Here is a 230,686-nt window from a genome sequence, read left to right as displayed (position 1 = left end):
TTTTCGACACGCTCCGTCAGGAAATCTACCAGATGCAGTACGCCCACCTTGGCAGTATATTTTTTCTGTAACGCTTCAATTTTCCGGGCTATGCGCAATTGTTGGTATTCATTTTCTTTGAGCAAACGCTCCAGTAGCTGCAGCCGCTTTTCTTCTTGCCGGGCTACTTGCGGCAGGCTCTTGCCGGTGTTCTTAGCTCCGGTAACATACTGCAACATCTCGCCCAACAACTGCTTGGCGGCCAAAGGCAAATCGCGTTTCCCCAGTTCATACATTGCCCATTGGCTGCGGCTTACTTTGAGCAACATCGCCATGTCCTGCTGCGTTACTCCCAAAATTGATCGGATGGTGGATTCTCTTTTCATCGTATAATCTTTTTGTGATAATAGCATCCACAGCAAAAATTTTGCCACACTTTTTGTGATAATTTCAGTAACGCCGACGATTTTGTCACAAGATTTGGTTGATAGTCCGCCGCATTATGAATCAGGACTGAGAATTTAAAAGCAAGTAAAATGTTTTAAAAGCAACACTTTCATTCCATTTGAAAAACTGACTTTATATTTGTTACTTTTGGACTATAAAAGTAATCTAAAATGCAAATTCAAGGACAAATCGTCGATATCGAAAACAAACGAATTTATTCGGGAGAAATTACCGTGGCTGATGGAAAGATTGTTTCCATAGTGGAGAAAAACCATGACGTGAAGAATTATATCCTTCCGGGGTTTATTGACGCTCACATTCATATTGAAAGTTCGATGTTAGTTCCTTCTGAATTTGCCAAGATTGCGGTCTTACACGGCACCGTAGCTACGATTTCGGACCCGCATGAAATTGCGAATGTTCTGGGAAAAGACGGTGTGCATTACATGATTGACAACGGTAAAAAAGTACCGTTGAAATTTCATTTTGGTGCTCCTTCCTGTGTGCCGGCTACGTTTTTTGAAACGGCAGGTGCGGTGATTGATTCGGAACAAATCAAAGAATTAATGGCCTTGCCCGATATTTATTATTTGTCTGAAATGATGAATTATCCGGGCGTACTGTTTGACGATGAAGAAGTGTTGAAGAAAATTGCCTGGGCCAAACATTTTGGCAAACCTGTGGACGGACATGCTCCGGGCTTGCGCGGAGAACCTATAAAAAAATACATTGCTGCCGGAATTTCTACCGATCATGAGTGCTTCACTTATGAGGAAGCCGCTGAGAAATTATCCCTTGGGATGAAAGTCATCATTCGCGAAGGCAGTGCCGCCAAAAACTTTGAAGCATTGATTGATTTATTGCCTGACCATTACGAAAACATGATGTTTTGTTCGGATGACAAGCATCCGGATGATTTGATTTTGGGTCACATCAACCAACTTTGTGCCCGAGCGGTTGCCAAAGGTATTGACGTTTTCAAGGTATTGCAATCGGCTTGTGTCAATCCGGTGCAGCATTATAAAATGGAGGTAGGTTTGCTCAAAGAAAATGATGCTGCCGACTTTATCGTGGTGGAGGATTTGGTAAACTTTAAGGTAAAACAAACCTACATTAACGGCGAATTGGTTGCTGAAGAAGGTCAATCGTTTGTGAAACACGTGGCTTTTGAAACACCTAACAATTTCAACACTTCTGCCAAAACAATTAGTGATTTTGAGGTTCCGAGCTCGGCCAAAACCATACGTGTAATCGAAGCTTTGGAAGGCCAATTGATTACCAATGAAATTCACCACAGTGCTTTATTGCAAAACGGCAAACTGGTTTCCAATGTGGCCGATGATATTTTAAAAATGGCTGTCGTGAACCGCTATGCTGATACTCCTCCGGCGGTAGCTTTTATCAAGAATTTTGGCTTGAAAAAAGGCGCTATTGCCAGTTCGGTAGCGCACGATTGTCATAATATTGTTGTCGTAGGGACTTCGGATGAAGAAATTTGCAACGCGGTGAATCTGTTAATCCAAAACACCGGTGGTATTTGTGCCGTAGATGGTGAGGTTAAAAAATCGTTAGCGCTTCCGGTAGCGGGTATCATGAGTGATAAAGACGGTTGGGAAGCCGGGCGTTTGTATCAGGAAATTGATGGAATGGCCAAATCATTGGGCAGCACGTTGAAAGCGCCGTTTATGACACTTTCGTTTATGGCCTTATTGGTGATTCCCGATTTGAAATTATCAGACAAAGGATTGTTCAGCGGAAAGAGTTTTGCTTTTACCGATTTGGTAGTCGAATAACTATTCTCGGTCTTTCTTTTCTTTGGTTGAAATCTTACCGCCCACCACTACCACTATTTCTCCTTTGGGTGGCTTGGCTTCAAAATGCTTTAATACTTCTTCGGCTGTGCCACGGATGGTTTCTTCGTGCAGTTTGGATAATTCACGCGAAACCGAAACCGGTCTGTCGGCTCCGAAGTATTGCACATATTCGGCTAACGTCTTTACTAATTTATGCGGAGACACATAAAAAATCATGGTTCTTGTTTCTTCGGCTAATGCCAAATAACGGGTTTGTCTGCCTTTCTTTTCGGGCAAAAAACCTTCAAACACAAAGCGGTCATTGGGCAGACCACTATTCACCAAAGCCGGCACAAAAGCGGTAGCTCCGGGCAAGCAATCGACTTCGATATTATTTTCGACACAAGCTCGGGTCAATAGAAATCCGGGGTCTGAAATGGCAGGCGTTCCCGCATCGCTGATGAGTGCAATGGTTTCTCCGGCTTGCAATCGCTTGATGAGATTTTCCACCGTCTTGTGCTCGTTGTGCATGTGGTGGCTGTGCATGTGCGTAGCAATATCAAAATGCTTGAGTAGTTTTCCACTGGTACGGGTATCTTCAGCCAAAATCAAATCGGCTTCCTTGAGCACGGTAATCGCCCGGAAGGTCATATCCTCCAAATTGCCGATAGGTGTGGGAACAATGTACAGTTTGCCCATTACTGGAATTTATTCTCGATGAGTTCCATGAAACGCTCGGCATAATCTTCGTTGCCTTGCCAGTTGTTGTAATCGGGTTTGACCATGTCGTCAATAAAGTTTTTGGCTTCTTCAAAAGAATCAAAGGTGTTCAATTGAGACAAGACACGGTTAAAGTCTTCGTTGCTGTCGTCAAAAAGATGTTTCACAAAACCAATACGGTCGTTCAACCCGATAGCGATGGACTTGCTCGAAGTTTCAGTAACGACAGGTGATTTTGGTTGATTTATTTCTTCTGTAATTGTGGTGTCAAACAAAGAAACCTCATTTGGTTTTACAAAAACAGGATCTACATAACTCTCGCCCAGAAACTCTTCAATGACTACCTTTTTGGTTTCCGGGGTAAATTCCACTACCGTCTCCGCCGGTTCTATTTCTTCTTCAGCATCTTCTTCAGCATCTTCCTCCTCGCCCTCTTCTTCTAATTCAAAGATGGGCTGAAAAGCCAGAGCCGGTGCTTCTTCTTCTTTTGTTTCCGGTTCGTTTTCCGCCGGAATTTCTGCCTCCACAGCAGGAGTTTCCAAAACTACTTCGGGTTCCGTTTCAGTTGCTTCTGAAACAATGCTTTCTTCCGCAATTTCTTCTGCTGCGGCTTCCTCTTGGGTTTCCTCTTGAGTTTCCACTATTGCCACAGGCTCCGTAACTTCTTCTTTGGGCTGCTCTAATTTTTCTTCTAAAACCGCTAAAGCCACATCTTCTTTTACCGACTCGAAATTATCCTGATAAAACTTTAAAACCGATAGTGTTTCGTATAATTTTTGGGTTTCTTTATACAATTGATCCACTTCCGATTTGTTTTTCAATTTCAGGATTCGGTGGGCAATGCTGATTAATTCGGCTTCTAATCTTTTTTTCATACGTTTCAAAATTACAGTAACTCGTCGTTTCTTTTTTACTATTTTTCCTCCTGTGGTTTTTATTTTGTCAAGGGAAGAAGGAACCTTGGTTAAAATTTTCTACATTTGAATCGACGTAAAAATAGAAAATTTTTAAGTCGTTTTGTTTGCGTTACAAAGTAACAAAACTATTCAAATTATAAAGGTTGAAAATTACAAAATGTTTCTCGAAAATACAGTAAATCATAAAGAACAATTTGGTTGGATTGAAGTCATCTGCGGTTCGATGTTTTCGGGCAAAACCGAAGAGCTGATTCGCCGTTTGAAAAGGGCACAGTTTGCCAAACAAAAAGTGGAAATTTTCAAACCTGCCATCGACACGCGTTATGACGAGGAAATGGTGGTTTCCCATAATAAAAACGAAATTCGTTCCACACCCGTTCCGGCAGCAGCCAATATCCGGATTTTAGCTCAAGGTTGTGATGTAGTGGGTATTGACGAGGCACAGTTTTTTGATGATGAAATCATAGCGGTTTGTAATGATTTGGCCAATTCAGGCATTCGTGTCATCGTAGCCGGACTGGATATGGATTTTAAAGGCAACCCTTTCGGACCCATGCCTGCGTTGATGGCTACTGCTGAATATGTCACCAAAGTGCACGCCGTTTGTACACGCACCGGAAATTTAGCACATTACAGTTTCAGAAAAACCGACAGCGACAAATTGGTTTTATTAGGAGAAACCGAAGAATACGAACCGCTCAGTCGTGCCGCTTACTACAAAGCCCTACGTGAAAACATGGAAGTAAAAGACCCTGAACATTTATCTCAAGACGACCCGAGCGCAGCGAACTGACGCAGTAATAATACCCCATCCCTTGACACTAACCATACGAAATATTGTTCCCATCATCAAAGCCCACTGGGTTGGCCAAAATGATGTGGCAGTCATTGATTATATCTCCATTGACAGCCGTTCATTACAAAATGCGGAAAACACTTTGTTTTTTGCTATCAGCGGACCAAATCATGACGGTCATGTATACATAGAAGAGCTCATCGGTAAAGGGGTTCAGCATTTTGTAGTGAATCACATTCCTTCAACTGTGGCCGGAAAAGCTAATTTTTTGGTTGTTGAAAATACGCTGGATGCATTACAGAAATTTGCCGCTTACTACCGCAGTTTGTTTGAATTCCCAATTATCGGCATTACCGGCAGCAACGGAAAAACCATCATTAAAGAATGGTTGAATTTCTTATTGAGCCCTGATTTTAACATCATCCGAAGTCCAAAAAGCTACAACTCGCAAGTAGGAGTGCCACTATCCATTTTAGGCATTAACGAAAAGCACAATCTGGGCATTTTTGAAGCCGGGATTTCGATGACGCATGAAATGGAAAAACTGCAGAAAATTATTCGTCCTACGATTGGAATTTTATCCAATATCGGTTCAGCTCACGACGAAGGATTTCCCAGTGTAGCGGAGAAAATCAAAGAAAAACTAAAACTTTTCACTTCAGTCAATGTACTGATTCTGAATAAAAACAAAACCATATGTGCTTTTGTGAACCCAAAAATCAAAACCTTCAGTTGGTGTTCAGACGACAAAAGTGCCGATGTTTTTATCACCAAAAAGAACATAGGAGAACTGACCGAATTACAGGTTACCTATCGCGAAGATACTTTCCCGATTACGATTCCGTTTCAGGATCAGGCTTCGGTAGAAAATGCCATTCACTGTATGATGGTGATGCTATATTTTGGATACAAACACGAAGTGATTCAAACCCGAATGGCACAACTGTATCCGGTAGAGATGCGTTTAAAAGTAAAGAACGGCATTTACAACTGCACCCTGATTGACGACAGTTACAGTTCTGATTTCCAATCGCTTAAAATTGCTTTGGATTTTTTGGAACACCAAAAACAACACAAAAAGAAAACACTAATTCTTTCCGATATTTTTCAGAGCGGACTCAACAACGAAGAGTTGTATTCTCAGGTTTCCCAACTGATTATTTCCAACAAAATAAATCGTGTTATTGGCATTGGAGAAACCATTTCGCAATACAAGAACAAATTCATCAACAGCATCACATTTAAAGATGTAGCCGAGTTTACCCATGCGTTCGACAACCTCAATTTCGAAAACGAAACCATTCTCATCAAAGGCGCACGCGATTTTCACTTTGAAGAAATTGTTTCGATGCTGGAAGAGAAAACACATGAAACGGTATTGGAAATTAACCTCAACGCCATCAGTCACAATTTGAATTTCTTCAAATCGAAGCTGGCTCCCAAAACCAAATTGATGGTTATGGTCAAAGCTTTTGGTTATGGCAACGGCGGTTTTGAAATTGCCAAATTATTGGAACACCACAAAGTAAATTACCTGGGCGTGGCATTTGCTGACGAAGGAATATCGTTAAAAAATGCGGGGATTACAGTTCCTATTATGGTGCTAAATCCGGAAACAACCAGTTTTTCAGCTATCATCCAACATCAGTTGGAGCCCGAAATTTATTCGATTAAAGGCTTGAAGGCTTTCCTGAAAATTGCCGAACAAAAGAAGCTGAAACACTTTCCGATTCATATCAAAATCGATACGGGCATGCACCGTCTGGGTTTTGAAGAAGAGCAACTGGAGGATTTGATTCACATCCTGAAAGGCAATGAAACGGTACAAATCAAAAGCATATTGTCACACATGGCTACCAGTGACGATATGAAGCACGATGCCTTTTCGAAATCGCAGATTGCCTTATATGAAAAACTTTCTTCCCGACTCATTTCGGAACTCAACATCAAGCCGATACGACATATACTGAATACTTCCGGTATTTCCAATTATCCCGAAGCTCAATATGACATGGTTCGATTGGGCATTGGGCTGTATGGCGTGTCCAACGATGAAGAAGAACAGAAGCAACTGGAAAATGTAGGCACCCTGAAATCGGTGATTTCTCAAATCCGAACCATTGACAGTGGCGAAAGCGTGGGCTATGGCCGTAGATTTGTTGCCAATCAGCAAACCAAAATTGCCACAATTCCCATAGGATATGCCGACGGCATTCGCAGAAGTTGGGGCAACGGCTTGGGCTATGTGGTTATCAACGGGAAAGAGGCTAAAATTGTTGGCAGCGTTTGTATGGATATGCTGATGGCCGATGTAACCCATATCGACTGTAAAGAGGGAAATACCGTGATCATTTTTGGTGAAAACCCTACGGTAAGCTTTATGGCCAAAGAGTTAAACACCATTCCGTATGAAATCATGACCGGAATTTCACAACGGGTAAAACGGGTTTTCTTCCGAGAATAGTTGATCATTTTTTTGCTTTAATGTTAAAATTTTACTTAATTTAGTGACTGATTAACCAATTAAACAAAATAATTATGGGAATGATTTCAGAATTTAAAGACTTTATTGCCAAGGGCAATGCCATGGATTTAGCTGTTGGGGTTATTATTGGGGCGGCATTTGGCGCTATTGTAAACTCATTAGTATCCGATGTGATTACACCGGCTTTATTAAACCCTGCTTTAAAAGCGGCACAGGTTGAAAATTTAGCAGAGTTGAAAACCGATGGAGGAATCCTTTACGGGAAGTTCTTGGCCGCTGTCATTAGCTTTTTGGTCATTGCTTTTGTGATCTTCATTATGGTAAAAGCCATTAACAGCATGAAGAAAAAAGAAGAAGCAGCACCTGCAGCACCTGCCGGGCCAACACAAGAAGAATTGCTAATTCAAATCAGAGATTTACTGAAAAAATAATTCCGCTACATTATATATTCTAACCAACTCGAGGCGCAGCCAAACTAAATGGAGCGCCGGCGACATTAAACCGTCCTGTACCGGGGCGGTTTTTCTTTTGTTACACCATAACGATCCTATATAAACCCCTCATAAACAGCCTCAAAACTTTGATTGCAGTACCCCCTAAAAAAACAACCTCACTTTCTGAATTCCGTAATTTTTATACTTAAAACTAAAGTAAAAGTAATTTTCTATATACTTTTGCACTTTGAAAAACTTAACCTTTTAAACAAATAAGAATATGAAAGTTGCTGTTGTAGGCGCAACCGGTATGGTTGGCGAAGTTATGCTTCAAGTATTGGCGGAAAGAAATTTTCCCGTAACCGAATTAATCCCTGTAGCTTCTGAGAAATCGGTAGGTAAGGAAATTGAATTCAAGGGTAAGAAGTATAAGGTAGTCGGCTTACAAACAGCAGTAGACATGAAAGCGGATATTGCTTTGTTTTCGGCCGGTGGTCAAACCTCGTTAGACTGGGCTCCGAAATTCGCGGCAGCCGGGACAACCGTCATTGATAATTCATCTGCCTGGAGAATGGATCCAAGCAAAAAATTGGTGGTTCCCGAAATCAACGCAAATACGTTAACCAAAGAAGATAAAATTATTGCCAATCCCAACTGTTCGACTATTCAGATGGTGATGGTTTTAGCTCCGTTGCACAAAAAATACAACATTAAAAGAGTGGTGGTTTCTACCTACCAATCCATTACAGGAACCGGAGTAAAAGCGGTTCAACAATTGGAAAATGAATACGCCGGTGTTCAGGGAGAAATGGCATACAAATACCAAATTCACCGCAATGCCATTCCGCAATGCGACGTTTTTGAAGACAACGGTTATACCAAAGAGGAAATGAAATTGGTGCGCGAAACCAAAAAAATTATAGGTGATGACAGCATCAATGTAACAGCCACTGCTGTCCGTGTGCCCATTGTTGGAGGACATAGTGAAGCGGTGAATGTGGAGTTTTCAAATGATTTTGATGTGAATGAAGTGCGTAATATTTTGCATTACACCAACGGTGTGACCGTACAGGACAACACCGATACTTTTACTTACCCTATGCCCTTGTACGCTCAAGGGAAAGATGATGTGTTTGTGGGTAGAATTCGACGTGACGAAAGCCAACCCAACACTTTAAATATGTGGATTGTAGCCGATAATTTAAGAAAAGGGGCTGCGACCAATACCGTCCAAATAGCGGAATATTTAGTAGCTCATCAGTTGGTATAATACACTGAAAAAACAAGGAATACCGTTTGGTTAGGCAAATCATAAATTTTGTTAAAACCAAACGGTTTTTTATTGCTGCTCACTTACCTTTGTACCGATGAAAAGAAAGTACTCCATACTAAGTCTGTTATTTACCTTCATGGTACTGGGAGCTATCCTATTACAGTCTTTTCACTCGTTTCATCATTTGGAAAAATTTATTTCTGAGAAGCACTGTCACCACAAATACGCTTTAAACAAAACAGAAATCAACCACAGTCATCACGATTTTGACCATTGTTTTGTTTGTGAGTTTGCCTTGAGCAATTATACCCCAACTCATTTCTTCTCTTTTGAATTCAAAAAAGAAACGCCTCACAGCATTTATACTTTTTGTTATTCCAAACAAATTACCCAATCCTTCCGAGGAAGTCTTTTTGCCCTGAGGGCTCCCCCATCAATTATTGCTTAATCGTTTGGCCAATGTTTTTTGGCTCCAAAATCATTAACAATAATTAAATCCAACACATGAAATTATTTTATATAACCCTTCTGCTGGAGGTTAGTTTATTTGCACAAGCTCAAAACAAAATCACAGGAATTACTTCAGACAAGGACCAAAAACCGCTGCCTAATGTGACCATATCAATACCCGAAATCCACAGAGAAACCATTTCAGATTCGGAAGGAAAATACGTTTTAAACCATTTGCCCGATGGCCATTTTACAGTCGTATTTTCATCAGTGGGTTATACTACTAAGAATGTTTCCGTTGCGCTTCTTACCAAAGAAACCACGCTTAACATAACTTTGGATGACAACATGATTCACATGGATGAAGTCATTGTTTCCACAGCTTTCAACAAAGTACAATCCCAAAATGTGATGAAAGTAGAACATGCCGGATTAAAATCGTTACAGCAAAGAGGAGCCGCAACCCTTATTGACGGCTTAGCTACCATCCCCGGAGTGGCTCAGGTTTCGACCGGAACGGCTATTGGGAAGCCTGTCATTCGGGGATTGAGCGGGAACCGTGTTTTAGTGTATTCACAGGGTGTTCGTTTAGAAAACCAACAATTTGGTGAAGAACACGGTTTGGGACTCAACGATGCCGGGGTGGAAAGCGTGGAAGTGATAAAAGGCCCGGCCTCTCTTTTATATGGTTCAGATGCTTTGGGCGGTGTTTTGTATTTTAATCCTGAAAAGTTTGCCAATGCCAAACAACTTAAAGTGGATTTTGGCCAACGGTTGTTTTCCAATACCTTAGGAAGCAATACTACACTGGGACTGAAAACCTCAACCGAAAACTGGAAATTTTTAGTCCGGGGCAGCTACAACACTCATGCCGATTATCAAATTCCGAATGGTGACCGTGTCACCAATACCCGTTATAACGAAAGTGATTTAAAAACCGGGATTGGCTATAGTAATTCCAATTTTTCCAGTGTGCTGCGTTATAATTTCAACAAGCTGGATTTGGGCATACCCGAAAATGGCATAGCGGAACAATCCACCAGTCACAGCACAGACTTCCCCAGACAGGCAGTGAACAATCACATCCTGAGCCTGCATAACAATTTCTATTTCAAAAACTCCAAACTCGATGCCGATTTGGGTTATATTTTTAATGATCGCAGTGAATTTGAAAACAGCAATACCGCTTCGTTACACATGAAGCTCCGCACCTTTAACTATGATTTGAAATACTATTTACCTAAAACAGGCAAAGTAGAGAGCATCATCGGCATTCAAGGCATGCAGCAAACCAATACCAATTCGGGGGAAGAATATCTGATTCCCGATGCTCAGACCCGTGACTTTGGTATTTTCGGAACCGCCAATTATGAGTTTGGCACAAATGTATTGCAGGCCGGCCTGCGTTTTGACAACAGAAAAGTTAGTACGGAAGCACATGGTATTGTAGGCAACGAAGGCTATTTTGAAGCGATTGATAAAAGCTTTGACAGCTTTAATGCCTCTTTGGGTTACAAAACCAATTTGGGAAAAGACATCACCTTGCGTGCCAACATCGCTTCAGGATTTCGGGCCCCCAACTTGGCGGAACTGACTTCTAATGGTGTGCATGAAGGCAGCAACCGGTACGAAATTGGAAATGCCGATTTGAAGAACGAGCAAAACCTGCAAACCGATTTGAATCTCGAATACAAAAGTTCCCATTTTGAAGTCTTTGCCAACGGATTCTTCAACCACATCAACCATTATATTTTCATTTCACCTAATGGCAATGTCATTGAAGGCAACAATGTATACGATTATGTCCAGGCCAATGCCAAATTATACGGTGGGGAAGCCGGAATACACTTCCATCCGCACCCGCTGGATTGGCTGCACTTCACTAGTAGTTTTGAAACCGTTACAGGTAAAAAGGACAACGGCGACAACTTGCCGTTGATTCCCGCCACTAAATGGAACAACACTTTACGCGGTGAATTCAATATCAAAAATTGGTGGAAAGAAGGATTTGCCACACTGAACATTGAAAGCACTTTTGCTCAAAACAACCACAGCGCATTTGAAACCAAAACCAATGATTATACTTTGATTAATCTGGGACTGGGAGGAAAAATTACCGTGAATAAATCCGTATTTCAACTGAATTTAAATGCCAACAATCTTTTGGACAAAACTTATATTTCCCATCTATCCCGATTAAAATCGGATGGTATTCCTAATATCGGGCGTACCATAATCCTTGGCATCAGTTTTATGATATAAAAAAGCGTCCCGATTGGGACGCTTTTGTTTTAAAATCGGTTGTCGCCGTCTATCATTCTTCCCAGACCTCCGAGCAAACTGCCTTCTTCTCTGCCACTACCGCCTGCTTTAGGAGCCGAAGCAATAATGCGATCGGCTAAACGGCTAAACGGAAGCGATTGAATGTAGACCGTTCCCGGACCACGGAGTGTCGCGTAAAACAAACCTTCTCCTCCGAAAATAGAATTCTTGATTCCGCCGATAAACTCAATATCGTAATCCACATCTTTGGTAAACCCAACAATACAACCCGTATCTACTTTCAATACTTCACCTGCCGCTAATTCTTTTTTGGCTAAAGTACCCCCGGAATGCACAAAGGCCATGCCGTCTCCTTCTATCTTTTGCATGATAAAACCTTCACCACCAAAAAGTCCTCTGCCCAGTTTTCTCGAAAATTCAATTCCTATCGCCACCCCTTTGGCCGCACACAGGAAGGAATCTTTTTGACAAATGAATTTTCCTCCGTATTGAGTCAAATCAATAGCTACAATCTTGCCCGGATAGGGAGCTGCAAAAGACACTTTGCTTTTTCCGTAATTCTGGTTGATATAAGCGGTCATAAAAAGGCTTTCACCGGTCAAAACACGCTTTCCTGCTGAAAGCAACTTGTCAAACAAGCCGGATTGTTGCTGCGAACCATCTCCAAAAATGGCTTCCATTTTAATGCCGTTGTCCATCATCATAAAGCTGCCGGCTTCGGCAACAACAATTTCCTGAGGATCGAGTTCAATTTCAACGTATTGCATTTCTTCCCCATAAATATGGTAATCTATTTCATGTGCTTGCATAGTCTTATGTTTTAGTTGTACCCATTAGTAAAATTATTTCAAAAAAGTTACACTCCTAAACAGTATTCAAAAAAAATCAACAAATACAATTAATCTGTTAATAATTTGATTTATACTATGCAATATCTTTACTTTTTTAATGTTATTTTTACGTTATTACTAATTTAAACTATCCGCTTATGAATTCCATGTTTACTAAAATCGTTCGCATAGCGCTGGGTTTGGCGCTTATTGTTTTTGGGGCCAATAAATTTTTACATTTCATTCCGATGGAAGCACCTACCGGTGCTGCGGGAGACTTTATGAATTCATTGGGAGCCACAGGCTATATTTTCCCGGTTGTGGGTGTTTTTGAAGTAGTTATCGGCGGATTGTTATTAATGAAAAAATGGGTGGCTTTTGCGCTGATTCTACTGGCCCCTATATCCATCAACATCCTGTTGTTCCATATGTTTTTAGACATCCCCGGCATTTCCATTGCACTGGTGGTTATTGTTTTCAACACCATATTGATATACAAACATTGGCAACAATACAAACCTCTGTTTTATTAAACTGAATATTCAACGCTTCTTCGGAAGCGTTTTTTTATTTAAAAAACATACGAACTTATCACTGATCCATAATAATAGCCCGTGGCCGAGTTGTTTCTGATTTCGTCGGTAGTGTACACAAAGGAACCGGAAAGATTGAGATGGTGGTATTTGAATTTTATGCCGGCTTCGCCTCTGAAACGTATGGGTTTGAGATCAAAAGTGACCACGCTTTTATGGTCAAACAGGCTTCCCTGAATGGTGGCATCATATACCTGAAGATTGATTTTAGGGAGTACAAAAAAATAACATTCTTTTGGAGCGGTGCCCAGCCCGTTATAGAAATTGGAATTGCTCATGGCCGTCAAGGGCTTGGATAAACTCAGTCGGGTCAGGATACCGAAATTGGTTCCGGTGAATACCGTTCCCAAATCTGATTTAGTGTACAACTGAAAATCAAGATAGTCTGAAGTCACTTTAGCAAAAATAGGTTTCGAATACGTCAGGCCATATTGAAGCGCTAATGTATTTTGAATCTGATATTCCCAACCGTAAATTTTTCCAAAGCCAAAAGAAGCATGCATCCAATCCTGAAACTGTTCTGCTTTTGAATCGGGGCCTACCACACCCAGTTGAAAAGTCATTGCTTTTACACTGTTGGATCGGTTCATTTTGGTTACCGAATATTCGGCAAACAAATAACCGGCATAGGGTCGGTTATGGTTTTCGGGATTCGTTGCCTTTACCCATCTTGGATTGAAAATTTGTTGCCCTATTCTGAATCCGTGAATTCTCTTTTGCTCGGTAGTGGTTTTGTCGGAAACATAATTTCCGAACAGAAAGGTACCGTTGGTATAGTAAAAGTCATTATAGGTGGATACAAAAGAGTCGTTTTCCAATTGCAATCCCAATTCAATCGGTTTCTTATTTTGTGCCACAACACTTGACGCAACCAACAGCCACAAAATTTTAAAGCGCATTAGTATTCAATTTTACCGATATGACGCATCACCCGCAGAATTTTGTCTTTTCGTTTGTTGATGTAGGCAGAAGAATTGGAAGCCTTAAACTTTCTTGGGTTTGGAAGAATGGCAGCAATGCCGGCGGCTTCTCTTGGCGTCAAATCTTTTGCAGTAGTACTGTACCAGTGGCGGGCCGCTTCCTGGGCACCATAAACCCCATTCCCCATTTCAATACTGTTGAGATAGACTTCCATGATGCGTTCTTTACCCCAAATCAGTTCTATGAGCACCGTGAAGTAAGCCTCCAATCCTTTGCGGACATAACTTCTGCCCTGCCACAGGAAAACATTCTTGGCGGTTTGCTGCGAAATGGTGCTGCCTCCTTTGAGTTTTTTACCTTTCTGATTGCTCTTATACGCTTTTTGCATGGCTTTAAAATCAAAGCCGCTGTGGGTTAAAAAATTGCCGTCTTCACTGGCAATAACCGCCTTCTGCAAGTTGGACGAAATATCCGAAAGCGGAACCCACTTGTGACTGTAGATGGCATCTCCGCCATCGAGTTTAAACTCAATAATGCGGGTTACCATTAATGGCGTGAACGGAATCGGCACCCATTTGAAAAGAATAACACTGGCAACTGAAAGTCCGAAAAACCACAACAGGGCTTTCCACATCCAACGAACTATTTTTTTTATCATACTAAATCTGCTAATTCCTGACCTATCAAACTGCCGATGGCAACTCCCATACCGCCCAGTCGCACTCCGCAATACACCCTTTCGGACAATTGGGCTACTATAGGGTTTTTACTGGATCCTAATCCCATAATTCCGCTCCATCGGTGGGCAATTTTATAATCGGTGTTGGGCAAAATTACTTCTTTTAACAATTGCTCCAACCGGTTTTGAATAATTTCCGATTGACCTAAGTCGGTAGTGGTCTCTCCCTCAAAGTCGAGATTGCGCCCTCCACCCAGCAGAATACGGTCGTCTATATTCCGGAAATAATAATACCCTTTATCGAGATGAAAGGTTCCTTTGATATCTAGATTGGGAATAGGTTCTGTAATCAATACCTGTGCCCGTGCCGGTTTCACCTGATTATTGGTCACCCCACCGGCAAAACCATTGGTGGCAAACAGTAGTTTTTGGGCGGAAAAACTAAAATCCTCTCCCAGGGACGATCCCGAATCGGGTGTGGCTAAAGCTATGACAACACCATTGGCTGTTTCCTGATACGACGTCACCGTTACCTGATTGAGAATTAAAATACCGCTGGAAATTGCTTTTCTCAATAGCGTTTCCATCATGTTGCCGGTATCCAATTGGGCCTCGTAGGGATTAAAAATCACATACTCCTGAATGCCTTGAAAAGCAAAGCGATCTACTTCTTTGGCAAAGACATCGTTTCTGAACAACGGTTTGAGCAACTCATTGATAAAAGGCAGCTTTTGCAAACACTCGGCATAGGTGCTTTCGTCTTCGTGTAAAAACAATTCATATCCGCCGTGGGGTTTAAAATCCAGAGCGGCATCGCCCAAATTTTTACGCAACAATTGCAAACCCTGCCAGCGTTTGGTGATGAGTTGTATGACTTCTTCTTCGCTGTGCGTTTTTAAATCGTCTATGATTTCGGAAAGACTGCCAAAACAGGCGAAGCCGGCATTTTTGGTACTGGCTCCCTGAGGCAGCAATCCTTTCTCGAGCAAGAGGATTTTGCTTTCCGGAAAACGCTCTCTCAGCCGCAGGGCAGCATGAAGCCCAACTATCCCACTGCCGACAATGGCAAAATCTACCTTAGTAAACCAATTCTTAAGCTCCCAATAACTGAAATGCATGTGCTATTTTTTCTTAAAAATACTTTTTTCATCGCAAACGGAACTGTTTTTTTTGAAATTTATCATTTTCATATGAATTGTTTTAATTTTTTAGGCATCTTTCAACAAATAAACAGGTATTTCGACGATTTGTTGGCAGATTTTTATAATAACCTAATTATTTCACAAAAATAATTTTACTTTTGAAATCTAATTTTAACAAATTCAATATAGTATGAAATTCAAATTACTTTCGATGGTATTGTTGGCAGTGAGTTGTGTGGCTTTGGCCCAGGACAGAAATGCTTTATGGAATACCGCTGTCAAAAAAAGTGACTTTGTGCCGCTGGACAGCAGAATGAATTTACCGGAAAGAACGCTGTTTACTTTAAATCTGGAAGGATTAAAAACCGCTTTACAGAACAGCCCGAAACGAAGTGCTCAGCTTGGTACTTCATCGGTAGTACTGGCGTTACCCAATGCAGAGGGAACATTGGAAAACTTCAAAATCTTTGAAAACCCTACTATGGATCCGGCTTTAGCCGCCAAATATCCTGATATCAAGTCCTATTTGGGAGTTGGTGTCAATGACCCAAGTAAAACGGCCTACTTCAGTGTTTCGCCTTTGGGATTCAAATCGATGGTGTTGGGAGCCGGAACACCGGCAGTGTTCATAGAACCATTATCACAAGACCTGACCACCTATACCGTATACCGCAAACAGGACAAAGCTTTGTCTCTGACTCCTTTCGAGTGTAAGGTCATCGACTTGGCTACTCCTACTGTCAATGCCAGCACGGCCCGACCGAATGCTGATGACGGACTTATGCGTACCTTCCGCTTGGCGATGTCCTGTACCGGGGAGTATGCCGTGTATTTCGGAGGAACCAAAGCCTTGGCTTTGGCCGCTATTAATGCATCGCTTACCCGTGTAAACGGCGTATTTGAAAAAGACTTCTCGGCCCGTATGGTTTTGATTGCCAATACCGATTTGGTTATCTATACCAATGCCTCAACCGATCCATATTCGGCAGCTTCGAGCATGTCGCAATGGAACTCTCAGTTGCAATCCACACTTACCTCAGTAATTGGCGAAGCCAATTATGATATCGGTCACTTATTCGGGGCTACCGGTGGTGGTGGAAATGCCGGTTGTATCGGTTGTATTTGTGTGAACGGTTCCAAAGGAAGCGGAATCACCTCACCGGCTGACGGCATTCCGCAGGGAGATAATTTTGACATCGATTATGTAGCTCACGAAATGGGACACCAGTTTGGGGCAAACCACACGTTTACCCATAGCAACGAAGGCACCGGGGTTCAAATGGAACCGGGTTCTGGATCAACCATCATGGGCTATGCCGGAATTACCTCATTGGACGTGCAACCACATTCGGATGCCTATTTCCACGCGATTAGCATCCAACAAGTAACGAATAACATCAAAGCCAAAACCTGTTCGGTGAATACCGCTACCGGAAATGCTACCCCAACCGCCAATGCCGGATTGGATTACACCATCCCGAAAAGCACACCGTTTATGTTGACCGCAACAGCTACCGATGCCAACGGGGACACGCTGACATACAACTGGGAAGAAATGGATTCGCAGACGACCTCTGCAGCCCCGAGTGCCACTAAAACTACGGGGGTAGATTTCCGTTCGTATGATTCTACGACCTCACCTACCCGTTATTTCCCAAGAATGGCTTCGGTACTAACCGGAGCGACTACTACCGCAGGTCAGGAACTTACCGTAGAAGCGCTGCCATCTGTAGCCCGTACGCTTAATTTCAGAGTAACGGTAAGAGATAACCATGCCGGAGGTCCGGCCAACAATAGTGACGATATGATTGTTACGGTAAACGCCACCGCAGGTCCGTTTAGTGTAACGTCTCCCAACACCGCCGTTTCGTATGTGGGCGGAAGTACCCAAACCATTACGTGGAATGTGGCCGGCACTACAGCCAACAACGTTAACTGTGCCAATGTAGATATCTTAATCTCTACCGATGGCGGGACAACCTGGTCTACCTTATTAGCAGCTACTGCCAATGACGGAACGGAACCGGTAACCATTCCAAATACTCCGGGAACCACAAACCGTATCATGGTCAAAGGAAGCAATCACATCTTCTTTGATGTATCGAATACCAACTTTACGATTACCGCCGGTTCTACCGATACTGTAGCACCAACGGCGCCAACGTTAACCGCTTCGGGAACGACCCAAACCACCACCAATCTGGCTTGGTCCGGAGCTACAGATAACGTAGCCGTAACGGGGTATGAAGTATACAAAAACGGAACGCTTTTGGGTACCACGGCTTCCACTACGTATGCCGTTTCAGGTTTGACCGCTTCAACGACCTATGCGTTTACCGTAAAAGCCAAAGATGCTGCCGGCAATACCTCTGTAGCGAGCAATACCGTGAGTGTAACTACCTTAGCTCCGGTGGCGGATACGACAGCGCCAACAGCGCCAACACTAACCGCATCGGGCACTACCACTACATCAACTAACTTATCCTGGTCAGGTGCTACCGACAATGTAGGCGTTATAGGATACGACGTGTATAAAGACAATGTTTTATTGGGCACCACAGCCACCACCACTTATGCCGTTTCGGGCTTAACAGCTGCTACCACTTATGGCTTTTATGTGATTGCCAAAGACGCTGCCGGAAATGCTTCGGCTGCCAGCAATACCGTGAGCGTAACCACCCTTTCGGTTACGGTAACCTACTGTACTTCGCAAGGGAACAGCACCGCCGATGAAAAAATTGGCAAAGTAGTATTTGGCACCATCAACAACACCTCTACCGGTACCGCCGGGTATGAAAACTTTACCGCGTTGTCTACCAATGCGACTCGTGGCACGGCTTATACCATCACCATTACACCATCATGGACCAGCACCAAATACAGTGAAGGCTATGCGGTATTTATTGATTACAACCAGGATGGTGATTTTGCCGATGCCGGAGAAACCGTATTGACCAAAGCGAAATCCAAAACCACTCCGATTACGGGCAGCATTACCATACCGGCTTCGGCACTATTAGGAGCCACCCGAATGAGAGTTTCCATGAAATACAACGGAACGCCTACAGCGTGTGAAACGTTTTCTTTCGGACAGGTAGAAGACTACACGGTAAACATTACCGCTACGGCAAAAGAAATCAATGAAACTGTGGCACCAACCTATACCTTATACCCTAATCCGGTAAGAGGAGAAGTGTTGCACGTGGCGCAATTGACAGACGCAGCCCATTTTGTGCTGTACAACATGATGGGACAAGAAGTAGGGAAAGGAACTATTGAAAATGAAAATGTGTATGTAGGTGCTTTGCGTGCCGGCACCTACCTGATTGAAGTCATTACCGAAAAAGGAACAACGACCAAACGCTTTATTAAAGAATAAACGAAACCGTTTTTTATAATCTTTGTAAACCCCCGCCTACAGCGGGGGTTTTTATTTTTGCGGGCTTTTTATCCCCTAACCCCATAACCCTCAATATGTTAAAGTTTAGTTAAGGCAATCGAAATGGAATAGTATTTGTCAGAAAAAAAATAATATTAACTAAAAACCATTACACTATGGCTATTAAATTTTTTTTACAACCGAATCCGATTACTCCTGACCCGAACGATCAGTCAGCGCGTGTAATCACCAACCGAGTTCACGATGTAGACAGCATTACTCAGGAAATGCTCCGTCGTGGAAGTACCATCACTGAAGCCGACATTCAGGCGGTACTGAAAGTATTTTTTGAAGTGGTAACCGATGAAGTGGCCGAAGGCAACAACGTCAACCTGCCACTGGTGAACATCAAACCCAGTATTAATGGGGTCTTTATCAATGCTACCGATACTTTTGATGCTGCCCGACACATCAAAAGAGCCAGCATTTCCTCGGGCGTATTGCTCACGCAAAAACTGAATTCAGCCACCGTAGAAAAAACCATTCAAGGACAAACCGCTCCGGCTTTGATTCAGTTTACCGATATCAATACACAAACTACCAACAGCATTCTGACCCCCGGAGGGATAGGACAGTTGGTAGGGGAAGAATTGAAATTCAATCCGGCCAATCCCGCCGAAGGCATTTACTTTGTCGCGGCCAACGGTACCGCCACCAAGGTAACAGTCTTGGCCAACCGGACCGAAGGCAAATTAGTCTTCAGTATTCCCGATACGCTGGGGGCGGGTACCTACTCCCTTGAGGTACGCAAGGGATACGGAACTGTAAACATCATGCTGCGCAGCGGCATACTGCAGGAAAGCCTGCAGGTATCGTAACCGTCTCACTTTTTAGCAGAACCCGAATGGTCACCCGTTCGGGTTTTTTGTTGTTCAATACTGATGGGAATGTTTTTGACCAATATTGGTGGACAAAATGGTTTCCAATATTGGTAGACAAAAAAATCATCGTGCTTTATTTTTTTGTTCAGCAATACTGGTGGAGAAGAAAATAATGCAGCATGTTGTTCTTGATTATCGTGCATCTTTAAAACAATCATGCATTATAATTATTTTGTCCACCGTATTGGTTTTAAAAAAACGGGCTATAGCCACTTCAAGACAGCTGGTTTTGTGAAGAAAAAAGTATAAAATGTTTTTTTTCCTACAGAAAAACCGGTATATTCGTAACGGTAAGACCAAAATACCACACCCGGTTTTACTTTTCGTGCCGTAGCCCTGCTGTTGCCTGAACCCAAGGCAACCGTTAGATAGGCGATGATGAAGAGGCGCTGAGACAGCCGTCACGAGCAGTTGCTGTTATTTTTTAACGAAAACATACCCAATAGGCAAAGCCTGCAGGGCATGATGATACCAACCCAATACACTATGAAAACAAAAATCTCTTTTTTAGTACTCCCGCTATTGCTATTTCCTTTGTTGCTGCAGGGGCAATGTTTGAATCAAATTGATTGTGGTTCTTTTTCAATATCAGGATGTGGAATTAAGGAAAATGGTACACTATGGGGATGGGGTAGTAATGGTTCCGGTCAATTGGGTGACGGCACAGGAACTGATCATTGGATTCCGACACAAATTACAGCACTTTCCGATTGGCAAAGTGTGACTTGTGGTAGTTTATATATGTTAGTAATCAAAACCAATGGTACGCTTTGGGTTAGTGGTGATAATAGTACCGGTCAATTAGGTTTGGGTAATGAAGGAGGTTTTATTACATCCCTAACACAACAAGGGACTGCCAATAATTGGAAGCAAGTGGCTGGCGGTATTTCTTCGACATACGGCATCAAGACTAATGGGACGCTATGGGGATGGGGACAAAATGACGGTGGACAGATGGGAAACAACACCTGCTGTAGCGATCAGACGACACCGGTACAAATAGGCACCGATACCGATTGGAAACAGGTAGCTGCCAGCGGTTCACGTTCTGCCTTTGCCGTAAAGGCCAACGGTACGTTATGGGGTTGGGGGAGTAATATTGCATATCTTTTGGGTAATAGCAGTGTCTCAGTTTTGTCAGTCCCGACGCAGTTTACTGCGGCTTCCGATTGGGATTCAGTGAATTTAGGAGATAGTCATATTTTGGCATTGAAAACAGACCATTCTCTTTGGGCTTGGGGTGAAGGAGGTTCGGGTGAAACAGGACAAGACCCTTCGAGTGGAATTACCAATTCAGTTCCTTATCAAATACCAGGTAGTTGGAGTAAAGTTTCGGCAGGATTTCGATTTTCTATGGGTATTAAAACCGATGGTACTTTATGGGCATGGGGAAGAAATAATGTAGGTCAGCTGGGAGACGGCACTACCACCAATCGTTATATTCCCTATCAAATCAGTACGGCTACCAATTGGGTTAGTGTTTCCTGCGGGTATCAGTTTACGATAGCCTTGCGTTCTGACGGCTCTTTATGGAGTTGGGGTAACAATTATTACGGAGAATTAGGGAATGGTACTGACAGTACAACCCAAGCTACACCAACAGCTATTTCGGTAACCGGATGCAACTTGGCTGCGCCACAGTTTGAAAGACAAGTAAGCCTTATTGTGAGCCCTAATCCGGTGGTGAACCAACTTACCGTAAGCTACAAAGGCCTTGAAAACGTGGAGAGTATTGTGGTTTATGACCTTAGCGGTAAAACGGTGTATACCCTACCGGCTATGGGAAACAATGCGTTCAGCAGCAGTTTCAATACCAATGCATTAACTCCCGGAAGTTATATCCTGTCCTTACAAGCCAATGGGAAAACGGTAGTGAATAAGCAGTTTGTGAAGGAATAATTTAGATACGTTGCTATGAAAACAAAAATCTCTTTTTTACCCATTCTTATGTTGCTACTCCCCTTGTTGCTGCAGGCGCAATGTTTGAATCAAATAGATGCGGGGTATTTTTATGCGTTTGGAATTAAAGAAAATGGAACATTATGGGGTTGGGGGAATAACTCACAATCGGGACAATTAGGTAATGGAACTGAAGTAGACCTTTGGACTCCCACACAAATTTCTAATGCCTCAAATTGGCAAAACGTTGTTTGTGGATCGAACACAATGGTTGCCATAAAAAGTGATGGTACGCTTTGGGTATGTGGTGATAATACGGCCGGTGAATTAGGTTTAGGGATTAGTAATTTATATTTAAGTACTTTGACTCAACAGGGTACAGCTACTAATTGGAAGCAAGCTGTCGTTGGTGATTTTAGTAGTTACGGCATCAAAACCAATGGTACCCTATGGGGATGGGGACAAAACGATGGTGGACAGATGGGGAACAACACTTGTTGTAGTGACCAGACGACACCGGTACAAATAGGTACCGATACCGATTGGAAACAGGTGGCTGCCAGCGGGTCTCGCTCTGCCTTTGCCATAAAAACCAATGGTACGTTATGGGGTTGGGGGAGTAATATTGCATATCTTTTGGGTAATAGCAGCGTCTCAGTTTTGGCAGTACCTACTCAGTTTACTACAGATACTGATTGGGATAGTATAGACATAGGTAAAAGTCATGTTCTTGCCCTAAAAACAGACCATTCGCTTTGGGCTTGGGGTGAAGGAGGTTCGGGAGAAACAGGACAAGATCCTTCCGGTGGAATTACCAATTCAGTTCCTTTTCAAATACCGGGTTTATGGAGTAAAGTTGCGGCAGGATATCGTTTTTCTATGGGTATCAAAACCGATGGTACTTTATGGACATGGGGAAAGAATAATGTAGGTCAGCTGGGAGACGGCACTACCACGAATCGTTATATTCCCTATCAAATCAGTACGGCTACCAATTGGGTTAGTGTTTCCTGCGGGTATCAGTTTACTATCGCTCTTCGTGCTGACGGCTCTTTATGGAGTTGGGGTAACAATTATTACGGAGAATTAGGTAATGGTACTGACAGTACAACCCAAGCTACACCAACAGCTATTTCGGTAACCGGATGCAACTTAGCTACGCCACAGTTTGAAAGACAGGTAAGCCTTGTGGTGAGCCCTAACCCAGCGGTGAACCAACTTACCGTAAGCTACAAAGGCCTTGAAAACGTAGAGGCTATTGTGATTTATGACCTTAGTGGTAAAACGGTGTATACTCTTCCGGCTATGGGAAACAATGCATTCAGCAGTAGTTTCAATACCAATGCATTAACTCCCGGAAGTTATATCCTGTCCTTACAAGCCAATGGGAAAACGGTGGTGAGTAAACAGTTTGTGAAAAATTAAATCTAAAGGGTTGTGTGAGCAACCCCTTTTTTTGGGTTATTCCCGTGGCTTCCCCATTTGGTTTTGATTACCTTCTAACGATTGGAATGACGGGTTGGTGATTGGACTGTTGTTCTCACGTCATTTGAAGCGTTCTCAGACCGCAAAACTTCGGTTGCCGGTATTTTATCATACCATAGCAGGTTGTAAGCTCTAGCCTCGCATATATCCATAAAAAAAGGCCGAACAGTTGTTCGGCCTTTTTTATCTCAAATAGCAAGATTATTTTTTAACAATCAAGAATTCAGAACGACGGTTTTGAGCGTGTTGTTCTTCGGTACAATTAGCACCACAATCCACTTTAGGCTCTAACTCACCCATTCCTTTTCCGGAGATTCTATCCGCTGCAATACCTTTTGAAATGATGTATTGTACCGTTGATTTTGCTCTACGGTCAGACAATCTTAAATTGTATTTATCGCTTCCTCTGTTATCCGTATGCGATTTCGCTAAGATGACCATGTTCGGGTTGTTTTTCATCACCTGAACTAATTTGTCTAACTCAAATGCGCCTTCGGCAGTAATGTTGCTCTTATCGTATTCAAAATAGATTTCTTTCAACACGATTTCAGTTTCTGTAACGATAACATCAATAGGTTGTAACGCAGCATCCACTTTAGCAGTAGGTCCTTTAGACTTGGTCACTGCAAAAGTATTGCCTTCGAAACCGTCTTTAGAAGCTTGTACTACGTATGGCTTATCACACTCTACTCTGTATTTTACCTCACCTTTGGCATTTGACATTTCAGTAGTAATCACATTTTTCTTATCGTCTAAGATAGCCACACTGGCATTAGCTAAAATTTCTCCTGTTTTGGCATTGGTTACTACAACTAAAACGTCCACACCACAAATAGGGCTTACCGCAAAGATGTCGTCGTTTCCGTTACGGTTACTGGATAAGAATCCGGCATTTTTGGTTCCGTTGAAAGTAAAGGCGAAATCGTCTTTTTCAGTATTTACCGGTTTGCCTAAGTTGGTCGCTTCAGCACCGTTTGACAAGTCAATTTGGTACACGTCTAAACCTCCTAAGCCCGGTTTACCACTCGAAGCGAAGAATAACGTTTTGTTGTCATCAGCAATGTATGGGAAACTTTCATTTCCTTCTGTATTTACTTTGTTCCCTAAGTTTTGCGGATCGCCATAAGAACCGTCAGCATTGATGCTCACTTTCCAAATGTCTACCCCACCTATACTACCGGGACGGTCAGAAGAGAAATATAAGGTTTTACCATCGCGGCTCAAACTTGGGTTACTGGTAGAAAACTCTTTGCTGTTGAAAGGCAACATGGTGATGTCTCCCCAAGTATCTCCTTTTTTCACGGCTTTGAAAATACTGTTTCTTCCCAATTTCAATTTGTTTGCTTTGTCTTTTTCAAAAGTTCCTTCTCTGAAACTGTCGCTTGAGAAGTAGACGGTGTTTCCGTCAGCACTCATGGTCAACGGTCCGTCGTGGAACTTAGAATTTAACGAGGGAACAGTAGCCGCATTGGTTACCGTTCCGTCCGCGTTATAATCTGCTTTGTAGATGTCTAAAAACGGTTCGTCTGTCCAGCCGTAACTTTTACGAGCACCGTTGCGGGCACTGGTAAAGTAAACACTGTTATCATACAATACGGCACCGAAATCTGATTTATCACTGCTGACATCGGACGGGTTCACATTGTACAATTTGGTTTTATCCATCAACTTCGGAACGTAGTTCGGATTTTCTTTGAAGGCTTTCGCACGGGAGTCAGAAGGGGCAGCAGCGGCAAACTTTTGCATTTGCTTGTTGGCTTCTTCGTATTTTCCATTGGCTTTCAACATTTGGGCATAACGGTAATACGTCTCGGCATCCTGAGTCATCTCAGTAGCTCTGGCATACCATTTTACCGCTTCCGTAGTGTTGAACATGTTATAATAAGTGTCGGCCAACTGTTTGTACACATAAGCCGTTCCCTTATCATTTTCAACCAATTTCAAATATTCTTTGGCAGCATCGACATACTCGTAACGGTTGTACAATTTGTCCGCTGTCTTAGTGTCTTTATTTTGGGCTCCAACAGTAAAACTAATGGCCACAAAACTTAATGTTATATAAAGATTTTTCATTTTTAGGATTAGTTTATGGTTAGAAATATCTAGGAGATTGTGATACTTTTTTCGGGAAATTCAAATCAAACAACAAGATAAACTCGTGAGAAGCCGGGGCTACTGTTTTGATATCTGAAATCACATGATCGTAGGCATACCCTAATTTTAAATTAGGTGTAATGGCAAAATTTACCATAGCTCCAAAAGAGTCTTCCAATCGGTAAGTGGCTCCTAATTCTAACTTATCATATAACAAGAAATTGGTTGACACGTCAAATGAGGTCGGTGCATTCAAAGATGATTTCACCATAGCAAATGGTTTGAATTTCAAATTCGGATTCAAATCGAATACATACCCTCCTGTTAAGAAGTAGTGCAATTCCTCTGTACCGTATTTAGCTCCGTTAAAGTCAAGGTATTTTGCCTTTAACATATTAGGAACTGAAAATGCGATATAGTATTTCTGAGTGTAGTAAAACACCCCCGAACCTACATTCAAGAATGTAGCGTTCGGGTTAGAGGCGTAAAACGGATCGTTAATATTTGGCTGCGGCAAGGTTGGATAAATGGTATTAAAATCCACTTTATGCATGGTCGCTCCGGCTTTTAAACCGAAAGCTAAACGATGCTCCCCACCTAAGTTCAAAGTATAAGAGAAATCAGCATAGAAGTTATTCTCTTCAACAGGACCAATTTTATCTGAAACTACAGAAAGTCCAAGACCCACATTTTTACCCACAGGACTGTGTAAAAAGAAAGTACCGGTTGTAGGGGCACCTTCGATGCCAACCCATTGTGCTCTGTAAAGCAAACCTCCGGATAAAGTTTCCTTAGACCCAGCATAAGCAGGATTTATTACACTCATATTGTACATGTACTGTGTGTAGTTCGGATCTTGTTGAGCTTGTACTTCTGTAAACACAGATAAAGCTAATATTGCAATGAAATATATTTTCTTCATTTTGTTTTGTTTTATTTTAAATGCAAATTATTATAAGTCCTTATTGCTGTCTGTTGATATAAATCCAACCGGTTCTGGTTTCTCCATTCGCACGATCAAACACATAGTAATACGTTCCATCAGGTAATTCGTCACCGTTATCAGATTCTCCTTTCCATTGGTTCGTATAGTCTGTTTTGCTGTATACTTCCATTCCGTAACGGTTAAAGATGGTGATCTTTTTCACGTTAAATCCTGATAAGTCAAACGCATCGTTATAGCCGTCACCATTAACAGAAATACCTTTTTGAATTACACAAGCTAAATCAGCCGGCTCAACGATAACGTCTTGCTCGCTTGAACAACCGTTTATGGTTACTGTAACCGTATAGGTATCGGCAGTCAGTGCATTAATCGATTGTGTATTTCCAACAACCTGTCCTGAACTGGTTGCCCAACTAAATGTAGCTGCGGGATCAAAAGTACCTGTAGTCGGTGACACCGTAAGTACAAAGTAGCTTCCTTGACAATCTCCGATAGCGGTAATAGCAAGCGGATCAGCTACTGTAACCGTTAAGCTACCCGTTTCAGCACATTGTCCTGCATCCGGTGTAAAGGTATAAGTGGCTGTTTCGGTATTACTAATCGTATCCGGTGACCAAGTTCCCGTAGTTCCTTCATTTGAGGTAGTCGGAAGTGTCGGAACTGTTGCTGAACCATTACATAGTGGTGCTATAGCATTAAATGTAGAAGGAACTTTTTGATTCACGGTTATCGTTAAGGTAGCCGTATTCGAACATTGACCTGCAGCCGGAGTAAAGGTATACGTGGTCGTTGCCGTATTATTCAAGGCAGGTGACCAAGTTCCCGGTACCAATTCAGGTGCATTTGACGTCGTTGGTAACGCTGCCAAAGTATCCCCATTACAAATAGCTGCAACCGGAGTAAAGGTTGGAACCACTTTTTGATTCACTACAATTGTTAAAGTAGTCGTCGTAGCACATTGTCCTGCATCCGGAGTAAAGGTATACGTAGTCGTAGCCATATTATTCAAGGCCGGTGACCAAGAACCTGTGATTCCCGAAACAACTCCTGTAGAAGTAGTTGGTAACGCATTCAAAACATCACCTTCACAAATAGCCGCTACCGGGTCAAAGGTAGGCGTAGCCGGTTGATTAACTGTAACCGTCAAAGTAGCCGTAGAAGCACATAGTCCTGCATCCGGTGTAAAGTTATACGTACCCGTTTGTGTATTGTCAATTGTTGATGGACTCCATGTTCCTGTCACTCCCTCTAAAGAAGCAGCAGGGAAAGAAACCGCATCACCATTACAAATAGTTATCGGATTGAATGTCGTTATAATTTGATCTATAATCGGATCAACAGTAACATCGAATGGTAATGAATAACATCCTGTCACTAAATCGTGTACTGTAATGGTATGAGGTCCTGAAACCACACCAGTGAAAGTCGTACTTGATTGGTACGTTCCTGAATCTAAGCTATACTCATAAGTACTTGAGTTTGGTAAAGAATAAGTACCAATATTTGAATAATCAACTACACCTGCCACATCATCAATGGCTGTCCAATCAGCAGGGTTCCAAGTGGTACTAGGTACTGTAGCTGTATTCAATCTTCTGTATGTATAACCAGCTTGACCAGAAGGTGTAAAACTCACATCAGTTATGCTTCCCCAAATATCAATATCAACATCACTTGTTGTTGCCAAACGAATATTGTCATTATCATTAACTCCAGTACATCCAGCGAATACAAGATTTGGTGTTACCCCTCCTTGGTTCGTTGATGAACCAACTGCAACAACAACAGTACTGTTATTATTCAACATACCTGATAAAATATTATCACATGAAGGATTAACAGAAGAAGAACCGTTATTGTACATTTTTAATTTATAGTTACTCAAATTAACAGTTGCTCCCGTACCGTTATATATTTCAACATAAGTAAGAGCACCTAAACCTGTTGGGGCATCAGTTACTTCAGAAATAAACAAGTTAGCTGGTAAACCACCTCCTGCTCCGTTAAGCGGGCTGGTTACTTCAATAGTTCCGGTTGGTTGCGTACAGGTTGGTTGCGTAACGGTTACCGTTGGCGCCGGTAAGTTTTGAATAGATACTACTCCTGTAGTCGGTTGCGACGGACATCCCAAAGTAGAGATTGAAATAGAATCTAACAAGTTTCCAATACTAGGGCTTCCTCCTGCACTTGACACAGAAACGAAACGCAATGAATAGTTACTTCCGGCTCCGGTAGGAATTGTATAATTAACCGTGTGTAATGCCCAAGCGGTATTTCCATCAGAGAAATTACCTAAGCTTACGTAAGGTCCTCCAACAGGTCCTACTTCTACTCCTACCACGTCAACACCTTGACGTCCTCTGTGGGCAAAAGAAACCGAAATAGTTGTACCCGGAACTACCGTGAAATCTTGGAATAACGTTCCCGGAGTATTAGCATTTAACTCCACTAAGTTATTTCCTGAATAAGGAGTTACCCCTTCAAATCCAGTAGGCCATAATTCAATGATACCATCCGAAGAAGTAGTATCCCAACAAGGCACAGCAGTCTCACTCACTAAGTTAGGAGTAGTACCTGTGGCTGCAGGCGTTTCAAAATCTGAATTACAGAATGTATTCACTTGTGTAATCACAACAGAATAATTTCCTGGTACGTTAGTCGTAAAGGAAGCAACGTTCCCAGGGTCTGAAGCTCCAGCCGGAACTGTCCAAACATAATTGTAGTTTCCTGCAATTGCCGGAGTAGCAACAACCGTAGCTGTAGAGCCCGGACAGAATGATGGATTATTTACCGTCACTTGTAATTCAGGATTTACAATAATAGTTAATGTTGTTGGTAATGCACACTGACCTGCATCCGGTGTAAAGGTATACGTAGCCGTTTGTGTATTATCTAAAGCCGGTGACCATGTTCCGGTAATACCGTTTAATGAAGTCGTCGGCAAGTCTGTTAATGTTCCGTTAGGACAAATAGGTGGTACCGCATTGAACGTAGGAACAATAGAAGGCGTTTGTACAACAATTGTCATAGTAACCGAAGCCACACAGTTTCCTGTCGTTGGCGTAAACGTATATGTTGTAGTTTGTGTATTGTCCATAGCCGGAGACCATGTTCCTACTACACCATTGATTGAAGTAGTCGGTAAGTCTGCTAAAGGAGCACCCGGACATATTGGAGCCACTTGCGTAAACGTAGGAGTGGTAGAACCAACTTCTATCGTCATCGTAGTAGTAGTAGCACATTGTCCTGCATCCGGTGTAAAGGTATACGTCGTAGTCGCTGTATTGTTCATAGCAGGAGACCAAGTACCGGTAATACCATCATTTGAAGTCGTTGGCAAATCTGCTAAGGCATCTCCCGGACAAATAGGTGGTACCTGTGTAAAGGTAGGCTCTGGCGCTCCGATAATTTCAACCGTAGCAGTTGGATTACTGGCCACACATGAACCTGATCCCGGTAATGTATAAGTAACGGTATACACACCCGGAGAACTCAAACTAGGAGTAATGGCTCCGGTGGTTACATCTACATAAAGACCTCCATTTGGAGAAGCTGAATACGATCCTCCTGTAGCACCCTCTAAAGTAGCTGGTTGAGGAGTAGTAAACAATACATTACAGTAAGAAGCCGAACCATAAGTAAATGTAGCCGTAACCGGTTCTACAATTTGTATGGTAGCATTTGATGTTCTTTCCGCACAAGTCGCAGTTTCCGCTACCGTATTAGTAACAACATAGTTTCCTGCTGTACTCGCTGCTAAATCTACCTGACCGGTTGCTGTATCAACAAATACTAAACCGTCAGGACTCGCGGTAAAGGTACCCGCAACCGAACCACTATTAATTTGAGGAGTCGGGTTAGGTGCACCGGCTTCTCTACAATACGTAACCGGATTATAATTGAAAGACGCATTAGGACAACAGTTGGTTTCACCGTGACCCGCAGTACCGGTATTGTTTTGTGTCAAAGTAATATATCCCGGTTGATTCGAGAAATTCGTAATCAAAATGATATAGAATTGCCCAGCTACTGCATTCGCAATATTTAAAGTTTCAGTAGGTGCAGCTGAATAACTACATCCTGTTTGTTGTGTTACCGGCACTCCAATTCCTGGAGGCGCATAAGGTTGTGCACTACCGATAAACGTACAAGCTTCATCCTGACTGGTAAATGGTCCCCAAGCGGCATAATCCACGTCAATATTTGGTGGTCCTGGTACACCGTTAACAGAAGGTTGTGTAGACTGTGTCAACGTATAATTGATAGGTCCTGAAGTAGCTACCTGAATGGTAAAATAGGCAGGGTTCGGAGCCGTAAACAAACATCCGATGGTACCTAAATTAGCTACCCCTGTAGTATTCACATAATCCGTAAGACTACAAACTGTTGAAGCAGTAGGACAAGTAGATGGTGTTGAAATACACAAGTTGAAATTTACCGTTTGTGGTGTTGAACCATTAGAGTACACTCTGATATAATAGGTCTGTCCTACGGTCAATCCGTTTAACACCCCTGAAACAGCGTTGGCTGCACTACAGAATATTTGTGTCAGCGTTCCGCATTCTCCGGAATACGCAGCAAAATTTAAGTTGGTTGTTGTCCCGACAATACTTTGCAGAGACACATTCAAATACTGATTGGTTGCAATAAATTGGAACCATACGTCATCATCCGCTGTTCCCACACACGGAGCGTCCAAAGGAACTGTTGACGCAGTTGCAGCGGTAATTGTTCCAGCCGTGATTTGACCACACTCTGCAGAAGAGTTTACCGGAGCGAATATGGCTCCCGAACAATCATCATTGATAATCAAAGTACTGAAGTTATGTGCTACAGACCATAAACTGTAACTACCATCAGGACATATTGATCGTACATAGAAAGTATATTGTGTCCCTGATTGTAATCCTGTAAAAGGGGCAGAGGTTGATGAAACCGTTACCCAACCCGTAGCGGTATCCGGCAGCGGTGCCGGTTGTCCTTGCAACACCAAGTATACTTGCCATTGCGCAACGTTCGGATTCATTTCTGTCCAGCCTAAAAGCGCGGAAGTAGATGTAATTTGTGTAGCCGTTAACGTATTTGGTTTAGGACATTGTGGAGCAGGAGCACAAGTAATGTTAGCAATCCAACCCGGATTGTTAACCGAACCATCACTTCTGAATCGGAAAGTCAAACAACCATCGGCACTTGATGAAGTAAACGGCCCAGGCAAGTTAGCTCCTGTTAAGTTACCCCAATAAGAACCCGGCAAGCCACCCGGTACATTTCCTGCACCATTCGTGCTGGCAATTTGCGGAGCTGCAATAGAGTTTCCGTCAAATACATACAATCCGTCCCAAGTTGCTTCTGTCCAGAAAGATGTGAATGTTACCGTAACCACTTCTCCGGCAGTATTAGGACAAATGGTTACTGTTGAATCTGAACTGTTAGCGTAGTTAGCTGATGGTCCGGCTGCATCTACAAAGTTTCCGCCACAAACCGGTGGAGCTACCTGTGTAGTAAAAGTTGTTGGACCAGTCCAAGTGCTGCTGTCTGTATCACTACAAACCGCTCTTACATAAACATCATAACAAGTTGCAGAGGTTAAACCGCTCAATAAGAAGTTGCTATTCGTAGAAGCCGTAGTGGTTGGAGTTGCATTGGCTGCCGGTGGTGTTGAACCACATGGCAATGCAATAACCTCCCAAGCTGTAGCTGTTGAGTTATCCGGATTTACCGGTTGAGTCCAGTTCAATAATGCTGAGTTATAAGTAACCGTATTATTGGTTAACACCGTAGGTTTTCTACAAGTTGGTGGTGGTGCACAAGTTACGTTGGCCACCCAACCCGGATTGTTTACTGAAGTATCACTCACAAAACGGAAAGTCAAACAGCCGTCCGCACTAGATGAAGTAAATGGTCCAGGGATAGCAGTGCCCCAATAGGCTCCTGTTACGGTTCCAAAAAATCCGTTACCGGTACCATTGGCACTGGCAATTTGAGGTGCTGTAATTGAATTTCCATCATACACCAATAATCCGTCCCAGCCCGTTTCTGTATTGAATGACGTAAAAGTTACGGTCACTACATCAGTTGCATTTTGAGGACAAATAGTCACCGTAGAGTCTGTGCTGTTAGCATAGTTTGCTCCTGAACCTCCCGGATCTGTAAACGTTCCTCCACAAATTGGCGGAGCTACTTGAGTGGTAAAGGTAGTAGGACCTGTCCAAGGACTTAAGTCATTACCCGGACATACCGCTCTTACGTATACATCATAACAAGTAGTAGGAGTTAAATCGGTAAGTGGGAAGTTAACATTAGTTGTAGCTGTGGCTGTTGGTGTCGCACCAGCTCCCGGAGCAGGAGAACCACAAGGTAAAGTAAGTACCTGCCACTCTGTTTCCGTGTTTCCTGGCGTCCAGCTGATATTGGCACTGGTAGAAAGCACCGAGTTCGATGTAATAGCTGACGGCTCCGGACAGGTTGGTAAATCTTCAATAATAAAGTTATCAATATAAAGTCTCCATCCGTCAAGTCCTCCTGCCGGTACATGGAATGCAACATTCACAGGTCCCGTGTAAGCCGAAAGGTTTACGATGTTTTCTACATAAGTAGTATTACTGTAAGAATTCAAAGGCACTAATGTTGTTGTAAAATCAACAGTACTGGCTCCATTTGTAGAAAGCATTACTCTAAAGTCATTAGGCTCATTAGTCGACTGTACTCTGTAACGGTATCTTAATCGTTGATTGCCATTCAAAATCACTTGTGGTGAAATCAACCAATCATCATTAGCCCCTCCATTACCATCCGTAAGAAGAACAGCAACCTGATCTCCCTCAAAAGGGTTAGTCGCATAATCCATATTCCATGAATCGGCATCATTGTTTCCGTTTACAACGGTCCAACAAGCCTGTGTGGTTGATGTGCTGTTGAATCCTTCCTGGAAAGTAACCGGAAACGCATCACATAATGTTCTGAAAGTATAAGGTCCGGCCCAAGCACTAAACAAACCGCTGCCGTCATTACAATCAGCTCTTACATAAAAATCATAAGAAGTGTTTGCTGTTAAAGCGATAGGACACGGGTAATTGGTATTAGTGTTGGTTTGTGTTCCTGAACCGGTCGGTATTGGACCTCCTGCAGGTTGCACCACTACTTCCCATGAAGTAGCTGCACCGGCCGCCCAACTTAAGTTAGCTGTAGTTTGAGCTATACCTGAAGCGGCTAAAGCAGTAGGTTGCGCACAAGCCACAGCTTGTATTACTAAAGTATACCCAACTGTTTGCGAAACTCCGCTTGATGAAACAACAATAATATATTCGTGACCTGCAACTACAGGAATATTAGGTAAGTCTCTGATACCGGTTCCGGTATTGGCAATTCCGCCAATACAAGCTATGCCAACATTAGAACATCCATCATAGACAAACAAACTTGAATTGGCTGTCGTTGGAGTTAAAGTTACACTTATGGTACCATTAGCCGGCGCGGTATATGAATAGAAAACATCATTCCCAGCCATGTAGTTTGTGGCACCTCCTGCACACGCAGCCGGCTGAATAACATCTGTACTGTCAGAGAAATTGCCGGTATTGTTGGTAGTACTGTATGGTAATGTTGATACCGTAATTGGAGCTAAACAAGTGAGTCCCGGTGAAGAGGTCGTAAAGTTGGTTGGTCCAACCCATACACTGTTAACTCCTCCTGAACAAACTGCTCTTACACGATAAGAATAAGTAGTGGTCGCCGCAAAGGGAACACCGGCAGTGGTTTGAGTAGCACTGAAACTATTGGTATTTACAATAGTACCCGTACCGGTAAATGTTCCGGCCTGAGGTATGATTTCCACTTCGTATTGCGGAGCGGAACCAGTCCAGCTCAAATTCGCTGAGTTCAATGTAATCTGACCCGCAACCGGGTTCGTTGGAGCAAAACAGTTTTCTGCTATACTTACGTTATCTACTAACCAACGGTCACCATCCAAAACAGTTCCCGTTTGGGTATAAACCATTACAAAGGAGATATAAACATCTAAGTCAGCATACGCTGACAAATCCACAATTTTTTCTTCATAGATATTAAATGTACCAACTAATTCTGTTTCTGTCCATTGCTGAACCAAACTGTAAGCCGTTGGATCGGTCTGAAATTCAGGAACTACAGCCGGAGCTATCTTGATTTGGTAGATCGTTCCTTGTATTCCACTCGAAAATGTTCGGGTGTAAAAGTGCAATTGACCGTTAGTCGGAATGTGAACCATTGGCGTCGCCAAATAATCTTCCGATGTATTGCCTTGTCCGATGTTTTCCCTATTGATATAGGCAGAATTGGTTCCCTGATAAACTAATGGTGGGGTCGCAACGGTACTCATGATTCCCCAGCGCTGAGCTGTAGAAATTCCTGAAGCAGCATCGTTGTCGAAAACCGCCCAATCACCGGTACCTAGTGTCCAGCTGGTTGCTGGAGCGGCATCCGGTCCTGTTGTTGACTCAAAACCTTCTACAGCCGGCGTAAATTGGGAATAACCGTTAACAGAAGCAAGCAACAACAGCAATAGAAATAAAGTAATTTTTTTCATGCAATAACAATTTAGTTGTTTGATTATAATTTTTTGGATAATGAAGCCCAAATTTAGTAAAAATTCTGAAAAAAACTGAAATTATATTTTTTTTGCTAAAATAAATGGCTTTGCGCTCCAAATTCTTCGAGTATTTACACGATTATTTAAATTTCAAATACCTAATTTTGCCAAACAATAAAATCCAAAATGTTAGAAAAAGAAGTTATAAATTTCGAGAGAACTGTCATCGTCGGCATCATTACCCAACATCAAAACGAAGATAAATTAAACGAGTATCTTGATGAATTGGAGTTTTTAACATTTACTGCCGGAGGCGAAGTAATCAAGCGGTTTTCCCAAAAACTGGAACGTCCCAATCCTAAAACATTTTTAGGAACAGGAAAGATGGATGAGATTAACTACTATATTAAGGAGAACAATATATCGACTGTAATTTTTGATGATGAGCTCTCTCCTTCCCAACAGAAAAACATTTCCAAAATTTTGGATTGCAAAGTACTGGACCGAACCAATCTCATTTTAGACATTTTTGCTCAAAGAGCTGAAACCTCTTATGCCAGAACACAGGTAGAATTGGCACAATGCCAATATTTATTGCCAAGACTTTCGGGCATGTGGACCCACCTAGAACGTCAAAAAGGGGGAATTGGACTTCGTGGTCCGGGAGAAACTGAAATTGAAACCGACCGCCGAATTGTTCGCGATCGTATTGCTTTGTTGAAAGAAAAAATCAGAACTATTGACAAACAAATGTCAGTACAAAGAAGCAATCGCGGCGCCATGGTTCGCGTTGCCTTGGTAGGATATACCAATGTGGGGAAATCCACCTTGATGAATGTCATCAGCAAAAGCGAGGTTTTTGTCGAAAATAAATTATTTGCTACCCTTGACACCACCGTTAGAAAAGTAGTCATTAAGAATTTGCCTTTTTTATTGTCTGACACTGTTGGATTTATTCGAAAATTACCAACCCAATTGATTGAATCCTTCAAAAGCACACTGGATGAAGTACGAGAAGCTGACTTGCTTTTGCATGTAGTCGATATTTCACATCCTGATTTTGAAGAGCATATCCAATCGGTAAATCAAATTTTACAGGACATCAAAAGCAATGACAAACCTACCATTATGGTTTTCAATAAAATCGATGCATACCGACACTTGGTCATCGAGGCCGATGATTTGGTGACCGAAAAAACCACCAAACATTACACTTTAGAAGAATGGAAGGCGACTTGGATGGGTACCGTTGGCAAAAAGAATGCCTTGTTTATTTCGGCAACCAACAAAGAGAACTTTGAAGAATTCAGAGAAAAAGTTTACGAGGCCGTAAGAGAAATTCACATCACGCGATTTCCCTATAACAAATTTCTTTATCCGGATTATAAAGATGCGGTTGAAGACAAATAAAAAAACGTTTTTTATTGAAGATAGTAAATATATCCAACATTAAACCAAACATTCCAATCGTTGGCTTTGTTTTCAGGATATAACTTCGGATCGGGATTCAAACCGTCAACCCAATTGGAAAAATAATACTGCCATCTTAAATCGACCATCAAATCAGAAAGCTCTGTTAGTTTATAGCGACATCCGATACTGGACACCACCGACCATACTGTTCCTCCCTGATTGGTTGTAGCCTTGTAATATTTAATAGGAGTTGTATTAAATGAATCCAAAGGACCTAATTCTGAATAGGCTTCCGGGTCATAAAAACTGAATTGTCCCCCCAAACTGATAAAAGGAGCGAAAGAACCAATAGTTGCTGTAAAATCTCGAATACTCAAAGGATAAAACTCCAACTGCATCCCCAAATTAGTCACAGTCGTACTCCCTCTCATTGCCCGTAATTGATTAGCCGTTGTTGAAGTTCGGCTGGGATCAACCCATTTTCCGAAATGTTTCAAATTAGTTTTATTGTATGACAACTCACTTCTCAACTTAAAGTGGTCGTTAAAATAAGTCTCAGGAGTATAACAGTTACATTCCGCTCGGTACGAAAAATTCAGGTAGTGGATGATTCCGATACCATAACCGGTATTCCCTGCATTCGTTGAAAAATCATGTCGCTCACCGTAATCCGATTGAAAGGCAACCGGTCCGGCAATAACACCGATTTCATGTGAAAAGCCAAACTGAGCGTTACTGTTCGTTGCAAAAATAAACAACAACAATGAGGTTATGATAAATTTTTTGGGCATTTGCATACTAATAAGTTCAATTCTCGACAAATATATAAAAACATCAATCAGTTATAAAATAAAATAAAAAATTGTTGATTTATATACGATAAAAACCAAAAAAAGATTTAAATAACGAGAATTACTTTAGTCTTAAGCTGAGTTTCTTAACAGAAACATAAAATTTCTGAGAATTTAAAAAAAATGACAACCGTTTTTTTAATAAAATGTATATTTGTCCGATTTTACGAAAACGATTTCTTAAAAAACATTAATAGTATAATTTTATGTCACAAAGTATCAACGAATTCATCGACTTAGTAGCAAAAAGAAATGCCAATGAGCCTGAATTTATGCAAGCAGTTAAGGAAGTTGCAGAAACCGTAATTCCTTTTATTGAACAAAATAAAAAATACCAAAACAAAATGCTTTTGGAAAGAATGGTAGAGCCGGAAAGAGTCATCATGTTCCGCGTTACCTGGATTGACGATGCCGGAAATACACAAGTAAACCGCGGATACCGAATCCAGATGAACTCAGCTATCGGACCATACAAAGGAGGAATCCGTTTCCACCCTTCAGTAAACTTGAGCATCTTGAAATTCTTAGCTTTTGAGCAAACCTTCAAAAATAGTTTAACTACATTGCCAATGGGTGGTGGAAAAGGAGGTTCTGACTTTGACCCTAAAGGAAAATCAGATATTGAAATCATGAAATTCTGTCAAGCTTTCATGACCGAATTGTCTAAACACATCGGAGCTGACACTGACGTTCCTGCCGGAGATATCGGTGTGGGCGGAAGAGAAGTAGGCTACATGTTTGGTCAATACAAAAGATTAAGAAACGAATTTACCGGAGTATTGACCGGAAAAGGAATCACATTCGGAGGTTCTTTAATCCGTCCGGAAGCTACAGGATATGGTGATGTGTACTTTGCACAAAACATGTTGGCTACTAAAGGCGAAAGCTTCTCAGGAAAAACTGTGGTTATTTCAGGTTCCGGAAACGTAGCACAATACGCTTGTGAAAAAGCAACTCAGTTAGGTGGTAAAGTTGTTACGTTGTCTGATTCATCCGGATACATCTACGATGCCGATGGAATTGATGCCGAAAAATTAGCCTATGTAATGGAAATCAAAAACGTTAACTACGGAAGAATCTCGGATTACGTGACCAAATACCCTTCTGCAAAATTCGTAGCCGGAAAACGTCCATGGGAAGTAAAATGTGATATTGCCTTACCATGTGCTACTCAAAATGAATTAAACGGTGAAGAAGCTAAAATGCTGATTGCAAACGGATGTATATGTGTAGCTGAAGGAGCTAACATGCCATCAACACCGGAGGCTGTTGAAGAATTTTTACATGCTAAAATTCTTTTCGCTCCTGGAAAAGCATCAAATGCAGGGGGTGTGGCAACTTCAGGTTTGGAAATGTCGCAAAACTCTTTACGCTTGAGCTGGACTTCTGAAGAAGTAGATCAACGTTTGAAAGACATTATGGCCAACATTCATGCAGCTTGTGTGAAATACGGAACAGATGCTACCGGATATACAGATTATGTAAAAGGAGCCAACATTGCCGGTTTCGTTAAAGTAGCCGATGCAATGCTAGCACAAGGAATCGTATAAACCAAAATAAAAACCAACCAAAACCTAAAAAATGTCCTTAGCAATAAGGGCATTTTTTTATGCGCTATACCAAAACCGAATTTTTTGCGTTTATACTATATTTGTGTGCAAATTGTTTTAAAATGAAAAAGTATCTGCTGTTGATTTTGGTTTTCTCCTTCCATTATGGTTTTACACAACAAAATCAGAACTGGAAAGGTTATTTTTCCTATAACCAAATCAAGGACGTTTCCGAATCGGATACCAAACTTTTTGCGGCTGCAGAAAATGCCCTTTTTACCAAAAACACTACCACCAATGATATTGAAACCATCAATACCATCAACGGTCTTTCCGGCCAAACCATTTCGGCCATGTACCACAGCAAGGCGTTTAACAAAACACTTTTAGGTTATGAGAACGGCTTGATGATCGTTATCAACAATGTTGACGGCAGTATGCTCAATGTGGTAGATATCATCAATAAAAACCTGCCTGCCAATATCAAAAAAATAAATCATTTTATGGAATATAACGGCATTGTTTATATTTCCTGTGATTTTGGAATTGTACAATATAAGTTGGCAACACTTGAGTTTGGTGACACTTATTTTATTGGCCCCAACGGGCAAGAGATTAAAATTTATCAAACCTGTGTTTACAATGGAGATATTTACGCAGTATCTCAAAATAATGGTATCAAAAAAGCATCCATCAACAACGCCAATCTGAATGACTTTGCACAATGGGAAGTATTCGACACTGGATATTGGAACGGAATTGTATCGTTCAACAATCAACTGATTGCCATGAATGCCAATGCCATTCTTTACAAATATAACGGTAGTTTTTTTCAGCAAATTGTTAATGTAGGACAGCCGGGATTGGATCTCAGAGCTAACGAAAATTATCTTACGATAACTTCGCAAAGTCATGTCTATGTTTTTAACACGACATTGGGCCAAACTGCTCATATTCAAAACTCGCAAATTCCCGATATTCCGGTAACCTTTAGCTGTGCCACCACTTTAAACGGTAACATTTATATTGGCACAAATGAAAACGGCATTGTTAGCTCTGCCATCAACAATCCGTTTACTTTTGAAATTATAATGCCCAATGGGCCGGCTCAGAATAATATTTTTTCAATCAATAGTTCCTCTTCCAATTTATGGGCTGTTTATGGCGATTATACCGATGAATACAACCCATATCCGTTGTCATATCACGGAATCAGCAAATACGCCGACAATCACTGGCTGAACATCCCTTATGCTGAAGTTCATGAACCGAACAGTAATGCTTCCGATTTTGTAAGAGTGACGGTAAATCCCAACAATGAAAATCAAATTTTTGTTAGCTCTTATTTTTCCGGATTACTGAAATTTGAAAATGATCAATTGGTTACCATTTACAACAAAAACAACAGTCTTTTGGAACCGGTATTCCCAACAGATCCGCCAGATTCCGACCTCAGAATAGAACAAAGTGCTTTTGATAAAGCCGGAAATTTATGGGTATCCAACGGATTAGTAAAAAATGGCCTGAAAGAACTCAAAGCAGGAGGGCAATGGCAGGCATACGATACCTCAACCATTCAATCCAATTACTTCAACAATCGATTTGGCAAAATGGTTATTGATAAAAGTGGTGTCAAATGGATCGCTACATTTAAAGAAGGGGTCATTGCTTTCAGTGAAAACGGCAACATTTTTAAAAAAATAACCACCGGCGAAAACCTGGGGAATCTGCCTTTTGAAGATGTAAGAGCTTTGGTCACAGACAACCGAAACCAGCTTTGGATAGGAACCACCAAAGGATTGAGGGTATTACCCAGTGTCAGCAGTTTTACTTCTGACGAACAAATGAAAACCAACGCCATCATCATCCTGGAAGACGGGTTGGCACAAGAACTGATGTACGAACAATACGTTTCAGATATTGCCGTCAACGGCTCCAATCAAAAGTGGATAGGTACAGCCGATTCAGGTGTTTTCCTCGTTTCTTCTGATGGTCAACAAACCATTTATCATTTTACCAAAGACAACTCCCCTCTTCCCAGTAATGTTATCAATGATATTGATATCAACGCGGTGACCGGTGAAGTTTTTTTTGCGACCGATAAAGGAATGGTTTCTTTTCAGGGAACCTCCACACGACCGGCCGAGGATCTGAACAACGTGTATGTGTATCCCAACCCCGTACGCCCAGAGTTTGTGGGCACCGTTAAAATTGCCGGGTTAATTTCAAAAGCCAATATCAAAATCACGGATATTGAAGGCAATTTGGTTTACGAAACCACCTCCGAGGGTGGAACCATTGAATGGGATACCACTGCTTTCGGTAAATACAAAGTATCTTCCGGAGTGTACATGATTTTTATAGCCTCTCAAGACGGTGCTGAAACTGCTGTCAAAAAAGTGATGATTGTTAGATAATTGTACGGAGCGAATGGTATGTTAAAAATTCAACTGGTTCACCATTCCCTGTTTACTATTCCCCATTCAGAATGTTAGTTAAAACTAAAGCTATCGTAATTTCATCTCTAAAATATCAGGAAAAAAGCCTGATAGTAAAATGCCTGACACAGTCCGACGGCTTGAAAAGTTATTTTGTCCCCAATGCTTTTTCAGCCAAAAAATCAAATCAAAAAATTGCCTATTTTCAACCGTTGACAATACTCGAAATCGAAGCCAATCACAAAAACAAAGGTACCCTCGAGCATTTCAAGGAAATCAAATTGGCTCATGCTTACCAGACCATCAGCAACGACATTGTTAAAAGCACTATTGTAATCTTTCTTTCCGAAATCATTCACCACAGCATACACGAAGAAGAGAAAAACGAAGATCTTTTTTTGTTTCTGGAATCGGCTTTGCTTTGGCTCGATGCCCATGACGACATGGCCAATTTTCACCTGATTCTGATGCTGGAAATGACTAAATTTCTTGGTTTTTATCCGGACACAACAGAAATAGACGGTAAATTTTTCGAAATCAAAGAAGGTTTTTTTACCTCTTTTTTGGGGACCGGTTGTTTAAATGAGCACGAAACTCATCTCTTTAAGAGACTAATCGATTTAAAGTTTGACTCCGATCAAAAAACCTTTGCCGGTGTGGAACGCCAAATTTTGCTCAAAATCTTGCTCCTTTATTACACTACACATCTTGCCGGATTTAAAAATCCAAAATCACTCGAAGTTTTGAAAGAGGTCTTTGCTTAATTTTCTTTTGATGGCATATCCCTTAGGGCAGTACTTTTCGTTGCAATAATGCAGCCGTTGAAATTATTTTATTTTGTAGCAATTTTTTCTGCAGCAAAAATATTTGCTGCAATTTTTTTGCTGCAATTTCTTTCAACCTCTAACTGCTTCGCCAATTCAAAAAAACAACCCTTATTTTTCCTTGGTTCACAACTATTTATTACTTTCGCAAACTGATTTAAGAAAACGACAAAAATGAGTACTAAGTTTACTGAATACAAAGGACTTGACCTGCCTACGGTAGCGTCTGAAGTTCTTGATTTTTGGAAAAAAAATAACATCTTTGAACAAAGTGTAACTTCCCGTGAAGGAGCCACACCGTATGTGTTTTTTGAAGGCCCACCGTCTGCGAATGGTTTGCCCGGAATTCACCACGTTATGGCGCGCGCCATTAAAGATATTTTTTGTCGTTACAAAACTCAAAAAGGGTTTCAGGTAAAACGTAAAGCCGGTTGGGACACTCACGGATTGCCGGTAGAATTAGGTACCGAAAAAGAATTGGGTATTACTAAAGAAGACATTGGAAAAACCATTTCCATCGAAGCCTACAACGAGGCCTGTAAACGCACTGTAATGCGTTACACAGACGTATGGAACGATTTGACCGAAAAAATGGGCTACTGGGTCGACATGGAAGATCCGTATGTGACCTACAAATCCAAATACATGGAAAGTGTATGGTGGTTATTGAAACAAATCTACGACAAAGGATTGTTATACAAAGGCTACACCATACAACCCTACTCGCCTAAAGCCGGAACCGGATTATCTTCGCACGAAGTAAACCAACCCGGCAGTTACAGAGATGTTACTGATACCACTGTGGTGGCACAATTCAAAACAAAACAAGAAACATTGCCAAGCTTCCTTCAAGGATTTGGCGATATTCACATACTAGCTTGGACGACTACTCCATGGACGTTACCAAGTAATACCGCCTTGACAGTTGGACCAAAGATTGATTACGTATTGGTCAAAACCTTTAACCAATACACGTTCGAACCGGTAACTGTTATTTTAGCTAAAAACTTAGTCGGAAAACAATTCGCCGGAAAATATTTTGTGGCCGAAAGCGAAGCTGATTTTGCCAATTATAAAGCAGATGACAAAAAAATACCGTACCAAATTTTAACCGAATGCAAAGGAAAAGATTTGGTAGATATCCGTTATGAGCAGTTGATGCCTTTGGCATTACCGTATCAAAATCCCGAAAATGCCTTTAGGGTAATCGCAGGAGACTTTGTTACAACAGAGGACGGAACCGGAATCGTACACACCGCGCCAACGTTTGGTGCCGATGATGCCAAAGTAGCCAAAGAAGCTACTCCCGAAGTTCCGCCAATGCTAGTCTTAGATGATAACGGAAATCCGGTGCCATTGGTAGACTTGCAAGGAAGATTCATCCAGGGATTGGGTGACTACTCAGATAAATATGTAAAGAATGAATACTATGATGCGGGCACTGCGCCGGAACGCTCGGCAGATGTCGAAATAGCTATTCAGTTAAAAGAAGAAAACAAGGCTTTCAAAGTTGAGAAATACGTGCACAGTTACCCGCACAGTTGGAGAACCGATGAACCGTTGCTATATTATCCGTTGGATTCGTGGTTTATCAAAGTTACGGAGGTAAAGGACAGAATGTTTGATTTGAATGATACCATCAACTGGAAACCCAAAGCCACCGGTGAAGGCCGTTTCGGGAACTGGCTGAAAAATGCAAACGATTGGAACCTTTCCCGTTCAAGATATTGGGGTATTCCGCTCCCAATTTGGCGAACCGAGGACAAACAGGAAGAAATCTGTATCGGTTCGGTGGAACAGTTGTACCATGAAATTGAAAAAGCCATCGCTGCAGGTGTAGAAACTTCAAATCCGTTCCAAGGCTTTGAAATAGGCAATATGGCCGAAACCAATTACGACTTGGTCGATTTACATAAAAATGTCGTAGATAGCATTACCTTGATTTCTCCTTCGGGAAAACCAATGAAGCGCGAGAGCGATTTGATAGATGTTTGGTTCGACAGTGGTGCCATGCCTTATGCACAATGGCATTACCCATTTGAGAACAAAGATAAAATAGACGAAAACAAAGACTTCCCGGCTGATTTTATTGCGGAAGGAGTAGATCAAACCCGTGGTTGGTTTTACACGCTACATGCCATCGGCACCTTGGTCTTTGACAAAGTTGCCTATAAAAATGTGGTTTCCAACGGATTGGTTTTGGATAAAAACGGGCAAAAAATGTCCAAACGTTTAGGCAACGCCATCGACCCGTTTGAAACACTGAAAGAATACGGTCCCGATGCGACGCGTTGGTACATGATTGCCAATGCCAATCCATGGGACAACTTAAAATTTGATATTGAGGGAGTGGCAGAGGTTCGTCGTAAATTCTTCGGAACCCTATACAACACCTATTCGTTCTTTGCTTTGTATGCCAATATTGACGGCTTCAAATATGCGGAAGCCGAAGTGCCACTGGCCGAAAGACCGGAAATTGACCGTTGGATTTTATCCGAATTGCATACTTTAATTAAAACCGTGGATGAAGCCTACGCCGATTATGAACCAACCAGAGCAGCTCGTGCTATTTCTGACTTCGTTCAGGAGAATTTGAGCAACTGGTACGTGCGTTTGTGTCGCAGAAGATTCTGGAAAGGCGAATACGGCACCGATAAAATAGCAGCTTATCAAACACTGTATACTTGTTTGTTAAATGTGGCTAAATTATCTGCACCTATTGCTCCGTTCTTTATGGACAAACTTTACCAAGACTTAACCCAAGCCACACAAAAAGAGGAATTTGAGTCGATACATTTAGCAAAATTCCCTATTTCGGTTGAAAACTTTGTTGATAAATCGCTCGAGAGTAAAATGATGAAAGCGCAGACGGTTTCGTCACTGGTTTTATCGCTCCGTAAAAAGGAAATGATTAAAGTACGTCAACCGTTGCAAAAGGTAATGATACCAATACTTGACGACCATCAGCGTGCTGAAATTGAGGCGGTTTCCGACCTGATAAAAGCCGAAGTAAACGTCAAAGAAGTGGTACTTTTAGATGATGCCTCAGGCGTTTTAGTGAAACAAATTAAACCAAATTTTAAAGCCTTAGGACCTCGTTTTGGGAAAGACATGGGATTGATTTCCAAAGAGATACAAGGTTTCACGCCAGAACAAATCAATGAATTAGAAGCCAACGGAACCCTATCGCTTGTTATTTCGGGAAAAAGTATAATTTTATCATTAGAAGATGTCGAGATTTCGTCTCAGGATATTCCGGGTTGGTTGGTAGCCAATGCAAATGGCATAACTGTTGCATTAGATATTACGCTGACTGAGGAGTTGATAAACGAAGGCATCGCAAGAGAATTAGTTAATCGAATCCAAAACATCAGAAAAGACAGTGGATTTGAAGTAACCGATAAAATAAAAGTTTTTTTACAGCCAACCGTCGCTTTAGTAAAAGCCATACAGGAAAACGAAACGTATATCAAGTCAGAAACATTAACCGAGACCTTAGCTTTTGAGGATGCTATCACTAACGGGACGGAAATTGAATTTGACGATATCAAAACAAGAATATTAATTTCTAAATAATTACGAAAGATTATGGTAGAAGAAAAATTAAGATACTCTGATGCTGATTTAGCTGAGTTCAAAGAAATTATTTTAGCAAAAATTGAAAAAGCCAAAGCCGATTTAGACCTTATAAAAAGCGCCTACATGAACGACTTAAACAACGGTACTGACGACACGTCTCCTACGTTTAAAGCCTTTGAAGAAGGCAGCGAAACCATGTCTAAAGAAGCGAACTCTCAATTAGCGATTCGTCAGGAGAAATTCATACGCGATTTAAAAAATGCGCTTTTCCGTGTTGAAAACAAAACCTACGGGATTTGCAAAGTAACCGGAAAACTGATTTCCAAAGAAAGATTGAAAATCGTTCCTCATGCAACGATGAGTATTGAGGCTAAAAATTTGCAGCGATAACCACTTTACAATAAATAAAATAACGCTCCTGAACGGAGCGTTATTTTTTGGAAAAAAACACTATTTTTGCGCATCAAAATTTCAAAAATGTCATTACGAAATTCCATCCTGATTATCGCCATTATTTTATTGGTAGACCAATTCGTCAAAATTTATATCAAGACCAATTTTGTGTATGGGGAAGCCGGACAAATCAATGTGGCCAATTGGTTTAAAATATTGCTGATTGAAAATGAAGGAATGGCTTGGGGAACCAAAATCCCGGGAGCGTATGGCAAATTAATTCTGACTGTTTTCCGAATCCTTGCTATTGGTGGAATAGGCTATTGGTTATACGACTCAAGCTGCAAACACAGTTCTAACTATTTGATGATAGCCATCGCCTTGATATTTGCCGGCGCAGCCGGAAACATTATTGATTCTGTTTTTTACGGAGTGGTGTTTGATGACAGCTATGGTCATTTAGCCACCGCTTTTTCTGATAAACCTTATGGAAGCTGGTTTCACGGCAAAGTGGTGGACATGTTGTATTTCCCTATTTGGGAAGGACAATTGCCAAAATGGTTGCCGCTTTGGGGAGGACAGGAATTCAAATTCTTCAATGCTATTTTCAATATAGCCGATATGGCGATTTCTACCGGTGTGGGTATCTTGATTGTATTCAACAAAAAAGCTTTTACTCGAAAAACCCTTGTCGAAAGTCATACAAATTCGCAGGGGTAACACAGTAATCCAAGCGAATATCAGTAGGCAAAACATCTTCTATAGATTCTTCGGGCTCGAAGAATGACAACCCGATTTTAACGACATCCGCTTTGCATTTTGAAAGAAAGTTGTCGTAAAATCCTTTGCCATAACCCACTCTGTTTCCTTTTTTATCATAAGCCAACAAAGGCACAAACACTGCATCAATTTTGGCAACGGGCACTTCAATCCCGTCTATGGGCTCATAGATGTTGTATTCGTTTTTTTGGAACTTTGTATTATCTGTCAACAGATAATGGGTCATTTCAAGGGTGTCAAAATTGCTTTTAGCCACAACAATTTCCTTGTCTTTTCCAGCTAAAATTTGCAATACAAACTCCGTATCTACTTCCTTTTGTTCTACTATGGTTAAAAACAAATGAAAATAGGTTTTATCCCAAATATCCAACTGCAACAGCCTGTTGGCAATGGCCAAACTTTTATCCTCAATATCAGCCTGCGTCATTTCCTGACGCCACGCTTTATACTTTATACGCAGTTCTTTTTTAAACATAAACGGTAGCCTTCAAATCGTTTATAAAAGTAGTCAAATGTTCTACTTCTACGTGATCCATCAGCACAATTTTATACCAATCATTAGCCCCATGATGGCTTTGTGGTACCAAATCGTATTTCTCAACCAACGCTTTAGAAATATATTCGGCCTTAATGGTTACGATATTCATAAAAGGTTCCCGGAAATATTGGATATTTAATTCGTCCAGTTGTTTGCACAAGTATTGGGTTCGCATTTGTAACACACTAACTTTTTCAAACCACCCATTGGGCCCATAAGTGAATAATATCATCCAAACCGCTACTGCATTGGCACCGCTTCGGCTGCCGCAAAGGGTTAAATCCATCCCTTCTACATATTCGGCCTCCTTGGTCAGGACATTTTCGATATAGCCTTTTCGGCAAATGAAAATTCCGGTTCCGTAAGGCGCCTGCAGCATTTTATGTGCATCAATGGTTATCGAACTAATCTTGGGATTGCTGAAGTTGATTACCGATTCCTGGTTGCTAAACGGGTATACAAAACCGCCGTAAGCCCCGTCAATATGCAATTTATACGCTACATCATGCTTTTCTAAAACCTCAATATAATCTTCGGGATTGTCAACCGAACCAAACATAGTGGTTCCCAGGTTGGAGATTACAATAAAGTACTTCTTCCCTTCTGCTTTGGCTTTTTCAACCATCAGTTCCAATTGCGCTTTATCAATCACACGTGTATTGAAATCTACCGGGATTTTCAGCCAATCGAGTTGCAGCAAATTGGCTGCTTTGGGGATAGAATAATGGGTATCTTCTGATGCTGCTATGACAATTTCGTTACTTTGAGCATCATAATTATTCATGAAATAGTTGCGAAACATCCAAATCGCCTGGATGTTGGCCTCTGTACCTCCCGGGGAAATGTATCCATCAAACGAATCGGGGGCGGCTTTGAAAATGTCTACGGCAATCACATTTAATACTTCGCGTTCAATTTCGTGAGTGCCCTGGAACGCCCTTTCGGAAGCGCCAAAAGTGTGGCAGCCTATATTGTTGGGATTCGCGACATAAGTTTGCAAAATGGGAGACTCTTTTAAAAAAGGCGCATCGTCATTAAAAACCTTATTATCCAATTTTGAAGCCGGATATCCCAAGGCATTGTCTTTGGCAAAATTGATATTTTCAATCAATGCTTTATGGATTCGGAACTTGCGTTCTTCTGAAGGGAGTTTTTTCCAGTATTTCATACCTAAATTTTTTTCAAAACTAAGGCATCCTATATCAAAAAAACATGATAAATGTTAGGTATAACTCTTCTTGTATTTATAGCAATTTCAATTAACTTTGTTTTTATGGAAACCTCTTCGATAGCGCTTCAATTACAAACCCTGCCCGACAGTCCCGGAGTGTATCAGTATTATGACAAGGACGGAAAGATACTGTATGTAGGCAAGGCCAAAAATCTGAAGAAGCGGGTTTCCTCCTATTTCAACAAACTGCACGACAATGCCAAGACCAATGTGTTGGTCAAAAAAATTGTGGAGATCAAACACATCGTGGTGGCCACCGAAGCCGATGCGCTTTTGCTGGAAAATAACCTCATCAAAAAACTGCAACCCCGCTACAATGTACTGTTGAAAGACGATAAGACCTATCCGTGGATTTGCATCAAGAAAGAACCTTTTTCCAGAATATTCCCCACCCGAAGAATGGTGAAAGACGGCTCTGAATATTTTGGGCCCTATACCAATTTCAAGACCGTCAACACTATATTAGATTTGATTAAAGAACTCTATCCGTTGCGCACCTGCAACTATGATTTGAGTGACGGCAATATCAAATCGGGCAAGTACAAAGTGTGTTTGGAATACCATATTGGCAACTGCAAAGGACCTTGCGAAGGGCATGAACCTTTGGCACATTATCAAAAACAGGTAGACGCTATCCGCGAGATACTGAAAGGCAACTTCAAAGACAGCTTGCGCGATTTCAAGAAAATGATGCACGAATTGGCTACCGATATGCACTTTGAAGCCGCCCAAAAAATAAAAGAAAAAATCGAAGTGCTCGAAAATTACCAGTCGCGCTCCACGATTTTGAATCCGAAGATTTCTAATGTCGATGTGTTTTCCATTGTTTCTGATGAAGCGATGGCCTATGTCAATTTCCTTCAGATTTCACATGGTGCTATCATTCGTTCGCATACTTTGGAACTCAAAAAGAAATTGGATGAGACGGATGAAGAACTATTAGAGCTCGCCGTTGTTGAGCTAAGAGAGCGTTTTCATTTGACCACTCGAGAAATCATTTTGCCATTTGAATTGGATTTTGGCGATAAAATAAAAGTGACCGTGCCACAGCTTGGTGATAAAAAACAAATTCTAGAACTCTCGCAACGCAATGCCAAATACCAACGCTTAGAGCAGTTGAAACAAATTCAGATTGTTGACCCCGAGCGGCATACCAACCGCATCATGGCGCAAATGCAAAAAGATTTGCGACTCACTGTAGAGCCGCGCCACATTGAATGTTTTGACAACTCTAACATCCAGGGAACCAATCCGGTCTCGGCCTGTGTGGTTTTTAAAGACGGCAAGCCCAGCAAAAAAGACTACCGTCATTTCAATATTAAAACCGTAGAAGGGCCGAATGATTTTGCTTCGATGGAAGAAGTGGTGTACCGAAGATACAAACGCCTGCTCGACGAAAACCAGCCCTTGCCGCAACTCATCATCATTGATGGTGGTAAAGGTCAATTATCATCGGCACTAAAAAGCATTGACGATTTGGGATTGCGAGGAAAAATAGCAATCATCGGTATTGCCAAGCGATTGGAAGAACTTTTCTATCCTGGTGATTCAGTGCCTTTGTATCTGGACAAAAAATCAGAAACCCTGAAAGTGATTCAGCAGTTGCGCAACGAAGCCCACCGATTCGGGATTACCCACCATCGGGACAAGCGCAGCAAATCGGCCCTGCAAACCACTATGGAAACGATTCCCGGTATAGGCGAAAAGACGATGTTGGCACTCATAAAGCACTTCAAAAGTGTTAAAAGATTAAAATTGGCCACAGAAAAAGAAATTTCTGAGGTTGTAGGTGCATCAAAAGCCAAAAAAATTTCCGAATTTTACAACATTAGTAAATCCTAACCCCCTTATGAAAAAAGCCCTTCTCGTAATGCTGGTCCTGTGTTCGTTACAGGTTATGACCGCACAAGATACCGTGGCAAAAAAAAGACCCAAAATAGGTTTAGTACTTAGTGGTGGTGGTGCCAAAGGATTTGCTCATATAGGTGTATTGAAAGCACTGGAAAAAGCCGGAATCAAGATAGATTACATAGGCGGTACCAGCATGGGGGCCGTAGTTGGAGGGTTGTATGCCACAGGCTATAATGCCCAGCAAATAGATTCTATTTTTTACAACACCAATTTTGATGAATTATTACAGGACTACATTCCGCGCTCTTCCAAGAGTTTTTATGAAAAGAGAAACGATGAAATGTATGCTCTTTCACTGCCCTTTAACAAGTTGAAAATTGGTATCCCGATTGCACTTTCCAAAGGAATGTACAACTATAGTTTGCTGTCAAAACTAACCCACAAAGTCAGACATATCAAAGATTTCAACAAACTTCCGATACCGTTTTTATGTGTGGCTACTGACATCGAAAAGGGCGAACCGGTGGTACTACAAAGCGGTTATTTGGCGCAGGCTATGTTGGCCAGTTCGGCCTTTCCTTCTTTATTTTCTCCGGTTGAAATAGACGGAAAATTGTTGATTGATGGTGGTGTAGTCAATAATTACCCAGCGGAGGAAGTGCGTAAAATGGGAGCAGACATTATCATTGGAGTTGATGTTCAGGATGATTTAAAAGATCGAAAGTCATTAAAAGATGCCACCCGAATTTTAGTTCAAATTACCAATTTGGACATGATTAAAAAGATGAAGGAAAAAATAAAAATCACCGACATCTATATCAAACCCGACATTTCCAATTATGGTGTGATTTCTTTTGACGAAGGACAGGAAATTGTCAAAAAAGGTGAAGAAGCCACCATGTTACAAATGGATGCCATAATTAAATTGGTCGATTCGGCACAACCCTATCAACTGCAGCATTTCAAGGTACAAAAAGATACTTTAGCGATAAAAAGTGTCAACATAAACAAACTCGACAACTACACAAGGGCTTATATATTGGGGAAACTTCGATTTAAAAACAACTCTCAAATAACCTATGACGATTTAAAACGAGGCATTAACAACATCAATGCGACACAAAACTTCAGCCGCATAAGTTATACTCTGGAACCTTATAAAGACGGTGATGAGTTACAATTAAACTTAACCGAAAATCCCACCAAAACCTTTTTAAAATTCGGATTGCATTATGATGGCTTGTATAAAAGCGCCATTTTGGCTAATATTACTCAGAAGAAATCCCTGTTTAAAAACGATGTCGTTTCACTCGATGTAGGATTGGGGGATAACATCCGATACAATTTGGATTATTATATTGACAATGGTTTTTACTGGAGTTTCGGTATCAAATCGCGCTACAATACCTTCAACAGAAACGTTCGCACCGATTTCAGAAACGGAGAACTTTTAACCCAATTAGGGCTGAATTCCATCAACATTGATTTCTCTGATTTGACTAATCAAGCTTACATGCAGACGGTTTTTATCCAAAAAATTCTAATCGGTGCCGGTGTAGAATACAAACATTTAAAAATCAAATCGGACAATCTGGGAACCATTTCCCCTACTTTTGAAAACAGTGATTACGCCAGTATTTTCGGTTACGCCAAATTTGATTCGTTTGACAACAAAATCTTCCCCAAAAAAGGTTGGTTCTTTACCGGTGATTTACAATCCTTCCTGTACTCTTCAAACTACACTGATGAATTTCATCGCTATTCCATTGCCAAAGGACAGATTGCTGTAGCCAAAACATTTAACAAAAAATTTACCGTGAAACTGCAGTCTGATGCCGGATTTGTTATTGGTAAAGACAGTGTTCACTTCTTTGACTTTATTCTGGGCGGTTACGGATTCAATACCATTAACAACTTCCAGCATTTTTATGGCTATGATTTTCTGAGTGTTTCCGCTGATAGTTTTATCAAAGGCTGTGTGACATTGGATTATGAAGTTTACAAAAAGAACCACATTAATTTTGCCGCCAACTACGCCAATATAGCGGACGACTTATTTACTACCGGCGATTGGTTTTCCAGACCAAAATACAATGGATATGCGATTGGTTATGCTTTAGAATCAGCTGTGGGGCCGGTAGAGCTCAAGTATACTTGGTCACCGGAACTCAGCAAAGGCTATACCTTTATTAGCGTAGGTTTCTGGTTTTAAGATTTGACTTCGTGGGGAAAAATTTTATTTTTGTTCAAAATGCCACATAAAAAACTATATTTGAAATCTATTAACTAAACCCTCTTTTATGTCAATTTGGAAAAGAAAACCTATGGCGCAACTACTTGCAGAAGCGTCAGAATCTGAAAAAGGATTAAAAAGAACTTTAACTGCCTGGTCTCTTGTTGCGTTGGGAATTGGCGCCATTATCGGTGCCGGTCTTTTCGTGAGAACCGCAACGGCAGCAGCTCAAAATGCAGGACCGTCTGTAACCATTGGGTTCATTGTAGCCGCTATTGGTTGTGCCTTGGCCGGACTGTGTTATGCTGAATTATCTTCTTCTATTCCTATTTCGGGAAGTGCCTACACCTACACGTATGCCACCATGGGTGAATTGTTGGCATGGGTAATCGGCTGGGATTTGATATTAGAATATGCTGTAGGGGCCGCCACAGTAGGAATTGCTTGGAGTGAGTATCTCAACAACCTACTGGTCAACGTGCTCCATGTGAGCCCAATTCCGTTTGAATGGTGTCATTCTCCGTTCCAACAATCAGCCGATGGCGTTAGTGGAATCATAAATTTACCGGCATTTTTTATTGTGGCCGCCATTAGCTTGCTTTTGATTAAGGGAACACAAGAATCTGCCTTTGTGAACGGGATAATTGTAGTTACAAAAGTTTCGATTGTGGTAATGATTATCGTCTTCGGTTGGCATTTTATCAATCCTGCTAATCATACTCCGTATATTCCGGAAGCTTCAACGTATACCGACGATCAGGGAATTGGTCACAGCTTTGGAGGTGTAATGGGAATTTTGGGAGCCGCAGGAACTGTATTCTTTGCCTTTATCGGATTTGATGCGGTGAGTACCGCTGCACAGGAAACCAAAAATCCAAAACGCGATATGCCGATAGGAATCTTAGGTTCTTTGGCCGTTTGTACAATATTGTATATTCTTTTTGCTCACGTGTTAACCGGTGTGGCAACAGTAGAAGATTTCAGAACCGGTGGAAAGGAAGCTTCCGTAGCATTTGCTATTCAAAAATATATGGTTGGATATGAATGGTTGGCCCAGTTTGTAACAGTTGCTATCTTAGCCGGATTTTCTTCGGTGATTTTGGTGATGTTATTAGGTCAGTCACGTGTATTTTACTCCATGGGGAACGACGGATTATTGCCAAAAGCTTTTAGCGATGTGCATCCTAAATACAAAACACCTTACAAGGCTAACTTAGTGATTTTAGTTATTGTCGGCTTATTTGCAGCGTTTATCCCGGGAGATATTGTCGGCGATATGACCAGTATCGGAACTTTATTTGCTTTCATCTTGGTTTGTGCTTCAGTCATTGTTTTGAGAAAAACAGAACCCGACATGAAACGCGAATTTAAAACTCCGTTGGTTCCGGTAGTGCCCATTTTAGGTATAGTAGTCTGTCTTGCTATGATTTTCGGACTAGGGTGGACCAATTGGTTGCGACTGATAGGATGGTTAGCTCTAGGGATGATTGTTTACTTTGGCTACAGTAAGAAAAGAAGTAAGCTGAACAATCCGGAATAACTTCTTACTTAAAGATATAAAAAAGGATTAAAGAGTCGACTGTCTCTTTAATCCTTTTTACTTTTTTAAAAGTTTGACAATTATCATTTCTGTAATTTATATTTTTCCGATATTTGTATGAATGAAAAAATGGGATAATTTATTAGCACATTTAAAATTCCTCATCAAGAGAAATCCTGAGTGAGTTGGTTTGGTGCACAAATTATTCAATGCAACAATTGACCTATTGCTGCATTTTAAAATTGTTAAATTAATTCATTTAAAATTATGCCATTATATCATAAATTAGGGAACATTCCTCCCAAAAGACACACCATTTTTCGCAAACCCAACGGAGATTTGTATTATGAACAACTGTTTGGAACGGTTGGTTTTGATGGCATGTCAACCAACTCCTATCACGAGCAGCGCCCTACACAAGTTAAAGAAATCCGCAAGCAATACAGTATTGCGCCTAAAGTTTCCAAAGCCAACAACATTCAGTCATACAGACTGCGTGGCTTTGAAGTTGTTCCGACAAATGATTTTTTGGAAAGTCGCAAAATTGTGTTGACCAATTCCGATTGTCATATTGTTTTAGCCGCTCCCAAAGAATCGACTAAAGATTATTTTTATAAAAACACAGATTCTGATGAGTTAATTTTCATCCACAAAGGAACCGGTAAACTCAGAACTATGTTGGGCAATCTCGATTTTAAATATGGGGATTACTTATTGATTCCGAGAGGCATTATTTATAAAATTGACTTTGATACTGAAGACAATCGCTTGTTCATCGTTGAATCACACCGACCGATTTACACCCCGAAACGTTACCGAAACTGGTTTGGGCAACTATTAGAACATTCTCCTTTTTGCGAGCGCGATATACGACGCCCGGAAGAATTGGAAACCTATAACGAAAAGGGAGAATTCATCATCAAAGTGAAAAAGAAAGATGAGATTTTTGAAATGGTTTATGCCACACATCCTTTTGATGTAATCGGTTATGATGGTTACAATTATCCCTATGCCTTTTCGATTCACGATTTTGAACCGATAACCGGAAGAATACACCAACCGCCACCGGTGCATCAAACTTTCGAAACCGATGCGTTTGTAGTTTGCTCTTTTGTGCCGCGTTTATACGATTACCATCCGGATGCCATTCCGGCACCGTACAACCACAGCAACATCGATTCTGATGAAGTGTTGTATTATGTTGATGGCGACTTTATGAGTCGAAACGACATCGAAGCCGGGCATATTTCTTTACACCCTGCCGGCATTCCGCATGGTCCGCATCCGGGAGCAGCAGAAAGAAGTATTGGTAAAAAAGACACTCAAGAATTAGCAGTTATGGTTGATACATTTAAACCGTTGATGGTAACTGAAGAAGCCATGAAAATTGCCGATGACAAGTATTTTCAATCTTGGTTAGAATAAAAAAATTAAACACAACTTTTGGGAAATAACTTTCCCCATTTAAAATAAATCACAGTATGTCAAAAGAAATAAAATCCGTGGAATACGGACTTGAAAAAATATTTGAAGGCGCTCAAGATTTCCTTCCGCTTTTAGGAACAGATTACGTAGAATTTTATGTAGGCAATGCCAAACAAGCCGCTCATTTTTACAAAACCGCTTTTGGTTTTCAATCACACGCTTATGCCGGATTAGAAACAGGAATGCGAGACAGAGCTTCTTATGTGTTGAAACAAGACAAAATTCGTTTGGTATTAACTACAGCACTAAACAGTGATTCTCCAATTGGTGAGCATGTGAAAAAACATGGTGATGGCGTAAAAATAATTGCACTTTGGGTGGAAGATGCTCGTTCAGCCTTTGAAGAAACTACAAAACGTGGTGCCAAAGTATACATGGAGCCAACAGTTGAGAAGGACGAACACGGAGAAGTAGTTCGTGCCGGAATTTATACGTATGGCGAAACCGTACATATGTTTGTAGAACGCAAAAATTACAAAGGTTCTTTTTTACCGGGATATAAAGAGTGGAAATCAGACTATAATCCAACTCCGGTTGGTCTAAAATATGTTGACCACATGGTTGGTAATGTGGGTTGGAACGAGATGAATACTTGGGTAAAATGGTATGAAGACGTTATGGGATTTGTCAATTTCCTATCGTTTGACGATAAACAAATTACTACTGAATATTCTGCTTTAATGTCAAAAGTAATGAGTAATGGTAACGGAAGAATTAAATTTCCTATCAACGAGCCAGCCGAAGGAAAGAAAAAATCTCAAATTGAAGAATATTTAGATTTCTATGAAAGTCCCGGGGTACAACACATTGCGGTGGCTACGGACGATATCATCAAAACAGTTGCTGAAATGCGTGCCAGAGGAATTGAATTTTTAACAACTCCCCCTCAAGCTTACTATGATGCAATACCTGAAAGATTAAAAGATCACATGAGTAAATTTAAAGAAGACATCAAAGAACTTCAAAAATTAGGAATCATGATTGATGCTGATGATGAAGGATATTTGCTCCAGATTTTCACCAGACCTGTTGAAGATCGTCCGACCTTATTTTTCGAAATCATTCAACGAATGGGAGCCAAAGGATTCGGTGCCGGTAACTTTAAAGCGTTATTTGAGTCTATTGAAAGGGAACAAATGTTGCGAGGTACATTATAAAATTGACCTTTTATTAACAATAATGCAATAAACAACCTTTTAAAAGCTTTCAAATTATTAATTTTGTGTTAAAGTTAGTTTTTTTGTTGGAATATCGCAACAAACCCACTTATCTTTGCACTATCAAAACAATGAGGGGTGGTTCCCTCAACTTTTGGATAAATTTTCATAATTTATAGTTTTTTGGTTGGTTAATAGCATAAAAACTCAGTCATTAATTTGATTGGGTTTTTTTGTTTTAATACTTTTGGAACGGAAATTGTACTTACTCTGTAAAAACGAATAAAAAAATGAAAAAATATTTCTTCTTATTATTACTTTTTATAACGGTAAGTTTTACTTCTCAAAAACCTGACGCTTATGATAGCGGCGAATGGTTTAAATTCAGAATTCATTATGGTTTTATCAATGCCGGTTATGCAACTCTTGAAATTAAAGAAGGCATTAAAGAAAACAAAAAAGTATATCACGCCATCGGCAAAGGATACACTGTCGGAATGTCGCGTATGTTTTTTAAAGTAGATGACAATTATGAAAGCTACTTTGATAAATCAACCAATAAACCTTATCAGTACGTCAGAAAAATAGATGAGGGTGGTTATACTAAAAACCAGGAAGGGTTTTTCGATCAGGACTTGAACAAAGTTTTGGTCAAAGACTATAAAAACAAAACCGAAAAAACCTTTTCGGTAACTGAAAATGTCCAAGATATTGTTTCTACTTTTTACTACCTGAGAAACCATCCAAATGTAGACAAACTAAAGGTTGGTGAGTCTATCGTCGTTGATATGTTCTTTGATGATGAGATTTATAAGTTTAAGTTAAAATTCATCGGAAGGGAAGATTTAAAAACTAAATTTGGAACCGCTCCAACCATGATTTTCAGACCGATTGTACAATCCGGAAGGGTCTTCAAAGAAGAAGAAAGTTTGACGGTATGGATTTCTGATGACGATAATAAAATTCCTTTGCGAATCAAAGCCAGCCTTGCTGTTGGCTCCATAAAAGCCGATTTAGACGGATTTAAAGGATTAAAGAATCCGTTTATGGTTAAATTAAACGACTAATGAACACAAAAACAACACAAACTGAACAGCTCCTCGAAGCACTAGAACAAAAATTTGAAGCCATCAATCAAAAAACGGATACCCATCTTGAGGGATTACTTTGGTCTAAACCCATAACTTATTGGGATTACATCCAAACGGATGCTTTATTGAATTTACAAACACAAAGAACCGTACTGCCTGACGAAATGGTCTTTATCATGTACCACCAGGTAAACGAATTGTTGTTCAAAATGATTTTATGGGAAATCAAACAGTTATGTCATACAGACAAGCCTAAAACCGACTTTTTTACAGAAAAATTGCGCCGTATTAGTCGCTATTTTGACATGTTGACCACCTCTTTTGACATCATGGGTGACGGCATGGAAGTGGAGCAATACATGAAGTTTCGAAATACATTAACGCCGGCAAGTGGTTTTCAAAGTGCGCAATACCGTCTGATTGAATTCTCCTCTACCGATTTAATTAACCTGATTGATTACCGTTTCCGAGCCACCATCGACAGAAACACTCCTTATTCACATGCCTTAGAACATTTATACTGGCAAGCCGCCGGTAAAGACCACACAACAGGTGAGAAATCATATTTGATTTTAGAATTTGAAAGAAAGTATCGGGAAGAGTTTCTTCGCTATATGGAAGAATACAACACCATCAACATTTGGCAAAAATTCAAACAACTTCCCGAAGCAGATCAAAAAGATGAAAATCTCATAAAAGCCATGCGCCATTACGACCATACTGTTAACATCACTTGGGTAATGGGTCATTTGAATGCGGCTAAAAAATATATCGAAAGCGGGCAAGGCTCGGGCGAAGCAACCGGCGGAAGCGATTGGAAAAAATACATGCATCCGAAATACCAGCGTCGTATATTTTTTCCTGAATTGTGGAGTGAAGAAGAATTAAAAAACTGGGGAGAATAATTATTCCCTCATAAAGCCTCTGCAATTTGAAACGGATTCTCCTTTTACTTTTTGTCATTTTGACAATGACATCATGTGATAAGACTGAAAAAAAATCAGCTCTGAAGCATAGAGCCATGCCAGTAACCGAAGAATTTGGATTCAAATTGAATGAATTCAACGTAGTGGAAGATACCATCCAATCGGGTGATACTTTTGGCAGTATTTTAGAAAAGCAAAACTTAAACGGAAATCAGGTTTACGATGTGGTTGCCAAAGTAAAAGATACTTTTGATGTACGCTCCATCCGAAAAGGAAAACCATATTTCATCCTCAGAACCAAAGACCGAACCAACAAAATTCAGGCTTTTGTCTATCAACCAGATCAACTAAACTATTACATCGTAGATTTCAGAGACTCGGTGGTAGCTCACAAGAAAGTACGACCGGTAAAATTCAAAACCCGGACCATTGCAGGAGCTTTGGACGGTTCTCTTTCTGAAACATTACAAAATCTAAAAGTAGATGCTTCATTAGCCTCCAGAATAGCAAAAATTTATGCCTGGTCTATTGATTTTTTCAAATTACAAAAAGGAGATAAATTTGCTTTGACCTTTACTGAACGTTACATCAACGACACCATTTATGATGGTGTAGACAGTTTAAAGGCATCTTATTTTGAATACAAAGGCAAAAAGATTTACGCTTTCCCATTCTCTCCGGACGGCAGTAGCGGCAAGCAACAATACTACGACGACGAAGGGAAAACACTGAAAAACTTCTTCCTCAAAGCCCCATTAAAATTCGTCAATATTACGTCAAGATACACAAAAAGCCGATTCCACCCTGTGCAAAAAATATGGAAAGCCCACAACGGAACCGATTATGCCGCACCAACCGGAACCCCTATCATGACCACAGCTGCCGGAGTAGTAGAACAAGCAGGATTTACTGCTGGTAATGGGAATTTTGTGAAAGTAAAACACGACCGTACGTACTCAACCCAATATTTACACATGTCTAAAATTTTGGTTAGACGCGGACAGCGTGTAACGCAGGGACAGATTATAGGTAAGGTAGGAAGTACCGGCTTGGCTACAGGTCCTCACGTATGTTACCGTTTTTGGAAAAACGGCGTACAAGTGGATGCTTTAAAACTCAACTTACCCACCTCAACTCCAATGGACTCTAAACTAAAACCAAAATTCATGGAACAAATGCTTCCGTTGAAAAGAGTGTTAGATAGTGTATCCGATTTAAAATTCAAAAAGTAATTTTATAGAAATATTTCTCAACTACAACGTTAGCGTAAAATATTCCGCTTTTTTTACCCGTCAATAGTTGTAAATTTGTCATTCAATTATATAGTAATGGCATTACCAAACATCAATCCTACAAGCACCGGTGCTTGGAAAAAACTGACTCAGCATTTTTCGCAAATGAAAACCGTTTCAATGACTGAAATGTTTGCCAAGGATGCAACCCGTACGGAAAAATTCCACATCCAATGGAATGATTTTTTAGTGGATTATTCCAAAAACATCATCAATCAGGAAACACTTGCATTGCTGCAGGAATTAGCGAAAGAAGCTAAGCTGAATGACGCTATTGCAAGTTATTTTGAAGGCAAAAACATCAATCAAACCGAAAACCGGGCGGTATTACACACCGCTTTACGTTCCCCTGAAAACGCCACTGTTTTGGTGAATGGACAAAACGTAATCCCGGAAGTTTTTGAAGTAAAAAACAAAATCAAAAGTTTCACCGACGAAATTGTTTCCGGAAAACGCAAAGGCTACACCGGAAAAGCGTTTACCGATGTCGTGAATATAGGAATTGGCGGTTCTGATCTTGGGCCGGCCATGGTGGTTGAAGCACTCCAATACTATAAAAATCACCTGAACGTTCACTTTGTTTCCAACGTAGATGGAGACCATGTGAATGAAATCATTAAAAACTTAAACCCGGAAACAACTTTATTCGTTATCGTTTCCAAAACCTTTACTACCCAGGAAACGCTTTCCAATTCGGAAACAATTCGCTCATGGTTTTTACAATACGCAAAACAAGAAGAGGTTGGTAAACACTTCGTGGCAGTTTCTACCAACACACAACGCGTAGTGGAATTCGGTATCAATCCCGACAACATTTTCCCTATGTGGGATTGGGTAGGCGGACGTTTTTCATTATGGAGCGCGGTGGGATTGTCTATTAGTTTGGCGGTAGGTTTTGATCATTTTGAAGCCTTATTACAAGGAGCTCATGAAATGGACAATCATTTCAAAAATGAATCTTTAGACAAAAATATTCCTGTAGTTTTGGCTCTGCTGTCCATTTGGTACAATAATTTTTTCGGCGCCGAAAGTGAAGCGCTGATTCCGTATACGCAATATTTACAAAAATTGGCGCCTTACCTGCAACAGGGCATTATGGAAAGTAATGGAAAAAGTATCGGTCGCGATGGTCAACCGGTAAATTACCAGACCGGAACCATCATTTGGGGTGAACCCGGAACCAATTCACAACACGCCTTTTTCCAGTTAATCCATCAGGGAACCAAATTGATTCCGACTGACTTTATTGGTTTTGTCAAACCTTTATACGGCAATCAGGATCATCATGATAAATTAATGTCAAACTTTTTTGCTCAAACAGAAGCTTTATTAAACGGAAAAACGGAAGCGCAAGTCAAAGCAGAATTTGAAAAACAAGGCATTAGTGCGGAGCAGGCAACATTCTTATTGCCTTTCAAGATATTTGCCGGAAACAAGCCTACGAATACGATTTTGATTGAAAAATTAACCCCAAAATCACTAGGCTCCTTAGTCGCTTTGTACGAACACAAAATCTTTGTACAAGGTATTATTTGGAATATTTTCAGTTATGACCAATGGGGCGTAGAACTCGGAAAACAGTTAGCCAATTCCATTTTAGAGGAAATCCATACGGGTGTTGTAAAACCCCATGATAGCTCAACTGAATACCTTTTAAAGTATTTTTTAGAAAACAAATAACCACTGATAAACCAAAACCTCACCATAAAGTGAGGTTTTTTTATGGCTTTTCTCTATATTTGTTTTTCCAAAACAAATACCATATGTACCACTTCATTCAGGAATTCCACAAAGGCTGGGCTTATATTGCACTTTTATTATTAGTTGTTGCTGTTGTGAACTCATTTTTAGGAATGTCATCTAAAAAAGAATTTACCGGCAAAGACAGAAAAATTGCGTTGTTCGGTCTTATTGCTACCCACATCCAATTGGTTGTCGGATTGATTCTTTATTTTGTTTCTCCTCTGGGTTCTGCTGCTTTCGGGATTATGAAAGATGCCGCTTTACGCTTAACTTCTCTGGAACATCCCTTAGTAAATATTATTGCGATAACCCTCATCACAATTGGTTGGTCAAAACACAAACGAACAACTGACAATGTGGCTAAATTCAAATCAATCGCCATCTTCTTTGGATTAGGATTGCTTTTGATACTGAGTCGCATTCCGTGGAGCCTTTGGTTCTAATTATAAAATAAAGTCCTGAAAGGGGCTTTTTTTATCAAGGTATGGTTTTTGCCAATGCCTATTACAAACTAAATTGTTTCCTATGAATAAGAAAATAATCATCTTCCTTTTTGCCATTATAACTATTGGTTTTGAAGGCAATGTCTGGGCAAATCATCCGCAGCAAAAAGAAAAGAACAAAGCCAAAAGCAAAGAAAAAACAACATCAAAAGAGAAAGATTCTAAAGAGAAAGAGAAAACGGCTGTTCTCAAGGAAAAAGACAGTAAAGACAAAACCAAAACAACAGCTCTAACCAAAACCGATTCGCTTAAGAACAAACCGCTAACCGAACTTGAAGGAGTTATTGACACGCTGAAATCAGACCAAAACGTTAAGTTCAAATTCTACAAAAAAAATGCTCATGCCTCTTATTATGCGGCAAAATTTCACGGTAAAAAAACAGCCAGCGGTGTTCGGTTTGACAATAATAAATATACTGCTGCCCACAAGAAATTACCTTTTGGCACTAAAGTAAGAGTCACCAATGAGGCCAATGGCAAATCGGTAATTGTTGAAATTACAGATAGAGGCCCTTTCTCAAAAGTCCGTGAAATTGATCTGAGTAAAAAAGCTTTTATGGAATTGGTAGACAATAAAAATACCGGTGCCGTAATGGTTAAACTGGAAGTCGAAGACAAGTAATTTACCAGCTTCTGAACGGATGCTTACTCAGATAAGCATTGTAAAAACGCTCATCTCCGGTAACTTCGGTGCCCAGCCAATGTGGTTTTTCAAAACGCTCATCTTCTGATTTCAGCTCTATTTCTGCCAGTATTAACCCTTCGTTTTCGCCTTTAAAAACATCCACCTCATAAAGATGTTTACCGATTTGTATTTCATATCGGTTTTTTTCGATAATTCCTTCTTCGCAAAGCAAAAGTAATTTATCTGCATCTGCAATTGGTATTTCTGTCTCCCATTCAAATCGGGTTGTACCGGTTTCGTTGCCTTTCCCCTTAATGGTCAAATACCCTTTATCACCATTAATTCTGACTCGAACGGCGCGTTCGGCATCGGAATTCAAATACGCCTGAACAATGCGCATTTCATTGGAAGCCTCGTTCAAAAAAGCTGTCGAAAGGACCAAAAACTTTCTCTCTATTTCTACCATAACGGATATATTTTATCGAAAGATACTATAAATTTGTGAGATGAATGAACCTGTTTTCCATCGAAAAATTATTCATATCGACATGGATGCTTTTTATGCATCGGTGGAGCAGATGGACAATCCCGATTTAAAGGGAAAACCCTTAGCTGTGGGAGGCAGTGAAGTACGTGGTGTCGTTTCAGCAGCAAGTTATGAAGCCCGTAAATTTGGCGTACGCAGTGCGATGAGCGGCATTCAGGCCAAAAGAAATTGCCCCGATTTAATCTTTGTCAGACCCCGCTTTGATCGGTACAAAGAAATCTCTAAAAAAATCAGAAAAATATTTTACGAATACACCGATTTAGTGGAACCTTTGTCATTAGACGAGGCCTATCTCGATGTCACACAAAACAAAAAAGGCAACCCCAGCGCCACACTGCTGGCACAGGAAATCAGAAAACGGATTTTTGACGAAGTCGGTCTAACGGCTTCTGCGGGAATTTCAGTCAATAAGTTTGTAGCCAAAGTAGCCAGTGACTACAACAAACCTAACGGACAAAAAACCGTCAATCCGGAAGAAGTGGAAGCTTTTCTGGAAAATCTGGATATCAAAAAATTTTACGGCATTGGCAAAGTAACCACCGACCGCATGTATCACTTGGGCATTTTTACCGGAAAGGATTTAAAATCTAAAACCAAAGAATTCCTCGAAGAACACTTCAGCAAAAGCGGGTTGCATTTTTACAACATTGTTCGCGGCATCCACAACAGTCCGGTAAAACCCAACAGAATAGCGAAATCTGTAGCGGCCGAGCATACTTTTAATGAGAATCTGACCTCTGAAATATTCATGATTGAACGCCTGGAACGCATAGCAGGCGAACTGGAAAAAAGACTAAAGAAATACAATATTTCAGGCAAAACGGTAACACTCAAAATCAAATACAGCGATTTTACGACCCAAACGAGAAGTAAAACACTGCCTTACTTCATTTCCGATAAAGGATTGCTCCTGGAGACTGCCAAAGAGCTCCTGTTTCAGGAACGAATGAAAGATTCAGTTCGCTTGTTAGGCATTTCATTAAACAACCTCAATACTGAAATTAAAAAAACGGTAGTCGTGCAGTTGAAGTTTGAGTTTTAGGCATAAAAAAAACCATCTTGTTGCACAAGATGGTTATAGTGAAAGGAAATTGTATTCTCTCTATTTTTTGGAAAGTTTTGACAACAATCGCAAGAACTCAATGTACAACCAAACCAAGGTAATCATCAATCCCATCGCTCCGTACCATTCCATATATTTAGGCAAACGCTGTTGTACTCCTCTTTCGATTTGATCGAAATCTAAAAACAAATTCAACGCAGCCACCACTATCACAAAAGCACTGATGCCAATACTTGCCATAGAATTACCATAATGAACCGGCTGGAAACTGGTAAACAGTGACAACAACCACGAAAACAGGTAATAAGTTGCAATAGCCAGTGTCGCCGCAATTACTATCGATCGGAATTTCTCGTTTACCGTCACTATTCCGTATTTGTACAAACCGAAACAAACCATGAAAGTAACAAAGGTGCAACTCACCGCTTGAATTACTATACCAGGGTACATTACTTCAAAAATTGCCGAAATCCCTCCGATAAAAAGGCCTTCAAAAATCGCATAACCGGGAGCTAAAAATCCCGAAGATTGTGGGCGGAACGTAGCAATTAAAACCAAAACGAAACCAACAATGGCACCACCCATGGCCAGCAGTATCGGATTCTGACCGTTAAAAGTCATCATCCATGTTATCGAAGCACTGGCTATCAATAAAATCAACATCAGGAAACTTTTATTAATAGTTCCCGAAACGGTCATTGTTTGATTGTAATCAATAACTTCTGCATTATAGGTTACATCATTATTTTCTTTGAACGATTTGGTTCTGAAAAACGGGTTGTTTGAATTCATCTTATTTTTTTGTTTTAAAAGTAATAAATTTATTCTATTTCCGAAACTCTTAACGTATTTACCATTCCTTTATCTGCCACCGGCATTGCTGCTAAATTAATCAGCATGTCTCCTTTTTTAACATAACCTCGGTCTTGAGCCATCTGATTGATATCATCTACGGTGTCGTCCGTACTCACAAATTTGTCATAGTAAAAAGCGTGTACACCCCAAAGCAGATTCAACTGGGTTAAAATTCTTTTGTTAGAAGTGTATACCAAAATATGCGACTTTGGTCGCCAGGCTGAAATTTGGAAAGCGGTATACCCGCTGTTCGTCAAGGTCGAAATAGCCCTGGCTTTAATGTCATTGGCCATAGTAGCCGCATGATAACAGATGGATTTGGTAATAAAACGCTTGGTTCTTACGTGAGGCGGGTTTTGTGGCACCACGATCAACGGTGAATCTTCAACGGCTTCAATAATCTGTGTCATTTTCTCAATTACTTCCACCGGATAATTCCCCACCGAGGTTTCACCCGATAACATCACGGCATCCGCACCATCCATCACCGAGTTAGCTACGTCATTCACCTCAGCACGCGTCGGTGTTAAACTGGTAATCATCGTTTCCATCATTTGAGTCGCCACAATTACAGGAATTCTGGCCGTTTTGGCTCGGTGAATCAATTTCTTCTGAATCAAAGGCACTTCATGCGCCGGAATTTCCACTCCAAGATCGCCACGAGCTACCATCAGTCCGTCACAAAACGCCACTATCTTATCGATATTCTCTACTGCTTCCGGCTTTTCAATTTTGGCCACAATCGGAATTTTGTGATCGGAATGCTTCGCAATCAAATCCTGTAACTCTTCCAAATCTTTGGGGGTTCTCACAAAGGATAGCGCAATCCAATCTACTTTTTGCTCAATGGCAAAAAGAGCATCTTTAATATCTTTTTTGGTTAACGCAGGCAACGAAACTTTAGTCTGCGGAAGGTTAACGCCTTTTTTAGATTTCAACGGACCGCCTTGTATCACTTTACAAACCACTTCGGTTGAACCGTTGGTTTCTATCGCTTCAAAAATCAACTTTCCGTCATCCAACAAGATGCGTTCTCCCGGATTTACATCCTGCGGAAAAGAAGTATAATTCATGTACACGCGCTCCTTCGTGCCCGGCACATCCTCAGCCGTTTGAAACGTAATGATATCTCCCGGATTCACCACCACATCTTCTTTCATAACACCAACACGCAACTTAGGCCCTTGTAAATCGGCTAAAATGGCCGTAGTATATCCAAACTCTTCATTCAATTCGCGAATGATATCAATTCTTCCCTTAACATCATTGTAATCCGCATGAGAGAAATTCACCCGAAATACATCTACCCCTGCCTCAATCATTTTTCTGATCACTTCTTTCGTACTGCATGCAGGCCCCAGCGTGGCTACAATTTTAGTTTTTTTTCTTGTTGGCATTTTAACTAAAAAATTAAATTATTTTTTGACTTTATTTTTTCGGCATCAACGGCATAAACCGTGCTGACTCTGTCTATTTTTTTGATACAATTGGCAATTTTGGAAACTTCAACCGAAGCATCACCGTTTTCAATTTTAAGAAAATAATCCACTTTCTTAAACTCCGGTATCAGATAGATTTTGGCTGAAAACGAATGGCCTTCCTCGGCAAACAATCCGGCATTACCTCCTCCCGATGCAATCGAAATTTCATTCTGGTTCTGTATCAGATTCCACAGTATATCTCTCTTTTCATCTTCAAAAATAAATCGGGTAAATTGTGTCTCCCCTTCCTTATGGCTGATATGGATATTACAATCACTTTTTCGCAGATTAATCGGCAAATTTTGGTTGATATAATAAGCCAATCGATAATCTTCTAAAGGCGAATGAATAGCAATTAACTGATAATCGATATCATCAAACTCGTCAATATGCAATTTGTGAACCGCCATATCTCGCAATTTTATGATGTAAATATAGTATATCTGGAACAGATTCCTACCAACAAAAAAGTGTGTTAACGTTATTTTATGAACGAAAACGTTATAGCTTTTTGAGAATCTGTATTATTTTATGTTAATTTTTTCCTGAAATGCAAAATAAGCGCGTTGGGACGCTTTTTCTTCTGCTTTCTTTTTTGAAGTAGCTCTGGCTTTGGCAATTACTTTTCCGTCGATGCTCAGCTTTACACCGAAGAACTTTTGACCGTCATTGCCGTTATCGTCAAAAACATCGTAATGAAAGGCCTTTTTTTCTTTCTGGCACCATTCAATAAGTAAACTTTTGTAACTGATGACCTTGCCTTCCAATTTGGCAATATCAACATACGGAATGATGACGCTTCTTTGAATAAACTTTTCACAAAAATCATAACCCTTGTCCAGAAAAATAGCTCCGACTAAAGCTTCAAAAATATTACCGTGAATGTTTTCTCCAAAATGCTGCGTAGGTACTTTGCTCTCTACAAATCGGATAAGATTCAAATCTCTACCCAATTCATTCAAATGCTCCCGGCTCACAATTTTAGAACGCATTTTCGTCAGGTAGCCTTCATCTCCTGCCGGTGCTTCTTTGTATAAATGAGCTGCAATTACAGCACTCAACATGGCATCACCAAGAAATTCCAACCGTTCATAATTCATCGGATTTCCTTTTAAATCCATGCGGTTGGTCGAACGATGGGTGAACGCTTTTTCGTAGTAGGCTATGGTTTGGGGCCGGAATCCTATAACTTTTTCAATTTCCTTAAAAAAAATCCCGTCCTCAGTCGAACGGGAATTTTTAAATATTTTTTTTAGAATTTTCATCTAAAACTTAGTCTTCTAATTTTTTGAATAAAACACAAGCGTTATGACCTCCAAATCCAAAAGTATTACTCATAGCAACTTTAACCTCTCTCTTTTGAGCTTTGTTCAAAGTCAAATTCAAACTAGGATCAATGTTTTCGTCCACCACTTTGTGATTAATCGTCGGTGGAACAATACCGTGTTTCATGGCCAAAATAGACGCAATCGCTTCAATAGCCCCGGCAGCTCCCAGTAAGTGACCGGTCATCGATTTGGTCGAATTGATGTTAATGTTCTTGGCATGATCCCCAAAAACAGCACTAATCGCTTTCAATTCAGCTACGTCACCCAGTGGGGTTGATGTCCCGTGTGTATTAATATGGTCTACTTGCTCCGGCTTCATACCGGCATCACGCAAGGTATTTTCCATCACGGCAATTACCCCAATTCCTTCCGGATGCGGAGCCGTTAAGTGGTAAGCATCTGATGACATACCGCCACCGCCAATTTCACAATATATCTTAGCGCCACGAGCTTTGGCATGTTCGTATTCTTCCAAAACCAAGGCTCCGGCTCCTTCCCCTAAAACAAACCCGTCTCGGGTCGCATCAAAGGGTCTTGATGCCGTTTCCGGACTGTCATTTCGGGTGGATAAAGCCTGCATAGAGTTGAATCCGCCCATACCGGCAATGGTTACAGCCGCCTCTGAACCGCCTGAGATGATTACGTCACACATTCCTAAACGAATGTAGTTGAATGCATCAATCAAAGCATTGGCTGAAGAAGCACAAGCGGAAACAGTCGTATAGTTAGGTCCCATAAAACCATTGCGCATCGAAATGTGTGCAGGAGCAATATCGGCAATCATTTTCGGGATAAAGAAAGGATTGAATCTCGGTGTTCCGTCTCCCTGTGCATAACTGATAACTTCCTCTTGGAAAGTTTCTAATCCGCCAATCCCGGCACCCCAAATCACGCCTACTCTTTGCTTGTTTACATTGTCATCGGTGATTCCGGCATCAGCAATGGCTTCCTGGCTGGCTGCCACAGCATACTGGGCAAACTTGTCCATTCTTCGCGCTTCCTTGCGATCCATGTAGTCTTCGATGTTGAAGTTTTTCACTTCACAAGCAAACTTTGTCTTATGTTTTTCGGTATCGTAGTAAGTAATCGGTGCAGCACCACTTTTCCCGTTTACCAAGGCTTCCCAGTATTCTGCTATGGAATTTCCTATCGGGGTTAATGCTCCTAATCCGGTTACTACAACTCGTTTTAATGCCATAATGTGTTTTTTACTAGTGTATTTAAACAAATAATACCCATGTTTTCTTCAAAGTTAAATCATTAAAGAGACAAGGGTATTTCAATATTTTTTAGATTGAATGTCAATCAGTTTTACTCTTTTCAGTAAAAATAATAAAAACCCCGTGAATAACCAGGTTTTCCACGGGTGAATTATTATTATTTTTTTGCTTCTTCGATGTAAGAAATAGCTTGACCTACAGTAGCAATGTTTTCAGCTTGATCGTCCGGGATTTGGATGTCAAATTCTTTTTCGAACTCCATGATCAACTCAACAGTGTCTAATGAATCAGCTCCTAAATCATTAGTGAAGCTTGCTTCTGTTACAACTTCGTTTTCGTCAACGCCTAATTTGTCTACAATAATCGCTTTAACTCTTGATGCAATGTCTGACATAATTTCTAAATTTTAATTTTAAATTGTTGGCAAAAATAAAAAACTTTATTTTAAAACAACATTTTTGTTACTAAATGTGTCCACGAAATTAAAAAATTAATTTGAAATTCTTACACAATCATGGTTTTAATTCGGGTTATTATTCTTTTTTTTGCGGTACCAAATTTGATTCCCCATGAAAAAGATTTTGCTTTTTGCATCCGGCAGCGGCTCTAATGTGGAAAACATTATTAACCATTTCAAACACAACGATTTCGTAACCGTTGCAGGCGTTTTTTCCAACAATCCAAATGCCGCAGTACTGCCTAAAGCAAAAGCACACCAAATCCCAACCTTTGTGTTCAACCGAACCGAACTCCAGGAAGGGATTGTTTTGCAAAGAATAAACGAAATCCAACCCGATTTGATTGTCCTCGCCGGCTTTTTATGGAAAATGCCCGAAACGATAGTACAGCAATTCCCCAACAAAATCATCAACATCCATCCGGCCTTATTGCCCAAATACGGAGGCAAAGGCATGTATGGAATGAATGTACACCAAGCCGTTTTAGAGAACAAAGAGCAGGAAACCGGCATCACCATTCACTATGTAAACGAACAGTATGACGAAGGCGAATTTATTTTCCAACAAAGGGTAAACATTCAGGAGTGTCAAACGTCTGAAGAAATAGCAGCCAAAGTACAAGCATTAGAACACGAACACTTCCCGAAAACAATAGAAAAACTACTAACTCCTGACACATCATTTTGAATTCCCACCAAGTCCATATCTACACTGACGGCGCTGCCAAAGGAAACCCCGGAAACGGAGGGTATGGCGTAGTCATGGAATTAGTGGGTACACCCTATAAAAAAGAATATTACGAGGGCTTCCGATACACCACCAACAACCGTATGGAATTGCTGGCCGTAATCGTCGGTTTGGAAAAACTCAAAAACCCCAACATGAAAGTCCTGGTCATCTCTGATTCCAAATATGTCGTGGATGCGGTAGAAAAAAAATGGGTCTTCGGCTGGGAAAAGAAAAACTTCACCGGCAAAAAAAATCCCGACCTGTGGATACGCTTCCTCAAAGTATACCGCCAACACCAAGTCGATTTCAAATGGATCAAAGGCCATAACAACCATCCGCAAAACGAACGTTGCGACCAATTGGCCGTCTACGCTTCCGGTCTCGACAAACTGTCCATCGATTATTTTTACGAAAAAGAAGAGGGAAAACTACTCTGATTCCCTTTTTTAGCCCTACCTTACAGTCTTTTACTCTATTCGCTAGAGTGCCGCTAGAGTGCCGCTAGAGTGCCGCTAGAGTGCCGCTAGAGTGCCGCTAGAGTGCCGCTAGAGTGCCGCTAGAGTGCCGCTAGAGTGCCACAACACTGCCACAACACTGCCACAACACTGCCACAACATGGCCATTCTCTTTCGGGGTTGCAACTCTGAAACTTTAGACTTATCTTTGCGCCTTTAATTTGAAACACAGAGAATGAACAAACTTTTAATAGTCGGTACGGTAGCTTTTGATGCCATCGAAACCCCCTTCGGAAAAACAGACAAGATTTTAGGCGGAGCCGGAACCTTTATCGGTTTATCTGCTTCCCATTTTAACGTAAAATCAGCTATCGTTTCGGTAGTAGGAGACGATTTTCCGCAAGCCTATTTAGACTTATTGACTGACCGAAATATTGATATCTCAGGTATCGAAATTGTAAAAGGAGGAAAGACATTCTTCTGGAGCGGCAAATACCACAACGATTTGAACTCCCGCGATACCTTAGTAACCGAACTAAACGTTTTAGCCGATTTCAATCCGGTAGTACCTCAGGATTTTAAAGATGCCGACGTAGTGATGTTGGGCAATCTCCACCCTATTGTACAAACCGGTGTGTTGAACCAATTAACAGCCAAACCGAAACTGGTCGTATTAGACACCATGAACTTCTGGATGGACTGTGCCCTTCCGGAACTGTTAGACGTCATCAAACGCGTAGACGTGATTACCATCAACGATGAGGAAGCCCGCCAATTATCAGGAGAATATTCCTTGGTAAAAGCAGCAGCCAAAATCCACACCATGGGACCTAAGTATGTAGTAATTAAAAAAGGAGAGCACGGTGCCTTGTTGTTCCACAACAAAGAAGTATTCTTTGCCCCGGCCTTACCATTGGAAGAAGTATTCGACCCAACCGGTGCCGGAGATACCTTTGCCGGAGGATTCGCAGGATACATTGCGCAAAGCGAAAACATCTCATTCAATAATATGAAAAACGCCATCATTCAGGGCTCTAACTTAGCGTCCTTCTGTGTCGAAAAATTCGGAACCGAAAGAATGGTCAGCCTCAAAAAAGAAGAAGTACAGGAGCGCTTGAAACAATTCAAAGCTTTAACACAATTTGATATAGAATTACAATAACTTTATGCCTCGAAACTTCGGGGCATTTTTATTTATAAAAAACACATAACAAGCTACTTACAACTATATGGACAAGCGCGACTTGTCTCTAAAACAACACAACAACTACTATGAGCGACGCTATTAAACACGAATGTGGAATCGCCCTTTTACGATTAAAAAAACCGCTGACCTTTTACAAAGAAAAGTACGGCTCTGCTTTTTACGGCATACAAAAAATGTACCTCCTCATGGAGAAGCAACACAACCGGGGTCAGGACGGCGCCGGATTTGCTTCCATCAAATTTGACGTAGAGCCCGGTGAACGATACATCAGCCGCGTGCGATCTAACAAAGCACAGCCTATTCAGGATATTTTTGCCCAAATCAACGATCGCATCAACGAAGAACTGGCACAACATCCCGAGTACCAAGACAATGTGGCTTTGCAGAAAGAACACCTTCCGTACATAGGCGAACTCTTCCTGGGACACGTACGTTATGGAACTTTTGGTAAAAACAGCCTGGAAAGTGTACATCCCTTTTTGCGTCAAAACAATTGGATGCACCGCAACCTCATCGTCGCCGGAAATTTTAACATGACCAATGTGACCGAGCTGTTCAACAGTTTAGTCGAATTGGGACAACATCCGAAAGAGATGGCGGATACAGTCACCGTAATGGAAAAAATCGGACATTTCCTCGATGATGAAGTAACCGACTTGTATCAGGAATGCAAAAACAATGGGCTGTCCAAAAGAGAAGCTTCTCCTGTTATCGCAGAAAAACTGGACATTGCTAAAATACTGAAACGCGCTTCCCGTGGTTGGGATGGCGGATATGCCATGGCCGGATTGTTGGGCCACGGCGATGCCTTTGTTTTCAGAGACCCTGCCGGTATTCGTCCGGCCTACTTTTATGAAGATGATGAAATCGTAGTAGTGGCTTCGGAAAGACCGGTGATTCAAACCGTCTTTAATGTCGCCTTTGAAAAAGTACAGGAACTGCAACCCGGACACGCTTTGATTGTAAAGAAGAACGGCCGATTGACACAGGAAGAAATCATCACGCCTACCGTAAAAAAAGCCTGTTCATTTGAACGTATTTACTTTTCTCGTGGCAGTGATGCCGAGATTTATCAGGAACGCAAAGAATTAGGAAAACTGATTTTACCGGCAGTGCTGGAAGCAATTGAAGATGACACTGACAACACTGTTTTCTCCTATATCCCCAACACTGCAGAAACTTCCTTTTACGGCATGGTGGAAGCAGCCAACGATTTCCTGAACCACAGAAAAAATCAATTCATCCTGGATAACCGAAAAACACTGACCAAAGAAAAGCTGGAACAAATCCTTTCGGTAAAAATAAGAACTGAGAAAATAGCCATTAAAGATGCCAAACTCAGAACATTTATCACCGAAGACAGCAGCAGAGATGATTTGGTCGCTCACGTGTACGATGTTACCTATGGGGTAATCCAACCCGAAGACAATCTCGTAATCATTGACGACAGTATTGTTCGTGGCACCACGTTAAAGATGAGCATACTGAAAATGATGGATCGTCTGAACCCGAAAAAGATTGTAGTGGTTTCTTCAGCTCCGCAAATTCGTTATCCTGATTGTTATGGTATTGACATGGCCAAACTGGAAGGTTTGGTTGCTTTTCAGGCGGCTTTGGCTTTATTAAAAGAGAGAAAGCTGTACCATATAGTAGAAGAAGTTTATGCCAAATGTAAAGCACAGGAAAATTACAAAGACCATGAAGTGGTTAACTATGTAACCGAAATTTACAAACCTTTCACTGATCAGGAAATCTCAGATAAAATAGCGGTTTTATTAACCTCGGAAGATATTAACGCCGAAGTAAAAATCATATTTCAAACCGTTGACAACCTCCACAAAGCCTGTCCGAAAAACTTAGGCGACTGGTATTTCACCGGAGACTATCCGACACCGGGTGGTAACCGGGTGGTTAACAAAGCCTTTATGAATTTTTATGAAGGGAAAGATGCTCGCGCTTACTAAAATTTAACACTTTTTTGAAGTTAAACGATTATTGTTGCCGTTTATCTGAATTTTTTGTGCGCTGAATATCAATGTACTTACATTTGACCTTACCATAGCATTAGTAGGTTAAGTTTATGGTAGATTTGGGGCAAAAAGGGTGAAAAGAAATTTTCACCTTTTTTATTTTATACCTTCCGGCACCCGTCAAAAATCCTTCAACGATTATACTTGCCGTTAATCTATTTTATTTTTTTAACAAGAGTTACTCCTATACTTTTGAATCACCATAGCATTAGTAGGTTAAGTTTATGGTAGATTTGGGGCAAAAAGGGTGAAGTTCTACTTCACCTTTTTTATTTTAAATGCGTCCGAAAATCTGCAAAAAAACCGATTTATACTCTCATTTGCCTATCATCCCAATATATTTTTAACAAAAACTCTTGTTTTTTAGACAGTTGTCCTTAGTTTTGTCCTACCATAGTATTTAGTAGGTTAAGTTTATGGTAGATTTGGGGCAAACAGGTGGAAGCAATTCCGCCTGTTTATTTTTTACACTAAACCCATAAAAAAACCGATTGCTTTCACAATCGGTTCTCTTAAAAGCCTGTTTAGCTTTATTTATTTTCCTGTAGCATACAATCTCGCTACTTCTGCCCAGTTAATTACATTAAAGAAAGCTTCGATATAATCCGGACGACGGTTTTGGTAGTGCAGGTAGTACGCATGTTCCCAAACATCCATTCCTAAAATTGGGAAACCGCCACAGCCGGTACCCGGCATTAACGGATTGTCCTGATTTGGTGTAGAGCACACCTCCAGTTTTCCGCCTTTATGAACACATAACCAAGCCCATCCTGAACCAAAACGGGTAGCACCGGCTTTGGCAAATTGGCTTTTGAATTCATCAAAAGAACCAAAAGCAGCATCAATAGCATCCGCTAATTCTCCTGATGGTTTTCCACTGGCATTGGGTGTCATTATTTTCCAAAATAAATTGTGATTGTAATGACCACCACCATTGTTTCGCACCGGCATATTGGTCATGTCAAGATTACTCAGAATATCTTCAATCGTTTTACCTTCCAAATCCGTCCCTGCAATAGCGGCGTTAAGGTTGGTAACATAAGCATTGTGATGTTTAGAATGGTGGATTTCCATTGTTCTGGCATCAATATGAGGTTCTAATGCATCGTATGCATAGGGCAATTGCGGTAATTCGAAAGCCATGATATTTTTGTTTTAGTTAGTATTAAAATGAATTCAAATTTATACATTTAACTTCGGAATTGAAAATACTATTTTCCAATTAACAAATAATTAAAACCAATAATGTCTTTCGACTTACAGCCTACCGCTCTTAAAAATGATTTGATAGCGTTAATTCCTTTGAAGGAGAGCGATTTTGAAGAATTATACGATGTGGCTTCCGACCCTTTGGTATGGGAACAACACCCAAATAAGCTTCGTTACCAACGGGAAGTTTTTCAGAATTATTTTGAAGGAGCCATACTTTCTAAAGGCGCTTTTTTAATTCGAGATACTCAAACGAATGAATGCATCGGAAGCAGTCGGTTTTATGATTATGATGAAAACGAAAAATCGGTTTTGATTGGCTATACCTTTATTGGTAGAAAATTTTGGGGTGCAGGATATAACAAAGCCCTGAAAAAACTAATGCTAGATCATGCTTTTCAATATGTCGATAAAGTCTATTTTCACATCGGCGCGTTCAATATCCGTTCACAAAAAGCCATTGAAAAAATTGGTGCGGTAAAAGTAGACGAATTTGAAGTCGAATATTATGGCGAAGAAAGTAAGTTGAATTTTGTTTATTTAATCCGAAAATCCTAATGCAAAGACCCGCTTTCTCTATATATGACGCTTCGGCAGGTTCCGGCAAAACGTACACTTTGGTAAAAGAATATTTAAAAATTATTCTGTTATCCAAAAAACCCGACGCCTATCGCAATATTCTCGCCATTACTTTTACCAATAAAGCGGTACACGAAATGAAAAGTCGTGTCGTGGAAAGTCTCTCAGAATTTGCCAAAGACGACCCTTCGGATAAAGCTTTGCAATTAATGCAGGACATCCAGTCGGAAACCGGATTGGCATTAGCCACCATTACCGAAAAGGCCAAAAGCATCATCAAAAACCTAATTCATAACTATGCGGCTTTTGACATTTCGACTATAGATAAATTCACTCACAAAGTCATTCGGGCTTTTGCCCACGATTTGAATTTACCCATTACGTTTGAAGTGTCTTTGGATACCGAAAACCTATTGACTGAGGCTGTAGACGCCATCATCGCCGAAGCCGGCAATGACGAAACCCTGACCAATTTGCTCGTGGATTTCACTATGGAAAAAACCGATGACGACAAATCCTGGGACGTGTCGCGCGACATTATGGAAACCGGAAGATTGATTCTTAATGAAAACAATCGGGAAGAAGTAGCGCATTTTCACAATAAAACCATCGCTGAATTCATTGAAATCAAGAACAAACTCACGGAACTTTGCGCTCAAATAGAAGCTGAAACAGTTGATTTAGCTTCTGAAATGTTGTTATTAATCGAAAACAAAGGCATTGATTTGGCTTCATTTTCAAGACAAACCTTTCCAAATCATTTGTTAAGCATTCAACAAAAAAGGTTTAATCCAAACAATAAGATGTTTCATGAGTTTGAAGACATCCAAATCAACAGCAAAGCCGTTGACCGAGATATTATCGAGAGTATTATTCCTGATTTACTCAGCATATTGAGTTCTATCTATAAAAAATTCGAAAAGAAAAACTTTTACGAAGCCTTCTTAAAAAACATCACGCCGCTTTCATTACTGAATACCGTGAATACTGAATTAGCCAAAATTCAGAAGGAGCAAAACGTTCTTTCCATAGCCGAATTCAACAAACTCATCAACGACCAGATTCAAAACCAGCCGGCACCTTTTATTTATGAGCGTTTAGGCGAAAAATACCGTCATTTCTTTATTGATGAATTTCAGGACACTTCAGAAATGCAGTGGCAAAACCTGATTCCGCTGATTGACAATGCGCTCGCAAGCGAGGATTTGAACGGCGAACGCGGTTCTTTGATGATTGTGGGCGACCCAAAACAATCCATTTATCGTTGGCGTGGTGGCAAAGCGGAACAGTTTATCGAGTTGAGCAAAAGCAAAAATCCGTTTGTCAATCCCGATAAGGAATTGTTTTCGTTAGGAACCAATTACCGCAGCTATTCGGAAATCATTGACTTCAACAACAAACTCTTTGGGTTTTTATCGGGACAGTTTTTAAATGAAGATTACAAAGATTTGTATCAAAATCACAGCCATCAACAAGCCAATTCTAAAAAAGGCGGCTATGTCAATATTTCATTTATCCCGAAAATTGAAAAAAGCAGCACAGAGGAAGAAGAAACTTTGGCAAAAGACGATTTGTATCTGCAAGCAACACTTCATAAGATTTTGCAAGTTCAACAAAACGGTTTCCGCTGTAAAGACATTGTTGTTTTGACCCGAAAAAAATCACACGGATCACTCGTTGCCAAATATTTAACCGAAAACGGCATTCCTATTTTGTCCTCGGAAAGCCTGATGCTCAGTGCTTCTTCCGAAGTACAGACTATCATTCATGTTTTGCGTTATTTGAAAAACCGTGACGATTTGCAGTCTAAAGCTCATTTTCTCTATTACCTGGCAACGCAACAAGACCGTTTGGCAATTCACGATTTCATTGCACAAGGCATGAATCAGCCTGATGAAGAAAGTTTTCAAAGCTGGTTAGCAACATTCCACATTGATTTTTCGTTTCAAAACATTCGCAAAAAATCGTTGTACGAAGCTACAGAAATCATCATTGCCAAAGTCATACCGATGGTCAAACGCAATGCTTATGTGCAATTCTTTTTGGACATAGTCTTGGAACGCGATGTAAAAAACCAAGCCGGTGTTGCCGATTTTCTGCAATATTGGGATAATAATGCTGAGAAACTGAGTATTCCTTCTCCCGAAGGCAATGATGCCGTTCGGATTATGACGATTCACAAATCCAAAGGACTGGAGTTTCCCGTAGTTATTTTTCCTTTTGCCGAAGAAGATTACAGTAAAGGCCCTCGTGAAAAAATGTGGCTCAATGCCGATGAAGCCGTTACGGGTTTGTCCAAAGCATTGGTTGACAAAAGCAGCAAAGTAGAAGGCTATGGTGGAGAAGCCGCTTTGGTCTACCACCAAAAAAAGCAGGAAGAATTGCTAGATAACATCAACGTCTTATACGTGGCGCTAACGCGTGCTGAGGAGCAATTATACATTATTTCGGGCATGCAGAGCAAAAGCAAAACAACAGGTGACTACCCTAACAATATGGCCTCCTTTTTTATCCGTTTTTTGGAAAATAAAGGTTTTGAAGAAACTCAATTTGATTATTCCTTTGGCGATGCCAAAAAGCTGTCGGTATCCAAAGAAATTAAGACTGAGACCGAAACCATCCCACAGCTGTCAGCCACTTTGAATCCGAAGAGTATCAAGATTGCTCAAAAGGAAAGTCTGATGTGGAATACGCAACAACAAAAAGCCATTGAATACGGAAATATTATCCATGAGATTTTGTCCTTTGTTAAAACCAAAAATGATATTGATTTGGCTCTGACCAAAGCCATCGAGAATGGATTGATAATTACTTCTCAAAGAGAAACCGTAGAAAAAACAATCGGGGAAATCGTCAACCATCCGGAATTGGATTCTTATTTCTGTTCTGAAAACACTGTTTTAAACGAAAAAACCATCCTTCAAAAAGACGACAACATTGTCAAGCCCGATCGCATGGTCTTGAATCATCAAAACGAAATGTATTTACTCGATTATAAAACCGGTGCTCATCAGGCCAAATATTCCATCCAATTGGAAAACTATCAAAAAGCCATTGAAAAAATGGGTTTCAAAGTCACTAAAAAAGCTTTGGTTTACATTGGAGACGAAATTGAAATTGTAAATTTGTAAGCTAAAAATAAACTACTCACAATCTATGTGCGGAAAAATCCAACAACACCTGGAAAACATTTGATATTAAGAGGAGGACTGCCAGTGGCAGTAAGGTACAAAAGAACAATTTAAACAAAAACAAACTAAATCCATAAAATACCCATGTACGGAAAAATTCAACAACACCTACAAAACGAATTAGATACCATTGAACAAAATGGTATTTTTAAAAGAGAACGCATCATCACTTCGCCTCAAGGGGCAGAAATTACGGTAAACGGCAAAACTGTTTTAAACTTTTGCGCCAATAATTATCTGGGATTATCATCTCATCCGGAAGTAATTCAGGCTGCTAAAGACACGCTGGATTCACATGGCTTCGGAATGTCATCGGTGCGTTTTATTTGCGGAACGCAGGATATTCACAAAACTTTGGAGAAAAAAATAGCCGATTTCTACGGCACAGAGGACACTATTCTTTATGCTGCTGCATTTGATGCCAATGGTGGCGTTTTCGAACCGCTTTTAGGAGAAGAAGACTGTATCATTTCCGACAGCTTGAACCACGCTTCGATTATTGACGGGGTGCGTTTGTGTAAAGCCGCTCGCTATCGTTATGAAAATTCCAATATGGAAGATTTAGAAAATCAATTAAAAAAAGCGGTAGAAGCCGGACATCGTTTCAAACTTATCGTTACCGACGGTGTTTTCTCTATGGACGGATTGGTAGCGCCTCTTGATAAAATCTGTGATTTAGCAGACAAATATGATGCTTTGGTTATGGTTGACGAGTGTCATGCCGCCGGCTTCATAGGCGCAACCGGCAAAGGAACTTTGGAAGCTAAAGGCGTAATGGGCCGAGTAGATATCATCACCGGAACTCTAGGAAAAGCGTTGGGTGGCGCTATGGGCGGTTATACCACAGCTAAAAAAGAAATCATTGAAATCCTGCGTCAGCGTTCAAGACCTTATTTGTTCTCAAACTCATTGGCACCGGCTATTGTTGGAGCTTCTATCAAAGTTTTTGAGCTTTTGGAAAAAGACACAACATTGCGTGATCAACTGGAATGGAACACCAATTATTTCAAAGCAGGTATGAAAGCTGCGGGTCTTGATATTATCGACGGAGATTCCGCCATTGTCCCGGTAATGCTGTATGATGCCAAATTATCTCAGGTGATGGCTGACGAATTATTGAAAAAAGGTATTTATGTTATCGGGTTCTTTTATCCCGTGGTTCCGAAGGATAAAGCCCGCATCCGCGTACAACTTTCTGCGGCCCACACGAAAGAACATTTGGATAAAGCCATTTCAGCCTTTACCGAAGTTGGAAAAATGCTGAAAATTATTTCCTAACTGTCTAAATTTCAGAATTTATTCAAAACCTTACATAATTTCCACATTTTAACCATATCATTTTGATATTATGTTAATAGGTATTACTTTTGCTTTATTATATATATTATAATCTAATCAAATTAAGTATGAAACATCTTAACAAATTATTCGTTGCAATGCTGATGTTAGCTGGATTCAGCTCTCAAGCTCAAGACAGTAACAATCCTTGGGCGATTTCGTTTGGGGTAAATGCGGTAGACACCAGAGTGAGTGCTGCATCAAAATTAGAAGATCAGTTTTCTCAGTATTTTAATGCTAAGGACAACTGGAACATCCTTCCATCGGTATCTTTCGTTAACGTATCTAAGTACGTTGGGGATAATTTCTCTTTTGGAGTAACAGGATCAGTTAACAGAATTACTAAATATGTTAATCCAAGAGTTGACAATGGACCTTACACCGTAACTAATCCGGGTGATTTAAACTACTATGCGGTTGACGGAGTAATCAACTACAGCTTGATGAGTTTAATCAAATCTAAAACTATCGACCCTTCTATCCACATCGGGGGTGGTTATACTTGGTTTGGCGATGATAATCACGCAGGTACATTAAACGGAGGTTTAGGATTAACTTACTGGTTCTCAGAAACTGTTGGTTTATCGCTTCGTTCTACTTACAAACAATCTTTCGAAGATGTTCGTGAAGACATGCCATCGCACATGCAGCACTTTGCCGGTCTTATCTTCAAATTCGGAGGTAAAGACACTGACGGTGACGGAGTGTATGACAAAGATGATGCTTGTCCTGAAGTAGCTGGTCCTAAAGCCACTAATGGTTGTCCTGACACGGATGGAGATACAGTACTTGACAAAGACGATACTTGTCCGGATGTTGCCGGTTTAGTTGAATTCCAAGGTTGTCCTGATACAGACGGTGATGGTGTAGCTGACAAAGATGATGCTTGTCCGGATGTTGCCGGTTTGAAATCAATGGGCGGATGTCCTGATACGGATGGTGACGGAATTACTGATAAATCAGATAAATGTCCTGAAGTAAAAGGACCAAAAGAAAATGCTGGTTGTCCTTGGCCGGATAGAGATGGTGACAAAGTTTTAGATAAAGATGACAAATGTCCGGATGTAGCGGGTACTGTTGCTAACAACGGTTGTCCTGAAGTATCTGACGAAGTTGTTAAACGTTTGAATGACTACGCTAAAACAATCTTGTTCAACTCTGGTAAAGCTTCTTTCCAACAACAAACGTATCCAGTATTACAATCAATTGCTGCTATCTTAAAAGAATACCCTTCTTCTAATTTCTCTATTGAAGGTCACACAGATAGCGATGGTAAAGATGCTGCGAACCAAAAATTGTCTGAAGACAGAGCTGCTGCCGTTAAAAATTACTTAATCGAAAACGGAATTGCTGCTTCAAGATTAACTTCAGTAGGTTACGGTGAGTCTAGACCAATCGATACTAACAAAACGAAAGCTGGTAAAGCAAACAACAGAAGAGTTGAAGTGAAATTGGTAAAATAATTTCCTTTCAAAATATTTTCCAGAAAACGCCCCGATATTCGGGGCGTTTTTTTATTTTTATGCTATGCTGAAACCCACTTTTCTCGAACGCTTAGCACAGGAAATTCTGAAGAACCATCCCAATGGTTTGACGGATTTGGTAATTGTATTGCCCAATAAAAGAGCCAAAGTCTTTTTGCTTGAAGCCTTAAAAAAACAGATAGACCATACGGTTATTGCTCCGGAGATTATCAGCATCGAAGACTTTATTCAGGAAGTAGCCGGTGTTCGCGCTGTTGACAGTGTAGAACTCCTATTCGAATTTTACGAAGTGTACCTCAGCCGGACAGAAAAAGAGCAACAGGAGTCTTTTGACCTTTTTGCCAACTGGGCCAAAACACTACTGCAGGATTTCAATGAAATTGACCGTTACCTACTCGAACCCGATAAAGTTCTCCAATACCTCGAAAACATAAAAGAGATTGAACATTGGTGGGAAAGGGTGGAAAACAAAACTGCGCTGGTGGAAAAGCATCTCGCCTTTTGGAAAAAACTGCCTGATTATTACCATTCTTTTTACCAATACCTGCTCAATAAAGGCGTGGGGTATCAGGGGCTGATATATCGTGAAGCCGTTGAGAATCTCAATCATTTTTCCGAAAACAACAGCAACCAGTTTGTTTTTGCCGGTTTCAACGCTCTCAATCAGGCGGAAGAAAAGATTATCCAACACTTGTTGGCCCTGGACAAAGCCAACATCTACTGGGATATTGACGCAACCTTATTGAATGACAGCTTCCACGATGCCGGTTTATTTCAAAGAAAATTCAAATCGGAGTGGATACATTATAAAACCCATCCTTACGAATGGATTGTCAATGATTTTACCGAAGCCAAGAACATCCAGGTCATCGCCACATCCAAATCTATCGGTCAGGCCAAGATTGCCGGCGGTATTATCGCGAAACACATTGAAAACAATCCCGCTAACCTGCAACACGTTGCGCTGGTGTTGGGAGAAGAAAACCTGCTCCTGCCCATCTTACATTCGTTGCCTGACACAGTGGATGCCTTGAATATCACCATGGGATTTTCAAGCAAAAACAATCCTGCGCAATTGCTCATCGCGAAGTTGTTTCGTTTACACACCAATGCCCTTTCCCGAAATGCTGCCAACTATGTGATGTATTACAAAGATGTATTGGATGTGTTAACCCATCCTTTGATTGAACCTTATGTTAAAGCAAGCGAATTGATTAACCGCATCAATCGGAACAATTATACTTTTATCACTCATAAAAAACTCCTCGAACTTCAACCCGAAGGCAATGCATTATTCACGCTCTTATTTCAAAAATGGGATACCGCAGCCGTGGCTGTTTTAGAAAATCTGTCGCAGGTATTGCTCCAAATCAAAGCGCAACTGAGCTACGACAATGAGGAAGAAAAAATCACCAATGCCTTTGTGTATTCCGTGTTTAAAGTCCTTAACAAAATGACCTCCTATTTCACCGGACACCAGGCCATAAGTGATATCAAAACCCTGCAAGCCATCTACAAGCAGGTTATTGAAGTGGCCGAAGTATCTTTTGAAGGAGAGCCCCTGAACGGCTTGCAAATTATGGGGGTGCTGGAAAGCCGCGTGCTCGATTTTGAAACGGTAATCATTACCTCGGTCAACGAAGGAAAATTTCCGGCAGGGAAAAGCACCAATTCCTTTATTCCCTATGATGTAAAAAAAGAATTAGGCCTTCCTACGTACAAAGAGAAGGACGCGATTTATACCTATCACTTCTATCATTTGCTGCAACGCGCCAAAAACATCTACCTCATCTACAATGCCGACAGCGAAGGATTTGATGCGGGTGAAAAAAGTCGCTTCATCACCCAGTTGGAAGTGGAGAAACAACACCAACACCAACTGTCGTTTCAGTATTACAATCCCAATGTGCCTAACATCGCTTATGAGCCCATCAAAGTCCCTAAAACGGAAAGCGTATTGGCACGCCTGCGCGAAATCAATGAAAAAGGCTTCTCTCCTTCTTCACTGACAACTTATATCCGCAACCCGATACAGTTCTATTTTCAACGGATTCTTCGCATCTCCGAAGCCGATGAAGTAGAAGAAAACATAGCCGTAAATACCTTGGGAACCATCATACACGGGACTTTGGAAGAATTATACAAACCGTTTGTCGGTAGGCTTTTGACCAAAGAAGACCTTAGCGGCTGTTACCCAAAGATTGATGCCGAAGTGCTCAGACAGTTCAAAGAAGTATACAAAGAAGGCGAAATCAATACAGGAAAAAACCTGTTGGCTTATGAAGTAGCCAAACGCAACGTTCTCAACTTCCTGAAGTTGGAACACGAAGCCTTGGAAGACGGTGACGACATCCAAATCATTGCACTAGAGGCCGATCTAAGCCAAACGTTAACGCATGAAAAACTGCCCTATCCTATTACCATTGCCGGAAAGGTGGACCGAATTGAATTGAGAAACAAAAAGGGAGAAAAGGCTAAAATCAGGATTATTGATTACAAAACAGGTAAAGTAGAAAAAGCCAATGTTACCTTAAAAGACTGGAACGGTTTGACTGAGGACAGCAAAAACGAGAAGATTATTCAGGTGCTGGCCTATGCTTATATGTTTGAAAAAGAAGCCAAAGGCCTTGATATCGAGGCGGGAATCATTTCATTTAAAAACCTGAAAGCGGGTTTTTTGCCTTTTACCTTCAAGCAGGAGAAAGAGACTACTGAAGTGATTACTCCGGAAATCATGGAAAGTTATTTGGAACAAGTCGTTCTTTTGTTGCAGGAGATACTGGACATCTCCATCCCTTTTGAAGAGAAAATCAATTAGACTTTTTTCAGGAAACTCAACAAAACCTTTAGGAGCTCACTTTCGTTTTCGATATGCGACATGTGGCCGTCGGGAAACGTGGTCAACTGTACCTTAGTGCCTTCCAACTGGTCAATGTTGTCTTCGTAAGGCAACACTCCGTCCTTTTGGCCCAAAACCAACTGGATAGGATAAGGGGCAAAATGCAGAATTACCTCGCGGTCTTTGCGTATTTTCATCCCTTCAAGCGCTGCAACGATACCCTGCAAAGGGGTTTTCAACGCCTGAGCCTTCACCGCTTCAATCTCCTCTGCCAAACGGACGCGGTTGTCCTCGCTGAACAAATTGGCAATCGACATACTCACAAAATTGACATAATTCTGTTTGACACACACCACCGCCCTATCGCGGTTGATTTTGCGTTCCTCGCTGTCAGCTCTTGAGGTCGAGTTGAGCAGGAACAACCCTTTGACATGGTCAGGGTACAATTCGGCAAAAGCCAAAGCCACATACCCGCCCATGGAATGCCCTACCAAAACGGCCTTTCTGATTTTTAAAAAAAGGAGTAAGGCATAGAGCATATCCGCCTGATCTTCCATCACGTGAACATACCCGAGACACTCTGTTTCGCCGTGACCCAATAAGTCAACCGTGATGACACGGTGCTTCTTGGCCAACTCGGGCACAAAGGCGTTCCACATGGTTTTGTTCTCCAAAAAGCCATGCAGTAACAGCACAGCGGTGCCTTTACCTTCGTCGGTATAAGAGATTTTGGTGTTTTTGTAAACGAGTTGTTTCAAGTCAGTACTTCAGATTTACTTGGTCGGTCACTCTTTAGGTTCGTGCCCGGTTTCCGGTTCAAAAATAGCATTTAGGGCTGAATGCAGGAAGGGTTGTTGATAAATTAGCAGCGCAACCCAACTTAAGTCATGGGAAAGCGTTGTTTTTGTCGGGATTGGTTTTTTAAACGATACGGTTCCGAAAATCATTTCAGCCTTAGCCTGAAATCAAAAGCTAAGGACCTCTTCTTTAATTTCTGTACAGCAATGGTACCATTCCCGTACGGAAATGAAGTCATTCCTGTACGGAAATAAAATGATTTCCGTACGGGAATTAAAAAATACGTCCGCATCTAAGAAAAATAAGGTGCTGAAAAGGCTTCAAGAAGTAACGGATGAGCAATGACTCCATGCAAAATCTTTTATAACTTTTATGGTTACATTTCCTATATTTGAGAAAAGGATTTAAAAATGAACCGACTTATTATTATTGGAAATGGTTTTGACTTAGCGCATGGATTGCCAACAAAGTATAATGACTTTATTGATGATTTTTGGAAGGGTTTTAGTAAAAATTGTAACACAGAAGAGTATAAAAAATTTGTTTTTACAAATGAATCATATAATAAATATTATCTCAATTATGGGGAAATAAATAGTTTCAGTGATTTTAAAAACTCAATCAAAGAATGTGTCAAAGAACATCCTGAACAAGACTTTAATGAACAACAATTGAATTTTTACACTAATATATTTGCCTCTAGACAAAAGATATTTGGATTTAGAAATAACTTTTTCAAACTAATTAATCTTAAAAGTCATGAGAATTGGATTGATATAGAAAATGAGTATTATAGTTTACTAAAAAATTGTTTAAATAGTAATCAATCAATAACTGAATTGAATAGAGAATTCGAGGAAGTAAAACAATTATTCGAAAATTACCTAAACAAGAATGTAATCGAAAAATATATTTTTGAAAAAGAATCAGTTAAAGACTTTCTTGAAATATTTAAAAAAAACACTTTTTATGCAAATAATATCAATATTAATAATCTCTTTAGAGAAATTTCAAAGAAGGGTGAAAATAAATTGAAAGAAGACTATCAAGCACTTCAAGTTAAAAGAACAGGATATAAAAATCCTAATTATGAGAATTTAAAAATTGAAATAGCAAATACATTTTTAAGTTTCAATTACACCTCAACTATGAAATCCTACTTAAGCTTTCTAAATATTAATGATTTCTTTTTGAATGAAATTCATGGTAATTTATTAGATGAATCTAATCCAATTAATTTTGGATTTGGGGACGAAATGGATAGTCATTACAAACAAATAGAAGAGAAGAATGACAATGAATATTTAAAAAACATTAAATCTTTTCAGTATCTGCATACTCCAAACTACAAAAGGCTTTTAGATCTTATAGAAAGTAATGTTTTTCAAGTGTACATCATGGGCCACTCCTGTGGATTGTCAGATAGAACCTTATTAAACACCATTTTTGAACACGAAAATTGTTGTTCAATTAAAATATTTTATCACCAAAAAGAAGACGGTTCAGATAACTATACTGAAATCACTCAAAACATATCAAGGCACTTTAACAAAAAAGCATTGATGAGAGAAAGAATTGTAAACAAAACCCTCTGCCAACCCTTGCCACAAATACAGTTGTCTAAAAAACAATAATTATGTTCACTTTACAACAAATTCACGAAGCCCATGCCAAAGTAAAAAGCGGCGCTGATTTTCCTAAGTATATGCAAGACATCATAGCCCTGGGCGTGACCTCCTTTGAAACGTTTGTCTTTGACAATCACACCCATTATTACGGACCGCACAACTTTGAAATTACTTCGGAGGGTTTTAAAGAAACCCTTGATGTGGCCAATGACTGCAACAGCGAACAATTCCAATCGGATTTGAAAGCGCACCAACAGGGGCAAACGGATTATATGACGTTCCTGCAAGACTGTGCCCAATCGGGCATTGAAAAGTGGATTGTGGTAATGGACGAGATGACCTGCACCTATTATGACAAAGCAGGCAATGCCGTTTTGGTAGAAACGATTCCTTCCTAAGAGTTAACCACATAAAAAAACGGCCCACTTTCGTGAGCCGTTCAGTATCTCTTCTCTTTAGGAGTTCATAATACTTTCTATCTCCTCTACTTCTATCGGGATGTTGCGCATTAAGTTGAAGGCGGCTCCTTTTTCTTGGATGACCATATCATCTTCAATACGGATTCCGAAACCTTCGGCCGGAATGTAGATACCCGGTTCTACCGTAAAGACCATATTGGCCTGCATCGGTTCGTGTAGCAAACCATAATCGTGCGTATCTAAGCCCATGTGGTGCGACGTGCCGTGCATGAAGTATTTTTTATAAGCCGGCCAGTCAGGATTTTCATTTTGCACATCGGCTTTGTCAATCAATCCCAAACCTAAGAGTTCGGACGTCATGATTTTACCCACCTCCACGTGGTATTGTTTCCAAAGTGTCCCCGGAACCAACATTTTAGTCGCTTCATTTTTAACATTCAAAACGGCATTATAAACTTGTTTTTGTCTGTCGGTAAAGCGTCCGGAAACGGGAACCATACGGGTCATGTCGCTGGAATAATTGGCATACTCAGCTCCTACGTCTAACAGAATCAAATCACCGGCTTTGCATTGCTGGTTGTTTTCAATGTAGTGCAACACATTGGCATTGTTCCCCGAGGCAATAATAGGGGTATAGGCAAATCCTTTAGAGCGATTGCGCAGGAATTCGTGGGCAAACTCGGCTTCGATTTCATATTCCATGACATTCGGCTTCACAAAATTCAGGACACGACGATACCCTTTTTCGGTAATGTCACAGGCTTTTTGAATTAAATCAAGCTCTTCGCTCTCTTTAACCGAACGGATGCGTTGCAAAATAGGATTGGACTTCTCCACTTTGTGTGCCGGATAGTTTTCCTTCCACCATTTCACAAAGCGGGCTTCGCGGGTTTCGGTTTCAATGGTCGCGCGGTAATGCTCATTGGTATTGATGTACATCGTATCGGCATAGGCCATGACTTCTTTGAGTGTTTTGTGGAAATCCTGTAGCCAAATCACCGATTGGATTCCCGACACTTCAAAAGCGCGTTCTTTGGTCAGTTTTTCCCCTTCCCAAATGGCGATGTGTTCGTTGGTTTCTTTCAGAAAAAGAATTTCTTTCAAATGCTCGTAAGGCGCATCGGGAAACAGCAACAAAATGCTTTCCTCTTGGTCTACCCCGCTCAGGTAAAAGATATCACGGTGCTGGGCAAACGGCAAGGTACTGTCGGCCGATACCGGATAAATGTCATTGGAATTGAATACAGCGACGCTGTTAGGTTTCATTTGTGCCGTAAACTTGGCTCTGTTTTTCACAAATAAATGACGGTCAATTTGATGGTATTTCATGTGATTTTGATTTGAAAATTTGAAAATGAGATGATTTGAAAATTATAGCATCAAAATTACGCAAAGCGGCAAACTAATACGTGGCCAAATGGCGTTATTTTATCGTTTTGCGAATGCGGCTCATGTGACGGGTGGAAATTCCGAGGAAAGAAGCCAAATAATGCAGCGGAACCTGCTGCAGGAGTTTGGGTTCAGTGAGCAGCAGTTTGTTGTAACGCTCTTCGGGAGTCAGGGTGAGTAAATCAATGCGGTAATCGTCAATCAAGCAAATTTGTTTTTCGATTACATTGTAATAAAACTGATGAAAAGCCACATTGTTCGTGATTAATTCTTTGAACTTCTTTAAATCAACCACCCACAGTTGCGTATCGGCCAAGGCTTTGATGCTTTTGCGGGAAGGCGTTTGGTTTAAAAAACTGCTCAGGGAAGAGGTCACCGAATTTCGCAGGGCCAAATAGGTGGTTTTTTCCTCGCCCGAAACGTCAATGGCATGTTGCAGTATACCGCTTTCGAGGAAACAAAAATGGTGACAAACCTGACCCTCCTTAACGAGATACTCGTTTTTTTTGAGTTGTAACGGCGTAAATGCCTGCAAGGCCGCTTCAATGGTTTGATTCACATCCGATGCCTTGCTGTCTGTAAAAGACAACAAATAAGTTGCAAAGGCCGAAGAATCAGAATGTGCTTTCATACGATGCAAATGTATTCTTTTTGCGGTTAGTTTGGGTAGTAAACGATAATGACTATTTTTGGTAAAACTTAGACTTATGAAAAAACAGCTTCTACTAATCGCTTTGTTCCTAACGGGTTGTCTTTGGGCCCAGGACAAACCGGCTTACCAACTTTTTGACAAAAACGGCAAAAAAGTATCCTACGGCAAACTGTTACAAGCCGCCGAAAAAGCCCAGGTAGTCTTGTTTGGCGAATACCACAACAATGCCATCTCCCATTGGTTGGAGCTCGAATTAACAAAGGATATAGCGGCACAAAGAAACGTAGTCTTGGGCGCCGAAATGCTGGAAGCCGACAATCAAAAGCAATTGGATTCCTATTTGAAAGAGGAAATAACGCAAAAACAATTGGACAGCACGGCACGGCTTTGGCCCAATTACAGAACCGATTACAAACCTTTGGTTGATTTTGCCAAAGAAAAACAGTTGCCTTTTATTGCGACCAACATCCCGAGACGCTATGCTTCCATCGTTGCTAAAAAAGGATTCGAAGGCTTGGACAGTTTGACGCCCGAAGAAAAAAATTGGATCGCTCCGCTACCGATAGTGTATGATGCCACATTGCCGGGCTATGTAGAGATGATGAAGATGATGGGGGACCATGCCAGTCCGAACATGCCCAAGGCACAAGCCATTAAAGATGCTACTATGGCCTACTTTATTGCTAAGAATCTGAAGCCCGATTCGGTGTTCATCCACTACAACGGCAGCTATCACAGTGATCATTTTGAAGGCATCTACTGGTACCTCAAACAAGCCACTCCGGAGCTGAAGGTGATTACTATAGCCACTGTAGAGCAGGAAGACCTGAAAAAAATACTGCCCGAAAATTATACTAAAGCCGACTATATTCTCGTTATAGATGAAGACGTAACAAAAACATATTGATTCCGTCTTATGTCATAACCCTATTCCTTTATGAAAAAAGTATTCCTTTTATTGGCCGTTTGTATCACAACGTTGAGTTTCTTTTCTTGCAGTAATGATACCGAAAGCGGACCGATGTTGATTATTAAGTTCAAGCTCGATCCCAATCAGGTTCGTTTGAATAATTTGGGCGAACCGGCCACTATCCCGGACGGCAATGCAGCACAAACTCCCATTTTCAATACTATTGGTTCCCACTATGTTGAATTAGCCCCGAATGCCAACACACAACTGGGACAGGGCACTGTTTTATATCGTGGAGCGGAAACCACTGCGGGAGGCGACAATGCTATTGATTTCAGCAAAGAAAAAGTGGTGGCGGAAGATGAAGTCTTCCTGAAAATACCGATAAGCCAAATCGCTGCGGGAGATTATGAATGGATCAGAGTTTCGTTAGCCTATCAAAATTACCAAATCAGCATTCACCATCAAGGAACAGACTATACAGGGACTTTGGCGAGTTTTGTGGGATTCAACACCTACCTGACCAGCTTTAACATCGGCAACAATATTTTTCCGGTAAACGGCAACAGAGAGCAGGGCTATTGGGCATTTGCTTTGAACGACCAACCCTACTCTTCCTCGGGTCAGGCACCCGAAGGAGCTACGACCGTTCCGAATCCGTTGCATGCTACTTCGCCAATTTTCTCTAAGTCGTGTGTGGTTACCGGTAAATTCAGCACCGCGTTAAGCATCACCGGTCATGAAACCAAGGATATCAATGTTACCCTTTCGCTATCCACCAACCACAGTTTTGAATGGCACGAAGTAAATGCAGACGGTAAATACGAGCCTTCTGCCGGAGAAAATGTCGTAGACATGGGATTGCGCGGTTTGGTTCCGAGCTATGTGAAGTAAATTTGTTTAACTTTTTCGGCCCTAAAACAGGCTTTAAGACGTTGATAATCAACAACTGTTAAACCCACTTTAAATTGATTATAAATTACAGCGAAAAGGTTGTAGTTAATGGCAAATAGGTGTATTTTTGTGTGATTTTTTTAAACAAATTATACACAATTATGGCAAAATCTGCACTTTTAAAGTCATCTCTGGCAAAAAAATACTGGATGGCTCTTACAGGTTTATTTTTATGCTTGTTTTTAGCGGGTCACCTGGCAGGAAATCTTCAATTAATTTTCAGTGACGCATTGCATTTCAATCAGTATGCATTGTTCATGACCTCTAATCCGGCGGTAAAAATACTTTCTTACCTCACTTACATTTCCATTTTATTCCACGCTGTTGACGGGTTTATGCTGACCTATCAAAACGCAAAAGCAAGACCCATCGGTTATGCTAAAAATGATCCTTCCAAAAACAGCACTTTCTCTTCGAGAAACATGGCGGTATTGGGAACGATTATTTTGGTTTTCATTGTAACGCACATGGTCAACTTTTGGGCGGTGATGCATTTTGACAAAAACATGCCGTTACAAACCATTACGGTGGATGTTATGGGTCAGAAACAAGATCTTTATGTCACAACTAACGGCGGCTACATGCCGGTAAGTCAAGTGGCCAAAAGCCATGAAGAAGCCATGAAAACCGGTGCTTCGAACTATATCGACCACAGAACTGATTTTTACAATACCCAAGCCAGAGTAAAAGTAGGCGAAGGGTATAAAGATTTGCACAAAATCACCGTAGCGTTCTTCAAAGATGCTAAGTTTGGTTTGATTGCTACCCTTTTATATGTGATTTCCATGTTTGTATTGGCGTTCCACTTGCTGCACGGATTCAGCAGTGCATTCCAGTCGTTGGGATTGAACAATCCGAAATATACACCGGCGATTAAAGGTTTCGGGAAAGCTTTTGCTATCGTAGTTCCGCTACTGTTTGCTATCATACCGGTTTACATTCATTTTTTCATAAAATAATCAACATCAGTATATATCATGAAGTTAGATTCTAAAATACCAGAAGGTCATATTTCTCAAAAATGGACCGATTATAAAGATCATTTAAAATTAGTTGCTCCCAATAACCGTCCAAAAATTGACATCATTGTAGTAGGAACCGGATTGGCCGGGGCTTCAGCTGCTGCTTCTCTTGGTGAAATGGGATACAATGTAAAAGCATTTTGTTTTCAGGATTCTCCGCGTCGTGCGCACTCTATTGCCGCACAGGGAGGTATCAATGCTGCCAAAAATTACCAAAATGACGGTGACAGTATTTACCGATTATTTTACGATACCATCAAAGGTGGAGATTACAGAGCCCGTGAAGCAAACGTTCACCGTTTGGCGGAAGTGTCCGGAAATATTATCGACCAGTGTGTGGCTCAAGGGGTTCCTTTTGCCCGTGACTACGGCGGATTATTAGACAACCGTTCTTTCGGGGGGACGCAAGTACAACGTACCTTCTACGCTGCCGGACAAACCGGACAACAGTTGTTATTAGGCGCTTACTCGGCTTTATCAAGACAAATCGGATTGGGACGTGTACAAATGTTCAACCGTCACGAAATGTTGGACTTGGTAAAAGTAGACGGTAAAGCACGTGGTATCATTGCCCGTAATTTAGTTACCGGAGAATTAGAAAGACATTCGGCTCACGCTGTAATTATAGCCTCAGGAGGATACGGAAATGTGTATTTCCTTTCTACCAATGCCATGGGAAGTAACGTTACCGCCGGATGGAAAGTACACAAACAAGGAGCGGCTTTTGCCAATCCGTGTTTTGTTCAAATTCACCCGACCTGTATTCCGGTTCACGGAACGAATCAATCAAAATTGACATTGATGTCGGAATCGTTGCGTAACTCGGGACGTATCTGGGTACCGAAGAAAAAAGAAGATGCCGAAGCAATTCGTGCCGGTAAATTAAAACCAACACAAATTGCCGAAGAAGACAGAGATTACTACTTGGAAAGAAGATATCCTGCGTTTGGTAACCTAGTACCGCGTGACGTAGCTTCAAGAGCTGCCAAAGAGCGTTGTGATGCCGGTTTCGGAATTGAAGCCAACGATACCAACGAAGGCGTTTACTTGGATTTCTCTACCGAAATTCAAAACAAAGGAAAACAAGCCGCATACGCTAAAGGAAACCACAACCCTACACCGGAAGAAATCACCGCTTTAGGAAAACAATGGTTGGAAGAAAAGTACGGAAACTTGTTTACCATGTACCAAAAAATCACTGACGAGAATCCGTATGAGACTCCGATGAAGATATATCCTGCCGTTCACTACACCATGGGTGGTGTTTGGGTAGATTACAACTTACAATCCACTATTCCGGGTTGTTTCGTTGCCGGAGAAGCTAATTTCTCTGACCACGGCGCGAACCGTTTGGGAGCCTCTGCTTTGATGCAAGGTTTGGCCGACGGGTATTTCGTATTGCCTTACACCGTTTCCGATTACTTGGCAGATGACATCCGTACTGGCAAAATCCCTACGAATACCGCCGAATTTGACGAAGCTGAAAAACGCGTGAAAGACAGCATCAACTTCTTCTTAAACAACAACGGAACCAAATCGGTTGACCATTTCCACAAAAAATTAGGTCACATCATGTGGAATAAAGTGGGTATGGGCAGAAACGAGCAAGGCTTAAAAGAAGCTATCGCAGAAATTGCAGCCTTAAAAGACGAATTCTACAAAGACGTTTTTGTACCGGGAAGTGCCGATGAATTGAATCCTGAATTGGAGAAAGCATTACGCGTAGCCGACTTTATCGAATTGGGCCAATTAATGGCTATGGATGCGTTGCAACGTAAAGAATCTTGTGGAGGTCACTTCCGTGAAGAGTATCAAGATGCCGAAGGAGAAACGCTTCGTGATGACGAAAACTTCAAATTTGTAGGTGCTTGGGAATACCAAGGCGATGACATCAGCAAAGAAGTACTTCACAAAGAAGAATTGAAATACGAGTTTATTAAAATAGCCGCTAGAAATTACAAATAATATCATTATGTCTTCAGCAAAAAATATCAATATAAACCTTAAAATTTGGCGTCAAAAAAACGCTAAATCCAAAGGGAGCATGGAAACTTATAAATTAGATAATGTTTCTACCGCCAGTTCGTTTTTGGAAATGTTAGACCAATTAAACGAGCAATTAGTAAACGAGAAAAAAGAGCCTATCGCTTTTGACCACGATTGTCGTGAAGGAATTTGCGGTATGTGTTCGTTATACATCAACGGTCGTGCGCACGGTCCGGACACCGGAATCACGACTTGTCAGTTGCACATGCGTATGTTTAAAGACGGAGATACCATTTATGTGGAACCGTGGAGAAGTAAAGCCTTCCCGGTAATCAAAGACTTGGTGGTAGACCGTAGTGCCTTTGACAGAATCCAACAGGCCGGCGGTTTCGTTTCGGTTAATACCTCCGGAAACACCATTGATGCCAATGCAACTCCTATCAACAAACACGACGCGGACAAATCCTTTGAAGCAGCCGCTTGTATTGGTTGTGGTGCCTGTGTTGCTACCTGTAAAAATGGTTCGGCTATGTTGTTTGTAGGTTCCAAAGTATCACAATATGCTTTGTTGCCACAAGGAAAAGTAGAAGCTACGCAACGTGTGTTGAACATGGTGCGTCAGATGGACGAAGAAGGATTCGGAAACTGTACCAACACCGGTGCTTGTGAAATCGAATGTCCTAAAGGTATCTCTTTAGAAAACATTGCCCGCATGAACCGCGAGTATTTGAAAGCAAGTATTAAGTAATTGAATATTACAGACCAACTAAACGCATTCATTGATTTGGATGCGTTTTTTTTATGGAATAAAAGCAAATAAAGTATCTTTACGAAAACAAAACATCAACCATCATCACATGAAAAAAAGCGGTTTACTCCTCTTGTTGTTGCTGTTGACGGCTCTTACTGCATCATCCCAAAAGCTAAGGTTGATGACCTATAATGTACGCTATGACAACCCGGATGATGGCCAAAATGCCTGGCCTGAACGGAAAGATTACTGGGCGGCTCAAATCAAGTTTTACGAACCCGATATTTTGGGAATTCAGGAAGCATTGCCAAATCAGGTCAATGACATTGCGACTCTATTACCCGACTACAATTATGTGGGCATAGGCAGAGACGGCGTTGGCAAAGGAGAATCCTCCTGTGTCTTTTTCAAAAAGGAACGCTTTACAATCGTACAACAAAACACTTTTTGGCTATCTGAAACTCCGGATGTCATATCCAAAGGCTGGGACGCTGCCCTCAACAGAATTTGTACTTATGCTTTGCTGAAAGATACGAAATCGAAACAACTTTTCTGGGTTTTCAATACCCATTTGGACCACGTGGGCAAAACCGCGCGGAGCAATTCCGTTGCGTTACTTTTGTCCAAAATCAAAGCGTTGAATATCAATAACAATCCTGTATTTTTAATGGGCGATTTCAATTCGGAACCCACAGAAGCACAGATGCTGATCCTAAAAAGCCAAATGGCTGACAGCCGGGATATTTCAGAAGAAAAGCCTTTTGGCCCCACGGGAACATTCAATGGTTTTAAATATAATGAAGCCGTTACCAAATGCATTGATTATATCTTTTTGTCCAAAGACAATCCGTTTAAAGTTAAAAAGTACGCTGTTTTGAGTGATGCCAAAGACTTAAAATATCCTTCTGATCACTTCCCGGTATATGTAGAACTTCGTTTTAAATAAAAGCTTTTTAACTTTGATACCAACAACCAATAACACTATGAACAAACTACTATCCTATTCTCTTTTATTCGTTACCGGCTTTATTTTTGGTCAAACGTACCATCAGTATGTCAACCCAATGATTGGCACCGGCGGGCACGGACACACCTATCCGGGAGCTACTGTACCTTTCGGAATGGTGCAATTGTCTCCGGACACCCGAATTGACGGGAGTTGGGATGGTTGTTCGGGTTATCATTATGATGACAGTGTCATTTACGGCTTTTCGCACACACACTTAAACGGCACAGGTTGTACAGACTATGGCGATATTATGCTGATGCCCACTATGGGCGTAGCATCGCTAAATCCCCAAGAATTTGGTTCGGCTTTTTCACATCAAAATGAAAAAGCAACCGCGGGATTTTATGCCATCAAATTAAACCAACACAATATTGATGTGCGCTTAACGGCCTCAACCCGTGTAGGCTTTCACCAATACACCTTCAATAAAAATGGGCAGGCCAACATCATCCTCGACTTGAATCATCGCGATAAATTATTGCAGGGCGAAGTTCGAATCATTGATGATAAAACTATAGAAATTCTTCGCAGGAGTGAGGCTTGGGCGAAAGACCAATATGTATATGCCCGAATTGAATTCAGCACTCCCTTAAAAATTACTTCTATTCGTAACAACGGTATCGCTCCGGCTAAGACCAATGATACTTTTTTCGCAGGCACGCAATTAGCCTTGAGTTTTTCAAAAGCGGTAAAAAAAGGAGAAAAGATTATGGTGAAAGTATCGCTATCCCCAACAGGATATGAAGGAGCCAAACGCAACATGTCCGAAATCAAAGATTGGAATTTTGAAAAAGTCAAAAAGAATGCCGAAAAACTTTGGGACAATCAGTTGTCCAAAATTCAAGTTACCGAAACGAATAAAGACAAGTTAACTGTTTTCTATACTGCGCTGTATCATACCATGATTCAGCCTAATATCGCCCAAGACATAGACGGCAAATACCGCGGCAGAGACAACCAAATTCATCAGGCCAAAGGGTTCGATTACTATTCGGTTTTCTCGCTTTGGGATACCTTCAGAGCGGCACATCCGTTGTATACTTTGATTGAAAAGAAACGTACAGCTGATTTTATCAATACTTTTTTGAAACAATACGAACAAGGCGGACGATTGCCGGTTTGGGAATTAGCTTCTAATGAAACCGATTGTATGATTGGCTATCATTCGGTTTCCGTCATGGCTGATGCTATGGCCAAAGGCATCAAGGGTTTTGATTACGAAAAAGCATTTGAAGCTGCCAAACACAGTGCGATGCTTGACCATTTAGGGCTGGAAGCCTACAAACGACAAGGGTTCATTTCAATGGATGACGAACATGAAAGCGTTTCCAAAACGTTGGAATACGCTTACGATGATTGGTGTATTGCACAGATGGCAGGGCTTTTAAACAAGCCTGATGAGTACAACTATTTCATGAAACGCTCTCAAAGCTGGAAAAATATTTTTGATTGGAATACCGGCTTTATGCGTCCCAAGAAAAACGGTGGCTGGGACAAACCTTTTGATCCCCGTGAAATCAACAACAATTTTACCGAAGGCAACAGTTGGCAATATACCTTCTTTGTGCCGCAAGATATTCCGGGCATGATTGAAGCCTATGGTGGAGCAGCAAAATTTGAAAGCAAATTGGACGAAATGTTCAACAGCGAAAGCAAAACCACCGGGCGTGAACAAGCGGATGTTACCGGATTGATTGGGCAATATGCCCATGGCAATGAACCCAGTCATCATATGGCTTATCTGTACAATTATGTCGGAAAACCGGAAAAGACCACGGAGAAAGTACATTACATTTTGGACAATTTCTATAAAAACACGCCCGACGGATTGATTGGAAATGAAGACTGCGGACAAATGAGTGCGTGGTATGTTTTGAGCGCTATGGGACTCTATGATGTGACGCCGGGTAAAAATGTATGGACAAGAACAAAATCGTATTTTAATGACGTTAAAATAGCTTTAGATAAAACAAAAATTGCCACACTCACCTCCTCTTCCTTCCCCGAAGAAATAAACACGATTGAGAGAGCTGCAACTCCGTTTGTATCGGAAACCATCACGCCGGTACCGGTAATCCAAGCCGAAAGCAAATCGTTTAAAGAGAAGATGAATGTTGCCATTGTATCGCAAAATCCGACGGATAAAATATACTATTGCTTTAAAACAGCTGATGATGATTTTAAGGAAAAGGTTTGGATTGAATATACAAAACCAATACTGATTGCTAATACTATAGAAGTTTTGGCAAAAGTTAAAAATGAAAGTAAAGAAAGTAGTGTGGTTTCGGCACATTTCTTTAAAAAGCCCAACAACTACACCATCAACATCCAATCGGTTTACAATCCGCAATACCATGCCGGTGGTCCTGAAGGGCTGATTGACGGCATCTTCGGCACGGAAAATTGGCGCAAAGGCGATTGGCAAGGCTATCAGGGACAGGATTTTGAAGCGGTGGTTGATTTAAAAGCCATCCTAAACATCGAAGCGTTTCATGCTAATTTCCTTCAGGATTCCCGTTCCTGGATACTCATGCCTACCAAAGTAGACTACTTCATTTCTGATGACAATGTCAACTTCACCTTGGCGGGCACAGTAGTAAATGATATCGACCCAAAAGAAACCGAAAATAAAATCAAGGATTTTGTTCTAAACAAAGCGTTAAAAGCAAGATATGTAAAAGTAAAAGCCAGTAACTTTGGTAAACTTCCCGAATGGCACCAAGGCGCCGGCGGTGATGCCTTTATTTTTGTAGATGAAATAACAATACAGTAAAATGAAAATAGCTTTAGTTCAAACCTCATTAGCTTGGGAAAATCCAGTCGAAAACCGAAGCCATTTATCACAAAAAATCATGGGCTTTATGGAAGAGGTCGACCTGATTATCCTTCCGGAAATGTTTTCTTCAGGGTTTACGATGGACCCGAAAGCCGTAGCCGAAACCATGCAGGGCGAAACCGTATTGTGGTTACAACATTTGGCCAAAGCCAGAAACTGTGCACTTACCGGCAGCTTAGTGATTGAAGAAAACGGCAGTTATTACAACCGTTTGCTTTTTGTTTTTCCAAACGGAGAGATTAAAACCTATGATAAAAGACATTTGTTTACGCTGGCCGGAGAACATCAATTTTATACCGCCGGCACAGAGAAACTGATTGTTGAATACAAAGGATTCCGCATTTGCCCGCTGGTATGTTATGATTTGCGATTCCCGGTCTTTGCCCGAAATGTGGAAGATTATGACTTATTACTTTTTGTCGCGAATTGGCCTAAACCACGCATCAGTGCCTGGGATATTTTGCTCAAAGCCCGTGCCGTCGAAAACATGTGTTATACTGTCGGTGTCAATCGAATCGGAAGTGACCACAACAAACACCAATACATTGGTCATTCTCAGGTGGTTGATTTTTTAGGCAATTATCTTTTGGAACCACAGGAGGCCGACGCTGTGTTTATAGTGGAGTTGGATAAAGCAAAACTGATGGAAACACGCAACAAATTGGCTTTTCTGAACGACAGAGATCATTTCAAAATGAGTTAACCCCCTAAGCTAAACGGTTGTTCTACGTCCCAATTGGCACGCACGTCAATCTCTTTCGGGAAATAAATCACCTCTTCGGATTGTCGTTTTTCCATATAACTCCCCGTATCCCATTCTCTGTTTTTATTGTCATCGTAGATGATTCGCAGGGTGTATAATGCCGGTTCAATGAGATCAAAAGAAACGGTGGTGTTTTTTTCAGAGTATTCCGTTGCTTTTATTTTACCGTCTTTATCCGTGAGTTGCACAATAATCGGGAAGCGTTTTACATTTTCTAAAAGCACTCTCAAATTGCCGTAATCAGAAGTGTTTTTGGTGCCGATACTGTACTTGAGCGTATCGTTTTGGGTTTCATAAAAATCAGTTACTGCACCCGGCAACAGGGAAATACTGTATTTTTCCAACGGTTCTTTATTGAAATCCAAATACAGTTTTTGTCTCAACTCATCATACTCCGTTTCAAAAGGAACCGCTATGGAATCTTTATTTTTAAGACTGATTTTTGATTTATCAAATTTCACTAACGGAATAGAACTGTTAAGTGCAAAGCGCTCACGGAGCGGTAAACTTCCGGAAAATTCCGGACTTATACTTAATGTGTCAGCTTTTGCTTTTTTAATTTTTACCGTAAACTGTTTGTCAAAAGCGTCTTTCTGAACCGCTACCTGCAATGAATCGGCCTCCAAAGGCTTGAACCATATTTGCAGGGAATCCTTTTTAGGGAAATTAGTTACCACGGAAGGAATAATTTCAGTTCCCTTCTTTACCGTCACTTTGAGGTCTTTAGGCTTCCCTTCATACCCCATCAACAGCCTGTTTTTTGCTGCTTGCGTAGGTTTTATTGCTTTGAACGGTAAGGTTTCTTTAAACAGTTCCACCTCAAAAATAGTATCGTTAGGAATGGTAATGTATTGTTTTTGAAATCCTATTTTATCGGTTTTCGGACTGTATTTGTTATTGCCGTTGTCTTTTAAAGCCACCAACAGGTACCTTCCGGCTTTGATGTTTTCCAGTTTTACGATTTTAAGACTGTCGAGCGAATTGGTAATGTATTGGGGCGTTTCTTTATAAATGGTAGAATCATTGAACTTTTCATTGATTTCGTACAACATCACCGAAACGAAATTATCCGTCTTTTTTTCCAAAGCGTCTTTTATTTTGACATTGAGTGCCAAGGAATCAATGTAAGCACCTGTGGAAAAAACATATTTAAACTGTGAATAGGGATTGCCTTCATTATTATCTTCGATACTTTGCCCGAAATTGAAACTGTAAGTGGTATTGGCCAAAAGAGTATCTTTTAGCTTTATCGTCAGTACTTTGCTCGCATTGTTGGGCAAAATTTCCGGCTGATTTTTCATGGGAGGTGAAATAATCAACTGCTTATTGACGTTCTTAAGTTTCACATACTCATCAAAAACCAATTTAATTTCTTTCCCGTTAAAATGGGTCGAAAAGTTTTTCGGAAAACTGGCTTTCAATACCGGAGCGATAGTGTCTTTGTCTCCTCCGGTAATAGTACCGCGCTTGGCACAACCAATTACAAACAACACTAAAAGGAGCAAAAGATATTTGACGTTAATTCTTGGCATAAAGCATTTTTTCAAAGCACAAAATAACAATTATATTTAGTGTGAATGAAATCTTTTGAAGGAAACTTAACAAATCTAATGATGGAAGATTCAGTTAGGCATAGTAAAGCCATCTAAGTTGATGTTTGGACCGTCATACGTTAATATAAAAATTCCTGTCACTGTGGCTGCAATAGTAACAGGCAAAGCGACGGTCTTACCAATCGAAAATTTTCTTTTTCGGATACTTGTGATTTCATTGATTGGAATTTCTTCTTTTGTCCGGTTTTTTCTCGTTATGAGTATGGATTTATCGGTAAGGCTGTCGAAAGTTACTTTATAATTTTTATTGTTGCGTTCAATCTTATATTTTTTGCCCGGTTCCATCTTCAACGGGTCATTTTCCATTTTTTTATAACTAAAACAACTTTGAAATAAAAACGCAATAGCTAATAATAAGAATAGTTTTTTCATAGTATACGATTTTTAAGATGAAAGGTTAATTATATACAAAACGTAATAATCTGTATTTTAGTACTTTGACTTCAAATTAACTGTGCGCCATCGCCATACAAACAATGCTGATTTTCACATCAGGGATTTTGAGCAGCGCACGGCTGCAGGCTTCCAGAGTAGACCCGGTAGTAATGACATCGTCTATGAGCATAAAATGTTTGCCATGATGTTCTTCTGTATAGTTAACATCAAAAACAGTGGAAATCACATCAGCCCTGCCCAAAAGATCTTTTTTGGTTTGGGTTTTGGTATGTAGTTTTCGGAATAAAAGTTGGTCATCATACGGAATATCCAGTTTAGCAGATAACGATTTGCCAAAGCCTTCCACCTGATTGTAGCCGCGTTCCCTAAGTCGCTTTTTATGTAACGGTACCGGAATAATGTAATCAATATGTTGCATTTGTTCTAAATCTTTTAATTCTGATGCATACCAACAGCCTACCATGTCGCTGATATCTTCGTGCCCTTTATACTTCAGTTGGTGAATCATTTCCTGCACTATGCCTTTTTTATGGAAATAAAACAAGGCCGAGCCAAACTCCAATGGAATTCTGCCATAAAACTTCTGCATGACTTCATTTTGTGCCATCAAATGATGATTCGTGAGCGGAATTTCATGCCGGCATTGCGTACAAAGCACCTTTTCATCGGTCAACAAAAAAGAATGACAGCCGACACAAGACTTTGGGAAAAATAAATTTAGCAAATGTTTCAGCATAAAAAGATAATTTTCTTACATAAAATTATAAAAAATTTCTATTCTAATTGATTATTAACCCGTTTTTTATCATCGCTTTTTATATTTTTGCAGCATTATGGCAAAACAAGAAGATTTATTTAAGAACGTAGTTTCGCATGCAAAAGAGTACGGATTTATCTTTCCGTCAAGCGAAATTTATGATGGGTTGAGCGCCGTGTATGATTACGCGCAAAACGGAGTAGAATTAAAAAAGAACATTAGAGAATATTGGTGGAAAGCCATGGTGCAGATGCATGAAAACATTGTCGGTTTGGACGCCGCCATTTTGATGCACCCGACTACCTGGAAAGCTTCCGGGCACGTAGATGCCTTCAACGATCCGTTGATTGACAACAAAGACTCTAAAAAAAGATACCGAGCTGACGTTTTAATTGAGGATTATGCCGAAAAATTAAACCTGAAAGCCAAAAAAGAAATCGAAAAAGCGCGTGAGCGCTTTGGTGCCGCTTTTGACGAAGAGCAATACAAAACCACCAATCCGCGTGTGATGGAGTACCTGGCCAAAGAAAGAGAAATTCTGGAAAGAATGGGTCGTTCTCTTGGTGCCGGAGATTTAGAAGATGTAAAAGCCTTAATCGAAGAATTGGAAATTGCCGATCCCGAAACCGGTTCAAGAAACTGGACGGATGTGAAGCAATTCAACCTGATGTTCGGAACCAAACTGGGAGCTTCTGCGGAGAACGCGATGGATTTGTATTTGCGCCCGGAAACCGCGCAAGGGATTTTCGTGAATTTCTTAAACGTACAAAAAACCGGAAGAATGAAGATTCCGTTCGGTATTGCACAAACCGGGAAAGCGTTTAGAAATGAGATTGTGGCCCGTCAGTTCATCTTCCGCATGCGTGAATTTGAACAAATGGAGATGCAGTTTTTTGTAAAACCGGGCGAAGAAATGAAATGGTACGAGTATTGGAAACAAACGCGTTTGAACTGGCATTTATCGCTGGGCTTAGGCAAACAAAATTACCGTTTCCACGACCACGAAAAATTAGCTCATTACGCAAATGCGGCGGCGGATATCGAATTCAACTTCCCGTTCGGGTTTAAAGAATTGGAAGGCATTCACTCGCGAACCGACTTCGATTTGAAAGCACACGAACAATATTCAGGTAAAAAGCTGCAATATTTTGACAACGAAACCAATTCCAATTACGTTCCTTATGTAGTGGAAACTTCAGTTGGTTTAGATCGTATGTTCCTGGCTGTTTTTGCCACTTCATTGAAAGAGGAAACGTTAGAAGATGGTTCAACACGAACCGTGTTAAGTCTGCCAAGTGTGTTGGCACCAACCAAAGCAGCCGTTTTACCATTGGTGAAAAAGGACGGTTTACCTGAAGTGGCTCAAAAAATCATCGAAGATTTGAAATGGGATTTCAATGTAGCCTATGACGAAAAAGATGCTGTGGGTCGTCGTTACCGAAGACAAGATGCTTTGGGAACTCCTTTCTGTATTACCGTAGATCACCAAACTTTGGAAGACCAAACGGTAACCATTCGCCATCGGGATTCCATGGCACAAGACCGTGTTAAAATTTCAGAATTACGAACCATAATCGGTGACGAAGTATCGATGCGAAACTGGTTAATGAAAATGTAATTCAGCACCATATCCTATCCGTTACGACGGAAGAAAACCCAAATTCCCAAAGAGTTTGGGTTTTTTATTTTTGTAAGTATTTTTCCGGTGTAAAATGCACATATTAACAGTATTTGCGTTTCTGTCAACAATTTTCCGCTTTTTTTACCCAAAATTTTACTTTCGTAAGAACGAAAATAAAGGCGTTTAATCGTTTTTATTTTGGGGCGAAATTATAAATCATAATCTTCGCGCAACAAAAATAGTTTTCCCCAAAACTACCTACCCTTCAGCCTAATGATGCTTTCCCTAAATCAACGGAAAAGCTTCATGAGTCACACCTATATTATCATAGATGACAACCCGGACGATGTCACGAAAACTCAGGCCATTGCTGAGCGCTTTCGCAACTTGTCTTTTGTGGCATCAGCTAATAGTTATGACGAAGGAGTAAATCTGATACTGGAGCATCAGCCGCGATTGGTCTTTCTCGAAATCGACCCTTCTGATAAAAAGAGTAATCTTTCGCTCTCACTCATTAACGAATTGTACCGTTATTTACCTGTCGTCCCCAAGATTATCATTACCACATCTAAAAAAGAATTGGCCTATGAGGCTCTGAAATATGAAGTGGTGGATTACCTGCTGAAACCCTTAGATATAAACGATTTCCGAAAAGCCATTCTCAAATTTGATCGGGCTATCAAATCAGATTTGCCCCATATGGAAGTCAAAAATCCGGCGGCCACTTTTGAAGTATTGGATGAAGCCGTAACCGAAACACTGGAAGCGGATACCGAACATGACGTTACGGTAAAAACCCTTGCTCCGGCGGAAAATTCATTTGCAGCTCCAAAACAATCCCTGATTATTTGTATCAAGTCTTATGGTGACTACCGTTATATCGATTCTGAGGACATCCTGTATTTTGAAGCCGACAACAACTCTACCGACATCCATTTGCATAACGGTGAAATGATTACAGCTTTCAAAACGCTCAAGCATTTTGAAACCGTATTACCCGAGTCACAATTCCTGCGCATTCACAACAGTTACATCATCAATGTCAACCAGGTTTCGCGCATTCACACCGGAAATACCGTGTGCTACATCAAAAACTCTACCACCAAGTTACCGTTCTCCAAGTCTTATAAAGATAATGTAGACCTCATCATCAACCGCATTGCCGGCGGCAATTATTTGGAGATTTAGAGGAAAAATAATACATTTACAAAAAATCCGGTATGGAAGTAACTGTATTAATGATAGATGACCACCCCTCTATTATTGAAGGATATAAATCGATACTATCTTATAACCCTTATGGTTTTGAGGTAATTGCCCATGGAGTACACAATTGTGAGTCTGCTTATAAACTCATTACCGAAACAGATATCCCGTTTGATGTGGTTTTTTTGGACATTACTTTGCCTCCGTATAAAGAAAAAAATATCAACTCCGGTGATGATTTAGTCCCTATAATCCGAAAATATCTTCCTTCAGCAAAGATTGTAATTCTAACTTCTCACACTGAATCGCTGGTACTTCAAAGCATAATAAAACAGTCTCGTCCCAACGGCTTACTAGTAAAAAGTGATATTTTATCAAATGACTTAATACAGGCATTTTATAATGTTTTCAAAGGCTCCGTCTATTATAGTGCAACGGTAGAAAAATTTAAAAACGACTCAAAAACAGCTATCAAACACTTAGACAGTTACAGTCGTCAAATCATTATTCTGCTGTCTAAAGGACTTAAAACCAAAACCATTCAAGAAGAACTTCATCTTTCAAAAAGCACTATCGACAAGCGAAAAGTAATCATAAAAGCGTTTTTAGGTATTGAAAAAGGAAATGACGAAGATATATTGAGAGAAGCTCGCAAAAAAGGGCTAATCTAACCTTTCCTTTATTACACAACCTCATCTCAAACGGTACCAAAACAACTTCAAACTTTAACAAAATGTACACTTTTTGTGTACCAAAATGTAATTCTTTCCTTTTAATTTTACCCCTATAATAAAACCTTTGGTACAAAAAGAGACTTACCCTCTCAATTTGTTTTGCATACCTTCTTCATTAATGTGGTATTATCGATGTTGGTAAAAATGCAATAGAAATTTCTCTGTTTATTTTAAGATTTGTTATTGAACAGAGTATAAGTAAACAAATCAAAACAGCCCTGACTTAATGTTGAATCAACAGAGAGCAGGGCTGTTGTAATTTAAAATAACTACGATGAAAAATTTACTGTTTAGTGCAATTGCCATGATTGCAGTCTCCTCCTTTGGAACCGCTCAAAACAACTTAAAATCAGACAGCGAACAAACGGAATATGCTTATATGTCAGTAAAAACAGGAGATGAACTCATTAAGTATAAGTTCAGTTCCATTAAAGATTTTGAAGAGAACACAGATCTTTTTTTAGACGAAATAACGTCAAGGTCGACTGAAGGAAAAGAAAAATGCGAAGTCACAGTTGAAATTTCGGCTACAATTACTACCGCTTTATTGTCAACTACTATCACTGCCGCAGTAACTTCAGGCTGTGCAACTATCGCGGCTACTGTAAGAGAGTTGCGAACCAAATTAATTCTTTCCATAACCCATTGAAAAATGACCAAATAAAAAATTGATAAGAATATTTGTGACGATTAGTATTACTTTTAGGAAATAATTGAATTTAAACTCTTCCCTCCGCTAAAAAAAGATTATGAGCAGAAAAATAGTTCACATACTGATAGTACTATCCGTAATCAGTTACTTAGGCTGCACATCAAAACCTACTGTTAAGTATGTTGACACAAAAAATGACTCTGTAAAAAAGTATATCGACCTGGCATTAAATGACACATTAGACCTTGAAAAAAGAATAAAATATAATGACAGGGCATTTTCGTTTTTGGATCTGACCAAAAACGATTCTTTGATACGTTCTTACATCATTACTATTGCAAGCAATTATTTAACAAATAATGATTTTAATAAATACAAAAAAGTAAATGAAATCTATTTTCAGAAAATCATTCAGACAAAAGACACCTTAGGTTTCGCAGGATATTATAGATACAAAGGAAGTTATTTTAGAAAAAAAGCGCTTTTTGACAGTGCCTTTTATTACTTTAATAAAAGTGAAAAAATATATAAAAAATTAAAAAATGATGAAGGTTTAGCACATATTTATTCAAACATTAGTGCCGTTCAGTATAAAATAGATGACTACTTAGGTGCTGAACTCAATACAAAAAAAGCGTATCAATATTTTAACAAAAAAAAGGATAATAAAAGAATAGTTGAGTGCCTCATAAGATTGGGTAATATATATCATGATTTAAAACAATATGAGAAAGCCATTGAAACTATGAAAAAAGCATTGTCAATTATTAAAAGTCATAAACTCCCAAATCTATCTAACTTTAATTTAGTCGGTACCTGCATTAATGATATAGGAAATGTGTATCGAGAAAAAGAAAATTATAAAACGGCCATTTATTATTTTGAACTGGCACTAAAGGATAAAAATTTAATAAATGAAGACCCTGAATTATTCAGTTACCTAATAAATAATTTAGGATATTGTCGCCTAATGACAAACAATAACAAGAACCTTCCTAAACTCTTTTATGTTTCGGAGAAAATATTCCATAAAATAGGAGTAAAAAATGAATGTGCAGTCAGTAACATCTATTTATCTCAATATTACCTCAAAAAGGAAAACATAATTAAAGCCATATCTCATGCCGAAAAAGCATTAAAACTAGCCAAAGAAGCAAAAGCTCCATACTATTATCTCACAGCTCTAAGTAATGCAGGTGCTATTGACGCTCAAAAAGCACCACTATACATTCAGGAATACCATAAAATGAATGACAGCCTATTGTTTGTCGAGCGAAATGCCAGAAATCAGTACTACAAAATACAATTTGAAACCGACCAAATCAATCAGGAAAAAGAAAAAGCGGTTCATCAAAAATGGAAAATAGCTGTCCTCTTGTCGCTTTTGGTATTAATCATTATATTGTCTTTCATTATACACCATCAGCGTACTAAACAAAAAGAACTTAATCTGTTGAGCGAACAGCAAAAAGCAGATGAAAAAATCTATAACTTAATGTTGACGCAAAAGGCAAAAGAAGAAGAAGCAAGACAAATCGAAAAAAGACGTATTGCATTAGAGCTTCATGATGGTATTATGAATAAACTGGTGAGTACACGTCTCAATTTATCTGTCCTTTCACAAAAAACCGACAAGGAAACCATTGCTAAATGTCTTAAATATATAGAGGATATTTACAATATAGAACAAAATATCCGAGGCGTTGCCCACGAGCTGAATCAGGATACCTTCAACGAAGAAGATAGTTTTATAAAATTACTCGAAGACTTTGTAACAGAACAAAATAACTACAACGAAACCCGATACGAACTGGAGCTCGACCCCGATATTGACTGGAACAATATATCGAGCGAATTAAAAATGCATCTATACCGCATCATTCAAGAAGCCAGCCACAACATTAATAAACATGCTCAGGCAACTAAAGCCGTGATAACCTTTACTGTTGATGAACCCAACATCTGCATGTCAGTTACTGATGATGGGCAGGGTTTTGATACTACCCTCACTCCAAAAGGAATTGGTATCCAAAACATGAAAGTCCGTGTTAAATCTCTTCATGGCAAATTCAGCATCAATTCCACAACCGGTTTTGGAACTTCCATCAATATAGCCATCCCAACATAAAAAAGTATTGAATTCAGGATTGGTGATTAGACACAATAATTACTGTACTATAATACTCCTGCAAGGATTTGCTACCTTCCTCCGCATCATCTTTTCAGGATGCACTTTTAACCAATCTTCCTTAGCGCGCATTTGAAAGACGAGCGAAGCGACTACAACAAGAATAGAGAGAAAGGAAAGGTTCTGTTCCCACTACTTAAAGTCTCTTTTTTTGAACCAACAAAAAACTAAGAACCCCAAAGCAACACTACCACAATTTCATTTTTTATTTTACATGTTACCTCAACACCTAGTCAATAGCTAGTCCATAGGAAAGCCCTACTTAGTATATGAGTAGTATATGAAAACATACATTATGTAAAATAACTCAATACCGGTTTTTTCATTATAATGATAACTGCTCATTTTGGCTTTAATTAGAATCGGGCAAAAATGAGCCATGCTCTTTCACACTTTTGCCCACTTCTTCAATACAATTTTTACAATACCCCCTCAAAAAAAATCCCGCAGACATCTTTAGGGAGCACTTTTTGTTCAAAAATGTCAAAATCGCAAAAATCATCCACTCGCATTTGACCCCCATTCACTATCAAACGAGGTCATTCTACCATAAACACCTTTATATATAGGACTTCGCAGAGACATCCTTTTTAGTTTTACATCGTGAAAGTGCAATAGCCTCAAATCATTTCTAAGGCACACACCACAAAAACGAAACAAAACATTAACAATAAAAAGTCTCAAATTATGAAAAAATTAGCAACAACTTTCGGTTTATTAGCCTTAATGCTTATAGTGACGTCATTCACGACTCCATCTGAAATTGGAGGAAGAAATTCTGGCGGTGAGTTTTCAATCGGTGGAAGAAATTCTGGTGGTGAATTCTCAATTGGTGGAAGAAACTCTGGTGGTGAGTTTTCAATCGGTGGAAGAAATTCTGGTGGTGAATTCTCAATTGGTGGAAGAAACTCTGGTGGTGAATTTTCAATCGGTGGAAGAAATTCTGGTGGAGAATTCTCAATTGGTGGAAGAAACTCTGGTGGAGAATAAATAATTAAAACAATATATACAATTAACTACCAATACCCATTGGTAGTTTTTTTTTGTCAATATGTTTCGTATTTTTGAGAAAAACAATTTCTCTTGAAAAGAAAAACAATTTTAACTCTTTTAATTATATCTCTTTTTTTTGGGTGTTCAAAAAGAAAACTTGATACTGTTTCTGAAAAGACAGCTAGTGATAGCTTAAACTATTATATGGGCGTCTTAAACTCTAAAAGAGCCCTAAATAGCGACAAAACTAAAGCTATAAGTAGTGCTTTAAAAATTGTCGAATCTTTAAAAAACACCTCTAGAAACAGGGACACTCTTTTTTCAATTGTATATATCTTATATAACAATCAAGACTGGAATAGTTTTAATAGTGCATCACAATACCTTCTGAAACAATCTATTAAAGCCAATGATTCAATAAACATGGCAAAATCTTACAGATTTAAAGCCAATTACTTCAAAAGAATACAATCCTATGACAGTTCTTTTATTTACTATAGAAAAGCAGAAAAAATATATTACAAAAAAAAAGATAAGATAAACTATGCTAACATTCTTTTTAACAAAGGAATTGTTCAGAGTAGTGTCGGTGATTTTTTAGGAGCAGAATTATCTCTTTCTAAGGCGTATTATATATTTAAAGACTCTAATGAAAAAGACAAGCTTTATGGAACCTTAAATCAACTTGGTTTAGTTTACACCGAATTAAAAGAATATGACAAAGCAATTTTATTTCACAACAAAGCTCTAGATGTAGTAAAGAATATAAAATCTTGGAATCGTGAACATCCTGTAGCCATTTGCTACAACAACATAGGTTATCTTTATTTAAGACAGAAGAAATTTAATGAAGCAATAGTAAATTTTGAACTAGGACTAAAGGACAATTTGTTAGCCGAGGATGATCCCGACACCTATGGTTGTTTATTAGACAATCTTGCCTATTCAAGACTTAAATCTAACAACTATAAAGATTTACCTAAATTATTTTATGACGCATTAGAAATTCGAAATAAACTTGACGATTACACTTATATTGTGGGTAGTAACATCCATATTTCTGAATATTATCAAAAAATTGGAAATAATAAACTAGCCCTAGAATATTCTGAAAAAGCGTTAAAAATAGCTAAGGAGTCCAAAATTCCTGTTAACTTGGTTTTTGCCCTTAAACAAGCTTCAATTGTTGATAAAGCAAAATCCATATATTACTCAGAACAATACATAAAAATAAATGATAGTCTTCAAATAGAAGAACGTAAATCAAAAGACCGATTTAATAAAATCCAATTTGAAACTGACGAAATCAAACAGGAAAATGTTGGCTTAGCCGAAAGGAATCGAAACTTGCTGTACGCATTTATCATAACTTTTATCATTGTTGCCTTATTATTTGTCGTTAGAGCCCAGCGTGCACGAACACGTGAGTTATTGTACAAACAGGCACAACAAAAAGCCAATGAAGACATCTACAACCTCATGATGTCACAACAGGCCATTATTGACGAAAGTCGAAGCAAAGAAAAGAAACGTTTGGCTCAGGACCTTCACGATGGTGTACTCGGCAGGATGTTTGGTCTTCGATTAAATCTGGATAGTTTAAACTCGAATACCGATGAAGAATCGGTTAAAAAAAGAACCGAACTTTTAAACGAATTAAAAACAATTGAACAGGATATTCGTGAAATCTCACACGATTTGAACAGAGAAAAACAAGTTTTAATTAATAACTTTGTTTCTATCGTTCACAACTTATTGGAAGAGCAAAAAAATGCACATGAAGCCAATGTAACATACTATATTGACAATGATGTGGTTTGGGACAAAGTAGCCAATGCCATTAAAATTAACATGTATCGCATCTTACAGGAGGGGCTGCAAAACATCAACAAATATGCCAATGCCAAAAATATAATTGTAGAAGTAAAAGGCGATAAAGAAAATGTATATTTGAAAATCCAAGACGATGGTGTCGGATTTGATGTCAACCGAAAAAGCAAAGGTATCGGCATGCAGAACATGATCTCCAGAACCAGTGATTGTAATGGAATTATTGATATCAGCTCGAAGAAAAACGAAGGAACCAAAATTGTAATTACCTTACCGATAGAAACTAAACAACTAATTACAGAAGAACAATGACAAGCCCAATCAACATCTTAATCGTAGACGATCACCCGTTTATTATTGAAGCCTACAAAAATGCCATCAATAAATACAGCCAACAAGGAACTGAATTTATTGTAACGCAGGCCAACAATTGCAAATCCGGTTACGAAAACATCGTTGACCAGCCTAAGGCTTTTGATATTGCTTTTTTTGACATTAGTATGCCTGAATATGCCGAAAAAGGAATTTATTCCGGAGAAGATTTGGCCATGTTAATCAAAACTGAAATGCCCAACTGCAAAGTGATTTTGCTGACCATGCATACCGAATTGCTCAAAATCAACAACATCATTAAAACCATCAATCCCAGCGGATTAATCATCAAAAACGATCTGACTTTTGACGAATTACTTTTTGCTTTCGACAAAATCATTAAAAATGAGAGCTACTACAGTCAAACGGTAATCAAATTGGTGGGGCAGGCACAATACAACAATATTGAACTGGATGTTTTCGACAAACAAATATTATTTCACCTTTCCAAAGGCGTAAAAACAAAAGATTTGCCGCAATACATTCCCCTATCGTTAAGTGCTGTGGAAAAGCGAAAACTGAACATTAGGGAAATTTTGGAAGTAAAAGGCGGAACGGATATTGATTTAATCAACGAAGCCAAAAATAAAGGTGTCATTTAACGATTATACGGGAAACCGTAATCAAATATGCGGGAAACCGTAATAGCCTTCTTGACTACAATGACTAATTTAGCCGTATGATTTCAGGGTTAGTATTTGTAGATTCAAAAAGAGGTAGTACAACTTCAAACTACAGCTTGATTTACAAGACTTAGGGGGAAAAGCGATACTTCGGTATCGCTTTTTTTACGCTTCCATGGCATCCCATCCGCGTGCTTTCAAAGGAATTTTGGTATTGGGCCTGGTAATCAAATGAATCCCCTCACTTTCTTGTGTCATGTGGCCTATCACAGTCATATTCGGATTGGCTTTTATTTTGTCATAATCCTCCAATGCAATCGTAAATAACAACTCATAATCTTCCCCTCCATTAATAGCTACCGTCGTTGAATCAATATTGAATTCTTCACAAACATTAATGAATTGTGGATCTACCGGAATCTTTTCTTCGTATAAATTACAGCCTACTTTGGATTGTTTGCAAATGTGGATAATCTCCGAAGACAACCCATCCGAAATGTCAATCATAGCCGTAGGTTTTACTTCTAATTTAGATAACAATTCTTTGATATCATGGCGGGCTTCCGGTTTCAACTGACGCTCAATTAAATAAGTATAGGCATCTAAATCAGGTTGATTGTTAGGATTCACCTGAAACACCTGCTTTTCACGTTCTAAAATCTGTAATCCCATATAAGCCGAACCTAAATCTCCTGTCACGACCAGCAAATCACCATTTTTGGCGCCGTTTCTGTAAACCAAATCCGTTTCATTTGCTTCACCAATGGCTGTGATTGAAATGATTAATCCTTTTTGAGAAGAAGTAGTATCCCCACCAACAACATCTACATTATAAAATTTAGCTGCCAAAGCAATTCCGTCAAACAACTCCTCCAACGCTTCCAGCGGAAAACGATTAGAAACCGCTATAGAAACGGTTATCTGAGTAGGTTTTGCATTCATAGCACAGATATCGGAAACATTCACCACAACGGCTTTATAGCCCAAGTGACGCAACGGCATATACGATAAATCAAAATGCACGCCTTCGATCAATAAATCGGTAGAAACTACTGCTTTTTTGTTCTTAAAATCCAATACAGCAGCGTCATCTCCGATACTTTTTAACGTTGAAGGTTGTTTTACGTCAAAGTTTTTAGTCAAATGGTCAATCAAACCGAATTCTCCTAATTGTGATAGTGGTGTACGTTGCTGATTTTTATCTTCTAACATGATTTCTGATTTAAGTGTGCAAATTTACAAAGATACTTGCGTTAATACGAAACAAAAAACCCAACAACTTTCGCTATTGGGTTAGTTCTATTTTTAATTTAATCGTTAAGTTTCAACACGGCCATAAATGCTTCCTGCGGAATCTCTACGTTTCCAACCTGACGCATACGTTTTTTTCCTTTTTTCTGTTTCTCCAACAATTTACGTTTACGGGAAATATCTCCTCCGTAACATTTAGCCGTAACGTCTTTACGCAAGGCTTTGATGGTCTCACGTGCAATGATTTTCGCTCCGATTGCTGCCTGAATCGGGATATCAAACTGTTGTCTCGGGATTAACTCACGCAATTTCTCACACATCTTTTTACCGATATTGTATGCGTTATCTTCGTGTATAAGTGCTGACAGTGCATCCACCGAATTGGCATTCAACAAAACGTCTAATTTCACCAACTTAGAGGTACGCATTCCAATAGGCGAGTAATCAAACGATGCATATCCTTTGGAAACGGTTTTCAATCGATCGTAAAAATCAAATACAATCTCTGCCAACGGCATATCAAAATTCAACTCCACACGCTCTGTGGTTAAATAAGTTTGATTCGTAATAATCCCTCGCTTTTCGATACACAAACTCATGACATTTCCAACAAAATCGGCTTTAGTAATGATAGTCGCCTTGATAAACGGCTCTTCTACACGATCCAATTTTGACGGCTCCGGTAAATCGGAAGGGTTATTTACAATAATCGGAGTATCCGGTTCTTTTTTGGTATAAGCCAAATACGATACGTTCGGAACTGTCGTAATTACCGTCATATCAAACTCGCGCTCCAAACGCTCTTGTATAATCTCTAAATGCAACATTCCTAAGAATCCGCAACGGAAACCAAAGCCTAATGCTGCCGAACTCTCGGGTGCAAAAACCAAAGAGGCATCGTTCAACTGCAGTTTCTCCATAGAGGCCCTCAAATCTTCGTAATCTTCCGTATCTACTGGGTAAATCCCGGCAAATACCATTGGTTTTACGTCCTCGAAACCAACAATCATATTGGTAGTCGGTGTTTTAGCATCGGTAATGGTATCTCCTACCTTTACTTCTTTGGCTTCTTTAATACCCGAAATCAAATACCCAACATCTCCGGTAGAAATCACGTCTTTCGGCACTTGATTCAATTTCAAAGTTCCTACTTCATCGGCATAATATTCATTATCGGTAGCCATGAACTTTATTTTTTGCCCTTTGCGAATTTCTCCGTTTTTCACACGGAAAATAACTTCTATTCCTCTGAACGGATTATAAACTGAATCAAAAATCAACGCCTGCAACGGTTCTTCTTTGCTACCTTTTGGCGCCGGTATCTTCTCAATAATTGCTTCCAAAATTTTATCCACACCAAAACCGGTTTTCCCCGAGGCATGAATAATATCTTCCAGTTTACATCCCAATAAATCCACGATGTCATCGCTTACTTCTTCCGGATTGGCGCTTGGTAAATCTACTTTATTTAGTACCGGAATAATTTCCAAATCGTTTTCCAAAGCCAAATACAAATTTGAAATGGTTTGCGCCTGAATACTCTGTGCCGCATCCACAATCAACAACGCTCCTTCACAAGCCGCTATAGAACGAGAAACTTCATACGAGAAATCTACGTGTCCTGGTGTGTCAATCAGGTTCAAGATATAATCTTCTCCTTTATACTTGTACTCCATCTGAATGGCGTGGCTCTTAATGGTAATTCCTCTTTCGCGCTCCAAGTCCATATTATCAAGCAACTGGGCTTTTTCCTCACGAGCCGTAACCGTTTGAGTAGCGCTCAATAAACGGTCTGCCAAGGTGCTTTTCCCATGGTCAATGTGAGCAATAATGCAAAAATTTCTAATATTCTTCATCTTCAGTAAAATCGGTCTTGGGCATTCCCGCCAAGGCGGTCGGGCTTTCCGCAGTGCATAGCACTTGCTCCACCCGAGGCCAACGGCCGAACTGACCGAAGGTAATCCCTAATGCAATTAATCCGCAAATATAGGCTAAATTCATCAGTTTCAAAGCCGAAAAATCAGTCTTTCCCTTTAAGGCTTTCAACTTTTCTTTTAAAAATCGTATTTTTGCACTCTCGAGACCGAAGGTTGAATTGTTAAGTAGTTAAAAAATTAGCATTATGCCCAAAATTGGCAACATCGAATTACCGGATTTCCCATTGCTTCTGGCACCAATGGAAGACGTGAGCGACCCTCCGTTTCGTCGTCTGTGCAAATTGCATGGCGCTGATTTGATGTACTCGGAATTTATCTCTTCCGAAGGACTTATTCGCGACGCGATGAAAAGTCGTCAAAAGCTTGACATTTTCGATTACGAAAGACCTGTTGGTATCCAGATTTTCGGTGGAGACGAAGAAGCTATGGAAATGTCTGCCAAAATTGTAGACACTGTTCAGCCCGATTTGGTTGATATCAACTTTGGCTGTCCTGTAAAAAAAGTGGTTTGCAAAGGCGCCGGGGCAGGTGTTTTAAAAGATGTCGATTTGATGGTTCGTCTGACCAAAGCCGTCATCAAAGGAACCAATTTGCCGGTTACCGTGAAAACACGATTAGGCTGGGATGAAAACTCCATCAATATTGATGAAGTGGCCGAACGTCTACAAGATGTTGGGGTGCAAGCACTAACCATTCACGCCCGAACTCGTGCTCAAATGTATAAAGGGCATTCAGATTGGTCGCACATTGCCCGAGTAAAAAATAATCCGCGAATTACGATGCCTATTTTCGGTAACGGAGATATTGATTCACCCGAAAAAGCATTGGAATACAAAAATAAATTCGGCTTAGACGGTATGATGATTGGTCGTGCCGCTATTGGTTATCCTTGGATTTTTAACGAAATCAAACATTATTTCAAGACCGGAGAACATTTGCCATTGCCCTCCATGAAAGACCGCATCGAAGCAGCACGCAACCACTTAATCTGGTCAATGGAATGGAAAGGCGAACGCCTGGGCATAGTAGAAATGCGCCGTCACTACACGAATTATTTTAAGGGAATCCACGGGTTTAAAGAATACAAACAACGCTTGGTTACCACTGATGGCCATAATGAATTGCTTCAAATTTTTGAGGAAATTCGCGACGCTTATTCTGGTTATCAGTTTGTTTAACCCAACAATTTTTTACGTACACGACTGCTGGCAATCCAACTGGAGAAAAAGCCCAACGATACTATAGTTGTAAAGACGATGAGGACATTTTGAATGGTGAAAACCACCGGATAAGCTAAAGTTTCTGTAATCATGACCCATTTAAAATGTTGTTGAATCACAACAATAATAATTCCCAAAACCATACCAATAATACCGCCTATAATAGTGAGTAGGGTCCCTTGAAGCAGGAATATTTTCTTCAAATCTTTGACTTCGGCGCCTAAATTATAAAGCGTTTTCAGATTGCTCTTTTTGTCTAAAATCATCATAATCAAGGCACCTATCAAGTTGAATAATGCTATGATGATTACTAAAGTAAAAATGAGATACACCGCAATGTTTTCCGTGTTCAACATCTTATACAAGGTGGCATTCAGTTGAGCGCGGTTTTTTACTTCTGCTTTATTTTGAAAAACTGCGTTTAAACTCTCTATGATTTGAGATTCATCCGCATTGGGTTTCATTTTTATTTCCACACCGGATATTTGGTTTGGTTTGAGCTCTAATAGCTCCTGGGCCAAGGCCAAATCCGCAAATACATATTTACTGTCTAAATCCTCGCTGACAGCATAAATCCCAACCGGAATCAGGTTGGATTTGAAAAAAGCCTCGTCTTCACTTTCGATAACTCCTTTTCCCTTTCTAGGCACATACACTTCAAACGGATTATTAAAATCAAAAAGTCCGAGCGACAATTTATCCGTAATACCATAGCCTACAACTACCTGATAAGTATTAGGTTTCAACCATTGCCCATTGTACAGGTTACCTCCCATACTATTGGTTCTGGTAAAGTTAGCATCTACTCCTTTTAAATTCGACACCATTTCTTTTCCTTTAAAAAAGAAAAGCACACGCTCTTCCACCACTTTACTGAAAGAAGCGATTCCGGCAATATTTTTGATCTGATTTTCTTGACGGGGGGAGATAAAAAGCGTTTTTCCCTGAATTGGGTTTACCTTCAAATCAGGATCCATACTGTTGGAAAAAGACAAACTAAAATCGCGCAACCCACTAAAAACAGAAAGTACCACAAACAAAGCCATGGTACCCACAATAATCCCCATTGACGCTATCCCTGTAATAATATTAATAGCATTGCTTTTGCTTTTGCTAAAAAGGTAGCGTTTGGCTATGTAAAGCGGAAAATTCAACTTAAAATTTCTTGCGTTTATCTAAAAGATCGCGGTTTTCAATTGGGTTTTCCTTACCTGCCAAAGCATTATCAATCTTTTCAATGTAATCTAAGGAGTCATCAATATAAAAAGAAAGATTTGGCACCTTGCGTAATTGCAGCTTTACCCGTTGCGCTAAATCATGCTTGATTAAAGGAGCATTCGTTTTTATGGCAACCAACAGTTCCGGCGCTTTGTCCTGAGGAAAAACACTCAAATATACTTTTGCAATAGACAAATCTGTCGTCACACTCACTTTAGAAACTGAAATTACCAAATTTGTAATTCCGTTTTTGCGTACTTCTCCCTGCAAAATATCCACTAAATCTTTTTGCAATACGCTACCTATTTTTTTCTGTCTGTTCGTTTCCATGCCGCAAAAATACAATTTTAAATTTTCATAACCTTCAGAAGCGAAAGTTTTGGCTTATCTGCCAGCTGTTTTCCTGCTGTCCGCTCTACTTCGGTGCCGCTCCCATCAGGGCTAAAACAGAAACCATTTGATTTTTTGTTAACTTTGTGGCTCTAATTTACACTCATGAGAAAAATAGAACACATAGGAATTGCGGTGCACAATTTGGAAACCTCTAACTTACTTTTTGAAAAACTTTTCGGCAACCCGCCTTATAAAGAAGAGGAAGTTGCCAGCGAAGGCGTAAAAACATCCTTCTTCCTGAACGGTCCTAATAAAATAGAACTTTTAGAAGCTACAAATCCCGATAGCCCGATTGCTAAATTCCTCGAAAAGAAAGGTGAAGGTATTCACCATATTGCTTTTGATGTAGAAGATATTGTAGCCGAAATCGATCGTTTAAAAAATGAAGGCTTCACCATTTTGAACGAAACTCCCAAAAAAGGAGCCGATAATAAGCTGGTAGCTTTTTTACACCCTAAAGGCACTAATGGTGTTTTGATTGAGCTTTGTCAAGAAATCCGATAAAAATAGTTGCATCGCTTAAAAATTAGTGCTAATATTGCAACCTCAAATTCGGTCCTATAGCTCAGTTGGTTAGAGCACCTGACTCATAATCAGGTGGTCCTTGGTTCGAGCCCAAGTGGGACCACATATCGAAAGGCCTCTACAATGAGGCCTTTTTTTTCTGAATCATTAATTTAGAAAAAACCACTCGGTGAAAAATCTCGTTAATGAGAGTGGAAAAGGTGATGAAGGAATGATTAGAAAACCAAATTAGCTTTAAAATCAAGGGAATTGCTAATTTATTTTTCTATTAAATTTATGGAATTTAGAAAGTAAATATTTTGGTAAATAGAATTTTTTTTTACTTTTACGCACTATGAAAATTGTCCCGAATAGAATTCTTACTTCTTTGGTTGTGCTTTTGCTGCCGTTGACAGCTTTGTTTGCCGCACCTGCACCGCCTCCACCATCAACACCTCCACCTCCACCAGGGTCACCATTGGACGGCGGTATCTTGATTTTATTGACAGTTTCTTTAACATATGGACTATATAAAATAGCAGAAATAAACAGAAAAAAAGCTTCAAAATAATTTGAAGCTTTTTTTATTTCGGACAATTGCAAAACTATTAACTTCGCAGAGAATATAATCTGGAAACGTATTTTCCTACAACATCAAATTCAAGGTTTACTTTGGTCCCCGGCTTGAACGTTTTAAAATTAGTATGCTCAAAAGTGTATGGTATAATTGCCACACTGAATTCCTTTTCTTTCGAATTTACAACGGTCAAACTTACTCCGTTTACTGTTATCGAGCCCTTCTCAATGGTAATATTACTTAAACCCTTGTCGTATTCAAAGGTAAAATACCAACTCCCGTTCGCTTCCTCTACCGATTGACAAATTCCGGTTTGATCAACGTGTCCCTGTACAATGTGTCCGTCCAGGCGATCTCCCAGTTTCATAGCCCGCTCCAAATTAATACAATCTCCCACCTGCCATTCGCCTAAATTGGTCTTTTCAATGGTTTCCCGAATAGCTGTAACCGTGTATTCATCATTCTGAATAGCCACCACGGTCAAACAAACCCCATTGTGTGACACACTTTGATCTATTTTTAATTCATGAGTTATATTAGAAGAAACAGTTATATGCAGATTGTCGTTGTCTTTTTTTAAATCTTTTACTATTCCGAGGGTTTCGATTATTCCTGTAAACATTATGGTTTTATTTTACTAAATTTGCACTTCAAAATTAGCAATAAATAACTTGTCACTCTTATGAAAAAAGCAGAAAATATCATTGTTGGAATTTCGATTGGCGACTTAAACGGTATTGGAAGCGAAGTAATCCTAAAAACCTTTGAAGATTCCCGAATGTTGGAACTTTGTACGCCGGTTATTTTTGCTAATGTAAAGGTGCTTTCTTTTATAAAAAAAACATTAGAACTTACCGCTCCGCTTCACGGTATTGACAAACTGGACCAGTTGGTTGTAGGTAAAATAAATGTATTGAATATTTGGCGCGAAGGTGTTGATTTGAATTTTGGAGTAAATGACGACAACGTCGGAAAATACGCTATCCGTTCATTTGTTGCAGCAACAAAAGCCCTAAAAGAAGATCAAATTGATGTTTTGGTTACCGCTCCTATTAACAAGTATAACATCCAATCCGAGGAATTTAAATTCCCGGGGCATACTGATTATTTAAACCAAGAGCTAGAAGGTAACGCCTTGATGCTTATGGTTCAGGACAATTTGAGGGTAGGATTGATAACCGATCACATTCCGGTAAATGAAGTGGCTAAACATTTGACAGAAAAGTTAATTATCCAAAAAATTGAAACCATTAAACACAGTTTAATTCAGGATTTTGGCATTAACAAACCTAAAATTGCAGTTTTGGCTCTCAACCCGCATGCAGGAGATAATGGCGTCATTGGTAAGGAAGACGATGAGTTACTAAAACCAACTATTAAAAAAATGTTCGATAAAGGCACCCTGGTTTTTGGTCCATTTCCCGCTGACGGCTTTTTTGGCAGTACCCAATATGAAAAGTATGATGCTGTAGTAGCAACCTATCATGACCAAGGACTGATTCCTTTTAAAACCTTGTCTTTTGGAAATGGGGTAAATTACACTGCCGGTTTAAATAAAATCAGAACCTCACCCGATCACGGTACCGCATATGAAATTGCCGGTAAAGGAATTGCGGATTACAATTCATTCAAAGAAGCTGTTTACACTGCAATTGACATTTACAATTCCAGAAATCAGCATATAGAAATTAGCAAAAACCCCTTGAAAACAAAGGAAAAACAGTTATAAACAAAAAAATGTTGATAAGGTTATTGGAATTGCAATAATTTTATATCTTTGCACTCCGTTTCTAAGCTTTTAGAAATGACTCAAATTGTTGTTTAGATGAAAAGTACGAATGAATATTTAATTCCTTTCATAGGATTAAAATTAGGAAAGCATCAGTTTGAATTTAAAATAAACAAAAAGTTCTTTGACGAATTTAGTTTTGATGAATTCGAAAGTTGCGATATCACAGTAAATGTAGTTCTTGAAAAAAAGACCACTATGCTGGAAATCAGCTTTAAGCACACCGGGACCGTAAATGTTCCTTGTGATTTAACAGGAGAGCCATTTGACCTGCCTATCAAGGGAAAAATCAAATTGGTAGTCCAGTTTGGCGATGAATTCAACAACGACAATGATGAATTGCTGATACTGCCTCACGGGGAACATCAGATTGATTTATCACAATACATTTATGAAATGATTGTATTGTCGATTCCGCAAAAAAGAGTGCATCCGGGAGTAAAAGACGGAACATTACAGACGGAAGCATTACAAAAACTAAACGAATTACAAGTCAAAGAAATAAAAGAAGAAACAAAAAAAGAAGATGATATTGACCCGCGTTGGGACAAATTAAAACAACTATTAACGGATAAATAATATAGTACAATGGCACATCCTAAGAGAAAGACCTCGAAAACAAGAAGAGATAAAAGAAGAACTCATTATAAAGCAACTGTTGCTCAAATCGCAACATGTCCGGTAACCGGTGAGGCGCATTTATACCACAGAGCTTATTGGCACGAAGGTAAAATGTATTACAGAGGACAAGTAGTTATTGATAAATCAGTAGCTGTTGCTTAATTAGGTTTTTTTTACAAAACAAACTCCCACTTTATGGGAGTTTTTTGTTTTACTTAATTTTAAGAAATATCCCTTTCTAAATACTCTCGGTATAATTTTTTTTTGTAATTTCCACAACTTTTCGGCTGAAAAAACCGAGAAGAAAAATACCATCTTTATGAATACAATTACAGCCGCAATTACCGCAGTTGGAGCCTATGTTCCGGACTTTGTACTCTCTAATCAAGTACTGGAAACCATGGTAGATACCAATGACGAATGGATTACCACTCGCACCGGAATCAAAGAAAGAAGACTTTTAAAGGAAAAAGGAAAAGGCACCTCCTTCATGGCGATTAAAGCCGCACAAGACTTAATTACCAAAGCCAATATCAATCCTGCAGAAATAGATTTAGTAATTATGGCCACCACCACTCCCGACATGCCTGTGGCATCTACCGGAGTATATGTAGCTACACAAATTGGCGCTGTAAATGCTTTTGCTTACGACTTGCAGGCTGCCTGTTCAAGCTTTCTTTACGGAATGTCAAACGCAGCAGCATACATTCAATCAGGACGTTACAAAAAAGTACTGTTGATTGGTGCCGATAAAATGTCCTCTATTATTGATTATACTGACAGAGCTACTTGTATCATCTTCGGAGATGGTGCAGGGGCTGTTTTATTTGAGCCAAATTACGAAGGCTTAGGATTACAAGATGAATTTTTAAGAAGTGATGGTATCGGAAGAGAATATCTGAAAATTGATGCCGGTGGTTCGATACTTCCTCCATCAGTAGAAACGGTAGAAAACAGACAACATTTTGTTTTTCAGGATGGTAAAACTGTTTTCAAATATGCTGTTTCCGGTATGGCTGATGTGAGTGAAAAAATCATGGAGCGTAACAATTTGACCAAAGAAGATGTCAACTGGTTAGTAGCCCATCAGGCCAATAAAAGAATCATTGATGCCACGGCCAACCGCATGGGGTTAGAGGAAGACAAAGTATTGGTGAACATACACCGATACGGAAATACAACTTCAGCAACGCTTCCGTTGTTGCTTAGTGATTTTGAAAACCAATTGAAAAAAGGAGATAATTTGATTTTTGCCGCTTTCGGTGGCGGATTCACCTGGGGTTCTATCTATTTAAAATGGGCTTATAACAAACAATAAAACTAATTCTAAAACTAATAAATCATGGATTTAAAAGAAATTCAAAACCTGATCAAATTTGTATCCAATTCAGGAGTTGCTGAGGTAAAATTGGAAACAGGTGATGTAAAAATCACAATCAGAACTACTTTAGAAGGAAATACACCTGATATCACTTATGTGCAACAAGCGCCTATGCAACATGCTTTGGCTGCTCCAGTTGCTGCCGCTCCAGTTGCTGCTGCATCTGCTGCTCCGGCTGCACCTGCTGCACCTGCTGCTGATGACAACTCAAAATATGTTACTATAAAATCACCTATGATTGGAACATTTTATCGCAAACCTTCTCCAGACAAAGCGCCATTTGTAGAGGTGGGAAGCACCATCGGAAAAGGAGACGTACTTTGTGTAGTTGAAGCTATGAAGTTATTCAACGAAATTGAAGCTGAAGTTTCAGGAAAAATCGTTAAGATTTTGGTTGATGATATGTCACCGGTTGAATTTGACCAACCTTTATTCTTAGTTGACCCTTCTTAATTTGAAGATTTGAAGATGTGTTAATTTGAAAATAATTTTCACACGCTTCACTGATTTTCAAATTTTCAAATTGTATAATTTTCAAATTAAAAAGGATGTTTAAAAAAATATTAATTGCCAACCGAGGCGAAATCGCGCTTCGCGTTATCAGAACCTGTCGTGAGATGGGGATTAAAACCGTTGCCGTTTACTCTACTGCTGATGCCGAGAGTTTGCATGTGAAGTTTGCTGACGAAGCTGTTTGTATCGGTCCGCCGCCCAGCAATTTGTCTTATTTAAAAATGCCGAATATTATTGCTGCGGCTGAAATTACCAATGCTGATGCGATTCATCCGGGTTATGGTTTCCTTTCAGAAAATGCTAAGTTTTCTAAAATTTGCCAAGAGCACGGGATTAAGTTTATCGGAGCCTCTCCGGAGATGATTGATAAGATGGGAGATAAAGCTACGGCCAAAGCTACCATGAAAGAGGCCGGAGTTCCTTGTGTTCCGGGTTCTGACGGTATTTTAGAAGATTTTGCCCAAGCTAAAAAAGTAGCCAAAGAGATTGGTTACCCTGTGATGATGAAAGCTACTGCCGGTGGTGGTGGTAAAGGAATGCGCGCCATCTGGAAAGAAGAAGAATTGGAAAAAGCATGGGAGAGTGCCCGTCAGGAAGCGGCTGCTGCTTTTGGCAATGACGGCATGTACATGGAAAAATTAATTGAAGAACCTCGTCATATCGAAATTCAGGTGGTGGGTGATTCGTATGGTAAAGCCTGTCACTTATCTGAAAGAGACTGTTCAGTACAAAGACGTCACCAAAAATTGACGGAAGAAACTCCTTCACCCTTTATGACGGATGAATTGCGTCAAAAAATGGGAGAAGCCGCGGTTAAAGCTGCCGAATTCATTAAGTACGAAGGCGCCGGAACAGTTGAGTTCTTGGTTGACAAGCACAGAAACTTCTACTTCATGGAAATGAATACCCGTATTCAGGTGGAACATCCTATTACGGAGCAGGTAATTGATTATGACTTAATTCGTGAGCAGATATTAGTTGCTGCGGGTGTGCCGATTTCGGGTAAAAACTATTTACCGCAATTGCACTCTATAGAATGCCGTATCAACGCCGAAGATCCTTATAATGACTTCCGCCCTTCACCAGGTAAAATTACCGTTTTACATGCGCCGGGAGGCCATGGTGTGCGTTTGGATACCCACGTGTACGCAGGGTATACGATTCCGCCGAATTATGACTCGATGATTGCCAAGTTGATTACTACGGCACAAACCCGTGAAGAAGCTATCAACAAGATGAAGCGTGCTTTAGACGAGTTTTATATTGAAGGTGTGAAAACGACTATTCCGTTCCACAGACAGTTGATGGATGAACCGGATTATGTAGCCGGTAACTACACCACGAAATTCATGGAAACGTTCAAGATGAACGATCCGCAATAGATAGAGAGCCCTGCTGCAAAGCGGGGCTTTTTTTTATTAGTCCTCTTTGTTTTCTTTGGGTTTGTTGATGAAATCAGCGACTTCTTTGAGTTGTTCTAAAGGCAGCGTCTTGAGGGTTTGTTGCCAATCGAACTCAGATTGTTTTGGGATTAGTTTGTTGAGCGGATGGTTGTCTGTTATTTTAACATTTGCACTTGGTTTAAAGGCCAAGAGGTCGTTGGGTTCACAATGGAGGATTTCGCAAAGTTTTTCGATATGGTCTAAGCGAATGGCGCGGGAATACCCATTGACAATATCATTGGCTGTGTGTGGAGAGATGCCGGCTTTTACTAAAAAGGTGTAAGGTCTTTCGATTTGACGGATTTTGCAGATTTCGGTTACGTTTAAAGATAGCATGGCGCGTTTGTTTTAATGTTAATTACTATTCTAGTTTCTATCAAATTGTATTCCAAAATGAATGGAAAGGATTTAAAAAATAGTAATTCATATGACAAAACCAAAACTAATCTTTTAAAAACCCGTACTCTTCTTTGCTTATTTTGAATGTAATTCAGGTCTTATCGTAATCTTGTTTTATGTAACTGTAAAAAGGATTGATAAGGAGGTAAAACTTTATTCTGTAACAGTAATAAGTAGTGTTATAAAAGTAATAAAGTTGGATAAACCCGAAAATATAGTGCTGCAAGTGGGAAGTTATTCTTAAATTATGATTGACTGAATTGCTGTTCTTTAGTAACAAAAAGCCCAACTCATTTGAGTTGGGCTTTTTGTGCTGTCTTAATCTTAAAAAAGATAATTTCCTATTTTCTAAAAACTACTCCTTAACAAATTTCATCTTCGAGTTGCCTGTATCTGTTCTTATTAGTTTTATAAGATAAGTGCCTTTAATCAAATTTGATATATCTATTGATGAAATATTTTCAGCATTATTGATTGTATTTACAACTTGTCCCAAAACATTGTAAATAATGATACTTTTTATTTTGGTCGAACTGTTAGCCTCTATGTTTAGAATGTTTACAGCAGGGTTTGGATAAAGTCTGAACGTATAATTGCGTTCGAAATCATCATTTTGTAATGAACAATTAGAACTAACCGAACAATTGGTATAACCATTGGTAATGATATTATTTTGAATCGTGCTTATTTCACTGTTATCCGCTGTGATGCATTGCAAATTTGGACAAAGATTAAAACTCAGAGTTGTATTGATTCCATTTTTTATATTACAAGTTGTCAAAATCGAACTATTATAGATACTTAAAGTTGAAAGCGCGGGTAAATTAGATACATCAATAGTTGTTAAATTAGTTTGACCTGCAAACATGGTAATCAAATTGGGATGATTTCCAAAAGTTAAACTTGTCAATGGATTATTGGTAAAATTCAATGCTGTCAAATTTGAAAACCCTGTAAGATTCAAACTGGTCAATTGATTATTTTGACAAACAAAAACACTTAAGGTGTTTGGAATACCGTTCATATTTGTCAATCCCGAATTTCTGCAAAAAAGGGTTTGTAAATTTGGTAATAAAGCATAATTAATATTTCCTAAAGCAGATCCGTCAGTTGTTAAGCTTGTCAAGCTTGTTAGATTTGGCATAACATTTACAGTCAGTGGAGATATGGCGTTACTTGGCAAATTTTGTAAATATAAAAATTGCAAATTCACAAGACTGCCTAAGTTAACTTGTGTAATGAATGGATTTGCTCCCATCGATAATGACTCCAAGCTAACTGCTGATGATAAATCTATATTTTGAATAGCATTATTTGAGAAATCCAAAAGCGTTAAATAACCAATGTTATTAATATTTAAATTAGTTAGTTGATTATTAGAACATCGCAAAGTATTAAGAGATCCTAAACCTGTAAGGTTCAAAGCCGATAAAAGGTTAGACGAACAATTAAGTGATAGAAGATTAGTCAAATTATTTAAATTCAATGCCGCTATTTGATTGACAGAACAATTTAAAAATACAAGATTTGTTAAGCCTACAATATTCAACGTTGTCAATTGATTCGTAAAACAATTTAAATTCTCTAAATTAACAAAGCTTTCGATTCCAGTCAAATCTACAATATCACTCGAGCTGACATCAAGATATTTAATCGCCATGGCCTCACTCACCTGAATCTCACCGTCATTATTAGCATCCACACTATTATATGATGTCACATTTCCATTTAAATTAGGCGTTTGAACGGAGGCCACATGAACCGAGCTGCTTGCAGACAATAATTTAGCCTTAAAATTGGCATCGGGAATGGTAATGATTTGAGCTTGAATACCGCTTAAGGATAACAGCGACATTGTTAAAAAGTAAAATTTCTTCATCAGTTTAATGGTTTTGTCTCAAAAATAAGAAAATTAGGTATTTCCAAGCATAGTTAAAAGAGTATTTCACAATTTTTGGAAATCTGGCTAATGTTTTGAATTCATTTTTCTAAAGCCCTCTATCTCCAAAACAAAAACACCCCTGTTTTTTGAAAGTAACAGAGGTGTTTTTAATTAAACTTGGAATTATTATAAAGTTTCTTTCAACCATTTGTAGAATTCACGTTGCCATACTAAACCGTTTTGCGGTTTGAGTACCCAGTGATTTTCTTCGGGGAAATATAAGAAACGGCTTTTGATTCCTTTGAGTTGGGCTGCTTGAAAAGCTTCCTGTCCCTGTCCTATCGGCACACGGAAATCGATTCCGCCCTGAATTACCAAGATAGGGGTGTTCCATTTATCAATGAAATTGATTGGGTTGAATTGCGAATAGGTTTTTTTCGCGATTTCATTTTTCTCCCAATACGCGCCGCCGTGTTCCCAATTGTCAAAGAACAACTCTTCGGTGGTGCCGTACATGCTTACCAAGTTGAAAACCCCATCGTGTGCGATGAAGGTTTTGAAACGGTTGTTGTGGTTTCCGGCTAAATAATAAACCGAATACCCGCCGTAGCTGGCGCCAACGCAACCCAAACGGGTTTTGTCTACATACGCTTCTTTGGACACATCATCAATGGCAGAAAGGTAATCGTTCATTACTTGTCCGCCCCAATCGCCTGAGATTTGTTCGTTCCAAGCCTGTCCATGGCCGTACATTCCGCGACGGTTAGGCGCTACTACGATGTAGCCTTGCGAAGCCATCAAAGAGAAATTCCAACGGAAAGAGTAAAACTGGGTTAGAGGGGATTGTGGTCCGCCCTGGCAATATAAAAGGGTTGGGTATTTTTTGGTTTTATCGAAATTAGGCGGCAGGATGACCCAAACCAACATCCTTTTACCATCGGTAGTCGTGACATAGCGTCTTTCGTATTTAGGCAATGCCAATTGCGCGTAGGTTTCGTCATTGGTTTTAGTTAACTGAAGCCACGTTTTTTTCTTGGTGTTGTACGAATAAATTTCGAGTGCATGGTTCATGTCCGTACGGGTCAGAATAAAGTTTTCACCGGATACATCCACGATATCGTGCACATCAAAATCGCCGTTGGTTACTTGTTTTACCACTACGGCAATTTTAGTCAGTCCCGGGAAATTCACTTCGAACAATTGTTGGGTTCCGTCAACAGCCGCGAGGAAATACACTTTCTTGCCATCAGGACTCCATTTAAAGCTTTCTACGGAACCATCCCATGCGGCAGTTAAGTTGATATCCATTCCTTTGAAACGAACGATAATATCGTTCTTATCGGCTTCATAGCCATCGCGCTTCATTTGTAGCCAAGTCAAATCCCCTGCCGGAGAAAAGGCCGGGTTGGTATCGTAACCCGGGTTGGGTGCGGTAAGGTTTTTGGTTTGTTTGGTGGTGAGGTTGTATTCGTATAAATCGGTATTGGTGGTCAGGGCATAAGCCGTTCCGAATTTCTTTTTGCTTACATAGATGATGCTGTTGCCGGAAGGCGACCAAATGTAGTCTTCATCGCCGCCAAACGGTTTTTGCGGACTGTCATACGGCTCGTCTTTCATAATGTCAATTGGGGTAGCATTAGCTTTGTTTTCGGCATAGAAGACGTGGTTGTGGGAGCCGTTGTTCCAGGTATCCCAATGACGATAATCCAGGCCGTTGTAGACCTGAGCGTCTGCTTTTTGCAAATCAGTATAGATGTCTTTACCCAGAACATTTTCCGTTTTCACTTCCTGGGTAGACAAGATGTATTTACCATCAGGAGAGATGTTTTTATCGGCCAACACTTCTTTGGTGTCTTTCAATTCGACCGGAGTGCCGCCATTGAGCGGAATGGTGTAAAACTTCGTTTCTGATTTGTTTTCAGCCATTATCGGTGTGGCTACTTTATAGACCACTGATTTTCCGTCTTTGGAAATGCCTAAAGCGGTTACCCGATTTAGTTTCCATAACGTTTCGGGAGAAAGAACGGACTGGGCCGATGCTGCAATGCTCATAGTGCTAACGATTATAAAAAAAATTCTCTTCATTGTATTGTCATTTTATTGAAGGGCTAAAAGTACCAAAATATTGTTTATGAGTGAGGGGAAGACATAAAAAAAGCGGGGTATCACCCCGCTTTTTATTGTACTCAACTGTTTATTCTTTCACGAACTCCATGAAAACCAAATGACCACTGTCATCGGTATAATTCACTTCCAGATTCGTATACGTAAGTTTTGTAATCAATACCGTAGTGCTGTGGGACTGTCCGGCATCATCAACTGTAGTTAACGTCAAGTTATGATTGTCTTGCGCATACGTTCCTTCAACCATATCTTCCTGACAAGTAAGACCTGTTGTATCCTCATGGAAATCATGATTCATATAGGTCATGTCTTCGTTGAACATGATTTTATCGATATCCGTACCGCAAACGGCGTCACCTTGGTAGGGCACGTAATCAATTCCGTTGGCTTGATTAGTCGTTCCGATTTGAGCTACTTTCCAAGTTCCCACCAAATTATTTTTCTGCACATAATTCATTTCCGCTTTATCGCTTTCGCAGGAAACGGTAAGGGCAGTAAGAGCAGCTAAACTTAATAAGAGTTTAAATGATTTCATAAAGATTAGTGTTTTCCGGTAAGCGTTACGTTATCAATCTCCCAAGTTGAAGCAGCAGTAGTTGTAGAAGTATATTTAATTGCAACACGTACATTGGTATTCCCTGCTCCTACAAAATCACTGATATTTAAAGAACCTGAATTCACATAAGCGTAGTTTCCTGCTGATAATTGGGCGCCTGTAAGCTGAGTCCAAGTAACTCCTGCCGCATAAGGGCTTCCTGTTCCAGGATAGTTGTTTGAAACATATACTTCTACCGGATTTCCGTCGAATTTAAATGCATTGTCAAAAGACATGTAGGCCATCGACCAAGTAGATAAATCATTTGCCGGAGAAATTAACCAGTCTTCATTGTTTTGGTTTCCTCCTGAGTATCCTGACATTTTCATCATTCCTCCAGGATTTCCGAAGGTTGAACTGTACTGCCACGTTTGAGCACCCGTAACGCTGAATGTTGTCCAACTGCCTTGACTTGCGTCAAATCCTTCTTTTATAATGATAAAACGATCATTTACATCGTTAGACAATTGAATGTCGTTTTGTGAACGAGCAATAAATTGGAAGTCTGAACCGTATTTTGTTAAAACTCCTCTAATTTTTCCGGTTCCTTTTAAAACACTTTTAGCGGCAAAGTTAGCATAGCTACTGGTTCTGAAAATTACAGAACCTCCTGCTACATCCACGATGTGAAGGTTAGTAGCTCCACCAATGTCATTAGCCACATTGTAGTAAGCCGGTGATTGGATTGAAGCGTCATCAAACATTACATTGTCTAATTCCACCAAACGGTTTAAGTAAGCATTGCTGCTGGTAATATCACTAATTGTCACAGGAGTTGGTACACCTGCAGCATTGATAGGCAATAATTTGTCTTCATCGATTTTTTCACATGTAGGTTGAACCGCTGCTCTAAAATCAGCTTCCGGCATTCTGCCTACTGAAGGATATCCTGAAGAACTTACATACAATCCTCCAATTCTCATTCCGATTGGTCCTGAAGTTGGATTATCAGTATATAAACCATCCATTTTGATTAATACTTTTCTTCCCGGTTCGTAGTCAATAAATGTATTGCTGGCATCAACAGGAATGCTGAATGCTTTTACTTCCTGACCTGCTACCGGTTTGGTTTGGAATGAAATACTTTTGAAGAAGTTTCCGCCAATATCGCTTGAAGTCACATAAGCTTCAATTACATCCGAAACACCATCAACAATGTTAACGTGTTGTGCTACGGTAGGTGTTGCTAAAATTTGTGAAACCTCTCTGTTTTTTACCAACGTAGAGCCACCACAATCCTGTAACTCAGGAGTACTATAATTGTCGTCTTTCACACAGCTCGAAAAAACTCCGGCTGACAAAGCAACTAATAAAGCTGATTTTAAAAATGTTGTTTTCATATAATTTTATTTTTTTTTAAAAGTTAAGATATAGGTTTAGGAAATAGGTTCTTCCATAACCATAAAAATATTTAGGGGCGAAAGCCGGAGTACCGCTGGAAACGTCTTGGTTTAATTCTCTGTAACTAGAGTTTCTGGCTTGCTCAAAACCTCCGGTTTTATAAGTCACGTCAAAGACATTGTTAATACTAGCAAAGAATCCAAGTGTTTGGTTTCCAAACTTCCAAGATTTTCCACCGGTAAGGTTTACTAAAGTAAAGTTATCGAATTTTTCTTGTTTCAACAACTGGTCAGCTCTTTCTTGAGTCGCTTCAGGGAAGTAGTTTCCGTTGGCACTGTTTGGATCAACATAGAAACGATCGGTTCTTGTGATAGGCGCAATATCAATATAGCTGTTTGCTAAATAATTGGCATTGGCTCCAATCCACCAGAATTTAGGATCTCTGTACTCTAATCCAATTGAACCGGCAGCCTGTGGCATTCCGGATTGCTTGTAGTTTTTAATATGAGCCACTCCGTAGTCTGCAATTGGATTCGGGTTGCTTGCTGTTGCCAAACGATCCACACTGATGCTTACATCCGGATTGTTGGCATAAATATATTCTCCGTAAGCAGCACTTGCCGTAACTTTTAAAGTAGAAGTTATCGGATACTCTGCACCAAATTCCAAACCAACATTTCTTTTAGCTAAACCGGTAACCGTTTCGGCAACAAAAGCATTGGCTTCGTTGATATTATCTGTAGTCGGGTCATCAATACCGGCTCCGTCTCCGAAAAAGAATGATGTTTCGGTTTGATTTTCGATTTTAGAATAAAATGCTGTTAATCTTGTTTTCAATTTAGGTGAATTAATAATATAACTCAAATCGGCACTGGTAATGCTTTCACTGCTTACATTGTTAGTTACATTGTTATTCACACGGGCATTGCTGAATACATTTCTTAAGCTTGGTGCTTTTGACATGTATACTCCGTTGAAGGTTAAAAACTGTCTTCCGGTGATTTTATACGTAAGACCTCCTTTGAAACCAAAGTTGTCAAATTTCATTTTATTGCTGTATCCCAAAGAATTGTTGGCATAATATCCGTTTTTGTACAATCCTTCTCTTTGGTATTCTGAACGGGAGAATGTTTGTCCTACATAAAAATCAACTTTTTTATAGGTGAATTTGAATTGGGCAAACAAATCATATTTGGTCGTAAACAGGTTGTAGTTGTAACCGAAATTATCCCCTTCACCTACCTGACGATTTGGGTTGTTCAAATCTGATTGTTGTTGGTCACCAGCTCCGAAAAGAGTGATGTCATTATAATAGCCACCTCCTAGTAAATCCAATAGATTTTTGAAGTTATGCGATTTTACTTTGGTGAAAGTACCTCCGGCGTTCAATACGATGTTGTCGGCCAATTGTGAACTTAAAATAGCGTTAGCCGTCCATTGTCTGTCATCTGTTCTGTCTTCATACAAAATGTATTTAGCTCCTTCTCCGGCGGCATTGGCTTCGGCATTAACTTTGTATAATTTTGCCCAGTCAATTTGCGGTTTGGTTAGGAAAGCGGCATTGGCTGCACCTACTAAATCAGGTGTTGGGATTCCTCCTAATCCACCCGGATTGTACGCTGAAGGGTTGGTCAAACCAACAACTGCAGGATCGTTTTCGTACAACGAAGTGTAATAGCTAGGTAAGTTTCTGTAATAAGTAGGATCAGGATTGTTTACTCCCTGATAATCGATTCTGCTGTTTCCAATTTTTCCAAACTGGTATGCCAAGTTCATGTTTAAGTTGGTTTTGGAAGTAATTTTCCAATAGTCACTCAAAATAAATATAGGCTCTTCAATTTCTTTGATTCTTGAGTTTCTCACTTCTCCGTTTTGGAATCCCCAATAGGAATTGTATGTTACTCCGGCTAAATCAGTTACTTCTTTGGTATTTGGAGAATTTTTCCCTCTTCGGTTTTGAGCAAAAATGCTGGTAAAGTTCAACGAGTTGTTAGCGCTCAATTTGCGTTCAACACTGGCAAAGAAAGAATTAGCATTATAGGTTACCCCATCAAAAAATGCTGCATCATCTACTGAAAATCTTCTTGAAGCGGAAATAACATAGGCCCATCCATCGTTTCTCATTCCAGATGCTGAAGTACCCATGATTCTTCCGTTATAGTTGGTGTTGGTTCCTGAAAATGAAATACGATTGCCTCTTCTGTAAACTGAAGCTCTGGTATTGATTTCCTGAGTTCCTAATATGCCTCCGAAAGTATAATCAGATGGTGCAGATGCAAAAGTAAATTCCTGATTTCTGGTAGCATCGTTTAAACCACCCCAGTTACTGTACTGTGGTCTGCCATCGTATATTTTATTCATAGAGATACCGTTAATCATGGTCGTACCATACTCGCTATCCAAACCTCTTACTCTGAAACGGGCTTGTCCCCAGTTGAAAGCTGCTGCTTGTTGATAGACATCTCTGGAAGCTTGTAAAAGTCCGGCTGTACTTTCGGAACCACTGTTATCATCCCCTAAATCGTTGTCGGTAATGGTAATCAAACTCAACTGTTGTTCCTGAGTAATGTCTTCTTCCATGACAATAACTCCTAAATCTAAAATTTTTCCGGCTACAACATCCACCGAAAGCAATTGGTCTTTGTAACCCACGCTTTTGATTTGCACTAATTGACTGCCGACCGCTACTTCCTTAAATGTAAAAACACCACTAACATCTGTCAAAGTTGTCAAGCTGGTGTTTTGAATAGAAGCAACTACATTTTGTAATGGCTTTTGTGTCTTTGAATCGAGCACTTTCCCGCTAATTCCTGTCGGGTTCTGGGCAAAAACAAAAAGCACTTGCATTACAAATAAAGTACTAATAACAAGTTTTTTCATAAATAAATTAAATTAATTTTTCCTTTCGTTAAGCCTCGTTCAAAACTTAACAGCCGACAAATGTACATCTTTTAATAATATTATATACTTTTGGCGCAAAGTTTGTTAAAACTTGATATTAAATTAATATGCGTTTTATGAGAATTAAAAAATTAATAGCCCTTTTCTTTGCTTTTTTCGCAATATATGGAGCTAATGCACAAGAAAAGAAATACGTGGTGCATACCGTAGCGTTCTACAATTTCGAAAATTTGTTTGACACCATCAACGGCCCGAACAACGACGAAGAGTGGTTGCCGAACGGTGTTCAAAACTGGACTTCAAAAAAATACCACCAAAAATTACACAACCTGGCTACCGTTTTATCGCAAATCGGAAAAGGGGAAAAACAGGATAAATCTCCCGTAATAATTGGAGGTGCCGAAATTGAAAACCGCGGTGTATTGGAAGATTTAATCAAAGAACCTGAAATGTTGGTTAATGACTATGGCATTGTTCATTTTGATTCTCCTGACAAGAGAGGGATTGATGTGGCTTTATTGTACCAAAAGAAACATTTCAAACCTACCAGCTTCAAAAACATTCCGTTATTGATTTATAAAAGTCAATTGGACAGCAAAGCCAAAGAAAAAAATGACAAAGACGATGCTTCTGACGATAAATCAGAGATTGACAAGAACTTAGACCGCGTTTACACTCGTGACATTCTTTTGGTAACGGGTTATCTTGACGGAGAAGAAATTAATGTGATGGTGAATCACTGGCCTTCGCGTTCGGGAGGTGAAAAGAAAAGTTCTCCTTTCCGTGAGGCTGCCGGCAGACTTGACAGAAAAATAATGGATTCTATTTACAAAATCAATCCTAATGCCAAAATCATCTGTATGGGTGATTTAAATGACGGAACTTATAATAAGAGCGTAAAAGAAGGTGTTGGTGCCATGCGTAAAAAAGAAGATGTAAAACAATTTGGCGTTTACAATCCGTTTGAAGAAATGTTTTACAAAGGCAACGCAACTCTTTTCTACCGCGATGCCGGAGATATTTTTGACCAAATTATGGTTTCAGAAACCTTGATTCAAAAAGATTTTACTTCTTTCCGTTATTGGAGAGCCGGTATTTGGAACAAACCATTCATGATACAAACGACAGGGCAGTATAAGGGCTATCCACTCCGACATTCTATGAATGAAGTCGGCTATAGTGACCACTTCCCATCGTATATTTATTTGGCCAAAGAAATAAAATAACATTTTAAAGTCCCGATTCGTTCGGGACTTTTTTATTTTATAACTTTACCTAAAATTACTGTGATGGCTATACCAAAACCCTTCAATCTTACTAAATGGATTGACGAAAACCGCGCCCTGCTGAAACCGCCTGTGGGGAATAAAAACCTCTATATCGATTCCGAAGATTATATCGTGATGATTGTCGCCGGACCCAATGCCCGTAAAGATTACCACTATAACGAAACGGAAGAACTATTCTACCAACTGGAAGGCGAAATCACCGTTTACGTTCAGGATAATGGTGAAAAAAAAGCCATGACGCTCGCTGCGGGGGATATGTACCTGCATCCTGCCGGAGTACCCCATTCACCTAACAGAACGGAAGGTTCCATTGGACTGGTTATTGAAAGAAAACGCGTTGATTCGGGAGCTAAAGATGGTTTGCTTTGGTTCTGCGAAAATTGCAACCACAAATTGCATGAAGTCTATTTTCCGTTGACCGATATTGAAAAAGATTTTCTCAGTCATTTCAAACATTTCTATAATTCCGAAACATTGCGCACCTGCAAAAATTGTGGAACTGTAATGGAAACCGACCCAAGGTTTACTGCTCAATAATTAACGCTTTTTTTAAGTCTTCTTCGCACTCTCTTCGCAGTTTGTTGCACTGAGAGGTCATTTTTGCGAAGAAATACCGAACAAAACCCCAACACGAGAAGAAGGCTTGACTTAGGGCTTTGCTGAATATTCAAAATAATCCTTTACTTTTGCCATCATAAATTCATAAAACAAACAAACTTAGTATACAATGTCAACAATTGCACAACAATTCGGCATGACCGAAGCTTTAGAAATATTGGGTGTAAAAGCCATCAACGAAGGAACCTCAACCGGAAACAATCATTTCTCTTCAGGAGACATCATTGAGAGTTACTCACCGGTAGACGGACAATTGATCGGAAAAGTAAAAACCACTACCGCTGCCGATTACGAAAAAGTAATGCAAACGGCCTCGGAAGCTTTCAAAACCTTCCGTTTGATGCCGGCTCCGAAACGCGGAGAAATCGTGCGTCAGTTTGGAGAAAAACTTCGACAATATAAAGAACCACTAGGAAAATTGGTTTCTTATGAAATGGGGAAATCTTTGCAAGAAGGTTACGGAGAAGTTCAGGAGATGATTGACATTTGTGACTTTGCCGTAGGTTTATCTCGTCAATTGCACGGATTGACCATGCACTCGGAGCGTCCGGGACACCGTATGTACGAGCAATACCACCCGCTGGGAATTGTCGGAATCATTTCGGCTTTCAACTTCCCGGTAGCCGTTTGGTCTTGGAACACGGCGTTAGCATGGATTTGTGGTGATGTTTGTGTTTGGAAACCATCTGAAAAAACACCACTTTGCGGAATCGCTTGTCAAAATATCATTGCCGAAGTATTGAAAGAAAACAACCTTCCGGAAGGAATTTCGTGTTTAATCAACGGAGATTACAAAGTGGGTGAAATGATGACACACGACAAACGGGTGCCTTTAGTATCGGCTACCGGTTCTACCCGTATGGGTAAAATTGTAGCTCAGGCTTGTGCCGCTCGTTTAGGAAACTCTTTGTTAGAATTAGGCGGAAACAATGCCATCATTGTAACTCCGGATGCTGATATTAAAATGACGGTTATCGGTGCTGTATTTGGTGCTGTGGGAACTGCAGGACAACGTTGTACTTCAACCCGTCGTTTAATCATCCACGAAAGTATTTATGACAAAGTAAGAGATGCTATTGTTGGAGCCTACGGTCAGTTGAGAATCGGAAATCCTTTAGATCAAAACAATCACGTTGGACCGCTCATTGATACTCATGCGGTGGAGATGTATAACAAAGCATTAGCTCAAGTAGTGGCCGAAGGCGGTAAAATTTTAGTTGAAGGCGGCGTACTTTCAGGCGAAGGCTACGAAAGCGGTTGTTATGTAAAACCGGCGATTGCCGAAGCACAAAATCACTTTGAAATTGTGCAACACGAAACGTTTGCTCCTGTTTTATATTTATTAAAATATTCAGGGGATGTGACCAATGCTATCGAAATTCAAAATGGTGTAGCACAAGGGTTATCTTCCGCTATTATGACGAATAATTTAAGAGAAGCTGAAGCTTTCTTATCAGTAGCCGGTTCGGATTGTGGTATTGCCAACGTAAACATTGGTACTTCAGGTGCTGAGATTGGTGGTGCTTTTGGTGGAGAAAAAGAAACCGGAGGCGGTCGTGAATCAGGTTCAGATGCTTGGAAAGTGTACATGAGAAGACAAACCAATACTATCAACTATACAACCAGTTTGCCATTGGCACAAGGAATTAAGTTTGATTTGTAATCATCATATTTAATCATAAACAAAAAAGTCCCGAATAATCGGGACTTTTTTATGGTATAAGGTTGAAGTGTTACTTCGTTTTCTTTACATATTGCGTCAGGATGACTATATGCTGTCCTTCAACACGACCTTCAATTTGTTCGGCATTGTCCCAAACTAATTTGATGTTGTGTACGGCAGCACCGCGTTTGGCAGTGAAGTTGGCTCCTTTTACGTCTAAATCTTTAATTAACACAACGGAATCACCATCAAACAACACGTTACCGTTACTGTCTTTGTGAACAATTTTGCCTTCATCATCCTGATCTTCGCCGGTCGCTTTGGCCCACTCTAAAGCGTCTTCATCCAGGTACATCATGTCTAACAAGTCGTGGTTTTTTAAACGGGCCAACATGCGCCAGGACACAATTTGCACTGGAAGGTTTTCGTTCCACATGCTGTCACTTAACCCTCTCCAATCGTTCGGATTGGTAGTGTCCGGGTTCTCGATTTGATCTCTTAATGCCTTTGTGATTAAGATACAATTCTCGGGTGTAGCTTCGGTTTTGGGAGCTACTAAATACACTACTAAATTTTCATCACTTCCGCTGATTTCGCATTTGGAACCACTTCTGTCTCTTAATCTTTTTTCTGTAACAATACTCATTTTATCTGCTTTTACTAAATTTTATTGATAAGTGCTTTTATTAAATTATAAGTTGAAAGAGGCCCCGATATTGAAAACAAACTGATTGTTGTAATGTTCAAAACCCTGAGTGTTTGTGTCATATTTAGCTATTGGAGCTCCGCCTTCGGCATAAATTCCGAAACCACTGGTAAAGAAATAACGAAATCCTACATGCCCGCCGAAGTTTCGGGTACCTAAACTCAGTCCGGGATAAATATCCATTTTTTTATCCAAACCGAAAACATTGCCTATGTTGGCATTGAAACGCACTTTGAAATCCGCGCGGTCTTCAAACTTTGGTTTTATTCCCGCTATTTCATCTACAGAAAGCAAATAAGACGCAACAAAACCATAAGACATGTTTTCACCAATTCCGAAATCAACCGAAGTATTGATTCCTGTTCCATGATCTTGTGCATTTACGCCTACTTGTCCTTTGATATCTCCTTTCCCTTTATAAGCTTGTGCATTGGCCAAACTCATAAAGACAATTGCCGTTAAAGTGATTATTTTTTTCATCTGCTTATAATTTGGTACAAAAGTAGTTAAATTAATTTCTTCCTTTCTCGTTAAAATACAAATCGTTCAAAGGTTCACTTTGCCAAAACTCCTTAGTATCTACATCCAAAATGGTCAAAGGCCCTTTGAAAGCCGCCCCTGTATCTACGTTCCAAACACAAGCTTTTTTGACCGGAACGGTTTGTCCGATGCGCGTAACGGGAGTGTGACCGATGTAAATTTCATGATACAACTTCAATCGCCTTGGATAAAAATCACTGTTCTTAGCCAGTGCCGCATCTAAAGACAACGCGGTTTCCCACAGGGTGCGATCCCAGTAAAACAATTTAGGGAAATACTCATACATAACGCCATTTAGATTCGTAAACCCTGCGTGAATGAATAACCTGTTTTGTTCGTCTAAATGATAATCCTGCAATGTTCTCAAAAAATTGATATGATGGCGTTTTGTTTCTTCCGAAACCTTTTTATAAGCTACAACTGTCGCTTCGCCTCCGTGATGATACCATTGGGTTTCATCTATGTTTTTGGTATCACCGGACAACCAATCCAATAACAATTCGTCATGATTTCCCCGAATGAAAATACATTGCTGTTTTGCATTCAATTCAATTAAAAAATCCAGCACTTGTGGCGATTCACTCCATCCGTCTACATAATCGCCCAGGAAAATAAGTTGGTCTTCTGTGGTGACTTTGGCTCTTTCCATAATTTGATGCAAGGCACGCAATCCACCATGTATGTCTCCTATAACTAAAGTTCTATGCATTATTTTTCGTTGTATTTCATTTTTCTTAAAATGCGCATCGCCTCTTTGAAACTAACGTAAACCGTTGGGTTTGGTTGGATTTTCAAAAAAGGTTTGGCATCAATTAATTTTTGTTTGGCTTCCTCAAATCCGTTCAGATAACAAATCATCAAAGTAGAAGGCAAGTTTTCTAAGTCTTTTTCCTCGCGTTCCGAAAGTGCTGAACCTTTTTGCAATTTAGTAACTAAAACGATATTGGAATTATAAATATGATGCAGTACTTTTTTGTTGTACGCCGGTGGTTCAAAGAGCATTTGGGTTTCCATTTTGTAGTAGCCATTGTCAAAAAAGCGAATTGTGAGCTGTTCCAGCGGATAATAACTCGTTTTATCATTCAATCCCAAAGCTACGTGCTCTACGATGGTAAAACGCTGTTCATCAAACGCAATTGAAACCACATCGAGTGCGGAATAGAACAGTTTGACTTGTTCGTTTATCAGTTCAATATCCACCCGGGAAAGATACGTAGTGTCTCTTATTTTTTTGGGCACGCCGGCCCAGCAAATGACAAACAGTTCTTTAAAAACATGATAGTTTGACGTCATATCTTTGTGACGGTTGTTCATGAAATCAATCACACCGTCGAGTGTATGTGCAATACTGTTGCGTGAACTGTTCTCGATGCTGATAACCGTTTCTATGTTTTGTTTGGAATACGGGATCTTATCTTCTGTTGGCATAGAGTTGCTGCCGACACGAACGAAAACAGTGTTGGCTAAGATTGTATGGATGTTTTTCTTGAAAAAGGAGGTTTTGTGTTTGGGTTTTATTGTTACCAAGCCTACCACTTTGTCTTTTGGTAAATTAGGAAACGGTACATTTTCATATTGAATCTTAGGCGGATTTTCAAGATACGCGTTAACCAAATTCTGGATGCGGCTGTCGTCAAAAAAGTCATCTCCTACAATTTCATTGTCTTGGTCTTCCACCCCCACCACAATATAAGAATTGTTAGAAGGGTTGGAATTAGACAAAGCACAAATGTGTTTTAAGAACTTGGCTTTCCCTTCTTTGGTGTGCAAATTTAACTGGCGTTTCTTATCATAAAAACTGCTCTCATCATTGTGAGCCAAAAGGTTTTTGACAAGTAAGCGCTTATTAATCATTGAACTTAATTATAACTTAAGGCACTTTGTTCCCCATACTTTCAGTCCAAATGGCAAACCAATCTTCTTGTTCCAGTTGTAGTTCAGCGGCTTTCATCAATGCCTGGATGCGCGCAATATTTACCGTTCCCGCCACCGGGATTACTTTGGCCGGATGTTTTAAAATCCAAGCTAATAAAATGGTATCCGCTCCCAAATGGTATTTTTCAACTAATTGTGCCAAAAGTTTTTTCAATCGTCGGGTTTGTTCAATGTCTTCTCTGAAAACCGTTCCCAAAGGATTCCAACTCATGGGACGAATGTTGTGCAGTTGCATGTAATCAAAACTGCCATCCAACATGGCTTCGTGATGTGTGGCGGAGAACTGCACTTGATTGTAATTTACGGCCGTTTTTTGTCGAATCAATTCGGTTTGCGATGGTGTGAAGTTAGAAAGCCCAAAGTCAAGAATTTTGCCTTCTTGTTTCAATTTGGCTACCGCTTCGGCTATCTCATCTGCCACCATCAATGGACTCGGGCGATGCAGCAGCAATACATCCAGATAATCGGTTTGCAGATTTTTTAACGAATTTTCAACCGACCAAATGACATAGTCTTTCGAGTAATCATAGTGTTTGATTCTATTGGCTCTTCCTTTGACATGCTGAATCCCGCATTTGGAAATCAACTGAATTTTATTTCGATCTATTTTACTTTGAGCGAAGGCTTTGCCAAAATCGGCTTCTGTGGTATAATCTCCGTAAATATCGGCATGATCAAAAGTAGTGATTTGATGTTCCATGCAAATGTTCATCAAATGCACCATTTCCTGCGTAGTCAGATTTTTATCCCAGATACCCCAATTCATGGTTCCGGCTATAATGGGTGAAAGTTTTGTTTGCATTTTTTTGTTGCTTAAGATGTGTTTAAAAAGTAGTTTGTCCCATTTTGCTCTTTTGAAAATTTTAGTATTTTGCCGCGCCAAAATCAAAAAGGCAATCAGGTCTTAAAATTATAAAAAGAAAATCATAAATCATCCTTAAAATTAAGGTGTTTTATAAAGTTTTAACGCATTATTAACATCTGGTAACCTAATAAATTTTCACTTTTGAAATGTTAAAATTATAATCGTCATCTCGTAGAATAAAAAGATAATTATGGAAGAAAACGGTACTGCTTTAGATATCAGAGCAATTAATGAAAAAATTGAAAGAGAAAGTGCTTTTATTGACTTGTTGACTATGGAAATGAACAAAGTCATTGTAGGTCAAAAACACATGGTGGAACGATTGTTAATTGGGCTTTTAGGACAAGGACACATCTTGTTGGAAGGCGTTCCCGGATTGGCAAAAACACTGGCGATAAACACCTTGTCACAAGCCGTACATGGAAGCTTTAGTCGTATTCAGTTTACTCCTGACTTGTTGCCGGCCGATGTCATAGGGACCATGATTTACAACATTAAGGCCAATGAATTTTCTATCAAAAAAGGGCCTATTTTCGCCAACTTTGTTTTGGCTGATGAGATTAACCGTGCTCCTGCCAAAGTACAGTCTGCCTTGCTGGAAGCGATGCAGGAAAAACAAGTGACTATTGGTGATACTACCTTCAAATTAGACAAACCGTTTTTAGTATTGGCTACCCAGAATCCTATCGAGCAGGAAGGAACCTATCCATTACCGGAGGCTCAAGTGGACCGTTTTATGTTAAAAACGGTAATCGATTATCCCAAAGTGGATGAAGAGCGTTTGGTAATTCGTCAAAACCTGAAAGGCGCTTATGAAAAAGTAAATCCTGTAGTTTCCATTGACCAAATTCTTCGTGCACAGGAAGCGGTACGTGAAGTGTACATGGATGAGAAAATAGAAAAATACATCCTGGACATCATCTTTGCTACCCGTTATCCTGAGAAATATAAATTAGAAAGTCTTAAACCGCTTATTGGTTTCGGTGCTTCTCCTCGAGGAAGTATTAATTTGGCCAATGCGGCTAAATGTTATGCCTTCATCAAACGTCGTGGTTATGTAATACCGGAAGATGTTCGCGCCGTAGTACATGATGTATTGCGTCACAGAATTGGTGTTACTTATGAGGCCGAAGCCGAAAACATCACCTCGGTTGACATCATCAACAAAATCGTAAACGAAATCGAAGTTCCTTAGTAGAAACTGTTAACTGTTTGCGAAATGGAAACCAAAGACTTACTCAAAAAAGTTCGTAAAATTGAAATCAAGACCCGAAGATTGAGTGATCATATCTTCTCGGGTGAATACCACACATCCTTCAAAGGGCGTGGTATGACGTTTTCAGAAGTACGTCAATACCAGTTTGGCGATGATATTCGTGCTATCGACTGGAATGTGACCGCGCGTTACAACGAACCTTATGTCAAAGTTTTCGAAGAAGAACGCGAGCTGACTATGATGCTGATGGTTGACATCTCGGGTTCGGAAAGTTTCGGAACCAAAAACCAACTCAAAAGTGAAATTGTTACTGAAATTGCTGCAACCATGGCTTTTTCGGCTACACAAAACAACGATAAAATCGGGTTGATATTGTTCTCCGATCAAATCGAATTATACATTCCGCCCAAAAAAGGGAAATCACACGTGCTGCGCATCATTCGCGAATTAATCGAATTCCAGCCCAAAAGCAAAAAAACCGACTTGTCACAAGCCCTGAAATTTCTCTCGGGTACACAGAAAAAGAAAGCGATTGTCTTTGTGATTTCGGATTTTATGGTCGATGATGATTACGAAAAAACCTTGAAAATTGCCGGAAAAAAACACGATATCACCGGCGTTCGAGTATACGACATCCGCGAAACGAAAATGCCTAATGTAGGCATGGTCGAAATGGAAGATGCCGAAACGGGAGAAATTATGTTGGTCAATACCGCCTCCAAAGCCACCCGTCAAGAATACGAAATAAACTATCTGGAAAAAGTAAACTACTTCAAAGACATTTTTTCCAAATGTGGCTCTGGCACTGTAAGCACAAGAGTGGACCAAAGTTATGTAACCAAATTATTGGGTTATTTTAAATCCAGAAGCTAAATGAAATTGAGATTATATATAGTATGCTGCTTGCTAACGTCTTCGCTTTTTGCCCAAAAAGTGACGACTACCGTAAATACCACTAAAAATAAAATCGGTGCCGAATTTCAACTGACTTTAAAAACAGAAGTGGATACGGTGGCTAAAGTAAAATTTCCCGAAGCCAAAAATTTTGGCGCTTTGGAAGTCATTCAATCCTATAAAACAGATACCGTTAAAAACGGCGCCCGCCACGAGCTGATTAAAAAATACGGCCTGACGCAATTTGACAGTGGACACTATGTGATTCCGAAAATTCCTGTGTTAATCAATGGTAAACCTGTTTTTTCTGATGAAATCAAAGTAGAAGTCAACGATGTAAAAGTAGACACGCTCAAGCAAAAAATGTATGACATCAAAGACATTGCTACCGTTGAAAGTTCGGGCAATTGGTGGATATATATTTTGATTTTGATGGCAATCGCTGCCATTGGTTTTTTGATTTATAAATTCGTCAAAAAAAGACAGAATCAACCCAAACAAGAAGAAATTGTCTTTAAATCGCCCATAGAAAAAGCCACGACACTATTGCAACAATTGGAGAGCAAAGAACTTTGGCAAAAAGGAGAAATTAAACACTACTATTCTGAGTTAACGGATATTGCCCGAAACTATATTGAGGAAGAAATTCACATTCCGGCCATGGAAAGCACCACTTCGGAGCTGATTGAGGGTTTGAGAAGAGCTGCCAAACAAAAAAAACTAAAACTTTCCAATGAAACGGTAGAGAATTTGGAAAAGGTTTTGAAACAAGCCGATTTAGTGAAATTTGCCAAAGTAAAACCGTTGGATTTTGAAATTGAAGAAGATAAAAAACGCATCTCCAGTTCCATAGTGACCATTCACAAATCGATTCCGGTGGTGGTTGAAGAAACAGATGAATTGGAACAGTGGAACGAGCAACAAAAGGAAATCGCGCGGTTGGAAAAACTCAAAAAAGAAAAGAGAAAACGCATTCTCATCGGTGTCAGTGTCTCTGCCTTCCTAATTTGTGCTGTTTTCGGCTATTTGGTGGCAACTCAAGGATTTGATTACGTAAAAGATAATATTATCGGCCATCCGACTAAAGATTTGGTGGAAGGCGAGTGGGTTTTCAGCGAATACGGAAATCCTTTTGTGAAAATCGAAACCCCTAAGGTGCTGAAACGGGTGGATGCTTCCAAAATAATGCCAAAAGAAATGCTTTCTCAGTTCAAGGAAATGCAGGTCTTTATGTATGGCAGTATGCTGGACGATTTTTACATAGGTGTTTCAACCTGTACTTTTAAACAGGAAATGAAAATTGATTTAGAACAAGCTGCCGAAGGAAGCTTGAAAGTTTTTGAAGCCAAAGGAGCGCAAAACATCATTGTGAAAACCGAAGATTTTGATACACAAAAAGGAATCAGCGGCAAAAAAGCTTATGGTACCATGACCATGGTAGATAAAATCAACGGAAGATCCATCAAAATGTACTATGAAATTTTGGTCTTTGCCCAAAGCAACGGCCTGCAACAAATCACCATTTTACACAAAGAAGACGACAAATACGGTCAGCAAATTATGGATAGAGTGTTGAACTCAGTAGAATTACAAAGCACAGAATGATGATGAAAGAAGTAAGTTTTTTAAATCCTGAATTTTTCTGGCTGTTTTTACTGCTGCCAATGGCTATTGCATGGCAAATTTGGAAAAGAAAACAACAATCCGCGACCCTGAAAATCAGTTCGGTAAAAGGATTCAAAGCGAGAAAATCGATATTGGCCAAACTCAAACCGATTTTGTTTGTGATGCGTTTGTTAGCATTGAGCTCATTAATCATAGCTATGGCTCGCCCGAGAAAAGTAGACATCAGCAGCCAAACCAAATCGACCAAAGGGATAGACATCGTTATGGCCATTGACGTTTCCGGAAGTATGTTGGCCAAAGATTTGAAACCTAACCGTATGGAAGCGCTCAAAAAAGTAGCCGAAAATTTTGTGGCCGGAAGACCCAATGACCGTATCGGAATTGTACTGTACGCTTCAGAAGCCTACACTAAAACACCGGTAACCAGCGACAAAGCCATAGTACAAGAAGCTATTCAGGACATCAAATACGACAATGTATTGCAGGACGGAACCGGAATCGGCATGGGATTGACCACTGCGGTAAATCGCCTGAAAGACAGCAAAGCCAAAAGCCGCGTCATTATTCTCATGACTGACGGGGTGAATAACGCCGGATTTATTGAACCGGAGACTGCTTCGCAAATAGCCAAGGAATATGGTATCAAAGTATATACTATCGGGATCGGGACCAATGGCGATGCCATGTTCCCATACGCCTACGCACCCAATGGTGGCTTTTTGTTCCGCATGATGCCGGTAGAAATTGATGTGAATTTATTACAGTCAATCGCCCGAAACACCGGAGGGAAATATTTCAGAGCCAACAGCAACAGCAAATTACAATCGATTTATGACGAAATCAATAAGCTGGAAACCACCGAAATCCAAGAACTGAAGTTCTATGATTACGATGAAAAATACCGCCCGTTTGTGTGGATTGCCGGTATATTGTTGCTGCTTGAATTTGGATTACGAAACACAATTTACCGAAGTTTTATCTAGAAGATTATGTACGAGTTAGAAGAAAAAGGATATTTGTATTTCTTAGCCATCATTCCTGTGATGGCACTGCTTTTCTTGTATATTCAATTTTGGAAAAGAAAGAAACAACGCGAATTTGGCGACTTGGAATTGATTAAAAAACTGAGTCCGGAGAAGTCAGTTTTTAAGCCGATTTTGAAATTAACCGTTTTGCTTTTGGGACTGACTTGCTTAATTATTGGTTTAGTCAATCCAAAAATCGGAACCAAAATGGAGACCGTAAAACGCGAAGGCATCGACATTGTTTTTGCCATTGACGTTTCCAAAAGTATGCTGGCCGAAGACATAGCGCCAAGCCGTTTGGAAAAAAGCAAACAGTTGGTTTCCCAAATCATCAATAATCTGGGCTCTGACCGCATTGGAATCATTGCTTATTCCGGAAGTGCCTTCCCGGTGTTGCCGATCACCTCTGATTATGGTGTGGCTAAAATGTTTCTTCAAGGCATGAATCCCGGTATTATTTCGGCACAAGGTACCTCCATCGATCAAGCAATCAACCTGGCAACTACTTTTGTCGATAAAAAAGATAAAACCAACAAACTACTGATTATCATTACTGACGGAGAAGATCATTCCGATGTGGCAGTGGAAGCGGCGGAAGAAGCTAAAAAAGCAGGTATCAAAATTATCACTATCGGGGTTGGAACTGAAAAAGGGGGACCGATTCCGTTAAAAGAACACGGCATTACTCAAAGTTTCAAAAGAGACAACAACGGTGAAGTGGTGATTACCAAAAGAGATGCCGAAGTGTTGAAAAAAATTGCCAAGGCTACCGGAGGCGGTTATGTTGACGGTGATTCAACCAAAGGCGTATTGGATTATGTAAAAAATGCACTGGACAACATTCAGAAAACAGAATTTGAAAGTACACAAATGGCCGATTTTAAATCTCAGTTCCAGTGGTTTTTGGGATTCGGATTTTTTCTGTTATTTCTGGATGTATTTCTTTTAGAGAAAAAAACCAAGTGGGTGAAAAAGATGAATTTATTTAATGAAAAAGAATAAATGAAAAAGTTACTGTTATATAGTCTACTGGTTATTTCTTTTTGGGCGAATGCTCAACAAAAGGAAAAAGACAGCCACCTACCCAAAGGAAACGATGCTTTTGCCGATAAAAACTATGCAGAAGCAGAAGCAGAATACCGCATTTCGGAATCAAACAACACCAAGAAATCTATAGCTTCTTACAATTTGGGTAATGCCGTTTACAGACAGAATTCGGCTGCAGAAGCTAAGTTACACTATGTTAAGGCAATCAAAAATGCCAAAACGAGAACGGAAAAGCATTTGGCCTATCACAACATTGGGAATGCTTTGATGAAAGAGAAAGATTATTCCAATGCCGTTGAAGCCTATAAAAACGCCTTACGCAACAACCCTGCAGATGAAGAGACTCGCTATAACTATGCTTTAGCCAAAAAGATGCTAAAAGAAAATCCGCCTAAAAAAGACGACAAGAAGAACAAGGATAAAAATAAGGACAAAAAAGAAGAGAAGAAGAACCAAGATAAGGACAAGGACAAAGATAAAAAAGACGATAAAAACAAAGACGGTAAAGACAAGGATAAAGACAAACAGAACGGTAAAAACGATAAAGACAAACAAGACAAGGACCAAAACGGAGGCAAACCGCAACCGCAACCGGGAGGAATTTCAAAACAACGCCTGGAAAATTTGTTGGATGCCGTCAACAATGAAGAGAAAAAAATTCAGGATAAAGTAAACAAACAAAAAGTTCAGACCAACCCTAAAAAAGCAGAAAAAGATTGGTAATTAATTTGAATATTTGAAAATGAAAAGGATTATTGTATTACTGTTTTTGATTACAAATTCGCTTTGGGCCCAGGTACAATTTGAGGCTAAAGTGAGTAAAAATTCCTTGGGAATCAACGAAAGGCTCCGAATCGAATTCACCATGAACGCCGATGGCGATAACTTTGCGCCGCCAAATTTTGAAGCTTGTGGTTTCAGAGTAGTGGGAGGGCCAAGCCAGTCTGTGAGCCAGTCATGGGTAAACGGCAGAAGTTCGTTTAACAAATCCTATATCTATATTTTATTGCCAACTCAAAAAGGGGCATTAACCATCAAACAAGCGTCTATTGATATCAACGGACAGATTTATAAAACGTCACCGGTAAAAATTAATGTGACCAATGCAGTGGAATTGCCGAGAGATCCCAATGAAATGCCAGCTATCAGTGCGGATGACAATATTTATTTGATTGCTGATATTTCCAAAGCCAATCCGTACCTCAACGAGCCGATTACCGTGGTGTACAAACTGTATTTTAGTTACAACATCGGAATCACCAACTGGCGTGAATTGAACAAACCGAAATACAATGATTTTTGGAGTCAAAACATTGATATCAAACAGCTCAAAGCTGAAGATGGTATGTTCAAAGGCGAACGCTATCGCTATGTGGTGTTGCGAAAAACGGTATTATACCCTCAAAAATCAGGAAAACTGGAAATTGAACCGCTTTCGCTCGATATTGACTGTCAGGTCCCTACCAATCGCAGAAATTTTTGGGGACAAGCCTTGATGACCGAAGACAGCAAACGCGTTTCGGCCGGAAGCAAAGTCATCAATGTAAAACCTTTGCCCGAAGCCGGAAAGCCGGAAGATTTCTCAGGTGCTGTGGGACAGTTTGATTTCAAAGTAAAACCGTCCAAAACTGTGTTAAAAAATGGTGAATCACTGGATTTAGACATCAGCGTAGCCGGAACCGGAAACCTGAAATTATTCACCTTACCCAAACCGGTTTTACCATCCGCTTTAGAAATGTACGACCCTGTGCACGATGAAAATGTGTCCACTCCATTAACCGGAATGACCGGAAGAATTTCGGATAAATACACCATCATTCCGCAATACAAAGGCAATTATCAAATTAAACCTATGCGTTTTACTTACTTTGATTTGGCCATCAATCGCTACAAAACGCTGACTTCCCAACCCATTACCATCAATGTCCTCGATGGACCGGGAATAGCAAGTGCCGAAAAAACCAATCCGGAGGAAGTGACAAAAAACAAAGTGGAAGTTGCCAAAACTTTTGCCTATAACAAACAAAAAACAACACTACAACCCATAGAAAAAGAAGATTTCTTAGGCTCCGGTTTGTTTTATTCATTGGTGTTTCTGCCATTTTTAGCGATTCCGTTATTGGTCGTGGTTAAAAAGAAAAAAGAAGCTATCGATAATGATGTGGTGGGCAATAAAATCAGAAAAACCAATGCGCTGGCTAAAAAGTATTTGGGTGAAGCCAAGAAGCATTTGGGTCACAAAGAACCGTTTTACATTGCTTTGGAAAAAGCCATGCACAATTTCCTTAAAGCCAAGTTACACATTGAAACCTCAGAAATGAGTAAAGAAAAAATAACCGAATTGTTGCTTTCACGAAAAGCCTCAACGGAAACCGTTTCTGAATTCATCCACTTGACCGAAAACTGCGAATTGGCACGATATGCTTATTCCTCAGAATCGGCTATACAAACAGACTATGACAAAGCCGTAGTTATTATTTCCGAACTTGAAAAACAATTAAAATAAGAACGATGATGAAGAAGCTATTGATTGTATTGTTACTCGTTTCTCCAAGTTTTTGGGCACAATCGGCTTTTGACAAAGGAAACGATTATTATCAAAAAGAAAATTACCAAGCTGCCATTTCCAGCTACGAAAGCATATTGCAAACCGGGAAACAATCGGCTGAAGTATATTTCAATCTTGGAAATTGTTATTACAAACTGCATAAAGTAGCTCCTGCAGTTTATAACTATGAGAAAGCACTATTGCTGAATCCGAATGATACCGAAATAAAAACCAACTTAGAATTTGCCCGTAAAATGGCCATTGACGACATCAAAGTTATTCCGAAAGTAGGTTTCAACAAACTTATTCAGGACTTCACAGCTAGTTACTACTATGACACTTGGGCCTGGATTGCTATCGGATTTTCTTTCTTGACTTTGCTGTTTTTCGTTGGATATTATTTTTCGGAAAAAACATTTTTAAAACGAATTTTCTTTGTGGGAATGTTTTTTTGGATTCTTGGCATTTGCCTCAGTGCTGCTTCGGGCTTTTATGAAAAAAGCCGTATGGCAAATGAAAGACCTGCCATAGTATTTGCCGAAACGGCTGCCGTAAAAAGCGAGCCAAAGGTTTCTTCGTCTGATGCTTTCATTTTACATGAAGGCACCAAAGTATACATATTGGAAAGTATCGCCAACTGGAAAAAAGTGGAACTCACCGATGAAACAACCGGTTGGATAGACGAAAACGCAATTAAGGAAATTAAAAATTAGCTTTTAAGAATTACAGAGTATCTTTGTCAAAATTTAAATCAAGAAGCTTGATGTCTTTGCTCTCGCTTCTTTTTTATTTTATCTGAATTATGTCAAGAGACGAACAATTAAAAAACCGCTGGGACCAAGTGGTGCAGCTCCTCTCCAATCAGTTTGCTGAAGGAGACCTACTCGACCTGGACGCCATTATATACCTAATCGGAGTACAGGAATTGGGGAAAATACATCAAACCTTCAAAAAAGACGAAAAGCTCAACCTGATGCACATAGCAATCTGTCGTTTGCTGGAACCTTATGGTTACTATGAATTTGATTTTGTGGACAAAGAAGGTTGGCCGCATTACAATGTCAAAGAACAGTTGCCGGCACTTAAAGCCGGAGAGCAATCTGTTTTGATGAAAGAAGCTATTGTCAATTATTTTTTGGAGAAAGAAGTGATTGAGTAATTCTATACCAGTCTTCAGTAAAAAACACTAAATTTGCACCTTCAACGACCCAAGCCTTTAGGCAAATTGTATGAAATAAAAGACCGATGATAGACAAGATTAAAGAATATATTGCCGAAGCGGAAACGTTTCAAACAGACAACAAGGAAACTTTAGAGCAATTCCGAATCAAATATTTAGGAAGTAAAGGCCTACTGAAAGAGTTGTTTGCCGAATTTAAAAACGTGCCTAACGACCAGAAAAAAGAATTCGGGCAAGTCATCAATACACTAAAAACAACTTGTGAAGACAAGGTAAAAACTATACAGGACGCTTTAGAAAGCAAAGTAGAAAGCATTGGTATCTACGGCGACTTATCTCGACCGGCGGAGCCGATTGCTATTGGTTCACGCCATCCGATTTCATTAGTAAAAAATCAAATTATCGATATTTTTTCCACTATCGGATTCAACGTGTCCGAAGGTCCGGAAATTGAAGATGACTGGCACAACTTTACTGCGTTGAACCTTCCGGAATACCATCCGGCAAGAGACATGCAGGATACGTTTTTCATCCAAACCAATCCGGATGTGTTGTTGAGAACACACACCTCATCGGTTCAGGTGCGCTACATGGAAAACAACAAACCGCCTATCCGTACCATTTCACCGGGAAGAGTTTTCAGAAACGAAGCGGTTTCTTCGCGTTCGCACTGTATTTTCCATCAGGTGGAAGGTTTGTATATTGACAAAGACGTTTCGTTTGCCGATTTAAAACAAACCTTGTTGTATTTCACTAAAGAAATGTTCGGCAAATCCAAAATCCGTTTGAGACCGAGTTATTTCCCATTTACTGAGCCAAGTGCCGAAGTGGATATTTATTGGGGGTTAAAAACCGAAACCGATTACCGCATTACCAAAGGAACCGGCTGGTTGGAAATTATGGGTTGCGGAATGGTCGACCCGAATGTATTGAAAAACTGTGGTATCAACCCGGAAGAATACAACGGTTTTGCGTTTGGTATGGGTATCGAGCGTATCGCTATGTTGTTGTACCAAATCGGTGACATCCGTATGTTCTACGAAAACGACGTGCGTTTCTTAGAGCAATTCAAATCGAGTATTTAAAAAGAAAATAGATAATAGACGGATAGATAAAAGACCTGCCTGTCTATTATCGCTTCGTCTCTCATCTATCATCCAACAATGAAAAAAGACATCACCATCCCAAAAGTAGAGAACGTATTTCTGGCCGCCGTGCAGGAATGGAGTGATGACTTTATGGAAAAGGTTTGGTATGTTTACCTCGTGAACGATTCTGACTACGATTTAGACAGCGTAATGGTCGTTTCTAAAGCTTTTGGTACCGTAGACGGGGAGATGAAAAAAACGTCGCTCCTGCGCCACGCATTTATGCAAGTGCCGGCCGTTTCTGTAGTAAAAGTAGAAATGGTGGAAAAAAGTGTGCTGCAACTCAACAACGAGTTTATGGTGACTTACTTTATCGGCAACACGTTGTATGATAAAAAATTCACTTTCCGCAAAAACATGATTAACGAACACGCCACCGAAGAAGTGCCGATTTTGTTTGTCAATGGGGTAATCGTCCGATAATTATTTTTTCTTTCTGAAAAGATCTGACCAAGTATAATCTGCTCCTTTTTGTTTTTGTTTCCAATTGATATATCCCAAAACAAAAACTCCAGTCACCAAATAAGCCGCAAATTTCAAATAAAATTGAAGTGATGTGATTTGGTCTAAAATGGGTTTTTCTTTCCATTCAAATACTAACATGAAAACAATCATGAAAATGCCCCAAAAGGCTCCTGTTTTAACTTGATATTTCCATCTTTCACTCATCTTAATCTAATTTTTCGGTGAGTTTCTTGAATACTTTCTTGGCTTCTTTTCCTTCGTATAAAATTTCATAAACCGCATCAATGATAGGTGTTTTGGCCTGATATTCCTGATTCAGCTTGTAGGCGCTTTTGACGGCATAATACCCTTCGGCCACCATACTCATCTCCATCATGGCGGCTTGTACCGTATAGCCTTTTCCAATCATATTCCCGAACATACGGTTACGGGAAAATACCGAATACCCTGTCACCAATAAATCCCCCAGATAGGCTGAGTTATTAATGTTTCGCTTCATTTTATGCACTTTGCGGATGAATCGTTTCATTTCGCGAATGGCATTACTCATAATCACCGACTGAAAGTTGTCGCCATAACCCAAACCGTGGGCAATACCGGCTGCAATAGCATAAATATTCTTCAGCATGGCAGCATATTCAGTCCCGATGATATCATCAGAAATTTTGGTTTTGATATAGTTTCCGGCCAAAACTCCGGCCATAATTTTTGCTTTATCCGAATCGCCACAGGCTATCGTCAAATAAGAAAGCCTTTCTAAAGCTACTTCCTCGGCGTGACAAGGGCCTGTAATCACCCCAATATTGTGGTAAGGAATATCAAATTCTCTATGAAAATGCTCTCCAACGATTAGGAATGTTTCAGGCACAATCCCTTTGATGGCCGAGAAAATGACTTTTCCTTTTAAAGACACTTTTAACTTGGCCAATTCGCCGCTCAAAAACGCCGACGGAATCGCAAAAATGATATAATCAGCATATTCCACCGCTTCATTGATGTCGCTGGTCAGCTTTAATTTATGGGTATCAAACTCAACAGAGCTCAAATAATTAGGATTGTGTTTGTGGGCTTTTAAGTGTTCTATAGCCGATTCATTGCGCATGTACCAGACTATTTCGGAAAGATTTACACAAAGCATTTTTGCAATAGCTGTGGCCCAACTTCCGCCGCCAATCACCGCAAATTTTGGAGATTCATTCATGAATTCAAACATTTTATAAACTCCTCAAAAATACTCTTTTTAGCAGAAACAATACTGCTTTTATGCGGAATAAAACAGGATGCTGAAATTTTTGGCACGACTATTGGTAATTCCTTTACAGCATAATTAATGAATTTGGGTTAGTACATGTGGTTGCAAAACCGTTTGAGGAGTAATTCTTAAGCGGTTTTGTTTTTTTAAGCCATAAAAAAAGCGTGCCGGGCACGCTTTTTCTTTAATAACTCATTTCTACAATTTCTCTAACCTTTTCAGGAGTAATGTTTTGCTTTTCACCCAGAGCTTTCCAGCCGCGTTCTTCAAAACGATTTACGATGAATTCAGCGGTATTGCTGTAGTTTGTGGTGTTTTCCGAAAGTTTGGTCTTCATACCCATGGCATGTAAAAATTCGACTGTTTTTTCAATGGCTTGCGTCGCTTTTTCTTCGACTGATTTTCCGGTAACATGCCATACTCGTTCTCCGTATTGCGCCAGTTTTTCTTTTTTGGTGTCAAACATAACGCGGTACAAATTAGGACCAATGATAGCAAGAGTGCGCGCATGATCAATTTCGTATAAAGCCGTCAATTCGTGGCCTATCATGTGCGTGGCCCAATCAGACGGAACCCCTTTCTGAATCAAACCATTCAAAGCCATGGTTGCGCACCACATATAGTTGGACGCTAATTTATAATCGCTTGGATTTTCAGCCACATCCGGGCCAATTTCGGTCAACGTTTGCAGAATACCTTCGGCAATTCTGTCTTGCAATAACGCATCGTGCGGATAGGTCAGATATTGTTCCATAACATGAACAAAGGCATCCACCACGCCATTTTGAATTTGTCTTTTAGGCAAAGACGAAACAACGGTTGGATCACAAATGGAGAATTTAGGAAACAGCGCACTGCCACCCAAAACCAGTTTTTCCTGAGTCGCTTCGATGGTAACCACCGCACCCGAATTCATTTCTGAACCCGTAGCTGGTAAAGTCAATACCGTTCCAAAAGGAATCACTTTGGTGATATCGGTAAACAGGACGCGATTTTTTAAAATTTCTATCGGATTGCCTTCGTAATGCACCGCTCCCGATATGAATTTTACACCATCAATCACACTGCCACCTCCAACAGCTATAATAAAATTAATATTCTGTTCCCGGACAATCGCAACCGCTTTCATCAAGGTTTCAAAACGGGGATTGGGTTCTATGCCTCCAAATTCTACCACATCAAATCCTTGTAAAGCAGCCTTGACCTGATCATAAACCCCATTCTTAAAAATGCTGCCGCCTCCATAGGCTAATAAAATTTTGGCTCCTTTCGGTACCAGTGTTGCTAATTTTTCGGTTTGGCCTTTGCCGAAAACATAATTGGTCGGATTGTATAATTCGAAATTGTTCATGATTTTGTGTTTTAGAAAGCGCAAAATTACAAAAGACCGTCCCGAACAAGTGGTAAAGGAATGTTAACTTATTTGGCGTAAAACAAGTTGTGGTCCAAATACTCCCAAACTTTGTGGGGTAGCATGGGAGCTACATTCTTTTTGTTTTTGATACTCTCGCGAATAAAAGTAGACGACAACTCAATAACCGGCGCCCCTACGCGGTGAATCTTAGGATGGTTGGCAAACTGACTGTCTAACTCGCCCGCGTTTACTCGGGGGTAAACATAAATATTGTGGTTGGCCAGAATGACTTCATAGTTTTTCCATTTGTGTAGCGAGTTCAGGTTGTCTTCACCCATGATGAGTGCAAACTCGTGTTGCGGATATTTTTCGCCCAAATGCGCTAAGGTATTAACCGTATAATTGGGCTGGGGCAATTTAAACTCGATATCCGATGGTTTGATTTTAATGAAATCTTCGGTGGCCAAATGCACCATGTGCAGGCGTTGGTAATCATCGAGCAAGGTGCTTTTTTCTTTATGCGGATTGTGAGGCGTCACTACTAACCACACTTGGTCTAAATCAGAATACTCCGCCATGTGATTGGCAATAATCAAATGCCCGACGTGTATGGGGTTAAAGGTGCCGAAATAGAGTCCGATTTTCATCTTAGCGAATAAATTCTTTTACTAATTCATAAGCTTCCTGCTTGGCCACTTCCAAATCATAGTTCTTGATAATGGTGTCAAACTGCGGTGCGGTGGCCAACTCTACGTGGGCTTTGGCGATGCGCATGTTGATTTTGTCGTCGGTTTCGGTAGAGCGTTCTTTCAAGCGGCGTTTGAGTTCGTCTACACTGGGTGGTTTTACAAAAACGGCTAGTGTTTCCTCGGGAAATTTATGTTTGATGCGCAACCCACCGGCTACGTCTATATCAAAAATCACATTTTTTCCTTTGGCCCAAATGCGTTCTACTTCGCTTTTGAGCGTACCGTAAAAATTATCGCGATACACTTCTTCCCATTCGATAAAATCCTCGGCTTTGATGTGTTTTTTAAATTCTTCTATAGAAATAAAATAATAGTCTTTACCGTGCACTTCCTGTCCGCGGGGTTCCCGGGTAGCCGCCGAAATGGAAAACTCCAAATTCAATTCGGGTTGTGCCAATAAATGCCTTACTATGGTGGTTTTTCCCGAACCCGAAGGTGCTGAGAATACTAATAATTTTCCTTTGTTCATTGTGTTGTTGCTGTTAGTTAAAGCACATTCAAAACCTGCTCCTTGATTTTCTCTAATTCATCCTTCATCATCACGACCAGTTTTTGCATTTCGGCATGGTTGGATTTAGACCCCATGGTGTTGATTTCTCGACCCATTTCCTGAGTGATAAAACCCAGTTTTCGACCATTGGCTTCGGTGCCGGCCAAGGTTTCAATGAAATAGTTCAAATGGTTTTCCAAACGTACTTTTTCTTCGGTGATGTCGTATTTTTCGAGATAGAAAATCAATTCCTGTTCGAAACGGTTTTCGTCTACATTTTCTTTTAATTCGTCCAAAGCAGTGCGCAATCTGGTTTTTACGGTTTCTATTCGTTCCGCATCATAGGCTACGGCATTGTTCATCAAAGTCAAAATATTGGCGATGCGGTGGAGGAATTCTTTTTCTAGTGAGACTCCTTCGTCTTTGCGGAATTGCATGATGTTTTCCAAGGCTTCATCAATCACTTTTTGGATTTGCTTCCATTCGTTTTCGTCAATTTCATCGCGCTCGGTTTTTAAGGCATCGGGCATACGAACCGCCATTTTCATCAATTCGGTTTCATCGGCATTCGGAATCACGGCTTTCATCTGGGCGATATAGCCTTTCACAATCGGCACATTGATTTTGGATGATGTTTCTTCTCCCGTTACTTCCACATAAAGCGAAAAATCAATTTTTCCGCGCTCCAATCGCTGCGAAAGCTGATTGCGTAAGCCCAACTCCATTTCTCTGAAAACAGAAGGCATACGCGTGTTTAAATCGAGTCCTTTACTGTTGAGTGATTTGATTTCTACGGTGATTTTCTTGGTGGGCAATTGCAACGTGGCTTTCCCAAAACCGGTCATTGATTGTATCATGCTGTACTTTTCTAACAGCTACAAATATATTCAAAAATGAGGAGTTGGGATTTAGGATTCAGGATTTCTTCTTGGTAACCAAATAAACGCCGATAAAGATGAAAACCGCAGCCACTATTTTTACCCATGTCAGGTGGTCTTTCCCCAAGCTCATCGCAAATATAGTAGCGAAAAGAGGTTGCAAATAAATAAAGACCGCGACAGTGGTAGGCTTTAGCTCACGCATCGAAACCAGGTTGAACAAGTAGGTGAAAAAAGTAGTGAACACCACCACAAAAACGATTTCCCACAGTATGGTTACCGGAATATTTTGCCATTGAATGGCTTGGTATTCATTCCAGCCAAACGGAAGCACCATCAGCAATCCGAAAGTGTAAATCCATTTGACAAAAGTAAAAGCATTGTACTTGTCCATCAGTTTTTTGACTACAATCAGATAAAAACCATAGGAAACGGCATTGATAAAAACCAGCAAATTACCCAACATGGCATTGGTCGCGTTACCAACTGATTTGCCATAGAGGATGAGAAATCCGGTGCCGAAAAGCCCAAGCAAAATCCCAACTATCTTATGCCATTTGATTTTTTCCTTAATCAAAATAGCCGACAATATCATGACGATTATGGGGGTTGTCACCATAATCACTGCGGCCGAGATCGGAGAGGTATAGCTCAATCCTTTAAAAAAAGTGAGCATATTCAAGGCTACGCCAAAGAGGGCTGCGGCCACAATTCGAGGAAAGTCTTTTAAAGCTATCTTTTCTTTAGGACCAAAAACAGAAATGCCCCAAAATAAAACCGTGGCCCCCATAACCCGCAACAGTATGAATCCAAACGGTTGGACATAAACAGGCATTACATCTTTGGCAATCGTAAACGAAACTCCGTAAATCAACGAGACCATGGTAGCGGCCAACAGCGCCCAAACCCGCTTACTCATGGGCCAAATAATCAATCGCTTGTTGCACGACTTTAGGGCTGTTGCCCACAAAAATTTTCCCATCGGCAATAATCACCGGACGCGATAAAAAAGTGTAATGTTCTAAAATGTAGCGTTTGAAGTCGGCTTCTGAAAGCTTTTCATCTTTCAATCCCATTTCTTTGTACAAGGTGGCTCTTTTGCTGAAAAGTGCTTCATAACTTCCGGCAAGTTGCTGCATTTCATCAACTTGTTTGACGGTCATTGGTTCCGTTTTGATGTCCTGCAATTGAAAGGTTTCCAACTGAGGCAAGGATTTTAAAATGCGTTGGCAGGTGCTGCAGGTTTTCAGGAAATATATTTTGCGCATGATCTTTTTTTACAAAAATAGAACTTTGCCAATACATGACGGGCAATTTTTCTGTTTACCTTTGACAAAACTTTTGACGGATGAGCACTTTTACCAAAGCCATTTCTATTCGCTGGGCCGATTTAGACCCCAATTTTCACCTGAGACACAGTGCGTATTACGATTTTGGCGCACAACATCGTATCGAAATTTTAGAACAAAACGGCATGACCCTGCAAGTCATGAACGAACAGCATTTTGGCCCTATCGCTTTTCGCGAAGAATGTGTCTTCCGAAAAGAAATCCGGCTGAATGACAAGATTACCATCAACACCAAAATAGGAAAAATGAAAGCCGATGCCTCGCGCTGGACTATCGTACACGAGTTACGCGATGACCACAATGTGCTTTGTGCTAAAATCACAATTGACGGTGCCTGGATGGATACGCGCCTTCGAAAATTGGCCAATCCCACACCACCAATTGCGGTAGCTGTGATGAATGCCATTCCGAAAACGGATGATTTTGTATTACTATAAACCAAAAATATGGACACAACTTTTAAAATTTGGGAAACCAACCGCAGGCTTTACGCCAAACTGTTAGACAATTATTCTTTGGAACAACTCAACAAAATACCGACAGGATTCAGCAACAACCTGATTTGGAATTTGGGGCATATTATCGTGGCACAACAAGGCCTTGTATACCGATTATCCGGTCTGCCAACTTACATTTCTGAGGAAATGACCAACACCTATAAAAACGGGTCTAAGCCCACGGGTCAAACCACACAAGCCGAAGTAGATGAATTAAAAGGCTTGCTGTTTTCCTTGATTGAAAAGACAAAAGCCGACTATGCCGAGGGAAAATTCCAGACCTATACCGAGTATACCACCGGCACCGGATTTCATTTGGCCTCAACCCAAGAAGCCATTGAGTTTAACAACTATCACGAAGCCTTACACTTTGGTTTTATGATGAACATTAGAAAATTTGTATAACCATGACAGCCACTTTCGAAATCAACCGGGCCAACCGCACTGTTTTATTGCAATTCATAGAAGACCATACCCTTGAACAGCTCAACAAAATACCGGAAGGATTTAGCAACAATCTGATTTGGAATATTGCCCACAGTATTGTGGTTCAACAATTGCTGGTGTACCATCTTTCAGGTTTGCCCATGATGGTTTCGGATGAAATGGTGGCACGTTACCGGCGAGGTACTAAGCCCGAAATCCCGGCAACACCGGAAGAAATCAACGAAATCAAAGCGTTGCTTTTTACTACTCTCGAACAAACCGAAAAAGATTTTGAGTCTGCTGTTTTTCAAAACTATAACGCTTTTACCACCATGACGGGCTACCATTTACAAAACGCCGTGAATGCCATGGAGTTCAACAATTTTCATGAAGCCACCCACTTGGGCATGATGATGCAAATCCGAAAATTTATCTAAAACCAAGGGATAATCCCATACTTATATGGGAAAATCCCACATCCCTTTGGGGTAATCCCATATTTTTTTGGGTTAATCCCATATCCCATTGGGGAAATCCCACATCTCTTTGGGAAAATCCCACATCCCTTTGGGGTAATCCCATATCCTTTAGGGTTAATACCATATCCCCTTTGGGTAATCCCATATCCCTTTGGGAAAATCCAATACTCCCTTCGGTCTTTCCTAAAATTTAACCCGTCAAAGCTCCTGCAATCAAGTGTTAAATCCAATCAAAAGCTCCCGTTAATTTCAAATAAACTTGCTACATTTGTTGTCTAACTTTATTCAAAATGAAATTCAATACCAAAGTCATACATGGCAATCAACACCATGAAGAAGTAACAGGAGCAGTGATGCCTCCGGTATTTCAAACCTCAACTTATGCACAAACATCACCGGGAAAACCGGTGGGCGATTACGAATATTCACGCGCAGCCAACCCAACCCGTCAAGCCTTAGAAGATGCGTTGGCCAGCATTGAAAACGGAGCGCGTGGTTTGGCTTTTTCCTCAGGATTAGCAGCCACTGATTGTTTACTTCGCTTGTTTAAAGCGGGTGACGAAATCATTGCTATGGATGATTTATATGGCGGAACCTACCGTTTGTTTACTCGTTTGTACAAAGACAGCGGCATTATTTTCCATTTTGTGGACATGAATGACATGGCTAAATTTCAGTCGCTGATCAATGAAAACACCAAGTTGGTTTGGGTGGAAACTCCAACCAATCCGCTAATGAAATTGGCAGATATTGCCGAGATTGCAAAAATCACTAAAAAGCACCATATTCTTTTTGCTGTAGACAACACGTTTGCTACGCCTTATTTGCAAAAACCTTTGGACTTAGGGGCTGATATCGTAATGCACTCCGCTACCAAATACCTTGGCGGACACTCGGATGTAATTGCCGGCGCTTTAATCATTAAAGACAAGGAATTAGGCGATGAATTGCATTTCAAACAATTTGCTACCGGTGCTACACTCGGACCTATGGATAGCTTTTTGGTTTTGAGAGGAATTAAAACCCTGCATTTAAGAGTGCAAAGACATTGCGAGAACGGAGAAAAAGTCGCTGCCTTTTTAGCCAATCATCCAAGTGTTGAGAAAGTATTCTATCCCGGATTGACTCATCATCCTTTCCATGAAATTGCCAAAAAACAAATGAGTGGTTTTGGCGGTATGGTATCTTTTACCTTTAAATCAGGCAAAAAAGAAGATGCTGTACGCTTTTTGGAAAACTTGAAAGTATTTACTTTGGCCGAATCCTTGGGTGGTGTTGAATCGTTAGCGAATCATCCGGCCTTAATGACGCATGCTTCTATTCCGGAAGACAAGCGCTTAGAAGTGGGCATCACAGATGATTTAGTGCGATTGAGCACCGGTGTAGAAGATATTGATGATCTTATTGCCGATTTGGAACAAGCCTTTAGATAAAACAAAAAAGCTCCGAAATTCGGAGCTTTTTTTATGCAGTTATGTTTCGATTAAAATCCGTAGTTCACCCCAATGCCTATCACCTCTCGGGTTTGAAATCCACTGAAGGCATTGTCGTCATATATCGTCTGGAATGATAAATTAGTTGACAAATATTTATTCACTTTCATGACAATATTCAACGTATAATCGATGTCGATATTTTTAGCATCTTCCAAATAATTGGTATATAAATTCAAGATGTTTTCAGCGGTAACATTTTCCATCATGTTGAACTTATAATAGCCGTTTATCGCAGCTCCAAACTCGTAGCGGGACGAATCCCCCTGCAGCACCCCAAAAGAAGGCCCAGACTCAGTAAAATGCTTGTGAACCATAATTACTTTAGAAGTGGCCGGTGCAATATTTATCTTGAGATTGTCACTTTTCTTCCACATCATACCGGGCCCGAATTGAATATAAGCGGGCGAAAAGAAGTGAGAGAGTTTCATCGTTTTATCGGCAGGATCAAAACCGGAATCAAATTGGGTTTTAAAATTGAAAAAAGCAGAATAATACCATTCACCTGAAGCTTTTTTACCTAAAAGCGAATTGAATTCAAATCGGTCATCTGTTTTCTGGAGATCTTGTCCTTGAATTTTGGTCAAGCCGTAATTGGCAAACAATTTATTGTCCCAAGTCCAGGTATCGCTTTTATAATTAAAATCGTATTTCACTCCGGCATTACCCGAAACACTGCTTTGTCCACCGGCTAACCAATTGTTGAAATTGGCCTGATTGAGCAAAATGGTAAACATTCCTTTTTTATCCCATCCATTGGGCTTTTCCTGCTGAATTTTGGCAATAGTTTCTTCGGTTTTTTTCAGGAGTTCTTTTTCACTAACCTGAGAAAACATAATATTTACTGATAAAATTAAGCCTGCGAATAGTATGCTTTTTTTCATTTTATAGTGATTAAAATTTGATGCAAAGATACCAATGCAATAGTATTTTAAATCCAACTATTTGCTTTTTTTGTACAAAGGAACCGCCGAACAAGCCTCACCATACATAATGCTCTTAACAAAAGGCTGAAGCCTTTGAACAGCGATAATATAAGCGCTTTCAGGAACCGGTTTTTTGGAACATCCTTTTATGATGACTGACTTATCTTGATATGCTGAATAATCTAACGTTGGCAAAATCTCGAGGTATAATGAAGTGTCCAAATCACTACTTTTTCCCAACACTACTTTTTTGGCAAAAGGTGCGACATAAGTGGTCACTAAAATACTCGCCCAAGCCGGAATAATGGCATCCGTCGAGCAATAAATTGCGACGTAATGATTTTGATATTGGGTCCAATTGTGATTTTTCAAGGCTTCACGAAAATCCTTTTCTTTCAAGAGAAACCCTTCCAAAAGCCATTGCGAAATGTCCAACTGTGTTCGGATACCGCTTGGATAATAGTCTTCTAAATCAAAAACAACAAGCGCAGAATTGGCTACTCTATTGATAATTTCGTCTTCCATTTTATAACATGCCCAGCTCTAATTTGGCTTCTTCGCTCATCAAATCTTTGCTCCAAGGCGGATCAAAAGTAATTTCTACTTCACATGATTTAACCGCTTCTATTTTGGTGATTTTCTCTTCTACCTCACGCGGCAGGGTTTCTGCAACAGGACAATTAGGCGAAGTTAAGGTCATCAGTACTTTTACTTCGTTATCCTCGTTGATCATCACATCATAAATTAATCCCAATTCGTAGATATCTACAGGAATTTCAGGGTCATAAATGCCTTTGAGCACTTTCACCACATTTTCACCCAAATTGATATCATCTTTAAATTCTTCCATACCTCTTATTTAATTTTTAGAATTGAATGCCAAAGCATACATTTTTAGTTTTTTTACCATCGAAACCAAACCGTTGGCTCTTGTTGGCGATAAGTGTTCTTTTAATCCAATTTCATCTATAAAACCGGTGTCGGCATCCAAAATATCTGAAGCCTTTTGATTGGAAAAAGCCCGTATCAAAATAGCGATAATCCCTTTGGTTAAAATGGCATCACTATCGGCGGTAAATACAATCTTGCCGTCTTGTTGCTCTGCGTGGACCCATACTTTTGACTGGCATCCGGTAATGATGTTTTCTTCGGTTTTGTATTGTTCATCTATGAGCGGCAAACTTTTTCCCAAGTCGATGATGTACTCGTAACGTTGCATCCAGTCTTCAAACATGGAAAACTCATCAACAATTTCATCTTGTATTTCTTGTATTGTCATTTGTACTGAACGTATTTCTGTATTATTCTTTTTCTGTGGCTAATGAAACTATTTTGTTAACCAGTTTTTCGATTTCAACCGGTGGATGACCGTTGTCAAAATCTGTTGTTTCATAATTCTTATTCTGATAATGCACTTTCAGATTCGCAATAGCGGCACCATCGTAAAAGCGTTTTTGTGTGGGATCTTTCAATTCGGGCAATTTGGCCAAATCAATCTTTTCGAAATAACCAATGATTTCCTTCCAATCAGCATCTGAAATGGTAATTTCTCGAGGTGTCTGATTTCCGTCTCTGTCTCTGGAAATCGTTAGCCGCTGATTGACAATAACTGCTTTCAGAAAAAAACCTCTGGAATTAGCTGTGTATTGCAACGTGGCATTGGTAATGTCATTTTGAGCCGAGTTATTGCAGCTTTTGCTAAGAAAAACGGCTAATAAAATCATAGTAAATGCTTTCATATTCTTCTGTTTTAAGACAACATCATTTTGGCTTTTTGTAAAGCAGCAATCATCAAGTCAATTTCTTCTTTGGTATTGTAAAAAGCGAAACTGGCCCGAAGCGTTCCCGGTATTTTGTAAAAATCCATAATCGGCTGGGCGCAATGATGACCCGTTCGCACGGCGATTCCTAATTTATCGATAATTGTGCCAATGTCATAAGGATGAATCCCTGCGATATTAAACGAAATTACGGAAGTTTTTTGTTCTGATGTTCCGTAAATCTTCAAGTCTTCAATATTTAAGAGCTTTTCAGTTGCATATTCCAACAATTCATGTTCGTAAGCTGCAATATTTTCAAAACCGATGGAATTCAAGTAATCTATGGCAGTTCCCAAAACTATACCCCCTTCAATATTTGGTGTTCCTGCTTCAAACTTATGGGGTAAATCGGCATATGTTGTTTTTTCAAAAGTCACCGTAGCAATCATTTCACCACCGCCCTGATAAGGAGGCAATTTACGAAGCCATTCTTCTTTACCATAAAGAATTCCTATTCCCGTAGGACCGCAAACTTTATGTCCTGAAAACACATAAAAATCACATCCCAAAGCCTGAACATCCGGCTTCAAATGAGGAGTGGCTTGTGCTCCGTCAATCAATATGGCTGCTCCCACTTCATGAGCTTTGTCAATCATATATTTGATAGGGTTTATGGTTCCCAACGCATTGGAAATATGATTCACTGCTACTATTTTAGTTTTAGTCGAAAGCAGTTTAACATATTCGGGCATAACCAATTCTCCCTTGTCATTCATTGGAATCACTTTAAGTACGGCTCCGGTCCTTTCACAAAGCATCTGCCAAGGCACGATGTTGCTGTGGTGCTCTAAAGCGGAAACCAACACCTCATCGCCGCTTTTTAAAAGCGATGCAAAGCCATTAGCTACCATATTAATGCTGTGAGTTGTTCCCGAAGTAAAAATAACTTCGTAAGCATGCTTGGCGTTAATATGATTTTGGATTTTACCTCTTGACACTTCATAAGCATCAGTAGCCAATTGGCTCAATGTGTGCACACCGCGGTGTATGTTGGCATTAATTTCGTTATAATATTTTGCTATCGCGTCAATAACTACCTGAGGCTTTTGCGACGTAGCACCATTATCAAAATAGACGAGCGGCTTGCCATTTACTTTTTGATTCAGTATCGGAAAATCGGCTCTGATTTTTTGGATGTCTAACATTGTATTATTTAGAAAAATTCTAAATACAAAAGTAGAAAAATTGAAGTGGAAAAAGCTACGAATTCACGAATATTTATGATTTGTATGGTTCATTTCATCATTGCTTTTGAGGACAAATCATACAAACAAACTATTATTTTTCTAAATTGCTGTAAATTTTAGTTCCATGAAAAATATCTTAAGAGCATTTGCTGTTTTAATATTGATTGTTCTTGTGTATTTACGAATCGCAATTTATCCTCAACTGGATCTGCTATCCGGATTTTCTGCCAAGAGCGTTGCCTCCGGACATTTCATTGACGGTCGAAGTTTAGAAACCATTCAACTGGGCGATAACAATCTTCCAAAAGTAAATTGGGTTAGCAATAAAATTAACGATTCAGAAAAATTTGTTACCTCAACGGTATATGGGCTGAAAGAGCGTAAAGCCATTTACCGAGAGGGCTTGGGAGCTACTTTAATTGATGACGATTTTGATGTAACCAAGTCTTATGAAGTTCCTAAACGCCGTTTTATCAAAAACAGCCGGCCTTACCCTTTGGGGAATAATGAGCCCAAAGACACTATCTTCACGACAATTGATTATAACAAATTACACGATGCGGTAGACGATGCTTTTGACAAAAAAGACGAAAAGAACAAAAGGACCCGCTCGGTAGTGGTACTTTACAAAGACCACCTAATTGCCGAAAAATATGCAACGGGTTTTAATAAAAACTCCAGAATTTTAGGTTGGTCGATGACAAAGAGTATTACGGGAACTTTTTTTGGAATATTACAGCATCAGGGTAAAATTAACATTATGAAACCCGCACCAATTAAGGAATGGCAAAATGACCAACGCAAAAACATTACGATCAATGATTTACTTCATATGAATTCAGGCTTGGAATGGGAAGAAGAGTACACCAAGATTTGTGATGCGACCCAAATGTTGTTTCAGGCCGAAGATATGAGCCGGTGCCAATTGGAAAAACCGGCTGTTTTCAAACCGAACACTCATTGGAATTACTCGTCAGGAACCACTAATTTATTATCGGGGATATTGCGAAAACAGTTTAAATCACATCAGGAATATCTGGATTTTTGGTATGCCTCACTGATCGATAAAATTGGTATGAATTCTATGATTGTAGAAACAGATATGAAAGGGAATTTTGTGGGCTCTTCCTACGGTTGGGCAACAACACGCGATTGGGCTAAATTTGGTTTATTGTACCTTCACAAAGGAAATTGGAACGGGGAGCAAATTTTTGATGAAAGTTGGGCAAAATATGTAGCAACCCCAACCAACACTTCTAATGGGCGGTATGGCGCCCAGTTTTGGCTAAACGCAGGCGGATACTTTCCCAATGTGCCCAAAGACATGTATTATTGCAGCGGTTTTCAGGGACAAATGATATTCATCATTCCATCATTGGATCTGGTAATCGTAAGGATGGGACTGTCTGAAGAGTTTGATTTTAATAAATTTTTAAAAGAGGTTACTGCCTGCTTGAAGAAATAAAAAAGGTTGTCTTGCGACAACCTCTCTTTTATAAATTAAACCCTAAACTCACTCCCAGTTTAGTGGCAATGATTTTGGTAATACGCTTCTTTAATTCAGGGATTTTGATGCTCTCAATGACTTCGTTGGAGAAGGCATACATTAATAATGCTTTGGCTTCTTTCTTCGGAATACCACGTTGTTGCATGTAAAACATAGCACTTTCATCTAACTGTCCAATGGTACAGCCGTGAGAGCACTTTACATCATCCGCAAAAATTTCCAACTGTGGTTTCGCGTTGATGGTGGCTTTGTCTCCCAATAAAATATTGTTATTCTGTTGAAAAGCATCTGTCTTTTGCGCTTCTTTTTCTACATAGATTTTGCCATTGAACACGCCTGTAGCGCTGTCTGCCAAAATGGTTTTGTAGTTTTGGTGGCTTTCACAATTAGGCGTAGCGTGATTTACTAAAGTATAATGATCTACGTGTTGCTTGTCACCAATGATGGTAATGCCTTTCAAAGTCGAATCAATTCTTTCGCCAAAATGATAGAAATTCAAGTTATTTCTGGTGATATTGCCGCCAAAAGAAAACGTATGTACCGAAACCCTACTTTCTTGCTTTTGGGAAATATAAGTGTTGTCAATCAGATTCGCAGATTGCAAATCGTTTTGGATTTTGTAATAATCAACGATAGCTCGTTTTTGAGCAAAAATCTCGGTCACCGAATTTGTCAACACCGGATTTTCGTTTAATGATTGGTGTCTCTCGATGATTTGTACGTGTGCATTTTCGCCAACAATTACTAAATTTCGCGGTTGCAACATAAGGGCATCTTCCTTTCCGGTTGAGAAATAAATGACCTCAATTGGTTTTTCTACCACTTTGCTTTTCGGAATATTGATATATGCTCCTTCATTGGCAAAAGCGGTATTGAGAGTGGTCAAGCTTTCTTCTTTACTGGCTATTTTGTTAAAATACTCATCAATTACCATTTTGTATTTGGGTTTATTTAAAGCCGAAGACATCAGGCAAACATCTAAACCGTCATGCGTTGTCGCGGATAAAAACGAAGAGAACTTTCCATCTACAAAAATTACTTTGTGAGTGTCTATTTCATGCAGAAAATATTTTTTAACCTCAGCAAACTCAATGGCGTTTTCATGCTTAGGAAATACAGAATAGTCGTTTTTTAGTATTGCATTCAACGAGGTGTATTTCCAGGCTTCCTCTTTTTTGGTTGGAAAACCTTTATTTTCAAAGTTTCTAATGGCCGAAGTACGTAAATCGTGAAGTTCAGAATGAACATCGATTTGCTCCTCAAACGCCATGAAAGACGAAATCAATTTTTCTTTCAATTCCATTATGCTTCTTGTTCTTGTTTAATCCAGTCGTATCCTTTTTCTTCTAACTCTAATGCCAAGGAAGCGTCACCTGATTTTACAATTTTTCCGTCCATTAAAACATGAACAAAATCAGGAATAATATAGTCTAACAAACGTTGGTAATGTGTAATTACCAATACCGCATTGTTTTCATTTTTTAATTTGTTTACCCCATTAGCCACAATTCTCAAGGCGTCAATGTCTAATCCGGAATCGGTTTCATCCAAGATGGCTAATTTTGGTTCTAACATTGCCATTTGAAAAATTTCGTTTCTTTTCTTTTCCCCTCCAGAAAAACCTTCGTTTAACGAACGGGATAAAAACTTGCGATCGATTTCCAATAATTCTGATTTTTCACGGATGAGTTTCAACATTTCATTCGCCGGCATTTCTTCTTTCCCATTGGCTTTACGGCTTTCGTTAATAGCGGTTTTCATAAAGTTAGTTACCGAAACACCGGGAATCTCTACCGGATACTGAAAGGAAAGGAAAACGCCTTTGTGTGCTCTTTCCTCGGGAGCCAATTCAGAGATATCTTCACCGTCCAACAGGATTTCCCCTTCGGACACTTCATAATTTTCATTTCCGGCAATAATTGAGGAAAGTGTACTTTTTCCGGCACCATTAGGCCCCATAATTGCATGTACTTCCCCGGCATTAACGGTCAAGTTTATCCCTTTTAAAATCTCTTTATCTTCAACACTTGCGTGTAAATTCGTTATTTGTAACATTTTTTAAATGTGTTTTATTCTGGTTATAATTATCCTACGCTGCCTTCAAGCGAGATTTCTAATAATTTTTGAGCTTCTACGGCAAATTCCATCGGCAATTTGTTCAATACATCTTTACTGAAGCCATTAACGATTAAAGCAATTGCTTTTTCCGTTGGGATTCCACGCTGGTTGCAATAGAATACTTGGTCTTCTCCAATTTTAGAAGTAGTCGCTTCATGCTCTACTTTGGCTGAAGCGTTTTTACTTTCAATGTAAGGAAACGTATGCGCTCCGCAATTATTACCCATCAATAACGAGTCACATTGCGAGAAGTTGCGGGCATTTTCTGCTCGGGCACCAATTTGCACCAATCCTCTGTAACTGTTTTGGGATTTTCCGGCTGAGATTCCTTTAGAAATGATGGTTGATTTGGTATTTTTCCCCAAATGAATCATTTTGGTTCCTGTATCCGCTTGTTGGAAATTATTAGTTACGGCAATCGAATAGAATTCCCCCACCGAGTTGTCTCCTTTTAATACGCACGAAGGGTATTTCCAGGTTACAGCGGATCCTGTTTCTACTTGGGTCCAGGAGATTTTAGCGTTTTTCTCGCACAACCCTCTTTTGGTTACGAAATTGAAAACACCACCTTTACCCTCTTTGTTTCCTGGATACCAGTTTTGTACGGTTGAATATTTGATTTCTGCTCCGTCCAAGGCAATTAATTCTACTACAGCCGCGTGCAATTGATTTTCATCTCGGCTAGGTGCTGTACAGCCTTCAAGATACGAAACATAACTATCTTCATCAGCAATCAATAAGGTTCTTTCAAACTGCCCGGTTCCGGCTTGGTTGATGCGGAAATAAGTAGATAATTCCATAGGGCATTTTACCCCTTTGGGGATATAACAAAACGAACCGTCAGAGAAAACGGCCGAATTCAATGCGGCATAGAAATTATCCCGTTGCGGCACCACGGTTCCCAAATACTGCTTCACCAATTCAGGATGCTCTTTTATGGCTTCTGAAATGGAACAAAAAATAATGCCTTTTTCGTTTAAGGTTTTCTTGAAAGTAGTCGCCACCGAAACTGAATCCACCACAATATCCATGGCAATGTTGTTCATTTTCTTTTGCTCATCCAACGAAATCCCCAGCTTTTTGTACATCGCCAAAAGCTCAGGATCTACATCATCTAAGGTTTTGTTCGGATCTACCGCTTTGGGAGCCGAATAGTAGGATATTGCCTGAAAATCGGGCTTGTCGTACTGCACATTTGCCCATTCCGGTTCTGTCATTTCCTGCCAGGCACGGAACGATTCAATACGCCAATCGGTCATCCATTGGGGTTCTTCTTTCTTTTGGGAAATTGCCCGAATGATATCTTCATTTAAACCAACAGGGAAGGTTTCCGATTCAATGTCGGTATAAAACCCGTATTCGTATTCTTTACTTTCGAGTTCGACTTTTAAATCGTCTTCGGTATATTTTGCCATTGTACTTGTTTAATTTTTAAAGAGAAAAACTCTCACCGCACCCACAGGTTCTTGATGCATTCGGATTGTTGAACACAAAGCCTTTCCCATTCAAACCGCCCGAAAATTCTAAAACAGTTCCTGCCAAATACAAGAATGATTTCTTCTCCACAGCAATTTTCACATTATTATCCTCAAAAACTTTGTCATTTTCGCCCAACTCTTTATCGAACTTCAGCTCATATGACAAACCCGAACAACCGCCACTTTTCACGCCCACTCGAACGTAATCTTTGGCAGCGTCAAAACCGTCTTCCTGCATCATGGCAACGATTCTTTTACTGGCATCATCAGATACTTTAATCATAGCTTATTTTAATTTTGTCTAAATAATGCGCAAAGTTAATACAAATATCCTTTTTTATCACAAATAGCCTGATTTTTATAACTAATTTAAGAATAGAAAAAAATGATTTTGACACACCTGAAGCTCTATATTTTTAGTAATTTGCAAAACTTTTTAAACATTAATCGAATATATTTCAACAAATGAAAGTATATCCAATAGAAGCCGGAAATTTTAAATTAGACGGCGGTGCCATGTTTGGTGTAGTGCCCAAAACCATTTGGAACAAAACCAATCCGGCCGATGAAAATAATTTGATTGACATTGCGGCACGCTGTATGCTTATTGAAGACGGTAACCGGCTCATTCTTATTGATACCGGAATGGGCAACAAACAATCCGAAAAATTTTTTGGTTACTATTCTCTTTGGGGGACGCATTCACTTGATGGTTCCTTGGCCAAATATGGTTTTCACCGTGATGATGTGACCGATGTTTTTATGACGCATTTGCATTTTGACCATTGTGGCGGCAGCGTGAATTGGAACAAAGACAAAAGCGGATACGAAGTAGCCTTTAAAAATGCGAAATTTTGGACCAACGACAACCATTGGGAATGGGCTACCCAACCCAATGCACGGGAAAAGGCTTCCTTCCTTTCCGAAAATATTTTACCGATGCAGGAAAGCGGACAGCTGAATTTTATCCAGAGACCCGATGGAGACTTTGGTGTTTCAGATGAACTGGGATTTGGTATTTTTTATGTTGATGGACATACCGAAAAAATGATGATTCCGCATATCCAATACGGTGACAAAACCATCGTGTTTTGCGCGGATTTGATTCCGACCGCAGGCCATTTGCCCTTGCCATACGTGATGGGTTATGACACACGGCCTCTTTTGACCCTGCCTGAAAAATCAAAATTCCTTCATGCAGCAGTAGCCAACAACTATTATTTGTGGTTAGAACACGATGCACACAATCAAATCATCACAGTAGAAAACACCGAAAAAGGCATTCGTCTCAAAGAAGTTTTCCATTGTGAGGATATCTTAACATAGTGTTAATCCTCTCAAAACCTGTAACAAAACCGTTTAATTTTACACCCATTCATAAATTTAAAAGCAAATGAAATTTATAAAAATCCTTGCATTGTCTTTGTTTTCAATGGCAATGACGGCTCAAACCGCCGACAAATCCTTAGCAAAAAAAGGAGCACTTACTGAACAACAATTGCAACGCTGGAGCCATTTGGATCTGGTAAAAGATTCTATTCCGGGTATGAGCGTAGACAAGGCTTACGCCGAATTATTGAAAGACAAAAAAAGCACTAAAGTAATCGTAGGAGTCGTAGACTCGGGCGTAGACATTGACCACGAAGATTTGAAAGGAAAAATTTGGACTAATACTAAAGAAATCCCAGGGAATGGCATTGATGATGACAAAAATGGTTATGTAGATGATGTTCACGGCTGGAATTTTTTAGGAGAATCCAACAACGAAAACCTAGAGCTTACCCGCATCATCAAAAAAACAGATGACGGTTCGGAAACCTACAAAAATGCCTTAGCCGATTATACCAAGAAAAATGAAAAAATGTTGAAAGACAAGTTTCAGGTAGATTTCATCGTAGCTGCCGATAAAAATATTCGTGATTTTCTAGGCAAAGATTCCTATACGCTTGAGGAGTTAAAAGCCGTAAACACCACCGATAAAAAAGTGTACCAAAGTAAAATGGTAATGTTGTCTATAGCCGAACAGGCCGGTGAAGGATTCCGTGACGAAATCAACGAATACAAAGAATACGTTTATGACCAAGCCAACTTCAATTTGAACAAGGATTTTGACGGCAGAAAAGTAGTGGGAGACAATCCGGAAGACATTAAAGATAAAAAATACGGCAACAATGTGGTGTATTCCAAAGACCGTAAAGATTCCCTACACGGAACTCACGTAGCCGGTATCATTGCGCAGGTAAGAGGCAACGGAATGGGTGGTGATGGTGTAGCAACAAATGTAGAAATCCTTCCTGTTCGCGCGGTGCCAAACGGTGACGAATACGACAAAGACATTGCTTTAGCTATTCGCTATGCTGTGGATAACGGCGCCAAAGTAATCAACGGGAGTTTTGGAAAAGACTATTCTCCACACAAAGAATGGGTTTGGGACGCTATGAAATATGCTGAAAGTAAAGACGTTTTATTGGTTTTTGCTGCAGGTAACGATGCGAAAAATATTGACGTAGAACCAAGTTTCCCTATGGATTCTAAAGACAAAAAAGCCGAAATCGTAAAAAATGTATTGACCATCGGAGCCTTGGACAATCAATTTGGCGAAAACATGGTGGCTGATTTTTCTAACTACGGTCAAAAAAATGTAGATATCTTTTCCCCTGGCGTAAAAATTTACGCAACCGTTCCTGAAAACAAATACAAATACGAGCAAGGAACCTCTATGGCTTCGCCTAATGCAGCCGGAGTAGCCGCTTTAATTCGTTCGTATTATCCTAATCTGAAAGCGGTTCAGGTAAAACAAATCATCATGCAATCGGGTACTCCGGTAAACTTTGATGTGGTAGTAGGTAAAGATGCTGAGAAAATGCCGTTTGCCAAGACCTGTGTTTCAGGGAAAATTGTCAATGCATACAACGCTTTGAAAATGGCAGAAGAAATGTCAAAAAAAATCCCTTCCACTAAAAAGAAGGCTAAAGTATAATCCAAATCAGGAAGGTTCGCCTTCCTTTTTTTATTTTAAAAAAAGATGAAAAATTCTCTTCTGTTCGGTTTTCTTTTTCTGAATGTTTGTGGGGCTTTTGCACAAAGCTCAAGCTATTGGCAACAACACGTTGATTACAAAATGAACGTGACTATGGATGTTAAAAACTACCAATACAAAGGAAAACAAGAATTAGTTTACACAAACAATTCGCCCGACACCTTGCGCCGCGTGTTTTATCACTTGTACAACAATGCCTTTCAGCCAGGGAGTGAAATGGATGCCCGTCTGCAAAACATAGCTGATCCCGATCCGCGTATGACTGACAAAGTCAAAAATGTGGACGGTAAAGAAGTAAAAGAAAGTCGCATTGCCAAGTTAAAGCCTAACGAAATTGGGTATCTTAAAATTTCAAACTTCAAGCAGGACGGTGTTTCGGCCAATGCCAAAGAAGTAGGCACTATTTTGGAAGTTAACTTAAACCAACCCTTGCTTCCGGGAAAATCAACCGTATTGACTTTAGATTTTGACGGGCAGGTACCGGTACAAATCCGTCGTTCGGGACGCAACAATAAAGAAGGGGTCGAATTGTCTATGGCACAATGGTATCCCAAGATGGCCGAATTTGATTTTGAAGGCTGGCATGCCGATCCTTACATTGCCCGAGAATTCCATGGGGTTTGGGGAAATTTTGATGTGAGTATCACCATTGATAAAGAGTATATGCTAGGAGGCAGTGGTTATTTGCAAAACAAAAATGAAATTGGACACGGATATCAGGACAATGGAGTGGTCGTAACAATTCCGAAGAAACAAAAAACTCTAACTTGGCATTTTCTGGCGCCTAATGTGCACGACTTTACCTGGGCGGCAGATAAAAACTACATTCACGATGTGGTGTCTACAGATTTTGGGACAACCTTACATTTTTTATATAAAAATAACCCGACCATCATTGAGAATTGGAAATATACCGAACCCAAAACGGTACAACTAATGCAGTATTACAATACACTTATAGGGAAATATCCTTATGAGCAATATTCGGTGATTCAAGGCGGTGATGGCGGTATGGAATATGCGATGTGTACGCTGATTTTGGGCGAAGGCAAAAAAGATGGTTTGGTCGGCTTGATTGCTCACGAAATGGGACACTCTTGGTTCCAGCATGTACTGGCTTCCAACGAAAGTAAAAACTTTTGGATGGACGAAGGATTTACTTCTTTCTTGGAAGATTCGGGCATGAATGAACTGGCCGAAAAAAAAGCCGCTAATCCTTATGAAGGAGCTTATAACAGCTATTTCTTTATGGTAAAATCAGGTAAAGAACAACCACAATCCACTCATGCCGACCGTTTTGATCTGAACCAAATGTACAGCATCAGCGCCTACAGCAAAGGCGAAGTGTATTTGAGCCAGTTGATTTATTTAATTGGGAAAGAAAATTTGCTCAAAACCTTAAAACGATACTATGCCGAATTTAAGTTCAAGCACCCAACACCCAATGACATCAACCGTACCGCCGAGCGTGTTTCGGGAGCCGATTTGGGATGGTATTTAACCGATTGGACACAAACCACCAACACCATTGATTATGGAATTAAAACTGTAGAAGGTGCAACCGATGGTGTTCAAAGAACCGGAGTTACTTTAGAAAGAATTGGCAGAACACCGATGCCTATGGATATTTTGGTAGAATATACCGATGGTACTAAGGAAAGTTTCTACATTCCGCTGCGGATGATGAGTTTTGAAAAACCCAATCCAACCCCGGAAATTAAAAGAACTACTTTGCCGGATTGGGCTTGGGCATACCCAACCTACTTTTTTGAAATACCCAAGGCAAAAACAGCTATCAAAAAAATCATTCTTGACCCGAGCGGTCTCATGGCCGATGTAAAACGAGAGAATAATATTTTTGAGCAGAAATAAATATAAAGCGGTCAAACTTAAGACCGCTTTTTTTCTGGAATAGAATTTGTAGCTTTACCACAAATATTTTTTACAATGAAGCATTTAAAAATCCTAATCTTTTTACTTACCATTGGTGTGGGTTTTACTAAAAGTCATGCCCAACCTATTCGTTTCAAAACCAGTAGTGTCAGTTTTACGGATAAAAAAGAAGACGGTTCCTGGAATGAATGGTCCGAGTTTGTTCCTGCTAATGTTTTGATTACCCTTGATCCAAAAAAAGATTTGATTTTGGTTAATTCTGCCGAAGTGCAATCTTTTAAAATCAAAGCTTATGGTGAAATTCAGGATACTGACGAGGTCAATATTGTTCCTTTTGAATGCATGGATAACAAGTTTTCAAAATGTACCATTTTCATTATTACCAAAAAGAAAGAAAACAACCGCATGCAGATTTACATCAATTATAATGAAGTTAAATTTGTGTACAACGTTTACAACGGCTAATACCAGTCATAATGGATTTCACTTATCCGAAAGCTGAAAAACTCAAAAGCAAAACCATGATTGACTTGCTGTTTTCCGAAGGAAAATCGGTGAGTAAATACCCGTTACGTCTGGTGTATGTTTCCCATGATTTTGAAGAATCGGTCCCGCTCAAAATGGGAGTTTCTGTTTCTAAAAAGTATTTCAAACACGCCGTAGACCGCAATTATTTTAAGCGGGTATTGCGCGAGTGTTATCGTCTGAATAAATCCATTTTGATTGATAATACAGAAGGTAAATACTGTTTTATGTTTTTTTATCAAACTAAAGATAAATTGTCTTATGCTGACATCAACGAGAAAACGGTTCAACTTTTTGAAAAGTTTGTCAAGGACATTCAGGGACAAAAAAATGTTAACTAAAATCGGTATCCCTACCGTTTGCCTTAATTTAGTATCTTCGTTAACTTCTTAAAAGAAAAAGTTATGTTTTCAAAAATCAAAAAAAGATATATTATCACCTTTATTTTGAGCGTATTTCTGTTCGTAGGGGTCAGTTTTAAAGACGATTTTTTCGAAATTTCGAAACAGATAGAAATCTTCACCACGCTCTATAAAACCGTGAATCAAAACTACGTGGAGGAAACCAATCCGGCAGAGCTGATGGACAAAGCCATCAAGAGTATGCTGGCCGATTTAGATCCTTATACCAATTATTTTAACGAACAAGATGTTATTAAATTCAAGATTAATAATACCGGTGAATATACGGGAATAGGTGCTTTGATTACCCGAAAAGAGGACAAACTTATCATTAAAGAACCCTACAAAGGCTATCCGGCAGACAAAGCGGGATTAAAAGCCGGTGATGAAATTACTCAAATTGGTGATGTTCTTTTGGCTGATTTTAAAGATGATGCTTCGCAACTGATGAAAGGAGCGAAGAATACAAAAATTGACATCAAATACTTACGTCAGGGCAAACCGATGAGCACTCAGCTGATATTGGATGAAGTAGATGTTAAGGCAGTTCCTTTTTATGGCAAAGTAGATGATAAAACCGGTTATATTGTTTTATCACAATTCAATGCCAAAGCCTCATCAGAAACTAAGGAAGCTCTAGAAAAATTAAAAGAGCAGGGCGCCACCCAGATTATTTTAGACTTGCGTGGCAATCCGGGCGGTTTGTTGAACGAAGCGGTAAACATCTGTGGGTTGTTTGTTCCGAAAGGCGAAACGATAGTAACCACCAAGTCAAAAAATGCCAAGTTTAACAACACCAATAAAACTACTCGAGAACCTATAGATACCGAAATTCCGTTGACCATTATTGTTGACGGCAAAAGTGCTTCAGCTTCTGAAATTGTTTCGGGGGCCTTGCAGGATTTGGACCGTGCCGTGATTATAGGCAGCCGAAGCTATGGCAAAGGACTGGTACAACGACCATTTGACATGATTTACAATACTCAGGTCAAAGTCACTATTGCCAAATATTATACTCCATCCGGTCGTTGCATTCAGGCATTGGATTATGGTCATAAAGACGCGAACGGAAAAGCCATTCGTACCGAAGCAAAAAATTACAATGCCTTTAAAACCAAAAAAGGAAGAACTGTATACGACGGCGGTGGTATTTTGCCAGATGTGGTTTTGGAAAACACCAAAACCAGTGCTATTGCGGAGGCGTTACAAAAAAATGATGCCATTTTTAATTATGCCACGTATTACTATTACAAGAATCCAAACTTGGGCGATAAAATCCCAACTTTGAGCGACGCTGATTTAGCCGATTTTAAAGCATTTATCAAAAGAGAGAAAATTGCCTTTGATACTGAAACGGAAATCGCTTTGAAAGCCATGTTGGAAAAAGCCAAGAAAGAAAATGTAGACGGTGCCATTACCACGGAATATCAGCAATTATTGACAGCTTTGGAAAAAAGTGAAGAAACTTTGATTGACAAAAACAAAACTGAAATTAAAAATTTACTTTTGGACGAAATTATCAAGCGATACCAATACAAAGAAGGTTTGTATCAGTATTACATCAAAAACAATTTCGAAGTGAAAAAAGCGGTGGAAGTTATGAATGATAAAGCCGGTTACAACAAGATTTTAAAAATTTAATATGAAGTTATTAAAATATCTGCCATTACTGTTTATTGGTTTATTACACGCACAGGAAGAAGTAGTACATTCTGTTTATTTTGAATTTGACAAGTTCACGCTGACCGAAAAACAAGTCAGTGAAGCGGTAGATTTCATCAAAAAAACAGATTCCACCCGAATCGAATCCATTCAGATTTTTGGTTATACCGATGATGTCGGAAAAGAAGCCTATAACTATAAGCTTTCTACCAAGCGTGCGACAGCAATTCAAAATAAATTTATAGAAAACGGCATTAAAAGTAAAATCATTGTAACCATTGAAGGCAAAGGGCGTATTTTAATTGACGATGACATCGTTGAAAACCTGCCTGAAAAACGCTCTAAAAACCGTCGTGTAGACATTGTGCTAAATTTAAAGCCACTCCCTAAAATTGAAATCCCGGGATTTTACAACACTGTTCAAAAGCACCATATTGTTGGGGATCATATTTACTTGGACAATGTATTGTTTGACCGTGGCAGTAGCAAACTGACGTTTAAAACCAAAACTGCATTGGATAAAATTGCCAAGCTTTTACTGAAATATAAAACCCTGCAATTTGAAGTACAGGGCCACGTGTGTTGCACCCCACCGTACCAAAAAGAAGCGATTGACCTCGATACCAAAAAACGCCAACTCTCTACCAATAGGGCCGAAGCGGTATACAAATACCTCATTCTCAAGAAAATTTCAAAGGACCGTATGACCTTCAAAGGTTATGGAAATACTGTGCCGCTTGGGAAAGGAACCGAATACGACAGAAGAGTGGAATTGGTAATTTCCAAGATATAAGCTTATTCCTTCTTCATTTCAATATGCGGAATGTCATCTTCTAAATACATCTCGCTGGTTTGAATAAAACCATGGCTTTCGTAAAATTTTTTCAAATACAACTGTGCCGAAATCGTAATCTTGGTTTCGTTCAGTTTTGTTTTCATAAAGTAAATAGCTTCGCGCATCAGGATGTGCCCTAATTTTTTATCACGATAACTTGGTTTTACGACCACACGCCCAATAGAAGCTTGTTCAAAGTAGTCATTTGCTTTAAACAATCGGGCATAGGCCACAATTTGACCATTATCTTCTCCGATTAAGTGTAACGCTTTCGAATCTTTGCTGTCTATATCCTGATAAACGCAATTTTGCTCCACTACAAAGACTTCGGCCCGCAATTGGAGTAAATCGTATAGCTCATTGATTGAAAGTGTCTCAAATCGCTTTATTTTCCATTCTAAATTCATGCTGTTTTATTTTTTGATTTGAACTGATTTAATGATGGATTCCAATTCAAACATCAAATCACGTTTTTCCTTTGAGGGGGCATAGCAAAACCCTTCCAGTACCAGAATGCGCCCGTGGTCTTTGTCAAAAATGGTGTAGTTGATAAAAGGTCCCGACATGAAGTCGTTTTTCATCTGCCAGGTTCCTTTGGTTTCATAAGCGTTGTTCCCAGCCAAAATGATTTTGGAAAAATAGGGTGAATACGCCTCTTCGGTAACCATCTGGGTTCCGGGTGCCGAGCCGTGAATGTACCTGTTTCCTATTGAATCACGGACTTTGATTATGTCTTTCACTGCGTATCTTGGTCGTATGCTTTTCAGGGGAATTTGATAAATTATCAGGCTCGTATTACCGCCGATGATTTCGCTTTTCAGCCAAATAAAATTTTTGCGACGCATTACATAGTCATATTTCTTGGGAACCCGCAAATCAATATCAAACTTGAGTTGGATTTTTTTAGTATTCAGTAACGAATCTTTAAAGGTTTTTTGCTCTTGTATGATTTCGGTGTTGTGCATTTTTTGGATAATATCAGGTGTGTGTGCTTCTAAAATTTCCAAAATTTCAAAAGCGGTTCTCCCTGAAATGTGAATCGCATTTTGCGGTGAAGCAAATTCGTTTTCTTTGATTTCAAATTTGTTCTCGTTATCCTTTTTGATAATTATGATATTGCGGCTATCGGTTGAATAGCCTTCAAACAATTTAGCCGGATATTGATTGATGGTAAATAAAGGTTCTTCTTGTGGTAGTCCCAAAACGGGTGAAGCGAATTTATTTCGGATGCTGTCACCCACTTCCCCATTCCAAAGTTGATCATCAATAATTACGGCAATGGTGTTAATGGCGGCGGAGGATTCGTCGGGTAAGTTCTCTTTTTTAAACGAGCAGGAACTCATTAAAACCGAGAACAAAAGCCATAAAAAAAGGGTTTTATTCATAACTGAAATAAAACCCAAATTTATAGAAGATTTTCGGATTAACCGTTGTTAATTTTCAACTTCATCCCCGGTTTTAAACTTTCGTTTTTGATACCGTTCCATTTTTTGATGTCAGAAATAGTAACTCCCGGATATTTTTTGGCAATACTGAATAAAGAGTCGCCTTTTTTAACGTAATACAATTTTACTTCATCTCTTTGGTTAGCAGCAATCGCTTCTTTTTTAGACGGCTTTACTTCGTTGATAGCTACTTCTTTTTTAGAAACGGTTAAAGAAGTTCCCAATTTGATATTGTTATCTTCAAGTCCGTTCCACTCTTTGATTTGATCAACAGTCGTGTTGTATTTTTTGGCGATACTACCAATGTTATCTCCTTTTTTGACTTTGTATTCAACGATTTTAGTTTCTGTTTTTGGTGCTTCTTCCTCTACATTGCTTTCAGCCGTATTGGCTAAGGCCAATTTGGAACCCAACTGCACATTCATGTCTTCCAGGTTGTTCCATTTCTTTAAGTTCTCCAAACTCACATTGAATTTTTTAGCGATGCTGAATAAGTTATCACCTTTTTGAACCTGGTAATAATCCTTTGGATTTTGAGTGGCATCGTTATCGTTTGAAGCTACAGCAGTTTCCGGTTCAGCCACGGCTTTGCTGTTTTTCACTTCTTTTCTAACGGTGGTAACCACTCTTTCATTTTTGATGATTTTCAAGCTGGTTCCTGAAGCAATGTTATTGCCTTTTAAATGGTTCCATTTTTTTACTTCAGCCACAGTCACTCCGTACTTATCTGAGATTTCACCCAAGTTATCACCGCTCTTCACTTTGTGGTATTTGATGACATCTTTATACGAAACTACTTTTTCTTCTTTGAAAATTTTTGGTGTATTCGCTGCTAAAGCGGTCGTTTCTTTTACCGAAATCGTATCTTGTTTTACGGCTTTTTTAGTGGTAACCGCTACGGCTTCAGAAGTATAAATCTTCAATTTTTTACCTACAGGTGCTTTGCTGCTTCTTAAGTGATTCCATTTTTTTAAATCGGACATGGCCACACCGTATTTATCTGAAATCTCACTTAAGCTGTCGCCTCTTCGTACTCTGTGGTATTTTACTTTTGTTACCGATGAACTGATAGAATCTTTGGAAGCCAACATGTATTCGTATGGTCTTTCTCTTCTGCTTTCTTCGTATTGTACATAAGCATAAATCTTATCTTCATTTGAAGTAAACATCGCTATTTTATCTATCGGTAATCGTAAATAATGCGCTTCGCCGGTGATAAAAGGAATAACTTCTCTCTTGTAGGACGGATTGAAGAACTGTAGTTCAGCCACCGGAATGTCTAACAATTGAGAAATTTGTTTGAACGTCATGGCTCTTTTGATCATGATGGTGTCAGTAGCAAAGTGGTTGGCAATCGCCTTATCCGGTTTGATACCGTGTTCTTTGTGGTATTCGAAAATATACATGGTTGCCAAGAACGCCGGTAAATATCCCTGTGTTTCTTTTGGTAAATATTTTCTAATGTTCCAGTAGTTTTGTTGCCCTCCTGAACGTCTGATGGCTTTGGCCACGTTACCCGGTCCTGAGTTATAAGAAGCCAATACTAGATCCCAATCACCAAAAATTTTGTACATATTGGTCATGTATTGGGTAGCGGCGTTGCTGGATTTCAACGGATCATTTCTGTCATCTACATACGAGTTGATGTTCAAATCATATTGTTTACCGGTTTGGTACATGAACTGCCATAAACCGGTTGCTCCTACTCTTGATACGGCTCTTGGGTTTAACGCTGATTCTACTACCGATAAATATTTGATTTCCAAAGGGATGTTTTGAGAGGCTAAAGACTCTTCAAACAAGGGGAAATAAAATTGAGAAATTCCCATTAATCGTTCGAAGGCTCTTTTTCTGTTCTTTAAAAAGGACTTGATTACGTTTTCAAGACCAACATTGTATTCAATGTTAAATGGCGATTTCTCGTCCATTTTCTTTAGTCTTTCTTTCAACAATTCTGTTGGTAATTCGTAATCTACTTTTTCATCTACGTTGATGTTTTTGATGTCGAGCGTCAGTTCGTTGTATAAATCCAAACTGGCTAACTCTTTCATCCACAAGCTGTCGATACAAGAGGCAATTTTGTCGTGTACAAAAGTGGCCTTGATGGAATCTAAAACCTGTTTGTTGGTTAAGTCTCTTTTAAACGGCGTAATGCTCAAATCGTCCTGGGCAAAGATTGCCGTGGATGTGAGCAGGACCGCTAAAATTGTTATTTTTTTCAAATTCATAATCTGTAATTATAAAGTGGTATTTTGTATCGTGATTGCCTGTTATAGTATTCACAACGTAAATACTTGTTTTTTATTGTGTTGCCCGAAATATTAATTCAGTATCGCTGCTATTCCGGGTAATGTTTTTCCTTCGAGCATTTCTAACATGGCTCCTCCTCCGGTGGAAACATAACTCATTTGATCTTCTAAGCCGAATTGTTTTACCGCTGCGACTGAATCGCCACCTCCCACAAGAGAGAACGCGCCGTTTGCCGTTGCTTCAGCAATGTCTTTTCCTAATTCGATGGTTCCTTTGGCAAAGGTTTCCATTTCAAAGACACCCAAGGGTCCATTCCAAAGGATGGTTTTTGATTTCATGATGACTTCTTTGAAATTTTCCAACGATTTCGGACCTGCATCGAGGCCTTGCCATCCGGCCGGGATTTCGCGCACGTCAACTACCTGAGTGTTGGCGTTGTTTGCAAAGGCATCTGCAGCTACTACATCAACGGGGATGTGTATTTGTACATTTTTTTGTTTTGCCAGGTGTAAAATCTCTAAGGCTAATTCCTGTTTGTCGTCTTCACAAATGGAGTTCCCTATTTTTCCGCCTAAGGCTTTGATAAAAGTAAACGTCATTCCGCCGCCTATGATCATGTGGTCTACTTTGTCTAATATGTTTTCGATAACGGTGATTTTGGAGGACACTTTGGAGCCACCTAACACTGCGGTTACCGGTTTTACAGAGTTATTGAGTACTCTGTTTAAGCTTTCTATTTCTTTGGCCAATAGGATTCCGAAGCATTTGTGGTTCGGAAAGAATTGGGCAATTATCGTTGTTGACGCGTGTGCTCTGTGTGCAGTTCCGAAGGCATCATTGACGTAGATATCGCCCAGGGATGCCAATTCTTTGGCAAAATTTTCGTCGCCGGCTTCTTCTTCTTTGTAAAAACGAAGGTTTTCTAACAATAAAACCTGGCCGGGTTTTAGATTTTCAGCGGCTTGTTGGGCCACATCGCCTCTGCAATCGTTGGCGAAAATGACGTTCACGCCTAAAATTTCGCTTGTTTTGGCCACAATGTGGCGTAATGAATATTGGTCTTCTTTTCCTTTGGGTCTGCCTAAATGAGACATTAAAATTACACTGCCTCCGTCTGCCAGAATCTTGTCTATAGTGGGCTTTGCGGCCTCGATACGGGTAGCATCGGTTACGTTAAAATTTTCATCTAACGGCACATTAAAATCTACACGGATGATGGCTTTTTGATCCTTAAAGTTAAAATTCTGAACAGTTTTCATTTGGCTTTTTAAAAGGTTTGAATCCTTGCAAATATAGTAAAATTTAATTTTATCGGTCTTTTTTGTGTTTTAGTCGATGATTTTTAAGAAAATTTTAAGTTTTATTTGATTCGTTATCAACCCTTTATCCGAATGGTTGGTTGCGATTTGGGGGTTAGGGTTGGGAATTATTGAGTTGGTCAATGTAGTTGTTGATTTCCCGGATTTTATCAAAGGGAAGTTGTTTTATTTTTTGGGTGATGGTTTGGCTCTGCGCTTTGGGCTCGAGTTTTTGCATGGGGTGCGGATGGGAGATGGCGTTTTCGGAATCAGGGGTCCAGATGAAGAGTTCGTCGGGTGTGCAATGCAGGTGGATGCAAATTTTTTCGAGATATTTGAAGGGGATGCTGCCGACCTGGTTGTGGATGAGTCGGGTGGCGGTGTAATATGGGATGCCGCATTGGTGGAGGAACCCGTTCATGTTTTCGATGCCTTTGCTTTGTAATGCCTGATGGAGATTGAGTTTTAACATGATTTTGTTGTGTTTAAAGTTAGTAAGTTGTTGATTTTTATACAGTTTATTTTGATTTAGGCAAAAACCGTTCCGTTTTTTAAATGACGGGTTTGGGTTTAGGCAATGCTGATTTTGTTTCAGCCACGGCTACTTTCGGTTTGCGTTGATTCCCTTTGGTTTCAGGATGCAACGGTGTTGTTTCAGGCTTTACCGGTTTAGGTTCAGGCAATTACTGTTTGGGGTTAGGCCATGTTCGTGTTGGTTCAGGCCATGCTTGTTTTGATTCAGACGATGACGGTTTCGGTTTGTGCAAAAGCCATTGCGATTTATGCAATTGCGGAATCGTTTCAGCGGGCGAAATATTTCTGTTATATTTGCTTTATGCAGTTTTCAGAAATACTTGGTCAGGATTACATTAAGAATCACCTTATTAGCAGTGCATTGTCGGGCAGGATACCGCATGCGCAATTGTTTGTCGGTCCGGAAGGCAGTGGTACGCTGGCGATGGCGGTGGCTTATGCGCAGTTTGTTTTGTGCCAGAATGTGGGGTCTGAGAACAGTGGCGGTAATGCGAGTTGTAATTTAAAATTTGATTCGTTGTCGCATCCTGATTTGCATTTTGTGTATCCGAATGTGGCCAATGACGAGGTGAAATCGAAGCCTAAGAGTGCTGATTTTATTATGGATTGGCGGGAGTTTGTGTTGCAAAATCCGTATGGGAGTTTGTTTGATTGGTATAAGCATTTGGGGGTTCAGAACAAGCAGGGAGAGATTCGGGTGGATGATGCGCAGGATATATTGAAGTCGTTGGCGTTGAAATCGTATGAAGGCGGCTTTAAGATTATGATTGTTTGGATGGCGGACAAGTTGAATATTGCCGCTTCGAATAAGTTGTTGAAATTGTTGGAGGAGCCACCTGAGAAGACGCTTTTTCTGTTGATTTCGGAACAAGAAGAAGATATTATACAGACGATACGTTCGCGTTGTCAGGTGCTGCATTTTGGGGCTTTGCCCGAGGCCGTTATTGCGAAGGCCATGAAAGAGCGGTTTTTTTTGGATGATGCTTCGGCCAACAAGGTGGCGCATCAGGCGCAGGGCAATTTTAACAAGGCCTTGCACATCGTGAAAAATGATGCGGAAGAATTTCCGTTTGAGCAGTGGTTTGTGGATTGGGTTCGGGCTGCTTTTCGGGCCAAAGGCAATGCGGCTGCCATACAGGATTTGATTGCCTGGAGTGAGGAGATTGCCGGTTTGGGTCGCGAGGCGCAGAAGCAGTTTTTGAACTATTGCATTGAGCTGTTTCGCCAGGCGCTATTGCTTAATTACCAGACGGATCGTTTGGTTTATATTGAACCTAAGGTAGACAAGTTCAGCTTGGACAAGTTTGCTCCGTTTGTGAATGGTTCGAATATAAATGCTATTTTTAGTGAGCTTTCGGATGCTATATATCATATCGAAAGAAACGGAAATGCCAAGATTATTTTGACTGATTTGTCTATAAAACTTACGCGTTTAATCCATAAAAATGAATAGATTATGACTAGTCCGGCTTCTTTTTTAGTGTTGTTGTTTTTGGCGGTTACTTTTATCCAATCGGCCTACGATAAGGTGTTTGGCTGGCAGGCTAATATTGACTGGCTGAAAGGTCATTTTGCAGAGACTGTATTGAAAAATTATGTGCCTGCGGCAGTATTTGTATTGCTGGTTTTAGAACTGGCTACGGGGGTATTGACTTTGGTAGGTTGTGTGGAACTGTTGGTTAACGGAGGCAGAACTTTTGGTTTTTACGGCGCTGTTTTGTCGTGTATTACCTTGATTTTCATGCTTATGGGCCAGCGTTTGGCGAAGGATTATGATGGTGCAAGGACGATTGCCATTTACTTTATACCGGCTGTTTTGGCTGTATTTTGGTTGACTTAAACTTAGGATACGAACTAAAAAAGGCTCCCGATTGAGGAGCCTTTTTTTATGATTTGCACGGAACCGTGGAGTGCTTATTTCTTTTCTTCTTTGGTTGGCGCTGCTTTCTCTTCTTTTTTACCTTCCGATTTGTATTTATCGTTGACCATTTTGATGATCTCTTTGGTAATATCGTAGTTGTCTTTGGCGTACAGAACCGATTGTGCATCACCGGTACCGTAGATGTAATCGTAGCCTTTTTCTTTACCGTAGTCTTTGATTATTTTTTTGTAGGCTTTTACCAAAGTGTCCATTTCTACAGCGCTTTCCTGTTGTAATTGTTGCAACATGGCTTGTTGTGCATAGGTTAAACGTTGCTCTCTGTCTTGCAATTCGGCTCCTTTTTGTTGTGCCCAGGCTTGGCCGTTTTTCATGGCGTCTTCTTTGAAGCTGGCGGCTTCTTTTTTGAATCGATTGACTTCCGCTTCCAATTGGCTGCCCATTACTTTGGATTTGTCTTTGTATTTGGCTTCGATATCTTTGGCTTCTGTAGACTCTTCCATGAGTTTTGCAGTGTCTATGTAAGCGGTTTTAAATTCTTTTGTTGACGTTGTCGTTTTGTTGCAGGCAATCATTGCAATAGCGGTTGCAAAAATGAGGATCGTTTTTTTCATTATTTTTCTAAAATTTGTTTCGGTATCAAAAGTATAAAAATAAAATACAATTGTACTAAAGGTTAAAATTGGGTTTTTGTATTGAATTTTTAAGGTATAACTATTATTTATGGCTTAAAAAAAGCCTATAATCTAAGATTATTGATTTTGGGTTCAAATAAAGCGATTTAAAGGACTTTTTGATTTAAGTCAGCCCAACGCATAAAACTGCTTTATTTCGTGCATTTCGGGCTTTTATTTTGTTTTTTATTGGTTTTTTATGATGTAAATATGTGAAGAATACTCTTTGGTTTGTTTTCCGCTCCAATTTGACTTGAGGCCCACAAAAAAAGCGCGGATGAAGTTCATTCTTCCTGTTTTGTATTTTTCGGAAAGCAGGCTGACATAAAAGCTATCAAATTTCATGGGCAACACTTCGGTTACTTTCATTTCTTTTTCGGCGAATAATTTTTGGATAGTTGTTTTGGAAAAATGCCAGATGTGTCTGGGTACGTCATAAGCGGCCCAATGCCTTCCGTAGAATTCGGCATCAAATGATTTAAAATTAGGAACGGCAACTATGATGGTTCCGGATGGTTTGATTATTCTTTTCAATTCCGAAAGGTATTCGTCAAGATTGGGAACATGTTCTAAGACGTGCCACATGGTAATTACATCAAAAGATTGGCTTGGCAAATCCATCAGGTTATCGGCAAAAGTAACTCCTTTTTTCAAGGCGATGCTTTTGGCTTTGGCGCTAGGTTCAATTCCGGTAGTTTCCCAGCCATCGGATTGAGCAACTACTAAAAAGTCTCCGGTTCCGGCCCCGATGTCTAACAATTTTCCTTTTGGAGATTGTGCATTTATGAGCTTTACTTTGTTCTTCAGCGCAATATTTTTAATGAAATGATACATTCTTTCGAACAAAGAACGTTTGCCGTCGGTATGTGAAATATAATCGTCGCTTTCGTAATAGGCGGGTAATTTCTCTAAAGAAGGCTTAGGGAAAGTGATTAATAAATCATATTCGGGGTTGTGGTGTAATTCGAAAATTTCTTTGGAAACAGAATAATCTTTTACTTTCAGAAAAAAAATATTGTTTTGAAAACTCATATAAAGGCTTTATTGATAAGGCTTGCGGAAGTTCGTTTCACGTGGAACGTATACACTATCTTCCCATATAAATTAATAATACAGAAATATCAGCGGGGGAAACACCACTGATTCGGGAAGCTTGAGAAATGGTCACCGGTCGAATGGTTGACAATTTTTGTTTGGCTTCTATAGACATGGATTTGATTTTGTGATAATCGAAATTCTCGGGGATTTTAATATCTTCTAATCGAATCAGCTTTTCGGCATTGTTTCTTTCTTTTTCGATATATCCGGAATATTTCACTTGGATTTCGGCTTGTTCGATAATTTCTTTATCTAAATCATTATCCTGGATGTACTGTTGTACTTTCTCGAATTTTAATATATCCTCTAATTCAATTTGAGGTCGGGAAAACACTTTGAACATTTTGTCTGATTGTGTCATCGGAGCACTTTCCTTTTCCAATAAAATAGGATTGGCTTCCTCATGGCTTATACTGGTTTCTTTGAAGAAATTGACCATTTTTTCGCTTTCATTCAACTTATGTTCCATTCTTCTCATTCTCTTTTCGGAGGCTAAACCGATTTCAAATGATTTTGGTGTTAAACGGAAGTCGGCATTATCCTGACGTAATAAGGTTCTGTATTCGGCACGGGAAGTAAACATGCGGTATGGTTCCTCAGTTCCTTTGGTAATTAAATCATCAATCAACACTCCAATATAGGCTTCATCACGGCGAAGAATCATGGGCTCCATTTCTTTGACTTTTAGTGCCGCGTTTATCCCGGCCATCATTCCTTGGGAAGCTGCTTCTTCATATCCTGTGGTCCCGTTGATTTGACCGGCAAAATACAAGCCGTCCACCAACTTCGTTTCGAGCGTATGTTTTAATTGAGTAGGCGGAAAATAATCGTATTCGATAGCATAACCAGGACGGAAGAACTTTACTTTTTCAAATCCTTCCACGGAGCGCAATGCTTTGAACTGAATGTCTTCCGGTAAAGAGGTTGAGAATCCGTTCACATACACTTCAACCGTATTCCACCCTTCCGGTTCAACAAACAATTGGTGTCTTTCTTTGTCGGCAAAGCGATTGATTTTATCTTCAATAGACGGACAGTATCGTGGTCCGATACTTTTAATTCTGCCGTTAAACATTGGAGAACGATCAAATCCTTCGCGCAAAATATTGTGTACTTCATTTGAAGTGTAAGTCATGTGGCAAAGCTTTTGATGCACCAAAGGCTTTGTTTCATCCGAATAAGAGAATTTATCCGGCACTACATCGCCGGGTTCTTCACGCATTTTAGAATAGTCTAAAGAACGGCCGTCTACCCGTGGCGGTGTTCCTGTTTTCATTCTTCCGGCTTCAAATCCGGCTTTGATTAAATCTTCGGTGATACCAAAGGCGGCGCTTTCACCGGCTCTGCCTCCACCAAATTGCTTTTCCCCAATATGAATAAGTCCGTTTAAAAAAGTACCATTAGTTAGGATGACTGTTTTGGCTTTGATTTCAATACCCAAAGAAGTGACAACACCTTCCACTTTGCCATTCTTAATCAGAAGTCCTTTGACCATTTCCTGATAGAAGTCAAGATTAGGCGTCTGCTCCAACATCAATCGCCATTCTTCAGCAAAACGCATTCGGTCACTTTGCACACGAGGAGACCACATGGCAGGTCCTTTCGATTTGTTCAGCATCTTGAACTGAATCGCAGTTTTATCAGAAACAATTCCTGAATAGCCACCCAAAGCGTCAATTTCGCGAACGATTTGACCTTTGGCAATTCCTCCCATGGCAGGATTGCACGACATTTGAGCAATGTTCTGCAGACTCATGGTAACCAACAAAGTTGCACATCCCATGTTGGCAGATGCTGCGGCGGCTTCACAGCCGGCATGCCCTGCCCCAACCACTATAGTATCGTATTTTTCTAAAAACATTATTCTTTATGTTTCACGTGGAACATCTTCATTTTTTCCTCTTCCTTATCACGCATCACCATTTCGTCTTCATTGGTTTTGTCTTTGTATCCACAGTAATGCAACACACCGTGCGCCATCACTCTTCTAAGTTCTTCTTCAAAAGAAACATTAAAATCGGCTGCATTATCACGCACTCTTTCAATAGAAATGAAAATATCTCCGTGTAATTCGTTTCCTATAGAATAATCAAAACTGATAATGTCTGTTAGCGTGTCATGATCCAAGTATTGCTGGTTTATTTCCAACAAATAATCGTCGTCGCAGAAGATGTAATTAATCTCGCCTTCGTTCTTTAATTCAGAGCTAATGACTTGGGAAAGCCAGTCTGAAAAAACAGTTTCATCTTCTAACTGAAAATCTATTTCGTAATTAAAACTAATCATTGGATTTAAAATATTCTTGAACCTTTTGGTTAAAATTGGAGCGCAAAGGTAAGCTTTGTCTATTTAAAATTTCAATGCTGTTCAAATATTCTTGCAGTTTGCTAGGTAAAGCATTCGCCTGATTATTAAATTCTTTCTTGTTGGTTTCTGACTGCCGCTTTTTATCCTCACCTTGCTGTTGCATAGCTTTTTGCAGTTTCAGCAACTCGTATTTCACGTTTAAAATCTTCTGTAGGGTTTCGTTGTTAAACCCTTTGTTGAGCAATTGCTTTTCAATTTGTTTCATTTGCTCCAGAGCATTTTGACCATTTCCACCCACTCCTTGTTTGTTTAATTCTTTTTCCAAAGCTTCACGCAATTGCTGCTGTTCTTTGTAAATTTCCATGATTGCTTTGGCGTCGCCTTCTCCATCCTGACCGTTTTCACCGCCTTTATCCTGACCTTGACCCGAACCATTATTTCCGCCTTTTTGACCTTTATTCCCTTTACTGCCTTGTTGACCATCACCTGGTTTTTCACCTTTATTTCCTTGTTGGCCTTCTCCGGGCTTGTCACCTTTCTTCATCCCCTTCTTCATCTTTTCACTCAAGCCTTCCTGTTTCTTTATGATATCGGGGAGCTGCATGCCTTCTCCCTGTCCCTGTCCAGGTTTTGGTTTTCCTTGACCCTGTCCTTGCATTTGCATCTGCATTTGCATTCCGTTCAGAATATCACTCAACATATCGGCTAATTTATTGGAAGAAGAAACCGCATACTGCTGATGTGAATTACCTTTAACGACATTGGCCTCAACCAAAGTCTCGATGGCTTTATCCACATTGTATTGCACATTGCCGATTTCTTTGGTAATGTCTTCCGCTATTCTTGGGTTGCGCAATGACATGGCAAAGAGACTATCATCCACATGTTTGAATTGTTGCTTCAAATCTTGTTGGATTTTTAAGTTTTTATTGAACGACGGAGCACCTCTTTTCAGGTTCTTAAATTGTTTCATTACGTCTTCCTGGGAAAAAGAATAAGCCAAAAGATTATCTAAAATCTGACGCAACATGGCCACATCTTCTTCCATTTGTTCCATCTCTCCGGATTCCATTTGTTCCTGCATTTGCTGGCTCATTTGCTTCATTTTTTTGGAAGCGCTCTTTTGTTTGGGTTTGGCTTTGCTTTTTTGTTGCTTTTGCAATTGGTCTTTGGCATCCTTTAAATCCTCGTCGATGCTTTTCTCTTTGTCATCGGTTTTGGGCAAATCCATAGGGGCTTTGAGCTCCTTGTTTTCCTTTTCTAAATCATTGAGTTCTTCCTGAAGCTTGTCAAATTCTTTATTGATTTCCTCTTGCTTTTCACTGGTATTCTCATCTGTTTTTTCAGCGAGTTTATCCTGCTTGTCGGCAAGCTTATCCAATTTATCAGCTATTTGTTCCGCCTTTTTCTCTACGTAATACCGCTTGGTCAATTCTACCAACTGTTCCAAACTCTTGGTTTGATTTTTGCTGGTTTGCTGGAATTTCTCCATCTTTTCAAACAACTCTTCTTTGCTGATTTTATCATTCAGTTTTTTGAGTTCGTCAAGCAGCTTTTGATTCTTTTCTAAATCTTCTTTTGTTTTTTCCAAACGTTCCTGAAGTTGCTCCTTCTTTTCGTCATTTTTGTCTGATTTGAATTTCTCCAGATTGTCTTTCATCTTCTCTGAGAATTCCTTCATCATTTCATCCTGTTGTTTTTGTCGTTGGATGAAATCATTCACTTTCTGTTGGTCTTTGTACTCTAAATTGTCTTTCTCCTTACCCATCTTTTGGAGCTTATCCATTTCAGACAATTGCTTGTCTTGTGCTTTTAATGATTTAGACAGTGAGTTAATATTTTCATTTTGCTGTTTGAGCATCTCGTCCTGCTTTTCGGTTTCTGTAGCAATTCGGTTGCTGAACACCGATGACTTGGTACTTTTGAAATTGTGAATGGCATCGTTATCAAAAATCTCAAAATAGTATTCATACGAAACACCTTCCTGCACCGGAAGATTACTTGGGAAAGCAAACACAAACTGGTCATACACGTCTTTCTTAACCGAAATAACCGCTTTTTTGGCTACATTGGGAGTGTCTTTAGGATAATAGACGATTTGTAGTTTAGAAAGGCCGTAATCGTCTGAAACCTGTCCCAGCACATAATTTTTGTTTACTTTCAAACTGTCCGGAGCATTGTTTACGGTTATCGTCGGGAATTGGTCCTTGATGACAGAGATTTGATAGTTTAGCTTTTCGTAGTTCTGAACCTTAGCATTGGAGGTTAAAATTTGGTAATCGACATTTTGAAGTATGCTTTTGGACAACAAAAACGTATTGTCCTGTTTGGTAAATGCGTAATGGGCATTCTCATTAACCCAATCCACTTTTTGGGTGGCTAAGGTGTTCATTCGCCAAGTTACTTTAGTTCCCTCCGGTATAATGGCGTTGCCGGTTCCTTTGATAACTTCCGCTTTTTTATTTAAATAGCCCGGGAAATTGAGTACCATTTCAAAATTAGCAATGGAAGGAACGGTCACCACTTTCAATTCGTAATCGTGTGAAGAAACGTCATTCGCTTCGATATGAAACGCTACATCTTCTGAAGGTTTTGGAATTACAAATTCAAATTCTCCGGCTTTGTTGCTTTCCATGAAGTAACTCTCATCACCAATGAAAATCATGGCGTTTTCAGGAACCACATTTCCAACAGTTTTTACTTTTAAAAGAAAATCTTTGTTTTGTTCTGTTTGCAGACTAGTATTCACCACTACAAATTCAAACGGAGCCGGTGGCAGAAACTGCTGTTTGAAATGCACTACGCGGTTTAAACTTTGTGACAAAATATCGCCTTTGCCTGAAATGAGGAAAAACAAAAAGAACAGCACGGGAATAACTGCCAATGGTAAATATTTTTTGTTTTTACCGAGATTGATAGCATTTCCAAAAGGGATGGGCTGTAAGGTAGTTGCTTTTTGATTGATAGAGGCCAGTAAGAGCTCTGACTTGTTTTGATCTTTAGACAACTGTAAAAAATTGGTCAGCTTATCCCCTACTTCACTGAAATGGTTTCCTATGATGGCAGAGGCTTCCTTATAATCGATGCCTTTTTGCAATTTGAACAGCTTAAATATGGGGAACAAAATGAAACGCAATAACAGAAAAAGCTCTACCGCGATGAAAAGAGAAAATAAAATGGTACGGGCGGTAGGTTTAAGCCAAAGAAAATATTCTATAAAGAGTGTGAAGATAAAATACAACAGCCCCAATCCTACAAAGAATATGGTGCCCCGCAACAGTTCATTGGTATAAAACTTCTTGATAAAGTCTTCTAACTTTTGATAAATAATCCTTGAATTTTCCAAAATTGTTAATCATTTGTTTATAACCGATAAATGTACAATTTTTACTGAATACCCAAGCGTTAAAAATTTGTCAATGAAAAATCGATAAATACTGCTCAATTAAATTTTATCTTTGCACAAAATTTAAATAAAATGTCAAGACCTGTCAGAGTTCGTTTTGCTCCCAGTCCGACTGGACCATTACATATCGGTGGTGTTCGTACTGCTTTGTTCAATTATTTGTTTGCCAAAAAACATAACGGTGTTTTTTATTTACGAATAGAAGATACTGATCAAAATCGTTTTGTTCCCGGAGCCGAAGCTTACATTTTTGAAGCCCTGGATTGGTTAGGTATTGCACCCAGCGAAACCGTTGGTAAGAATGAAAAATTCGGGCCTTACCGACAATCCGAAAGAAAACATTTGTACAAACAATACGCCGACCAATTGGTTGATTCCGGTTGGGCATACTATGCCTTTGACACAGCAGAAGCCTTAGATGCTCATCGAAAACAACACGAAGCTGAAGGGAAAACTTTTATTTACAACTGGCACAATCGTGAAAAATTAGATACTTCATTGGTCATTTCGGCAGCAGAAACAGAAAAGAGAATTGCCAATGACGAAGCTTATGTCATCCGTTTTAAAACACCGGTAAACGAAACTTTGCAATTGCACGATATCATTCGTGGTGATTTGAAGTTTGAAACCAATTTGTTAGACGACAAAGTATTGTTCAAATCCGATGGTATGCCAACTTATCATTTGGCGAATATTGTGGACGACCATTTGATGGAAACCTCACACGTTATTCGTGGTGAAGAATGGTTGCCTTCGATGCCGTTACATCATTTGCTCTACAAAGCTTTTGGTTGGGAAGCACCTGAATTTGCGCATTTGCCGTTGATATTAAAACCAATAGGTAACGGAAAATTATCGAAACGTGATGGTGATAAAATGGGATTCCCCGTATTCCCATTGGAGTGGAAAAGTGAAGAAGGCATTTCATCAGGCTACAGAGAAAAAGGGTTTTTCCCGGAAGCGGTGGTGAACTTTCTGGCCTTGTTAGGCTGGAATGACGGAACCGACCAGGAAATCTTTTCTTTAGAAGAATTGGCTGAAAAATTCGATTTGAACCGAGTGCACAAAGCCGGAGCCAAATTTGATCCGGAAAAAAACAAATGGTTCAATCATCAATACCTGCAAAAACAAAGCGATGAAAGTTTGGCAGAAGCCTTTGCTCCTACTTTAGCCGAGAAAGGAATTACAATTGAAAAAGATAAATTAGTCCGCATCGTATCTTCCATTAAAGAACGTGCCAACTTTGTTTCAGAGTTTTGGGATTTAGCCGATTATTTCTTCACAGCTCCGACTGTATATGATGAAAAAGCAGCCAAAAACTGGAAGGAAGAAACGCCAAGATTGATGCAGGAATTGATTTCGGTATTGGAAAACATCAGCGATTTTACTTCGGTAAGCATCGAAACTGTGGTAAAAGACTGGATGACTCAAAACGAAATTGGCATGGGGAAAGTAATGCAGCCGTTCCGTTTGAGTTTGGTAGGCGCGCTGAAAGGGCCTCATTTGTTTGATATCGTCGAACTCATTGGCAAGGAAGCCACTATTGAGCGACTGGAGAAAGCTATTGAACGTTTGTAAATAAAAAACAAAACTCAGTTTAGCTGACTCGTTATTTAGTTTTGAGTACTCGTTATAAAGTTTAGCCTACTCAATTTAGTTTGGTTTACTCATAAAAAAAGCCCCAATGATTTGGGGCTTTTTTTATAGATTGAATATCACCTGTCCGTTAATCGTTCCAAGGTTTCCTTTGAAAGTATTACCGTTGTTTAAAGGTTTCAAATCGTCATTCTTATTGAGTTTATTTAAAATATTAGTAAACCCGTATTCGTAAAAAATGACAGCCCGTATGGTTTTGCTTCCGGCCGAACAACCCAGGTAGAAATTCCCGCTAATGGGAGAAACATCTACAATTTGGTCCGCTTTTAACATTGTTCCTTTGATGGTTTTATTGGCATTACTCCCATCAGTTTTGAGTTTTCCATTAACTTGAAGCACCGGTCCAAAGTCTAGCGAAACATGATCTTCGATTACATTGTAACTGAGTAAAAGTCGGATTTGAACTCCGGACAGGTTGTATTTAATTTTTTGGTTGAATGTGGATTCAGTAGAGAAATTATTGGAAAAGAACTGCATACCATAAATCATACTCCAATTGTTGTAGTAATTCCCGCGAACGGAAAGTCCACCGGCAAAACCCATTTCGGGTTTGGTATTAAAATTATTAGTAAATAAAGTGGTTTGAGAAACACCAAAAGAAAGTCCGATTCGGTTACCGTCACGGTAGCCATACTGTGCAAATCCTAATGTTGTGGAAAACAACACCAGTAGCAGTATTTTTTTATTCATAAAGCAGTCACTTAAAATTTGTAACAAACATACATATATTTCGTATAAACACTGTCTAACAATTTTAAATTATAAATCATGCCATTTATCCTTATTCTTTTATTTTTTGGTTTAGTGCTTTTATTTTCGTCTTTCTTTACAGTTAAGCAACAAACAGCTGTGGTCATTGAGCGTTTCGGAAAGTTTCTCAGCATTCGAAATTCGGGTTTACAACTTAAACTTCCTGTTATTGACCGAATTGCAGGTCGGGTAAACTTAAGAATCCAACAATTAGACGTTATCATTGAAACCCAAACCAAAGACAACGTGTTCATCAAGATGAAAGTTTCGGTTCAGTTCAAAGTGATTCAGGAACATGTTTACGAAGCTTTTTATAAGTTAGAATATCCGCACGATCAAATAACTGCTTATGTTTTTGATGTGGTTCGTGCCGAAGTACCAAAATTAATTTTGGATGATGTATTCGTCAGAAAAGATGATATTGCTATTGCTGTAAAACGTGAATTGAACGAAGCCATGATGGCTTATGGGTATGACATTATCAATACTTTGGTAACCGATATTGATCCGGATATTCAGGTAAAAAATGCGATGAACCGTATCAATGCTGCCGAAAGAGAAAAAACGGCTGCCATGTTTGAATCAGATGCACAACGCATTCGAATTGTTGCTAAAGCCAAAGCAGAAGCCGAGAGCAAAAAGCTTCAAGGACAAGGTATTGCCGATCAGCGTAGAGAAATTGCCAAAGGATTGGTGGAAAGTGTGGAAGTATTAAACAAAGTAGGTATCAATTCGCAGGAAGCTTCGGCGCTTATTGTGATTACACAACACTATGATACATTGCAGGCTATTGGTGCTGATACCAATTCGAATTTGATTTTGTTGCCTAACTCTCCCCAAGCGGCCAGTGATATGCTGAACAATATGGTCACCAGTTTTACAGCTTCGAGCATCATAGGAGAAGAGATGAAAAAACAACCGAAAAGAGTGAAAGACAGAGGGAATAAAACTTCTATGGATTACAACCCGTCGGATACTTCCAACCCGGGAGAACCCACAAAATAATATCAGATACGACACAAAAAAAGAGGCTTAATCGCCTCTTTTTCTGTTTATATACCAATTGATTGCTATTGGAATTAATGCTTTTACAATCGTCCCAACTGTACCTGAAAAAACTTCTTTGTACACATTACTAACAAAAGAAAGGGTTTTAGAGGGAACCAAACTCTCCTTAGTTTTTTCTACACCAAGGCGAACCCTTTGATAATAGATTTCGCGTTCAACTCTGAGTATTTCCAGCTCCTGCTCTATTTGAGCGTAGGAAGAATATTTTTTGTTTTCCATAATTATTCATTAAAAAATATCTCGGAGAATTTCTCCAGGATAGGCCCTTCTACAATTTTGTCTTTCACTAAAAAAAGCAGTAAGGCCAAGACCAAAAAAATACCCGCTACCAACAAAAATCCCAGAGGGTAACTTCCTAAGACATCCCCCAGAGCCAATGCACCGGCGACTGAAACAAATAACAAAACTATGGTTAAACACAAAGCAATCAGTAAGAACTTGAGTGCCAGAGTGGTTGATTTCATAGCTACCTTAAAACCCCAAAGCTTATAATAGGCCAAGCTGGTTTCAACGTAAGCCTGAGCGTTCTCTTGAATATCTTCAAGATTGTCTTTTATTTCCTCCAGTGCCATTATTTATGAAGTTTGGCATTTTGAGCCTTGAGCTCAGCTAATTTTTCTTCCAAATAAGTGATGGCTTCTTCCGCTTTGTAACTCGATTTAGAAAGCATCTCATCAATAGAATCTTTTAACTCTTCTTTGGTGTCTTCGTACTTTTCTTTAGCACCTTCTTTCAAATCATTGAAACCGTCTTTAATTTTTCCTCTGGTTTTTGAACCTTTATCAGGGGCGAATAAAATCCCCAATCCAATTCCGACTGCCGCTCCTGCTAAAAGTGCAATGAGACTGTTATTTTGTGATGACATAATTTTAATTTTTTTTTATTTAATTAAAGTTACGAAAAAAATGGATGTATTGAAAGTTAAATCGACTTAAAAACACAAAAACTTGTTTTAAAGGGCTATAATCACAGTTCTTTTAATCAGTGATAAATTTACTTGTTTCTATTTTAAAAATGGAACAAAAACAAAATATGAAAGTCAATTTTAATAGTTTAAAATTATATTATTTATTTTTTAATTGATTTTATAAATAATAAAAAAGCCCACTAAAAAGTGAGCTTTTCATTTGTAAAATCTATTTTTTATAAATTTAGTCTTTGGCTTCTACTTTGGCCCAAGTATCTCTTAAACCAACCGTTTTGTTAAAAACTAATTTTTCTGCAGAAGAATCTTTGTCTACACAAAAATATCCCAAACGTTGGAATTGAAATTGGTCTAAATTTTTAGCCGATTGCAAACTTGGTTCTACATAACCTGTGATTATCTCCAATGAATTCGGATTGATAAATTCTTTAAAGTCGATTTCTTTATTACCATCCGGACTTTCATGTGAAAACAATCGGTCATAAATACGAACTTCTGCAGGAATCGCGTGTTTGATGGACACCCAATGAATGGTTCCTTTTACTTTTCTTTGAGAAGCTTCCGTTCCACTGCCACTGCGGGAATCTGTGTCATAAGTACAGTGAATTTCGGTAATATTACCATCGGCATCCTTAATAACACTTTCTCCTTTAATGATATAGGCGTTTTTCAGTCTTACTTCGGTACCTAAGGTCAAACGGAAAAATTTTTTGTTGGCTTCCTCCTGAAAATCTTCTCTTTCGATATATAGTTCTTTAGAAAAAGGCACTTTTCTGTAGGTCATCACGGCTTCTTCCGGATTGTTTTCGGCTTCTAACCATTCTTCTTGTCCTTCAGGATAATTGGTAATGACCAACTTTACCGGATTCAAAACGGCCATCACACGATGTGTCGACTTATTCAATTCTTCACGAACGCAAAATTCTAACAAGGAAACGTCGATTAAGTTGGTTCGTTTAGCAATACCAATAGTATTAGCAAAATTACGGATGGCCATAGGCGGATAACCACGTCTTCTCATTCCGGAAATGGTACTCATACGGGGATCATCCCAACCACTAACATGTTTTTCTTCAACCAATTGCAATAGTTTTCTTTTGGAAACTACAGTATGTGAAAGGTTTCTGCGGGCAAATTCTCTTTGCTTTGGTCTAACCTTAGTTGCGTCGTATACTTGGTCTAAAAACCAATCGTATAGCTCTCTGTGCGGCAAGAATTCAAGCGTACAGAAGGAATGTGATATTTGCTCTAAATAATCACTTTCACCATGAGCCCAATCGTACATAGGATAAATACACCATTGGTCACCGGTTCTGTGGTGGTGCGAGTGTAAAATGCGATACATAATTGGGTCACGCATCAACATATTGTTGTGTGCCATATCTATTTTGGCACGAAGAATATGGGTTCCGTTAGGGAATTCACCATTTTTCATGCGTTCCAAAAGGTCTAAATTCTCTTCAACCGAACGATTTCTAAAAGGAGAATCAGTTCCCGGTTGTGTTGGTGTACCTTTTTGTTTCGCCATTTCTTCCGAAGTTTGGCTATCTACATAAGCCTTACCTTTCTTAACGAATTCAACGGCCCAATCGTATAATTGCTGGAAATAATCTGAAGCATAACATTCGTTAGCCCATTTAAAGCCTAACCATTCGATATCTCTTTTGATAGCGTCAACATATTCCTGCTCCTCTTTGGCCGGATTGGTATCATCAAAACGCAGATTTACCGGTGCCTGATAATCAATTCCCAAACCAAAATTCAGGCAAATAGCACTCGCATGACCTACGTGTAAATACCCGTTAGGTTCCGGTGGAAAACGAAAACGAAGCTTATCTTTTGACAATCCGCTTTTCAAATCTTCCTCTATGATTTGCTCTATAAAATTTAAGGACTTCTCTTCTGTTGACATTATTTTTGTAATTTTAGCAAAGATATGTTTAATTAGTCAATTTGAAAATTTGAAGATTTGAAAATTGACAGGAAATCAAAATAATGGGGACTATTAAATTACAAAATATCAGAACTTTTTCGTTTCATGGTTGCTTAGAAGAAGAAGGAAGAATTGGTTCAGACTACCGTGTAGATTTGGAAATTAAAACCGATTTGAGAAAATCTTCGGTCAGTGATGAATTAAAAGATACAGTAGATTATGTGCTTTTGAACCAAATTGTAGAAGAAGAAATGGCTATTCGTTCTAAATTATTAGAACATGTGGCTCACAGAATAGTAACCAGAATTTTCAAAGAAATACCGGCTGTTTCCCGAATTTTATTAGCTGTTTCAAAACTGAATCCCCCAATAGGCGGTGATGTTGAAGCAGTTACTATAGAAATGGAAGAATACCGTAATTAAATACTATTTCAGAAGTGAGAAGTACAAAGTGATAAAAGAAAACTTTTTATTTTTTACCTATTGACTTTTAACTTTTTTACTATATTTGCGCACCAACTGGCATCGTGGCCGAGCGGCTAGGCACCGGTCTGCAAAACCGTATACTCCGGTTCGAATCCGGACGATGCCTCTGAATTAAGCTCTCTTTATAGAGGGCTTTTTTTTTGACATTTATTTATCGTTCTCTAACTTTTCGAAAGCCGAATTGACAATTTTTTGCTCTTTAGGAAACCAAGCCTGAGACAATAAAACAACCCCACAAATAATTAAAACGATGCTGATAAATTTCTTGATTAACAAAATGTTTTTGGGATTAAGTTGGCTGCGTAACTGTTTTGCCAGCAATATTTTAAAAATATCGGTAACAAAATAACTAAGGATTAAAGTAGTGAAAAAAGTCAGCATTCGAGAGGCTTTCAGTTCCAATTGCGGACCAATAGTAATTAGGATAGCTAACCAAAATCCTAACACGCCGATATTGATAAAATTGAGGAAAAAACCCTTGATAAATAATGAAAAGTAATTGGTTTTAGCCAACTCTTTCGGGTCAATTTCATCTATACTTTTTTTGGATTCTTTTTTGTTTTTAACAAAGGAAATAATGCCATAAGTGAGCATCACTAAGCCACCGAAAATAAATAAAGCCGGATCATTTTTGATGCTTTGAATCAAACGGTAACTACTGAAAAAAGCAATCAATATAAAAATCACATCAGCCAATACCACACCCAAATCAAACATTACCGCTGCTCTGAATCCTTTCACTACACTGGTTTCCAGTAGTACAAAGAAAACAGGTCCAATCATAAAACTTAGAAAGAAACCCAGCGGAATGGCAGATAAGATATCGTTAAGGAACATACTTGTTAAGATTTTGACAATGCAATTTAGAATTTAAATTTTAGAATCTAAAATAAAATCTACTTTGCTTCTTTAATGGTCCCTCCGGCAACAACTTTTTGATTGATTTGTTTTGGTTTTCCGTAAATGATGATTTCACCACCAGCTCTGATTTTCGCTTCAACTAAATCAGTAGCAAAAATATCGGCTTCTCCTCCTGCATTTCCGGTGATAGTAGTTTGCAAAGTTTTAAAAGTTTTAGCTTCATAAATACCTCCTGAATTGACCAAAACATCCTGATTCTGAGCACTTCCTTCCAAAGAGATTTTAGAACCGTTGGCTACTCTGGCGTTTAATTTTGACACCTCTAAAACTAATTTTACTTCCGAACCTTCTTTGGCGATAATGTCAAAAGCCGTAGCTTTAATTCTGTCACCACAGGCAATTCGGGAACCTTCATTAGCTTCAACTGCTGTGAGTTTTTTAAAGTAAACGGTAACTGAAATATTATCACCATCCAGCATTTTGGTTAACGGCATTCTGATTTTTAACTCTCCATTTTTATTGACCAATTCCACATCATCCGACTCTTTTCCCTCGAGTATTACTTTATTTTCTGTTCCGGGAACCAATAAAACATCAATGCGGTCAAAGGAAGTTACTTTGTTAAAATCGCCAACATTTTTGGCTTCTTGAGCTACAGCAATTGTACTGAGGAATAACAAACTAAAAACTAACTTTTTCATATTTATTCTTTTCTTCTGATATAATGGAAATCTAATTGTTTTTTAACCAAATCGGCATTTTTTACTTTTACATAAACTTCATCACCTAACTGCAATAATCCTTTGGTAACAGCGCCAACCAAAGCGTATTGCTTCTCGTCAAACGTATAATAATCTTCTTTGATTTCGCGGATGCGAACCATACCTTCACATTTGTTCTCGATAATTTCAACATAAATTCCCCATTCTGTAACCCCTGATATCACACCCAGGAACTCCTGATCTTTATGATCCTGCATGTATTTCACCTGCATGTATTTCACTGAATCTCTTTCGGCTTGTGCCGCCAAAGCTTCCATATCACTGGAATGCGCACATTTTTCTTCATAATCTTCTTGACTCACACTCTTGCCACCGTCCAAATAATGTTGCAGTAATCGGTGTGCCATCACATCGGGATAACGACGAATGGGTGACGTAAAATGGCTGTAAAAATCAAAAGCTAAACCATAATGACCAATGTTTTCCGTAGAATAAACCGCTTTACTCATACTTCGAATGGTCAGGGTATCCACTAAATTTTGCTCTTTTTTACCATTCACTTCGTTTAATAAATTATTCAACGATTTCGAAATATCCTGTTTGGATTTCATATTAATCGAATACCCAAATTTAGATATCACAGTTTGTAGGTTAATCAACTTATCTTCATTGGGTTCATCGTGAATACGATACACAAAAGTTTTCTTTTGTTTTCCAATAAATTCGGCTACTTTTCTGTTGGCCAACAACATAAATTCTTCAATCAAATGATTAGCATCTTTAGAGATTTTAAAGAACACCCCTACCGGTTCTGCTTCCTCATTTAAGTTGAATTTTACTTCTACTTTATCAAAAGAAATCGCTCCGGCAGCCATTCTTTTTCTTCGGAGAATTTTAGCCAACTCATCCATTTTTAAAGTAGCTTCTACAATAGCTTTCGGTGCTTTGTATTCAGCACCCGTTAAGGAGATTTCAGCTGGAATAATGTCCGATTGGGTTTCGATTATTTGCTGGGCTTCTTCGTAAGCAAAACGTTGGTCAGAATAAATTATTGTTCGGCCAAACCATTGATTGACAACTTCGGCTTTTGGGGTCAATTCGAATACAGCCGAAAATGTATATTTTTCTTCATGTGGACGAAGAGAACAGGCAAAATTAGATAAAACTTCGGGCAACATCGGTACCACACGGTCAACCAAATACACTGAAGTAGCTCTTTTATACGCCTCATCATCCAATATTGTTCCTTCTTTTAAATAGTGGGAAACATCGGCGATATGAACGCCAATTTCATAATTACCATTTTCTAAAACCTGAAAGGATAAGGCATCGTCAAAATCTTTAGCGTCTTTCGGATCGATGGTAAACGTTAAAACCTTTCGCATATCGCGACGCTTAGCTATTTCCTCTTGGGTAATCGAGGTATCAATTTTATTGGCATACGCTTCTACTTCTATCGGAAAATCATACGGCAACCCATATTCGGCTAAAATAGCATGAATTTCAGTATTGTGTTCACCCGGTTTTCCCAGTACTTTGATTACCGAACCAAAAGGCGAATCGGCTTTGGCCGGCCAATCTTCCAATTTAACTAAAACAACATCACCATGTTCGGCATCGCCTAATTTATTTTTAGGAATAAAAATATCGGTGTACATCTTGGCATTGGCCGTAGTAACAAAACCAAAATTCTTCTGAATATCGACTACTCCAACAAATTCTGTTTTGTGTCGTTCTAAAATTTCAAGTACTTCGGCTTCCGGTTTTCGGGAACTTCTTCTGTCGTAAACATAAGCTTTGACTTTATCTCCGTCTAAGGCATGATTCAAATTCACAAACGGAATAAAGACATCATGCTCTAACTCATCGCAAATTAAATAAGCTGTTTTTCGCGATGTCATGTCAATCGTTCCTTCATAGTATTTTTGACTGCTCGCTTTGACTAAATACTTACCGGGTTCTGATTCTATAATCAGTTTCTGTGCAGCAAGAATTTTTAAATCTTTGATAATTTCGTTTCTGCTTTTGGTATCATCCAGTTCCAGGATAGCAGCTATTTGTTTGTAGTTGAATGGTTTATTGGCATTCTTGGATAATATTTTAAAAATCTTTTCGGAAAATGTTTTAGTATTCTTTCCGAATTTTTTAGGCTTCTTACTCATTGTATCTTTTCTATTATTGCTGAAAATTACGAAATAGTTACAAGTTATGAGTTATAGTTTTCAGTTTTAATATAAATCTAACATTTAGTATCTTTATAAAAACTTCAAAAGATGACCGAATTTATCACCATCGCTACGTTTAATTTCGCTCATGAAATCGCCATTTTAAAAACTATTTTAGAACGAGAAGGTATTCCGTATTTATTTCAAAACGAAAATTTAGTTTCCATTGATCCGCTGGCGAGTTTTGCTTACGGAGGCATTCATCTCAAAATTCATCCAAACGATAAAGAAGTTGTTCAGCAAATTTTAGATGACCTGAATAACAATTTAAAAATTGTTTAAATCAGAAATGTTATCAACACTTACTAAAAACAACAAAAAGAAAAGATTTTAAAAATTAAATTTATGATGGTTATTATAGGGTGTTAATAGTGCCAATAACTTTTTGCGAAAAGAGATGATTTAAAAGTTTTCCCGACTTATACAGAGAAATTAACAATAGAAAGTTAAGGTAACCTTCTTAAAATGAATGAAATTTTAATTCTTATCAACAGTTGTTAACAGTTAAAAAACGGGTGAAATTTTTAATAAGTTGTAGGGTTAATTTTTGTTGAAAACCTGTTTTTTTATGCTGATAAATTTTCCAAAAAAAGACGAAACTAAATTTGATTTTTTCATTCCGGTTTTGGATTAGAAAAAAAGATGATACGACAACAAAAAACTTCTGATTTTCTATTCAAAGTTGTTAACAATTCATGTTAATTTAAAGTTAACTGATTATCAATGATTTGCAAAATGCTATTAACATGCTAAAAATTTAACATTTGAATTGAAATTTATGCAATGATTTTCAAATAGTTATAAATATATCTCATTCTGTAAAAAGGATTAGCTTTTAAGAATCAACTAGTTACAACAAAGTAAAAATCCAACCGATAGTTTCCGTAAATTTGTGCTCTTAACTACAAATACCGCAACATGAAAATCTCCATCGGAAACGATCACGCAGGACCGGACTACAAAAACGCCATTGTTACCTTTTTAGAACAAAAAGGACATCAGATTTTTAACCACGGAACCGATACTTTTGACAGTGTCGATTATCCCGATTTTGGTCATCCGGTAGCCATTGATGTAGAAACCTGTAAAGCGGATTTCGGTATCGTAATTTGCGGTTCCGGAAACGGAATCAATATGACGGTAAACAAACACCAAGGGATTCGTTCCGCTTTGTGTTGGACCAAAGAAATTGCCGCTCTGGCCCGTCAGCATAATGATGCCAACATCATCAGTATTCCCGCAAGATATACTTCTATTCAACAAGTCGTAGAAATGGTAGATACCTTTTTAAACACTTCCTTTGAAGGCGGAAGACACGCCAATAGAGTGAATAAAATTGCCTGTCAATAAAAATGGGACACCATCGCGGTCATAAACATGAAGTCAAAGGAAAGAACCTAATCTATTCCATTTTACTCAACTTACTGATAACCGTTGCACAGGTAATAGGCGGAATCCTCTCGGGAAGTTTGGCCTTGCTTTCGGATGCACTTCACAATTTTTCCGATGTCCTGTCTCTGGTGTTCAGTTTGATTGCCCATAAACTTTCCAGAAGAAAAGCCTCTATAGAAAACACCTTTGGTTACAAAAGAGCCGAACTGATTGCCGCATTTGTCAATGCCGCGACCTTGGTCATAGTGGCCTTTATATTAATTTTCGGAGCTGTAGAACGGTTTTTCAATCCGCATCCCATAGAGTCGAATCTGGTAATTTGGCTGGCACTTTTAGGAATAGTAGTCAACGGAGCCTCCGTTTTGTTGTTGCAAAAAGACGCGGAGCACAACATCAATATGAAATCGGCCTACCTGCATTTATTAACCGACATGATGGCTTCGGTAGCCGTTTTAATCGGTGGGTTACTGATGAAATTTTACGGTTGGTTTTGGGTGGATAGCGTGTTGACTATCGCCATTGCCCTATATTTAATTGTGGTCGGAGCCAAATTGTTATTAGAATCTACCAAAATGCTGATGCTGTTCACACCTGATTTTATCGATATCAAAGAGCTCGTACGCGAAGTGCATAAAATTCCCGGAGCCGGGAAATTACATCACATTCACGTTTGGCATCTGAACGATGATGAACTGCATCTCGAAGCGCATCTGGATTGCTCCGAAGATATCCGTTTAAGCGAATTCAATGAGCTGCTTCACCAGATTGAAGTCTTATTATTTGAAAAATACCATATCAATCATATCAATATTCAACCCGAATTTCAAAGAGAGGAAGCCACTAAAGACTTCATCGTTCAGGATTAATTTTTATGAGGGTAACCGATTTACATAGTATCCAAAATATTTTCAAAAAACGACTCCCTGATTCGCACAAAGGCAGCCACGGACATGTGTTACTCATAGCCGGCAGCCAAGCCAAAATGGGAGCGGCTGTTATCGCCGCAAAATCGGCGCTTCGCGCCGGTGCAGGTTTGGTGACCGTCAATGTACCGCGAAAAGAGCGAAAAATTATTTTCACAGCCGCGCCCGAAGCGATGGTAACTTTTCGTGAAGAGAAAATCAACTTGGAAAAATACAATGCCTTTGCCATAGGCCCAGGTTTAGGAACAGATAAAGAAGCCGAAAAAATGGTGGAAGTCTTGATTGCCAACGCCAGCAACCCCGTTGTGTATGATGCCGATGCCCTGACACTTTTGGTTCAACGAAATGAGCTGATAGAACTGCCCAAAAACGCCATTCTCACGCCCCACAGTCGAGAGTTTGACCGGCTGTTCGGCAACCATGATTCAGAGACTGCCCGCAGAGCTAAGGCCATTCAAAAAGCAACGGAACTGGAATGCATCATTGTTTTAAAAGGACACCACACTTTCATAACCGATGGTTCTTCCTCTTTTGAAAATACGACCGGCAATTCAGGTCTGGCCAAAGGCGGTTCAGGCGATGCCCTGACCGGTATTATTGCCGCTTTTTTAGCCCAAGGATACCAACCGCTTCAGGCGGCAATATTGGGAGTCTACCTCCACGGATTGGCTGCTGATATTACCCTTGAAACCCAAAGCCCCGAAAGCATGTTGATTACCGATGTGATCGAAAACCTGGGCAAAGCATTCTACCAAATTCAACAATAAATTCTTAAAATGACCAGCATACAATTCATTCAAAGCCAAGTTACGGCTTCGCCAAAAAGCATTGAAGCGACGTTAAAATTATTAGCCGAAGACTGCACCATTCCCTTTATTTCCCGTTACCGAAAAGACCAAACCGGAAATTTAGATGAGGTGGTGATTGAAAACATTGCCAAATTGTCCAAGCAATACGATGAGATGATAAAACGCAAAGACAGCGTGTTGAAATCAATAGAAGAGCAAGGGCAATTGACGGCGGAACTGAAAAGCAAAATCGAAAACAGTTTCGACTTACAGGAGATTGAAGATTTGTATTTGCCGTATAAAAAGAAGAAAAAAACCCGTGCCGATGTGGCTCGTGAAAAAGGGTTGGAGCCTTTGGCCAAAATCATCATGGCGCAAAACAGTGACGATATTGAGTTTATCGCTTCGAAATATTTGAATGCCAAAGTACCCAATGAAGACGAGGCGCTGCAAGGCGCCCGCGATATCATCGCCGAATGGATTAATGAAAATATTTTTATCCGGAAAAATTTGCGACGTATGTTTCAGCGCAAAGCCATCGTGGAGACCAAAGTGGTAAAGGCCAAAAAAGACGAGGAAGCCGCCCAAAAATTCTCCCAATATTTTGAATGGGCCGAACCCATTTCCAAAGCGCCTTCGCACCGATTGTTAGCCATGTTGCGTGCCGAAGCCGAAGGGTTTGTGAAGTTGAATGTGGAAATTGAAAACGAAGAAGCCCTCGAATTCATCGAAAACAATACGATTAAAAATAATAGAGAAACCGCAGACCAATTGCGATTGGCCATTAAGGACAGTTACAAACGATTATTAGAACCGGCCATTTCCAACGAAACCCTGCAAGAGGCCAAAGCCAAGGCCGACGCCAAAGCCATCGAAGTTTTTGCAGGCAATTTAGGGCAGCTTTTGTTGGCACCGCCGTTGGGAGAGAAACGCATTTTGGCCATCGACCCCGGCTATCGTTCCGGATGTAAGGTGGTTTGCCTGGACGAAAAAGGCGACTTGTTATACAACGAAACCATTTACCCGCACCAACCGCAAAACGAAATGGCTATGGCGATGAAGAAAATCAAATCGATGGTGAATGCCTATAATATCGAGGCCATTTCTATTGGTAACGGAACCGCCTCAAGGGAAACCGAATTTTTCATCAAGAAAATCGCGTTTGATAAGCCGGTACAAGTGTTTGTGGTTTCCGAAGCCGGCGCCTCGGTGTACTCGGCCAGTAAAATTGCCCGGGATGAATTCCCGAATTATGATGTAACCGTTCGTGGTTCGGTATCCATCGGAAGACGATTGTCGGATCCGTTGGCGGAGTTGGTAAAAATTGACGCCAAGTCAATAGGAGTGGGGCAGTACCAGCACGACGTAGACCAGACCAAACTGAAAGAAGAACTCGATACCGTAGTGGTGCGCTGTGTGAACTCGGTAGGGATTAACATCAATACGGCCAGCAAATCATTGTTGAGTTATGTCTCTGGCATTGGCGAAAAAATGGCCGAAAACATAGTAGCCTTCCGTTCTGAAAATGGTCCTTTTGAAGATAGAAAACAATTGAAAAAAGTACCACGTTTGGGAGACAAAGCCTACCAACAAGCCGCGGCTTTTATCCGCATTAAAGACGGAAAAAATCCGTTAGACAACTCGGCTGTGCATCCCGAAGCCTATCCGATAGTGGAAAAAATGGCTAAGGATTTGGGGTTAAAAACGGCGGAGCTTATCGGCAAAAAAGAAAAAATCAGTTTAATCAAACCCGAAAACTACATCACCTCTGATGTGGGGATTTTAGGAATTAAAGACATCCTGAAAGAACTTGAAAAACCGGGACTCGACCCCAGAAAAGCCGCCAAAGTATTCGAATTTGATGCCAATGTCAAATCGATTAAAGACGTGCGCAGCGGCATGATTTTGCCGGGGATCGTGAACAATATTACGGCCTTCGGCTGTTTTGTGGATATCGGCATTAAAGAAAGCGGACTGGTACACATTTCCCAACTCAAGGAAGGTTTTGTTTCCGATGTGAATGAAGTGGTCAAATTACACCAACACGTTCAGGTAAAAGTGGTGGAGGTAGATGAAGAGCGCAAACGCATTCAGTTGACGATGGTTTTTTAGCATCCAAAAACCACTCCCTATCCTTTTTACCCCCTAAAAAGCCCAACGTTAAAGGTTTTAGGCCTTCCGTCGATGCATCTCAATCGACGGAAGCCGCAATGTAATTGGCTGTAGTTTCAATTCCGTGTTCCGTAAATTAAACGACACGCTCCGAAGATGAATTGCAACGCACGGAATCTCGTGGTAAGGATTCCGAAGATGGAATGTAACATTCCGAAGACGGTTCTTAGGCTACTTTCGGTTTACGTAAACATTTTGGCACTTTATTTGAAGGGATTAGGGGAGTACTGTCATTTTAAAACCGTTGGCTATGATACGATTAAACATTACCCGAATTTTGAAGATGAAAGGGATCACTGAACCCAATCAGTTTTTTATTGAACGGGGACATTCCTCGAGTTATACTTATCATTTGCTGCGCAATAATCTGAATTCGCTGTCGATGAAAAAGCTGGAAATGCTTTGTCGGGATTTGAATTGCACGCCCAATGATTTGCTGACCTTTATTCCGGAACATGGGAAAATGGTTCCGCATGGTCATGCGCTGCACAGCCTGACTAAAACAGAAACCGCAACGGAGGTCAACCAATTGCTGCACAATTTGCCTTTGGAAAAGATTGAGGAATTGTACCGCGTATTGAAAGGGAACACCAAGCCGAGTGAACCGCAATAAAAAACCCCAAACTCGGGATGGAATTTGGGGTTTCTTATCGTTTTATTGCGTTTACAGTTTCAAAATCCAGCTGCTCATGGCATCCAAAACTTTAGGCGATATGGTTTCTTCGATAGTGGCATATTCGGAAACGGAGCCGGTATTGGCCGTTTGAAATAAATGGTTCAAACCGTCAAAGGATTGAACGGCAAACTTTTTATTTCCGGCTTTTTCCAACGATTTTTTTATTCCGGCCAGGTTTTCGGTGGCCAACACCTGCAAGTCTTTGGTTCCGTTGATTGCCAATACCGGAATTTTAAGTTTAGACCAGTAGGCATCGGGATTGTACTTTATGAAATATACAAACCACGGATTGGTCAGCTCCATTGCTTGTTGGTTGATTAAATCGGGCATTTTATCCTCTGGCGGGAGTTGGTTTTTAGGAAACTTTTTGAACTCTTCCGCAATAACGGTTTTGATGTCTGTTTTTAAATCATTTCCGCTGTAGTTTTTAACAAAACCGTATAGTTTTTTATTCATCCCGTTGCTGATTTTCAAGTCGTCGTCTGTGGCGCCTTCTGCTTTTGCAATGGCAGTAGACTGTAACAGCAACAAATCTTCCACCGGAATTCCGGGCCCGGCCATGGAAATTACAAAGCTTACTTTTTTGTTCTGAACCGCTACCATAGGTGCAATCATTCCGCCTTCGCTGTGGCCGATTAAACCAATTTTGGTATACCCTTTGGCCGCCAAATATTCTACAGCCGCGTTGATATCACCGGCAAAATTTTCGGAAGTATCTTCTTTAACGCCTTTGGAAGAACCACCCACACCGCGGTCATCCAATCGCAACACGCCGATTCCTTTTTTGGCAAAATCATCGGCAATAACCCAAAACGGTTTGTGACCGAATATTTCGGAGTTTCTGTTCTCGGCTCCAGAGCCTGTAATCAGGATGGCAACCGGGAAATTCTTTTTGTTTTTCGGGGTAGTCAGGGTACCCGCCAGCGTATTCGCATCTTTTGGATTCACAAAGGTAATGTCCTCGCTGTTGTAGTCGAAAGGGGCTTTAGGTTCCTGTGGTCTTTTCATTTCGAATTCGCCTTCTTTTTTGCGCGAAAGGACCAGCGGCAATGAGGCACCGCCCTGAAAAAAAGTCCCGTTTATTTTTTCGTTTTCAAAGGTTCCTTTGTATTGAATTCCGATGCTTTTGGCATCAATCGTCAGTTCATTATTGGTCAAGGTGGTTTTGTCGGTAGCCAAATCTTTCACGCCCTGCATCGGACTGTCCAAAGTGGTTTTGAGTTCCGTTCCGTTGGCCTGTATATTAAAAACCAGGGGAATTTTTGCTCCGGGAACATCGAGTTCACCAACCCAGGAACCCGCAATTTTTTGCCCAAAAACCGGGGAAAGGCAAAGCAATAAGCACAGACTTAAAAAAGATGTTTTCATAGTGATTTAGTTTAGAAAGATTAAATATTTGGTAGTGATTTCAGCCAAAATAATTAGGACTGCAAAGAGGAAAATATGGATTGTTTTTTTGGAATTTGCAGCGGTTTTGAAACCGATGAACAAAATCCAAATGGCATAAATTAGCAGTAATAAAATCAACACCGAAACAAGTAATACGCCTATCATATCAACCGGGTTGAGGTTTAACTTGTCTAAGTGATTTATGTTTTTTTGCACTTCATTTTCCAAGGTTTTCATAAAAGAGAAATTGGAGAGCAAAGGCATAAAATAAAACGGAATCCGGAAGATCAATGCGGCATTCAGAATGTCGATAAAACGGGTTTTCGGGTTTATTATTTTGCCAAAAGCAAACAGCAATAATGTGATTACGCCTACGTTGATGCTGTTTTCTTTGAAAACGCTGCCCCAAGAGGCGTCAGGATTGGCATGGGCATCAATCAAACCGTCAAAAGAAAATTGGGTATAGTATGCGATGGCACAACCGGCGGCAAAAGTAAGTGCACCGGTACCGAAAAGAGTATTTTCGGAAAATTTCATGAAGGGGTTGGTCAAAACGGCAAGTTTCATGGATTATAGCGATTTAAGGTTATTGATTTTACTGATTAAATCGTCCATTTTATTTCGCATGGTAGGATAGGAGTTGCCGGCCTGCTTGGCCATTTCCTTGATGCTGCCGCTGGACAGGAAAAATTCGAGGATGAAGTCCTGTTCTTCGCGATGGAGTTTCAGGTACAGAGGCAAGTCGTAATTTCCGTTGACTTCGGTTTGGCATTGGTCGCATTTCATCTGACTTACCCTAAGGGCATTTTCGCAGCTGGGACAAACAATTGGTAGTTTCATTTTAATAAAGTTAAAATAATTTTTAACAAAATTAAAAAATAATTTATAAAATCAATGATTGTTTCAAATAAATTTAAAAGGAGGTGTTTTTGGCCATAAAAAAATCCCAAACGCTAATTAGTGTTTGGGATGAATGTTTTTTGTGTAAAAAAGGATTATTTTGTCTCTTCTTCTTTTTTAGTTTCAGCGGCTTTGTCTTCTCCTTTGGCAGCTTCTTTGAATTCTCTCACACCGGTTCCAAGCCCTTTCATTAATTCCGGGATTTTTTTACCTCCGAATAATAATAGAACAACGACTAAGATAACCAGCCATTCTGAAATTCCCATACTTCCCATAGTATATAAATTTATGCTTTCGCGAATTAGTATTAATTTGGTAACAAAGGTATAAAGAATTTGCAGATTGATTTTAATTTAACACAATATTTATAATTAAAGTTCGTTATAGCAATTGGTCAGCCAAACCGAACTTAATTTCTATATTTGTGATATAATCAATACCCATGTCGGAAAAACGACTCAAACGTAAAATATTAAAGAAAAAACTCTTCACGAAAAACCGCTTGGTTATTTTGAATGAAGACACATTTGCAGAAGTTTTTTCGTTGCGTTTAACGTTGATGAATGTCTTTGTAGTCGCCACCATCGGGGCATTGCTGATTATTTTTGTCACCACCTATATTATTGCTTTTACGCCCTTGCGCGAATTTATTCCCGGTTATGCTTCCACCAAACTGAAAAGAGATGCTACAGAGCTGGCTTTGAAATCGGATTCGTTATCCAATGCTTTAAAGAAAAATGAAGCCTATATTGCTTCGATAAAAAAGATTTTAACCGGTGATTTGGATTATGCGAAATTTAGTAAAGATTCCATAAAACCCGGTGATGCCGAAACCATTTCTGCGGAAGCACTGGAGCCCACCAAAGCCGATTTGCAGTTGCGCGAAGAAGTGGCCCGGGAAGACAAGTATAACTTGTTTGAAAAAGCAAAACCCAAAGTGAGTGTAGTGTTATTTCCGCCGGTAAAAGGCATGGTTACCGATAAATTCAATCCCAAAGAAAAGCATTATGCGGTGGATATTGCTTTGGCCAAAAACACTCCGATAAAATCGATTTTGAGCGGTACCGTTATTTTTGCCGATTGGACGCCTACTACCGGAAATGTGGTTATTATTCGACACAATAGCGGATTTATTTCGGTCTATAAACACGCTGCTTCGTTGACAGTTGCCCAAGGGGACACGGTGCGAACCGGTGAAGTTATAGCCTTGGCGGGATCTACCGGACAGGAATCCACCGGAGTGCATCTGCATTTTGAATTATGGAAAGACGGCTATCCGATTGACCCAACCATTTTTATCGAATTTGAATAACATGGAGGATTTTTTAATTTTTATAGTCGAAAAACTCTTTTTTATGCCTTTTTTAACCGGGGTTATTTTTGTGATTGCAGCAGGCATTTCACTCCGATTTCCGCCAAAGAAAATCAATCATTTGTACGGCTACAGAACAGGAAATTCCATGAAAAATCAACAGGTTTGGGATTTCTCTCAAAAATATTCTTGTATTAAAATGTTGCAGGGCGGCTTTTTCCTGGTGGCCTTTTCTTTTTTAGGAATGGTCTTGCATCCCGGTGAAAAACAGCAGGTCATCATCGGAATCGCACTTTCGGTGTTGGTTTGTGTCTATTTGTTTTGGACTACCGAAAGAGCCATTAAAAAGAATTTTCCAAACGAATAGCCATGTCCATAAAAGCCTTTGCCGCCAAAATATTCGCCAAAATTGTTCACCATCAAACCCAAAAGTGGGCTCAGGACCCTGTAGCTACACAACAAAAAGTTTTTAATGAACTTTTGACTGCAGCCGAAGACACCGCGTTTGGCAAAAATCATGACTTTGAAAACATTAAAACCTACGAGGATTTTGCCAAGCAGGTTCCTATACGAGATTATGAAGAACTAAGGCCTTATGTGGATAGGGTGGTGAGAGGCGAAGCCGATGTTCTTTGGCCGGGAAAACCACTTTACTTTGCCAAAACCTCAGGAACAACTTCCGGAGCCAAATATATCCCGCTAACCAAAGAGTCGATGCCTTTTCACATTGAGGCTGCCCGCAACGCTATATTGAGTTATGTACATGAAACCGGTAAAGCGGATTTTGTAGACGGGAAGATGATTTTCCTGCAGGGAAGTCCGGTTTTAGAAGAAAAAAACGGAATCAAATTAGGACGATTATCCGGAATAGTAGCGCATTTTGTTCCGAAATATTTGCAGAAAAACCGCATGCCGAGTTGGGAAACCAATTGCATCGAAGACTGGGAAACCAAGGTTGATGCCATAGTTGAAGAAACATTCCACGAAAAAATGAGTGTAATTTCGGGCATCCCTTCGTGGGTACAGATGTATTTTGAGAAATTACAACAAAAAGGGAATAAGCCTGTAGGTGAGCTATTCAAAGACTTCCATTTATTCATTTACGGAGGGGTGAATTATGAACCCTATCGTGCCAAATTTGAAAATCTTATCGGTCGCAAAGTAGATGCTATTGAACTGTTTCCGGCTTCAGAGGGCTTTTTTGCTTATCAGGATTCTCAAAAAGAAAAGGGAATGTTGTTGTTGTTGAATTCCGGTATTTTCTATGAGTTTGTCAAGGCAGAGGAGTTTTTCACCGCCCATCCAAAGCGTTATACGATTGGTGAAGTTGAATTGAATACCAATTATGTTTTAATCATTTCCACCAATGCAGGTCTTTGGGCTTATAATATAGGCGATACCGTTCAGTTTACGAGTTTACAGCCTTATCGGGTAATCGTTTCGGGTCGTATCAAACACTATATTTCGGCTTTTGGCGAGCATGTTATTGGTAAAGAAGTGGAAAATGCATTGCAGGAAGCAATGGAAAACACTAATGTCCGGGTGAATGAATTTACGGTAGCGCCACAAATCAATCCGGCCGAAGGATTGCCTTACCACGAATGGTTTATTGAATTTGAAAGCGAACCTGAAAACATGGTTTCCTTTGCTTTAGCCATTGACAATGCAATGCGGAAGCAAAATACGTACTATGATGATTTGATTGCAGGAAATGTATTGAGAACCGTAGTGATTACCGGTGTGACTAAAAACGGGTTTCAGGACTATATGAAATCTATTGGAAAACTGGGAGGACAAAACAAATTGCCGCGACTTTCCAATGATCGTAAAATAGCAGATTTGTTAAAAGTAAAATAGATAATGCGCGAAGGAATGACAAACATAAAAGGGGTATGGTTGATGTTGTTGGTGGGATTTTCACTATCGGCACAAATCAAAGGAATGGTAACAGATGAAAGCGGCAAACCGGTTTCTTATGTGAATATTTGGGTGCAAGGAGAAAACAACAGTACCACTTCGGAAGAAAACGGAGTTTTTACGATAAACACCTCCGGAGATAAGAATTTGATTTTTTCAGCGCTTGGATTTGAAAAACAAACCATTAAAGCTTCCGAATCCGGAAAAGTCATTTTAAAAGAAACGGCTTTTAAGTTGGATGAGGTAGTAGTGGCTCATCGGTTGGAAACCCGCGAAATTGAAATCGGGAAAGTGGAAAACGAAACCTTTCAGGCTTTTGATAACGGGCCGCGAATTGACGCCAAATTTTTTCCGTATCGTGCTAAATACAAAAAAACGCGCTATATCAAACAGGTAACCATTCATACCGACAACGCAATAGAAAACGCAACCATTAAACTCCATTTTTACAGTGTGAATGTTGATGGATCTCCGGGGGAAGATTTACTAACCAAAGATTATATCGTGAGTTTGCGAAAAGGAGTATTGAAACACAAGTTCAACGTAACCGATTTTAATTTAAGAATACCTAAAAACGGCATTTTTGTGGGGTTCGAAAAGTTGATTATTGAAAAGAATAAACAGGAAAGAACCGTCATCGATTCAAACACGAATACCACCACTGTTCAAAAGACCTATTATCCATTTGTGTTGTACAATTATGTGGAAAGGGATTTTTTGTATGTGTTTTCGGGAGGCAAATGGAATAAGCAGACTAATGTGGGTTCGCCGACAGGAACAGGTAAGATTAAAGGATATGAGCCCGCCATAAACCTAATCCTAACCAACTAAACTTAAAAAACCCTATATTTGCGGGTTAGAAAAAATATATTAATGAAAGAAATTAAGAACATTTCGCGCTCCCGGGCGCAAGAATCGTCGGCAGCTATCGAACGATTGTACATTACCATGAGACATTTATTCAACAGAGGTTTTTACAAACCGATGGGTGTTTCTGGAGAAACTTTAAGGGAAGCACTATTGTCGCTAAGACCCGAAATTTACGGAAGTATTGCAGAAGAAAAAGTTGAACTCAACGGGTTGCTTTATGTTATTGAACGACTTCCGGTGGGCATTGAAGAATGTCGTTTTATCAATTTAACTTCAGACGAAGGCTACTCTAAATCGCATTTTCAGGCGATTGTTCCACCCAAAAGAAGAAGAAACTGTTATCGTATTGATGACGAACAAATGAATGTAGAGATTACCCGTGGACGCTCGGATATTTACGATATTTTGACACACCTCACTTTTATTTTTATTGAATCACACAAAATTAAAAACAGAGTTTTGTTGGATGAAATTGAAGTAGAGGTAACCCGTGATTGGGAAAAACTGGAGCAGGCCGTTTTGCAAAACAAAAAGATGTCACTTACTGAAAAAGAAATAGCGATTTCACATGCAGCGAATGTATTGGGGAGAAGTTTTTCAGAAGTTTTAGATATCTATGACGCTTTTGGCACCAAAGAAAAGCCGGACCGATTTTTACATGTAATTTACTGGCTGGGCAAATTGGCTATAGAAGAAATCGTTAACAATAACAAAAGAACGATTACTTTCAGTCCGATTTTGAGAGAAAGACTGGGACACCATATTCACGGAGAGATTTGGGCGAACAACATTAAAGAAGTGTTGAAAGCGAACAATCTTTTAGAAAGGCCCATACACATCATCAGTGCCAACATGCACAGTGTAATGAATTCGATTTTTGCCATGAATGCGTTGAAAACCAAATTTAAAGACAAATCGGATTTCTTTATTTATGAAGAATTGAGTAAATCCGGAGCGGATCCGGTTAGAAACAAAGTCGTAGAGGTAGCCTTGAAGCAAGGAATGATTTCACTTCCGGATCAATCAGGAACTAATATTGATGTGCAAATTTTTGACACAGCCAAGATTGACTGGGCGAAGTCCGGTTTCCCGAAAGCTAAAATCGGCAAAGAAGCTCCTGTGTTGATTGTCATGGATTATGCTTTTGGCGAACAGGCATTTGAAACTATTGATGAGCTATTGAAACCTTATAAAGAAGCCAAACACAAAACGTTTTTGAATGTTGAATCAGTTTCCATTATGGGTAAAGCCGGAATTTTGGAAGGGGGCAAAGGCGACATCATGATTCCGTCTGCTCACATCAATGAAGGAACAGCGGATAACTATCCGTTTGAAAACGAGTTAACAGCAGCTATGTTTGAAGGCAATGACATTCCGGTCTACGCCGGTCCTATGATTACGGTTTTGGGAACCTCATTACAAAACAAAGATTTGTTGAAATTTTTCCATGAATCTACGTGGGGTGTTATTGGATTGGAAATGGAAGGAGCTTATTACCAAAAGGCGATTCAATCCGCCTCTAAAATCAGAAAGAGCATCCATCCCAATGTAAAAGTCCGTTATGCATATTACGCCTCGGATAATCCTTTAGAAACCGGAAGTACTTTGGCTTCGGGAGGATTAGGAACTACGGGTGTGAAACCAACGTATTTAATTACCATTAAAATATTAGAACAAATCTTTAACATTAAATAAATTTTTATGAGCGAAACATCTCAGAACAACACCGACAATCAGGAAATAGACTTGTCACAGATTTCAAAAAAAGTGGGTAATTTTTTTGAAGGAATTTCCACGAGTATCTTCAGAGGGATTTTATTTTTAAAGAGAAATATTCTCTGGATAGGAATCTTATTTTTGCTTGGTGCCGGTATAGGTTTTTATTTGGACAAGAAAACAAAATCGCTGGATCATCAATTGATTGTTTGTCCTAATTTCGGTTCAACGGATTACTTATATGCTAAAATTGAATTAATTAACTCTAAAATAGAGGATAATGACACAGTCTTTTTGAGAGATGTGGTAGGGATTAAAGACTCAAAAAAATTCAAAAAAATTCAAATCCAGCCGATTTTGGATATTTATAAATTTATTGAAGATAAAGACAAAAATTTCGAGTTGTTGAAGTTGATGGCTGAAGACGGAGATATTAAAAAAATTGTAACCGAAAATCTGACCAGTAAGAATTACCCTTTTCATCTGATTACTTTTAAAACTACTAAGGAAGTAACTGACGCTAAAACCATTCAACCGCTTTTAAATTATCTGAACAATACTGATTATTACACATTGATACAAAAGCAATTCATGAATAATATTAAAACCAAAATGGTTGAGAATGATTCTATTATTTCGCAAATCAACGGGTTTTTAAATGCTTTTTCAAGCACCACTAACGGTTCAGCCAAGAGTGATAAATTGGTGTATTATAATGAAAATTCACAACTGAATGACGTAATTAAAACTAAAAACGATTTGATTTCGGAACAAGGAACCCATCGAATTGAATTGGTAAACCTTGATAAGGTTATCAAAGATAACAGTGTTACACTTAACATAAAGAATACAGATACAATAAATGGTAAATTGAAATTTATTTTGCCTTTACTTTTTATTGTGTTGTATGCTGTAGGAGGATATTTCAAATCATATTACCGAAGACAGTTAGCCAAAATGAATAGTTGATTATGAAAGGAATCATTTTAGCCGGAGGCTCCGGAACTCGCTTACATCCTCTTACTCTTGCCGTTAGCAAACAGTTGATGCCAATTTATGACAAACCGATGATTTATTATCCTTTGTCAACGTTAATGTGGTCAGGTATTCGTGAAATATTAATTATTTCGACACCACATGATTTGCCTTTGTTCAAACAATTATTAGGCGATGGAAAATCTTTAGGCTGTCATTTTGAATATGCGGTTCAGGAACATCCAAATGGTTTAGCTGAAGCTTTCATTATAGGGAAAGAATTTATTGGTAACGACAAAGTAGCCTTAGTACTTGGAGATAATATTTTTTATGGTACCGGGTTATCTGATTTATTGTTGGCCAATAATAATCCGGATGGAGGTATCATTTATGCGTACCACGTTCATGATCCGGAAAGGTACGGAGTGGTTGATTTTGATGCGAACGGCAACGTACTTTCTATTGAAGAAAAGCCGGAACATCCAAAATCAAATTTTGCTGTTCCCGGAATTTATTTCTATGACAATGCCGTAGTGGAGATCGCTGCAAATATTAAGCCCAGTCATCGGGGTGAACTGGAAATCACGGATGTCAATAAAGAATATTTGAAGCGCGGTAAACTGAAAGTAAGTATACTTGATAGAGGTACAGCCTGGTTGGATACCGGAACATTTAACTCACTGATGCAAGCCAGTCAATTTGTACAGGTTATAGAAGAAAGACAAGGGTTAAAAATTGGAGCCATTGAAGAAGCTGCCTACAAAATGGGCTTTATTGATGCCGAGCAATTAAAAAAATTAGCCGAGCCTTTATTGAAAAGCGGTTATGGAACTCATCTATTAAGCTTGATTTAGACTATGAATTTTATTCCGACAAAACTGGAAGACTGTTTTATTATTGAACCCAAAATAATAACTGACGAACGCGGTTACTTTATGGAGAGTTTCAACGAAAATACTTTTGAAGCCGGAACAGGAAAAAGAGTTCAATTTGTTCAAGACAATCAGTCTTTTTCCTCGAAGGGAGTTTTGCGTGGATTGCACTATCAAACCGGAAAACATGCTCAAGCCAAGCTGGTGAGGGTATTAAAAGGCGAAGTGTTGGATGTAGCGGTTGATATCAGACCTGACTCCCCTACCTACGGACAATATGAATCTGTTCTTTTGTCCGGAGAGAACCAAAGACAATTTTTTGTACCCAGAGGTTTTGCCCATGGGTTTTTGGTGTTGAGTGAAACGGCTGTTTTCTTTTATAAATGTGATAATTTTTACAACAAAGAAAGTGAAGGAGGCATTATATACAATGACAAATCAATAGGAATTGATTGGAATTTTCCGAATGAAAATTTAATCATCTCGGAAAAAGACATTCAGTTACCATCTCTTGAAAAAGCAAAGAAAGTATGGTAGTTTTAGTTACAGGAAGCAAAGGACAATTGGGACAAAGTCTGCAATTTATTGCACCAAATTATCCTGAACTTGATTTCATTTTTTGCTCATCACAAGAATTAGACATTACTGATTTGGATAACTGTTTGGCAACCTTTTCCAAATACAAACCTGATTATTGTATTAACGCCGCAGCATATACAGCAGTGGACAAAGCCGAAAGTGAACCTGAAAAAGCTCACTTGATTAATGTGGTAGGTGCCCAAAATTTGGCCAAGAGCTGCAAAGAACACCACACTATTTTACTTCATATATCTACTGATTTCGTATTTGACGGAACTAAAACAACCCCCTACTTAGAAACAGATATTCCCAATCCGACAGGGATTTACGGTCAAACTAAATGGGATGGTGAAAAAGCGATACAACAAATTTTGGAAAAACATTTTATCATCAGAACTTCTTGGGTGTATTCGCAATTTGGAAACAATTTCATGAAGACCATGCTCCGATTGGCTACAGAGAGAGACACACTTTCAGTAGTAAATGATCAAATAGGAACACCAACTAATGCCGTTGACCTGGCAGAGGCCTTGGTCGCAATCATCAAGAGCAATCAAAACACTTTTGGTATCTATAATTTCAGTAACGAAGGACAGTGCAGTTGGTATGATTTTGCCAAGAAAATATTTGAATTTAACAATATAAGTATAAATTTACAACTGATTCCTACTTCAAGTTATCCCACTCCGGCTAAAAGACCGGCTTATAGTGTTTTGGATAAATCAAAAATAAAATATCAATTTGGAATAGTAATCGCTAATTGGGAGGAATCATTATTAAGAAGCTTTACATAACAAGTTTATGAATTTTCAATTTGGAGTTTAACTGTATACTTACTAAATGTTAGATTATGAATCAAAAACCAATACTATCCATAGTAAGTCCTGTTTATAAAGCTGAGTCAATTGTTGAAAATTTGGTTTCAGAAATTCAGTTGACAATGAAACAAATAGGTTTACCTTATGAAATTATTTTAGTAGATGATAGAAGTCCGGATGGGTCATGGGAAAAAATGAAAGCCTTATCCATCGGGAACAGCAATCTTCTGAGCCTGCGTCTAAGTAAAAATTTTGGCCAACATCCGGCAATAATGGCAGGATTACATCATGCAAAAGGCGAATGGATTGTTGTAATGGACTGCGATTTACAAGATCAACCCAAAGAAATAATTAAGCTTTACGAAAAAGCAAAAGAAGGATTTGATATTGTCTTAGCCAGGCGAACCAATAGAAAGGATAGTTTTTTAAAAAAGCTATCTTCTAAATTATTTTCAAAAGTATACGGCTTTTTTACCGATACAAAGTATGATAATGAAATTGCTAATTTCGGTGTATATAATAAAAAAGTAATACAATCCATTTTAACTATTCCGGATTATATTAAATTTTTCCCCCTTTTTGTAAATTTTGTCGGATTCAAGGCCACATCAATTACTGTTGAACACTCTTCCAGAAATTCAGGAAAGACAACTTATAGTTTATCCAAGCTAATAAACTTAGCCTTTAACTCGATTATTTCTTTTTCCAATAAACCATTAAAAATAATGGTGAAATTTGGCATAATCATTTCTTTGCTATCATTTATTGTGGGGGCCTATTACCTCTATGAGGCCTTTGCTAACAAGATTGAGGTAATTGGATTCACTTCCATAATAGTATCTATTTGGTTTCTATCTGGAATAATAATAACCACTATTGGTATTACAGGTATTTATGTTGGGAAGATTTTTGATCAAACAAAAAACAGGCCTGTTTTTATTATTGATGAAACTATAAATATTAATTAATCATGGTTAGGATAGGTTTATTTATTGCAGGGGAAAAAGGGATAAGTTGTTTAAATGCAGTTTCAGATTTATGTAACAATAACCCTAATTTTAAATTAAACTATGTAGTTGCTGCAAGAGATAAAAATGTGATAAATGATTATTTTGAAGAAATAAAAACAGTATGCAAACAAAATAGTTACCTCTTTTTTGAAAGAACAAATGAATTGAAAATAGAGAGTGATGCAGATATAATGTTTGCCATAGGTTGGCGATGGATAATTCACCACAATATTGAAAAATTAATTGTTTTTCACGATTCTATTCTTCCGGAACTCAGAGGCTTTAATCCATTAGTTACATCACTGATAGAAGGTTATAATGAAATAGGGGTTACTGCGATAAAAGCAGATAAAGAATTTGATAAAGGCAATATAGTTGGGATAAAAAAAACAAAAATTGCATATCCAATAAAAATAGAAAAAGCTATAGCAGTAGTAAGCAAGCTATATGCAGAGTTACTAATGGAGGTTTTGGAAAAAAAAGCTAATAATTCATTACTTGAAATAATTCAGGATGAAAGTATTGCCAGTTATAGTTTATGGCGAGATGAAGAAGATTATACTATTGATTGGAGTCAATCAGCTGAAAGAATAGTTAGGACGATAGATGCTTTAGGTTTTCCTTATAAAGGAGCCAAATTGACAATGGAAAATAAGACAATCAGAGTTTTGGAGGCCTTAGTCATTGATGATTTGAAAATAATCAATAGAGATTATGGTAAAATTTTATACATAGATTCAAATTGTCCCGTGGTGGTTTGTGGAGAACGACTATTAAAAATAACCAAAGCGATTTATGAAGAAGATGGTTTATATGTTAACTTTAACAAATTAAGAATACGATTATAATGAAAATACCTTTTAACAAACCATATCTTTCAGGAAACGAAACGAAGTATATAGAAGACGCTGTTAAGTCAGGTAAAATATCTGGTAATGGAAAATATACGCAGCAATGTCAGGCTTTTTTTGAAAAAAGGTATAATATAAAAAAAACGTTATTGACTACATCGTGTACAGATGCTCTAGAAATGGCAGCAATATTGATAAATATTCAACCTGGAGACGAGGTAATTATGCCATCATACACCTTTGTGTCAACAGCAAATGCATTTGTATTAAGGGGGGCAAAAATTATTTTTGCTGACAGTAGAGAGAATCATCCCAATATAGATGAGACTAAAATAGAATCTTTGATTACAGAAAAAACCAAAGCTATTGTCCCCGTACATTATGCTGGAATATCCTGTGAAATGGATACTATAATGGATTTGGCCAAAAAGTATAATTTGTATGTTATTGAAGATGCCGCGCAAGCGATTGACAGTTATTATACAGATAGGGAAGGGGCGAGAAAACCCTTGGGAACCATAGGTGATTTGGCAGCTTTCTCATTTCATGAAACCAAGAATATCATTTCGGGAGAAGGTGGTTTATTAGCTATTAATAATGAAAAATTTATTGTAAGAGCAGAAATAATATGGGAAAAAGGAACAAACCGTTCCTCTTTTTTTAGAGGAGAGGTCGATAAATATGGATGGGTAGACATAGGAAGTTCTTTTTTACCATCAGAAATAGTAGCCGCATTTTTATGGGCTCAATTAGAAAATCTGGAACAAATTCAAACGGTAAGAAAAACACATTGGGAAAAATATTATAATAATCTGTATGATTGGGCTCAAAGTAACGAAATTGAACTACCAAATGTCCCGACATATGCAACAAATAATGCTCATATGTTTTATTTGGTTTGTAAAGACCTTGAGCAAAGAACAACCGTTTTAGAATATCTTAAACAAAATGAAATTTTAGCAGTTTTTCATTACATTAGCTTACATGAAAGTCCTTTTTATAGGGAAAAACATTGTGGAAATACATTAACACAGTCTGATAAATTTACTGATCAATTGTTGAGATTACCACTATATTACGAAGTCGATACAGATGAAGTTATTAAGAAACTAAAACAATTATGGAAATAGGGAAATATGTAAATGGGTTGACTCAAAAAGACGGAATATATTTTTCTGAAAGAACGTCACTAATTTCATATCCCGAAAAAGGAAATGAAGATTTCTTTAAAATAGAAGATAATAGTTTTTGGTTTGAGCATAGAAATAAGTGTATCTATATGGCTTTTAAAAAATATGCTATAAATAATTTATTTTTTGATATCGGAGGTGGAAATGGCTTTGTTGCCAAATATTTAGAGGACAGACATATTGAATCAGTGCTTGTAGAACCAGGAATAAATGGTTGTATGAATGCCAAAAAAAGAGGACTCAACCATGTGATCTGTTCAACTTTGGAGGAAGCAAATTTTGAAAAAAACGTATTGCCGAATGTAGGATTGTTTGATGTTGTAGAACATATAGAAGACGACTTAGGATTTCTAAAAATGATTTATAATTATACTGAAAAAGACGGATTTGTATTTCTTACCGTTCCGGCATATAATTTTTTGTGGTCAAATGAAGATGTTGATGCAGGGCATTATAAAAGATATACCATTAAAACGATTTCTAAGTGTCTTCAGCTTGCCGGATTTAAAATTGAATATGCTTCCTATATATTCTCACCGCTGCCATTACCCATTTTTTTAACAAGGACCTTACCAAGTGTATTGGGGTTCAACAAAAAATCGGATGACTTTGAAAAACATCAAAATGAGCATAAAATTAAAAAAGGAATAACACAAAAAACTATGGGTCACTTCCTAAACAAAGAGATTTTAAAAATCAGTGAAGGGAGAAAAAGCTCCTTTGGAAGTAGTTGTTTTATTATAGCAAAAAAATAAAAATATGAAAATTATTAATTGTTTAAGAGAGAATTACATATTGATTGCAATACTACTTCTATCTGTGTTTTTAAGATTTTACCATCTGGATTTTCAAAGTATATGGTTAGATGAGATTTTTACAATGAATGAGACCAACCCCAAACTTTCTTTTAAGGAATTTGTTAGTACGATTCATTTCAGAGAAGGAATGGGGCATTTTTATTTTCTTATAGTTAGAACCCTAAATGAAATTTTTACATATTCTACATATACCGCAAGAATGTTTTCTGCCCTGATTGGAGTTTTGAGCGTATTTTACAGTTACAAATTAGGGAAAACCATTTTTAGCAAAAGTACCGGTTTGATTGCTGCGACATTATTAGCTGTTAACTGGTTTGCAATTTCTTATTCACAAGAAGCTAGACCGTATATGCTTTATATGTTTTTTGTCATTGTTTCCTATTACAGAATGATAATCTTCATAAAAAAGCCTACAATGAGAAATGCTACATTTTATGGATTTGCAGCAGCTTTAATTTTCAATTCGCATACTATAGGAATATTGAATATTTTTTCTCAGTACCTACTATTATTTTTTATCTTTTTAATCTCACCAAAAGACAAAAAAAGTATTTTTTTTAAAAACGGTGTGGTTATATTTTTTGTAACCTTTATTGGTTCTCTGCCAATGTTTCAGATGTTTATGAAAATGACTGAATTTAAATCAGGATGGATTCAAATTCCTGGGCCAGGTATTTTCACAGAAATATTTTCACTTTTTTTAGGACATACGGAGCTACTATCTTTTACTTTTTCCTTGCTTATTATTTTTTACCTTATAACAGTCTTTAATCAAAAAAACATTAAAGTTACTTATGATGAGGTTATAAACAATAAACCAATATTTAGTTGTCTAATATTGTTTTCTTGGTTTTTTTTCCCCATTTTACTTCCAATTCTAAAGACATATTTAAGCGAACCCATGATTTTACATCGTTATTTTATTGCTCTTATTCCAGCATTAACACTTATGATAGCAATTGGGATTGATTTAATTAAAAATAAGATATCCAAAATTTTAGTAATTGTTGTCATAATTTCTTTTGCATTAACAGATTTGATTTTAATAAAAGATTATTACAATAAAGTGACAAAAACAGAGTTTAGGGAAATTACTAACTTAATCATAAAAAGAAATAAAAAGAAAGATAAGATCGTTTCCACTTATGGATGGTTAATGTCCTATTTTTTCAACCAAGATGGAAACGGCAAACCAGTGGTTGAAAGCGATTTAGAATCTTATGTTATATCTATGAGAAATAATGTTGTTCCAATGGAATCGTTTTGGTATATGGATGGAAACTCGTTACCATATAAATTATCTCCAGATTCCGAACAATTTCTTAAGGATAATTTTAAATTAAAAGAGAGTTTTGCAAAATATGATACTTGGGCTCATCATTATATTTCGAAAAATCCCCCTAAAGAAAACCCATTTCCAAATCTTGAAAGTAAAAATTTTACTCCAGCAAATTTTGACTCAAATGGTAATTTAATGATGTTTGAGAATGGTATCATTAAGTCTCCGTTAGTAAATTTTGAAAAGGGCAAGTATAGTTTAACAATTAAGGCCAACAGTTTACCAAATCAAAAACTTAATGGAGAAAATGCTCATCTAATTATTAAACTAAATGGACAAAAAATTGCCAATTATTATTTGAGTGAAAAAACAGAGGAAATGGAAAGAACCTTCGATTTTGAAATCAACACTAATAAAAGAGGAAGAATATTGATTATATTTGACAATGATATCTTCGTAAATAATTTAGATAGAAACGTCGTTATTTATGGAGTCCAATTACAGAAAAAATAAAATTTGTAAAGTATGTAGTATATTCACTAATTTTGAAACAAAAAACAAAAAATAATGAGAGCAAAAATATTCTTTTCGATTATATTACTATCGATATTGGGAACTTCTTGTAAAGGCAAACAGGAAGAAACGACTACACCGACAGCAGAAAAACCAGCAAAAGCCATTAAAGAGAACTTTAGTGTTGAAATGGATTTAGCAGCCTCAAAAAAAGATGATTTTGCACTATACTATACAGAAGATAGTACCATAAACTTTACAAGTGAAATGACCGTCTGGCATGGGGTAACGGGAGATAACAAAAGAGAAACAATTGTATTTAATTTGTCTGAAGAATTATTACCAACCGACATTAGACTTGATTTTGGAATGAATAAAGAACAAGAATCCGTTACAGTTTATAACCTCAAAATTTCATATTATGGGAACGACTACTTAATTAAAGGGTCAGACTTTTTCAAATACTTTATAGATAACAAAAGCTTCAAAACAGAGATAAATGCTACAGATGGTACGTTAAAGATATTAAAAGTTGGATCAGAATACAAAACACCATTTTTTTATCCTAGACAAGAAATAGTTGATGTAATAAAAAAATTGACTTCTCAGTAAATCAAGCAAAATCTACAAAAGCTGCAAACAGAATATTTTTCTATTTGCAGCTTTTGTTTTTAGCTTAAATTTGGAAACTAACAAATCAAAATGTTTCAAAAAGCAATCACTCTTTTTAAAAATCAAAAGCAATTCAATAATCTTATTGTTTATGGTTTTGGGCAAGTGTTTAACTTAATAACACCGTTATTGGTTATTCCTTATATTGTTTCTATTTGTGGTGAAGAAGGCTATGGCAAAATAGGAGTTGGAATGGCACTGGCTTTTTTTATAATGGTTTTTATTGACTATGGTTCTGAGATTATAGGTGTAAAAGAAGTTGCCATTAATAGAAAAAACCATGAGGAATTGGAACAGATTTTTGTTACCACCTATGTAGCAAAACTATTGTTATTATTAGTAATGCTGGTTTTGGCTTCCATCATTTTCTCTTTTATCCCTTATTTCAGCAAAGAAAAAACATTGTTTTTTTTGAGTTTATCTATGGTGGTGGGGCAGTACATTAATCCGACTTGGTTTTTACAAGGTATTGAAAATTTTAAATGGATAACGATTCTCAATATATTGTCAAAAATAATTTATCTGATTGGTGTTTTCCTCTTTATCAACAAAGCACAAGATTATGTTTATAGTAATCTGATTTGGGGAGCCGGGATGATTATAGCTTATGGAATAACATGGCTCTATATTGTTTTTCATCACTCCTTTTCATTTTCGAAAGTAAAGAAAACAGAAGTAATCAAAATGGTTAGAAAGAATTTTTCCATCTTTTCTTCTCAGATTTTTGTTTCGCTCCAAATGTATTCCCCAATTGTTTTAATTAGTTTTTTTGGAGGAAACGCGATGGCTGGTCAATACAAAATCATTGACCAAATCATCGTTATTTTCAAAACGTATATTTTGCTTTTCTTCAATTTCGTTTATCCTAGGGTATGTTATTTACTGGAGAAAAGCAAAGCAGAAGCACTCCATTTCTGGAAACTTTACAATGGTTTGAATTTGTTGTTTGTCATTTTGTCTATGTTGGGCGTTATGATTTTTTCGGTTGAAATTGTATCCTATTTTAATCCAAAAGAAATAACAACGATAAGCAACCTGTTAAAAATTGCCATACTTATTCCAATATTGCAAGGGGTGACAATTCCTTTGAAACAGCTGGTTTTAGGTTCCAACAAG

206 protein-coding genes and 2 tRNA genes (2 of these 208 cut by a window edge) are annotated in these 230,686 nt (G+C 39.4%); 121 read left to right on the top strand and 87 right to left on the bottom strand.

Annotated features, from left to right (window positions below):
- On the bottom strand, nucleotides 1-365 hold the 5' portion of the coding sequence (locus tag ACSVH6_RS03265; RefSeq protein WP_438075504.1) for a helix-turn-helix domain-containing protein. The gene continues 178 nt to the left of window position 1, outside the view; 365 of the gene's 543 nt are visible here — the first part of the coding sequence; the start codon lies at nucleotides 363-365; its stop codon lies beyond the left edge, outside the window.
- Between the two features lie 231 nt (nucleotides 366-596).
- Between ACSVH6_RS03265 and ade the strand changes: the two genes are divergently transcribed.
- Nucleotides 597-2,219: an adenine deaminase gene (ade, locus tag ACSVH6_RS03260; protein ID WP_438075502.1), complete on the top strand. Its 1,623-nt coding sequence runs from the start codon at nucleotides 597-599 to the stop codon at nucleotides 2,217-2,219.
- On the opposite strand, the gene rsmI is transcribed toward ade, so the two are convergent.
- Both rsmI and ACSVH6_RS03250 read right to left on the bottom strand, forming a co-directional pair.
- Nucleotides 2,220-2,918: a 16S rRNA (cytidine(1402)-2'-O)-methyltransferase gene (rsmI, locus tag ACSVH6_RS03255; RefSeq protein WP_438075500.1), complete on the bottom strand. Its 699-nt coding sequence runs from the start codon at nucleotides 2,916-2,918 to the stop codon at nucleotides 2,220-2,222. It abuts the gene before it with no gap.
- Nucleotides 2,918-3,814 carry a hypothetical protein gene (locus tag ACSVH6_RS03250; protein WP_438075498.1) on the bottom strand — a complete coding sequence of 299 codons (897 nt, stop codon included), beginning with the start codon at nucleotides 3,812-3,814 and terminating at the stop codon, nucleotides 2,918-2,920. Before ACSVH6_RS03250 ends, rsmI begins: the two co-directional genes overlap by 1 nt.
- Nucleotides 3,815-4,013: 199 nt before the next feature.
- On the opposite strand from ACSVH6_RS03250, the gene ACSVH6_RS03245 reads away from it, so the two are divergent.
- From ACSVH6_RS03245 to ACSVH6_RS03220, 6 genes are all read left to right on the top strand, one after another.
- Nucleotides 4,014-4,649 (top strand): thymidine kinase, encoded by a 636-nt coding sequence (locus ACSVH6_RS03245; RefSeq protein ID WP_438075496.1) that lies wholly within the window; start codon nucleotides 4,014-4,016, stop codon nucleotides 4,647-4,649.
- A gap of 22 nt (nucleotides 4,650-4,671) precedes the next feature.
- A complete protein-coding gene (locus ACSVH6_RS03240; protein ID WP_438075494.1) occupies nucleotides 4,672-7,116 on the top strand; it encodes a bifunctional UDP-N-acetylmuramoyl-tripeptide:D-alanyl-D-alanine ligase/alanine racemase in 2,445 nt (814 codons plus the stop codon).
- A 74-nt stretch (nucleotides 7,117-7,190) separates the two neighbouring features.
- A complete protein-coding gene (gene mscL / locus ACSVH6_RS03235; protein ID WP_438075492.1) occupies nucleotides 7,191-7,568 on the top strand; it encodes a large conductance mechanosensitive channel protein MscL in 378 nt (125 codons plus the stop codon).
- A 283-nt stretch (nucleotides 7,569-7,851) separates the two neighbouring features.
- Entirely contained in the window at nucleotides 7,852-8,841 is a 990-nt protein-coding gene (locus tag ACSVH6_RS03230) for an aspartate-semialdehyde dehydrogenase (protein ID WP_438075491.1), read from the top strand.
- Nucleotides 8,842-8,938: 97 nt separating this feature from the next.
- Nucleotides 8,939-9,292, top strand: coding sequence for a hypothetical protein (locus ACSVH6_RS03225; protein ID WP_438075490.1), 354 nt, complete (start codon nucleotides 8,939-8,941; stop codon nucleotides 9,290-9,292).
- 56 nt (nucleotides 9,293-9,348) lie between these two features.
- Nucleotides 9,349-11,556, top strand: a complete 2,208-nt coding sequence (locus tag ACSVH6_RS03220; RefSeq protein ID WP_438075488.1) for a TonB-dependent receptor — start codon at nucleotides 9,349-9,351, stop codon at nucleotides 11,554-11,556.
- Nucleotides 11,557-11,585: 29 nt separating this feature from the next.
- Here the strand turns inward: ACSVH6_RS03220 and ACSVH6_RS03215 are convergent, their stop codons facing one another.
- The gene (locus ACSVH6_RS03215) at nucleotides 11,586-12,386 is read right to left on the bottom strand and encodes a TIGR00266 family protein (protein ID WP_438075485.1); all 801 of its coding nucleotides are present in this window, start codon (nucleotides 12,384-12,386) and stop codon (nucleotides 11,586-11,588) included.
- Nucleotides 12,387-12,565: 179 nt separating this feature from the next.
- On the opposite strand from ACSVH6_RS03215, the gene ACSVH6_RS03210 reads away from it, so the two are divergent.
- Nucleotides 12,566-12,940 (top strand): DoxX protein, encoded by a 375-nt coding sequence (locus tag ACSVH6_RS03210; RefSeq protein WP_438075483.1) that lies wholly within the window; start codon nucleotides 12,566-12,568, stop codon nucleotides 12,938-12,940.
- A gap of 38 nt (nucleotides 12,941-12,978) precedes the next feature.
- On the opposite strand, the gene ACSVH6_RS03205 is transcribed toward ACSVH6_RS03210, so the two are convergent.
- The 3 genes from ACSVH6_RS03205 to ACSVH6_RS03195 are packed head-to-tail and all read right to left on the bottom strand — an operon-like array spanning nucleotide 12,979 to nucleotide 15,718.
- Nucleotides 12,979-13,899 carry a lipid A-modifier LpxR family protein gene (locus ACSVH6_RS03205; protein ID WP_438075481.1) on the bottom strand — a complete coding sequence of 307 codons (921 nt, stop codon included), beginning with the start codon at nucleotides 13,897-13,899 and terminating at the stop codon, nucleotides 12,979-12,981.
- Nucleotides 13,899-14,579: a monofunctional biosynthetic peptidoglycan transglycosylase gene (gene mtgA / locus ACSVH6_RS03200; RefSeq protein ID WP_438075479.1), complete on the bottom strand. Its 681-nt coding sequence runs from the start codon at nucleotides 14,577-14,579 to the stop codon at nucleotides 13,899-13,901. The genes ACSVH6_RS03205 and mtgA overlap by 1 nt, the downstream gene beginning before the upstream one ends.
- Nucleotides 14,576-15,718 carry an NAD(P)/FAD-dependent oxidoreductase gene (locus ACSVH6_RS03195; RefSeq protein WP_438075478.1) on the bottom strand — a complete coding sequence of 381 codons (1,143 nt, stop codon included), beginning with the start codon at nucleotides 15,716-15,718 and terminating at the stop codon, nucleotides 14,576-14,578. Before ACSVH6_RS03195 ends, mtgA begins: the two co-directional genes overlap by 4 nt.
- 214 nt (nucleotides 15,719-15,932) lie before the next feature.
- On the opposite strand from ACSVH6_RS03195, the gene ACSVH6_RS03190 reads away from it, so the two are divergent.
- Nucleotides 15,933-19,121: a reprolysin-like metallopeptidase gene (locus ACSVH6_RS03190; RefSeq protein WP_438075476.1), complete on the top strand. Its 3,189-nt coding sequence runs from the start codon at nucleotides 15,933-15,935 to the stop codon at nucleotides 19,119-19,121.
- Nucleotides 19,122-19,297: 176 nt separating this feature from the next.
- Nucleotides 19,298-19,999 (top strand): DNA-binding domain-containing protein, encoded by a 702-nt coding sequence (locus ACSVH6_RS03185; protein ID WP_438075475.1) that lies wholly within the window; start codon nucleotides 19,298-19,300, stop codon nucleotides 19,997-19,999.
- A gap of 5 nt (nucleotides 20,000-20,004) precedes the next feature.
- Here the strand turns inward: ACSVH6_RS03185 and ACSVH6_RS03180 are convergent, their stop codons facing one another.
- Nucleotides 20,005-20,220, bottom strand: coding sequence for a hypothetical protein (locus ACSVH6_RS03180; RefSeq protein WP_438075473.1), 216 nt, complete (start codon nucleotides 20,218-20,220; stop codon nucleotides 20,005-20,007).
- Nucleotides 20,221-20,548: 328 nt separating this feature from the next.
- On the opposite strand from ACSVH6_RS03180, the gene ACSVH6_RS03175 reads away from it, so the two are divergent.
- Both ACSVH6_RS03175 and ACSVH6_RS03170 read left to right on the top strand, forming a co-directional pair.
- Complete coding sequence (locus tag ACSVH6_RS03175) at nucleotides 20,549-21,961, top strand: T9SS type A sorting domain-containing protein (RefSeq protein ID WP_438075471.1); 1,413 nt, start codon at nucleotides 20,549-20,551, stop codon at nucleotides 21,959-21,961.
- Between the two features lie 15 nt (nucleotides 21,962-21,976).
- The gene (locus ACSVH6_RS03170) at nucleotides 21,977-23,386 is read left to right on the top strand and encodes a T9SS type A sorting domain-containing protein (protein ID WP_438075469.1); all 1,410 of its coding nucleotides are present in this window, start codon (nucleotides 21,977-21,979) and stop codon (nucleotides 23,384-23,386) included.
- A gap of 261 nt (nucleotides 23,387-23,647) precedes the next feature.
- On the opposite strand, the gene ACSVH6_RS03165 is transcribed toward ACSVH6_RS03170, so the two are convergent.
- Genes ACSVH6_RS03165 through ACSVH6_RS03155 form a run of 3 tightly spaced genes read right to left on the bottom strand, consistent with a single transcriptional unit; the run spans nucleotide 23,648 to nucleotide 35,049 of the window.
- Nucleotides 23,648-25,519, bottom strand: coding sequence for an OmpA family protein (locus tag ACSVH6_RS03165; protein WP_438075467.1), 1,872 nt, complete (start codon nucleotides 25,517-25,519; stop codon nucleotides 23,648-23,650).
- Between the two features lie 19 nt (nucleotides 25,520-25,538).
- Nucleotides 25,539-26,462 (bottom strand): PorP/SprF family type IX secretion system membrane protein, encoded by a 924-nt coding sequence (locus ACSVH6_RS03160; protein WP_438075465.1) that lies wholly within the window; start codon nucleotides 26,460-26,462, stop codon nucleotides 25,539-25,541.
- Between the two features lie 40 nt (nucleotides 26,463-26,502).
- Nucleotides 26,503-35,049: a choice-of-anchor J domain-containing protein gene (locus ACSVH6_RS03155; RefSeq protein WP_438075463.1), complete on the bottom strand. Its 8,547-nt coding sequence runs from the start codon at nucleotides 35,047-35,049 to the stop codon at nucleotides 26,503-26,505.
- 189 nt (nucleotides 35,050-35,238) lie between these two features.
- Here ACSVH6_RS03155 and hflX point away from each other — a divergent pair, with 189 nt between their 5' ends.
- The gene (gene hflX / locus ACSVH6_RS03150) at nucleotides 35,239-36,462 is read left to right on the top strand and encodes a GTPase HflX (protein WP_438075461.1); all 1,224 of its coding nucleotides are present in this window, start codon (nucleotides 35,239-35,241) and stop codon (nucleotides 36,460-36,462) included.
- An 11-nt stretch (nucleotides 36,463-36,473) separates the two neighbouring features.
- On the opposite strand, the gene ACSVH6_RS03145 is transcribed toward hflX, so the two are convergent.
- Entirely contained in the window at nucleotides 36,474-37,256 is a 783-nt protein-coding gene (locus tag ACSVH6_RS03145) for a THC0290_0291 family protein (RefSeq protein ID WP_438075460.1), read from the bottom strand.
- Nucleotides 37,257-37,522: 266 nt separating this feature from the next.
- On the opposite strand from ACSVH6_RS03145, the gene gdhA reads away from it, so the two are divergent.
- From gdhA to ACSVH6_RS03115, 6 genes are all read left to right on the top strand, one after another.
- Nucleotides 37,523-38,866 carry an NADP-specific glutamate dehydrogenase gene (gene gdhA / locus ACSVH6_RS03140; RefSeq protein ID WP_438075458.1) on the top strand — a complete coding sequence of 448 codons (1,344 nt, stop codon included), beginning with the start codon at nucleotides 37,523-37,525 and terminating at the stop codon, nucleotides 38,864-38,866.
- Nucleotides 38,867-38,988: 122 nt separating this feature from the next.
- Nucleotides 38,989-41,283 carry a T9SS type A sorting domain-containing protein gene (locus ACSVH6_RS03135; protein ID WP_438075456.1) on the top strand — a complete coding sequence of 765 codons (2,295 nt, stop codon included), beginning with the start codon at nucleotides 38,989-38,991 and terminating at the stop codon, nucleotides 41,281-41,283.
- Between the two features lie 71 nt (nucleotides 41,284-41,354).
- Entirely contained in the window at nucleotides 41,355-42,068 is a 714-nt protein-coding gene (gene recO, locus ACSVH6_RS03130) for a DNA repair protein RecO (protein ID WP_438075454.1), read from the top strand.
- 234 nt (nucleotides 42,069-42,302) lie between these two features.
- Entirely contained in the window at nucleotides 42,303-45,704 is a 3,402-nt protein-coding gene (ileS, locus tag ACSVH6_RS03125; RefSeq protein WP_438075452.1) for an isoleucine--tRNA ligase, read from the top strand.
- Between the two features lie 12 nt (nucleotides 45,705-45,716).
- Nucleotides 45,717-46,097 (top strand): TraR/DksA family transcriptional regulator, encoded by a 381-nt coding sequence (locus ACSVH6_RS03120; RefSeq protein WP_131474676.1) that lies wholly within the window; start codon nucleotides 45,717-45,719, stop codon nucleotides 46,095-46,097.
- A gap of 87 nt (nucleotides 46,098-46,184) precedes the next feature.
- Nucleotides 46,185-46,820, top strand: a complete 636-nt coding sequence (locus ACSVH6_RS03115; protein ID WP_438075449.1) for a lipoprotein signal peptidase — start codon at nucleotides 46,185-46,187, stop codon at nucleotides 46,818-46,820.
- Here ACSVH6_RS03115 and ACSVH6_RS03110 read toward each other — a convergent pair.
- Both ACSVH6_RS03110 and ACSVH6_RS03105 read right to left on the bottom strand, forming a co-directional pair.
- Nucleotides 46,774-47,355 (bottom strand): 5-formyltetrahydrofolate cyclo-ligase, encoded by a 582-nt coding sequence (locus tag ACSVH6_RS03110; RefSeq protein ID WP_438075447.1) that lies wholly within the window; start codon nucleotides 47,353-47,355, stop codon nucleotides 46,774-46,776. The genes ACSVH6_RS03115 and ACSVH6_RS03110 overlap by 47 nt on opposite strands.
- The gene (locus ACSVH6_RS03105) at nucleotides 47,348-48,586 is read right to left on the bottom strand and encodes a pyridoxal-dependent decarboxylase (protein WP_438075445.1); all 1,239 of its coding nucleotides are present in this window, start codon (nucleotides 48,584-48,586) and stop codon (nucleotides 47,348-47,350) included. Before ACSVH6_RS03105 ends, ACSVH6_RS03110 begins: the two co-directional genes overlap by 8 nt.
- A gap of 105 nt (nucleotides 48,587-48,691) precedes the next feature.
- On the opposite strand from ACSVH6_RS03105, the gene uvrC reads away from it, so the two are divergent.
- From uvrC to ACSVH6_RS03050, 11 genes are all read left to right on the top strand, one after another.
- A complete protein-coding gene (gene uvrC, locus ACSVH6_RS03100; RefSeq protein ID WP_438075443.1) occupies nucleotides 48,692-50,491 on the top strand; it encodes an excinuclease ABC subunit UvrC in 1,800 nt (599 codons plus the stop codon).
- A 7-nt stretch (nucleotides 50,492-50,498) separates the two neighbouring features.
- Nucleotides 50,499-52,712 (top strand): patatin-like phospholipase family protein, encoded by a 2,214-nt coding sequence (locus ACSVH6_RS03095; protein WP_438075441.1) that lies wholly within the window; start codon nucleotides 50,499-50,501, stop codon nucleotides 52,710-52,712.
- Between the two features lie 88 nt (nucleotides 52,713-52,800).
- Entirely contained in the window at nucleotides 52,801-54,273 is a 1,473-nt protein-coding gene (locus tag ACSVH6_RS03090; RefSeq protein ID WP_438075439.1) for an amino acid permease, read from the top strand.
- 267 nt (nucleotides 54,274-54,540) lie between these two features.
- On the top strand, nucleotides 54,541-55,698 hold the full coding sequence (locus ACSVH6_RS03085) for a homogentisate 1,2-dioxygenase (RefSeq protein ID WP_438075437.1): 1,158 nt from the start codon (nucleotides 54,541-54,543) through the stop codon (nucleotides 55,696-55,698).
- A gap of 56 nt (nucleotides 55,699-55,754) precedes the next feature.
- A complete protein-coding gene (gene hppD / locus ACSVH6_RS03080) occupies nucleotides 55,755-56,915 on the top strand; it encodes a 4-hydroxyphenylpyruvate dioxygenase (protein ID WP_438075435.1) in 1,161 nt (386 codons plus the stop codon).
- Between the two features lie 290 nt (nucleotides 56,916-57,205).
- Nucleotides 57,206-57,982, top strand: a complete 777-nt coding sequence (locus ACSVH6_RS03075; RefSeq protein ID WP_438075433.1) for a DUF3108 domain-containing protein — start codon at nucleotides 57,206-57,208, stop codon at nucleotides 57,980-57,982.
- Nucleotides 57,982-58,911, top strand: a complete 930-nt coding sequence (locus ACSVH6_RS03070) for a tryptophan 2,3-dioxygenase family protein (protein WP_438075432.1) — start codon at nucleotides 57,982-57,984, stop codon at nucleotides 58,909-58,911. Before ACSVH6_RS03075 ends, ACSVH6_RS03070 begins: the two co-directional genes overlap by 1 nt.
- A 26-nt stretch (nucleotides 58,912-58,937) precedes the next feature.
- Nucleotides 58,938-60,164, top strand: coding sequence for a peptidoglycan DD-metalloendopeptidase family protein (locus ACSVH6_RS03065; RefSeq protein ID WP_438075430.1), 1,227 nt, complete (start codon nucleotides 58,938-58,940; stop codon nucleotides 60,162-60,164).
- A 96-nt stretch (nucleotides 60,165-60,260) separates the two neighbouring features.
- Entirely contained in the window at nucleotides 60,261-61,904 is a 1,644-nt protein-coding gene (gene pgi / locus ACSVH6_RS03060) for a glucose-6-phosphate isomerase (protein WP_438075428.1), read from the top strand.
- Between the two features lie 83 nt (nucleotides 61,905-61,987).
- Complete coding sequence (locus ACSVH6_RS03055) at nucleotides 61,988-62,410, top strand: hypothetical protein (protein WP_438075426.1); 423 nt, start codon at nucleotides 61,988-61,990, stop codon at nucleotides 62,408-62,410.
- An 82-nt stretch (nucleotides 62,411-62,492) separates the two neighbouring features.
- Nucleotides 62,493-63,092 carry a septal ring lytic transglycosylase RlpA family protein gene (locus ACSVH6_RS03050; protein WP_438075424.1) on the top strand — a complete coding sequence of 200 codons (600 nt, stop codon included), beginning with the start codon at nucleotides 62,493-62,495 and terminating at the stop codon, nucleotides 63,090-63,092.
- A gap of 1 nt (nucleotide 63,093) precedes the next feature.
- Here the strand turns inward: ACSVH6_RS03050 and ACSVH6_RS03045 are convergent, their stop codons facing one another.
- Nucleotides 63,094-63,561, bottom strand: coding sequence for a CYTH domain-containing protein (locus ACSVH6_RS03045; protein ID WP_438075422.1), 468 nt, complete (start codon nucleotides 63,559-63,561; stop codon nucleotides 63,094-63,096).
- Between the two features lie 40 nt (nucleotides 63,562-63,601).
- On the opposite strand from ACSVH6_RS03045, the gene dinB reads away from it, so the two are divergent.
- Entirely contained in the window at nucleotides 63,602-64,684 is a 1,083-nt protein-coding gene (dinB, locus tag ACSVH6_RS03040; RefSeq protein ID WP_438075420.1) for a DNA polymerase IV, read from the top strand.
- Nucleotides 64,685-64,744: 60 nt separating this feature from the next.
- Here the strand turns inward: dinB and ACSVH6_RS03035 are convergent, their stop codons facing one another.
- From ACSVH6_RS03035 to ACSVH6_RS03010, 6 genes are all read right to left on the bottom strand, one after another.
- Nucleotides 64,745-65,497 carry a Bax inhibitor-1/YccA family protein gene (locus ACSVH6_RS03035; RefSeq protein WP_438075418.1) on the bottom strand — a complete coding sequence of 251 codons (753 nt, stop codon included), beginning with the start codon at nucleotides 65,495-65,497 and terminating at the stop codon, nucleotides 64,745-64,747.
- A 29-nt stretch (nucleotides 65,498-65,526) separates the two neighbouring features.
- Complete coding sequence (pyk, locus tag ACSVH6_RS03030) at nucleotides 65,527-66,957, bottom strand: pyruvate kinase (RefSeq protein ID WP_438075416.1); 1,431 nt, start codon at nucleotides 66,955-66,957, stop codon at nucleotides 65,527-65,529.
- 5 nt (nucleotides 66,958-66,962) lie between these two features.
- Nucleotides 66,963-67,451 (bottom strand): IPExxxVDY family protein, encoded by a 489-nt coding sequence (locus ACSVH6_RS03025; protein WP_438075414.1) that lies wholly within the window; start codon nucleotides 67,449-67,451, stop codon nucleotides 66,963-66,965.
- A 114-nt stretch (nucleotides 67,452-67,565) separates the two neighbouring features.
- Nucleotides 67,566-68,306: a ribonuclease III gene (gene rnc, locus ACSVH6_RS03020; RefSeq protein WP_438075412.1), complete on the bottom strand. Its 741-nt coding sequence runs from the start codon at nucleotides 68,304-68,306 to the stop codon at nucleotides 67,566-67,568.
- Between the two features lie 7 nt (nucleotides 68,307-68,313).
- Complete coding sequence (gene fabF / locus ACSVH6_RS03015; RefSeq protein ID WP_438075410.1) at nucleotides 68,314-69,567, bottom strand: beta-ketoacyl-ACP synthase II; 1,254 nt, start codon at nucleotides 69,565-69,567, stop codon at nucleotides 68,314-68,316.
- 179 nt (nucleotides 69,568-69,746) lie between these two features.
- Complete coding sequence (locus ACSVH6_RS03010) at nucleotides 69,747-69,983, bottom strand: acyl carrier protein (protein ID WP_007137004.1); 237 nt, start codon at nucleotides 69,981-69,983, stop codon at nucleotides 69,747-69,749.
- 175 nt (nucleotides 69,984-70,158) lie between these two features.
- Between ACSVH6_RS03010 and purN the strand changes: the two genes are divergently transcribed.
- The 4 genes from purN to ACSVH6_RS02990 all read left to right on the top strand — a co-directional run bounded on the left by purN (nucleotide 70,159) and on the right by ACSVH6_RS02990 (nucleotide 74,402).
- Nucleotides 70,159-70,734, top strand: a complete 576-nt coding sequence (gene purN, locus ACSVH6_RS03005; RefSeq protein WP_438075408.1) for a phosphoribosylglycinamide formyltransferase — start codon at nucleotides 70,159-70,161, stop codon at nucleotides 70,732-70,734.
- Nucleotides 70,731-71,213 carry a ribonuclease HI gene (rnhA, locus tag ACSVH6_RS03000; RefSeq protein ID WP_438075406.1) on the top strand — a complete coding sequence of 161 codons (483 nt, stop codon included), beginning with the start codon at nucleotides 70,731-70,733 and terminating at the stop codon, nucleotides 71,211-71,213. The genes purN and rnhA overlap by 4 nt, the downstream gene beginning before the upstream one ends.
- Nucleotides 71,214-71,466: 253 nt before the next feature.
- Nucleotides 71,467-72,393 carry a PfkB family carbohydrate kinase gene (locus ACSVH6_RS02995; RefSeq protein ID WP_438075404.1) on the top strand — a complete coding sequence of 309 codons (927 nt, stop codon included), beginning with the start codon at nucleotides 71,467-71,469 and terminating at the stop codon, nucleotides 72,391-72,393.
- Nucleotides 72,394-72,503: 110 nt separating this feature from the next.
- On the top strand, nucleotides 72,504-74,402 hold the full coding sequence (locus tag ACSVH6_RS02990) for an amidophosphoribosyltransferase (RefSeq protein ID WP_438075402.1): 1,899 nt from the start codon (nucleotides 72,504-72,506) through the stop codon (nucleotides 74,400-74,402).
- Between the two features lie 600 nt (nucleotides 74,403-75,002).
- Here the strand turns inward: ACSVH6_RS02990 and ACSVH6_RS02985 are convergent.
- A complete protein-coding gene (locus tag ACSVH6_RS02985; protein ID WP_438075400.1) occupies nucleotides 75,003-75,611 on the bottom strand; it encodes a superoxide dismutase in 609 nt (202 codons plus the stop codon).
- 102 nt (nucleotides 75,612-75,713) lie between these two features.
- On the opposite strand from ACSVH6_RS02985, the gene ACSVH6_RS02980 reads away from it, so the two are divergent.
- The 5 genes from ACSVH6_RS02980 (at nucleotide 75,714) to ACSVH6_RS02960 (ending at nucleotide 85,087) form a co-directional block, all read left to right on the top strand.
- Nucleotides 75,714-76,235, top strand: coding sequence for a GNAT family N-acetyltransferase (locus ACSVH6_RS02980; protein ID WP_438075398.1), 522 nt, complete (start codon nucleotides 75,714-75,716; stop codon nucleotides 76,233-76,235).
- Nucleotides 76,235-79,387: a UvrD-helicase domain-containing protein gene (locus ACSVH6_RS02975; RefSeq protein WP_438075396.1), complete on the top strand. Its 3,153-nt coding sequence runs from the start codon at nucleotides 76,235-76,237 to the stop codon at nucleotides 79,385-79,387. The genes ACSVH6_RS02980 and ACSVH6_RS02975 overlap by 1 nt, the downstream gene beginning before the upstream one ends.
- 144 nt (nucleotides 79,388-79,531) lie before the next feature.
- A complete protein-coding gene (gene kbl, locus ACSVH6_RS02970; protein WP_438075394.1) occupies nucleotides 79,532-80,725 on the top strand; it encodes a glycine C-acetyltransferase in 1,194 nt (397 codons plus the stop codon).
- Between the two features lie 128 nt (nucleotides 80,726-80,853).
- Complete coding sequence (locus ACSVH6_RS02965) at nucleotides 80,854-82,248, top strand: OmpA family protein (protein WP_438075393.1); 1,395 nt, start codon at nucleotides 80,854-80,856, stop codon at nucleotides 82,246-82,248.
- Nucleotides 82,249-82,312: 64 nt separating this feature from the next.
- On the top strand, nucleotides 82,313-85,087 hold the full coding sequence (locus ACSVH6_RS02960; RefSeq protein WP_438075392.1) for a PD-(D/E)XK nuclease family protein: 2,775 nt from the start codon (nucleotides 82,313-82,315) through the stop codon (nucleotides 85,085-85,087).
- On the opposite strand, the gene ACSVH6_RS02955 is transcribed toward ACSVH6_RS02960, so the two are convergent.
- Nucleotides 85,084-85,866 carry an alpha/beta fold hydrolase gene (locus ACSVH6_RS02955; RefSeq protein WP_438075390.1) on the bottom strand — a complete coding sequence of 261 codons (783 nt, stop codon included), beginning with the start codon at nucleotides 85,864-85,866 and terminating at the stop codon, nucleotides 85,084-85,086. The two genes, ACSVH6_RS02960 and ACSVH6_RS02955, sit on opposite strands and share 4 nt — an antisense overlap.
- A gap of 450 nt (nucleotides 85,867-86,316) precedes the next feature.
- Here ACSVH6_RS02955 and ACSVH6_RS02950 point away from each other — a divergent pair, with 450 nt between their 5' ends.
- Both ACSVH6_RS02950 and ACSVH6_RS02945 read left to right on the top strand, forming a co-directional pair.
- Nucleotides 86,317-87,540, top strand: a complete 1,224-nt coding sequence (locus ACSVH6_RS02950; protein WP_438075388.1) for an AbiH family protein — start codon at nucleotides 86,317-86,319, stop codon at nucleotides 87,538-87,540.
- A gap of 2 nt (nucleotides 87,541-87,542) precedes the next feature.
- The gene (locus tag ACSVH6_RS02945; protein ID WP_438075386.1) at nucleotides 87,543-87,932 is read left to right on the top strand and encodes a DUF1398 domain-containing protein; all 390 of its coding nucleotides are present in this window, start codon (nucleotides 87,543-87,545) and stop codon (nucleotides 87,930-87,932) included.
- Nucleotides 87,933-87,989: 57 nt separating this feature from the next.
- On the opposite strand, the gene ACSVH6_RS02940 is transcribed toward ACSVH6_RS02945, so the two are convergent.
- Together ACSVH6_RS02940 and ACSVH6_RS02935 are read right to left on the bottom strand one after the other, a co-directional pair.
- Nucleotides 87,990-89,282, bottom strand: a complete 1,293-nt coding sequence (locus ACSVH6_RS02940) for an aminopeptidase P family protein (protein WP_438075385.1) — start codon at nucleotides 89,280-89,282, stop codon at nucleotides 87,990-87,992.
- 94 nt (nucleotides 89,283-89,376) lie between these two features.
- Nucleotides 89,377-89,973, bottom strand: coding sequence for a Crp/Fnr family transcriptional regulator (locus tag ACSVH6_RS02935; RefSeq protein WP_438075383.1), 597 nt, complete (start codon nucleotides 89,971-89,973; stop codon nucleotides 89,377-89,379).
- 76 nt (nucleotides 89,974-90,049) lie between these two features.
- Between ACSVH6_RS02935 and ACSVH6_RS02930 the strand changes: the two genes are divergently transcribed.
- From ACSVH6_RS02930 to ACSVH6_RS02895, 8 genes are all read left to right on the top strand, one after another.
- The gene (locus tag ACSVH6_RS02930; protein ID WP_438075381.1) at nucleotides 90,050-90,901 is read left to right on the top strand and encodes a ChaN family lipoprotein; all 852 of its coding nucleotides are present in this window, start codon (nucleotides 90,050-90,052) and stop codon (nucleotides 90,899-90,901) included.
- A 30-nt stretch (nucleotides 90,902-90,931) separates the two neighbouring features.
- On the top strand, nucleotides 90,932-91,798 hold the full coding sequence (locus tag ACSVH6_RS02925) for a hypothetical protein (RefSeq protein WP_438075379.1): 867 nt from the start codon (nucleotides 90,932-90,934) through the stop codon (nucleotides 91,796-91,798).
- A gap of 161 nt (nucleotides 91,799-91,959) precedes the next feature.
- A complete protein-coding gene (locus tag ACSVH6_RS02920; RefSeq protein WP_438075377.1) occupies nucleotides 91,960-92,817 on the top strand; it encodes a succinate dehydrogenase cytochrome b subunit in 858 nt (285 codons plus the stop codon).
- Nucleotides 92,818-92,835: 18 nt separating this feature from the next.
- On the top strand, nucleotides 92,836-94,845 hold the full coding sequence (locus ACSVH6_RS02915; RefSeq protein WP_438075375.1) for a fumarate reductase/succinate dehydrogenase flavoprotein subunit: 2,010 nt from the start codon (nucleotides 92,836-92,838) through the stop codon (nucleotides 94,843-94,845).
- Between the two features lie 7 nt (nucleotides 94,846-94,852).
- Complete coding sequence (locus tag ACSVH6_RS02910; RefSeq protein WP_438075373.1) at nucleotides 94,853-95,614, top strand: succinate dehydrogenase/fumarate reductase iron-sulfur subunit; 762 nt, start codon at nucleotides 94,853-94,855, stop codon at nucleotides 95,612-95,614.
- 109 nt (nucleotides 95,615-95,723) lie between these two features.
- Complete coding sequence (locus ACSVH6_RS02905) at nucleotides 95,724-96,563, top strand: endonuclease/exonuclease/phosphatase family protein (RefSeq protein WP_438075371.1); 840 nt, start codon at nucleotides 95,724-95,726, stop codon at nucleotides 96,561-96,563.
- 37 nt (nucleotides 96,564-96,600) lie between these two features.
- On the top strand, nucleotides 96,601-99,399 hold the full coding sequence (locus tag ACSVH6_RS02900) for a GH92 family glycosyl hydrolase (protein ID WP_438075370.1): 2,799 nt from the start codon (nucleotides 96,601-96,603) through the stop codon (nucleotides 99,397-99,399).
- A gap of 1 nt (nucleotide 99,400) precedes the next feature.
- Nucleotides 99,401-100,165 (top strand): amidohydrolase, encoded by a 765-nt coding sequence (locus ACSVH6_RS02895; protein ID WP_438075369.1) that lies wholly within the window; start codon nucleotides 99,401-99,403, stop codon nucleotides 100,163-100,165.
- Here ACSVH6_RS02895 and ACSVH6_RS02890 read toward each other — a convergent pair.
- The 3 genes from ACSVH6_RS02890 to ACSVH6_RS02880 all read right to left on the bottom strand — a co-directional run bounded on the left by ACSVH6_RS02890 (nucleotide 100,162) and on the right by ACSVH6_RS02880 (nucleotide 102,970).
- Nucleotides 100,162-101,757: an Ig-like domain-containing protein gene (locus ACSVH6_RS02890; protein WP_438075367.1), complete on the bottom strand. Its 1,596-nt coding sequence runs from the start codon at nucleotides 101,755-101,757 to the stop codon at nucleotides 100,162-100,164. The two genes, ACSVH6_RS02895 and ACSVH6_RS02890, sit on opposite strands and share 4 nt — an antisense overlap.
- A 90-nt stretch (nucleotides 101,758-101,847) precedes the next feature.
- Nucleotides 101,848-102,210 (bottom strand): hypothetical protein, encoded by a 363-nt coding sequence (locus ACSVH6_RS02885; RefSeq protein ID WP_438075365.1) that lies wholly within the window; start codon nucleotides 102,208-102,210, stop codon nucleotides 101,848-101,850.
- 76 nt (nucleotides 102,211-102,286) lie between these two features.
- Nucleotides 102,287-102,970 (bottom strand): ComF family protein, encoded by a 684-nt coding sequence (locus ACSVH6_RS02880; RefSeq protein WP_438075363.1) that lies wholly within the window; start codon nucleotides 102,968-102,970, stop codon nucleotides 102,287-102,289.
- A 97-nt stretch (nucleotides 102,971-103,067) separates the two neighbouring features.
- On the opposite strand from ACSVH6_RS02880, the gene ACSVH6_RS02875 reads away from it, so the two are divergent.
- The 8 genes from ACSVH6_RS02875 to ACSVH6_RS02840 all read left to right on the top strand — a co-directional run bounded on the left by ACSVH6_RS02875 (nucleotide 103,068) and on the right by ACSVH6_RS02840 (nucleotide 113,189).
- On the top strand, nucleotides 103,068-104,609 hold the full coding sequence (locus tag ACSVH6_RS02875; RefSeq protein WP_438075361.1) for a glycine--tRNA ligase: 1,542 nt from the start codon (nucleotides 103,068-103,070) through the stop codon (nucleotides 104,607-104,609).
- 309 nt (nucleotides 104,610-104,918) lie between these two features.
- Complete coding sequence (locus tag ACSVH6_RS02870; protein WP_438075358.1) at nucleotides 104,919-105,800, top strand: LytR/AlgR family response regulator transcription factor; 882 nt, start codon at nucleotides 104,919-104,921, stop codon at nucleotides 105,798-105,800.
- Between the two features lie 32 nt (nucleotides 105,801-105,832).
- A complete protein-coding gene (locus tag ACSVH6_RS02865; RefSeq protein ID WP_438075356.1) occupies nucleotides 105,833-106,489 on the top strand; it encodes a response regulator in 657 nt (218 codons plus the stop codon).
- Between the two features lie 337 nt (nucleotides 106,490-106,826).
- Nucleotides 106,827-107,201, top strand: coding sequence for a hypothetical protein (locus ACSVH6_RS02860; protein WP_438075354.1), 375 nt, complete (start codon nucleotides 106,827-106,829; stop codon nucleotides 107,199-107,201).
- 100 nt (nucleotides 107,202-107,301) lie between these two features.
- On the top strand, nucleotides 107,302-109,332 hold the full coding sequence (locus tag ACSVH6_RS02855; protein WP_438075352.1) for a tetratricopeptide repeat-containing sensor histidine kinase: 2,031 nt from the start codon (nucleotides 107,302-107,304) through the stop codon (nucleotides 109,330-109,332).
- A 747-nt stretch (nucleotides 109,333-110,079) separates the two neighbouring features.
- Complete coding sequence (locus ACSVH6_RS02850; RefSeq protein WP_438075350.1) at nucleotides 110,080-110,382, top strand: hypothetical protein; 303 nt, start codon at nucleotides 110,080-110,082, stop codon at nucleotides 110,380-110,382.
- A 93-nt stretch (nucleotides 110,383-110,475) separates the two neighbouring features.
- Nucleotides 110,476-112,527: a tetratricopeptide repeat-containing sensor histidine kinase gene (locus ACSVH6_RS02845; RefSeq protein ID WP_438075348.1), complete on the top strand. Its 2,052-nt coding sequence runs from the start codon at nucleotides 110,476-110,478 to the stop codon at nucleotides 112,525-112,527.
- Nucleotides 112,524-113,189: a response regulator gene (locus ACSVH6_RS02840; protein ID WP_438075346.1), complete on the top strand. Its 666-nt coding sequence runs from the start codon at nucleotides 112,524-112,526 to the stop codon at nucleotides 113,187-113,189. Before ACSVH6_RS02845 ends, ACSVH6_RS02840 begins: the two co-directional genes overlap by 4 nt.
- A 186-nt stretch (nucleotides 113,190-113,375) precedes the next feature.
- Here the strand turns inward: ACSVH6_RS02840 and thiL are convergent, their stop codons facing one another.
- The 3 genes from thiL to ACSVH6_RS02825 all read right to left on the bottom strand — a co-directional run bounded on the left by thiL (nucleotide 113,376) and on the right by ACSVH6_RS02825 (nucleotide 116,507).
- Nucleotides 113,376-114,422: a thiamine-phosphate kinase gene (gene thiL / locus ACSVH6_RS02835; RefSeq protein ID WP_438075344.1), complete on the bottom strand. Its 1,047-nt coding sequence runs from the start codon at nucleotides 114,420-114,422 to the stop codon at nucleotides 113,376-113,378.
- A gap of 98 nt (nucleotides 114,423-114,520) precedes the next feature.
- Nucleotides 114,521-116,317 (bottom strand): translation elongation factor 4, encoded by a 1,797-nt coding sequence (gene lepA, locus ACSVH6_RS02830; protein WP_438075342.1) that lies wholly within the window; start codon nucleotides 116,315-116,317, stop codon nucleotides 114,521-114,523.
- Complete coding sequence (locus ACSVH6_RS02825; protein ID WP_438075340.1) at nucleotides 116,304-116,507, bottom strand: hypothetical protein; 204 nt, start codon at nucleotides 116,505-116,507, stop codon at nucleotides 116,304-116,306. Before ACSVH6_RS02825 ends, lepA begins: the two co-directional genes overlap by 14 nt.
- Nucleotides 116,508-116,583: 76 nt before the next feature.
- On the opposite strand from ACSVH6_RS02825, the gene dusB reads away from it, so the two are divergent.
- Nucleotides 116,584-117,576, top strand: a complete 993-nt coding sequence (dusB, locus tag ACSVH6_RS02820) for a tRNA dihydrouridine synthase DusB (protein WP_438075338.1) — start codon at nucleotides 116,584-116,586, stop codon at nucleotides 117,574-117,576.
- Here the strand turns inward: dusB and ACSVH6_RS02815 are convergent.
- On the bottom strand, nucleotides 117,573-118,772 hold the full coding sequence (locus tag ACSVH6_RS02815) for an ABC transporter permease (RefSeq protein ID WP_438075336.1): 1,200 nt from the start codon (nucleotides 118,770-118,772) through the stop codon (nucleotides 117,573-117,575). The two genes, dusB and ACSVH6_RS02815, sit on opposite strands and share 4 nt — an antisense overlap.
- A 1-nt stretch (nucleotide 118,773) precedes the next feature.
- Nucleotides 118,774-119,166, bottom strand: coding sequence for a 30S ribosome-binding factor RbfA (gene rbfA, locus ACSVH6_RS02810; protein WP_438075335.1), 393 nt, complete (start codon nucleotides 119,164-119,166; stop codon nucleotides 118,774-118,776).
- 165 nt (nucleotides 119,167-119,331) lie between these two features.
- Between rbfA and mce the strand changes: the two genes are divergently transcribed.
- Nucleotides 119,332-119,733: a methylmalonyl-CoA epimerase gene (gene mce, locus ACSVH6_RS02805; protein ID WP_438075333.1), complete on the top strand. Its 402-nt coding sequence runs from the start codon at nucleotides 119,332-119,334 to the stop codon at nucleotides 119,731-119,733.
- 50 nt (nucleotides 119,734-119,783) lie between these two features.
- A tRNA-Ile gene (locus ACSVH6_RS02800) sits at nucleotides 119,784-119,857 on the top strand.
- A gap of 149 nt (nucleotides 119,858-120,006) precedes the next feature.
- Here ACSVH6_RS02800 and ACSVH6_RS02795 read toward each other — a convergent pair.
- Both ACSVH6_RS02795 and ACSVH6_RS02790 read right to left on the bottom strand, forming a co-directional pair.
- Nucleotides 120,007-120,330, bottom strand: coding sequence for a hypothetical protein (locus tag ACSVH6_RS02795; RefSeq protein WP_438075331.1), 324 nt, complete (start codon nucleotides 120,328-120,330; stop codon nucleotides 120,007-120,009).
- Nucleotides 120,331-120,341: 11 nt separating this feature from the next.
- On the bottom strand, nucleotides 120,342-120,932 hold the full coding sequence (locus tag ACSVH6_RS02790; RefSeq protein ID WP_438075329.1) for a riboflavin synthase: 591 nt from the start codon (nucleotides 120,930-120,932) through the stop codon (nucleotides 120,342-120,344).
- 60 nt (nucleotides 120,933-120,992) lie between these two features.
- Here ACSVH6_RS02790 and pdxA point away from each other — a divergent pair, with 60 nt between their 5' ends.
- The 6 genes from pdxA to accC all read left to right on the top strand — a co-directional run bounded on the left by pdxA (nucleotide 120,993) and on the right by accC (nucleotide 125,996).
- Nucleotides 120,993-122,039, top strand: a complete 1,047-nt coding sequence (gene pdxA, locus ACSVH6_RS02785) for a 4-hydroxythreonine-4-phosphate dehydrogenase PdxA (RefSeq protein WP_438075327.1) — start codon at nucleotides 120,993-120,995, stop codon at nucleotides 122,037-122,039.
- Nucleotides 122,040-122,135: 96 nt separating this feature from the next.
- Nucleotides 122,136-122,678, top strand: a complete 543-nt coding sequence (locus ACSVH6_RS02780; RefSeq protein ID WP_438075325.1) for a YceD family protein — start codon at nucleotides 122,136-122,138, stop codon at nucleotides 122,676-122,678.
- 9 nt (nucleotides 122,679-122,687) lie between these two features.
- Nucleotides 122,688-122,882, top strand: a complete 195-nt coding sequence (gene rpmF, locus ACSVH6_RS02775; RefSeq protein ID WP_073308476.1) for a 50S ribosomal protein L32 — start codon at nucleotides 122,688-122,690, stop codon at nucleotides 122,880-122,882.
- 157 nt (nucleotides 122,883-123,039) lie between these two features.
- Nucleotides 123,040-124,038 (top strand): beta-ketoacyl-ACP synthase III, encoded by a 999-nt coding sequence (locus ACSVH6_RS02770; RefSeq protein WP_438075323.1) that lies wholly within the window; start codon nucleotides 123,040-123,042, stop codon nucleotides 124,036-124,038.
- A 24-nt stretch (nucleotides 124,039-124,062) separates the two neighbouring features.
- On the top strand, nucleotides 124,063-124,554 hold the full coding sequence (accB, locus tag ACSVH6_RS02765) for an acetyl-CoA carboxylase biotin carboxyl carrier protein (protein ID WP_438075321.1): 492 nt from the start codon (nucleotides 124,063-124,065) through the stop codon (nucleotides 124,552-124,554).
- Between the two features lie 95 nt (nucleotides 124,555-124,649).
- Nucleotides 124,650-125,996 carry an acetyl-CoA carboxylase biotin carboxylase subunit gene (accC, locus tag ACSVH6_RS02760; protein ID WP_438075320.1) on the top strand — a complete coding sequence of 449 codons (1,347 nt, stop codon included), beginning with the start codon at nucleotides 124,650-124,652 and terminating at the stop codon, nucleotides 125,994-125,996.
- A gap of 36 nt (nucleotides 125,997-126,032) precedes the next feature.
- On the opposite strand, the gene ACSVH6_RS02755 is transcribed toward accC, so the two are convergent.
- The 6 genes from ACSVH6_RS02755 to ACSVH6_RS02730 all read right to left on the bottom strand — a co-directional run bounded on the left by ACSVH6_RS02755 (nucleotide 126,033) and on the right by ACSVH6_RS02730 (nucleotide 135,277).
- Complete coding sequence (locus tag ACSVH6_RS02755; protein WP_438075318.1) at nucleotides 126,033-126,392, bottom strand: helix-turn-helix domain-containing protein; 360 nt, start codon at nucleotides 126,390-126,392, stop codon at nucleotides 126,033-126,035.
- Between the two features lie 418 nt (nucleotides 126,393-126,810).
- Entirely contained in the window at nucleotides 126,811-128,334 is a 1,524-nt protein-coding gene (locus ACSVH6_RS02750; protein ID WP_438075316.1) for a T9SS type A sorting domain-containing protein, read from the bottom strand.
- 189 nt (nucleotides 128,335-128,523) lie between these two features.
- Nucleotides 128,524-130,422, bottom strand: a complete 1,899-nt coding sequence (locus tag ACSVH6_RS02745; protein ID WP_438075314.1) for a S9 family peptidase — start codon at nucleotides 130,420-130,422, stop codon at nucleotides 128,524-128,526.
- A 109-nt stretch (nucleotides 130,423-130,531) separates the two neighbouring features.
- Nucleotides 130,532-130,996 carry a lipocalin family protein gene (locus ACSVH6_RS02740; protein ID WP_438075312.1) on the bottom strand — a complete coding sequence of 155 codons (465 nt, stop codon included), beginning with the start codon at nucleotides 130,994-130,996 and terminating at the stop codon, nucleotides 130,532-130,534.
- A gap of 5 nt (nucleotides 130,997-131,001) precedes the next feature.
- A complete protein-coding gene (locus ACSVH6_RS02735) occupies nucleotides 131,002-132,396 on the bottom strand; it encodes a DUF5689 domain-containing protein (RefSeq protein ID WP_438075310.1) in 1,395 nt (464 codons plus the stop codon).
- A 16-nt stretch (nucleotides 132,397-132,412) separates the two neighbouring features.
- The gene (locus ACSVH6_RS02730) at nucleotides 132,413-135,277 is read right to left on the bottom strand and encodes a carboxypeptidase-like regulatory domain-containing protein (RefSeq protein WP_438075308.1); all 2,865 of its coding nucleotides are present in this window, start codon (nucleotides 135,275-135,277) and stop codon (nucleotides 132,413-132,415) included.
- Nucleotides 135,278-135,414: 137 nt separating this feature from the next.
- On the opposite strand from ACSVH6_RS02730, the gene ACSVH6_RS02725 reads away from it, so the two are divergent.
- The 3 genes from ACSVH6_RS02725 to amaB all read left to right on the top strand — a co-directional run bounded on the left by ACSVH6_RS02725 (nucleotide 135,415) and on the right by amaB (nucleotide 138,868).
- Nucleotides 135,415-136,524, top strand: a complete 1,110-nt coding sequence (locus tag ACSVH6_RS02725; RefSeq protein ID WP_438075306.1) for an endonuclease/exonuclease/phosphatase family protein — start codon at nucleotides 135,415-135,417, stop codon at nucleotides 136,522-136,524.
- Nucleotides 136,525-136,587: 63 nt separating this feature from the next.
- Entirely contained in the window at nucleotides 136,588-137,124 is a 537-nt protein-coding gene (locus tag ACSVH6_RS02720; protein WP_438075304.1) for a 3-hydroxyanthranilate 3,4-dioxygenase, read from the top strand.
- Nucleotides 137,125-137,314: 190 nt separating this feature from the next.
- Complete coding sequence (gene amaB, locus ACSVH6_RS02715) at nucleotides 137,315-138,868, top strand: L-piperidine-6-carboxylate dehydrogenase (protein WP_438075302.1); 1,554 nt, start codon at nucleotides 137,315-137,317, stop codon at nucleotides 138,866-138,868.
- 70 nt (nucleotides 138,869-138,938) lie between these two features.
- Here amaB and ACSVH6_RS02710 read toward each other — a convergent pair whose 3' ends face one another.
- From ACSVH6_RS02710 to ACSVH6_RS02690, 5 genes are read right to left on the bottom strand one after another with little or no spacing between them, the layout of a single operon-like run.
- Nucleotides 138,939-139,514 carry a PhnA domain-containing protein gene (locus tag ACSVH6_RS02710; RefSeq protein ID WP_438075300.1) on the bottom strand — a complete coding sequence of 192 codons (576 nt, stop codon included), beginning with the start codon at nucleotides 139,512-139,514 and terminating at the stop codon, nucleotides 138,939-138,941.
- Between the two features lie 45 nt (nucleotides 139,515-139,559).
- Nucleotides 139,560-140,054 (bottom strand): DUF6646 family protein, encoded by a 495-nt coding sequence (locus ACSVH6_RS02705; protein ID WP_438075298.1) that lies wholly within the window; start codon nucleotides 140,052-140,054, stop codon nucleotides 139,560-139,562.
- A 31-nt stretch (nucleotides 140,055-140,085) separates the two neighbouring features.
- Nucleotides 140,086-140,823 carry a metallophosphoesterase gene (locus ACSVH6_RS02700; protein ID WP_438075296.1) on the bottom strand — a complete coding sequence of 246 codons (738 nt, stop codon included), beginning with the start codon at nucleotides 140,821-140,823 and terminating at the stop codon, nucleotides 140,086-140,088.
- On the bottom strand, nucleotides 140,823-141,968 hold the full coding sequence (locus ACSVH6_RS02695; RefSeq protein WP_438075294.1) for an ATP-binding protein: 1,146 nt from the start codon (nucleotides 141,966-141,968) through the stop codon (nucleotides 140,823-140,825). The genes ACSVH6_RS02700 and ACSVH6_RS02695 overlap by 1 nt, the downstream gene beginning before the upstream one ends.
- A 16-nt stretch (nucleotides 141,969-141,984) precedes the next feature.
- Entirely contained in the window at nucleotides 141,985-142,851 is an 867-nt protein-coding gene (locus ACSVH6_RS02690) for an aldo/keto reductase (protein WP_438075292.1), read from the bottom strand.
- 253 nt (nucleotides 142,852-143,104) lie between these two features.
- Here ACSVH6_RS02690 and ACSVH6_RS02685 point away from each other — a divergent pair, with 253 nt between their 5' ends.
- From ACSVH6_RS02685 to ACSVH6_RS02635, 11 genes are all read left to right on the top strand, one after another.
- The gene (locus tag ACSVH6_RS02685) at nucleotides 143,105-144,109 is read left to right on the top strand and encodes an AAA family ATPase (protein ID WP_438075290.1); all 1,005 of its coding nucleotides are present in this window, start codon (nucleotides 143,105-143,107) and stop codon (nucleotides 144,107-144,109) included.
- Nucleotides 144,110-144,133: 24 nt separating this feature from the next.
- Nucleotides 144,134-145,003: a DUF58 domain-containing protein gene (locus tag ACSVH6_RS02680; RefSeq protein WP_438075288.1), complete on the top strand. Its 870-nt coding sequence runs from the start codon at nucleotides 144,134-144,136 to the stop codon at nucleotides 145,001-145,003.
- Entirely contained in the window at nucleotides 145,004-146,629 is a 1,626-nt protein-coding gene (locus tag ACSVH6_RS02675) for a hypothetical protein (protein WP_438075286.1), read from the top strand.
- 2 nt (nucleotides 146,630-146,631) lie between these two features.
- Nucleotides 146,632-147,633, top strand: a complete 1,002-nt coding sequence (locus ACSVH6_RS02670; RefSeq protein WP_438075771.1) for a vWA domain-containing protein — start codon at nucleotides 146,632-146,634, stop codon at nucleotides 147,631-147,633.
- 6 nt (nucleotides 147,634-147,639) lie between these two features.
- Nucleotides 147,640-148,677: a VWA domain-containing protein gene (locus tag ACSVH6_RS02665; RefSeq protein WP_438075284.1), complete on the top strand. Its 1,038-nt coding sequence runs from the start codon at nucleotides 147,640-147,642 to the stop codon at nucleotides 148,675-148,677.
- Complete coding sequence (locus tag ACSVH6_RS02660; protein ID WP_438075282.1) at nucleotides 148,678-149,445, top strand: tetratricopeptide repeat protein; 768 nt, start codon at nucleotides 148,678-148,680, stop codon at nucleotides 149,443-149,445.
- 19 nt (nucleotides 149,446-149,464) lie between these two features.
- Nucleotides 149,465-151,228, top strand: coding sequence for a BatD family protein (locus ACSVH6_RS02655; protein ID WP_438075280.1), 1,764 nt, complete (start codon nucleotides 149,465-149,467; stop codon nucleotides 151,226-151,228).
- 5 nt (nucleotides 151,229-151,233) lie between these two features.
- A complete protein-coding gene (locus ACSVH6_RS02650; RefSeq protein WP_438075278.1) occupies nucleotides 151,234-151,983 on the top strand; it encodes a tetratricopeptide repeat protein in 750 nt (249 codons plus the stop codon).
- 89 nt (nucleotides 151,984-152,072) lie between these two features.
- A complete protein-coding gene (locus ACSVH6_RS02645; RefSeq protein WP_438075276.1) occupies nucleotides 152,073-152,429 on the top strand; it encodes a hypothetical protein in 357 nt (118 codons plus the stop codon).
- An 86-nt stretch (nucleotides 152,430-152,515) separates the two neighbouring features.
- Complete coding sequence (pheS, locus tag ACSVH6_RS02640) at nucleotides 152,516-153,535, top strand: phenylalanine--tRNA ligase subunit alpha (RefSeq protein WP_438075274.1); 1,020 nt, start codon at nucleotides 152,516-152,518, stop codon at nucleotides 153,533-153,535.
- A 78-nt stretch (nucleotides 153,536-153,613) separates the two neighbouring features.
- Nucleotides 153,614-154,021 carry a hypothetical protein gene (locus tag ACSVH6_RS02635; RefSeq protein WP_438075272.1) on the top strand — a complete coding sequence of 136 codons (408 nt, stop codon included), beginning with the start codon at nucleotides 153,614-153,616 and terminating at the stop codon, nucleotides 154,019-154,021.
- On the opposite strand, the gene ACSVH6_RS02630 is transcribed toward ACSVH6_RS02635, so the two are convergent.
- The 8 genes from ACSVH6_RS02630 to ACSVH6_RS02595 all read right to left on the bottom strand — a co-directional run bounded on the left by ACSVH6_RS02630 (nucleotide 154,022) and on the right by ACSVH6_RS02595 (nucleotide 160,054).
- Nucleotides 154,022-154,267, bottom strand: a complete 246-nt coding sequence (locus ACSVH6_RS02630; protein WP_438075270.1) for a hypothetical protein — start codon at nucleotides 154,265-154,267, stop codon at nucleotides 154,022-154,024.
- A gap of 1 nt (nucleotide 154,268) precedes the next feature.
- Nucleotides 154,269-155,264, bottom strand: coding sequence for an NAD(P)H-dependent glycerol-3-phosphate dehydrogenase (locus tag ACSVH6_RS02625; RefSeq protein ID WP_438075268.1), 996 nt, complete (start codon nucleotides 155,262-155,264; stop codon nucleotides 154,269-154,271).
- A gap of 235 nt (nucleotides 155,265-155,499) precedes the next feature.
- Nucleotides 155,500-156,666, bottom strand: a complete 1,167-nt coding sequence (locus ACSVH6_RS02620; RefSeq protein WP_438075266.1) for an iron-containing alcohol dehydrogenase — start codon at nucleotides 156,664-156,666, stop codon at nucleotides 155,500-155,502.
- 68 nt (nucleotides 156,667-156,734) lie between these two features.
- Entirely contained in the window at nucleotides 156,735-157,316 is a 582-nt protein-coding gene (gene nadD / locus ACSVH6_RS02615) for a nicotinate (nicotinamide) nucleotide adenylyltransferase (protein WP_438075264.1), read from the bottom strand.
- A 1-nt stretch (nucleotide 157,317) separates the two neighbouring features.
- On the bottom strand, nucleotides 157,318-157,887 hold the full coding sequence (gene gmk / locus ACSVH6_RS02610; protein ID WP_438075262.1) for a guanylate kinase: 570 nt from the start codon (nucleotides 157,885-157,887) through the stop codon (nucleotides 157,318-157,320).
- Between the two features lie 17 nt (nucleotides 157,888-157,904).
- A complete protein-coding gene (locus tag ACSVH6_RS02605; RefSeq protein WP_438075260.1) occupies nucleotides 157,905-158,765 on the bottom strand; it encodes a YicC/YloC family endoribonuclease in 861 nt (286 codons plus the stop codon).
- Between the two features lie 58 nt (nucleotides 158,766-158,823).
- Nucleotides 158,824-159,705: a DMT family transporter gene (locus ACSVH6_RS02600; protein WP_438075258.1), complete on the bottom strand. Its 882-nt coding sequence runs from the start codon at nucleotides 159,703-159,705 to the stop codon at nucleotides 158,824-158,826.
- Complete coding sequence (locus ACSVH6_RS02595) at nucleotides 159,698-160,054, bottom strand: arsenate reductase family protein (RefSeq protein ID WP_438075256.1); 357 nt, start codon at nucleotides 160,052-160,054, stop codon at nucleotides 159,698-159,700. Before ACSVH6_RS02595 ends, ACSVH6_RS02600 begins: the two co-directional genes overlap by 8 nt.
- 80 nt (nucleotides 160,055-160,134) lie before the next feature.
- On the opposite strand from ACSVH6_RS02595, the gene ACSVH6_RS02590 reads away from it, so the two are divergent.
- From ACSVH6_RS02590 to ACSVH6_RS02575, 4 genes are all read left to right on the top strand, one after another.
- A complete protein-coding gene (locus ACSVH6_RS02590; RefSeq protein WP_438075254.1) occupies nucleotides 160,135-160,572 on the top strand; it encodes an acyl-CoA thioesterase in 438 nt (145 codons plus the stop codon).
- A gap of 9 nt (nucleotides 160,573-160,581) precedes the next feature.
- The gene (locus ACSVH6_RS02585) at nucleotides 160,582-161,037 is read left to right on the top strand and encodes a DinB family protein (protein WP_438075252.1); all 456 of its coding nucleotides are present in this window, start codon (nucleotides 160,582-160,584) and stop codon (nucleotides 161,035-161,037) included.
- A 2-nt stretch (nucleotides 161,038-161,039) separates the two neighbouring features.
- Nucleotides 161,040-161,495, top strand: a complete 456-nt coding sequence (locus ACSVH6_RS02580; protein ID WP_438075250.1) for a DinB family protein — start codon at nucleotides 161,040-161,042, stop codon at nucleotides 161,493-161,495.
- Nucleotides 161,496-161,827: 332 nt separating this feature from the next.
- Nucleotides 161,828-162,970 carry a cystathionine gamma-synthase gene (locus ACSVH6_RS02575; protein WP_438075248.1) on the top strand — a complete coding sequence of 381 codons (1,143 nt, stop codon included), beginning with the start codon at nucleotides 161,828-161,830 and terminating at the stop codon, nucleotides 162,968-162,970.
- A gap of 50 nt (nucleotides 162,971-163,020) precedes the next feature.
- On the opposite strand, the gene ACSVH6_RS02570 is transcribed toward ACSVH6_RS02575, so the two are convergent.
- The 6 genes from ACSVH6_RS02570 to ACSVH6_RS02545 are packed head-to-tail and all read right to left on the bottom strand — an operon-like array spanning nucleotide 163,021 to nucleotide 166,921.
- Nucleotides 163,021-163,914: a DUF3078 domain-containing protein gene (locus tag ACSVH6_RS02570; RefSeq protein ID WP_438075246.1), complete on the bottom strand. Its 894-nt coding sequence runs from the start codon at nucleotides 163,912-163,914 to the stop codon at nucleotides 163,021-163,023.
- Between the two features lie 57 nt (nucleotides 163,915-163,971).
- The gene (locus ACSVH6_RS02565; RefSeq protein WP_438075244.1) at nucleotides 163,972-164,481 is read right to left on the bottom strand and encodes a DUF2480 family protein; all 510 of its coding nucleotides are present in this window, start codon (nucleotides 164,479-164,481) and stop codon (nucleotides 163,972-163,974) included.
- 1 nt (nucleotide 164,482) lies between these two features.
- Nucleotides 164,483-164,806, bottom strand: coding sequence for an SUF system Fe-S cluster assembly protein (locus ACSVH6_RS02560; protein WP_171221308.1), 324 nt, complete (start codon nucleotides 164,804-164,806; stop codon nucleotides 164,483-164,485).
- Nucleotides 164,807-164,815: 9 nt separating this feature from the next.
- Complete coding sequence (locus ACSVH6_RS02555) at nucleotides 164,816-165,235, bottom strand: SufE family protein (RefSeq protein WP_438075242.1); 420 nt, start codon at nucleotides 165,233-165,235, stop codon at nucleotides 164,816-164,818.
- Nucleotides 165,236-165,257: 22 nt separating this feature from the next.
- Nucleotides 165,258-165,695, bottom strand: coding sequence for a hypothetical protein (locus tag ACSVH6_RS02550; RefSeq protein WP_438075240.1), 438 nt, complete (start codon nucleotides 165,693-165,695; stop codon nucleotides 165,258-165,260).
- Nucleotides 165,696-165,706: 11 nt separating this feature from the next.
- Nucleotides 165,707-166,921, bottom strand: coding sequence for an aminotransferase class V-fold PLP-dependent enzyme (locus ACSVH6_RS02545; RefSeq protein WP_438075238.1), 1,215 nt, complete (start codon nucleotides 166,919-166,921; stop codon nucleotides 165,707-165,709).
- A gap of 166 nt (nucleotides 166,922-167,087) precedes the next feature.
- Between ACSVH6_RS02545 and ACSVH6_RS02540 the strand changes: the two genes are divergently transcribed.
- Complete coding sequence (locus ACSVH6_RS02540; protein WP_438075236.1) at nucleotides 167,088-168,428, top strand: serine hydrolase domain-containing protein; 1,341 nt, start codon at nucleotides 167,088-167,090, stop codon at nucleotides 168,426-168,428.
- A gap of 28 nt (nucleotides 168,429-168,456) precedes the next feature.
- On the opposite strand, the gene sufD is transcribed toward ACSVH6_RS02540, so the two are convergent.
- Genes sufD through ACSVH6_RS02520 form a run of 4 tightly spaced genes read right to left on the bottom strand, consistent with a single transcriptional unit; the run spans nucleotide 168,457 to nucleotide 172,349 of the window.
- On the bottom strand, nucleotides 168,457-169,773 hold the full coding sequence (gene sufD, locus ACSVH6_RS02535; RefSeq protein WP_438075234.1) for a Fe-S cluster assembly protein SufD: 1,317 nt from the start codon (nucleotides 169,771-169,773) through the stop codon (nucleotides 168,457-168,459).
- The gene (gene sufC / locus ACSVH6_RS02530; RefSeq protein WP_438075232.1) at nucleotides 169,773-170,525 is read right to left on the bottom strand and encodes a Fe-S cluster assembly ATPase SufC; all 753 of its coding nucleotides are present in this window, start codon (nucleotides 170,523-170,525) and stop codon (nucleotides 169,773-169,775) included. The genes sufD and sufC overlap by 1 nt, the downstream gene beginning before the upstream one ends.
- 29 nt (nucleotides 170,526-170,554) lie before the next feature.
- Complete coding sequence (gene sufB, locus ACSVH6_RS02525) at nucleotides 170,555-172,003, bottom strand: Fe-S cluster assembly protein SufB (protein WP_438075231.1); 1,449 nt, start codon at nucleotides 172,001-172,003, stop codon at nucleotides 170,555-170,557.
- Between the two features lie 16 nt (nucleotides 172,004-172,019).
- Entirely contained in the window at nucleotides 172,020-172,349 is a 330-nt protein-coding gene (locus ACSVH6_RS02520; protein WP_438075229.1) for a HesB/IscA family protein, read from the bottom strand.
- 182 nt (nucleotides 172,350-172,531) lie between these two features.
- On the opposite strand from ACSVH6_RS02520, the gene ACSVH6_RS02515 reads away from it, so the two are divergent.
- The 7 genes from ACSVH6_RS02515 (at nucleotide 172,532) to ACSVH6_RS02485 (ending at nucleotide 180,380) form a co-directional block, all read left to right on the top strand.
- On the top strand, nucleotides 172,532-173,392 hold the full coding sequence (locus ACSVH6_RS02515; RefSeq protein ID WP_438075227.1) for an MBL fold metallo-hydrolase: 861 nt from the start codon (nucleotides 172,532-172,534) through the stop codon (nucleotides 173,390-173,392).
- A 67-nt stretch (nucleotides 173,393-173,459) separates the two neighbouring features.
- Nucleotides 173,460-175,046: a S8 family peptidase gene (locus tag ACSVH6_RS02510; protein ID WP_438075225.1), complete on the top strand. Its 1,587-nt coding sequence runs from the start codon at nucleotides 173,460-173,462 to the stop codon at nucleotides 175,044-175,046.
- Nucleotides 175,047-175,091: 45 nt separating this feature from the next.
- On the top strand, nucleotides 175,092-176,978 hold the full coding sequence (locus ACSVH6_RS02505) for a M1 family metallopeptidase (RefSeq protein ID WP_438075223.1): 1,887 nt from the start codon (nucleotides 175,092-175,094) through the stop codon (nucleotides 176,976-176,978).
- Nucleotides 176,979-177,053: 75 nt separating this feature from the next.
- Entirely contained in the window at nucleotides 177,054-177,464 is a 411-nt protein-coding gene (locus tag ACSVH6_RS02500) for a hypothetical protein (protein WP_438075222.1), read from the top strand.
- Nucleotides 177,465-177,475: 11 nt separating this feature from the next.
- Entirely contained in the window at nucleotides 177,476-177,865 is a 390-nt protein-coding gene (gene rnpA / locus ACSVH6_RS02495) for a ribonuclease P protein component (protein ID WP_438075220.1), read from the top strand.
- Nucleotides 177,866-177,928: 63 nt separating this feature from the next.
- Nucleotides 177,929-179,566 (top strand): S41 family peptidase, encoded by a 1,638-nt coding sequence (locus tag ACSVH6_RS02490; RefSeq protein WP_438075218.1) that lies wholly within the window; start codon nucleotides 177,929-177,931, stop codon nucleotides 179,564-179,566.
- Nucleotide 179,567: 1 nt separating this feature from the next.
- Nucleotides 179,568-180,380, top strand: coding sequence for an OmpA family protein (locus ACSVH6_RS02485; RefSeq protein WP_438075216.1), 813 nt, complete (start codon nucleotides 179,568-179,570; stop codon nucleotides 180,378-180,380).
- Between the two features lie 2 nt (nucleotides 180,381-180,382).
- Here the strand turns inward: ACSVH6_RS02485 and ACSVH6_RS02480 are convergent, their stop codons facing one another.
- The 6 genes from ACSVH6_RS02480 to ACSVH6_RS02455 all read right to left on the bottom strand — a co-directional run bounded on the left by ACSVH6_RS02480 (nucleotide 180,383) and on the right by ACSVH6_RS02455 (nucleotide 186,098).
- Nucleotides 180,383-180,829, bottom strand: coding sequence for a GNAT family N-acetyltransferase (locus ACSVH6_RS02480; RefSeq protein ID WP_438075214.1), 447 nt, complete (start codon nucleotides 180,827-180,829; stop codon nucleotides 180,383-180,385).
- A 6-nt stretch (nucleotides 180,830-180,835) separates the two neighbouring features.
- Nucleotides 180,836-181,807 carry a DUF4837 family protein gene (locus ACSVH6_RS02475; RefSeq protein ID WP_438075212.1) on the bottom strand — a complete coding sequence of 324 codons (972 nt, stop codon included), beginning with the start codon at nucleotides 181,805-181,807 and terminating at the stop codon, nucleotides 180,836-180,838.
- 38 nt (nucleotides 181,808-181,845) lie between these two features.
- Nucleotides 181,846-184,095, bottom strand: coding sequence for a LysM peptidoglycan-binding domain-containing protein (locus tag ACSVH6_RS02470; protein ID WP_438075210.1), 2,250 nt, complete (start codon nucleotides 184,093-184,095; stop codon nucleotides 181,846-181,848).
- Nucleotides 184,096-184,188: 93 nt separating this feature from the next.
- Nucleotides 184,189-185,376: a phosphoglycerate kinase gene (locus ACSVH6_RS02465; protein WP_438075208.1), complete on the bottom strand. Its 1,188-nt coding sequence runs from the start codon at nucleotides 185,374-185,376 to the stop codon at nucleotides 184,189-184,191.
- Nucleotides 185,377-185,530: 154 nt separating this feature from the next.
- Nucleotides 185,531-185,887, bottom strand: a complete 357-nt coding sequence (locus tag ACSVH6_RS02460) for a helix-turn-helix domain-containing protein (RefSeq protein WP_438075207.1) — start codon at nucleotides 185,885-185,887, stop codon at nucleotides 185,531-185,533.
- Between the two features lie 79 nt (nucleotides 185,888-185,966).
- Complete coding sequence (locus ACSVH6_RS02455) at nucleotides 185,967-186,098, bottom strand: hypothetical protein (protein ID WP_438075205.1); 132 nt, start codon at nucleotides 186,096-186,098, stop codon at nucleotides 185,967-185,969.
- Between the two features lie 152 nt (nucleotides 186,099-186,250).
- Between ACSVH6_RS02455 and ACSVH6_RS02450 the strand changes: the two genes are divergently transcribed.
- The gene (locus ACSVH6_RS02450; protein ID WP_438075769.1) at nucleotides 186,251-187,402 is read left to right on the top strand and encodes an ATP-binding protein; all 1,152 of its coding nucleotides are present in this window, start codon (nucleotides 186,251-186,253) and stop codon (nucleotides 187,400-187,402) included.
- Between the two features lie 3 nt (nucleotides 187,403-187,405).
- A complete protein-coding gene (locus tag ACSVH6_RS02445) occupies nucleotides 187,406-187,789 on the top strand; it encodes a DoxX family protein (protein WP_438075203.1) in 384 nt (127 codons plus the stop codon).
- Nucleotides 187,790-187,863: 74 nt separating this feature from the next.
- On the opposite strand, the gene ACSVH6_RS02440 is transcribed toward ACSVH6_RS02445, so the two are convergent.
- From ACSVH6_RS02440 to ACSVH6_RS02420, 5 genes are all read right to left on the bottom strand, one after another.
- Nucleotides 187,864-188,442, bottom strand: coding sequence for an OmpH family outer membrane protein (locus ACSVH6_RS02440; RefSeq protein ID WP_438075201.1), 579 nt, complete (start codon nucleotides 188,440-188,442; stop codon nucleotides 187,864-187,866).
- 246 nt (nucleotides 188,443-188,688) lie between these two features.
- Nucleotides 188,689-189,534, bottom strand: a complete 846-nt coding sequence (locus tag ACSVH6_RS02435) for a class I SAM-dependent methyltransferase (protein ID WP_438075199.1) — start codon at nucleotides 189,532-189,534, stop codon at nucleotides 188,689-188,691.
- Nucleotides 189,535-189,589: 55 nt separating this feature from the next.
- Nucleotides 189,590-191,461 carry a tRNA uridine-5-carboxymethylaminomethyl(34) synthesis enzyme MnmG gene (gene mnmG / locus ACSVH6_RS02430; protein ID WP_438075197.1) on the bottom strand — a complete coding sequence of 624 codons (1,872 nt, stop codon included), beginning with the start codon at nucleotides 191,459-191,461 and terminating at the stop codon, nucleotides 189,590-189,592.
- A complete protein-coding gene (gene ybeY, locus ACSVH6_RS02425; protein ID WP_438075195.1) occupies nucleotides 191,461-191,886 on the bottom strand; it encodes an rRNA maturation RNase YbeY in 426 nt (141 codons plus the stop codon). The genes mnmG and ybeY overlap by 1 nt, the downstream gene beginning before the upstream one ends.
- Nucleotides 191,879-195,253, bottom strand: a complete 3,375-nt coding sequence (locus tag ACSVH6_RS02420; RefSeq protein ID WP_438075193.1) for a hypothetical protein — start codon at nucleotides 195,251-195,253, stop codon at nucleotides 191,879-191,881. The genes ybeY and ACSVH6_RS02420 overlap by 8 nt, the downstream gene beginning before the upstream one ends.
- Nucleotides 195,254-195,385: 132 nt before the next feature.
- On the opposite strand from ACSVH6_RS02420, the gene gltX reads away from it, so the two are divergent.
- Nucleotides 195,386-196,891: a glutamate--tRNA ligase gene (gene gltX, locus ACSVH6_RS02415; RefSeq protein ID WP_438075191.1), complete on the top strand. Its 1,506-nt coding sequence runs from the start codon at nucleotides 195,386-195,388 to the stop codon at nucleotides 196,889-196,891.
- 123 nt (nucleotides 196,892-197,014) lie between these two features.
- On the opposite strand, the gene ACSVH6_RS02410 is transcribed toward gltX, so the two are convergent.
- A complete protein-coding gene (locus ACSVH6_RS02410; protein WP_438075190.1) occupies nucleotides 197,015-197,659 on the bottom strand; it encodes an outer membrane beta-barrel protein in 645 nt (214 codons plus the stop codon).
- A gap of 78 nt (nucleotides 197,660-197,737) precedes the next feature.
- Here ACSVH6_RS02410 and ACSVH6_RS02405 point away from each other — a divergent pair, with 78 nt between their 5' ends.
- Complete coding sequence (locus ACSVH6_RS02405) at nucleotides 197,738-198,724, top strand: SPFH domain-containing protein (protein WP_438075188.1); 987 nt, start codon at nucleotides 197,738-197,740, stop codon at nucleotides 198,722-198,724.
- Nucleotides 198,725-198,751: 27 nt separating this feature from the next.
- On the opposite strand, the gene ACSVH6_RS02400 is transcribed toward ACSVH6_RS02405, so the two are convergent.
- The 4 genes from ACSVH6_RS02400 to ACSVH6_RS02385 form a co-directional block, all read right to left on the bottom strand.
- Nucleotides 198,752-199,006: a DUF6327 family protein gene (locus ACSVH6_RS02400; protein ID WP_438075186.1), complete on the bottom strand. Its 255-nt coding sequence runs from the start codon at nucleotides 199,004-199,006 to the stop codon at nucleotides 198,752-198,754.
- 2 nt (nucleotides 199,007-199,008) lie between these two features.
- Nucleotides 199,009-199,359, bottom strand: a complete 351-nt coding sequence (locus ACSVH6_RS02395) for a competence protein (protein ID WP_438075185.1) — start codon at nucleotides 199,357-199,359, stop codon at nucleotides 199,009-199,011.
- A complete protein-coding gene (locus tag ACSVH6_RS02390; RefSeq protein ID WP_438075183.1) occupies nucleotides 199,359-199,652 on the bottom strand; it encodes a YtxH domain-containing protein in 294 nt (97 codons plus the stop codon). Before ACSVH6_RS02390 ends, ACSVH6_RS02395 begins: the two co-directional genes overlap by 1 nt.
- Nucleotides 199,653-199,938: 286 nt before the next feature.
- Entirely contained in the window at nucleotides 199,939-201,624 is a 1,686-nt protein-coding gene (locus tag ACSVH6_RS02385; protein ID WP_438075181.1) for a glutamine--tRNA ligase/YqeY domain fusion protein, read from the bottom strand.
- 83 nt (nucleotides 201,625-201,707) lie between these two features.
- On the opposite strand from ACSVH6_RS02385, the gene folB reads away from it, so the two are divergent.
- Both folB and ACSVH6_RS02375 read left to right on the top strand, forming a co-directional pair.
- Nucleotides 201,708-202,067 carry a dihydroneopterin aldolase gene (gene folB, locus ACSVH6_RS02380; RefSeq protein WP_438075180.1) on the top strand — a complete coding sequence of 120 codons (360 nt, stop codon included), beginning with the start codon at nucleotides 201,708-201,710 and terminating at the stop codon, nucleotides 202,065-202,067.
- A 98-nt stretch (nucleotides 202,068-202,165) separates the two neighbouring features.
- A tRNA-Cys gene (locus ACSVH6_RS02375) sits at nucleotides 202,166-202,236 on the top strand.
- 41 nt (nucleotides 202,237-202,277) lie between these two features.
- Here ACSVH6_RS02375 and ACSVH6_RS02370 read toward each other — a convergent pair.
- The 3 genes from ACSVH6_RS02370 to rnr are packed head-to-tail and all read right to left on the bottom strand — an operon-like array spanning nucleotide 202,278 to nucleotide 205,875.
- Entirely contained in the window at nucleotides 202,278-202,967 is a 690-nt protein-coding gene (locus ACSVH6_RS02370; protein ID WP_438075178.1) for a LysE family translocator, read from the bottom strand.
- A 59-nt stretch (nucleotides 202,968-203,026) separates the two neighbouring features.
- A complete protein-coding gene (locus tag ACSVH6_RS02365; RefSeq protein WP_438075176.1) occupies nucleotides 203,027-203,692 on the bottom strand; it encodes a head GIN domain-containing protein in 666 nt (221 codons plus the stop codon).
- 2 nt (nucleotides 203,693-203,694) lie between these two features.
- Entirely contained in the window at nucleotides 203,695-205,875 is a 2,181-nt protein-coding gene (gene rnr / locus ACSVH6_RS02360) for a ribonuclease R (protein WP_438075174.1), read from the bottom strand.
- Nucleotides 205,876-205,986: 111 nt separating this feature from the next.
- On the opposite strand from rnr, the gene ACSVH6_RS02355 reads away from it, so the two are divergent.
- From ACSVH6_RS02355 to ACSVH6_RS02330, 6 genes are all read left to right on the top strand, one after another.
- Complete coding sequence (locus tag ACSVH6_RS02355) at nucleotides 205,987-206,220, top strand: DUF2007 domain-containing protein (RefSeq protein WP_438075172.1); 234 nt, start codon at nucleotides 205,987-205,989, stop codon at nucleotides 206,218-206,220.
- A 636-nt stretch (nucleotides 206,221-206,856) separates the two neighbouring features.
- The gene (rpiB, locus tag ACSVH6_RS02350; protein WP_438075170.1) at nucleotides 206,857-207,288 is read left to right on the top strand and encodes a ribose 5-phosphate isomerase B; all 432 of its coding nucleotides are present in this window, start codon (nucleotides 206,857-206,859) and stop codon (nucleotides 207,286-207,288) included.
- Nucleotides 207,289-207,290: 2 nt separating this feature from the next.
- Entirely contained in the window at nucleotides 207,291-208,196 is a 906-nt protein-coding gene (locus tag ACSVH6_RS02345; protein ID WP_438075168.1) for a cation diffusion facilitator family transporter, read from the top strand.
- A gap of 5 nt (nucleotides 208,197-208,201) precedes the next feature.
- Nucleotides 208,202-209,020, top strand: coding sequence for an NAD(P)H-hydrate dehydratase (locus ACSVH6_RS02340; RefSeq protein WP_438075166.1), 819 nt, complete (start codon nucleotides 208,202-208,204; stop codon nucleotides 209,018-209,020).
- Between the two features lie 9 nt (nucleotides 209,021-209,029).
- Nucleotides 209,030-211,153, top strand: a complete 2,124-nt coding sequence (locus tag ACSVH6_RS02335) for a Tex family protein (RefSeq protein ID WP_438075164.1) — start codon at nucleotides 209,030-209,032, stop codon at nucleotides 211,151-211,153.
- A 310-nt stretch (nucleotides 211,154-211,463) separates the two neighbouring features.
- A complete protein-coding gene (locus tag ACSVH6_RS02330) occupies nucleotides 211,464-211,826 on the top strand; it encodes a helix-turn-helix domain-containing protein (RefSeq protein ID WP_438075162.1) in 363 nt (120 codons plus the stop codon).
- Between the two features lie 51 nt (nucleotides 211,827-211,877).
- Here ACSVH6_RS02330 and ACSVH6_RS02325 read toward each other — a convergent pair whose 3' ends face one another.
- From ACSVH6_RS02325 to tatA, 4 genes are all read right to left on the bottom strand, one after another.
- Complete coding sequence (locus tag ACSVH6_RS02325; protein WP_438075160.1) at nucleotides 211,878-213,257, bottom strand: alpha/beta hydrolase family protein; 1,380 nt, start codon at nucleotides 213,255-213,257, stop codon at nucleotides 211,878-211,880.
- A gap of 6 nt (nucleotides 213,258-213,263) precedes the next feature.
- Entirely contained in the window at nucleotides 213,264-213,845 is a 582-nt protein-coding gene (locus ACSVH6_RS02320; protein WP_438075158.1) for a hypothetical protein, read from the bottom strand.
- A gap of 3 nt (nucleotides 213,846-213,848) precedes the next feature.
- Nucleotides 213,849-214,118, bottom strand: a complete 270-nt coding sequence (locus ACSVH6_RS02315) for a DUF2089 family protein (RefSeq protein WP_438075156.1) — start codon at nucleotides 214,116-214,118, stop codon at nucleotides 213,849-213,851.
- A gap of 155 nt (nucleotides 214,119-214,273) precedes the next feature.
- Nucleotides 214,274-214,453, bottom strand: a complete 180-nt coding sequence (tatA, locus tag ACSVH6_RS02310; RefSeq protein WP_438075154.1) for a twin-arginine translocase TatA/TatE family subunit — start codon at nucleotides 214,451-214,453, stop codon at nucleotides 214,274-214,276.
- Nucleotides 214,454-214,620: 167 nt separating this feature from the next.
- Here tatA and ACSVH6_RS02305 point away from each other — a divergent pair, with 167 nt between their 5' ends.
- The 16 genes from ACSVH6_RS02305 to ACSVH6_RS02230 form a co-directional block, all read left to right on the top strand.
- Nucleotides 214,621-215,490, top strand: a complete 870-nt coding sequence (locus ACSVH6_RS02305; RefSeq protein WP_438075152.1) for a M23 family metallopeptidase — start codon at nucleotides 214,621-214,623, stop codon at nucleotides 215,488-215,490.
- Nucleotides 215,491-215,533: 43 nt separating this feature from the next.
- The gene (locus tag ACSVH6_RS02300; protein ID WP_438075150.1) at nucleotides 215,534-215,857 is read left to right on the top strand and encodes an SdpI family protein; all 324 of its coding nucleotides are present in this window, start codon (nucleotides 215,534-215,536) and stop codon (nucleotides 215,855-215,857) included.
- A 2-nt stretch (nucleotides 215,858-215,859) separates the two neighbouring features.
- Entirely contained in the window at nucleotides 215,860-217,347 is a 1,488-nt protein-coding gene (locus ACSVH6_RS02295; protein ID WP_438075148.1) for a GH3 family domain-containing protein, read from the top strand.
- Nucleotides 217,348-217,362: 15 nt separating this feature from the next.
- The gene (locus ACSVH6_RS02290; protein WP_438075146.1) at nucleotides 217,363-218,238 is read left to right on the top strand and encodes a carboxypeptidase-like regulatory domain-containing protein; all 876 of its coding nucleotides are present in this window, start codon (nucleotides 217,363-217,365) and stop codon (nucleotides 218,236-218,238) included.
- 42 nt (nucleotides 218,239-218,280) lie between these two features.
- Nucleotides 218,281-219,972, top strand: a complete 1,692-nt coding sequence (locus tag ACSVH6_RS02285; protein ID WP_438075144.1) for a DUF6909 family protein — start codon at nucleotides 218,281-218,283, stop codon at nucleotides 219,970-219,972.
- Between the two features lie 6 nt (nucleotides 219,973-219,978).
- Nucleotides 219,979-220,962 (top strand): hypothetical protein, encoded by a 984-nt coding sequence (locus ACSVH6_RS02280; RefSeq protein ID WP_438075142.1) that lies wholly within the window; start codon nucleotides 219,979-219,981, stop codon nucleotides 220,960-220,962.
- A gap of 2 nt (nucleotides 220,963-220,964) precedes the next feature.
- The gene (rfbA, locus tag ACSVH6_RS02275; protein WP_438075140.1) at nucleotides 220,965-221,822 is read left to right on the top strand and encodes a glucose-1-phosphate thymidylyltransferase RfbA; all 858 of its coding nucleotides are present in this window, start codon (nucleotides 220,965-220,967) and stop codon (nucleotides 221,820-221,822) included.
- A gap of 3 nt (nucleotides 221,823-221,825) precedes the next feature.
- On the top strand, nucleotides 221,826-222,377 hold the full coding sequence (rfbC, locus tag ACSVH6_RS02270) for a dTDP-4-dehydrorhamnose 3,5-epimerase (RefSeq protein WP_438075138.1): 552 nt from the start codon (nucleotides 221,826-221,828) through the stop codon (nucleotides 222,375-222,377).
- Nucleotides 222,371-223,213: a dTDP-4-dehydrorhamnose reductase gene (gene rfbD / locus ACSVH6_RS02265; protein WP_438075136.1), complete on the top strand. Its 843-nt coding sequence runs from the start codon at nucleotides 222,371-222,373 to the stop codon at nucleotides 223,211-223,213. Before rfbC ends, rfbD begins: the two co-directional genes overlap by 7 nt.
- Before the next feature lie 56 nt (nucleotides 223,214-223,269).
- The gene (locus ACSVH6_RS02260; protein ID WP_438075134.1) at nucleotides 223,270-224,205 is read left to right on the top strand and encodes a glycosyltransferase family 2 protein; all 936 of its coding nucleotides are present in this window, start codon (nucleotides 223,270-223,272) and stop codon (nucleotides 224,203-224,205) included.
- A gap of 2 nt (nucleotides 224,206-224,207) precedes the next feature.
- Nucleotides 224,208-225,095 (top strand): methionyl-tRNA formyltransferase, encoded by an 888-nt coding sequence (locus ACSVH6_RS02255; RefSeq protein ID WP_438075131.1) that lies wholly within the window; start codon nucleotides 224,208-224,210, stop codon nucleotides 225,093-225,095.
- A complete protein-coding gene (rffA, locus tag ACSVH6_RS02250; RefSeq protein ID WP_438075129.1) occupies nucleotides 225,095-226,228 on the top strand; it encodes a dTDP-4-amino-4,6-dideoxygalactose transaminase in 1,134 nt (377 codons plus the stop codon). Before ACSVH6_RS02255 ends, rffA begins: the two co-directional genes overlap by 1 nt.
- Entirely contained in the window at nucleotides 226,219-227,043 is an 825-nt protein-coding gene (locus ACSVH6_RS02245; RefSeq protein ID WP_438075127.1) for a methyltransferase domain-containing protein, read from the top strand. The genes rffA and ACSVH6_RS02245 overlap by 10 nt, the downstream gene beginning before the upstream one ends.
- A gap of 4 nt (nucleotides 227,044-227,047) precedes the next feature.
- A complete protein-coding gene (locus ACSVH6_RS02240) occupies nucleotides 227,048-228,898 on the top strand; it encodes a glycosyltransferase family 39 protein (RefSeq protein WP_438075125.1) in 1,851 nt (616 codons plus the stop codon).
- A 54-nt stretch (nucleotides 228,899-228,952) separates the two neighbouring features.
- The gene (locus tag ACSVH6_RS02235) at nucleotides 228,953-229,510 is read left to right on the top strand and encodes a hypothetical protein (RefSeq protein ID WP_438075123.1); all 558 of its coding nucleotides are present in this window, start codon (nucleotides 228,953-228,955) and stop codon (nucleotides 229,508-229,510) included.
- Nucleotides 229,511-229,600: 90 nt separating this feature from the next.
- Nucleotides 229,601-230,686 carry the 5' portion of an oligosaccharide flippase family protein gene (locus ACSVH6_RS02230; protein WP_438075121.1) on the top strand. The gene runs 180 nt beyond the window's last position, so only the first 1,086 of its 1,266 coding nucleotides appear in the window; its start codon is at nucleotides 229,601-229,603; its stop codon lies beyond the right edge, outside the window.

The organism is Flavobacterium sp. XGLA_31 (genome assembly GCF_051547105.1).
Taxonomy (GTDB): domain Bacteria; phylum Bacteroidota; class Bacteroidia; order Flavobacteriales; family Flavobacteriaceae; genus Flavobacterium.
This window is presented reverse-complemented; position numbering and strand designations above follow the sequence as displayed.

What these genes read in the sequence shown, in the direction of transcription:
- hflX (WP_438075461.1), top strand. Translation starts at nt 35,239, where the DNA reads ATGTTAGAAAAAGAAGTTATAAATTTCGAGAGAACTGTCATCGTCGGC.
- ACSVH6_RS02330 (WP_438075162.1), top strand. Translation starts at nt 211,464, where the DNA reads ATGATACGATTAAACATTACCCGAATTTTGAAGATGAAAGGGATCACT.
- ACSVH6_RS03025 (WP_438075414.1), bottom strand. Translation starts at nt 67,451, where the DNA reads ATGGCGGTTCACAAATTGCATATTGACGAGTTTGATGATATCGATTAT.
- ACSVH6_RS02340 (WP_438075166.1), top strand. Translation starts at nt 208,202, where the DNA reads ATGAGGGTAACCGATTTACATAGTATCCAAAATATTTTCAAAAAACGA.
- ACSVH6_RS02555 (WP_438075242.1), bottom strand. Translation starts at nt 165,235, where the DNA reads ATGACAATACAAGAAATACAAGATGAAATTGTTGATGAGTTTTCCATG.
- rpiB (WP_438075170.1), top strand. Translation starts at nt 206,857, where the DNA reads ATGAAAATCTCCATCGGAAACGATCACGCAGGACCGGACTACAAAAAC.
- thiL (WP_438075344.1), bottom strand. Translation starts at nt 114,422, where the DNA reads ATGTTAGAAGATAAAAATCAGCAACGTACACCACTATCACAATTAGGA.
- rsmI (WP_438075500.1), bottom strand. Translation starts at nt 2,918, where the DNA reads ATGGGCAAACTGTACATTGTTCCCACACCTATCGGCAATTTGGAGGAT.
- ACSVH6_RS02645 (WP_438075276.1), top strand. Translation starts at nt 152,073, where the DNA reads ATGTCAAGAGACGAACAATTAAAAAACCGCTGGGACCAAGTGGTGCAG.
- ACSVH6_RS02560 (WP_171221308.1), bottom strand. Translation starts at nt 164,806, where the DNA reads ATGGAAGAATTTAAAGATGATATCAATTTGGGTGAAAATGTGGTGAAA.
- ACSVH6_RS02520 (WP_438075229.1), bottom strand. Translation starts at nt 172,349, where the DNA reads ATGATTAAAGTATCTGATGATGCCAGTAAAAGAATCGTTGCCATGATG.
- ACSVH6_RS02990 (WP_438075402.1), top strand. Translation starts at nt 72,504, where the DNA reads ATGAGCGACGCTATTAAACACGAATGTGGAATCGCCCTTTTACGATTA.
- ACSVH6_RS02515 (WP_438075227.1), top strand. Translation starts at nt 172,532, where the DNA reads ATGAAAGTATATCCAATAGAAGCCGGAAATTTTAAATTAGACGGCGGT.
- mtgA (WP_438075479.1), bottom strand. Translation starts at nt 14,579, where the DNA reads ATGATAAAAAAAATAGTTCGTTGGATGTGGAAAGCCCTGTTGTGGTTT.
- ACSVH6_RS03090 (WP_438075439.1), top strand. Translation starts at nt 52,801, where the DNA reads ATGTCAATTTGGAAAAGAAAACCTATGGCGCAACTACTTGCAGAAGCG.
- ACSVH6_RS02780 (WP_438075325.1), top strand. Translation starts at nt 122,136, where the DNA reads ATGAAAAGTACGAATGAATATTTAATTCCTTTCATAGGATTAAAATTA.
- ACSVH6_RS02750 (WP_438075316.1), bottom strand. Translation starts at nt 128,334, where the DNA reads ATGAAGAAATTTTACTTTTTAACAATGTCGCTGTTATCCTTAAGCGGT.
- ACSVH6_RS02735 (WP_438075310.1), bottom strand. Translation starts at nt 132,396, where the DNA reads ATGAAAACAACATTTTTAAAATCAGCTTTATTAGTTGCTTTGTCAGCC.
- ACSVH6_RS03175 (WP_438075471.1), top strand. Translation starts at nt 20,549, where the DNA reads ATGAAAACAAAAATCTCTTTTTTAGTACTCCCGCTATTGCTATTTCCT.
- ACSVH6_RS02700 (WP_438075296.1), bottom strand. Translation starts at nt 140,823, where the DNA reads ATGCATAGAACTTTAGTTATAGGAGACATACATGGTGGATTGCGTGCC.
- ACSVH6_RS02725 (WP_438075306.1), top strand. Translation starts at nt 135,415, where the DNA reads ATGAGAATTAAAAAATTAATAGCCCTTTTCTTTGCTTTTTTCGCAATA.
- ACSVH6_RS02490 (WP_438075218.1), top strand. Translation starts at nt 177,929, where the DNA reads ATGTTTTCAAAAATCAAAAAAAGATATATTATCACCTTTATTTTGAGC.
- ACSVH6_RS02880 (WP_438075363.1), bottom strand. Translation starts at nt 102,970, where the DNA reads ATGCTGAAACATTTGCTAAATTTATTTTTCCCAAAGTCTTGTGTCGGC.
- dusB (WP_438075338.1), top strand. Translation starts at nt 116,584, where the DNA reads ATGCCCAAAATTGGCAACATCGAATTACCGGATTTCCCATTGCTTCTG.
- ACSVH6_RS03195 (WP_438075478.1), bottom strand. Translation starts at nt 15,718, where the DNA reads ATGCATTTCAGTTATTGGGAGCTTAAGAATTGGTTTACTAAGGTAGAT.
- ACSVH6_RS02655 (WP_438075280.1), top strand. Translation starts at nt 149,465, where the DNA reads ATGAAAAGGATTATTGTATTACTGTTTTTGATTACAAATTCGCTTTGG.
- ACSVH6_RS02680 (WP_438075288.1), top strand. Translation starts at nt 144,134, where the DNA reads ATGGAAACCAAAGACTTACTCAAAAAAGTTCGTAAAATTGAAATCAAG.
- ACSVH6_RS02620 (WP_438075266.1), bottom strand. Translation starts at nt 156,666, where the DNA reads ATGAACAATTTCGAATTATACAATCCGACCAATTATGTTTTCGGCAAA.
- ACSVH6_RS03245 (WP_438075496.1), top strand. Translation starts at nt 4,014, where the DNA reads ATGTTTCTCGAAAATACAGTAAATCATAAAGAACAATTTGGTTGGATT.
- ACSVH6_RS02770 (WP_438075323.1), top strand. Translation starts at nt 123,040, where the DNA reads ATGAATACAATTACAGCCGCAATTACCGCAGTTGGAGCCTATGTTCCG.
- gdhA (WP_438075458.1), top strand. Translation starts at nt 37,523, where the DNA reads ATGTCACAAAGTATCAACGAATTCATCGACTTAGTAGCAAAAAGAAAT.
- ACSVH6_RS02370 (WP_438075178.1), bottom strand. Translation starts at nt 202,967, where the DNA reads ATGTTCCTTAACGATATCTTATCTGCCATTCCGCTGGGTTTCTTTCTA.
- ACSVH6_RS02320 (WP_438075158.1), bottom strand. Translation starts at nt 213,845, where the DNA reads ATGAAACTTGCCGTTTTGACCAACCCCTTCATGAAATTTTCCGAAAAT.
- ACSVH6_RS02755 (WP_438075318.1), bottom strand. Translation starts at nt 126,392, where the DNA reads ATGCTATCTTTAAACGTAACCGAAATCTGCAAAATCCGTCAAATCGAA.
- ACSVH6_RS03210 (WP_438075483.1), top strand. Translation starts at nt 12,566, where the DNA reads ATGAATTCCATGTTTACTAAAATCGTTCGCATAGCGCTGGGTTTGGCG.
- mscL (WP_438075492.1), top strand. Translation starts at nt 7,191, where the DNA reads ATGGGAATGATTTCAGAATTTAAAGACTTTATTGCCAAGGGCAATGCC.
- ACSVH6_RS02950 (WP_438075388.1), top strand. Translation starts at nt 86,317, where the DNA reads ATGAACCGACTTATTATTATTGGAAATGGTTTTGACTTAGCGCATGGA.
- rnpA (WP_438075220.1), top strand. Translation starts at nt 177,476, where the DNA reads ATGGATTTCACTTATCCGAAAGCTGAAAAACTCAAAAGCAAAACCATG.
- ACSVH6_RS03120 (WP_131474676.1), top strand. Translation starts at nt 45,717, where the DNA reads ATGGTAGAAGAAAAATTAAGATACTCTGATGCTGATTTAGCTGAGTTC.
- ACSVH6_RS03250 (WP_438075498.1), bottom strand. Translation starts at nt 3,814, where the DNA reads ATGAAAAAAAGATTAGAAGCCGAATTAATCAGCATTGCCCACCGAATC.
- ACSVH6_RS03170 (WP_438075469.1), top strand. Translation starts at nt 21,977, where the DNA reads ATGAAAACAAAAATCTCTTTTTTACCCATTCTTATGTTGCTACTCCCC.
- ACSVH6_RS02235 (WP_438075123.1), top strand. Translation starts at nt 228,953, where the DNA reads ATGAGAGCAAAAATATTCTTTTCGATTATATTACTATCGATATTGGGA.
- rfbD (WP_438075136.1), top strand. Translation starts at nt 222,371, where the DNA reads ATGGTAGTTTTAGTTACAGGAAGCAAAGGACAATTGGGACAAAGTCTG.
- ACSVH6_RS02650 (WP_438075278.1), top strand. Translation starts at nt 151,234, where the DNA reads ATGATGAAGAAGCTATTGATTGTATTGTTACTCGTTTCTCCAAGTTTT.
- ACSVH6_RS02945 (WP_438075386.1), top strand. Translation starts at nt 87,543, where the DNA reads ATGTTCACTTTACAACAAATTCACGAAGCCCATGCCAAAGTAAAAAGC.
- ACSVH6_RS02260 (WP_438075134.1), top strand. Translation starts at nt 223,270, where the DNA reads ATGAATCAAAAACCAATACTATCCATAGTAAGTCCTGTTTATAAAGCT.
- ACSVH6_RS02885 (WP_438075365.1), bottom strand. Translation starts at nt 102,210, where the DNA reads ATGAAAAAACTATTCTTATTATTAGCTATTGCGTTTTTATTTCAAAGT.
- ACSVH6_RS02395 (WP_438075185.1), bottom strand. Translation starts at nt 199,359, where the DNA reads ATGGCACTGGAGGAAATAAAAGACAATCTTGAAGATATTCAAGAGAAC.
- ACSVH6_RS02335 (WP_438075164.1), top strand. Translation starts at nt 209,030, where the DNA reads ATGACCAGCATACAATTCATTCAAAGCCAAGTTACGGCTTCGCCAAAA.
- ACSVH6_RS02720 (WP_438075304.1), top strand. Translation starts at nt 136,588, where the DNA reads ATGGCTATACCAAAACCCTTCAATCTTACTAAATGGATTGACGAAAAC.
- ACSVH6_RS02895 (WP_438075369.1), top strand. Translation starts at nt 99,401, where the DNA reads ATGAAAATAGCTTTAGTTCAAACCTCATTAGCTTGGGAAAATCCAGTC.
- ACSVH6_RS02790 (WP_438075329.1), bottom strand. Translation starts at nt 120,932, where the DNA reads ATGTTTACAGGAATAATCGAAACCCTCGGAATAGTAAAAGATTTAAAA.
- fabF (WP_438075410.1), bottom strand. Translation starts at nt 69,567, where the DNA reads ATGGCATTAAAACGAGTTGTAGTAACCGGATTAGGAGCATTAACCCCG.
- ACSVH6_RS02500 (WP_438075222.1), top strand. Translation starts at nt 177,054, where the DNA reads ATGAAGCATTTAAAAATCCTAATCTTTTTACTTACCATTGGTGTGGGT.
- ACSVH6_RS02740 (WP_438075312.1), bottom strand. Translation starts at nt 130,996, where the DNA reads ATGAAATCATTTAAACTCTTATTAAGTTTAGCTGCTCTTACTGCCCTT.
- ACSVH6_RS02920 (WP_438075377.1), top strand. Translation starts at nt 91,960, where the DNA reads ATGGCAAAATCTGCACTTTTAAAGTCATCTCTGGCAAAAAAATACTGG.
- gmk (WP_438075262.1), bottom strand. Translation starts at nt 157,887, where the DNA reads ATGAACAAAGGAAAATTATTAGTATTCTCAGCACCTTCGGGTTCGGGA.
- ACSVH6_RS03225 (WP_438075490.1), top strand. Translation starts at nt 8,939, where the DNA reads ATGAAAAGAAAGTACTCCATACTAAGTCTGTTATTTACCTTCATGGTA.
- ACSVH6_RS02960 (WP_438075392.1), top strand. Translation starts at nt 82,313, where the DNA reads ATGCTGAAACCCACTTTTCTCGAACGCTTAGCACAGGAAATTCTGAAG.
- ACSVH6_RS02705 (WP_438075298.1), bottom strand. Translation starts at nt 140,054, where the DNA reads ATGAAAAAAATAATCACTTTAACGGCAATTGTCTTTATGAGTTTGGCC.
- ACSVH6_RS03010 (WP_007137004.1), bottom strand. Translation starts at nt 69,983, where the DNA reads ATGTCAGACATTGCATCAAGAGTTAAAGCGATTATTGTAGACAAATTA.
- ACSVH6_RS02585 (WP_438075252.1), top strand. Translation starts at nt 160,582, where the DNA reads ATGGACACAACTTTTAAAATTTGGGAAACCAACCGCAGGCTTTACGCC.
- ACSVH6_RS03205 (WP_438075481.1), bottom strand. Translation starts at nt 13,899, where the DNA reads ATGCGCTTTAAAATTTTGTGGCTGTTGGTTGCGTCAAGTGTTGTGGCA.
- recO (WP_438075454.1), top strand. Translation starts at nt 41,355, where the DNA reads ATGTTAGTTAAAACTAAAGCTATCGTAATTTCATCTCTAAAATATCAG.
- ACSVH6_RS02580 (WP_438075250.1), top strand. Translation starts at nt 161,040, where the DNA reads ATGACAGCCACTTTCGAAATCAACCGGGCCAACCGCACTGTTTTATTG.
- ACSVH6_RS02345 (WP_438075168.1), top strand. Translation starts at nt 207,291, where the DNA reads ATGGGACACCATCGCGGTCATAAACATGAAGTCAAAGGAAAGAACCTA.
- ACSVH6_RS02385 (WP_438075181.1), bottom strand. Translation starts at nt 201,624, where the DNA reads ATGTCAACAGAAGAGAAGTCCTTAAATTTTATAGAGCAAATCATAGAG.
- ACSVH6_RS03050 (WP_438075424.1), top strand. Translation starts at nt 62,493, where the DNA reads ATGAATAAGAAAATAATCATCTTCCTTTTTGCCATTATAACTATTGGT.
- kbl (WP_438075394.1), top strand. Translation starts at nt 79,532, where the DNA reads ATGTACGGAAAAATTCAACAACACCTACAAAACGAATTAGATACCATT.
- ACSVH6_RS02410 (WP_438075190.1), bottom strand. Translation starts at nt 197,659, where the DNA reads ATGAATAAAAAAATACTGCTACTGGTGTTGTTTTCCACAACATTAGGA.
- accC (WP_438075320.1), top strand. Translation starts at nt 124,650, where the DNA reads ATGTTTAAAAAAATATTAATTGCCAACCGAGGCGAAATCGCGCTTCGC.
- ACSVH6_RS02850 (WP_438075350.1), top strand. Translation starts at nt 110,080, where the DNA reads ATGAAAAAATTAGCAACAACTTTCGGTTTATTAGCCTTAATGCTTATA.
- ACSVH6_RS03045 (WP_438075422.1), bottom strand. Translation starts at nt 63,561, where the DNA reads ATGGTAGAAATAGAGAGAAAGTTTTTGGTCCTTTCGACAGCTTTTTTG.
- rffA (WP_438075129.1), top strand. Translation starts at nt 225,095, where the DNA reads ATGAAAATACCTTTTAACAAACCATATCTTTCAGGAAACGAAACGAAG.
- pyk (WP_438075416.1), bottom strand. Translation starts at nt 66,957, where the DNA reads ATGCCAACAAGAAAAAAAACTAAAATTGTAGCCACGCTGGGGCCTGCA.
- ACSVH6_RS02690 (WP_438075292.1), bottom strand. Translation starts at nt 142,851, where the DNA reads ATGCAAACAAAACTTTCACCCATTATAGCCGGAACCATGAATTGGGGT.
- ACSVH6_RS03215 (WP_438075485.1), bottom strand. Translation starts at nt 12,386, where the DNA reads ATGCAAGCACATGAAATAGATTACCATATTTATGGGGAAGAAATGCAA.
- ACSVH6_RS02305 (WP_438075152.1), top strand. Translation starts at nt 214,621, where the DNA reads ATGTCGGAAAAACGACTCAAACGTAAAATATTAAAGAAAAAACTCTTC.
- rfbA (WP_438075140.1), top strand. Translation starts at nt 220,965, where the DNA reads ATGAAAGGAATCATTTTAGCCGGAGGCTCCGGAACTCGCTTACATCCT.
- ACSVH6_RS03135 (WP_438075456.1), top strand. Translation starts at nt 38,989, where the DNA reads ATGAAAAAGTATCTGCTGTTGATTTTGGTTTTCTCCTTCCATTATGGT.
- ACSVH6_RS02465 (WP_438075208.1), bottom strand. Translation starts at nt 185,376, where the DNA reads ATGAAAACTGTTCAGAATTTTAACTTTAAGGATCAAAAAGCCATCATC.
- rnc (WP_438075412.1), bottom strand. Translation starts at nt 68,306, where the DNA reads ATGAAAATTCTAAAAAAAATATTTAAAAATTCCCGTTCGACTGAGGAC.
- ACSVH6_RS02505 (WP_438075223.1), top strand. Translation starts at nt 175,092, where the DNA reads ATGAAAAATTCTCTTCTGTTCGGTTTTCTTTTTCTGAATGTTTGTGGG.
- ACSVH6_RS02675 (WP_438075286.1), top strand. Translation starts at nt 145,004, where the DNA reads ATGAAATTGAGATTATATATAGTATGCTGCTTGCTAACGTCTTCGCTT.
- ACSVH6_RS02400 (WP_438075186.1), bottom strand. Translation starts at nt 199,006, where the DNA reads ATGGAAAACAAAAAATATTCTTCCTACGCTCAAATAGAGCAGGAGCTG.
- ACSVH6_RS02925 (WP_438075379.1), top strand. Translation starts at nt 90,932, where the DNA reads ATGAAAAAAGTATTCCTTTTATTGGCCGTTTGTATCACAACGTTGAGT.
- accB (WP_438075321.1), top strand. Translation starts at nt 124,063, where the DNA reads ATGGATTTAAAAGAAATTCAAAACCTGATCAAATTTGTATCCAATTCA.
- purN (WP_438075408.1), top strand. Translation starts at nt 70,159, where the DNA reads ATGAAAAAGATTTTGCTTTTTGCATCCGGCAGCGGCTCTAATGTGGAA.
- ACSVH6_RS02315 (WP_438075156.1), bottom strand. Translation starts at nt 214,118, where the DNA reads ATGAAACTACCAATTGTTTGTCCCAGCTGCGAAAATGCCCTTAGGGTA.
- ACSVH6_RS02670 (WP_438075771.1), top strand. Translation starts at nt 146,632, where the DNA reads ATGAAAGAAGTAAGTTTTTTAAATCCTGAATTTTTCTGGCTGTTTTTA.
- ACSVH6_RS03095 (WP_438075441.1), top strand. Translation starts at nt 50,499, where the DNA reads ATGAAAAAAGCCCTTCTCGTAATGCTGGTCCTGTGTTCGTTACAGGTT.
- ACSVH6_RS02695 (WP_438075294.1), bottom strand. Translation starts at nt 141,968, where the DNA reads ATGATTAATAAGCGCTTACTTGTCAAAAACCTTTTGGCTCACAATGAT.
- nadD (WP_438075264.1), bottom strand. Translation starts at nt 157,316, where the DNA reads ATGAAAATCGGACTCTATTTCGGCACCTTTAACCCCATACACGTCGGG.
- ACSVH6_RS02290 (WP_438075146.1), top strand. Translation starts at nt 217,363, where the DNA reads ATGACAAACATAAAAGGGGTATGGTTGATGTTGTTGGTGGGATTTTCA.
- ACSVH6_RS02575 (WP_438075248.1), top strand. Translation starts at nt 161,828, where the DNA reads ATGAAATTCAATACCAAAGTCATACATGGCAATCAACACCATGAAGAA.
- ACSVH6_RS02565 (WP_438075244.1), bottom strand. Translation starts at nt 164,481, where the DNA reads ATGGAAGACGAAATTATCAATAGAGTAGCCAATTCTGCGCTTGTTGTT.
- ACSVH6_RS02935 (WP_438075383.1), bottom strand. Translation starts at nt 89,973, where the DNA reads ATGAAAGCACATTCTGATTCTTCGGCCTTTGCAACTTATTTGTTGTCT.
- ACSVH6_RS02975 (WP_438075396.1), top strand. Translation starts at nt 76,235, where the DNA reads ATGCAAAGACCCGCTTTCTCTATATATGACGCTTCGGCAGGTTCCGGC.
- ade (WP_438075502.1), top strand. Translation starts at nt 597, where the DNA reads ATGCAAATTCAAGGACAAATCGTCGATATCGAAAACAAACGAATTTAT.
- ACSVH6_RS03055 (WP_438075426.1), top strand. Translation starts at nt 61,988, where the DNA reads ATGTACCACTTCATTCAGGAATTCCACAAAGGCTGGGCTTATATTGCA.
- ACSVH6_RS02855 (WP_438075352.1), top strand. Translation starts at nt 107,302, where the DNA reads ATGAGCAGAAAAATAGTTCACATACTGATAGTACTATCCGTAATCAGT.
- ACSVH6_RS02540 (WP_438075236.1), top strand. Translation starts at nt 167,088, where the DNA reads ATGAAAAATATCTTAAGAGCATTTGCTGTTTTAATATTGATTGTTCTT.
- ACSVH6_RS02480 (WP_438075214.1), bottom strand. Translation starts at nt 180,829, where the DNA reads ATGAATTTAGAATGGAAAATAAAGCGATTTGAGACACTTTCAATCAAT.
- ACSVH6_RS03230 (WP_438075491.1), top strand. Translation starts at nt 7,852, where the DNA reads ATGAAAGTTGCTGTTGTAGGCGCAACCGGTATGGTTGGCGAAGTTATG.
- rnr (WP_438075174.1), bottom strand. Translation starts at nt 205,875, where the DNA reads ATGAGTAAGAAGCCTAAAAAATTCGGAAAGAATACTAAAACATTTTCC.
- rbfA (WP_438075335.1), bottom strand. Translation starts at nt 119,166, where the DNA reads ATGGAAACGAACAGACAGAAAAAAATAGGTAGCGTATTGCAAAAAGAT.
- ACSVH6_RS02630 (WP_438075270.1), bottom strand. Translation starts at nt 154,267, where the DNA reads ATGAGTGAAAGATGGAAATATCAAGTTAAAACAGGAGCCTTTTGGGGC.
- ACSVH6_RS02900 (WP_438075370.1), top strand. Translation starts at nt 96,601, where the DNA reads ATGAACAAACTACTATCCTATTCTCTTTTATTCGTTACCGGCTTTATT.
- ACSVH6_RS02860 (WP_438075354.1), top strand. Translation starts at nt 106,827, where the DNA reads ATGAAAAATTTACTGTTTAGTGCAATTGCCATGATTGCAGTCTCCTCC.
- ACSVH6_RS02405 (WP_438075188.1), top strand. Translation starts at nt 197,738, where the DNA reads ATGCCATTTATCCTTATTCTTTTATTTTTTGGTTTAGTGCTTTTATTT.
- amaB (WP_438075302.1), top strand. Translation starts at nt 137,315, where the DNA reads ATGTCAACAATTGCACAACAATTCGGCATGACCGAAGCTTTAGAAATA.
- ACSVH6_RS02285 (WP_438075144.1), top strand. Translation starts at nt 218,281, where the DNA reads ATGAAAGAAATTAAGAACATTTCGCGCTCCCGGGCGCAAGAATCGTCG.
- ACSVH6_RS03220 (WP_438075488.1), top strand. Translation starts at nt 9,349, where the DNA reads ATGAAATTATTTTATATAACCCTTCTGCTGGAGGTTAGTTTATTTGCA.
- ACSVH6_RS02980 (WP_438075398.1), top strand. Translation starts at nt 75,714, where the DNA reads ATGTCTTTCGACTTACAGCCTACCGCTCTTAAAAATGATTTGATAGCG.
- ACSVH6_RS02570 (WP_438075246.1), bottom strand. Translation starts at nt 163,914, where the DNA reads ATGAAAAAAAGCATACTATTCGCAGGCTTAATTTTATCAGTAAATATT.
- pdxA (WP_438075327.1), top strand. Translation starts at nt 120,993, where the DNA reads ATGAAAAAAGCAGAAAATATCATTGTTGGAATTTCGATTGGCGACTTA.
- ACSVH6_RS02510 (WP_438075225.1), top strand. Translation starts at nt 173,460, where the DNA reads ATGAAATTTATAAAAATCCTTGCATTGTCTTTGTTTTCAATGGCAATG.
- ACSVH6_RS02905 (WP_438075371.1), top strand. Translation starts at nt 95,724, where the DNA reads ATGAAAAAAAGCGGTTTACTCCTCTTGTTGTTGCTGTTGACGGCTCTT.
- lepA (WP_438075342.1), bottom strand. Translation starts at nt 116,317, where the DNA reads ATGAAGAATATTAGAAATTTTTGCATTATTGCTCACATTGACCATGGG.
- ACSVH6_RS02240 (WP_438075125.1), top strand. Translation starts at nt 227,048, where the DNA reads ATGAAAATTATTAATTGTTTAAGAGAGAATTACATATTGATTGCAATA.
- folB (WP_438075180.1), top strand. Translation starts at nt 201,708, where the DNA reads ATGGGGACTATTAAATTACAAAATATCAGAACTTTTTCGTTTCATGGT.
- ACSVH6_RS03180 (WP_438075473.1), bottom strand. Translation starts at nt 20,220, where the DNA reads ATGATTGTTTTAAAGATGCACGATAATCAAGAACAACATGCTGCATTA.
- ACSVH6_RS03075 (WP_438075433.1), top strand. Translation starts at nt 57,206, where the DNA reads ATGAAAAAATATTTCTTCTTATTATTACTTTTTATAACGGTAAGTTTT.
- ACSVH6_RS02300 (WP_438075150.1), top strand. Translation starts at nt 215,534, where the DNA reads ATGCCTTTTTTAACCGGGGTTATTTTTGTGATTGCAGCAGGCATTTCA.
- uvrC (WP_438075443.1), top strand. Translation starts at nt 48,692, where the DNA reads ATGGAAACCTCTTCGATAGCGCTTCAATTACAAACCCTGCCCGACAGT.
- ACSVH6_RS02930 (WP_438075381.1), top strand. Translation starts at nt 90,050, where the DNA reads ATGAAAAAACAGCTTCTACTAATCGCTTTGTTCCTAACGGGTTGTCTT.
- mce (WP_438075333.1), top strand. Translation starts at nt 119,332, where the DNA reads ATGAGAAAAATAGAACACATAGGAATTGCGGTGCACAATTTGGAAACC.
- ACSVH6_RS02995 (WP_438075404.1), top strand. Translation starts at nt 71,467, where the DNA reads ATGAACAAACTTTTAATAGTCGGTACGGTAGCTTTTGATGCCATCGAA.
- ACSVH6_RS02440 (WP_438075201.1), bottom strand. Translation starts at nt 188,442, where the DNA reads ATGAAAAAAACGATCCTCATTTTTGCAACCGCTATTGCAATGATTGCC.
- dinB (WP_438075420.1), top strand. Translation starts at nt 63,602, where the DNA reads ATGAATGAACCTGTTTTCCATCGAAAAATTATTCATATCGACATGGAT.
- ybeY (WP_438075195.1), bottom strand. Translation starts at nt 191,886, where the DNA reads ATGATTAGTTTTAATTACGAAATAGATTTTCAGTTAGAAGATGAAACT.
- ACSVH6_RS02325 (WP_438075160.1), bottom strand. Translation starts at nt 213,257, where the DNA reads ATGAAAACATCTTTTTTAAGTCTGTGCTTATTGCTTTGCCTTTCCCCG.
- ACSVH6_RS03110 (WP_438075447.1), bottom strand. Translation starts at nt 47,355, where the DNA reads ATGTTTAAAAAAGAACTGCGTATAAAGTATAAAGCGTGGCGTCAGGAA.
- ACSVH6_RS02470 (WP_438075210.1), bottom strand. Translation starts at nt 184,095, where the DNA reads ATGAATTTGAAAAAAATAACAATTTTAGCGGTCCTGCTCACATCCACG.
- ACSVH6_RS02940 (WP_438075385.1), bottom strand. Translation starts at nt 89,282, where the DNA reads ATGAAATACCATCAAATTGACCGTCATTTATTTGTGAAAAACAGAGCC.
- ACSVH6_RS02865 (WP_438075356.1), top strand. Translation starts at nt 105,833, where the DNA reads ATGGAAGTAACTGTATTAATGATAGATGACCACCCCTCTATTATTGAA.
- ACSVH6_RS02435 (WP_438075199.1), bottom strand. Translation starts at nt 189,534, where the DNA reads ATGAGTTTTCAAAACAATATTTTTTTTCTGAAAGTAAAAGATTATTCT.
- ACSVH6_RS03035 (WP_438075418.1), bottom strand. Translation starts at nt 65,497, where the DNA reads ATGAATTCAAACAACCCGTTTTTCAGAACCAAATCGTTCAAAGAAAAT.
- ACSVH6_RS03155 (WP_438075463.1), bottom strand. Translation starts at nt 35,049, where the DNA reads ATGAAAAAAATTACTTTATTTCTATTGCTGTTGTTGCTTGCTTCTGTT.
- ACSVH6_RS02355 (WP_438075172.1), top strand. Translation starts at nt 205,987, where the DNA reads ATGACCGAATTTATCACCATCGCTACGTTTAATTTCGCTCATGAAATC.
- ACSVH6_RS02475 (WP_438075212.1), bottom strand. Translation starts at nt 181,807, where the DNA reads ATGAATAAAACCCTTTTTTTATGGCTTTTGTTCTCGGTTTTAATGAGT.
- ACSVH6_RS03105 (WP_438075445.1), bottom strand. Translation starts at nt 48,586, where the DNA reads ATGAAATACTGGAAAAAACTCCCTTCAGAAGAACGCAAGTTCCGAATC.
- rpmF (WP_073308476.1), top strand. Translation starts at nt 122,688, where the DNA reads ATGGCACATCCTAAGAGAAAGACCTCGAAAACAAGAAGAGATAAAAGA.
- ACSVH6_RS02635 (WP_438075272.1), top strand. Translation starts at nt 153,614, where the DNA reads ATGAAAAAAGACATCACCATCCCAAAAGTAGAGAACGTATTTCTGGCC.
- ACSVH6_RS03185 (WP_438075475.1), top strand. Translation starts at nt 19,298, where the DNA reads ATGGCTATTAAATTTTTTTTACAACCGAATCCGATTACTCCTGACCCG.
- ACSVH6_RS03070 (WP_438075432.1), top strand. Translation starts at nt 57,982, where the DNA reads ATGAACACAAAAACAACACAAACTGAACAGCTCCTCGAAGCACTAGAA.
- pgi (WP_438075428.1), top strand. Translation starts at nt 60,261, where the DNA reads ATGGCATTACCAAACATCAATCCTACAAGCACCGGTGCTTGGAAAAAA.
- ACSVH6_RS02450 (WP_438075769.1), top strand. Translation starts at nt 186,251, where the DNA reads ATGCAGTTTTCAGAAATACTTGGTCAGGATTACATTAAGAATCACCTT.
- ACSVH6_RS02550 (WP_438075240.1), bottom strand. Translation starts at nt 165,695, where the DNA reads ATGAAAGCATTTACTATGATTTTATTAGCCGTTTTTCTTAGCAAAAGC.
- ACSVH6_RS03115 (WP_438075449.1), top strand. Translation starts at nt 46,185, where the DNA reads ATGTCATTACGAAATTCCATCCTGATTATCGCCATTATTTTATTGGTA.
- tatA (WP_438075154.1), bottom strand. Translation starts at nt 214,453, where the DNA reads ATGGGAAGTATGGGAATTTCAGAATGGCTGGTTATCTTAGTCGTTGTT.
- ACSVH6_RS02445 (WP_438075203.1), top strand. Translation starts at nt 187,406, where the DNA reads ATGACTAGTCCGGCTTCTTTTTTAGTGTTGTTGTTTTTGGCGGTTACT.
- ACSVH6_RS03165 (WP_438075467.1), bottom strand. Translation starts at nt 25,519, where the DNA reads ATGAAAAATCTTTATATAACATTAAGTTTTGTGGCCATTAGTTTTACT.
- mnmG (WP_438075197.1), bottom strand. Translation starts at nt 191,461, where the DNA reads ATGTTTTTAGAAAAATACGATACTATAGTGGTTGGGGCAGGGCATGCC.
- ACSVH6_RS02545 (WP_438075238.1), bottom strand. Translation starts at nt 166,921, where the DNA reads ATGTTAGACATCCAAAAAATCAGAGCCGATTTTCCGATACTGAATCAA.
- ACSVH6_RS02890 (WP_438075367.1), bottom strand. Translation starts at nt 101,757, where the DNA reads ATGCCAAGAATTAACGTCAAATATCTTTTGCTCCTTTTAGTGTTGTTT.
- ACSVH6_RS02840 (WP_438075346.1), top strand. Translation starts at nt 112,524, where the DNA reads ATGACAAGCCCAATCAACATCTTAATCGTAGACGATCACCCGTTTATT.
- ACSVH6_RS02710 (WP_438075300.1), bottom strand. Translation starts at nt 139,514, where the DNA reads ATGAGTATTGTTACAGAAAAAAGATTAAGAGACAGAAGTGGTTCCAAA.
- ACSVH6_RS02485 (WP_438075216.1), top strand. Translation starts at nt 179,568, where the DNA reads ATGAAGTTATTAAAATATCTGCCATTACTGTTTATTGGTTTATTACAC.
- ACSVH6_RS02730 (WP_438075308.1), bottom strand. Translation starts at nt 135,277, where the DNA reads ATGAAAAAACTTGTTATTAGTACTTTATTTGTAATGCAAGTGCTTTTT.
- ACSVH6_RS02985 (WP_438075400.1), bottom strand. Translation starts at nt 75,611, where the DNA reads ATGGCTTTCGAATTACCGCAATTGCCCTATGCATACGATGCATTAGAA.
- gltX (WP_438075191.1), top strand. Translation starts at nt 195,386, where the DNA reads ATGTCAAGACCTGTCAGAGTTCGTTTTGCTCCCAGTCCGACTGGACCA.
- ACSVH6_RS03190 (WP_438075476.1), top strand. Translation starts at nt 15,933, where the DNA reads ATGAAATTCAAATTACTTTCGATGGTATTGTTGGCAGTGAGTTGTGTG.
- ACSVH6_RS02390 (WP_438075183.1), bottom strand. Translation starts at nt 199,652, where the DNA reads ATGTCATCACAAAATAACAGTCTCATTGCACTTTTAGCAGGAGCGGCA.
- ACSVH6_RS02660 (WP_438075282.1), top strand. Translation starts at nt 148,678, where the DNA reads ATGAAAAAGTTACTGTTATATAGTCTACTGGTTATTTCTTTTTGGGCG.
- ACSVH6_RS02295 (WP_438075148.1), top strand. Translation starts at nt 215,860, where the DNA reads ATGTCCATAAAAGCCTTTGCCGCCAAAATATTCGCCAAAATTGTTCAC.
- hppD (WP_438075435.1), top strand. Translation starts at nt 55,755, where the DNA reads ATGTCAAAAGAAATAAAATCCGTGGAATACGGACTTGAAAAAATATTT.
- ACSVH6_RS03085 (WP_438075437.1), top strand. Translation starts at nt 54,541, where the DNA reads ATGCCATTATATCATAAATTAGGGAACATTCCTCCCAAAAGACACACC.
- ACSVH6_RS02245 (WP_438075127.1), top strand. Translation starts at nt 226,219, where the DNA reads ATGGAAATAGGGAAATATGTAAATGGGTTGACTCAAAAAGACGGAATA.
- ACSVH6_RS02915 (WP_438075375.1), top strand. Translation starts at nt 92,836, where the DNA reads ATGAAGTTAGATTCTAAAATACCAGAAGGTCATATTTCTCAAAAATGG.
- ACSVH6_RS02685 (WP_438075290.1), top strand. Translation starts at nt 143,105, where the DNA reads ATGGAAGAAAACGGTACTGCTTTAGATATCAGAGCAATTAATGAAAAA.
- ACSVH6_RS02965 (WP_438075393.1), top strand. Translation starts at nt 80,854, where the DNA reads ATGAAACATCTTAACAAATTATTCGTTGCAATGCTGATGTTAGCTGGA.
- rfbC (WP_438075138.1), top strand. Translation starts at nt 221,826, where the DNA reads ATGAATTTTATTCCGACAAAACTGGAAGACTGTTTTATTATTGAACCC.
- ACSVH6_RS02460 (WP_438075207.1), bottom strand. Translation starts at nt 185,887, where the DNA reads ATGTTAAAACTCAATCTCCATCAGGCATTACAAAGCAAAGGCATCGAA.
- ACSVH6_RS02665 (WP_438075284.1), top strand. Translation starts at nt 147,640, where the DNA reads ATGTACGAGTTAGAAGAAAAAGGATATTTGTATTTCTTAGCCATCATT.
- ACSVH6_RS02625 (WP_438075268.1), bottom strand. Translation starts at nt 155,264, where the DNA reads ATGAATGAATCTCCAAAATTTGCGGTGATTGGCGGCGGAAGTTGGGCC.
- ACSVH6_RS02595 (WP_438075256.1), bottom strand. Translation starts at nt 160,054, where the DNA reads ATGCGCAAAATATATTTCCTGAAAACCTGCAGCACCTGCCAACGCATT.
- sufC (WP_438075232.1), bottom strand. Translation starts at nt 170,525, where the DNA reads ATGTTACAAATAACGAATTTACACGCAAGTGTTGAAGATAAAGAGATT.
- ACSVH6_RS03160 (WP_438075465.1), bottom strand. Translation starts at nt 26,462, where the DNA reads ATGAAGAAAATATATTTCATTGCAATATTAGCTTTATCTGTGTTTACA.
- ACSVH6_RS02875 (WP_438075361.1), top strand. Translation starts at nt 103,068, where the DNA reads ATGGCAAAACAAGAAGATTTATTTAAGAACGTAGTTTCGCATGCAAAA.
- pheS (WP_438075274.1), top strand. Translation starts at nt 152,516, where the DNA reads ATGATAGACAAGATTAAAGAATATATTGCCGAAGCGGAAACGTTTCAA.
- ileS (WP_438075452.1), top strand. Translation starts at nt 42,303, where the DNA reads ATGAGTACTAAGTTTACTGAATACAAAGGACTTGACCTGCCTACGGTA.
- ACSVH6_RS02255 (WP_438075131.1), top strand. Translation starts at nt 224,208, where the DNA reads ATGGTTAGGATAGGTTTATTTATTGCAGGGGAAAAAGGGATAAGTTGT.
- ACSVH6_RS02745 (WP_438075314.1), bottom strand. Translation starts at nt 130,422, where the DNA reads ATGAAGAGAATTTTTTTTATAATCGTTAGCACTATGAGCATTGCAGCA.
- ACSVH6_RS02870 (WP_438075358.1), top strand. Translation starts at nt 104,919, where the DNA reads ATGAGTCACACCTATATTATCATAGATGACAACCCGGACGATGTCACG.
- sufB (WP_438075231.1), bottom strand. Translation starts at nt 172,003, where the DNA reads ATGGCAAAATATACCGAAGACGATTTAAAAGTCGAACTCGAAAGTAAA.
- ACSVH6_RS02600 (WP_438075258.1), bottom strand. Translation starts at nt 159,705, where the DNA reads ATGAGTAAGCGGGTTTGGGCGCTGTTGGCCGCTACCATGGTCTCGTTG.
- ACSVH6_RS02910 (WP_438075373.1), top strand. Translation starts at nt 94,853, where the DNA reads ATGTCTTCAGCAAAAAATATCAATATAAACCTTAAAATTTGGCGTCAA.
- ACSVH6_RS02365 (WP_438075176.1), bottom strand. Translation starts at nt 203,692, where the DNA reads ATGAAAAAGTTAGTTTTTAGTTTGTTATTCCTCAGTACAATTGCTGTA.
- ACSVH6_RS02280 (WP_438075142.1), top strand. Translation starts at nt 219,979, where the DNA reads ATGAGCGAAACATCTCAGAACAACACCGACAATCAGGAAATAGACTTG.
- ACSVH6_RS02605 (WP_438075260.1), bottom strand. Translation starts at nt 158,765, where the DNA reads ATGATACAATCAATGACCGGTTTTGGGAAAGCCACGTTGCAATTGCCC.
- sufD (WP_438075234.1), bottom strand. Translation starts at nt 169,773, where the DNA reads ATGGAATTGAAAGAAAAATTGATTTCGTCTTTCATGGCGTTTGAGGAG.
- ACSVH6_RS03145 (WP_438075460.1), bottom strand. Translation starts at nt 37,256, where the DNA reads ATGCCCAAAAAATTTATCATAACCTCATTGTTGTTGTTTATTTTTGCA.
- ACSVH6_RS02590 (WP_438075254.1), top strand. Translation starts at nt 160,135, where the DNA reads ATGAGCACTTTTACCAAAGCCATTTCTATTCGCTGGGCCGATTTAGAC.